At 60.9% G+C, this 224,416-nt stretch carries 221 protein-coding genes and 2 tRNA genes (2 of these 223 running past the window's edge); 68 read left to right on the top strand and 155 right to left on the bottom strand.

Features of this window, described 5'->3' with window-relative positions; all coding sequences use genetic code 11:
• Nucleotides 1–497 carry the 5' portion of a hypothetical protein gene (locus AMK02_RS04220; RefSeq protein WP_064800802.1) on the bottom strand. 1 nt of this gene lie to the left of the window's left edge, so 497 of the gene's 498 nt are visible here — the first part of the coding sequence; the start codon lies at nt 495–497; only part of the stop codon is in view: it crosses the left edge, with 2 bases visible at nt 1–2.
• Nucleotides 494–1,123, bottom strand: coding sequence for a DNA-3-methyladenine glycosylase I (locus AMK02_RS04215; protein WP_064800801.1), 630 nt, complete (start codon nt 1,121–1,123; stop codon nt 494–496). The genes AMK02_RS04220 and AMK02_RS04215 overlap by 4 nt, the downstream gene beginning before the upstream one ends.
• Before the next feature lie 229 nt (nt 1,124–1,352).
• On the opposite strand from AMK02_RS04215, the gene AMK02_RS04210 reads away from it, so the two are divergent.
• The 3 genes from AMK02_RS04210 (at nt 1,353) to AMK02_RS04200 (ending at nt 3,724) form a co-directional block, all read left to right on the top strand.
• The gene (locus AMK02_RS04210) at nt 1,353–2,099 is read left to right on the top strand and encodes a L,D-transpeptidase (RefSeq protein WP_064800800.1); all 747 of its coding nucleotides are present in this window, start codon (nt 1,353–1,355) and stop codon (nt 2,097–2,099) included.
• A 135-nt stretch (nt 2,100–2,234) separates the two neighbouring features.
• Complete coding sequence (locus AMK02_RS04205; RefSeq protein WP_064800799.1) at nt 2,235–2,927, top strand: L,D-transpeptidase; 693 nt, start codon at nt 2,235–2,237, stop codon at nt 2,925–2,927.
• A 122-nt stretch (nt 2,928–3,049) separates the two neighbouring features.
• The gene (locus AMK02_RS04200; protein WP_064805913.1) at nt 3,050–3,724 is read left to right on the top strand and encodes an outer membrane protein; all 675 of its coding nucleotides are present in this window, start codon (nt 3,050–3,052) and stop codon (nt 3,722–3,724) included.
• A 120-nt stretch (nt 3,725–3,844) separates the two neighbouring features.
• On the opposite strand, the gene AMK02_RS04195 is transcribed toward AMK02_RS04200, so the two are convergent.
• From AMK02_RS04195 to AMK02_RS04180, 4 genes are all read right to left on the bottom strand, one after another.
• Nucleotides 3,845–4,282: a hypothetical protein gene (locus AMK02_RS04195; RefSeq protein WP_064800798.1), complete on the bottom strand. Its 438-nt coding sequence runs from the start codon at nt 4,280–4,282 to the stop codon at nt 3,845–3,847.
• A 43-nt stretch (nt 4,283–4,325) separates the two neighbouring features.
• Nucleotides 4,326–5,636: a glycolate oxidase subunit GlcF gene (gene glcF / locus AMK02_RS04190; RefSeq protein WP_064800797.1), complete on the bottom strand. Its 1,311-nt coding sequence runs from the start codon at nt 5,634–5,636 to the stop codon at nt 4,326–4,328.
• Between the two features lie 242 nt (nt 5,637–5,878).
• Nucleotides 5,879–7,078, bottom strand: coding sequence for an FAD-binding protein (locus AMK02_RS04185; RefSeq protein ID WP_064800796.1), 1,200 nt, complete (start codon nt 7,076–7,078; stop codon nt 5,879–5,881).
• Entirely contained in the window at nt 7,075–8,514 is a 1,440-nt protein-coding gene (locus AMK02_RS04180; protein WP_064800795.1) for an FAD-linked oxidase C-terminal domain-containing protein, read from the bottom strand. Before AMK02_RS04180 ends, AMK02_RS04185 begins: the two co-directional genes overlap by 4 nt.
• 157 nt (nt 8,515–8,671) lie before the next feature.
• Here AMK02_RS04180 and AMK02_RS04175 point away from each other — a divergent pair, with 157 nt between their 5' ends.
• The 6 genes from AMK02_RS04175 (at nt 8,672) to AMK02_RS04150 (ending at nt 15,249) form a co-directional block, all read left to right on the top strand.
• Nucleotides 8,672–9,568 carry a LysR family transcriptional regulator gene (locus tag AMK02_RS04175; RefSeq protein ID WP_064800794.1) on the top strand — a complete coding sequence of 299 codons (897 nt, stop codon included), beginning with the start codon at nt 8,672–8,674 and terminating at the stop codon, nt 9,566–9,568.
• 355 nt (nt 9,569–9,923) lie between these two features.
• The gene (locus AMK02_RS04170) at nt 9,924–10,433 is read left to right on the top strand and encodes an NUDIX hydrolase (protein ID WP_064800793.1); all 510 of its coding nucleotides are present in this window, start codon (nt 9,924–9,926) and stop codon (nt 10,431–10,433) included.
• 62 nt (nt 10,434–10,495) lie between these two features.
• Complete coding sequence (locus AMK02_RS04165) at nt 10,496–11,995, top strand: inorganic phosphate transporter (RefSeq protein WP_064800792.1); 1,500 nt, start codon at nt 10,496–10,498, stop codon at nt 11,993–11,995.
• Nucleotides 11,996–12,012: 17 nt separating this feature from the next.
• Nucleotides 12,013–12,750, top strand: coding sequence for a 16S rRNA (uracil(1498)-N(3))-methyltransferase (locus AMK02_RS04160; protein WP_064800791.1), 738 nt, complete (start codon nt 12,013–12,015; stop codon nt 12,748–12,750).
• 145 nt (nt 12,751–12,895) lie between these two features.
• Complete coding sequence (locus AMK02_RS04155) at nt 12,896–14,269, top strand: glutamate--cysteine ligase (RefSeq protein WP_064800790.1); 1,374 nt, start codon at nt 12,896–12,898, stop codon at nt 14,267–14,269.
• A 98-nt stretch (nt 14,270–14,367) separates the two neighbouring features.
• Nucleotides 14,368–15,249: a DUF937 domain-containing protein gene (locus AMK02_RS04150; RefSeq protein WP_064800789.1), complete on the top strand. Its 882-nt coding sequence runs from the start codon at nt 14,368–14,370 to the stop codon at nt 15,247–15,249.
• Between the two features lie 85 nt (nt 15,250–15,334).
• On the opposite strand, the gene AMK02_RS04145 is transcribed toward AMK02_RS04150, so the two are convergent.
• A complete protein-coding gene (locus tag AMK02_RS04145) occupies nt 15,335–15,634 on the bottom strand; it encodes a DUF1127 domain-containing protein (RefSeq protein WP_064800788.1) in 300 nt (99 codons plus the stop codon).
• 202 nt (nt 15,635–15,836) lie between these two features.
• Between AMK02_RS04145 and AMK02_RS04140 the strand changes: the two genes are divergently transcribed.
• A complete protein-coding gene (locus AMK02_RS04140; RefSeq protein WP_064800787.1) occupies nt 15,837–16,793 on the top strand; it encodes a LysR substrate-binding domain-containing protein in 957 nt (318 codons plus the stop codon).
• A gap of 8 nt (nt 16,794–16,801) precedes the next feature.
• Here AMK02_RS04140 and AMK02_RS04135 read toward each other — a convergent pair whose 3' ends face one another.
• From AMK02_RS04135 to AMK02_RS04115, 5 genes are all read right to left on the bottom strand, one after another.
• Nucleotides 16,802–17,443: a TetR family transcriptional regulator gene (locus AMK02_RS04135; protein WP_064800786.1), complete on the bottom strand. Its 642-nt coding sequence runs from the start codon at nt 17,441–17,443 to the stop codon at nt 16,802–16,804.
• A 229-nt stretch (nt 17,444–17,672) separates the two neighbouring features.
• Nucleotides 17,673–18,089, bottom strand: a complete 417-nt coding sequence (locus AMK02_RS04130) for an MAPEG family protein (RefSeq protein WP_064800785.1) — start codon at nt 18,087–18,089, stop codon at nt 17,673–17,675.
• Between the two features lie 106 nt (nt 18,090–18,195).
• Nucleotides 18,196–18,750, bottom strand: a complete 555-nt coding sequence (locus tag AMK02_RS04125) for a hypothetical protein (RefSeq protein WP_064800784.1) — start codon at nt 18,748–18,750, stop codon at nt 18,196–18,198.
• Nucleotides 18,751–18,752: 2 nt separating this feature from the next.
• The gene (gene guaB / locus AMK02_RS04120; RefSeq protein WP_064800783.1) at nt 18,753–20,237 is read right to left on the bottom strand and encodes an IMP dehydrogenase; all 1,485 of its coding nucleotides are present in this window, start codon (nt 20,235–20,237) and stop codon (nt 18,753–18,755) included.
• Nucleotides 20,238–20,517: 280 nt separating this feature from the next.
• Nucleotides 20,518–21,510 carry an MBL fold metallo-hydrolase gene (locus tag AMK02_RS04115; protein ID WP_064800782.1) on the bottom strand — a complete coding sequence of 331 codons (993 nt, stop codon included), beginning with the start codon at nt 21,508–21,510 and terminating at the stop codon, nt 20,518–20,520.
• Between the two features lie 243 nt (nt 21,511–21,753).
• Here AMK02_RS04115 and AMK02_RS04110 point away from each other — a divergent pair, with 243 nt between their 5' ends.
• Complete coding sequence (locus tag AMK02_RS04110; protein ID WP_064800781.1) at nt 21,754–23,178, top strand: DHA2 family efflux MFS transporter permease subunit; 1,425 nt, start codon at nt 21,754–21,756, stop codon at nt 23,176–23,178.
• 4 nt (nt 23,179–23,182) lie between these two features.
• Here the strand turns inward: AMK02_RS04110 and AMK02_RS04105 are convergent, their stop codons facing one another.
• From AMK02_RS04105 to AMK02_RS04095, 3 genes are read right to left on the bottom strand one after another with little or no spacing between them, the layout of a single operon-like run.
• Nucleotides 23,183–23,566 carry a VOC family protein gene (locus AMK02_RS04105; protein ID WP_064800780.1) on the bottom strand — a complete coding sequence of 128 codons (384 nt, stop codon included), beginning with the start codon at nt 23,564–23,566 and terminating at the stop codon, nt 23,183–23,185.
• A 33-nt stretch (nt 23,567–23,599) separates the two neighbouring features.
• The gene (locus AMK02_RS04100; protein WP_064800779.1) at nt 23,600–24,319 is read right to left on the bottom strand and encodes an RlmE family RNA methyltransferase; all 720 of its coding nucleotides are present in this window, start codon (nt 24,317–24,319) and stop codon (nt 23,600–23,602) included.
• 10 nt (nt 24,320–24,329) lie between these two features.
• Nucleotides 24,330–25,883 carry a Ppx/GppA phosphatase family protein gene (locus AMK02_RS04095; RefSeq protein WP_064805912.1) on the bottom strand — a complete coding sequence of 518 codons (1,554 nt, stop codon included), beginning with the start codon at nt 25,881–25,883 and terminating at the stop codon, nt 24,330–24,332.
• A gap of 246 nt (nt 25,884–26,129) precedes the next feature.
• Here AMK02_RS04095 and AMK02_RS04090 point away from each other — a divergent pair.
• Nucleotides 26,130–26,203, top strand: a tRNA-Gln gene (locus tag AMK02_RS04090).
• A 59-nt stretch (nt 26,204–26,262) separates the two neighbouring features.
• On the opposite strand, the gene AMK02_RS04085 is transcribed toward AMK02_RS04090, so the two are convergent.
• Genes AMK02_RS04085 through AMK02_RS29890 form a run of 5 tightly spaced genes read right to left on the bottom strand, consistent with a single transcriptional unit; the run spans nt 26,263 to nt 28,441 of the window.
• Nucleotides 26,263–27,300, bottom strand: coding sequence for a tyrosine-type recombinase/integrase (locus AMK02_RS04085; protein WP_064800778.1), 1,038 nt, complete (start codon nt 27,298–27,300; stop codon nt 26,263–26,265).
• Entirely contained in the window at nt 27,287–27,475 is a 189-nt protein-coding gene (locus tag AMK02_RS04080; RefSeq protein WP_064800777.1) for a hypothetical protein, read from the bottom strand. Before AMK02_RS04080 ends, AMK02_RS04085 begins: the two co-directional genes overlap by 14 nt.
• Nucleotides 27,472–27,723 carry a hypothetical protein gene (locus AMK02_RS04075; RefSeq protein ID WP_064800776.1) on the bottom strand — a complete coding sequence of 84 codons (252 nt, stop codon included), beginning with the start codon at nt 27,721–27,723 and terminating at the stop codon, nt 27,472–27,474. Before AMK02_RS04075 ends, AMK02_RS04080 begins: the two co-directional genes overlap by 4 nt.
• On the bottom strand, nt 27,720–28,217 hold the full coding sequence (locus tag AMK02_RS04070) for a hypothetical protein (RefSeq protein ID WP_064800775.1): 498 nt from the start codon (nt 28,215–28,217) through the stop codon (nt 27,720–27,722). Before AMK02_RS04070 ends, AMK02_RS04075 begins: the two co-directional genes overlap by 4 nt.
• Before the next feature lie 41 nt (nt 28,218–28,258).
• On the bottom strand, nt 28,259–28,441 hold the full coding sequence (locus AMK02_RS29890) for an Arc family DNA-binding protein (RefSeq protein ID WP_082929643.1): 183 nt from the start codon (nt 28,439–28,441) through the stop codon (nt 28,259–28,261).
• Nucleotides 28,442–28,555: 114 nt separating this feature from the next.
• Between AMK02_RS29890 and AMK02_RS04065 the strand changes: the two genes are divergently transcribed.
• From AMK02_RS04065 to AMK02_RS04055, 3 genes are all read left to right on the top strand, one after another.
• Complete coding sequence (locus AMK02_RS04065) at nt 28,556–29,098, top strand: Arc family DNA-binding protein (protein WP_064800774.1); 543 nt, start codon at nt 28,556–28,558, stop codon at nt 29,096–29,098.
• A 582-nt stretch (nt 29,099–29,680) separates the two neighbouring features.
• Complete coding sequence (locus AMK02_RS04060; protein ID WP_064800773.1) at nt 29,681–29,959, top strand: hypothetical protein; 279 nt, start codon at nt 29,681–29,683, stop codon at nt 29,957–29,959.
• 140 nt (nt 29,960–30,099) lie between these two features.
• Complete coding sequence (locus AMK02_RS04055; RefSeq protein WP_064800772.1) at nt 30,100–30,951, top strand: nucleoside 2-deoxyribosyltransferase; 852 nt, start codon at nt 30,100–30,102, stop codon at nt 30,949–30,951.
• Nucleotides 30,952–31,030: 79 nt separating this feature from the next.
• Here the strand turns inward: AMK02_RS04055 and AMK02_RS04050 are convergent, their stop codons facing one another.
• From AMK02_RS04050 to gmd, 12 genes are all read right to left on the bottom strand, one after another.
• Nucleotides 31,031–32,584: a phage portal protein gene (locus AMK02_RS04050; protein WP_082929642.1), complete on the bottom strand. Its 1,554-nt coding sequence runs from the start codon at nt 32,582–32,584 to the stop codon at nt 31,031–31,033.
• Nucleotides 32,585–32,677: 93 nt separating this feature from the next.
• A complete protein-coding gene (locus AMK02_RS04045) occupies nt 32,678–34,120 on the bottom strand; it encodes a hypothetical protein (protein ID WP_064800771.1) in 1,443 nt (480 codons plus the stop codon).
• The gene (locus tag AMK02_RS04040) at nt 34,117–34,518 is read right to left on the bottom strand and encodes a hypothetical protein (RefSeq protein WP_064800770.1); all 402 of its coding nucleotides are present in this window, start codon (nt 34,516–34,518) and stop codon (nt 34,117–34,119) included. The genes AMK02_RS04045 and AMK02_RS04040 overlap by 4 nt, the downstream gene beginning before the upstream one ends.
• A 4-nt stretch (nt 34,519–34,522) precedes the next feature.
• Nucleotides 34,523–35,431: a head maturation protease, ClpP-related gene (locus AMK02_RS04035; RefSeq protein ID WP_064800769.1), complete on the bottom strand. Its 909-nt coding sequence runs from the start codon at nt 35,429–35,431 to the stop codon at nt 34,523–34,525.
• 21 nt (nt 35,432–35,452) lie between these two features.
• Nucleotides 35,453–35,776 carry a terminase small subunit gene (locus AMK02_RS04030; protein WP_145924212.1) on the bottom strand — a complete coding sequence of 108 codons (324 nt, stop codon included), beginning with the start codon at nt 35,774–35,776 and terminating at the stop codon, nt 35,453–35,455.
• Nucleotides 35,777–35,866: 90 nt separating this feature from the next.
• On the bottom strand, nt 35,867–37,078 hold the full coding sequence (locus tag AMK02_RS31020; RefSeq protein ID WP_145924211.1) for a helix-turn-helix domain-containing protein: 1,212 nt from the start codon (nt 37,076–37,078) through the stop codon (nt 35,867–35,869).
• Nucleotides 37,079–37,263: 185 nt separating this feature from the next.
• Entirely contained in the window at nt 37,264–38,295 is a 1,032-nt protein-coding gene (locus tag AMK02_RS04015) for a hypothetical protein (RefSeq protein WP_145924210.1), read from the bottom strand.
• On the bottom strand, nt 38,273–38,737 hold the full coding sequence (locus AMK02_RS04010) for a hypothetical protein (RefSeq protein WP_145924209.1): 465 nt from the start codon (nt 38,735–38,737) through the stop codon (nt 38,273–38,275). Before AMK02_RS04010 ends, AMK02_RS04015 begins: the two co-directional genes overlap by 23 nt.
• Before the next feature lie 17 nt (nt 38,738–38,754).
• The gene (locus AMK02_RS04005; RefSeq protein WP_064800763.1) at nt 38,755–38,961 is read right to left on the bottom strand and encodes a hypothetical protein; all 207 of its coding nucleotides are present in this window, start codon (nt 38,959–38,961) and stop codon (nt 38,755–38,757) included.
• A gap of 174 nt (nt 38,962–39,135) precedes the next feature.
• Complete coding sequence (locus tag AMK02_RS04000) at nt 39,136–40,158, bottom strand: class I SAM-dependent methyltransferase (protein ID WP_064800762.1); 1,023 nt, start codon at nt 40,156–40,158, stop codon at nt 39,136–39,138.
• 268 nt (nt 40,159–40,426) lie between these two features.
• Nucleotides 40,427–41,377, bottom strand: a complete 951-nt coding sequence (fcl, locus tag AMK02_RS03995) for a GDP-L-fucose synthase (RefSeq protein ID WP_064800761.1) — start codon at nt 41,375–41,377, stop codon at nt 40,427–40,429.
• Nucleotides 41,378–42,439: a GDP-mannose 4,6-dehydratase gene (gmd, locus tag AMK02_RS03990; protein ID WP_064800760.1), complete on the bottom strand. Its 1,062-nt coding sequence runs from the start codon at nt 42,437–42,439 to the stop codon at nt 41,378–41,380.
• A 184-nt stretch (nt 42,440–42,623) separates the two neighbouring features.
• On the opposite strand from gmd, the gene rfbB reads away from it, so the two are divergent.
• The gene (gene rfbB / locus AMK02_RS03985) at nt 42,624–43,679 is read left to right on the top strand and encodes a dTDP-glucose 4,6-dehydratase (protein WP_064800759.1); all 1,056 of its coding nucleotides are present in this window, start codon (nt 42,624–42,626) and stop codon (nt 43,677–43,679) included.
• 39 nt (nt 43,680–43,718) lie between these two features.
• Here rfbB and AMK02_RS03980 read toward each other — a convergent pair whose 3' ends face one another.
• The 20 genes from AMK02_RS03980 to rfbA form a co-directional block, all read right to left on the bottom strand.
• Nucleotides 43,719–44,690 (bottom strand): hypothetical protein, encoded by a 972-nt coding sequence (locus AMK02_RS03980; protein WP_004677170.1) that lies wholly within the window; start codon nt 44,688–44,690, stop codon nt 43,719–43,721.
• Nucleotides 44,687–45,499: a class I SAM-dependent methyltransferase gene (locus tag AMK02_RS03975; protein ID WP_064800758.1), complete on the bottom strand. Its 813-nt coding sequence runs from the start codon at nt 45,497–45,499 to the stop codon at nt 44,687–44,689. The genes AMK02_RS03980 and AMK02_RS03975 overlap by 4 nt, the downstream gene beginning before the upstream one ends.
• On the bottom strand, nt 45,499–46,524 hold the full coding sequence (locus AMK02_RS03970; RefSeq protein WP_237358331.1) for a CgeB family protein: 1,026 nt from the start codon (nt 46,522–46,524) through the stop codon (nt 45,499–45,501). The genes AMK02_RS03975 and AMK02_RS03970 overlap by 1 nt, the downstream gene beginning before the upstream one ends.
• Before the next feature lie 88 nt (nt 46,525–46,612).
• Entirely contained in the window at nt 46,613–48,106 is a 1,494-nt protein-coding gene (locus AMK02_RS03965; protein ID WP_064800756.1) for a glycosyltransferase, read from the bottom strand.
• 2 nt (nt 48,107–48,108) lie between these two features.
• Nucleotides 48,109–48,873: a TIGR04325 family methyltransferase gene (locus tag AMK02_RS03960; protein ID WP_237350434.1), complete on the bottom strand. Its 765-nt coding sequence runs from the start codon at nt 48,871–48,873 to the stop codon at nt 48,109–48,111.
• Between the two features lie 146 nt (nt 48,874–49,019).
• Nucleotides 49,020–49,886, bottom strand: a complete 867-nt coding sequence (locus tag AMK02_RS03955) for a hypothetical protein (protein ID WP_041683541.1) — start codon at nt 49,884–49,886, stop codon at nt 49,020–49,022.
• On the bottom strand, nt 49,871–50,503 hold the full coding sequence (locus tag AMK02_RS03950) for a PIG-L deacetylase family protein (RefSeq protein WP_012482757.1): 633 nt from the start codon (nt 50,501–50,503) through the stop codon (nt 49,871–49,873). The genes AMK02_RS03955 and AMK02_RS03950 overlap by 16 nt, the downstream gene beginning before the upstream one ends.
• Nucleotides 50,500–51,201 (bottom strand): WbqC family protein, encoded by a 702-nt coding sequence (locus AMK02_RS03945; protein ID WP_012482756.1) that lies wholly within the window; start codon nt 51,199–51,201, stop codon nt 50,500–50,502. The genes AMK02_RS03950 and AMK02_RS03945 overlap by 4 nt, the downstream gene beginning before the upstream one ends.
• Nucleotides 51,198–52,163 (bottom strand): PseG/SpsG family protein, encoded by a 966-nt coding sequence (locus AMK02_RS03940; protein WP_004677162.1) that lies wholly within the window; start codon nt 52,161–52,163, stop codon nt 51,198–51,200. Before AMK02_RS03940 ends, AMK02_RS03945 begins: the two co-directional genes overlap by 4 nt.
• Entirely contained in the window at nt 52,145–52,822 is a 678-nt protein-coding gene (locus AMK02_RS03935) for a cytidylyltransferase domain-containing protein (RefSeq protein WP_012482754.1), read from the bottom strand. The genes AMK02_RS03940 and AMK02_RS03935 overlap by 19 nt, the downstream gene beginning before the upstream one ends.
• Entirely contained in the window at nt 52,819–53,835 is a 1,017-nt protein-coding gene (locus tag AMK02_RS03930) for an N-acetylneuraminate synthase family protein (protein WP_012482753.1), read from the bottom strand. The genes AMK02_RS03935 and AMK02_RS03930 overlap by 4 nt, the downstream gene beginning before the upstream one ends.
• Before the next feature lie 114 nt (nt 53,836–53,949).
• Nucleotides 53,950–55,020, bottom strand: a complete 1,071-nt coding sequence (locus AMK02_RS03925) for a radical SAM/SPASM domain-containing protein (RefSeq protein ID WP_012482752.1) — start codon at nt 55,018–55,020, stop codon at nt 53,950–53,952.
• Between the two features lies 1 nt (nt 55,021).
• Complete coding sequence (locus AMK02_RS03920; RefSeq protein WP_064800754.1) at nt 55,022–55,867, bottom strand: NAD-dependent epimerase/dehydratase family protein; 846 nt, start codon at nt 55,865–55,867, stop codon at nt 55,022–55,024.
• Nucleotides 55,860–56,573, bottom strand: coding sequence for a nucleotidyltransferase family protein (locus tag AMK02_RS03915; protein ID WP_012482750.1), 714 nt, complete (start codon nt 56,571–56,573; stop codon nt 55,860–55,862). The genes AMK02_RS03920 and AMK02_RS03915 overlap by 8 nt, the downstream gene beginning before the upstream one ends.
• Nucleotides 56,566–57,546: an NAD-dependent 4,6-dehydratase LegB gene (locus AMK02_RS03910; protein ID WP_064800753.1), complete on the bottom strand. Its 981-nt coding sequence runs from the start codon at nt 57,544–57,546 to the stop codon at nt 56,566–56,568. The genes AMK02_RS03915 and AMK02_RS03910 overlap by 8 nt, the downstream gene beginning before the upstream one ends.
• Nucleotides 57,543–58,862: an ABC transporter ATP-binding protein gene (locus tag AMK02_RS03905; protein ID WP_004677155.1), complete on the bottom strand. Its 1,320-nt coding sequence runs from the start codon at nt 58,860–58,862 to the stop codon at nt 57,543–57,545. The genes AMK02_RS03910 and AMK02_RS03905 overlap by 4 nt, the downstream gene beginning before the upstream one ends.
• Complete coding sequence (locus tag AMK02_RS03900; RefSeq protein WP_064800752.1) at nt 58,862–59,737, bottom strand: ABC transporter permease; 876 nt, start codon at nt 59,735–59,737, stop codon at nt 58,862–58,864. The genes AMK02_RS03905 and AMK02_RS03900 overlap by 1 nt, the downstream gene beginning before the upstream one ends.
• A complete protein-coding gene (locus tag AMK02_RS03895; RefSeq protein ID WP_064800751.1) occupies nt 59,734–60,840 on the bottom strand; it encodes a DegT/DnrJ/EryC1/StrS family aminotransferase in 1,107 nt (368 codons plus the stop codon). Before AMK02_RS03895 ends, AMK02_RS03900 begins: the two co-directional genes overlap by 4 nt.
• 1 nt (nt 60,841) lies before the next feature.
• The gene (locus tag AMK02_RS03890) at nt 60,842–61,216 is read right to left on the bottom strand and encodes a sugar 3,4-ketoisomerase (protein ID WP_012482746.1); all 375 of its coding nucleotides are present in this window, start codon (nt 61,214–61,216) and stop codon (nt 60,842–60,844) included.
• A gap of 22 nt (nt 61,217–61,238) precedes the next feature.
• Nucleotides 61,239–62,150 carry a glucose-1-phosphate thymidylyltransferase RfbA gene (rfbA, locus tag AMK02_RS03885; RefSeq protein WP_012482745.1) on the bottom strand — a complete coding sequence of 304 codons (912 nt, stop codon included), beginning with the start codon at nt 62,148–62,150 and terminating at the stop codon, nt 61,239–61,241.
• Between the two features lie 248 nt (nt 62,151–62,398).
• Between rfbA and AMK02_RS03880 the strand changes: the two genes are divergently transcribed.
• Nucleotides 62,399–63,196, top strand: coding sequence for a glycosyltransferase family 2 protein (locus tag AMK02_RS03880; protein ID WP_064800750.1), 798 nt, complete (start codon nt 62,399–62,401; stop codon nt 63,194–63,196).
• A 28-nt stretch (nt 63,197–63,224) separates the two neighbouring features.
• Here the strand turns inward: AMK02_RS03880 and AMK02_RS03875 are convergent, their stop codons facing one another.
• Genes AMK02_RS03875 through AMK02_RS03865 form a run of 3 tightly spaced genes read right to left on the bottom strand, consistent with a single transcriptional unit; the run spans nt 63,225 to nt 65,207 of the window.
• Nucleotides 63,225–64,025 carry an anti-sigma factor family protein gene (locus tag AMK02_RS03875; RefSeq protein ID WP_064800749.1) on the bottom strand — a complete coding sequence of 267 codons (801 nt, stop codon included), beginning with the start codon at nt 64,023–64,025 and terminating at the stop codon, nt 63,225–63,227.
• Nucleotides 64,022–64,627 (bottom strand): RNA polymerase sigma factor, encoded by a 606-nt coding sequence (locus AMK02_RS03870; RefSeq protein ID WP_064800748.1) that lies wholly within the window; start codon nt 64,625–64,627, stop codon nt 64,022–64,024. Before AMK02_RS03870 ends, AMK02_RS03875 begins: the two co-directional genes overlap by 4 nt.
• A gap of 43 nt (nt 64,628–64,670) precedes the next feature.
• Nucleotides 64,671–65,207: a tetratricopeptide repeat protein gene (locus AMK02_RS03865; protein ID WP_064800747.1), complete on the bottom strand. Its 537-nt coding sequence runs from the start codon at nt 65,205–65,207 to the stop codon at nt 64,671–64,673.
• Between the two features lie 169 nt (nt 65,208–65,376).
• Between AMK02_RS03865 and AMK02_RS03860 the strand changes: the two genes are divergently transcribed.
• From AMK02_RS03860 to AMK02_RS03850, 3 genes are all read left to right on the top strand, one after another.
• The gene (locus tag AMK02_RS03860) at nt 65,377–66,429 is read left to right on the top strand and encodes a type III polyketide synthase (protein ID WP_064800746.1); all 1,053 of its coding nucleotides are present in this window, start codon (nt 65,377–65,379) and stop codon (nt 66,427–66,429) included.
• On the top strand, nt 66,426–66,929 hold the full coding sequence (locus AMK02_RS03855; RefSeq protein ID WP_064800745.1) for an isoprenylcysteine carboxyl methyltransferase family protein: 504 nt from the start codon (nt 66,426–66,428) through the stop codon (nt 66,927–66,929). The genes AMK02_RS03860 and AMK02_RS03855 overlap by 4 nt, the downstream gene beginning before the upstream one ends.
• 73 nt (nt 66,930–67,002) lie before the next feature.
• Nucleotides 67,003–68,250, top strand: coding sequence for an NAD(P)/FAD-dependent oxidoreductase (locus tag AMK02_RS03850; protein WP_064800744.1), 1,248 nt, complete (start codon nt 67,003–67,005; stop codon nt 68,248–68,250).
• Here AMK02_RS03850 and AMK02_RS03845 read toward each other — a convergent pair.
• The 8 genes from AMK02_RS03845 to AMK02_RS03810 form a co-directional block, all read right to left on the bottom strand.
• Nucleotides 68,240–68,779, bottom strand: coding sequence for a gluconokinase (locus AMK02_RS03845; protein ID WP_064800743.1), 540 nt, complete (start codon nt 68,777–68,779; stop codon nt 68,240–68,242). The two genes, AMK02_RS03850 and AMK02_RS03845, sit on opposite strands and share 11 nt — an antisense overlap.
• A 26-nt stretch (nt 68,780–68,805) precedes the next feature.
• The gene (locus tag AMK02_RS03840) at nt 68,806–69,759 is read right to left on the bottom strand and encodes a peptide ABC transporter ATP-binding protein (RefSeq protein ID WP_064800742.1); all 954 of its coding nucleotides are present in this window, start codon (nt 69,757–69,759) and stop codon (nt 68,806–68,808) included.
• On the bottom strand, nt 69,756–70,772 hold the full coding sequence (locus AMK02_RS03835) for an ABC transporter ATP-binding protein (protein ID WP_064800741.1): 1,017 nt from the start codon (nt 70,770–70,772) through the stop codon (nt 69,756–69,758). The genes AMK02_RS03840 and AMK02_RS03835 overlap by 4 nt, the downstream gene beginning before the upstream one ends.
• Nucleotides 70,772–71,662, bottom strand: coding sequence for an ABC transporter permease subunit (locus AMK02_RS03830; RefSeq protein ID WP_064800740.1), 891 nt, complete (start codon nt 71,660–71,662; stop codon nt 70,772–70,774). Before AMK02_RS03830 ends, AMK02_RS03835 begins: the two co-directional genes overlap by 1 nt.
• 9 nt (nt 71,663–71,671) lie before the next feature.
• Nucleotides 71,672–72,676, bottom strand: a complete 1,005-nt coding sequence (locus tag AMK02_RS03825; protein ID WP_064800739.1) for an ABC transporter permease subunit — start codon at nt 72,674–72,676, stop codon at nt 71,672–71,674.
• Between the two features lie 87 nt (nt 72,677–72,763).
• On the bottom strand, nt 72,764–74,359 hold the full coding sequence (locus AMK02_RS03820; protein WP_064800738.1) for an ABC transporter substrate-binding protein: 1,596 nt from the start codon (nt 74,357–74,359) through the stop codon (nt 72,764–72,766).
• A gap of 334 nt (nt 74,360–74,693) precedes the next feature.
• Nucleotides 74,694–75,176 (bottom strand): iron-responsive transcriptional regulator RirA, encoded by a 483-nt coding sequence (gene rirA / locus AMK02_RS03815; protein ID WP_064800737.1) that lies wholly within the window; start codon nt 75,174–75,176, stop codon nt 74,694–74,696.
• 217 nt (nt 75,177–75,393) lie between these two features.
• Nucleotides 75,394–76,890 (bottom strand): CoA-acylating methylmalonate-semialdehyde dehydrogenase, encoded by a 1,497-nt coding sequence (locus tag AMK02_RS03810; RefSeq protein ID WP_064800736.1) that lies wholly within the window; start codon nt 76,888–76,890, stop codon nt 75,394–75,396.
• Nucleotides 76,891–77,055: 165 nt separating this feature from the next.
• On the opposite strand from AMK02_RS03810, the gene AMK02_RS03805 reads away from it, so the two are divergent.
• Both AMK02_RS03805 and AMK02_RS03800 read left to right on the top strand, forming a co-directional pair.
• Nucleotides 77,056–77,367, top strand: a complete 312-nt coding sequence (locus AMK02_RS03805; protein ID WP_064800735.1) for a putative quinol monooxygenase — start codon at nt 77,056–77,058, stop codon at nt 77,365–77,367.
• Nucleotides 77,367–78,248, top strand: a complete 882-nt coding sequence (locus tag AMK02_RS03800; RefSeq protein ID WP_064800734.1) for a LysR family transcriptional regulator — start codon at nt 77,367–77,369, stop codon at nt 78,246–78,248. The genes AMK02_RS03805 and AMK02_RS03800 overlap by 1 nt, the downstream gene beginning before the upstream one ends.
• Here AMK02_RS03800 and AMK02_RS31615 read toward each other — a convergent pair.
• The 5 genes from AMK02_RS31615 to AMK02_RS03780 form a co-directional block, all read right to left on the bottom strand.
• Entirely contained in the window at nt 78,245–78,412 is a 168-nt protein-coding gene (locus AMK02_RS31615; protein WP_088395265.1) for a hypothetical protein, read from the bottom strand. The two genes, AMK02_RS03800 and AMK02_RS31615, sit on opposite strands and share 4 nt — an antisense overlap.
• 37 nt (nt 78,413–78,449) lie before the next feature.
• Nucleotides 78,450–78,884: a DUF4174 domain-containing protein gene (locus AMK02_RS03795; RefSeq protein WP_064800733.1), complete on the bottom strand. Its 435-nt coding sequence runs from the start codon at nt 78,882–78,884 to the stop codon at nt 78,450–78,452.
• A 261-nt stretch (nt 78,885–79,145) separates the two neighbouring features.
• A complete protein-coding gene (locus AMK02_RS03790; protein WP_064800732.1) occupies nt 79,146–82,508 on the bottom strand; it encodes a M10 family metallopeptidase in 3,363 nt (1,120 codons plus the stop codon).
• A 782-nt stretch (nt 82,509–83,290) separates the two neighbouring features.
• Nucleotides 83,291–83,367 (bottom strand) — tRNA-His (locus AMK02_RS03785).
• 130 nt (nt 83,368–83,497) lie between these two features.
• The gene (locus AMK02_RS03780; protein ID WP_011424084.1) at nt 83,498–83,947 is read right to left on the bottom strand and encodes a phasin; all 450 of its coding nucleotides are present in this window, start codon (nt 83,945–83,947) and stop codon (nt 83,498–83,500) included.
• Nucleotides 83,948–84,160: 213 nt separating this feature from the next.
• On the opposite strand from AMK02_RS03780, the gene AMK02_RS03775 reads away from it, so the two are divergent.
• Nucleotides 84,161–87,913 (top strand): ATP-binding protein, encoded by a 3,753-nt coding sequence (locus AMK02_RS03775; protein WP_064800731.1) that lies wholly within the window; start codon nt 84,161–84,163, stop codon nt 87,911–87,913.
• 255 nt (nt 87,914–88,168) lie between these two features.
• Here the strand turns inward: AMK02_RS03775 and AMK02_RS03770 are convergent, their stop codons facing one another.
• Nucleotides 88,169–90,121: an acetoacetate--CoA ligase gene (locus AMK02_RS03770; RefSeq protein WP_064800730.1), complete on the bottom strand. Its 1,953-nt coding sequence runs from the start codon at nt 90,119–90,121 to the stop codon at nt 88,169–88,171.
• A 245-nt stretch (nt 90,122–90,366) separates the two neighbouring features.
• Here AMK02_RS03770 and AMK02_RS03765 point away from each other — a divergent pair, with 245 nt between their 5' ends.
• Complete coding sequence (locus AMK02_RS03765) at nt 90,367–92,259, top strand: AsmA family protein (protein ID WP_064800729.1); 1,893 nt, start codon at nt 90,367–90,369, stop codon at nt 92,257–92,259.
• A gap of 28 nt (nt 92,260–92,287) precedes the next feature.
• On the opposite strand, the gene AMK02_RS03760 is transcribed toward AMK02_RS03765, so the two are convergent.
• The 5 genes from AMK02_RS03760 to AMK02_RS03740 all read right to left on the bottom strand — a co-directional run bounded on the left by AMK02_RS03760 (nt 92,288) and on the right by AMK02_RS03740 (nt 98,004).
• Nucleotides 92,288–93,106, bottom strand: coding sequence for an ABC transporter permease (locus tag AMK02_RS03760; protein ID WP_064800728.1), 819 nt, complete (start codon nt 93,104–93,106; stop codon nt 92,288–92,290).
• Between the two features lie 3 nt (nt 93,107–93,109).
• Nucleotides 93,110–94,021, bottom strand: a complete 912-nt coding sequence (locus AMK02_RS03755) for an ABC transporter permease subunit (protein ID WP_064800727.1) — start codon at nt 94,019–94,021, stop codon at nt 93,110–93,112.
• 4 nt (nt 94,022–94,025) lie between these two features.
• Nucleotides 94,026–95,168: an ABC transporter ATP-binding protein gene (locus AMK02_RS03750; protein ID WP_064800726.1), complete on the bottom strand. Its 1,143-nt coding sequence runs from the start codon at nt 95,166–95,168 to the stop codon at nt 94,026–94,028.
• A gap of 203 nt (nt 95,169–95,371) precedes the next feature.
• Nucleotides 95,372–96,469, bottom strand: a complete 1,098-nt coding sequence (locus AMK02_RS03745) for a polyamine ABC transporter substrate-binding protein (RefSeq protein ID WP_064800725.1) — start codon at nt 96,467–96,469, stop codon at nt 95,372–95,374.
• Between the two features lie 125 nt (nt 96,470–96,594).
• Complete coding sequence (locus AMK02_RS03740; protein WP_064800724.1) at nt 96,595–98,004, bottom strand: helix-turn-helix domain-containing protein; 1,410 nt, start codon at nt 98,002–98,004, stop codon at nt 96,595–96,597.
• Between the two features lie 191 nt (nt 98,005–98,195).
• Between AMK02_RS03740 and aceA the strand changes: the two genes are divergently transcribed.
• Both aceA and AMK02_RS03730 read left to right on the top strand, forming a co-directional pair.
• Nucleotides 98,196–99,485 (top strand): isocitrate lyase, encoded by a 1,290-nt coding sequence (gene aceA / locus AMK02_RS03735; RefSeq protein WP_064800723.1) that lies wholly within the window; start codon nt 98,196–98,198, stop codon nt 99,483–99,485.
• A gap of 21 nt (nt 99,486–99,506) precedes the next feature.
• The gene (locus AMK02_RS03730) at nt 99,507–99,743 is read left to right on the top strand and encodes an SMc00767 family acetate metabolism repressor (protein WP_064800722.1); all 237 of its coding nucleotides are present in this window, start codon (nt 99,507–99,509) and stop codon (nt 99,741–99,743) included.
• Nucleotides 99,744–99,846: 103 nt separating this feature from the next.
• Here the strand turns inward: AMK02_RS03730 and AMK02_RS03725 are convergent, their stop codons facing one another.
• The gene (locus AMK02_RS03725; protein WP_064800721.1) at nt 99,847–100,716 is read right to left on the bottom strand and encodes a LysR family transcriptional regulator; all 870 of its coding nucleotides are present in this window, start codon (nt 100,714–100,716) and stop codon (nt 99,847–99,849) included.
• A gap of 89 nt (nt 100,717–100,805) precedes the next feature.
• On the opposite strand from AMK02_RS03725, the gene AMK02_RS03720 reads away from it, so the two are divergent.
• On the top strand, nt 100,806–101,060 hold the full coding sequence (locus AMK02_RS03720; RefSeq protein ID WP_064800720.1) for a hypothetical protein: 255 nt from the start codon (nt 100,806–100,808) through the stop codon (nt 101,058–101,060).
• Here the strand turns inward: AMK02_RS03720 and AMK02_RS03715 are convergent.
• The gene (locus tag AMK02_RS03715) at nt 101,033–102,880 is read right to left on the bottom strand and encodes a methyl-accepting chemotaxis protein (protein WP_064805908.1); all 1,848 of its coding nucleotides are present in this window, start codon (nt 102,878–102,880) and stop codon (nt 101,033–101,035) included. The two genes, AMK02_RS03720 and AMK02_RS03715, sit on opposite strands and share 28 nt — an antisense overlap.
• 85 nt (nt 102,881–102,965) lie before the next feature.
• On the opposite strand from AMK02_RS03715, the gene AMK02_RS32450 reads away from it, so the two are divergent.
• Nucleotides 102,966–103,097, top strand: coding sequence for a hypothetical protein (locus tag AMK02_RS32450; RefSeq protein WP_257784646.1), 132 nt, complete (start codon nt 102,966–102,968; stop codon nt 103,095–103,097).
• Between the two features lie 115 nt (nt 103,098–103,212).
• On the opposite strand, the gene AMK02_RS03710 is transcribed toward AMK02_RS32450, so the two are convergent.
• The 3 genes from AMK02_RS03710 to AMK02_RS03705 form a co-directional block, all read right to left on the bottom strand.
• Nucleotides 103,213–105,744, bottom strand: a complete 2,532-nt coding sequence (locus AMK02_RS03710) for a methyl-accepting chemotaxis protein (RefSeq protein WP_064800719.1) — start codon at nt 105,742–105,744, stop codon at nt 103,213–103,215.
• A gap of 313 nt (nt 105,745–106,057) precedes the next feature.
• Nucleotides 106,058–106,201, bottom strand: coding sequence for a hypothetical protein (locus AMK02_RS31610; protein WP_164517756.1), 144 nt, complete (start codon nt 106,199–106,201; stop codon nt 106,058–106,060).
• Between the two features lie 134 nt (nt 106,202–106,335).
• Nucleotides 106,336–107,517 (bottom strand): NAD(P)/FAD-dependent oxidoreductase, encoded by a 1,182-nt coding sequence (locus tag AMK02_RS03705; RefSeq protein ID WP_064800718.1) that lies wholly within the window; start codon nt 107,515–107,517, stop codon nt 106,336–106,338.
• A gap of 125 nt (nt 107,518–107,642) precedes the next feature.
• Between AMK02_RS03705 and AMK02_RS03700 the strand changes: the two genes are divergently transcribed.
• The 5 genes from AMK02_RS03700 to edd all read left to right on the top strand — a co-directional run bounded on the left by AMK02_RS03700 (nt 107,643) and on the right by edd (nt 114,602).
• Entirely contained in the window at nt 107,643–109,079 is a 1,437-nt protein-coding gene (locus AMK02_RS03700; protein WP_064800717.1) for a glutamine synthetase family protein, read from the top strand.
• An 8-nt stretch (nt 109,080–109,087) separates the two neighbouring features.
• Complete coding sequence (locus tag AMK02_RS03695) at nt 109,088–110,383, top strand: NAD(P)/FAD-dependent oxidoreductase (RefSeq protein ID WP_064805907.1); 1,296 nt, start codon at nt 109,088–109,090, stop codon at nt 110,381–110,383.
• Nucleotides 110,384–110,517: 134 nt separating this feature from the next.
• Nucleotides 110,518–111,993, top strand: coding sequence for a glucose-6-phosphate dehydrogenase (gene zwf / locus AMK02_RS03690; protein WP_064800716.1), 1,476 nt, complete (start codon nt 110,518–110,520; stop codon nt 111,991–111,993).
• A gap of 10 nt (nt 111,994–112,003) precedes the next feature.
• Entirely contained in the window at nt 112,004–112,702 is a 699-nt protein-coding gene (gene pgl / locus AMK02_RS03685; protein ID WP_064800715.1) for a 6-phosphogluconolactonase, read from the top strand.
• A gap of 79 nt (nt 112,703–112,781) precedes the next feature.
• Nucleotides 112,782–114,602, top strand: a complete 1,821-nt coding sequence (gene edd, locus AMK02_RS03680; RefSeq protein ID WP_064800714.1) for a phosphogluconate dehydratase — start codon at nt 112,782–112,784, stop codon at nt 114,600–114,602.
• 84 nt (nt 114,603–114,686) lie between these two features.
• On the opposite strand, the gene AMK02_RS03675 is transcribed toward edd, so the two are convergent.
• From AMK02_RS03675 to AMK02_RS03650, 6 genes are all read right to left on the bottom strand, one after another.
• A complete protein-coding gene (locus AMK02_RS03675; protein WP_020920408.1) occupies nt 114,687–115,040 on the bottom strand; it encodes a hypothetical protein in 354 nt (117 codons plus the stop codon).
• A gap of 176 nt (nt 115,041–115,216) precedes the next feature.
• On the bottom strand, nt 115,217–116,305 hold the full coding sequence (locus tag AMK02_RS03670; protein ID WP_064800713.1) for an ABC transporter ATP-binding protein: 1,089 nt from the start codon (nt 116,303–116,305) through the stop codon (nt 115,217–115,219).
• A 21-nt stretch (nt 116,306–116,326) separates the two neighbouring features.
• Nucleotides 116,327–117,979 carry a beta-galactosidase BglA gene (bglA, locus tag AMK02_RS03665; RefSeq protein WP_064800712.1) on the bottom strand — a complete coding sequence of 551 codons (1,653 nt, stop codon included), beginning with the start codon at nt 117,977–117,979 and terminating at the stop codon, nt 116,327–116,329.
• Nucleotides 117,980–118,013: 34 nt separating this feature from the next.
• Entirely contained in the window at nt 118,014–119,177 is a 1,164-nt protein-coding gene (locus AMK02_RS03660; protein ID WP_064800711.1) for a carbohydrate ABC transporter permease, read from the bottom strand.
• 1 nt (nt 119,178) lies between these two features.
• Nucleotides 119,179–120,192 (bottom strand): carbohydrate ABC transporter permease, encoded by a 1,014-nt coding sequence (locus AMK02_RS03655; protein WP_064800710.1) that lies wholly within the window; start codon nt 120,190–120,192, stop codon nt 119,179–119,181.
• A 175-nt stretch (nt 120,193–120,367) separates the two neighbouring features.
• On the bottom strand, nt 120,368–121,729 hold the full coding sequence (locus AMK02_RS03650) for an ABC transporter substrate-binding protein (RefSeq protein WP_064800709.1): 1,362 nt from the start codon (nt 121,727–121,729) through the stop codon (nt 120,368–120,370).
• Between the two features lie 298 nt (nt 121,730–122,027).
• On the opposite strand from AMK02_RS03650, the gene AMK02_RS03645 reads away from it, so the two are divergent.
• Nucleotides 122,028–123,056: a LacI family DNA-binding transcriptional regulator gene (locus AMK02_RS03645; RefSeq protein ID WP_064800708.1), complete on the top strand. Its 1,029-nt coding sequence runs from the start codon at nt 122,028–122,030 to the stop codon at nt 123,054–123,056.
• On the opposite strand, the gene folD is transcribed toward AMK02_RS03645, so the two are convergent.
• From folD to AMK02_RS03515, 26 genes are all read right to left on the bottom strand, one after another.
• Nucleotides 123,057–123,956 carry a bifunctional methylenetetrahydrofolate dehydrogenase/methenyltetrahydrofolate cyclohydrolase FolD gene (folD, locus tag AMK02_RS03640; protein ID WP_064800707.1) on the bottom strand — a complete coding sequence of 300 codons (900 nt, stop codon included), beginning with the start codon at nt 123,954–123,956 and terminating at the stop codon, nt 123,057–123,059.
• Between the two features lie 120 nt (nt 123,957–124,076).
• Entirely contained in the window at nt 124,077–125,840 is a 1,764-nt protein-coding gene (locus AMK02_RS03635; protein ID WP_064800706.1) for a hypothetical protein, read from the bottom strand.
• Nucleotides 125,841–126,008: 168 nt separating this feature from the next.
• Entirely contained in the window at nt 126,009–126,848 is an 840-nt protein-coding gene (locus tag AMK02_RS03630) for a WecB/TagA/CpsF family glycosyltransferase (protein ID WP_064800705.1), read from the bottom strand.
• A gap of 292 nt (nt 126,849–127,140) precedes the next feature.
• Nucleotides 127,141–127,680, bottom strand: a complete 540-nt coding sequence (locus AMK02_RS03625; RefSeq protein WP_064800704.1) for a hypothetical protein — start codon at nt 127,678–127,680, stop codon at nt 127,141–127,143.
• Complete coding sequence (locus AMK02_RS03620; RefSeq protein WP_003556590.1) at nt 127,680–128,045, bottom strand: hypothetical protein; 366 nt, start codon at nt 128,043–128,045, stop codon at nt 127,680–127,682. The genes AMK02_RS03625 and AMK02_RS03620 overlap by 1 nt, the downstream gene beginning before the upstream one ends.
• A gap of 122 nt (nt 128,046–128,167) precedes the next feature.
• Nucleotides 128,168–128,731 (bottom strand): rod-binding protein, encoded by a 564-nt coding sequence (locus AMK02_RS03615; RefSeq protein ID WP_064800703.1) that lies wholly within the window; start codon nt 128,729–128,731, stop codon nt 128,168–128,170.
• 31 nt (nt 128,732–128,762) lie between these two features.
• Nucleotides 128,763–129,176: a hypothetical protein gene (locus tag AMK02_RS03610; protein WP_064800702.1), complete on the bottom strand. Its 414-nt coding sequence runs from the start codon at nt 129,174–129,176 to the stop codon at nt 128,763–128,765.
• Nucleotides 129,177–129,183: 7 nt separating this feature from the next.
• Nucleotides 129,184–129,936 carry a flagellar biosynthetic protein FliR gene (gene fliR, locus AMK02_RS03605; RefSeq protein WP_064800701.1) on the bottom strand — a complete coding sequence of 251 codons (753 nt, stop codon included), beginning with the start codon at nt 129,934–129,936 and terminating at the stop codon, nt 129,184–129,186.
• Nucleotides 129,933–132,020 carry a flagellar biosynthesis protein FlhA gene (gene flhA / locus AMK02_RS03600; RefSeq protein ID WP_064800700.1) on the bottom strand — a complete coding sequence of 696 codons (2,088 nt, stop codon included), beginning with the start codon at nt 132,018–132,020 and terminating at the stop codon, nt 129,933–129,935. Before flhA ends, fliR begins: the two co-directional genes overlap by 4 nt.
• Nucleotides 132,021–132,171: 151 nt before the next feature.
• On the bottom strand, nt 132,172–132,438 hold the full coding sequence (fliQ, locus tag AMK02_RS03595; RefSeq protein ID WP_011424049.1) for a flagellar biosynthesis protein FliQ: 267 nt from the start codon (nt 132,436–132,438) through the stop codon (nt 132,172–132,174).
• A gap of 91 nt (nt 132,439–132,529) precedes the next feature.
• Nucleotides 132,530–132,949 (bottom strand): flagellar hook assembly protein FlgD, encoded by a 420-nt coding sequence (flgD, locus tag AMK02_RS03590; RefSeq protein WP_064800699.1) that lies wholly within the window; start codon nt 132,947–132,949, stop codon nt 132,530–132,532.
• A complete protein-coding gene (flbT, locus tag AMK02_RS03585; protein ID WP_012482697.1) occupies nt 132,940–133,389 on the bottom strand; it encodes a flagellar biosynthesis repressor FlbT in 450 nt (149 codons plus the stop codon). The genes flgD and flbT overlap by 10 nt, the downstream gene beginning before the upstream one ends.
• Nucleotides 133,386–133,733, bottom strand: a complete 348-nt coding sequence (gene flaF / locus AMK02_RS03580) for a flagellar biosynthesis regulator FlaF (RefSeq protein ID WP_064800698.1) — start codon at nt 133,731–133,733, stop codon at nt 133,386–133,388. Before flaF ends, flbT begins: the two co-directional genes overlap by 4 nt.
• A 36-nt stretch (nt 133,734–133,769) precedes the next feature.
• On the bottom strand, nt 133,770–134,816 hold the full coding sequence (locus tag AMK02_RS03575; RefSeq protein ID WP_064800697.1) for a flagellar hook-associated family protein: 1,047 nt from the start codon (nt 134,814–134,816) through the stop codon (nt 133,770–133,772).
• 3 nt (nt 134,817–134,819) lie between these two features.
• Complete coding sequence (flgK, locus tag AMK02_RS03570) at nt 134,820–136,304, bottom strand: flagellar hook-associated protein FlgK (RefSeq protein WP_064800696.1); 1,485 nt, start codon at nt 136,302–136,304, stop codon at nt 134,820–134,822.
• A 19-nt stretch (nt 136,305–136,323) separates the two neighbouring features.
• On the bottom strand, nt 136,324–137,634 hold the full coding sequence (locus AMK02_RS03565; RefSeq protein WP_064800695.1) for a flagellar hook protein FlgE: 1,311 nt from the start codon (nt 137,632–137,634) through the stop codon (nt 136,324–136,326).
• 126 nt (nt 137,635–137,760) lie between these two features.
• A complete protein-coding gene (gene rem / locus AMK02_RS03560; RefSeq protein WP_064709879.1) occupies nt 137,761–138,432 on the bottom strand; it encodes a transcriptional activator Rem in 672 nt (223 codons plus the stop codon).
• 280 nt (nt 138,433–138,712) lie between these two features.
• A complete protein-coding gene (locus tag AMK02_RS03555; protein WP_064800694.1) occupies nt 138,713–139,297 on the bottom strand; it encodes a lytic transglycosylase domain-containing protein in 585 nt (194 codons plus the stop codon).
• A complete protein-coding gene (gene fliK, locus AMK02_RS03550) occupies nt 139,218–140,660 on the bottom strand; it encodes a flagellar hook-length control protein FliK (RefSeq protein WP_064800693.1) in 1,443 nt (480 codons plus the stop codon). Before fliK ends, AMK02_RS03555 begins: the two co-directional genes overlap by 80 nt.
• Nucleotides 140,657–141,952, bottom strand: a complete 1,296-nt coding sequence (gene motC, locus AMK02_RS03545) for a chemotaxis protein MotC (protein ID WP_064800692.1) — start codon at nt 141,950–141,952, stop codon at nt 140,657–140,659. Before motC ends, fliK begins: the two co-directional genes overlap by 4 nt.
• 10 nt (nt 141,953–141,962) lie before the next feature.
• Nucleotides 141,963–143,300 (bottom strand): MotB family protein, encoded by a 1,338-nt coding sequence (locus AMK02_RS03540; RefSeq protein ID WP_064800691.1) that lies wholly within the window; start codon nt 143,298–143,300, stop codon nt 141,963–141,965.
• On the bottom strand, nt 143,297–143,926 hold the full coding sequence (locus AMK02_RS03535) for a hypothetical protein (RefSeq protein ID WP_064800690.1): 630 nt from the start codon (nt 143,924–143,926) through the stop codon (nt 143,297–143,299). The genes AMK02_RS03540 and AMK02_RS03535 overlap by 4 nt, the downstream gene beginning before the upstream one ends.
• A gap of 202 nt (nt 143,927–144,128) precedes the next feature.
• The gene (locus AMK02_RS03530; RefSeq protein WP_064805905.1) at nt 144,129–145,091 is read right to left on the bottom strand and encodes a flagellin N-terminal helical domain-containing protein; all 963 of its coding nucleotides are present in this window, start codon (nt 145,089–145,091) and stop codon (nt 144,129–144,131) included.
• 300 nt (nt 145,092–145,391) lie between these two features.
• Nucleotides 145,392–146,303, bottom strand: a complete 912-nt coding sequence (locus tag AMK02_RS03525) for a flagellin N-terminal helical domain-containing protein (protein ID WP_064800689.1) — start codon at nt 146,301–146,303, stop codon at nt 145,392–145,394.
• Between the two features lie 247 nt (nt 146,304–146,550).
• A complete protein-coding gene (locus AMK02_RS03520; RefSeq protein WP_064800688.1) occupies nt 146,551–147,459 on the bottom strand; it encodes a flagellin N-terminal helical domain-containing protein in 909 nt (302 codons plus the stop codon).
• A gap of 281 nt (nt 147,460–147,740) precedes the next feature.
• The gene (locus AMK02_RS03515; RefSeq protein WP_064800687.1) at nt 147,741–148,646 is read right to left on the bottom strand and encodes a flagellin N-terminal helical domain-containing protein; all 906 of its coding nucleotides are present in this window, start codon (nt 148,644–148,646) and stop codon (nt 147,741–147,743) included.
• A 455-nt stretch (nt 148,647–149,101) separates the two neighbouring features.
• Here AMK02_RS03515 and AMK02_RS03510 point away from each other — a divergent pair, with 455 nt between their 5' ends.
• Nucleotides 149,102–151,018, top strand: coding sequence for an O-linked N-acetylglucosamine transferase, SPINDLY family protein (locus AMK02_RS03510; RefSeq protein ID WP_064800686.1), 1,917 nt, complete (start codon nt 149,102–149,104; stop codon nt 151,016–151,018).
• A gap of 54 nt (nt 151,019–151,072) precedes the next feature.
• Here AMK02_RS03510 and AMK02_RS03505 read toward each other — a convergent pair whose 3' ends face one another.
• Nucleotides 151,073–151,549 carry an Lrp/AsnC family transcriptional regulator gene (locus AMK02_RS03505; RefSeq protein ID WP_064800685.1) on the bottom strand — a complete coding sequence of 159 codons (477 nt, stop codon included), beginning with the start codon at nt 151,547–151,549 and terminating at the stop codon, nt 151,073–151,075.
• A gap of 104 nt (nt 151,550–151,653) precedes the next feature.
• Here AMK02_RS03505 and AMK02_RS03500 point away from each other — a divergent pair, with 104 nt between their 5' ends.
• Nucleotides 151,654–152,187, top strand: a complete 534-nt coding sequence (locus AMK02_RS03500; RefSeq protein ID WP_064800684.1) for an RBBP9/YdeN family alpha/beta hydrolase — start codon at nt 151,654–151,656, stop codon at nt 152,185–152,187.
• A gap of 48 nt (nt 152,188–152,235) precedes the next feature.
• Here AMK02_RS03500 and fliP read toward each other — a convergent pair whose 3' ends face one another.
• From fliP to flgF, 13 genes are all read right to left on the bottom strand, one after another.
• Entirely contained in the window at nt 152,236–152,973 is a 738-nt protein-coding gene (gene fliP / locus AMK02_RS03495; RefSeq protein ID WP_064800683.1) for a flagellar type III secretion system pore protein FliP, read from the bottom strand.
• The gene (locus AMK02_RS03490) at nt 152,970–153,476 is read right to left on the bottom strand and encodes a flagellar basal body-associated FliL family protein (RefSeq protein WP_064800682.1); all 507 of its coding nucleotides are present in this window, start codon (nt 153,474–153,476) and stop codon (nt 152,970–152,972) included. Before AMK02_RS03490 ends, fliP begins: the two co-directional genes overlap by 4 nt.
• Before the next feature lie 12 nt (nt 153,477–153,488).
• Entirely contained in the window at nt 153,489–154,205 is a 717-nt protein-coding gene (gene flgH, locus AMK02_RS03485; RefSeq protein WP_064800681.1) for a flagellar basal body L-ring protein FlgH, read from the bottom strand.
• Entirely contained in the window at nt 154,202–154,741 is a 540-nt protein-coding gene (locus AMK02_RS03480; RefSeq protein ID WP_064800680.1) for a MotE family protein, read from the bottom strand. Before AMK02_RS03480 ends, flgH begins: the two co-directional genes overlap by 4 nt.
• Nucleotides 154,738–155,859: a flagellar basal body P-ring protein FlgI gene (locus tag AMK02_RS03475; RefSeq protein ID WP_064800679.1), complete on the bottom strand. Its 1,122-nt coding sequence runs from the start codon at nt 155,857–155,859 to the stop codon at nt 154,738–154,740. Before AMK02_RS03475 ends, AMK02_RS03480 begins: the two co-directional genes overlap by 4 nt.
• On the bottom strand, nt 155,856–156,338 hold the full coding sequence (gene flgA / locus AMK02_RS03470) for a flagellar basal body P-ring formation chaperone FlgA (RefSeq protein WP_064800678.1): 483 nt from the start codon (nt 156,336–156,338) through the stop codon (nt 155,856–155,858). Before flgA ends, AMK02_RS03475 begins: the two co-directional genes overlap by 4 nt.
• 16 nt (nt 156,339–156,354) lie before the next feature.
• Nucleotides 156,355–157,143 carry a flagellar basal-body rod protein FlgG gene (gene flgG / locus AMK02_RS03465; RefSeq protein ID WP_011424026.1) on the bottom strand — a complete coding sequence of 263 codons (789 nt, stop codon included), beginning with the start codon at nt 157,141–157,143 and terminating at the stop codon, nt 156,355–156,357.
• Between the two features lie 19 nt (nt 157,144–157,162).
• A complete protein-coding gene (locus AMK02_RS03460) occupies nt 157,163–157,504 on the bottom strand; it encodes a flagellar hook-basal body complex protein FliE (RefSeq protein WP_064800677.1) in 342 nt (113 codons plus the stop codon).
• Nucleotides 157,505–157,507: 3 nt separating this feature from the next.
• A complete protein-coding gene (gene flgC, locus AMK02_RS03455) occupies nt 157,508–157,924 on the bottom strand; it encodes a flagellar basal body rod protein FlgC (RefSeq protein WP_064693821.1) in 417 nt (138 codons plus the stop codon).
• 5 nt (nt 157,925–157,929) lie between these two features.
• Nucleotides 157,930–158,322 carry a flagellar basal body rod protein FlgB gene (flgB, locus tag AMK02_RS03450; protein ID WP_011424023.1) on the bottom strand — a complete coding sequence of 131 codons (393 nt, stop codon included), beginning with the start codon at nt 158,320–158,322 and terminating at the stop codon, nt 157,930–157,932.
• Between the two features lie 160 nt (nt 158,323–158,482).
• The gene (locus AMK02_RS03445; RefSeq protein WP_064800676.1) at nt 158,483–159,025 is read right to left on the bottom strand and encodes a hypothetical protein; all 543 of its coding nucleotides are present in this window, start codon (nt 159,023–159,025) and stop codon (nt 158,483–158,485) included.
• Between the two features lie 2 nt (nt 159,026–159,027).
• Entirely contained in the window at nt 159,028–160,425 is a 1,398-nt protein-coding gene (fliI, locus tag AMK02_RS03440) for a flagellar protein export ATPase FliI (protein WP_064800675.1), read from the bottom strand.
• A gap of 3 nt (nt 160,426–160,428) precedes the next feature.
• Nucleotides 160,429–161,163: a flagellar basal-body rod protein FlgF gene (flgF, locus tag AMK02_RS03435; protein WP_064800674.1), complete on the bottom strand. Its 735-nt coding sequence runs from the start codon at nt 161,161–161,163 to the stop codon at nt 160,429–160,431.
• A 253-nt stretch (nt 161,164–161,416) separates the two neighbouring features.
• Between flgF and motA the strand changes: the two genes are divergently transcribed.
• The 6 genes from motA to AMK02_RS03405 all read left to right on the top strand — a co-directional run bounded on the left by motA (nt 161,417) and on the right by AMK02_RS03405 (nt 166,715).
• A complete protein-coding gene (gene motA / locus AMK02_RS03430; protein ID WP_020920386.1) occupies nt 161,417–162,289 on the top strand; it encodes a flagellar motor stator protein MotA in 873 nt (290 codons plus the stop codon).
• Entirely contained in the window at nt 162,290–163,240 is a 951-nt protein-coding gene (locus AMK02_RS03425; protein WP_064800673.1) for a FliM/FliN family flagellar motor switch protein, read from the top strand.
• Between the two features lie 65 nt (nt 163,241–163,305).
• Nucleotides 163,306–163,890: a flagellar motor switch protein FliN gene (fliN, locus tag AMK02_RS03420; RefSeq protein WP_064800672.1), complete on the top strand. Its 585-nt coding sequence runs from the start codon at nt 163,306–163,308 to the stop codon at nt 163,888–163,890.
• A gap of 27 nt (nt 163,891–163,917) precedes the next feature.
• Entirely contained in the window at nt 163,918–164,958 is a 1,041-nt protein-coding gene (gene fliG, locus AMK02_RS03415; protein ID WP_064800671.1) for a flagellar motor switch protein FliG, read from the top strand.
• 231 nt (nt 164,959–165,189) lie between these two features.
• Entirely contained in the window at nt 165,190–166,269 is a 1,080-nt protein-coding gene (gene flhB, locus AMK02_RS03410) for a flagellar biosynthesis protein FlhB (protein WP_064800670.1), read from the top strand.
• Nucleotides 166,270–166,274: 5 nt separating this feature from the next.
• Nucleotides 166,275–166,715, top strand: a complete 441-nt coding sequence (locus AMK02_RS03405) for a hypothetical protein (protein ID WP_064800669.1) — start codon at nt 166,275–166,277, stop codon at nt 166,713–166,715.
• 53 nt (nt 166,716–166,768) lie between these two features.
• Here AMK02_RS03405 and visR read toward each other — a convergent pair whose 3' ends face one another.
• The 13 genes from visR to AMK02_RS03340 form a co-directional block, all read right to left on the bottom strand.
• The gene (gene visR / locus AMK02_RS03400; protein WP_064800668.1) at nt 166,769–167,515 is read right to left on the bottom strand and encodes a transcriptional regulator VisR; all 747 of its coding nucleotides are present in this window, start codon (nt 167,513–167,515) and stop codon (nt 166,769–166,771) included.
• Nucleotides 167,516–167,523: 8 nt separating this feature from the next.
• On the bottom strand, nt 167,524–168,270 hold the full coding sequence (visN, locus tag AMK02_RS03395) for a transcriptional regulator VisN (protein WP_064800667.1): 747 nt from the start codon (nt 168,268–168,270) through the stop codon (nt 167,524–167,526).
• Nucleotides 168,271–168,674: 404 nt separating this feature from the next.
• Complete coding sequence (gene fliF / locus AMK02_RS03390; RefSeq protein WP_064800666.1) at nt 168,675–170,360, bottom strand: flagellar basal-body MS-ring/collar protein FliF; 1,686 nt, start codon at nt 170,358–170,360, stop codon at nt 168,675–168,677.
• A 197-nt stretch (nt 170,361–170,557) separates the two neighbouring features.
• Nucleotides 170,558–170,947: a chemotaxis protein CheT gene (gene cheT, locus AMK02_RS03385; RefSeq protein ID WP_064800665.1), complete on the bottom strand. Its 390-nt coding sequence runs from the start codon at nt 170,945–170,947 to the stop codon at nt 170,558–170,560.
• A gap of 16 nt (nt 170,948–170,963) precedes the next feature.
• A complete protein-coding gene (cheD, locus tag AMK02_RS03380) occupies nt 170,964–171,521 on the bottom strand; it encodes a chemoreceptor glutamine deamidase CheD (RefSeq protein ID WP_064800664.1) in 558 nt (185 codons plus the stop codon).
• Entirely contained in the window at nt 171,518–171,907 is a 390-nt protein-coding gene (locus tag AMK02_RS03375; RefSeq protein WP_004672258.1) for a response regulator, read from the bottom strand. Before AMK02_RS03375 ends, cheD begins: the two co-directional genes overlap by 4 nt.
• A complete protein-coding gene (gene cheB, locus AMK02_RS03370) occupies nt 171,907–172,950 on the bottom strand; it encodes a protein-glutamate O-methylesterase CheB (RefSeq protein ID WP_064800663.1) in 1,044 nt (347 codons plus the stop codon). The genes AMK02_RS03375 and cheB overlap by 1 nt, the downstream gene beginning before the upstream one ends.
• Complete coding sequence (cheR, locus tag AMK02_RS03365; RefSeq protein WP_064800662.1) at nt 172,947–173,855, bottom strand: protein-glutamate O-methyltransferase CheR; 909 nt, start codon at nt 173,853–173,855, stop codon at nt 172,947–172,949. Before cheR ends, cheB begins: the two co-directional genes overlap by 4 nt.
• Nucleotides 173,852–174,319 carry a chemotaxis protein CheW gene (locus tag AMK02_RS03360; protein WP_064800661.1) on the bottom strand — a complete coding sequence of 156 codons (468 nt, stop codon included), beginning with the start codon at nt 174,317–174,319 and terminating at the stop codon, nt 173,852–173,854. Before AMK02_RS03360 ends, cheR begins: the two co-directional genes overlap by 4 nt.
• Nucleotides 174,320–174,323: 4 nt before the next feature.
• Nucleotides 174,324–176,600 (bottom strand): chemotaxis protein CheA, encoded by a 2,277-nt coding sequence (locus tag AMK02_RS03355; protein ID WP_064800660.1) that lies wholly within the window; start codon nt 176,598–176,600, stop codon nt 174,324–174,326.
• Nucleotides 176,601–176,617: 17 nt separating this feature from the next.
• Nucleotides 176,618–176,983: a chemotaxis response regulator CheY1 gene (gene cheY1 / locus AMK02_RS03350; protein WP_003570362.1), complete on the bottom strand. Its 366-nt coding sequence runs from the start codon at nt 176,981–176,983 to the stop codon at nt 176,618–176,620.
• A complete protein-coding gene (locus AMK02_RS03345) occupies nt 176,980–177,276 on the bottom strand; it encodes an STAS domain-containing protein (RefSeq protein WP_064800659.1) in 297 nt (98 codons plus the stop codon). The genes cheY1 and AMK02_RS03345 overlap by 4 nt, the downstream gene beginning before the upstream one ends.
• 63 nt (nt 177,277–177,339) lie before the next feature.
• Entirely contained in the window at nt 177,340–178,971 is a 1,632-nt protein-coding gene (locus AMK02_RS03340) for a globin-coupled sensor protein (RefSeq protein WP_064800658.1), read from the bottom strand.
• A 647-nt stretch (nt 178,972–179,618) separates the two neighbouring features.
• On the opposite strand from AMK02_RS03340, the gene AMK02_RS03335 reads away from it, so the two are divergent.
• On the top strand, nt 179,619–181,040 hold the full coding sequence (locus tag AMK02_RS03335; protein ID WP_064800657.1) for an ArnT family glycosyltransferase: 1,422 nt from the start codon (nt 179,619–179,621) through the stop codon (nt 181,038–181,040).
• A gap of 16 nt (nt 181,041–181,056) precedes the next feature.
• On the opposite strand, the gene AMK02_RS03330 is transcribed toward AMK02_RS03335, so the two are convergent.
• On the bottom strand, nt 181,057–181,353 hold the full coding sequence (locus AMK02_RS03330) for a helix-turn-helix transcriptional regulator (RefSeq protein WP_082929640.1): 297 nt from the start codon (nt 181,351–181,353) through the stop codon (nt 181,057–181,059).
• Between the two features lie 34 nt (nt 181,354–181,387).
• Between AMK02_RS03330 and ybaL the strand changes: the two genes are divergently transcribed.
• From ybaL to AMK02_RS03310, 4 genes are all read left to right on the top strand, one after another.
• Nucleotides 181,388–183,205, top strand: coding sequence for a YbaL family putative K(+) efflux transporter (ybaL, locus tag AMK02_RS03325; RefSeq protein ID WP_064800656.1), 1,818 nt, complete (start codon nt 181,388–181,390; stop codon nt 183,203–183,205).
• Between the two features lie 54 nt (nt 183,206–183,259).
• Nucleotides 183,260–183,640, top strand: a complete 381-nt coding sequence (locus AMK02_RS03320) for a hypothetical protein (protein WP_064800655.1) — start codon at nt 183,260–183,262, stop codon at nt 183,638–183,640.
• 85 nt (nt 183,641–183,725) lie between these two features.
• On the top strand, nt 183,726–186,275 hold the full coding sequence (gene secD, locus AMK02_RS03315) for a protein translocase subunit SecD (RefSeq protein WP_064800654.1): 2,550 nt from the start codon (nt 183,726–183,728) through the stop codon (nt 186,273–186,275).
• Nucleotides 186,276–186,447: 172 nt separating this feature from the next.
• Nucleotides 186,448–187,164: a sensor histidine kinase gene (locus AMK02_RS03310; protein WP_064800653.1), complete on the top strand. Its 717-nt coding sequence runs from the start codon at nt 186,448–186,450 to the stop codon at nt 187,162–187,164.
• A 130-nt stretch (nt 187,165–187,294) separates the two neighbouring features.
• On the opposite strand, the gene AMK02_RS03305 is transcribed toward AMK02_RS03310, so the two are convergent.
• The 3 genes from AMK02_RS03305 to AMK02_RS03295 form a co-directional block, all read right to left on the bottom strand.
• Entirely contained in the window at nt 187,295–187,732 is a 438-nt protein-coding gene (locus tag AMK02_RS03305; RefSeq protein WP_064800652.1) for a response regulator, read from the bottom strand.
• A gap of 29 nt (nt 187,733–187,761) precedes the next feature.
• Nucleotides 187,762–188,466 (bottom strand): helix-turn-helix transcriptional regulator, encoded by a 705-nt coding sequence (locus AMK02_RS03300; protein WP_064800651.1) that lies wholly within the window; start codon nt 188,464–188,466, stop codon nt 187,762–187,764.
• Between the two features lie 479 nt (nt 188,467–188,945).
• Complete coding sequence (locus AMK02_RS03295) at nt 188,946–189,323, bottom strand: response regulator (RefSeq protein WP_064800650.1); 378 nt, start codon at nt 189,321–189,323, stop codon at nt 188,946–188,948.
• A gap of 194 nt (nt 189,324–189,517) precedes the next feature.
• On the opposite strand from AMK02_RS03295, the gene AMK02_RS03290 reads away from it, so the two are divergent.
• From AMK02_RS03290 to AMK02_RS03275, 4 genes are read left to right on the top strand one after another with little or no spacing between them, the layout of a single operon-like run.
• Nucleotides 189,518–191,662, top strand: coding sequence for a sensor histidine kinase (locus AMK02_RS03290; RefSeq protein ID WP_064800649.1), 2,145 nt, complete (start codon nt 189,518–189,520; stop codon nt 191,660–191,662).
• Nucleotides 191,649–192,074, top strand: a complete 426-nt coding sequence (locus AMK02_RS03285; RefSeq protein ID WP_064800648.1) for a response regulator — start codon at nt 191,649–191,651, stop codon at nt 192,072–192,074. Before AMK02_RS03290 ends, AMK02_RS03285 begins: the two co-directional genes overlap by 14 nt.
• A gap of 4 nt (nt 192,075–192,078) precedes the next feature.
• The gene (locus AMK02_RS03280) at nt 192,079–193,674 is read left to right on the top strand and encodes a response regulator (protein ID WP_064800647.1); all 1,596 of its coding nucleotides are present in this window, start codon (nt 192,079–192,081) and stop codon (nt 193,672–193,674) included.
• Nucleotides 193,675–193,695: 21 nt separating this feature from the next.
• Nucleotides 193,696–195,375 (top strand): VOC family protein, encoded by a 1,680-nt coding sequence (locus AMK02_RS03275; protein ID WP_237358328.1) that lies wholly within the window; start codon nt 193,696–193,698, stop codon nt 195,373–195,375.
• On the opposite strand, the gene AMK02_RS03270 is transcribed toward AMK02_RS03275, so the two are convergent.
• The 3 genes from AMK02_RS03270 to AMK02_RS03260 form a co-directional block, all read right to left on the bottom strand.
• Nucleotides 195,341–196,246 carry a DMT family transporter gene (locus AMK02_RS03270; protein WP_064800646.1) on the bottom strand — a complete coding sequence of 302 codons (906 nt, stop codon included), beginning with the start codon at nt 196,244–196,246 and terminating at the stop codon, nt 195,341–195,343. The two genes, AMK02_RS03275 and AMK02_RS03270, sit on opposite strands and share 35 nt — an antisense overlap.
• A 110-nt stretch (nt 196,247–196,356) precedes the next feature.
• The gene (locus tag AMK02_RS03265) at nt 196,357–197,841 is read right to left on the bottom strand and encodes an FAD/NAD(P)-binding protein (RefSeq protein WP_064800645.1); all 1,485 of its coding nucleotides are present in this window, start codon (nt 197,839–197,841) and stop codon (nt 196,357–196,359) included.
• A gap of 47 nt (nt 197,842–197,888) precedes the next feature.
• Nucleotides 197,889–198,323, bottom strand: coding sequence for an OsmC family protein (locus AMK02_RS03260; protein ID WP_064800644.1), 435 nt, complete (start codon nt 198,321–198,323; stop codon nt 197,889–197,891).
• A gap of 144 nt (nt 198,324–198,467) precedes the next feature.
• Here AMK02_RS03260 and AMK02_RS03255 point away from each other — a divergent pair, with 144 nt between their 5' ends.
• The 4 genes from AMK02_RS03255 (at nt 198,468) to ligD (ending at nt 201,858) form a co-directional block, all read left to right on the top strand.
• Nucleotides 198,468–198,728 (top strand): hypothetical protein, encoded by a 261-nt coding sequence (locus AMK02_RS03255; RefSeq protein ID WP_011423984.1) that lies wholly within the window; start codon nt 198,468–198,470, stop codon nt 198,726–198,728.
• Nucleotides 198,729–198,794: 66 nt separating this feature from the next.
• Nucleotides 198,795–199,025, top strand: a complete 231-nt coding sequence (locus AMK02_RS03250; protein ID WP_064800643.1) for a DUF2188 domain-containing protein — start codon at nt 198,795–198,797, stop codon at nt 199,023–199,025.
• Between the two features lie 18 nt (nt 199,026–199,043).
• The gene (gene ku / locus AMK02_RS03245; protein ID WP_064800642.1) at nt 199,044–199,877 is read left to right on the top strand and encodes a non-homologous end joining protein Ku; all 834 of its coding nucleotides are present in this window, start codon (nt 199,044–199,046) and stop codon (nt 199,875–199,877) included.
• 1 nt (nt 199,878) lies between these two features.
• Nucleotides 199,879–201,858 carry a DNA ligase D gene (gene ligD / locus AMK02_RS03240; RefSeq protein WP_064800641.1) on the top strand — a complete coding sequence of 660 codons (1,980 nt, stop codon included), beginning with the start codon at nt 199,879–199,881 and terminating at the stop codon, nt 201,856–201,858.
• 100 nt (nt 201,859–201,958) lie between these two features.
• On the opposite strand, the gene ku (AMK02_RS03235) is transcribed toward ligD, so the two are convergent.
• From ku (AMK02_RS03235) to AMK02_RS03215, 5 genes are all read right to left on the bottom strand, one after another.
• Nucleotides 201,959–202,762 carry a non-homologous end joining protein Ku gene (gene ku / locus AMK02_RS03235; RefSeq protein WP_064800640.1) on the bottom strand — a complete coding sequence of 268 codons (804 nt, stop codon included), beginning with the start codon at nt 202,760–202,762 and terminating at the stop codon, nt 201,959–201,961.
• A gap of 92 nt (nt 202,763–202,854) precedes the next feature.
• Nucleotides 202,855–204,000 carry a right-handed parallel beta-helix repeat-containing protein gene (locus tag AMK02_RS03230; RefSeq protein WP_064800639.1) on the bottom strand — a complete coding sequence of 382 codons (1,146 nt, stop codon included), beginning with the start codon at nt 203,998–204,000 and terminating at the stop codon, nt 202,855–202,857.
• 222 nt (nt 204,001–204,222) lie between these two features.
• Nucleotides 204,223–205,245, bottom strand: a complete 1,023-nt coding sequence (locus AMK02_RS03225; protein ID WP_064800638.1) for an ABC transporter permease — start codon at nt 205,243–205,245, stop codon at nt 204,223–204,225.
• The gene (locus tag AMK02_RS03220) at nt 205,229–206,764 is read right to left on the bottom strand and encodes a sugar ABC transporter ATP-binding protein (protein ID WP_064805900.1); all 1,536 of its coding nucleotides are present in this window, start codon (nt 206,762–206,764) and stop codon (nt 205,229–205,231) included. Before AMK02_RS03220 ends, AMK02_RS03225 begins: the two co-directional genes overlap by 17 nt.
• Nucleotides 206,765–206,882: 118 nt before the next feature.
• Nucleotides 206,883–207,869, bottom strand: coding sequence for a sugar ABC transporter substrate-binding protein (locus AMK02_RS03215; RefSeq protein ID WP_064800637.1), 987 nt, complete (start codon nt 207,867–207,869; stop codon nt 206,883–206,885).
• Nucleotides 207,870–208,193: 324 nt separating this feature from the next.
• Here AMK02_RS03215 and AMK02_RS03210 point away from each other — a divergent pair, with 324 nt between their 5' ends.
• From AMK02_RS03210 to AMK02_RS03170, 9 genes are all read left to right on the top strand, one after another.
• Nucleotides 208,194–209,204 (top strand): LacI family DNA-binding transcriptional regulator, encoded by a 1,011-nt coding sequence (locus tag AMK02_RS03210; protein WP_064800636.1) that lies wholly within the window; start codon nt 208,194–208,196, stop codon nt 209,202–209,204.
• A 233-nt stretch (nt 209,205–209,437) separates the two neighbouring features.
• Complete coding sequence (locus tag AMK02_RS03205) at nt 209,438–210,169, top strand: FadR/GntR family transcriptional regulator (RefSeq protein ID WP_064800635.1); 732 nt, start codon at nt 209,438–209,440, stop codon at nt 210,167–210,169.
• On the top strand, nt 210,166–211,752 hold the full coding sequence (locus tag AMK02_RS03200; RefSeq protein ID WP_064800634.1) for an ABC transporter substrate-binding protein: 1,587 nt from the start codon (nt 210,166–210,168) through the stop codon (nt 211,750–211,752). The genes AMK02_RS03205 and AMK02_RS03200 overlap by 4 nt, the downstream gene beginning before the upstream one ends.
• Before the next feature lie 97 nt (nt 211,753–211,849).
• On the top strand, nt 211,850–212,809 hold the full coding sequence (locus AMK02_RS03195; protein ID WP_064805898.1) for an ABC transporter permease: 960 nt from the start codon (nt 211,850–211,852) through the stop codon (nt 212,807–212,809).
• A 3-nt stretch (nt 212,810–212,812) separates the two neighbouring features.
• Nucleotides 212,813–213,688, top strand: a complete 876-nt coding sequence (locus AMK02_RS03190; protein WP_064800633.1) for an ABC transporter permease — start codon at nt 212,813–212,815, stop codon at nt 213,686–213,688.
• Nucleotides 213,689–213,707: 19 nt separating this feature from the next.
• Complete coding sequence (locus AMK02_RS03185; RefSeq protein ID WP_064800632.1) at nt 213,708–214,625, top strand: dihydrodipicolinate synthase family protein; 918 nt, start codon at nt 213,708–213,710, stop codon at nt 214,623–214,625.
• A complete protein-coding gene (locus tag AMK02_RS03180; protein ID WP_442966363.1) occupies nt 214,625–215,653 on the top strand; it encodes an ABC transporter ATP-binding protein in 1,029 nt (342 codons plus the stop codon). The genes AMK02_RS03185 and AMK02_RS03180 overlap by 1 nt, the downstream gene beginning before the upstream one ends.
• The gene (locus AMK02_RS03175) at nt 215,650–216,603 is read left to right on the top strand and encodes an ABC transporter ATP-binding protein (protein WP_064800631.1); all 954 of its coding nucleotides are present in this window, start codon (nt 215,650–215,652) and stop codon (nt 216,601–216,603) included. The genes AMK02_RS03180 and AMK02_RS03175 overlap by 4 nt, the downstream gene beginning before the upstream one ends.
• A 10-nt stretch (nt 216,604–216,613) precedes the next feature.
• Nucleotides 216,614–217,552, top strand: coding sequence for a dihydrodipicolinate synthase family protein (locus AMK02_RS03170; protein ID WP_064800630.1), 939 nt, complete (start codon nt 216,614–216,616; stop codon nt 217,550–217,552).
• Nucleotides 217,553–217,587: 35 nt separating this feature from the next.
• Here AMK02_RS03170 and AMK02_RS03165 read toward each other — a convergent pair whose 3' ends face one another.
• Complete coding sequence (locus AMK02_RS03165) at nt 217,588–217,980, bottom strand: RidA family protein (protein ID WP_064800629.1); 393 nt, start codon at nt 217,978–217,980, stop codon at nt 217,588–217,590.
• A gap of 167 nt (nt 217,981–218,147) precedes the next feature.
• Here AMK02_RS03165 and AMK02_RS03160 point away from each other — a divergent pair, with 167 nt between their 5' ends.
• On the top strand, nt 218,148–218,741 hold the full coding sequence (locus AMK02_RS03160; RefSeq protein ID WP_064800628.1) for a TetR/AcrR family transcriptional regulator: 594 nt from the start codon (nt 218,148–218,150) through the stop codon (nt 218,739–218,741).
• A 76-nt stretch (nt 218,742–218,817) separates the two neighbouring features.
• Here the strand turns inward: AMK02_RS03160 and AMK02_RS32010 are convergent, their stop codons facing one another.
• Complete coding sequence (locus tag AMK02_RS32010) at nt 218,818–219,045, bottom strand: hypothetical protein (RefSeq protein WP_064800627.1); 228 nt, start codon at nt 219,043–219,045, stop codon at nt 218,818–218,820.
• Between the two features lie 236 nt (nt 219,046–219,281).
• Here AMK02_RS32010 and AMK02_RS03150 point away from each other — a divergent pair, with 236 nt between their 5' ends.
• From AMK02_RS03150 to adhP, 3 genes are all read left to right on the top strand, one after another.
• On the top strand, nt 219,282–220,538 hold the full coding sequence (locus tag AMK02_RS03150) for an arsenic transporter (protein WP_064800626.1): 1,257 nt from the start codon (nt 219,282–219,284) through the stop codon (nt 220,536–220,538).
• Nucleotides 220,539–220,790: 252 nt separating this feature from the next.
• Nucleotides 220,791–221,111 carry a DUF1476 domain-containing protein gene (locus tag AMK02_RS03145; protein ID WP_189636993.1) on the top strand — a complete coding sequence of 107 codons (321 nt, stop codon included), beginning with the start codon at nt 220,791–220,793 and terminating at the stop codon, nt 221,109–221,111.
• Between the two features lie 245 nt (nt 221,112–221,356).
• Nucleotides 221,357–222,430, top strand: coding sequence for an alcohol dehydrogenase AdhP (gene adhP / locus AMK02_RS03140; RefSeq protein ID WP_064800624.1), 1,074 nt, complete (start codon nt 221,357–221,359; stop codon nt 222,428–222,430).
• A 285-nt stretch (nt 222,431–222,715) separates the two neighbouring features.
• On the opposite strand, the gene AMK02_RS03135 is transcribed toward adhP, so the two are convergent.
• The 3 genes in view from AMK02_RS03135 to bufB are tightly spaced (at most 2 nt apart) and all read right to left on the bottom strand, a layout consistent with a single transcriptional unit that may run on beyond the window.
• Nucleotides 222,716–223,213, bottom strand: coding sequence for a DoxX family protein (locus tag AMK02_RS03135; protein WP_064800623.1), 498 nt, complete (start codon nt 223,211–223,213; stop codon nt 222,716–222,718).
• Nucleotides 223,210–223,986, bottom strand: a complete 777-nt coding sequence (locus AMK02_RS03130) for an HvfC/BufC N-terminal domain-containing protein (RefSeq protein WP_064805894.1) — start codon at nt 223,984–223,986, stop codon at nt 223,210–223,212. The genes AMK02_RS03135 and AMK02_RS03130 overlap by 4 nt, the downstream gene beginning before the upstream one ends.
• 2 nt (nt 223,987–223,988) lie before the next feature.
• Nucleotides 223,989–224,416 carry the 3' portion of an MNIO family bufferin maturase gene (gene bufB, locus AMK02_RS03125; protein ID WP_064800622.1) on the bottom strand. 460 nt of this gene lie beyond the right edge of the window, so only the last 428 of its 888 coding nucleotides appear in the window; its start codon lies beyond the right edge, outside the window — the gene reads right to left on this strand; the stop codon is at nt 223,989–223,991.

Raw genomic sequence — 224,416 nt, 5'->3', positions numbered from 1 at the left:
CATTTCGCCTTGGGAGGCGCCTTCGGAAACAGTGAGGGCGATTCCGGCTCCGGCGGCTGCTGCGGGGCGGCGGCCAACGGCTCGATCAAAATGCTGAAGGGAGCGCCGAGGCCGCGGCGCGGCGAGACCTTGGAGTAGTAGGGACGCAGCAGCCAGGTGGTGTTTTCCTTCACCGTCGTCTGGAAGCTCAAACCGTCCTCATCGGTGCCGAAGAAAGCTTCGTCGTCGGGTTTCGACAGGTCGAAGATCGCCAGGAAGGCGAACTTGCTCTTGGTGGAAAAATCGATCTTCACGTGCTGACCGGCGCGCACCGGCAGCGTGTAGACGTGGCCGCTGCCGAATTTCGTCCATCCCTTGAGCTGCATGGTGACGGCCGGAAACTGCAGCTTCTCCAGCTTCTCGCCGGGATCGAGCTGCGGCGTCTGCGCCGCGGCAAAGGCCGGCAAGAACAACAGGGCAAGTGCGGCGAACACTATTCTCACGGACAGATCTTTCATGGTCGAACCAGGACGGCGCGCATCGCCTCCACCTCGGGCCGGCAGAAACAGCCCTCGAGATGATCGTTGACGAGGCCCATCGCCTGCATGAAGGCATAAACTGTGGTCGGGCCGACAAAGGTCCAGCCGCGTTTCTTCAGATCCTTCGAAATGGTGACCGATGTCGGCGTCGTCGGATTGGCGACGATGTGTTCACGGTCGACCACAACAGGCCGCTCATTGTGGCCGGGTTCGTAGCGCCAGAAATAACGGGCGAGCGAGCCGAATTCGTCGCGGAGCACGATGGCGCGCCGGGCATTGTTGATCGTCGAAACGATTTTGCCGCGATGACGGATAATGCCGGCATCGGCCAGGCAGCGGGCCACATCCTTCTCACCGAAGAGGGCAACCTTCTCGAAATCGAAGCCGGCGAAGGCGGCGCGGAAATTCTCCCGCTTGCGCAGGATGGTCAGCCAGGAAAGCCCGGATTGGAAACCTTCGAGGCAGATCTTCTCGAAGAGGCGGATATCGTCGGTGACAGGGCGGCCCCATTCCTCGTCGTGATACTTGAGATAGTCCGGCAGGTTGGCGTGCCAGTGGCAGCGGCCCCTGCCGTCCTCGCCGATGATGATGCCAGTCGTGCTCATGTCCGCTTCGTTCTCCGGTCATGATTCCGGCCTTACCATTTGCAAACCATCTTTCCAAACCGATCGGTAACCCTGACGAAAAGTTTATTCGGCCGGTCGGTCTTTCATGGATCAATCTTTACCATTCGCTGGCGGATGGGGTGGCAGCGTCTTTCCCGGGCGGACCATCTCCGCCCAGGCGGACCCGTCCCGCCAGTCCATTTTCGGTCATTTGTAGAGAGTTCGTCCGATGATGAAACACCTTTTTCTTGCCGCAGCCTTCTGCGGCATCTTCTCCACGGCCGCCATTGCAGACGACCGCTACGCCACCCGCCCGCCTGTTATCCTCAGCCCCGATCTGACCGCACCATGGATCAACCAGCTCGGCGGCAAGGTCCGGCCGGTCGTCTATCAGCGCCCGGTCGTCCAGCCGCAGCAGCGCGGCCTCTTCCAGCGCCGCGTCATCCGCCAGGCGCCACAGCCCGTCCCCCAGACGGTTTCGGCGATCAATTCCGGCATCCCGGCGATCCGCCATCCGATCGAGCCGCAGTATCTGCCGCAGATGGTCGATTACGACACCACGGAAAAACCCGGCACCATCGTCATCGATACCAATAACCGCTTTCTCTATCTCGTCATGGACGGCGGCAAAGCGCGGCGTTACGGGGTCGGTGTCGGCAAGCCCGGCTTCGAATGGGCCGGCGCCCACAAGATCACCCGCAAGACGGAATGGCCGGACTGGGCGCCGCCTTCCGAGATGATCAGCCGCGAGGCCGCCAAAGGCCACTATCTGCCGGCGCGCATGGACGGCGGCCCGGAAAACCCGCTCGGCGCCCGCGCCATGTATCTCGGCTCGACGCTCTATCGCATCCATGGCACCAATGCGCCCTGGTCGATCGGCAGCGCTGTTTCGTCCGGCTGCATCCGCCTGCGCAACGAGGACGTCGTCGATCTCTACGACCGCGTCAACGTCGGAACCCGCGTCATCGTCATGTAAAGACACAGGCGATATCTTGGAAGCCGCAAGAACAGGCGGTTTCCTTCAGCGAAATTGCTTTATCCGGCCGGGTCGATCTTGAATCGAGCAGGAGTTCATGTAGCTTCGGGCGAATTTGCTTGAGGGGAATCGATCATGATCAAACTAATGCCGGGTCTGGCTGCCGCCGGACTTGTCTTGTCCTTGATGTCTACATCCGCCTTTGCAGCACCGGCCGGCTCCACGCCCGACAATACACGGGCTCCGGCGCAGATCGTGCGCGTCGCGCAGATGCCGAAATATGTGAAGCCGCAGTTCAAGCGCAAGAAAGTGCGCCTGGTGACGACGGAAGTGGCCGGCACCGTCATCATCGATACCAACAACAAGTATCTCTACCTTGTCGAAGGCAACAACCGCGCCACCCGCTACGGCATCGGCGTCGGCCGCGACGGCTTCGGCTGGTCGGGCATCGTCAAGATCGGCCGCAAGGCCGAATGGCCGGCCTGGACGCCGCCGGCCGAAATGCGCCGCCGCGAAGCCGCCAAGGGCCACATCATCCCCGCCTTCCAGGAAGGCGGGGAGGACAATCCGCTCGGTGCGCGCGCCATGTATCTCTATCAGGGCGGCCGCGACACCATCTTCCGCATCCATGGCACCAACCAGCCCTGGACGATCGGCCTCAACATGTCTTCCGGCTGCATCCGCATGATGAACGAGGACGTGATGCATCTTTATGATCGTGCCCCCGTCGGCACCAAGGTGATCGTCATCGGTCCCGGCAACAAGCAGGGCAAGGTGGCATTCGAGGACCGGGGCATCGACGTGTTGCGCACGATGTTCGGCGGCTGAGCAACACTTGCGAAAAAACGAAAGGCGCATTCTGACGCGCCTTTTCTTTTCCTTAGACTTTACGGCGGAAAGCTGGCACTGGTGCCTAAGAGTCGACATATTTGCAATATCGGGGCTATTCAATGACATATGCGCTGCGTTCCTCCGCCTCCCTGCTTGCGGGCATCGCGCTTTTCACCATCTGTTCAGCAGCCTCCGCCTCGGCGGAAGACCTGGAATTCTCCATTTACGGCGGCTATCAGACCGCGCCGCACAGTGGCGTCGACGTCTCGGACGGCACGCATTTTACGGCCGGCTGGGAAGGCAAATCCTTCGGCGCCCCGCCCTATTATGGCGGCCGCGTCACCTGGTGGCTCGAGAATTTCAACAAGCCGAACTGGGGTATCTCGCTCGATTATACCCATGACAAGGTCTATGCCGACGACGACACGCTCGCCAAGGCCGGCTGGTCGCATTTCGAGTTCACCGACGGCCTGAACCTGCTCACCGTGAACGGTCTCTATCGCTTCCAGGATCCGACCCGCCGCTGGACGCCCTATCTCGGCGCCGGCATCGGCGTGAACATTCCGCATGTCGAAGTGATTCGCCCCGAGGGCAAGACCTGGGCTTACGAATTCGGCGGCGTGACGCTGCAGGCCCAAGCCGGCGTCGACTTCAAGGTGACCGACCGCTGGTCGACCTTCGTCGAATACAAAGGCACCTATTCGCGCGTCGACGTTCCGATCGACAGCGGCGACCGGCTGAAGACCAATATCTTCACCAACGCCGTCAATGTCGGCGTATCGTTCCACTGGTAATGATTGAAATTCAGCTGCGGCGTTAGAGCGGTTCAGCTTTTCATGAAAGCAGGACCGCTCTAACCTTTTGTTTGGCGCAATTTCGGACGGAAAACCGCTTCACACTTTCCTGAAATTGCTCTATTTCGTGCCGCAGCTGACCTTGCCCTCGGCGGCGTAAGGTTTGCTGCCGCCCTCGATTGTCAGGGAATAGGTGCCGCTGAAATTCGCCGCCGGCTTGCCGCGGGCGCCGGCAACCACCACCAGATCCAGCGTTGCGCCGCTGGTATCGTCACCGCCGCCGTCGAAGACTTCCAGGAGCAGTTCGCCATCGCGCGACCAGTGATTGCTCAGATGCTGCGATTCGAACAGACGTTTTGCAAAAGCCGCTTGCGCGGGATCCTTGACAATAAGCGCGCCGCGGAAATGGTTGAGCCTATGGCCGCCTTCGTTTGCAAAACCGCTTTCGAGGGTGAACCGCGCCTGCGCGTCATCGGCGGAACAGAATAGGCGGCTGTCGGCATGGGCCGCGCCTGCCGCACCGAGCAGTCCCGCAAATACAATCATTCCCCGCCACATCGCCCAACCTCCCGGGAGCAGCCCGAATGGGCCTGCATTCCCTTCAGCCTAACGGCAAACCGGTTAATTTTTCCGGCACAGCGCCGCCATAGGCCCAATCGAGAAGCTCGACCGTATGCAGGATCGGGATCTCGGTGCCGGTGGCGATCTGAGTGATGCAGCCGATATTGCCGGTGGCGATGATATCGGCCTTGGTGGCTTGGATGTTTTTGACCTTGCGCGCCTTCAGCTCCGCCGAAATCTCCGGCTGCATGATGTTGTAGGTGCCGGCCGAGCCGCAGCAGAGATGGCCTTCGGCCGGATCGCGCACAGTGAAGCCCGCCGCCTTCAGCAGTTGCTTTGGCGCAAGGGTGATGCGCTGGCCGTGCTGCATCGAACAAGCCGAATGATAGGCGACCGTGATGCCCCTCGGCATATGGGCCGGCAGGTCGAGGGTCGCCAGATATTCGGCGATGTCCTTTGCCAGCGCCGAGACCCTCGCCGCCTTTGCGGCATAGGCGGGGTCGAGGCGCAGCATGTGACCGTAATCCTTGATCGTCGTGCCGCAGCCCGATGCGGTGATGATGATCGCATCGAGGCCATGGCTCTCGATCTCGCGCGTCCAGATATCGACATTGGTGCGGGCGCTTGCGAGCGCCTGTTCGGCCCGGCCCATATGATGGACCAGCGATCCGCAGCAGACCTCACCTTCCGGCGCCACAACCTCGATGCCGAGCCGCGTCAGCAGTCGGATCGCTGCGGCGTTGATGCCGGGATCGAGCACCGGCTGGGCGCAGCCGGTGAGAATCGCCACCCGGCCGCGCCGCGCCGTCTCGGGCCGATGGGTGCCGGGTTTTGAAAAGTCTGAAGGCGCGGGGATGCGGCGTGGCGCAAGCGCCAGCATAGCGGCAAAGGGTTTGAGTGCCGCTCCCCGCATCAGGCCGGCAAAGGGGCGGCCGAGACGGGCGAGATGGAGCGCCAGGCGGAAACGGCCGGGATAGGGCAGTACGGCCGCGAGAATGGCGCGCGTCAGCCGGTTCATGAACGGCCGCCTGTAAGTCTTTTCGATATGGGCGCGGGCGTGATCGACCAGATGCATATAGTCGACGCCCGAGGGACAGGTGGTGACGCAGGCAAGGCAGGAGAGACAGCGGTCGATATGGGTGACGACCTCGGCATCGGCGGCACGGCCGTTTTCCAGCATGTCCTTGATCAGGTAGATGCGGCCGCGCGGGCTGTCGAGCTCGTTGCCGAGCGTCACATAGGTGGGACAGGTGGCGGTGCAGAAGCCGCAGTGGACGCATTTGCGCAGGATCTGCTCGGATTCGGCGACATGGGGATCGAGCAGTTGCGACGGGGTGAAGTTGGTTTGCATCTAGCGGGGCCTCCGCTTGGGGGGCGCTGTGCCTGGGGCACCCCCCTCTGTCCTGCCGGACATCTCCCCCACAAGGGGGGAGATCAACAAGAGGTGGGACCATCGCCCATTCTCTGCCGTATTCCAACTGCAGTGCCCCAGTTGTTTGGGGAAGCCGCTGCCGCGATCCGATCTCCCCCATTGTGGGGGAGATGTCCGGCAGGACAGAGGGGGGTAACTCGCGCGCAGAGCCATCTTATCGCTCACCCCATCTTCCCCGGATTAAAAATCCCCGCCGGATCGAACTTTTCCTTCACCCGCCGCGACAGCATCGCCACCGCCTCCGGCTCCGGATGAAAGGCAGCCGTTGCCGCCCTCGCCACCGCCGACGCGCGGATCAGCGTCGCATGGCCACCGCCGAGCGCCATGATGAAGCGGCGGACCAGCTCCGCTTCGGGGTCTGCCTCCATCCTCATCCAGACGAGACCGCCCTGCCAGTCGTAGAAGGCGTCGACGCCGGCTTCGAGGCGAAGTGCCGCGACCAGCTGATGGCCGGTTCCTGGGGCGACCGAGACGCGCCAGACCGGCCGCGTCGTGCCATCGGCATAGGGCAGCACGTCGCGGATCTCCTGCCAGAGCCTGCGGCTTTCCGGCTCATCCAGCCGCGTCACCGTGGCAAAGGCCGACATCGCCGCCGCAAGTTTTTCGATGCGCACGTCGACCGAACCGGGCAGGCCTTCGACGCGCAGAACCGTCGCCTCGCCCTCGGGCAATTTGCCGGCAAGGAATTTCCAGGTCACGGTCAGCGGCAGATGGGCGGCACTGGAGACCTCGACCGGCAGCGCCATCGCCGCCGCCATGGCATTGGCCGCTTCGGCATCGTTGAGGCCGGACAGAACCAGCGTCTGTTCGGTCTTCGGGCGCGGCGGCACGCGAAAGGTCAGTTCGGTGAGAAAACCCAGCGTGCCGTGCGAGCCGGCGATCAGCTTGACGAGATCGAGGCCGGTGACGTTCTTCATCACCCGGCCGCCGGCCTTGATGATCTCGCCCCTGCCGTTGACGAAGCGCACGCCGAGCAGGCTGTCGCGGGCGGCCCCCGCAATGAGGCGGCGCGGGCCGGAAACATTGGCGGCAAAGACGCCGCCGATCGTCGGCTCGCCCGACCTGCGCATGACTGGGCGATGATCCATCGGCTCGAAGGCAAGCATCTGGCCACCTTCGGACAGGGCCGCCTCGACTTCCGCAAGCGGCGTACCCGAGCGAGCTGTCATGACCATCTCGCCGGGATTGTAGGCGACGATGCCGGAAAGCCTGGTCGATCGCAGCCGGTCTTCTGATGCAACGGCATTGCCGAAACCCGAGCGCGTATCACCGCCACAGACAGCGAGCGGCCGGTTCGTCTCCGCATGTGCTAGGACGATGGCCGCCGCCTGTTCCTCGCTTGTCGGCATCAGGTCGATCATGCGGCAGGGCGCCCTTCGAGCGGGAAGACCTTCGACGGGTTGAGGAGCCAGCCGGGATCGAAGGCGGCGCGCACCGCCATCTGCTGGGCGAGATCGGCCTCCGAATGCTGATGGCGCATCAGGTCGCGCTTTTCGATGCCGACGCCGTGTTCGCCGGTGAGGCAGCCGCCGGCGTCGACGCAGAGCTTGAGGATATCGTTGCCGGCGGCTTCTGCGCGGGCGGCATCCTCGGGGTCGTTGGCATTGAAGAGGATGAGCGGATGCATGTTGCCGTCGCCGGCATGAAAGACGTTCGCGACCCTCAGGCCATAATGATCGACGATCTCAGTGGTCTTCTTCAGCACATAAGAAAGCTGGCTGAGCGGCACGGTGCCGTCCATGCAGATATAGTCGGCGATGCGGCCGGTGGCGCCGAAGGCGGATTTGCGCCCCTTCCAGATCAGCGCCGCCTCGGTGGCCGACTGGCATTCGCGCACGGTCTTTACAGCATGGCGGCGGGCGATCTCGACGATGTCTTTTAGGGTGGCGTCCATTTCGGCCTCCGAACCCTCGACCTCTACGATCAGCAGCGCCCCAACATCGAGGGGATAGCCGGCATGGGCGAAGGCCTCGCAGATCTCGATGGCCGGCTTGTCCATGAATTCGATCGCAACGGGGATGATGCCGGCGGCGATGACATCGGCGACGCAGGCGCCCGCATCTTCCGAACTCTCGAACCCGAAGAGCACCGGGCGCGCACCCTCCGGCTTGGCGATCAGCCGCACGGTCGCCTCGGTGACGATGCCGAGCTGGCCTTCATGGCCGCAGACGAGGCCGAGCAGGTCGTAACCGGCCGCATCAAGCGCCTTGCCGCCGAGCTCGATCACTGTGCCGTCGACCAGCACCATTCTGACGCCGAGCAGATTGTTGGTGGTGACGCCATATTTCAGGCAGTGGGCGCCGCCGGAATTCATGCCGATATTGCCGCCGATCGTGCAGGCGAGCTGCGAACTCGGATCAGGCGCGTAGAAAAAGCCGTCGGCCGAAACGGATTCGGAGATGTTGAGATTGGTGACACCGGCCTGAACCACTGCCACACGGTTCGGCAGATCGATTTCGAGAATGCTGTTCATCTTCGACAGGCCGAGCACAACGGCATCCTCCTGCGGAATGGCGCCGCCGGAAAGCGAGGTGCCGGCGCCGCGCGGCACCACGGGAATACCGTAACGGTGGCAATAACGCATGACGGCTGCCACCTCGGCCGTGGTGCGCGGCAGGGCGACGGCGAGCGGCAGGCGACGATAGGACACGAAGGCGTCGGTTTCGAACGGCACCAGCTCGCGCGCCTCATGAACCAGGCATTCCGGCGGCAGAAGATCGGTGAGATCGGCAACGATCCGGGCGCGGCGCGCCAGCACATCGGCGCGCGGGGCGAGAAACGGAATGGCGTCGGACATGGTGTCCTCCCTGACCCTGACGACCGGAAATCACAGCGGCAAGATGACAGCGGGACGGGCCGCCAGCCTCTGCCGCCGGTGAACCGGCTTAGCACTTTCCCGAAACTGGCGCAAATGCTAAGCACTTATGCCAAAAGGGGAAAAAGTTGAAAGCCTTATGACCAACCTGGGTGATCTCGAAATCTTTGCCAAGGTCGTTTCGACGGGAAGCATGTCGCTGGCCGGGCGGGCGCTCGGCTTTTCCCCGGCCGTCGTCTCCAAGCGGATCAAGCGGCTGGAGGACCGGCTCGGCACCCGGCTTCTGCAGCGCACGACGCGGCAGATCTCGCTGACGGAAGCCGGACAGGGTTTTTACGACCGCGTTCTCGGCATTCTCGCTGGGTTGGAGGAGGCCGAATTCTACATTTCCGGCCGCTCGGCGCAGATGCACGGCACGCTGAAGATCTCGGCGCCGACCTCGTTCGGCCGCATGCATATCGCGCCGCATCTGACGGCGTTCATGCAGGCCCACCCGGAGCTTGCGATCAACCTTGTGCTGACCGACGAGTTCAGCGACATCATCGGCGGCGGTTTCGATCTGGCGATCCGGATTGCCGAACTGACCGATTCCAGCCTCGTCGCCCGACGGCTGGCGCCGGTGCGCCGGCTGCTCTGCGCTTCGCCGGATTACCTGGCCGCGCATGGCGAGCCCAGGCATATCGACGACCTGAAACACCATCGCTGCCTGCCGGCACACAACAACGATACCTGGCGGCTGACCGGGCCGGATGGCGCCCTCAGCCTGCGGCCCGACGGCATGCTGATCACCAATTCCAGCGAGGTGATCCGCGAGGCTGTTATATCAGGCCTCGGGATCGCGCTGCGCTCCACCTGGGATATCGGCGAGGAACTCAAGGCCGGCCGCTTGGTGCAGGTGCTGCCCGCCTATGAGGGCTCGCACAATGTCACGCTTTCGGCCGTCTATCCCAGCCGACAGTTCCTGCCGGCCAAGGTGCGGCTGTTCATCGACTATCTCACCGAGCTGTACGGGCCGGTTCCCTATTGGGAGCGCTGACAGCACCTCACGTCAACGCGAAGGACCGAGACGGGCGTTTGCACGTTGGGCCGATGTCGGCCACGCCACCGGCGCCAAGGGGAGGTGCGGTTCTCCAAATCTGAAATCCCGGTGGAACAAACGGCCCCACCATTGATTTGGAGGCACGCCGGGATCATATTGTACACCTGTGCAACGCGACGCGTTCGAGACAGGAGGTGACGGTTTTTTCGAGCCTGCCCCAGCTCGATTTCCCTATGAAACAGGGAGAAACAATCGCTTTCGGATCGTGCCGCAAATTTTGGCTTGCGCAAGCTTTCCGTGATACAAGGTATATGAGCGATTCCTAACATCAACGACAAAGGTGACCCGACAATTGACCCTTCTCGCCCGACTGGCATCCGATGTGCAACTGATGTTCCGGCGCCCGCCGCGACAGCAATATGGTGCGCTCTGCTATCGAGTGGGGGACGATGATAAGCTCGAGGTTCTCCTGATGACGAGCCGCGATACCGGCCGCTGGGTCATTCCCAAGGGCTGGCCGATGAACGGTAAATGTGCGCACGAAGTCGCCGCACAGGAGGCCATGGAAGAAGCCGGGGTCAAGGGTTCAGTCGAAATGGAGACGCTTGGCGCCTACAGCTATCCCAAGGTGCTCCGGGATGGGGTGCGTGTATCTTGCAAGGTGCAAGTCTATCCGCTTGAAGTCACCGGCATGGCCAAAAATTTCAAGGAAAAGGGTGAACGCACCATCGAGTGGGTTTCGTTCGACGAAGCGGCCGGCCGCGTGCGCGAACCGGAGCTGCGCCACCTGTTCCTCGCCTTCAAGCGGAAGCTGACCGACAGGCTTTCGGCCAAAGCGGCGAAGCAAATCCCGGCGGAATGAATCCTGCCATCTTGCACTGCTAGAAAGGCAGCGTAGAAGCAGATTCATCCTTGGGAAAAAGAATGCCACCACGCCCTGCCGTCCTCACGAAACGCACGCTCGACAAAGACCTCGACAAGATCACTCATGTCGAGGATGTGGCCAAGCATGTGTTGCGACGGCTGGTGGCGCCGGGGCTGGGGCTGATCTTCGTCGGCCTGACCATGCTCTTTGCCGGTGTCTATGTGTTCGACCGCCCAGGAGCCATGCTCGTCGTGGCGGCGGCGGCCCTTGCCGGCTACATGGCGATGAATATCGGCGCCAATGACGTCACCAACAATGTCGGCGCGGCCGTCGGTGCGCGCGCCATGACGATGGGCCAGGCGCTCGTCATCGCCGCGATTTTCGAAGTCCTCGGCGCCACGATCGCCGGCGGCGAGGTGGTCAAGACGATCTCCTCCAACATCGTCGATGCCGTAGAGGTGCCGGAGGCAATACTCGGCTGGATCATGATGGCGGCGCTGATGGCCGCCGCCCTCTGGATCAACCTCGCCACCTGGATGAACGCGCCGGTTTCCACCACCCATGCGATCGTGGGTGCAGTGATCGGCGCCGGCATCTCGGCCGTCGGGACGGAGCCGGTGAACTGGCGGGTCATGCTGGAGATCACCTCGAGCTGGATCACCTCGCCGCTGATCGGCGGGCTGATTGCGGCCGGCCTGCTCTACCTCGTCAAGACGCTCATCATCTATCGCGACGACAAGATCGCGGCGGCGCGGCGCTGGGTGCCGGTGCTGGTCGCGTCGATGGCCGGCGCCTTCATGGCCTACATGGTTTTGCAGCTGTCGCCGATCGGCAGATTTCCGCCCTTCACCGTCATTCTGATCGGGATCGGTATCGGGCTGGTGAGCTGGCTTGCCGCCCGTCCTCTCGTCCTCGCGCAAGCGCGGGATCTTGAAAACCGCAACAGCTCACTGCGGGCGCTATTCCGGCTGCCGCTGATCGGCTCTGCGGCGCTGCTGTCCTTCGCGCATGGCGCAAACGACGTTTCGAACGCGGTCGGGCCGCTGTCGGCAGTCGTCCATTCGGCCGGCATCGGCGGCGACGGCGGCGTGGGCCATCCGCCCCTCTGGGTGATGCTGATCGGCGCCCTCGGCATCTCCGTCGGCCTGCTGCTCTTCGGGCCGCGCCTCATCCGCCTCGTCGGCGAGGAGATCACCAAGCTCAACCCGATGCGCGCCTACTGCGTCGCACTGTCGACCGCTTTCACCGTCATCGTCGCCTCCTGGCTAGGCCTGCCGGTCAGCACCACGCATATCGCCGTCGGCGCCGTGTTCGGCGTCGGCTTCTTCCGCGAATGGTATACCCGCCATTCGAAGCGCCGCATCGCCTATATCAGGCGCAAGGCCGACAGCTGGGAACTGGATGAACCGGAGGAGCCGAACATTCATGAAAGGCGGCGGCGCTATCTCGTGCGCCGCTCGCATTTCATGACGATCATCGCGGCCTGGATCATCACTGTACCGGTTTCGGGAGCGCTTGCGGCGATGATTTATTGGGTTATGTTCGCGCTCTTTGTCTGAAACCTCAGGTTTTTCGAATGCGCGCCAACTTCCGCATGCAACGGCTTTTCGTCGAAGCGCCGCTTTCCAGCGGCGCCATCGTGGAGGCGAATGCCGATCAGTTCAACTATCTCGCCAATGTGCTGAGGATGGAGAAAGCTGCGGACATCCTGCTCTTCAACGGCCGTGACGGCGAGTGGAAGGCCTCCCTCTCCTTCCCCACACGCAAACGCATCCAGCTGACGGCAACCGAGCAGACGCGGCCACAGCCGGCGCCTTGCGACCTGCATTATCTTTTCGCGCCGCTCAAAGTCGGGCGCATGGACTATCTGGTGCAGAAGGCGGTCGAAATGGGAGCAGGCCTGCTGCAGCCAGTCATGACCCAGCACGTGCAGGGCAAAATCACCAATCTCGACAAGCTGCGGGCCAATGTCGTCGAGGCGGCGGAGCAATGCGGCGTTCTCGGCATCCCTGCCGTGGCCGAACCGGTGAGACTTTCCGATCTGCTCGACCATTGGCCGAGCGAGCGGCGCATCATCTATTGCGACGAGGGCGATGCCGGGCAAAACCCGCTGCCGGTGCTGTCTGCCATCCAGGAACGCCATCTCGCTCTGCTCGTCGGGCCGGAAGGCGGCTTTTCGGAAGAGGAACGGGCGCGGCTTCGAAGCCTCGACTTCGTCACCGCCATTCCGCTCGGGCCGCGCATCCTCAGGGCCGATACGGCGGCCGTTGCGGCGCTGGCGGTGGTCCAGGCGACGATCGGCGACTGGACGTGACTGCGAAAACGGGTTGACGCAGAAATCACTGCTGTTTTTTTGATGCGTCGTTGAAAGAATTTCACTTGCAACATACGTGGCTTGGGTCCTAATCACCTTCCAATTGCCCGGCCCCCTGGGCGCCTTTCGAATACAGGTACCCCGCATGGCCCGCGACACCACCGACCAGACGCCGCTCTCTTCGGTCCAGGAATTGACCGATTACATTGCCGCGGGCAACAAGCCGCGGGAGCGCTTCCGGATCGGCACCGAACATGAGAAGTTCGCCTTCTTCCGCGCCGACAACAGCCCGGTTCCCTATTTCGGCGATGCCAGCATCTCCGCCCTGCTTACCGGCCTGCAGAAAAAGAGCGGCTGGGAGCCGATCCTGGACGGCGGCAACATCATCGGCCTTGCCGAACAGAACGGCATGGGCGCGATCTCGATCGAACCCGGCGGCCAGTTCGAACTCTCCGGCGCGCCGCTCGAGACGATCCACCAGACCTGCCGGGAATCGAACCAGCACCTGGCGACCTTGCGCGAGATCGCCGAACCGATGGGCATCCGTTTCCTCGGGATCGGCGGCAGTCCGAAATGGACCTATGCTGAAACCCCGCAAATGCCGAAATCGCGCTACGAGATCATGACCCGCTATATGCCGAAGGTCGGCACCAAGGGCCTCGACATGATGTACCGCACCTGCACGATCCAGGTGAATCTCGATTTCTCCTCGGAAGCCGACATGCGCCAGAAGATGCGTGTCTCGATGAAGCTGCAATCGCTGGCGACCGCGCTCTTTGCCTCCTCGCCCTTCACCGAAGGCAAGCCGAACGGTTTGCTCTCCTGGCGCGGCGATATCTGGCGCGATGTCGACAACCAGCGCTCCGGCCTCCTCGACTTCACCTTCCGCGACGATTTCGGCTTCCGCGACTATGCCGAATGGGCGCTCGACGTGCCGATGTATTTCATCGTCCGTGACGGGCGCTATCACGACTGTACGCACGTCACCTTCCGCCAGTTCATGAACGGCGCCTTGAAGGGCGAGGTCGCCGATCCCTCGCCGACGATGGGCGACTGGACCAATCATCTTTCGACACTCTTCCCTGATGTGCGGCTGAAACGCTTCCTCGAAATGCGCGGCGCCGACGGCGGCCCATGGCGGCGCATCTGCGCCTTGCCGGCCTTCTGGGTCGGCCTGCTCTATGAAGATGCGGCGCTCGAGGCCGCCGACGAGCTGACGAAGGATTGGAGCTTTGCCGAGGTCAGCGCCCTGCGCAACGCCGTTCCGGCCGAAGGGTTGCAGGCTGAGTTTCGCGGGCACTCGCTTCTCGAGATGGCCCGCGAGGTGGTCGGCATATCGAAGGCCGGCCTCAAAGCGCGCGGCAAGCTCAACGGCGAAGGCCAGGACGAGAGCATCTTCCTTGCGCCGCTCGACGAGGTGCTTGCCAAGAAGGCGACGCTCGCCGAGGATCTGCTTTCGCTCTATCACGGCCGCTGGCAGGGTTCCGTCGAACCGGTCTTTGAGGACTATCAGTACTGAGATCGTCCTAAACGCCTCTAGCAAAAAGCCGTTTGCGCATTACCATTTCCGGATATAGTGACGTCAAAACGCGTCACGACTCGGGGAAAGGGACCTCCATGCTGCCACTCTTCGACATGATGATGCAGGCGCAGAACGGCGCGGCGATGGAGGCGGTCGCCCGGCAATTCAACCTGGCGCAGGAACAGGCGACCAAGGCCATGGCGGCGCTGATGCCGGCCTTTTCCGCCGGCCTGAAGCGCAGCACCGGCAATCCTTACGATTTCGTCGGGCTGATGCAGGCCGTCGCCTCCGGCAACTACGCTCGATATTTCGAGGATATGAGCCGAGCCTTCACGCCGGAGGGCATTTCCGACGGCAACAACATCCTTGCCCAGCTGTTCGGCTCGAAAGAGGTTTCGCGCGCGGTTGCCGCCCAGGCGGCGCAGATGACCGGCATCGGCCAGGATATTTACAAGCAGATGCTGCCGGTGCTGGCCGACACACTGATGGGCGGCCTGTTCAAACAGACGACCGGCCAGATGGCCTCGCCGGTCAATCCCTTTGTCAACACAGCAATGGGCGAGACCATTCAGAAATGGCTCGAGAGCACCGGCTTTGCGCCGAAGCCGAAGGCGGCACCGGAACCGAACATCTTTGACAATCCCTTCACACAGGCGATGCAGCTGATGTTCTCGGTGCCGAAACAGGAACCGGCGCCGCAGCCGAATCCCTTCCTCGACAATCCCTTCGCCAAGGCTTTCCAGGAGATGATGACCGGGCTCCAGCAGCCGGCGGCCAAACAACCAGTGGCCAAGCAATCGGCGGCCAAGACGCCGGAAGCGCCAGAGGAAGAGGCGAAAGCCGCTGCCGAGAGCTATACCGGCATGCTGAACGCCATGTTCGACAGCGGGCTCGAAGTGCAGAAGAGCTACCAGAGAAACCTGGAAGCGATTTTCGAAACCTACCGGCCGAAGCCCTCTCCTGACACCAAGACATAAAAAGACCCGGCGATGGCTGGGAAAGCCGATCACCGGGTCAAGCGGCAGGGCTATTGGCTATCACCCTGCGGGGAAACTCGCGCTCCTACTCGTCGCAGGAGCGGAAGAACTGCAGGCGCCAGCGATTGCGCGCCGAGCGCGTCAGATGTTCCGACGGATCCTCGAAAAAGGTCGAGGCCAGGAACGCCGAGGTCAGGTCGGCCCTGGTGAGGCCGATATCCCTCAGCTGACTGTCGTTCAGATCATGCAGCCCGTTGACCTCCATTCGATTGCGAAACCCGCGAAAGAGGGAGACCAGCGGAGCGAGGCCTGCCACCAGACGCTGGAAAAGCGTCGGGGTCAGCTTGCTGCAGTCGAGTTCTAGTGTTCGGTCTGTCGTGTGCATCGAACTCTCCTTTCTCGGGCACGCAACAACCCACCCCTCCCGCGAGGTCGTGCGAGAGGGGATAAGGCTGAATTCTGCTTGGGCAGGCAGGGTGTCTGCCCTTCACTTTGCTTGATTTGCACCCCGAAGATGCCAAAGACCTATTGATCAGTCCAACGAATGTTTCTAATGATTATCATCAGCTATCTTTATAGGTGAACCCATGTCCGCGCCTCTTGATCTCGACCAGTTGCAGACTTTCATCGCCATCGTCGATTCCGGCAGCTTCACCAAGGCCGCCGACAGGGTCTACAAGACCCAATCCGCCGTCTCCATGCAGATGCGCCGTCTCGAAGAGCGCATCGGCAAGCAGCTGTTCATCAAGGATGGCCGCGGCAACCGGCTGACGGTCGAGGGGGAAAAACTGCTCAATTACGCCCGGCGCATCATCCGCCTCAACAATGAGGCGATCGCCGCCTTTGACGACAACAGGCTGGAGGGGACGCTGCGCATCGGCACGCCGGACGATTACGCCGACCGCTATATGCCTGAAATCATCGGCCGTTTTGCCAAGACGCATCCGAATGTCGAGCTTTACATCGTCTGCGAGCCGTCGATGGACCTTGCCGAGCGCATGCACAAGGGCGAGCTCGATATCGCCCTTGTCACCCACAATCCGCGCGAGCGCATGTCCGACGTGGTGAGAACCGAGCCGCTCTGCTGGGTCGGCTCGGCCAACCATCCGATCCGCGACGACGCACCGGTGCCGCTTGCCGTCGGCCGCCGCGACTGCCAGTGGCGCCAGCTCGCCTGCTCGGCGCTCGATGCCGTCGGCCGCGAGCACCAGATCCTCTTCACCAGCTGGTCCTGCACCGTCGTCGCTGCGGCCGTGCTTGCCGGCATGGCGGTGTCGGTGATGCCGGAATCGGCGCTGCGCACGGGCATGAAGGTGCTGAGCCAGGCCGACGGTTTCCCGGCGCTGCCGCCGGTGCAGATCGGCATCATGAAGCGGCCGGGCGTCTCGCTGTCGCTGATGAACGCAATCACGGCCCATATCACTGCATGCCTCGACAACATCACGCCGGCTGTCGTCGACGACGGCCTGGACGCGGATGTCAAATCCGCCCAGGCGCGCCTTTATCCGCGGCTGAAGGCTGCGAATATGGTGCCGAGCTGGTAGGAAAGGCTCTACGCGGCGCTCGACGCGCTCGCGGCAAAAAGGGAAGCGCGGATGACGCGTTTCCACTCGCCGAGCATGCTCCGCGCTATGGTCTCCTCGCTGACGGCGGCGAGCCGGATGACGGCGCCGATCAGGTGGCTGAAAAGGTAAGTGCGCGCGAACATTTTCTCGTCGCAAAGGTCGGGAGCCAACCTGCGTACAGCGTCATCAAAGATACCGGCGACGCGACCGCTGTGCTCGATATTCAGCCGAAGCAGATCCTGATCGGTCTCGGTTCCCATCCAGACGCCGAGATAGACGGGATCGCCGCGATAGGATTCGTAATACCAGTCGATGGTGGCGCAGACGACATCGAGGGCCTGGTCGAGTGACTGCACGTCGCTGAACATCGCAGCCGTCTTCGCCTGGATCGCCGAAGCGTGCTGGTCGAAAAGGGCTTTGACGATCGCCGCCTTCTCCGGGAAATACTGGTAAACCGAGCCGATCGGCACCTTGGCGGCGACCGCGAGTTCCGTCATCCGCATGGCGCTGACGCCCTTTTGGGCGATTATTTTGGCGGCGGCAGCGAGGATAAGATCCAGCCTCTGGATGCTACGCTCCTGCTTCGGCTTCCTGCGCAAGCCGATGCGATCCATGCTTTCCGCGCCCATGTCGTTCCCATTCTTATTGTTTCGCGGCGGAGGCTATCTGCCACCACCGCGTCGAGCGGATATGACATGCAGGCCTTCATCAGCAGTAAATGGAAAAGCTCGCATTTTAACGATCGGCAAACGTCTGGAAAATCGGGCTTCTGGACCACATTACCCTGATTGACTGGCACGCGAAAAACGTCAATTGGTTGTAAAATCCAGCGAGCTGCTGCCTGCGCGCACATCAGCGTCAGCCCACCGCCATCCAGATGGCGAGCCAACCCCACATGGCTGCAAGCACCAGATAACCGGCAGCGAAGATCGGGCTGCGATAGCGGAGATCATTGCTGGTGACGTGAACGGCGGCATGGGCATAACGCAGGGCGACGAAGACCCAGGCGAGGCAGACGGAGACAAGATTATCGGCCTCGGTGACATAGAGAAGAACACAGCAGGCATAGAAGAGCACAGGCAATTCGAACTGGTTGGCGAGGCAGTTCTTGACCACAAGGCTTTCGGCGGGTTCGTCGCGATTTTCGCGATAATCCAATTGCTCTATCTTGCCGGCGCGGACCATTTTCGCGCGCCGCATGCCCAGAAGCGCATAAAGACCATAGACCAGGGCCACATGGGCGAGGACTGGCCAGAAGATTTGATAGCCGGTCATATGCCTCGTTAAGTCCTTTCCGCATTTGCAATCTTTCGAGCAATAGCCGAAAGCGGAACCGGATACCACGCGGCCTTAAATCGCAGAGACAGAGGGCGCAAGCTCCTCAGTCTTCGCCCGGAGAGAGCCAACGGGCGATGACAAGCCGGGTGGCGACGATGAAGCAGATAGCGAGACTTGCGAATTTCAACCGCGTCATCCATGGCAGCAGGTGCATTGCAAGGCCTGCGGACGCGCCGTTGCCGAAGGCGATCAGGCTGGAAATGTTCTCGCCGTAGTCGGAGATGCCGTAGATGAAAGGCAGCAGATAGATTGCCTTGGCTATGAGCGGATGAAGCGGCCGGCCGAACCACGAGCCTATGGGGCCAAGCCTGAGGAAAACAAGGAACAGCAGTGCCGTCAGCAATGCCGGAAAGATCAGCTCCGGCCCGAAATACATGGCGTTGAGCAATTTGGCTGCCGTCTCGTTCTCATCGAGCAGCTTCTGCATGTGGAAGACGGCCGATTCGTCGTAGCCGGCGAAATAGGTGTCGAGCACCGCCTGCCCGGTTTCGTGCTTAAAGGGCACGACGAAGCCGAAGGTCGTCCAGGCGAGCACGGCAAGGCAGAGGGCGGCGAGCAGCGCGAGGGTCCAGAGGGGAATTGCGCTGCCCGCCTTCATGATCAGAGGCCGGCGCCCGGATAGTTCGGGCTCTCGCGGGTGATCGTCACGTCATGGGCGTGGCTTTCGCGAAGGCCGGCGCCGGAGATGCGCACGAAGGTGGCGCGCTCCTGGAAATCCTTCAGGTCCTTGCCGCCGACATAACCCATGGCCGCCTTGAGGCCGCCGGCGAGCTGGTGGACGACGGCCGAGACCGGTCCCTTGTAGGGCACCTGACCCTCGATGCCCTCCGGGACGAGCTTCAGCGTGTCGCGCACCTCGGCCTGGAAATAGCGATCGGCCGAGCCACGGGCCATGGCGCCGACGGAGCCCATGCCACGATAGGCCTTGAAGGAACGGCCCTGGTAGAGATAGACCTCGCCCGGGCTCTCATCAGTGCCGGCGAGCAGCGAGCCGATCATGACGGCGGAGGCACCGGCGGCGATCGCCTTGGCAAGGTCGCCGGAGAATTTGATGCCGCCGTCGGCGATCACGGGCACATCCTGATCCTGGGCGGCCTGGACGGCCGACATGATGGCGGCGAGCTGGGGAACGCCGACGCCGGCGACAATGCGCGTGGTGCAGATCGAGCCCGGGCCGATACCGACCTTGACGGCATCGGCGCCGGCATCGATCAGCGCTCGGGTGCCGTCATAGGTGGCCACGTTGCCGGCCATGATGCGCACCGAGTTGGAAAGCTTCTTGACGCGGGCGACGGCATCGAGAACGCGCTGCGAATGGCCGTGGGCGGTATCGACGACCAGGAGGTCGACGCCTGCCTCGATCAGGCGCTCGGCGCGCTCGAAGCCGTCATCGCCGACGCTGATGGCGGCGGCGGCGCGAAGCCTGCCCTGGGCATCCTTGGAGGCGTTCGGGTTCAGCTGCGACTTCTCGATATCCTTGACGGTGATGAGACCGACACAGCGGCCTTCGGCATCGACGACCAGCAGCTTCTCGATGCGGTGCGAGTGCAGCAGGCGCTTGGCCTCCTGCTGATCGACGTTTTCCTTGACGGTGACCAGGTTGTCCTTGGTCATCAACTCATGGATTTTCTGCTCCGGATCGGAGGCGAAGCGGACGTCGCGGTTGGTGAGGATGCCGACGAGGCGGCCCGACTTCTCGACGACCGGGATGCCGGAAATGCCATGCGACTTCATCAGGGAGAGCGCTTCGGCAAGCTTCGCTTCCGGGCCGATGGTGACCGGATTGACGACCATGCCGCTTTCGAACTTCTTCACCTGGCGGACCTCTTCGGCCTGCTCGATCGGCGTCAGGTTGCGGTGGATGACGCCGAGGCCGCCGGCCTGGGCCATGGCGATCGCCAGCCGGCTCTCGGTGACGGTATCCATGGCCGAAGAGAGGATCGGAATGTTGAGATCGAAGTCGCGGGCGATGCGGGTGGCGATATTCGTCTGGCCGGGCATGACCTCGGAATGGCCGGGCTGCAGCAGCACGTCGTCGAAGGTAAGCGCGTCCGCGCCGGTTGCCGTTTCAATGATGCGGGCCATGGCCAAATTCCTTCAGTTAAGAAAATGCAACCCGGCCCGGAAACGAATCGTCCGCCCCGGCGGTGTGCATGAGTTGCTTGGAAGTTGGCGAGGGCTGGTAACACGTCTATGACAGGAAGGAAATAGCAAAAAGCCCGGCGTGGCCGCCGGGCTCGTCATGGGAGCCATGCATCAAAAGCGCATCGCGTCAAACTTCATTCATGCGATGCGCTTTAGCTCTTTGTTTTTACGCATGTCGTTATCCCGGAACCGCTGCACACCTCCGGGCGACATGCGTAGATCAAATGTCGAACTGATAGGTCTTCGGCACGAAGCGGTAACCGCCATCCTGCTTCTCGGCGAAACCGACCGCGGGGAAAGGCATGTGATAGCCGAGGAAGGCGATCTTGTCGGTCGCGATCATGTCGAAAACCTTGCGGCGGCTGGCTGCCGCCTGCGCCTTGTCCATATCGAAGCGCACTTCCCAATCCGGGCGCAGCAGCGACAGAATATAGTGGTTGGCCGTATCGCCGGTCAGCACCAGGCGCTTGCCCTCGGACTCCACATGGAACACGATATGGCCCGGGCTGTGGCCGGCGGCCAGCATCGCTGTCATGCCGGGTGCAACGCTGTCCCCGTCCTTGATAAAGGTGGCTTTTTCGACGAGCGGCGTCACGTTGGCGAGCACGGCCTTGTGGCCGCCTTCGGCGGGCGTGCCTTCGCGTGATTTGTTCGACCAGAAATCATATTCGGCCTGGCCGATGACATAGCGGGCATTCTTGAAGGCGGCTGCGCCATTTTCCATCAGACCGCCGATATGATCGCCGTGCAGATGGGTGAGCGCCACGAGGGTGACGTCGTCCGCCGAGTATCCTGCAGTTTTCAGGCCTTCGGCAAGCCGGCCGGCGCCGCGCGCCCGCCCCGCTGCACCGAAACCGGTATCGACAAGAATGACATCCGAGCCGGTATCGATGAGGGCAGGCGTATAGCCGCTCAGGATCTTGTCGGCCGGCAGGAAGTTTGCGGTCAGCAATGCCTTGACCGTTACGGGATCGTGATTGGTGCCGTAGGTTTCATAGGGTTTTTCGGAGATGTTGATGCCATCGCGCACCACGGTGAATTTATAGGAACCGAGCTTGAATTGATCGATCTCGGGCAAAGGCACTGCATTCATATTGCTGCTTTCTCCAGTCGCGGCCGCCACGGCCTTCTCTCTTAAAATCACCGGCGCCGCCATCAGCCCGAGGCCTGCGGCAAAAAACGTGCGCCGCTTTAGTGGCGTTGAAATTGCCATATCCACTCCCGATGCGCGGTGTCATTGCGCTGCCCCCGACGATATGCCCGCCCGGATTTCCTGCGTCGGGCGAGGTGGACATAGGTCAATCTTGATAGGGAAGGATGTCGGGCAAGCCATCTCACGCAGACGTGAACCAAACGTGCCATCGAAGCAGATTGAAGGATTGGCAGGTCCGGGAAGTGGGTCTACACAGCAAATGCCTTTCCTGCTCCGATCCGCAGCCTATCAAGGCTCCCGCCTATGAACCGAATCGTCCCGCTGATCCTTGCCGTCGCTCTCTTCATGGAGCAGATGGACTCCACCGTGATTTCGACGGCGCTGCCGGCAATTGCCAGGGATCTCGATGTCGGGCCGATCACGCTGAAGCTGGCGCTGACCTCCTACATGGTGGCGCTGGCGGTGTTCATCCCGGTCAGCGGCTGGATGGCCGACAGGTTCGGCGCCAAGAAGATCTTCCGCCTTGCCATCTCGGTTTTCGTCATCGGTTCCATCTTCTGCGCCGTCTCCTCCAATCTCGTCGAATTCGTCTTCGCTCGCTTCTTGCAAGGCATGGGCGGCGCGATGATGACGCCGGTCGGCCGTCTCGTCCTGGTGCGCACCACGCAGCGCAGCGACCTCGTCTCGGCCATGGCGCTGCTCACCATTCCCGCCCTTGTCGGCCCGCTCACCGGTCCGCCGCTCGGCGGCTTCATCACCACTTATTTCAGCTGGCATTGGATCTTCCTGATCAACGTGCCGGTCGGCATCATCGGCATCTGGCTTGCGACGATCTTCCTGCCGGAGGTGGAGGCGATGGCGCCGCCGAAGCTCGACTTCACCGGCTTCGTGCTCACCTCGCTTTCAGCCGCGGGTGTCGTCTTCGGCCTGTCGGTGGTCAGCCTGCCGGCCCTGCCGCCGATCATCGGCATCACCGCGACCTTGATCGGCCTTGCCTGCGGCGTCCTCTATATCAGCCATGCGAAGCGCCACCCAGCGCCGATCCTCAACCTCAACCTGTTCAAAAATCCGACGTTCCGGGCTTCGACCATGGGCGGCAATCTCTTTCGAATCTGCGTCGGCGCCATGCCGTTCCTGACACCCCTGATGCTGCAGCTCGGCTTCGGGCTGACGCCGTTCCAATCCGGCCTAATTACCTTTGCCGGGGCGATCGGGGCGATCACCACGAAATTCATGGCCAAGCGCGTTTTCGCGGCCACCGGCTTTCGCACGACATTGGTCGGCGCCGCCATGGTGACGACGCTTGTGACCGTCATCACCGGCTTCTTCACGCCGGCAACGCCGCATCTCGTGATCATCAGCGTGCTGCTGCTCGGCGGCTTCTCCCGCTCCTTCATGTTCACCGGCGTCAATGCACTTGCCTTCGCCGACATCGAAGATGCGCAGGCGAGCCAAGCGACATCGATGAGCTCGGTGATGCAGCAGATCAGCCTGGCGCTCGGCGTCGCGGTGGCGGCCGCAATATTGGAGACCTCGATTTATATCAGAGGTGAGGCGCTTGATGTGGCCGATTTCCACCTGGCTTTCTACATCATCGCCGGGCTGACGGTGATTGCGACCATTCCCTTCATCCGCATGGACCGTAACGCCGGCGCGCTCGTTTCCGGCCACCGCTCGAGACGCGTGGCGGCATCTGCGATCGAGGCCGAGCAGCAAGCAGTCAAATGAGCTCCTATCCAGGGCTCTCGCAGACGGCAGAGAGTTTGTTGCCGTCGAGATCTCTAATATAGGCGGCATAGAAATGGGCATGGTAGGGACGCAGACCCGGCCCGCCTTCATCGGCGGCGCCTGCCGCGATTGCCGCCGCATGGAAAGCATCGACGGCCGCCCGCGTTCCGGCCGCAAACGCGACCATGGCGCCATTGCCCGCAGTCGCCCGGCGGCGGTTGAAGGGCGTCACCACCCAAAAGCGGCAGCGCGTATCGCCCTCGGCCGAATAGCCGATCTCGTCCTGCGAATAATGTTGGCGGCGATAGCCGAGCACGGGCAGAACGGCATCATAAAAATGCCCTGCGCGGTCAAGGTCGTTGGTTCCGAGCGTGACGTAAAGAAGCATGGGACGTCATCATCTGCCGGGATCTGCCCGAGATCAAGCCTGCTCTGCGTCAGCTTCCGCCTTGCGGCCTTTGAATCCCTTGGCGAGCAGGAACATCTCGACCGATTCGGCACGCGAGGAGTTCGGCTTGACGTGGACGACCTGCCGGAAGTTCTGCTTCAGCATGGCAAGCAGATCACGCTCGGTGCCGCCCTGGAAGGTCTTGGTGAGGAAATGCCCGCCCTCGCCCAGCACCTCGATGGCGAAATGGGCCGCGACCTCGCACAGATGCATGGTGCGCAGATGATCGGTGCGGTGATGACCGGTGGTCGGCGCCGCCATATCGGAGATGACGAGATCGGGCGTGCCGCCGACAGCCTCCATCAGCTTTTCCGGTGCACTGGGATCGAGGAAATCGAGCTGCAGGATTTTGACGCCGGGAAGCTGGGCCATTTCGAGGAAATCGATCGCGGCCACACGCACGTCCTCATCGGTCGAGCCGGTAACCTTGGCGGCGATCTGCGACCAGCTGCCGGGAGCCGCGCCCAGATCGATGATGCGCCTGGCGCCGCGCAGGATGTGGTATTTCTCATCGATCTCCAACAGCTTGAAGGCAGCGCGGGCACGATAGCCTTCGAGCTGGGCGCGCTGCACATAGGGATCGTTGATGTGGCGCTGCAGCCATTGGCGGGAGGATGCCTTCATCTTCTTGTTCTTGACGCGCTGGCCGAGCTTGCGGCCGGTGCGGTTTCCCGCGATCGGTGCCTTTGTCATGCCCTTCCCCTTATTTCGCCCGCTGGCCGCGGCGGTTGCGATGGCGCCGCCACACGCCGTCGTCGGCCATCATGTCGGTGAGCAGACCTTCCCTCAAGCCGCGATCGGCAACGCGCATGCGCGGGCTCGGCCAGCGACGGCGGATCGCCTCGAGAATGGCGCAGCCGGCAAGCACCAGATCGGCCCGGTCCGGCCCGATGCAGGGATTGGCCGCACGGCTTTCGAAATCCCAGGAGAGAAGCTTCGCCTGCATGGCGGAGACCTCGTCATCCGAGAGCCAGATGCCATCGACCTTGCGTCGGTCATAACGCGGCAGGTCGAGATGGACGCCGGCAAGCGTCGTCACCGTGCCCGAGGTGCCGATCAGGTGGAAATCGCCGGTCCCAGCGATCTCGATCTCCGGGCAATCGAAGCGTCCGAGCATGGCTTCGACCTCGCGCACCATGCCCTCGAAAAGTTCCGGTGTGACGTCGCGCCCCCCGTGACGCTCCGACAGCGTCACGACTCCGACCGGCAGCGAGGTCCAGTGGGTGATGTGGTTGGCAAGCCGGCTGAAGCGATTATCGCCGATGCGGATGACGGCGATCTCCGACGAGCCGCCGCCAATATCGAAGAGGACCACGGAGCGGGTCTCGCGGCCGACGAGCGAGGAGCAGCCGGAAACGGCAAGCCGCGCCTCAGTCTCCCGGTCGATGATCTCGAGCTCGAGGCCGGTTTCAGCGACGACGCGACCGAGGAATTCTTCGCCGTTGACCGCCTGACGGCAGGCTTCGGTGGCGATCAGCCGCATGCGGCGGATCTCCCGGTTTCTGAGTTTGCCGGCGCAGATCCTGAGCGCCTCGATCGCCCTTTCCATCGCCTCGTCGGATAGACGGCCACTGGCGGCAAGACCCTCACCGAGGCGCACGATGCGGGAAAAGGCATCGACGACGCGGAACTGACCCGGCCGGGTCGGCTGGGCTATGAGCAGACGGCAATTGTTGGTACCGAGATCGAGCGCGGCATAAAGCTCTTCCGGCCATGCATGCTCGCCGGCCTGACGATCCCCCTGGTGACCGTTGCTCTCCTGGCGTCCTTTGCGGCCGGCGGCCGCGCCGTTCTGCATCTCGCGCGGAACAGCACTGCGCGCCGTCTCTTCGACGCGGTTTTCCTGCATCGGGAGATGGGAGGGCTTTGCCGACGACAGCGGCCGGCCCTGCAGCCCGCGCTTGCCGCGATGCTTCCGGCGGTTGCGCCGGCTCGATGCCTGTTCACTGCCGGGACGGGCGGCATTGACTGCCGCGTCCTGTTCCACCTTCTGGCTTTGAACTGAACTATCCTGTGAAGCGCTTTGACCGCCGCGACGACGGCGCTTTCGCTTGCGAGCCGGATGTCCGGCCGCATCTTCCATGGGGCGCGCAGGCTGCCCGGCACCGCCGGGGAACTCATGCGAAGCGGGATGAGCGGCGCTGCGGGTCTGCCCGCCACGCTTGCCCTTGCGACGCCTGGACTTCTTGCCGTCCCTGCGCCCTGCCGCCGACGCCCCGTCAAATTGCGGCTTCGCGCCGCCTTCGGGGTCTTCCACGTTGTTTTCCACCGCGCCGCGCAAGTCCCGGAGGTATGCAGCAGGCGCTTATTCGATTTTTGCGTTGCCGCAAGAATATCAGCGCCCGCCAAAATCACCAAATTCTTTTTTGACAGAGGGCTTTGCGGAAGAGTTTCGCCCCCGACCTGAGAAGGCCGATTTTTTTCAAAACAGGTATTTGCAATCGCCGGGCTTTTGTTTATAAGCGCCGCACACCAGCCGAACCGCCCGCCGGTTCGCCCTTGCTGGGGAATAGTTCAATGGTAGAACAGCGGACTCTGACTCCGTCGATCTTGGTTCGAATCCAGGTTCCCCAGCCAATTGATTTCGTTTGCGTTTTCCCCTCGTAAGAACAGAACGTTTTGCTTCAGTTGGAAACTCAGTTGGGAGAATTTGTTCTCGCTTCGAGCTTCCGGATGGCGCTTTCCGCCAAAGCGACATCCCGTTTCAGATAATTTGCATCGAGGATCGAACGCACTTCGCGCAGGGTGTGACCGGTGATCGTTGCAATTTCGGCCTCGGTCGCACCGGCCAGAGCCAGACGCGTGACAGCCGTTCCGCGCAGATCGTTGAAGGTTACGCCGAACACGCCAGCGGCGCGGCAAGCCTTGCCCCAAGACGATCGGAAACCATCCGGTGTCCAAGGTTCGCCGTAGCTGTTGAGCAGGATGTTTCCGGCCTTCTGCCTGGCCGCGTCGAGTCTGATTTTGAGCGGGCCGCCGACCGGAATTGTGACGTTGATCTTCGTCTTTCCCTGCCGCAGCCGGATATACGTCCCGTCATACTGCATCCACGTGAGTTTCAGCAGATCGCCCTGCCGCTGCCCCGTCCAGAGAGCGATGATCAGCGGCAGATGCAGGTGCTCGTCTGCCGAGGCGAGAAACGCGGCCTCGTTCTCTTCCGTCCAGACGAATTCGTTCCGCGTCGCGCGATAGACACGGCCGCCGCGCTCGCATGGGTTCACGTCGACGAGACCGCCTTCCTTCGCCCAAGAGAGGATCCGCGCGAACACCTGCCAGCCGTAATCAGCCTGCCTGCGAGACTTTAGCGCTCTCTCATCCCGCCACGCTCGGAATATGCCCCGTGTGCGTTTGTCAGCGAGGGCCGAGAGCGGGAAGGTGCCGAACTTGCCCTCGATGACCTTTATCAGCTTCACGTAGTCACTTTGGGTGCGCGCCGCGAGATCGTGCCATTCCGCGCTTGATTGAAAGCCATTTAGGATGCTTTGGAGCGTCCCGGCCGCCGGCTGCACCTTGCGTGCATGCGCTGCATTATAAGCTTCGTCGAACTCTGGATCGCCCGGCTTGCCTGGAAGGCGCGGCCCGCCCTTGAATGCGTAGTAATAGGTGACTTCCTCACCGCTCGCCAAGGTCTTCTTGACGGGGTTCACGCCCTTGTAGTGCTTAATTGTGCGCATTGCTTTTCAACCACTGATCCAGAGGATTATCAGGCGCCGTCGACTCCGTTGCGCAAACGACGCTGATTTTTCCGTTTTCGATTTCGACCCGGCCGACGGTAACGCCACCCGCTCGCACCGCCTGGACCGCACGAGTGATATCGATTTTGCGGAAGGTGGCGCGTCGCGAGCTCATGATCTCTCCATCTTCGATCGCGTCCGCAGCCCCTCGAGCTCCGTCGTCACATCTGCGATCTCGGAGGCGACGTCATCCAGCAGGCGCGAGCAGGCTTTCGCGACCATCGCCAGCTGATGGAGCTGATCGCGATCGCGAATGCTCGACTCGGCCAGCCGCTCGAGCGCGTCGGAAAGAGTGTCGGCGATCGACTGCGCCTCGAGGGCGATATCGCTCGCTTCCTTCAGTTGATTGTGCTCGGTCGTCACGTCGCATCCCCCTCGAGCTTCTTCCCGAGGATGGCGGCAGGGGCAATGAGATCGCGCGGAGCAATCCGCCGGCCGTCCCAGATGCGCGCGCCCCAGAGCTGCTGCTGCTGTTTCTGCTCATCCCACCAGGACGAGATCCAATAGGTCACGGCCTGGCCGTTGACCGCGACCTCGTAGGCGCCTTCGCCGTCGAAAACATTGCGCTCGGCGATGATCACGATCGCGCTGCCGGCCGCATTCACGATGCGATGACTGGCCACCTTTGGGCAGTCCGCGCGCAGAAGCGCCAGCAGGGTTTTGATCTGCTCGATACAGGCCTCGATGGCCTCGCCGAGCTGTGCGTCCGTTAGCGGCAGCTGGGTATGATCTTCCCCAGCTGCCGCCGTCGCCGCGGCCAGCAAAGCGGCGGCAGTGCTGCCCTCGGCGAACTGGAAAAACTCGCGACGGGAAAGCCTTGCATCCCGACCGCCATTTGCATTATGATCCGTCTGCATTTGATACCTTTCAGGTGTTAGAAAAAGCCGACGCTGGTTTCTCAGGCCGTAGCGTCGGCTTTTTGCGTTTCCGCAGATGAGCGAATCTGCTTCTCCAAGATTGTGACGATTTCGCTGTTGATCGAGCGGCGGTTTTCCGCAGCCATAGCCTTCAGCGCGTCACGCATTCCATCTGGCATGCGCAGGTTGAACTGATCTGATCGGCGAGAGGAGAGATTTTCCATCGGGCGAGTCCAGAGTAATTTACTACCATTCGATTAATAGTAAATTACTTCCATGGACGCAAGCGCCAATGGTAGTTAATTCATACTATGCACGGCAATCTTAGGCGGACAGGAATGGCTCGCGGCGACTTTCCCAGCACAAAGCAAGACCAATTCAATCTTCGCCTTCCTGCAGGTATGCGCGACGAGATCCAGCGGCTAGCGGCCGAAGATGGCCGCTCAATGAACGCCCAAATCATCGAGCTTCTGAATTTCGCCATTCAAAACAGCGGCTTGGACATCGATGAAATTATGCAAATGCTTGTTGTGCAGCGGCAAGAGATGAACGATCTGCGAAAGCAGATATCGGTGCCAGGCGACCGAACCCAAAACGCCAGTGACGTGCAGCGGCAGCTGGACGAATGCCGCCAGGCGCTCAAACAGAAAGACGGCCTGCTGATGGCGGTCTGCCTGCAGCTTTTCATGAACCGTGATGTGTTGCCGGCCGAATCAGTCGTCCTCGCCGACTCCCTGCTCAAGAGCGCCGGTGAGGTGGATCTATTGGACTTGAATGAGGACGAAGTTTCCGCGTTGCCTGTAGCGCGCTACCACGCGCTTGTGCGGCGCTTCTTTAAAAAGAAGGGCGCGGCCTCTAATAAGAAAGATTCAGCGGCCTAGTTCAGATGTCCGAACCTTGGACATTTGACCCGACACGAAAAACATTCCAGACGAGAATGTTTTCCGGCCAGTTTTAAAAGCGTTCCAGACGAGAACGCTTTTTGGCGAGAAAGTCTTCCAGACGGGAATACTTTCCGGCGGAATTCTAGCTTCGAATCAAAGTCGCCCCAGTGTTAGATTTTTCCGATGTTTAGGAGCGCGGCGCGCGTTTTCCCCAGGCAAGCCACGAAATCAACCCCCCTAAATATAATGACTGTGGATGACGGGGATTAAACTGCCTAAGCGCCTGATGAGCTTTAGCTTTTCTCGGATGAACGTCGCGTCGAAACGCCTTATTTGTTCTCAGAAACGAACAGAGAACAAATTTCGTTGGCTTGACTTGGAATCACCCAGGCTCCCATATTCCGGCCACCTTCTGACTTCCGGAAGGCGGTACGAAAAAACCGAGGCCTGGCAGCCTCGGCTTCGTATCTAACCGCAACGGCTCGGAAAAGCTTGCGGATCAGGTATTGCAACAAGCGCAAACTGACGCGCTGATACCAATCTGTCAAGCGATTCCGAGCCACATAAAGAAAGCTTTATATGGCAAACTATCTTCTTACGTACGATCTCAACGGGCCTAAGCCGTCTCACCATGAGATGGACCAGTTTCTTGAGAAGCTGGTGGCAAACAGAGGCCGCGTGCTCGAAACAGTATGGTGGGTTGATTATCCGGGTACGGCTGCGCAGCTTCGTGATCGGGTGAAAACCATTCTCGGTGACGAGGATCTTCTATTGGTGATCGAAGCCAAGAGTGCGGCATGGACGAAGCTCCTTGTCACGAATGATTCTCTTAAATCAGCTTGGGCCGCAGCTGCCTAAAAAGTGATGAAGGCGGTCATTAAATGGCCGCCTTCATTGTGCGTTCCGCACCATGCCGGAACATCAGCGTGATGATGTCACGCTGCTCGACGAGGTGGCCCAACCCTATCAATCCATCGGAAAGTAAGAGGGAACTCAGAATGACCGAGAAGCCATTCGCGCTCGTTTTGATGCCATTCTCAAGCGACTTTGACGATATCTATCGCCTTGGCATTCGAGAGGCCGCCAAAGAACATGACGTGATCGCCGAGCGGGTCGACGAGCAGCTGTACTCTGAGACAATGATGGAGAGGATATATCGGCAGATCGACGCAGCTGATTTCGTTATCGCGGATATGACAGGCCGGAATCCTAACGTATTTTACGAAGTAGGGTACGCCCATGCCAAGGGAAAGCTGTGCACCCTTCTGACGCAGGATACAGCCGATATCCCATTCGATTTGAAGCATCACCGGCACCTGGTCTACGGCGGCAAAATTTCGCGGTTGCGAGAGTTGCTTTCTCCCGAACTGCAATGGCTGAAAGCCGAGACCGAAAAGAAGAATACCAGCCCCTTCTCGGTAGAGATGAAGACAGAGGGTCTGCTCGTAAAATCCGAACACCGGGCCGACGCAGAATTGACGCTGCGATTTGACTTATACAATCGCACGAAACGTCGAAGCGCCGATATTGAAGCCATTTATCTGCAAACCGGAAGAATTTGGACATTCAAGCAGAATGGGGAAAAGTGCGCTTCGTCGGATATCGATAAGGACACCAAGCGTGTGCGGCGGCACTTTGTGAAAGCTCCGGTTACGCGTCTGCCGCCGGATTCGTGGGCTCAAATCGAAGTAGTTGGCTCCGCAATGATGTGGTCAAAGTATCATGGCGACGAACCTGTCAAAGATGTTTATCCGTTGCGAGGGTACCTTGTCCTTGAGATAGTAACCTCCGATGGACTCTTCACCGAAAAATTCAACATCGATATGGAGATCGATGAATTCCCGTTCTGAATGCGCGTGAAAGGGTTTGCCGCCCTGCGCCGCCGCGCCTGGCCGCCGTCGGCGAGGGCCGGGCGGGCGAGAATACCTTTCACGATGAAGCACCGCCCTGCTCTGTGGCGTCCTCTACGCGCGCAACTACATTAGCGCTCGAGAAATTCAGGCCAAGGCTTTTCTCTCGAGCGCGATCGGCTGCGATGCGCCGATCGGTTTCCTCCGGATCGTAGCCTTCGGCCTCGATCACATCGGACCGCGCCTTGAAGCCGGCATCGACGGCGAGCTTTTCGGCCTGGCGGTCCTTGAGCGGATCGACCCAATCCCAGCGCGGCGTAATCCACTTCGCCCGCCGATAGCCATACGGATCCGTGAGGTATTGCGCCGGCCCGACCGTCAGCCGGCCGGCGAGAACCGCGTCATCCATGAAGCGGCGCCAGATCGGGCGGCAGAGCTGGTAGACCATGACGGCGTGCTGCATCGCCTCGATGCGCCGGCGGAACTCGACCAGGCCGGCGCGGATCGAGCCGTAGTTCGCCTGCCGAAGATCGCCGGTCATCGCCGCATAGGGCACGCCGAAACCAGCCGCCATCCGCAGCAGGTTGCGATATTGGAACGCCTCGTAATTGCCGCCGACATCCGCCGGCTCGGCGAAGGTGACATCCTGCCCCGGGTCGAGGTCGAGCATGGCGCCCGGTTCCAGCGCGATCGCCGAATCGTTGCCGGCCGTCTGTGCGGCCTCGATACCTTCCGCCATCGGATGCGGCGCCGCGTCGTCGCCGAGCTCGGTGGTGATGAAGCCGCCGAACAAGGCAGCGACGCGTTTGCGCTCCAACTCTGCGTCGTCATAGCAGTCGAGCACCGCCGCAGTGACGATCGCCGAGAGCGTATGCGGGATGCCGCGGATCTGGCCGGCAAAGCCGGTCGGGTCGAAGAGATGCAGGATCTCTTCGGCCGGCACGCGCACCTGCTCGCCGACAAAGCCTTTGCGCAAGTCAACCTGGTCGGCGCCGGGATGCTGGCGCAGGAACCAATAGGCGACGCGCTTGCCGATCGCGTTGAACTCGACACCCATCTGCACAAAGTTGCCGTTGTCGAGCACGCGATTGTCATTGAGCGGCAGCATCTCGGACGGCAGCAGCTGCAGCTGCAGCGGCACGATCAACCCGTCTTCCGGCCGCCGCGTGCGCAGCCGCACGAAACATTCCCCCGCGTCGAACATCTCGGAAGCGATCGTCGCCTGCATGCCGTAAAAGTCGGTAAGCCCGTCGGCGTCCGCCTCGTCGCTCCAGTCCAGCCAGACCTCCTGCAGCTTCGCCGTGAACGCGGCGTCCTTGTTGAGCGACGAGGGCTTAATGCCGGCGCCGGCGAGCGCCGAGACGAAAACCTTTTTCGCCTGCATCGCATAGGGATTGTTCTGACTGAGGTAGCGCGATCGGGCGACGACGGTTCGGCCGTAGGCGCGGATCTGCCGGTTGATCTCCTGCGTCGTCGTGGTCAGCCCCTTCAGGCGCCGCGACGCACGGCCGGCGTCAAACGCCTGGTGGCGCATGGGCGTCGTCTCGACTGATATCAGCGCCGTCGACTCGCTCAATTCCCCCCGTCCGGCGGCGATACCGAAAAAGCGGCCGACCCATGTCCCAATGCCCATAAATCACCTCATTTCCAGCTCGGCGTATTGATCGGACGGCCGCCGCCCGCCGCCATGTTTGATGGTTTTGCGTGCCATAAAATTCGCTCCTGATTAGGTGCCGAAGGCGATGAACGGCAACAGCCGCGCCGTCGCATCGGCGGTGACGAAGTCAACGGTCAGCGAGCCGGAAGCGAAAGCTTCGAACTCCCCGAGATCTGCCCCGTTGGAAATGTTGAGACGTGTCGTCGAGCAGTAGCCGGTCTTCGACAAAGCGCCCATCGAGCCGCCGCCCGAGGCGGTCAGCCAGCCAGCGCCGAAGCCGGCGCCGGCAATGGTCGTATTGACCGCGCCAGGTCCGGTAAGGAACAACGCCGACACCGGCGTGATGCCGAGGCCCGAGGCCGACACCTGGCCCGGTGACGTTGGCGTCGTGATCGTGCCGGCCTTGGCCGTAAGGCGGCCGCCGAAAGACCAGGCGGCATAAGGCAAATCGACATCGGTCGCCGTGCTATATGTCGCGGTGACGTTCGCACCGGAAAAACTGATGGTGCAGGTTGGGATCGAATTTGCCCCATAGCCGGCCGCCTTATTGTTGACTCGCCCTTCGCCCGTTCCGGACGCGAGATATCGGCCGGCGTCATATTGCGTTGCCGACCCGTCATTGAGGGCAAAGCCGAATGTCTGAATTGCAGTGCTGCCGGCGAGGCCGGTTGCAGCCATGAAGGCATCCGACATCAAGAGGCCTTCAGGCGTAAAGCCTATGGTCTTTGTCGCCGTGCCGTCGCTCTCGCCGGCGATGACGCCGACCTCGGCGTGGCAGTCGGAACCTGCGAAAAAGATGACGAAACCGCGCTTGCTATAGAGTTCGGAATGGAGCGTGGTGATGTTGATCGTTACGCCGTCGCTGTCGAACGACACAAAGGTGGCGGCGAGCATCAATGTGCCTTGCGCGTTGGTCTCGTAGAGGCACCCGGTTGTGACGTATCCTCGGTTATCGGAGTTCGTGCCGAATTCGGTGCAGGACATGACGGACCATTGATTGGTGCCGTCAGTTGCGCCGAAATTGTGGAAACCTTCTTCCCCGGAGGCGCCGTGCCCGGTTTCGGAAACTTCGGCATTGGATAGGCAGAAAACCGCCATCTTCGGCGTGCGGCCGCCGAGCTCGCCGGTCGTAATCTGAAAATTGCCGGTCGCCGACGGAAGCTGGAAATTCGCATATGCGACCACGGCGTCAGAGGCGTTGGAATAACTCAGCGTCGCCGCCTTGCCGGTCAGCGCCAAGCTCCCGGCGGCCGCCGGCATTTTGAGTGAACGCCGCAGCGAAACATCATTGCCCGCGAGCGCGAACGTGCCCGCCGCCGCCGGCATGCTCACGCCCGGGATAAGCCCCGCATCGTTTCCGCCCAGCACGAACGCACCTGGCGCGGCCGACATGCGCAGCGCCCGCTTGAACGCGGCGGCATTGCCGGCGACGGCGAAAGATCCGGGCTCCGCCTCGAGCGTATTGCCGGCCGCCGGCGGGGTGAACCGATAGGAATTGACCATCATGCTCATGAGAATCCCCCTTGAATGAGCGTCAGAACCGGCGGTGTGGGCTTCAGGACATAGCGGAACGAAAAGGCGAGCCCGATATCGCCGATCATCGAGCGCGCGCCTTCATAGCGCCCGCCGGCGCCGTCCTTCGTCAGAGCTTTGAGCTGCGCGTCCGTCGCTATCACGTTGATCACCCGCGCCCGCATTCGATCGAGATCAGTGCCCTCGACAGCGACATAGACATTCGGCGTCATCGTCACGATCCGCGCGGCGGTCGGCGGCGGCGAAACCGGATCGCTGTCGGCGGCTGTCTCGTCGTCGCCAATCACCACGAACCATTCCTTGACGCCCTCGAGCACCGATCCGATCGCCACCAGGCGAGCGAGAATCTGTTCGTGTGTGTCGGGCGCCGAAACCATCTGCTCACTTTTCCCCTGCACTCGGATGGACAGAGAACCAGTTGTTTGCCTTGTTCAGTCGATCGACGACGTGATCCCAGCTCGACGGCCCATTCACGACGTTCGTCGATGACAGCGGTCCCGTCGCCTTTGCTTTTGCATAGGCTTCCGGCGCCTCTTCCTGAATGCGGGTTAACACCCGTTTCACGTCCGGATCGGATTCACGGCCGAGGCAATTTTCTCGGATGAACGCGGCGATCCGTACATCACGCTCGGCTTTGGCGCTTGCCGCCGCAACTATGCGCTCTCTCGCATCCTGAAAGCCGCGTGACGGCGGCCTTGTGCCAGCTGCGGCAGCAATCGCCGCCGGCACCTTTGCATAGGTATCCCAGGCAAAAGCTGCAGGCTTTGCAGCGCGGCCGTCCGTGATGCGGGTGGCGTAACGCTTTTGCACGGCCTGGCCGCCATCCATCCAGGTTTCATCGGCCATCTCGCGCCGGATCTCGGCGCTCGGCCTGCGCGTCTGCTTCACGTAGATATCGGCCAGCGATCGGTTGATGATTTCCAGAGACTCGATCGTCTTCGCGTGATCCTGGGCATTGCCCCAGGTGAGACCTGAAGCCTCGTGGACCATCATGAAGGCGCCAGGTCGCATGATGATTTCTTGCCCGGCCATCGCGAGCACCGAGGCGGCAGAGGCCGCGATACCTTCGATCAGCACCGTGACTTTGCCAGGATGACTGCGAAGAATGTTGTAGATCGCAACTCCATCGGCCGCCCAACCGCCCCCTGAGTTGACACGAACGGTAACGTCCTTACTGCCGATCTCGGCGAGTGCATCGCGCACGTTGATCGGCGTGAAGCCCTCTTCGTCCGTGACGCCTTCGCCAACGGTGCCATAGAGCCACAGCTCTCCATTCTTCAAAACGTTCATTGAGATATCCCCTTCGGTTGTTCAGCGGGAATGCCAGCTGATGGAGGCCTTTAACTTCGCGGCGGCGGCGGCGTGAGCTGCGCCGCGGTCGTGTTTCTGCTGCTTCAGTTGCCGGAAAAATCCGAGCCACGCCCACGCCTCAGACAATTTGATCTGCCACTGGCTTCCACATCCGCCGCGCCAGACGAACGGCATCCCGCGCCTGAGATATCCCCGCATCGTTGGCAACGACACGCCGAGAAGTTCAGCCGTATCGACCAGCGTAAAGACACCGTCCGCCACATCTGCGGGGAGCGAATGCGCCTCCATCGCACTCGTCATTTCTGCTTCGCTTAGCGGTCTCATTGCGGTCGGCTCCAACAGGAAAATGTGAACAATCAGATCATCATCAGGTCATTCGGCGGCGTACATAGTCGAACGGACTGCGCTGCCGCCTCACCCGCTTTGCGCTTTTTGCTGGGGAGGACCCGCCGACTGCATGGTCGGCGGTCCGTCGACAGGAAACCAGACGAAGGCGACGCCGCGCGGCAGCTTCAACCATGGCCATCCCCGCTCGTCGAAGGCGCTGCGCCACTGGTGGAAGGTCGGCGCATCAACCGCGACGGCGTGCATCTCGGGCAGGTCCTGCAGTTCATGCGGAGAAAGGTTCATGCCCTTGCCATCGGCGGCCCGCTGCAGCATGTCGTTCGCCCGAGGCCAGCCGTAGGTTGCCAACCGCTCCAGCGCTGCACGATGGCCGGCAGCGCCGCCGGCGGCGATCAGCTTTTGGATGAAGGCCGGTGGCGCTGGAGGTTCGATCGGAGCTGTCGCCAGCAATCGCAGCAGGTAGGCCGTCCAAGCCTTCCCGAACGGTGCCGCGACGACATGCTCGGTCTCGCTCGGCTGCTGTTGCGGCACTGCCTCCCAAAGCCGCTCGCTGAGGTAGGTTGATGGCGCCGGCGTGTGATCCTTCCGGTTCTTCCGAAGCAGCGACAACCACGAATCCCGCATTCGCAGCGCTGCGTCGCGGTCCTCAGGCGAAAGTTTCTGGAAGGCTCGTTCAGCGCTAGCCAGCGATAGGCCAGCGAAATTCGGCCAACCATCAACCAGGCGCTGGAAGGCGCGTCTTACCGCCTTGCGATCAGCTCGTTCATCCCCATCCGAAATTTGATCCTCTCCCGCGCGCTCCTGCGCGCTGAGAGTGATGGTTCCTGATGGTTCCTGATGTATAGGGTGCAGACTGGAGTCCGTCATCTGCACCCCCCCGGTGCAATCCACGGACTCTATTCTGCACCCCCCCGCAGATTCTGCGGGGGGTGCAGCCGCTGCGGGGGGTGCAGATTCTGCACCCCCCCTAACATCGGTAATTCCGCCAACTGGACCGGCCTTAAGCAAGGCGAGATTGATCTGATATTTGTTCACGCCCGAAGGACCGGCGCCCGGAAAGATCTTGATCAGACCGCTTCCCGTTTCCCCATGGCCCTTAAGGCGATTGAGCGTCATTTGAGCTGTCCGGACAGAGCAGCGGCTTTTTTTCGCCAGCGCTTCGATACCGGGCCAGGAATTGCCCTTGTCATCCGACCAATCCGCGAGGGCCAGCAGCACCATAAATTCGGTGCGGTCATCAGGGCCATTCTCCCAGACTGTGTTCATTACCGCGATCGACATTTCAATGCGTCCTCGAAAATCCTGTAGTGGAAGGCGGCGGGGCTCATAAAACCGCCGCCTTCGCTTCTGATTGGCTCACTCACAAACGAAAGGAGAATGAGCGCCAATTGCCGGTGTTATTTCGCACACACATCACCGCCGGCTGGACGTGCGAGGAGGCGACGAACCCTCCCCCCTCATGAACCTCATTCTTCGCTGACCGGCGGCCCGTCGATGCCGAGAAATGCACGCGGATCGGTGTCGTCGCGATAATCGAAGGCGCCACCGGAATGCCGCACCAACGCCACCTCGACCCGCTCGGTCGCCAGGATGCGCGCATCGATTTCGGCTAGTTTCTTGGTTCGCTGCTCCAGCGAGAGCGATTGCTCGTCTTCTGCATTCGCATCGATTTCCTTTTCAATCGCCGCGATCATGCGGCCTTTGAACAGCCAGGCGAGCAGCGGCAGGTGCGGAGCTTGAACGAAGCGCGTATGGCCAACGTCGCCTGGAAGCGGCACGCCGACCCCCCGTCCGCGGGCGATCGCCTCATAATCGGGCCATATGACGCCCTGACTCGGACCATGGTTGACCATGTAAGTCACGTCCGGACATCCGCGGCGGGCCAACTCCTCGATCTCGGCGCGCGCCCTTGCCTTGATCTCAGCCGAGGGGGTTGCCTTGGAGAGAATTTCATGCCGATCGGCGAATAGCGTCGCGATCTCGTTCCGCTGTTTGTCGATTTCCGGCAGAAGCCGGTCGGCCGATGGAAACTTGATCGCGGATGCTGACACCTGGATTGCGGTAGACCGAAGCGATCGGATGTATGTTTCAATGCGGGTCAAAAGACGACCCTGGGCCATCTTTCTTTCGCCAATTGCATCTCGCCTGTCCTGCACGGCCATAAGCATTTTATGCGCCTCAGCGCGCTTGCTATTCAGCCTGGCGAACTGATCACTGCTAAGGCCCCATTTTTCTCTCTGAATTGCTAGCTGCCGAGTGGCCTCGTCATGCGCTTCGCGCGCCTCGTTCCACTTTTGGGAGGCCAGGCCGACAAGATCGGTCATGTCGCTGACGCGTTCGCGAAGTTCGCTCAAGGCTGCATTGGCGCTTGGAGGAAGCCGGCTCGTATCGACGATGTCGTTGCCATAAAAACTGATGTCGCCGCTCGGCACATCGTCGGGCAATTTTGGGTTCAACATTTGCAAAAGCCTCTCGTTACTGATCTTTGAAGGAATCATCCGCCGTCTGCTGGCTCACGAATAGGCCGAGCTCGCGAGCCAGCACCGCGCGCACTCTTGCCGCACTCAAACTGCGATCGAAGATCTTGAGAATTCGCCAGAAATTTGCCTTGATGCCCTGTGGATAAGGGCAAGTTTTCCGCTCTCTGTAGCGCCACCAATCAGGCCCCGAACGAAACCTCTCAAGCCCGTTAGCGATCGCTTCTGACCTCTCGCGAATCGAACTTCCGGGAAAAAATGTGGCTGCGGTTTCGCGTATCAGCCGGTTGCGCTCCTCGAGCGCGGCCGTCGTTTTCCAGTTACGCTGACCCGCTGCCGGCTTCAGTCCAAGGGCGGCGTCGAGGCTCGGCTCGGCGCCGTCGATCACGCGCTGGACGGCGAGCCGCAGTTCCGCCGCGCCGTCACCAGCGTGATCGGCCAGGATCTGCTGCAGCGTTCGCAATGGATCGGATACAATTGTCATGATGCAGGAGCTGCTTTTCCTGCAAATCTGAGGGCGTGAGCACGCTTCGACGCCTCGACCGCGTCGAGCACGCTGAAATGAAAGCGCGCCATCAGTTCGAGTAACGGATTGCCTTTGATCGTGTCCGCGTTGCTACACAGCCAAAGGGCCGCTTCCGACACTTTTTCGGTTGGAAATTCGCCCGTAAGGCTTTGATTTTCCATAATGCGATTTCTCCATGGTTGGAGAAAATCGGAAACGTTATCAAATTTCAGCTAGGGACTCTGACTCCGTCGATCTTGGTTCGAATCCAGGTTCCCCAGCCAATTCTTCTTCTTCAATCTCAGATAAGCTCCGTTCTGTCGACAAAACAGGACAGACGGCTTTTTTGCTGGGTCCTATTCAAAGAGGATGATGCTTGCCGGAGTTGGCGGCATCGGTTTGACCGTGACGCCGGCGAGGCCGGCCAGTTTTGCCATCTCAGTCAGCTCGCTTTGCCTATAAGCCTGGCCCGCCGGTGTGCTGGCGAGCATCTCCCAGGAGAACGCCGCGGGAAAAGGCGGCGAGACGCCGTCTTCATTCGGCACGAAATCGACCGCGACGATCCGGCCATCCGCTGCAAGGCTCGCGGTGATCTTTCGCAACAGCTCAGCACATGTCGGCAAATCGAAATGGTGCAGGAAATTCGGAAGCAGGACGAGATCATAACCGGCGCCCCAGTCGACGTCGAAGGCGCTGCCGGCGATCGTCCGGTAACGGTCCGCCACGCCTGATTTTTCCGCATTCTGCCTCGACAGCTCCAAGACGGCGCCCCAGTCGACGGCGACGATCTCCGTCGATGGAAAGGCCTTGGCAATTTCGATGCCGAAGAGGCCCGGACCTGCCGCGATATCCAACACCTTTTTTGGAGGGCTCGGCCAGCCGGAGATTTCATCAGCCAATATTTTAGCGCTGAGACCGGTGAAGGAGCCCATGCCGCGCGCAAACTTCAACCAGACGGGATTGTCCGCCGACATGTTCGCAAGACCGGCCGAACCGCCGTTTCGCACGACGGCGGCCGGATCGCGCAGAAAATTATTCAGCACTTCGGGTGCAGCGGTAAACTCGACGGCAGAGCCCATAAAGGCCGGCGAATTGCGATCAAGGAACATTCTGGTCGAGGGCGTCATTCGGTACTGTTCGCCGTCCTTGGTCAGGAAGCCGTGGACCACGAGATAGTCGCAGAGGATGCGCACCCCTCGCTCCGAGGCGCTTGTTGCCGACGCCAGCCCTGCCGCCGTCTTGCCGTCGCCGATATGAGTAAAGAGATCAAGCTCGATGGCCGCCCTGATCGCCGCCGTCTTTCGGCATGCAAACAGTGCATCGACCACGAGTTCGGGCGACACGACGCCAGCATGGGCGTCCTCGACAATTGTTTCCATGGAATCCCCCGGAGCCTCGCCCGATCGTGTCTGGCAGCGCGCCAGCCGCAGAAATTATGCGTATATCCGCATATTCCACAATACTCCCCGCGCTAACCCTATCGGGTTCCCCGCCTCAATGACCGGGCTATTCTGCCGGCCGCCGCACACTTGTTGCGGTACATGCTCCGGGTGCCCATGAGGCAATCGGAGGCTGGCGACACCGCGAAATCGCGAAGACCGCTGCAGGAATGGAGAAATGCCGGTCCTCACCGGCCCAGTATCAGTATCAGGCCGCGGGATCGGCTCCATTTTCGAACTGCAGAAACCAGGCGTAAGTGGCTCGGATACCATCCTCGAGCGAGATGCGCGGTTTCCAGCCCATGTCCTGCAGCTTCTTGTTGCTCATCAGCTTTCGCGGCGTGCCGTCGGGCTTGGAAAGATCGTGGATGATCTCACCCTCGTAACCGACAACGCGGCAGACCAGACGCGTCAACTCGATAATTTCGAGATCCGTGCCCGAGCCGACATTGACGTGCTGCGAGCCCGAATAGGTTTTGAGCAGAAACACCAGGGCGTCGGCGCAGTCGTCGACGTGAAGAAACTCGCGGCGCGGGGTTCCCGTGCCCCAGACGACGATTTGCGGGTCTTTGCGCAGTTTCGCGGCATGCGCCTTGCGGATCAGCGCGGGCAGCACGTGGCTGGAGTTCAGGTCGAAATTATCGCCGGGGCCATATAGATTGGTCGGCATGGCCGAAATGTAGTCCCGACCATATTGTTTGCGATAGGCTTCCGCGAGCTTAATACCGGCGATCTTGGCGATCGCGTACCATTCGTTGGTCGGCTCGAGCGGCCCGGTCAACAGAGCCTCTTCGGGAATCGGCTGTGGAGCGAGCTTCGGATAAATGCAGCTTGAGCCCAGGAAGAGAAGCCGGTCCACGCCACCACGATGGGCGGCTTCGAAGAGGTTGGTTTCGATAATCAGATTGTCATAGATGAATTCTGCGGGATAGCTGTCATTCGCAAGGATACCGCCAACCTTGGCAGCGGCGAGAATGATCGCGTCAGGCCGGGTTGCTTCAACAAATTTCTCGACCTGGTCCTGCCGCTTCAAATCGACCTCGGCGCGGGTTGCCGTGATGACCGTGCAATCTTCGGATTGAAGCCTGCGCACAAGAGCACTGCCGACCATACCACGATGACCGGCAACCCAGATCTTCTTGTTGGATAGATCGTACACTCAGACCTCTTTCCGGCCGCCCTGAGCCTTCCAGTGCTTGATATCCTCGCGCACCATCTCGGCGGCGAGCTCACGAACCGGCGTCTTATGGTGCCAGCCCAGATTCTGACGTGCCTTAGTCGGGTCGCCAAGCAGCAGATCGACCTCCGTCGGGCGAAAATATCGAGGATCGATTTCCACAAGGCAAGCGCCGGACGCAGAGTCATAACCCTTTTCGTCGACGCCGGACCCCTTCCATTCCAAGGTGATGCCGGTGTCGGCGAAGGCCCACTCGACAAACTGGCGGACACGCGTCGTCTCACCCGTCGCCAAGACGTAGTCATCCGGCTTATCCTGCTGCAGCATGAGCCACATGCCCTCGACATATTCGCGCGCATGGCCCCAGTCACGCTGGGCGTCAAGATTTCCCAAAAAGAGCTTGTCTTGAAGTCCGAGGCTGATGGCGGCCACGGCCATCGTGATCTTGCGCGTGACGAAGGTCTCGCCGCGAAGCGGGCTTTCATGGTTGAACAGAATGCCGTTCGACGCGTGCATACCGTAGGCCTCGCGATAATTCACGACGATCCAGTAGGCATAGAGCTTGGCTGCAGCATAGGGAGAGCGCGGATAAAAAGGCGTCTTCTCGTTCTGCGGCACTTGCTGCACGAGGCCGTAGAGTTCCGATGTCGATGCCTGGTAGAATCGGCTTTTTTTCTCAAGACCCAGGATGCGGATCGCTTCGAGCAACCTCAACGTTCCGATACCATCGGCATCCGCCGTATATTCCGGCGTTTCGAAACTGACGCCGACATGGCTTTGTGCGGCAAGGTTGTAGATTTCATCGGGCTGTGTCTGCTGCACGATCCGCAGGAGGTTGGTCGAGTCGATCATATCGCCGTAGTGGAGGATGAAGCGCGGATGAGTTTCGTGCGGATCCTGATAGATGTGCTCGATGCGGCCGGTGTTGAAAGACGACGATCGCCGCTTGATGCCGTGGACTGTATAGCCTTTGCTCAAAAGCAATTCGGCCAAATAGGCACCGTCCTGACCAGTTACCCCAGTAATAAGCGCGGTTTTCGTCATTTTTCACGTCGTCTTTCGATGCAATCTTCGGGAGGTGTTTATGGAAACGACCGAACCAGCGCAACCCCAATGTGACCGACACCCGGGACAAACGAAATTCAGCATTGTCGATCTCTTCGGTTGACGGCGGGTTGGCGCAATGAGACTAGAGCTTTCCATTTATCAGATGTCCAAAGGGAAAAACATGATCTTGGTGACGGGAGGCGCCGGTTTTATCGGTGCGAATTTCGTGCTCGACTGGCTTGCGCTTCACGATGAGCCGGTCGTCAACCTCGATGCCCTCACCTATGCCGGCAATCTTGAGAACCTTAACTCCATCTGGAGTGATCCGCGTCATGTCTTCGTCAAGGGCAGCATTGCGGATTACGACCTTGTCGACGCACTGCTCCGTGCCCATCAGCCTCGCGCCATTCTGAATTTCGCTGCCGAAAGTCATGTCGATCGATCGATCCATGGGCCAGAAGAATTTATCCAGACCAATATTGTCGGCACGTTTCGTCTGCTGGAGGCAATCCGGGGATTTCTTGCCTCACAGAATGAAGACTTCCGGGAAAGCTTTCGCTTCCTTCACGTATCGACGGACGAAGTCTATGGTTCGCTTGCTCCCGACGAGGCCGCTTTCAGCGAACATCGCAAATACGAACCCAATAGTCCTTATTCCGCGAGCAAGGCAGCAAGCGACCATCTGGTTCGCGCCTATCATCACACCTATGGCCTACCCGTTCTGACGACGAACTGTTCGAACAATTACGGTCCCTATCATTTTCCCGAGAAGCTTATTCCGCTCGTTATTCACAATGCCCTCTCGGGGAAACAGATTCCGATCTACGGAGACGGGATGCAGGTGCGCGACTGGCTGTTCGTCAAAGATCATTGCAGCGCCATTCGACGTGTTCTGGAAAGAGGAAAAGTCGGGGAAACCTACAATGTCGGCGGCAGGAATGAGCTGACGAACCTGTCGGTCGTCAATACGCTCTGCGAAATTCTCGACGAATTGAGGCCCCTGCCAAACGGGGCGAGCTACAAGGCGCAGATTTCCTTTGTGCGTGATCGGCCAGGTCATGATCGCCGTTACGCCATCGATGCGGCCAAGATAGAAAGGGAGCTGGACTGGCGCCCTAGTGAGACCTTCGAGACAGGCATTCGCAAGACCGTCGAATGGTATCTCGCCAACGATGCTTGGGTAGAGAACGTCACAAGCGGCAGCTATCGACAGTGGATCAACCGGCAGTACCAATAACAGCTTGGTTAGAGGCAGGCTCCGCCCGCTGGCGGGACGTCAATACCTGATGAAATGGTGCAGGAAGCTTATGACCGGCCGGGGTACATGGCGTTGCACCCATCTGCGCGCCTTAACCCGGAAAAAGGGACGAATGCCGCCGGAAAAGCCGGGAGAAACCGTTCTGATCGCCTTCAGGGCTTGCATCAGAGCGCGTTCGTAGACCCTGTAAGCAGCGTCAGGTTCCTCGCAGACGGCGGTGTAGAAAGCCGACAACCGATCGAACATGCCATTGGTCAGCAACTGAAACTGGTGGAAGTGATAGAAGATCAGAGGCGAACCATCGACCTCGATCCTGCCTGATGCATCCTGCGAAAAATGCAGCTTTTCGTAGTTCCAGGGCGCGATCCCAGCTCCGGGATGCTCGATGATATGGCAATTCGGATACAGATCCGGCCATTCGTCCAAATACTTCTGATCACCCATCTTGCCGTCTTCCAGGCGATAGTAGCACCATTCGATGCACTGCTCGCGCCAGCGAGTGAGGCAGCGCATTCCCTCTTCGTCGCGCCGGAAACTCACCCATTCGACACAGAAACGGCCATTAATTTCCCGATTCTGCAGCCGCGGAGCAAAACGGTGTTCGATAATGGCGATGGAACTATTGCCGATTTCGTCGAAAATCGGCCTGAGCGGTGAATAAAACAGCAGATCGGAATCGAGATAGGTGATGAAATCGATTTCCGGATGGTGCGCCAGGACGAAACTCGGCAGACACGGAGACAGGGTCCAGCAATATTCGGCGACGCCGCGCGATTTCTTGACTTCCAGGAGTTCCGGCGTCTCGATATCGGCGAGTGGAATGCAGGTGATGTAGGACCTGTTGAGAGCGGTTAATATCTCCTGCGTCTGCTGGTCCATGCAAAGCACAAAAACATGCGCCTCGGGGCACCACTGGACGAGGCTCTCCATCATGGTCATTCCCTTGATGAGATAGCCGTTGTCGAAAAGGGTACAGAAATAGTTCGTCATGATTGGGTTTGTTTCCTGCACAAATAGGTGCGCATTGCATTGCCCTTGCGACTGTCGTGTGGATCCACGTTCTCGGTAAGCGTGAACGTCGCCAGGACGTGCAGGCCGTGAACCCGAAACATGTCCAATAGCTGCGGCTCGGAAAAATGGATTTCTATGGTCTCGACGCCATAGGCCTGTTTGCGGAAATACTTGGTCGGCTCGCCATAGACAACAGGCGTACGGTGAAAAATCACGTATTCCTTGGCAACTCGGGCGCTCTCTGCGATCGCCGCGTCATAATTGGGGATATGCAGCAGACAACATCCTGAGACGACGACGTCGAAAGCGTCATTCTGATAGCTGAGCCGCGTCGCATCCTCCACGTCGAACGACAGCCCGGGATAGATGCTGCGCGCCATATCGATGAAAGCGTCCGAGTAATCGCAGCCGCGATAACGCAGCGGCAAGCCACTCACATCAAGCACTTCGGAATAATAGCCGCTGGAACAACCGATTTCGAGCAGCGAAGCATTGGCCGGAATATTGTCGATGCTGCGCAAAGCCGCGGTAAAAACATCGAATACGTCAATGGTAGCGCCGCTGCGGTATTCCCTCAGCTGGCGCTCGACGAGGGCTCTCTGACGGGCGGGCAGATCACTCGCTTTCCAAGATGCGGCAAGGCGCGAACTCTCGCTGTCTCGACGAGCCGCCTCTATCTCGACATAGCGGGACGATACCGACGTCGCCGGCAACAGCCGTTCACGCAATCGCTTCAATTGGCTCTTCACCCCTGGAAAGCGATTGAGACTCGTACGCAGAAACGACATCAGCCCTGTTTCTCCAGATATCGTTCGAGGATCGGCACCAATTCTTCCATTCTCGATTTGTAGGTGTGGTCATTCAGCGTCCTTGCCTGACCAGCCTTCGCGATCGCATCGGCCTCGTCGGGGTGGTCTATATAGTAGCGGACGAGTTCTGTCGCTTCCTCAGCACTGGAATAGGCAACCACTTCCTTGCCGACCTCGAAAATCTCCCCGAGATTATCCTTCCTATCGGTTATCAGCAGCGATCCGACACCGGTCGCCTCATAGAGCCGCATGTTATTGGCGTTGTTTTCGGCCACGTTGATGTGTCGGTTGACGGTGATCCGGCTGCGCGCCAGCGCGCGATACATATCCGGGCCCCAGACTTCGCCATTGTGACGCTTGCGAATCGGAGAAGAGCGCGGGAGCGTCTTCGCGCCGTAGCCGAAAAACTGTATCGGCGTGGTATCGGCAAGATGTTCGAGCAAGGGAACGGCCTTGCCGTGATGACGGCTTATGCCGCCGACGAAGCTCACCGGCACATCGCGCCTGATATCGCCAAGGAGATCAAGCACTCGAGTATCGAAGCCAATCCTGAAATATTCGGATTTTATCCCCATCTCATGAAAACGGGATACGAAATGGGGGAAAGACGTCAGAATAAGGTCATAGGGTCGCAGAAACTCACCCGGTGGCAGCGGACAAGCGATCTGGCCGACAATCAACGGCACCGTCTTCTTCAGCTCCGTCAGGGCATGCGGCGGAAAGAAGCTGAGATCCTGACAGTAGAGTACATCCGGCTTGAATGCTCGAACACGGGCCATCGCGACCTCCAGCAAGCCAGGGAGCGCCGCCAGGCGTGCGCCAACATAAGGCAGCCTGAAAAACCGATGCGGCAGTTTCATCGCCCAAGCGCTGAATGGCTCGTTGTTTTCTTGCGCCCAGGCGGACTGAAGCGGGACACAATTGCCGATGATGTCAATGACGTCGCAACCCTGGTCCTTCAGGTGGCGCGAGTAGAAATCGGACGTGCCGAATGCGGCAGCCAAAAGAGCTTTCGTCTGTTCTGGCGAAGTCGATTTTCGGAGCTGTGGCCGCCGCGCATAGAATTGCTTCAGAAACCGCGCGTAATAGGTGTCAAATATTGCTATTTTCATGTTCACCGTCTGGTTGACTACCGGGACGTTCCTGGGACGTTCTATAGACGCTACCGACAACTTTTGCCGGGTTCCCGGCAATTATCGCCCCCTCGGGGAAATTTCCGCGGACGACCGCACCCGCAGCGATAATGCTATCACGTCCTATTTCCGTGCCACGCAAGATCAGGGCGTTGGTGCCAATGAACACATTATCGCCAATGTGCACCGGTGCAGTCTTTATATCCGCCTCGACATCCGAATGACGGCGCCCTTCCGGACGTATCGGATGAAAGTCCGTGTCGAAAATCGTGACGTTGGCTCCCATCAGCACTTCGGCGCCGATTGAAATCCGTGCAGCCGAGACGATGGTTGCACCACTGATCCCACTGTCTGCGCCAATGCTGATCTTCGATCCGGCGCGAATGGTCGCTATCTTCACCGGATGATTGAGAGCCAGCGCTGTAAATCGGGAATCAGAACACAGGACGACGCGATCACCGATGTGAATGTCACTGTCAGGATGCCGTTGCAACAGGGGGGCGCCATAGAGCACAACATCGCGGCCAACGCTTACTCCGTGACGTTTCAGTTCGCTAAGCCGCCTTGCACGCACAAGGGAAACGGCAAATTTTTTAAGGCTGGTCGTCATCCTTCCCAAAAGGACACGAGCGTAAAAGAAATAGGCCATGCGGAAAGGTGCGGTCAATCTCTGCACCGGTGAACCGACAAGCGAATAGAAGATCAGGCGTTGAAAAACGTTGTGAGGAGAGCGCCTGCCAAACAATCGTTTTTTCCATGAATGCCTGGAGACGTCGTTTCCATATACTGGCGGCGAATAGACGATTGCTTTTGTGCTGACGATCAGAGGCACTCCGGCGCGCGAAAAGCGCATCGCGATTTCATAATCGGCCATGTAGTGCGGCAAAAGGCGTGGCCGCATACCGCCATATTTCCGAAACAAGAGGGCTGGATATAGAGTACCTCGACCGCTCAATGCATCCACGCGGTATTGGCTCTCAGGCGACCGTTGTTGCGCTTCGCTCAATTCCGAAAGAAGATCCCAAATCGCGAACCTGTTGATGTTGATCCGAGGTCCTATACTCACAAGAGGCGGATCTTTCCCCTCTTCATGGATAACGCTTCCGACGGCGGCTTCGCCATTCGCCTTGGATGTTTGCACCAGGGTTTCAACATAATCTTCGCCGAACCAGGTATCATTATTCAGAAACAGGATATAATCTTCCGCCTTGCAAGACGGAAGGACGTGTTTCAGCCCCTCCTCGATGGCACCCCCCCACCAAAGATTGCCGTCGCCTCGGATTTCGACCACATCGCCCTGCGACTGCAGGTATTCTGCCGTTCCATCGGTCGAACCGTCGTTGACAACGACGATCGTCAGCGCGTCGGCGAGAGTTTGTCTCCTGAGCGCGTCCAACACCTTCCGGGTGTGCTCCAGACGATTGAAGACAGGGATAATGACGTTAACGCGCATCGCTAGATTTCCGGCTTCTCAAGAAACCAGCCAGTATACGACCATTCGTATTGTCCCTGAGCTGGCGTAAGGCCAATGCCCCAACGCGTCAATTCTTGCAAGGGCGGCGGTGTTGCTATTCCAAATGTCCCAGCTGGCTGGAAACTGTCCAGCACTTCGTAGCCATGCCTCGCGAAGCGATCTTGCAATTCATGCGCGTTCAAGAACCACACGGGGTAGCTCGCGCGATAGATGCGCTCCGGCACATGCTGCACAAAAGGGACGTCGGCGACATCGAACTGCGCGCTTGTTCTATCAACAAGGATGAACTTGATGTCTTTCGAAAGTAGGCTCTCAAGATGCTGATGAGGATATTCGAGATACTGGAGCACGCCCGAGAGCAGAACGACGTGAGGGTTCACAAGATCGATTGCTTCTTCGAGGCAATGAGAAAAGCTCAGAAGCCCGTCTTCAAATTCTGCTCGGCCTGCTTCTGCAAAATGAGGCTGCTCGACGACGCACCATTTCAATTCCGCGAGATGAGCGAGTTTTGACCGGTGTTGGAAATAGGAGCTTCCGAGCGCGCCTCCAAAGTCGACCACTCTCAAACGACCATCGGATCTGGATGCAACATAGAGCAGCCAGGCAAGCAGCGGATGCGAGTAGCTTCTTTCCTTGAAGATTACAGTGTCGCGCTCATATGAGGCACGGCCCTGAACAACTGCGCGTGTGGCTTCGACGGCTTTTGCAAGAATGGCCGGCGCATCATAGCCGGTTGAATCAGCCATTGCCGAACGCCAATCATCGTAAGGTCCGTCGAAAGTGATGTTGTGCCGTCGGAATTCGGCCCAGATCTCCTGTTCGCGCGCTTGTGGCGATTCTCGCGTCACCTCAAGCAGACAGTGGATTCCCGGGAGCGCAAATTTAAGCCGTCTCATTCTTCAAACCAGGCTTGGAACGGCCGTCGCTCAAATTCGTCCAGTGCCCCACCGGGTGTGGAATTGAAGATGCGGATATCATTTGCTCGCGCGATATTTGCGATGGCTCTATATTGTCGCCACAGCCGCGCCGCCTGCTGAAAGTCGTCGTGACGGTTCGTTGTCGGGGTGCCGTCCGCATTTACGGTGAAATCTTTTCCTTTTTGCACCTTAAGGTCGAAAGCGTATTCATAGGTTGCCGACAGGAAGCGATCGTGGTCGACGCCCAGCAGGATGATTTCTTTGAAACCAAGATACATCGCTATCATGAGGGCCATCACCGGGACTGAATCGACGCGCGGCACTGGTTTGGAGATATCGACGATTTCCACAGATGGTCTTTCGTCGAAGCTTTCGCCGAGCATGAGATACCGGACCGTTCGTCCCGAAAACAGATTGTGTTTTCGAACCAGCTCCGCTTCCGTGGAGCTGAGGAACAGTTCCGCGCCGCCCAGGTGGGAATGCATCTCCTCGAACCAGCGGACCACGTCCTCGGGTGTCATTAATCCGTAGGTGATTTGCGGAACACAATGATAGCGAGACTGGAACTTGTCGAAATCGGAATGCAAATAGCCGTTGGAAACGGTTATGACATTTTCGCCTTGAAGCCGCGACAGATCCAAGCCCTTGACACTCGGTCCATTTCCTAAAATGAAACAGCGTTGGTCCGCACGCAGCCCGGCAAGCTGCCTATTTTCTGCCAGCGATCTCGCGACATCAGCAGATAACTTGTGACGATTTTTGAGCCTGCGCTTCAGCTCATGCACACCGTAGGGAAGCAGCATGGAGCCAAAGGTCAAAATCTTCCTCAAGGCTGCAGCCACTTCACCACCTCGAAGACTTCGGCGTATTTTACACCGATGCGCTGGCCGGCGTTCTCGGCTTCATTGCGGAAGAAGCTCACCCATTTCCGCCCGGTGCGCTCCATCTCGGATTCATGGGCAAGGATCGCTTTTTCCTTCTGGTCCCAATGGGTGGTGATGTCGACGTAGAAATTTCCCCTGAAATCGACGGTCGAATGATACCAGTTGCTGCGATACATCAGGAGGCGGGGCACATGACGGCAGCTGTGCAGCGATGCGCGCGACAAGGCCAAGTGATCATGATGGATGTCGCCCACCCAATGGGTATAGACCATATCGATCTTCAGATCCTGCACGAGCTTGAGGATCTCGATATTCAGCGGGTCGACGAATTCGATCTGGAGCGTTTTGAACTCGCCGCAAAACATCTTGTGGACGCCGAGAATTTCCATCGCAGCATCCGCTTCCGCTCTGGCGACCTGGCTGCTCCGCACGGACTGGTCATATTGGTTGGAAAAGCCGGAGACGGTCGCGACATAGACGTAAACCGTATCGCCGTTTGCTGTATGGCGTGCCAGTGCACCACCGCAGCCCAGCTCCACGTCGTCAAAATGGGCACCGATCGCGAGAATATTCATTTGCAACTCCAGAGCAGGTCACGCGTGCCTGCAATACCACAATTCAGCAGTGTGTCGAGAATACTGAGATAGGGAATGAACTCGCCGAAGGGCTGTGGATAAACCGGATGGACGAAATGCTGCCACTCGATTTCAATTCCGGCTGCCTCGAATAGTTCCGGTCGCATATAGTCGCGCGCGCCGAGACCCGAGAGGTAGCGTGTTGCTCCCACTTTGCCCAGCAATTCGACAAGCAACTCGTTCCTATGACCCTCAGGGCTTAGAGTGCTCGATCGCACCGTCGGCATTGTGATTTCAAGCATATCCAGAATACCGTCCAGGAAATGCATATTGAAATCGGCCAAAAGGTCGAACCGCTTGCCGTAGAGGGCTTCGATTCGGGGAAAGACTTCGCTCCAGCCGGCCGACTTGCGATAGTTTTCGCGAAGCAAGGAAAGGTTCTGATCTATCCAACCGGTGCCGGGCGCCAACTCCACCTCGTTGATCGGGGTGCCGAAGCTTGGCTTTCTGATTCCGACGGTGAGCCAGCGATCCCCTTGCGCCGTCTTGATCCTGTCACGATGGGTCCAGCTCTTGCTCGTGCCGTGGACAAACTGGACATGGTCCAGAACGATGTAGAGGTCGGCGTTCAGAAAACGCTGAAAAAAACCGAGATAGGAGGCAAAGTCCGGCTGATGGATCACCGCTGTCAGGGTCATGCAGCCAATCTTTCCAGCAAATCGGCAACGCGGCCCAGCCCGCCAAGGTCGACCTTGGTCATGGCGGTCTCGCTCATGCTCCGGATGGGGATCGCCTTCTCCAGGATGCCGAGATCGAAAGCCGAGTGATGCCCGGCGAAGAACGCTGCTCCAAGCTCCTCGAGCGCACGCCCGACCGGGACTTCAAAAGGTTCGTTGGCGACCACGACACAGGGCAGGCCGGCCGCACAAGCTTCGAAGGGCGTAAGGCCGCCACCGGTAATCGCCAGATCGTGCCCGTACATCTCCGCCGCAAGCGACGGCACCTGATTCAGCAATCTGAACCGATCCGGCGCGGCGGTCGCGACCACCTCTTCAAGCTCCGCCATGTGCTGGAAGCTCGGGCCCGTGACAATGGTGACAGGAAAAGCCTTGCTGCTCAGCCATTTGGCGACGCGAACCGTCACTCCGTAAGTATCGGCGCCGCCGAGCGTGACAAGTATTGATGCAAGCTTTTCCCGAACTCTGCGATAGCTGGCGATTTCAGGATTGAGTATCATGTACCCTACGCCCAGCCGAACGTCCCTGCCTTTCAGGCCCTCCGTGTTTTCGAACAGGAGAGCGCAGATATTCAGGTCGGCAAGTTCCGCGCCATCACCACGATCATCAAAGGTGACAAGCTTGGCGTCCAAGCGCTTGATCGTCTCGCTATGGAGCCGCTGGGTGTTAAGGCGATCGTTGATCCAGATCGGAGACGAAGCAGCGGCTTCGAGGAAAGCCTTCTCCCATCCCGTCACGGCGGCGAGATCATAAAGCGCCACGTCAAAACCGCGCTCGCGGATGATTCTCAAGGAATTCGGATGATCGTTCACCAAAAAGCGGACCGAGTGACCGCGGGTGCGCAATTCCGCTGCGAGCGTCAGCGACCGAAAGAGATGACCCATGCCGCGTGCATGTGAACTTTCTATGCAGAAGACGAACATAGCCGGATCGCTTCTTCCGTCCCGAGCCAATTCCCACCCGCCTGCGCTGCGAGTGCACGGGCGCGGCTCCAATCTTCCTCGGTATCCACCGTCAGGCGCAGCTCCGGAGAGATTTTGGCCGAGGGCACATCGAGCTGACCGATCTTGAACAGTTCGGGCCGATCGGTGAAGTATTCATTCACGTGTTCGCGATGGTGCGGCAGCTTCCCCTCGCGGTGGCTGCGCGCCAGGGCTTCGAAGGTAAATATCTCGGCGCCGACCCCAATAGGCAACTGGCCAAAGGCATGCGTGTAATCGAATCTCTGCTTTTGGTGCAGGTCGATCAGCCTCTCGAGTTCCTCGATGTCGGTGAAAGGATTATCTGCGGTCAACCGCACGATATCCGACATCCCGAGCGATCTCGCGCACTGAAAATAACGATCGAGAACATCGGTTTCGTCGCCGCGAAAGCAGCTGACGCCGTGCTCAAGGCACCAGGCTTCGATAACATCGTTCTCGCTGGCGGACGATGTCGCAACGACAACCTTGGCCGGGCGCTTCAACATCTGAAGCCGACCAAGGACATGTCCGAGCAGGGGCTTTCCGGAAATGTCGCGAAGCACTTTTCCCGGCAGCCGCGTCGATCCCATCCGCGCCTGGATAATAATTCCAAGCGTCACGCCAGATCGCTCCACTGGAGGACCGCGTCCGCATCGAGGTCGTTTGCGACCCGCCGTCCTGCGAGAGCGTCGAAATGCTTCGGTTCAATTCCTGTTCCAGGCCGCTTGACGGAAATGTCGCCGACGGAGATGACATGGCCGGCCTTGAGCGGTCGGTTGACGACAACGCTCTTGCGATTGTTCAACCTCGTCGTCGCTTCACTCGCAGCCGGCTCCTTGCGGCCACTGCCTTTCATGATCTCGAAGGCGCGTATCGCGTCGACGAGCCATTTCATTTCCGCCGGATCGGCCGAAAGCATATGGTCCGGGCCGTCTGCGGCCTTGTCATAGGTGAAATGACGTTCAATGACCCGGGCGCCCATTGCGACAGCGCACAGGCTTGCGACCGGGGTCAGCGTATGGTCGGAATAACCGACGTCGAGATCCGGAAACGCTTCCATCATCGTTTGCATCGCGCGCAGGTTCACATTTTCCGGATGCGTCGGATAACTTGTGATGGCATGCAGCAGAATGAGCTTGTCGTTGCCGGCCTCCTTGATTGCGGCGACGGACCCCCGAACTTCCTCGAGCGTCGACATCCCCGTCGACAGGATTATCGGCTTGCCGGTTTTTGCCAGATAACGGAGAAAGGGAATGTTGACCGCGTCGTCCGAACCCACCTTGTGGGCGCCGACTCCACACTTCTCCAGTAGGTCGACATCCGTTTCATGCGAGGGCGAGGAGAACCAGTCCAGCCCGTGCTCTTCGGCATAGCGAAACACCGCTTCGTGAAGCTCGTGACCGATTTCGTATTTGCGGAATAGTTCGAACTGCGAGGTAACGCCGGTGTTCTCCATGTCGAACATGGCGTTGCGGCTCGACAGGGTCTCCGCGCGATAGGTCTGGAGCTTGACGGCATCCACCCCCGCCGCTTTTGCCTCGTCAATCAGGCGCTTTGCCTGATCAAACGTCGTGAAGTTTCCGCCGATCTCAGCGATGATGTAGCACCGATCAGGCCGGTAATTCCGGAACATCCTGTTACTCCCTGTAATTCACGACCGGCAAAGCCGCCCCGCTCTCGCGGCGATCGCAGCCCCTTAAACTATAGGCTTGGCGACGTCTGGCCGTAGCGCGTGGAATTCCGCCGATTACTGTCCGATTTCCTGGTTCCGGTCGACGTAATTCCGCACAATGACCTGCCGGCCGCAAATCTCAGCCGTCTCGTCATTGGTCTGTCTCGGCAGATAACACCTGCGGCAGACCTCGCTCTTCAGGAAACCTTGCGGTTCCTTGTGCAGAGCGCGCACCGCGTTCATTTTTTCCCCATGCCAGATCTGGTGCACGGTTTCGGTGTTCGCATTCCCGATAACCTCGCGGTTCTCCTCGTCGTTCGAGCACTTCATGACCAATCCGTCGGCACCAATCACCAGGCGTTGGTACTGCTGCGGGCATGTGAAGTTGTCGAGATAGGCGATATCGGAATCGTTGCCGAGGTAATCGATCAGCGGATTGAAGGCGACGAGATCCACGTGAGGCGCGAAGGTCTCGTAATAGAGATCCGGATTTTCCCGGATTGCCGGCCAGATACCCTGCACCTTGATGACAGGACGGTTGAGACCGCGCTCCTCCTTGTACTTCTTTATGTCCTTGATCTTGTCGAGCAGCGCCTCGAACTTGATCGGCTTGCGGATCTTCTCATAAGTCTCGCCGGTACCGTCGATCGAAATGGTGATCCAGTCGATGCCTGCATCGACGAGCTGGGCGAAATAGTCTCTGTTGAGCTTGAAGCCATGCGTGAGGGTGGAGACTTCCTTGATGCCATGATCCTTGGCATAGCGCACGCAGTCGGCGAAGCGCTTGTGCAGCGTGGCTTCGCCGCGCAGGGACAGACGGATCGCCGGAACCTTGCCGCCGATCTCGTCGATGATGCGGCAGTAGAGATCCCAGTCCATCCGGGTGGTGTTGACGCTCTTCTTGAATTCGTCGCTGATCGTATAGCACATCGGGCAGCGCAGATTGCAGATCGAGGCCAGCTCGAGATCGACCAGCAGCGGATAGTCCGAAACCTGCTGGTTCAGGGCATATTCCGACCACTTGCGACGGTAATCCGCATATTCGGCTTCCCAACCCTCTCCACGGTATCTGTCGAACGCGGCTTCGCGCTCGTCCGTGTCCATCGAGTAGTTGCCTTTGTTGATCGGAACGTAACGCTCGTTCAATTTACGACTCCTTCATCAGTTCGCGGATGCCGGTCGGCAGATCCCATTCCGGCCGCCATCCAAGAACAGCGCGAGCCCTTGTAATATCGGCCCGCGCGTCAGGTATTTCATTCCGCCGAACGGCGCAAGATGACACTACAGGTAGAGCAGTGCCGGCGGCCTCTTGCAAGATATCGATTATTTCCTGCACCGAATACGACCTGCCGGAGCCGATATTGATGCAGTGGTAACCTTCCGGCACGTCCATGGCCTTGGCGAAGGCGCTCAGGACATCGTCAACGAAGACGTAGTCCCGCCGCGGACTGAGGTCCATGACCTGTATGTCCTGCTTCGCCCGTATCCGGTTCAGAAGCGTCGGTATCAGGAACTCCGGGCGCTGCCCAGCCCCATATATATTGAAAAGGCGCAATACCACGACCGGTATTTGCTCGTGTGTGGCAGCGAACTCACAGAGTTGTTCGGCAAGATGCTTGGAAAGCGCGTAGGGGTTATTCGGCCTGACCGGATCGCTTTCCTGGATCGGCAGTCGCTCCGGCACTCCGTAGACATAGGCGCTTGCGAATACGAGCTTGGCCTTGTGCCGCTTGCACCAGTTCAGAGCATGCTGCGTGCCGAGAACATTGGCGGCCATGAAGCTCGGGCTTTGTGTCCAGCTATCCGGAACGAACGTCCTGCCGGCCAGATGAAACAGCGTGCCGGCAGCGGGAAGCTCCTGCCACAGCTTCTCCTCGCTTATATCTCCATGCGTTCGATCGAGCGCAAGCACATCGACGCCAGCCTCCTCAAGCCGCCTGACCAGACGCTTCCCGAGAAAACCGCCAGCACCGGTGACGATGGCATCAACCATTCAAGAACCTGGACTGCATGGTTTCGAACTGCTCAATTGCCAAGGCATAATCGTCAGGGCGTCCGATATCGAGCCAATAGCCCGCAAAATCGCGAACAGTGGCCGGCTTTCCGGCCGCCAGAAGATCAAGCATCAACTGGTCAAAGCCGTAGGCGCCCCGCTGCGGTATGTGTTCGACGGCCCCCGACGACACCATATAGACGCCCATGCTGACCTTGTATTCGGCCGTCGGCTTCTCTCGAAAGCCGGTCAGCAGCCCGCTCTCGCTGGTGTCGAGCACGCCGTAATCGATGCGATGCTGGCGTGTCTTGGACGAAATCGTGAAAATATTGCCGTCACGGACATGCGTGTCATGAAAATCGGCATAGTTCAGATCCGTCAGAATATCCCCGTTCATGACGAGGAAATTCTCCGGCAGATCCTTGATCAGCCGCAGCGGTCCCATGGTGCCGAGCGGTTCGTCCTCGAGCGAATAATCGATGCGCACGCCCCATTTGTCGCCATCCTGGAAAAACGCCTTGATCAGCTCGGCCTGATGGTTGACGGCAAGCGTTATATGCTGAAAGCCGCCCGCTATCAGCTGACGAATGATAACCTCAAGAATGGGGTAGTCGCCGATCGGCATCAACGGCTTGGGGAGCACGACGGTATAGGGCCGCAGCCGCGTTCCCATCCCTCCCGCCAGAATGACTGCACGCCTAGACATTGAAGATATCCGCCTTATACCTCGTCAGATTGTCAGGCTGACGCAGCCATTCGATCGTTGCTCTGAGACCATCTTCCAAGCTGTAACGGGGCGAAAATCCCGTTAGAGACTTGATCAGGCTGTTGTCGCAGCACAAACGCTCCACTTCGCTGTTTACAGGACGCAAACGCTGTTCGTCGCATTCGATCTCGACGCTGACGCCGATGATGTCGGCGATCAGTCGAACGGTATCGCCGATCGAGATCTCGCTGCCGGAGCCGATATTGACCGTCTGGCCGACGGCTTCGTCGCAGGCCGCGAGCGCGAGAAAACCGTCACACGTATCCTGCACGAAATTGAAGTCCCGCGTAGGTGAGAGCGCACCAAGTTTCAGCGTCGTCCGCCCGCTCAGAAGCTGTGAGATCACCGTCGGAATAACTGCTCTCGCCGATTGTCTTGGGCCGTACGTGTTGAAAGGCCGTGCGATCGTCACCGGCAGATCGAAGCTCGAATGATAGCTGTAAGCGATCGCATCAGCGCCGATCTTGGACGCCGAATAGGGCGACTGCGCTTGCAGCGGATGGCTTTCGCTGATCGGCACAAAACGCGCCGTACCGTAGACTTCGCTCGTCGAGGTCTGGATCACTCTTCCGACGCCGGCGTCAAGCGCGCCTTGAAGAACGTTCAAGGTCCCGTGCACATTGGTATCGATATAGCTTGACGGAGCCTGGTAGGAATAGGGAATCGCGATCAGAGCGGCGAGGTGAAAGATCGTGTCGACACCTTTGGCGACGGAGCGCATTTGGGCGGGATCGCGGACGTCTCCGAGGATCACCTCGAACTTGCCGCGGTATTCGGACTGATCGAGCCAGCCCCAGCTGGAAAACGAATTATACTGGCAGAGTGCGCGGACTTCGACACCCGATCTCACCAGCGTCTCGACAAGATGAGAGCCGATGAACCCATCTGCTCCGGTGACAAGCGCCTTCTTCATTTCAAAACACCTTCAGAATCGCGCTGGAAGACCTTCTCAACCTCCCAAGGCAACTGTATCGCCGAAATCGACGGCTTCCGCTGTTGACCGAGCATCTGGATAATTCCGACATTATCCTCCACGTCAAACCGAATACCCTCGGCGACGGAATATATCGAGAATCGACTCGATATGCCCAATCGCACGTAAAAAGTGCCGGTGTTGAGGAGATATCCGGGAAATTTCACGCGGGCTCGATAATAACCGGCAGGCCGGGCGTCCAGGCGGCTGACGTCGAGCTCGGGATCGGAGAGGCTGACGAGCGTGGTGTAGCCGTCCTCCATCTTGATCTGCATCCCGACCGAGAGGCCGGAAAGAGGTTCCCTCAACTCGTATTCGACCTCGATGGAGAAACCCTTCGACAGTTCCACGGTTTCGGAAATCTCGTCCTTCTCGTTCAATACCGCAACGCGACATATGACGGCCTTTCCGTCGATATCCTCGGGATTGACCGAGTAACTTGCCGTGCCGCCGAACTCAGGGCGATCGAGATAGGCCTTTATCACATCTGCGGTATCGCCCATTGCAGCGACCTTGCCGTCAGCCATCAAAATCGATTTCGGGCAGATGCTGCTGATCGCCGTCATGTTGTGGCTGACGAAGATGATCGTTCGGCCGGTCTTTGTCACTTCCTGCATCCGCCCCATGCATTTGTTCTGGAAGTTGACGTCGCCGACGGCCAGCACCTCATCGACCAAGAGGATCTCCGGCTCGAGATGCGCCGCGACGGAGAAAGCGAGACGCACATACATTCCAGATGAATACCGCTTCACCGGCGTGTCGATGAATTCGCCAATCTCGGCAAACTCGACGATTTCATCGAATTTCGATCTGACCTCGGCACGGCTCATGCCGAGGATGGCGCCGTTGAGATAGACGTTCTCCCGGCCGGTGAGCTCTGGATGAAATCCGGTGCCGACCTCAAGCAGGCTGGCAATTCTGCCCCGTATTCCTATGAAACCCGAATTGGGCATGGTGATCCGCGACATCACCTTCAGCAGCGTGGATTTTCCGGCCCCGTTCCTGCCGATAATTCCAACGATTTCGCCGTGCCCAACTTCGAAGGAGACATCATCCAACGCATGGAAGAGATCGCCTTTGAGTCGGGATTGCTTGCCGCGCTCGGACGCGTAATCTGACACGGAAACATTCGGATCCGGAAGATTGCGCCACTTCGCCCACCAGCTCTGAAGGTCGCGATAAAGGGTGCCGTGATTGATCACGCCGAGACGATAGAGCTTGCTGACGTGCTCCGCTCGAATAACGATATCGTTCATCAGACGGTGTCCATCGCGTTGGCTTCCGCCCGTGAAAAAAGCCCCAGCCCGCATAGGGTGATTGCGACAGTCACCGCGAGATTGGCAAGACAGAGACCGAGGGGCAAGGCGGGGGCATCAAACAGCGCCCAGCGGAAGGTTTGAACGGGGGTCGTCATTGGATTGATATAATAAAACCAATGATACCGTTCCGGAATCTGGCTGAAAGGGTACACGATCGGCGTAGCATACATCCACAACTGCGTCATGAACCCGACGGCGTAGACGAGATCGCGGAAACGGACCGTTAGCGCCGAAACGACAAGCCCGGCACCGATGCCCAGCACTGCGATATAGAGCAGCACCAATGGCGTCAGAAGCAGGAACCAATAGCTCAGGACCAAATCGGGGTTGGCAATTTTCAACCCGATGGAAACCGTCAGCAAGAGCAGGAACTGGATTGCAAAGGCGACAAGGCCGCTCATTGCAACGGATACCGGCACCACTAGTCTCGGAAAGTAAACCTTCCCAAACAGATTGGAATTCTTCGAGAAGACGTCGGAGTTATTGGCCAAGCAGACGGAAAAATAGCTCCAGATGATCGTGCCCGACATGTAGAACAGGAAGGGCGGAAGGCCATCCGTGGAAAGATTGGCTATTTTTCCGAACACGACGTAATAGGTCAACGCCGTCAGCGATGGTTGAATGATGTACCAGGCCGGCCCCAAAACAGTCTGCTTGTAGAATGTCGTGAAATCCCGCTTGAAGAACATCCAGATGAGATCGCGATACCGCCAGACAAGCGCAAGATCCGGTGAATTGCCCTTCGAAGGCTTGATCACGATGTCCCAAACCTCCTCGGGCGCGGAGGCCGATCCCTTCAAGTGCTCTGTCATGCCGCCAACTTCAGCTTTTCCGGGAGCGCCGCAAGAAGGCTGCAGACGCGCTCGATCTCATCCTTTCTGTGCCCGGCCGAAATAGGTAGGCTCAGCTCGGTAGCATGCAGTTCATCGGCAATGGGATAATCGCCGGAAAGAATGCCTTGCATTGCCTTCTGCCGATGCGGCGGTATCGGATAATGCACCTCGGTCTTGACCCCGTTATCGAGCAGCCACTGGCGCAACTCGTCGCGGGCCGGGTGCCGTATCGCGAAGATATGGAACACATCATACTCGGCAGGTCGACGAAGCGGCTGCGCCAGCCATTCAGGCAGATTGGCAAAATAGATATCGGCCAGTGCCCGCTTATGTTCAGTCACCTGATCGAGGTGACGCAGCTTGACCCGCAGGAATGCCGCTTGCATCTCATCAAGCCTGGAATTTACACCGATATAGACGTTCTCATATTTTTTCTTCGAGCCGTAGTTGCGCATGTGTCGCAAACGATCTGCAAATTCGTCATCATCGGTGACGATCGCGCCCGCATCTCCGAGAGCCCCAAGATTCTTGGTCGGATAGAAGCTGAAACAGCCGGCAATTCCGAAGGTGCCGGTCAGCTTGCCGTCATAGCGCGCGCCGTGCGACTGCGCGCAATCCTCGATCACCTTGAGACCATGCTCGCTTGCAAACGCGGCGATCTCGGTCATCCGGCAGGCTTTGCCGAAAAGATGCGTCACGCAGATTGCCTGCGTCTTGCATGTGAGCGCCGCCGGAAGGCGCTCCGGATCGATATTGAAGGTTTCGCGCTCGGGCTCCACCAGAACGGGTTTGTGGCCCGCGCGAAGAATTGCCAGAATAGTGGCTATATAGGTGTTGGAGGCAACCATGATCTCGCTGCCTTTTGGCAGGTCGAGCGCTTCGATCGAGAGGATCAATGCATCCAGACCATTGGCCACGCTGATGCAATGTTTGCTTTCCGCGAAGGCGGCGAATTCGGCTTCGAATGAGGAGACCTCATTGCCAAGTATGTACCATCCGGAACGAATGACACGGGATGCAACCGCCTCCAACTCTTCCATCAGCGCGCGGTTGGCTTGCGCAAGACTTTCATACTCAATCATCTCAGAGCCGTTCGTAGGGAGTGTCGATGTAGTCGTCCTTATCGTACCCGTGAGAGGCAAAAACCAGCAGGATAGAACCGGGACCGAAGGTCATTTCATGCCAGTCCCTTGGCTCCACCAGCAGGCACTGGTCCGGTGACGACAAGGTGATCTCTTCCCTGGCTTTTCCATCGTCCATCAAAACCATCACGCTTCCCGAAATCGCCACCAATGCCTGCCGAGTCTTGTGATGACGATGGCCGCCGCGTTTATATCCGTCGGCACCATAGATCCAGAAGCTGCGGACGACCGGAAATGGCAGTATTCCGTCCATGACGGTCAACGCGCCTCGTGCGTCGGACATCGTCTTTAACGTAAGCAGAGTAAAAGCAGACAAGATTGGTTTCCAGTTTTGCGGGTCAGCCGGGCGGGAAATGCGGAGCTGGTTCCCTCACCAGGCTGATGAGGTATCGACCGTAAGAGCTCTTTTCAAGTGGAGCCGCAAGTCTTAGCAACTGCTCGGCATCTATGTATCCCAAATGAAAGGCGATTTCTTCGGGGCAGGCAATCTTCAGCCCCTGGCGCCGCTCGATGGTGGCAATGAACTGACTGGCTTCAAGGAGTGAATCGTGCGTGCCCGTATCAAGCCAGGCATGTCCTCTGCCCAAGACGGCAACATTCAGCCTGCCGGCCGACAGATAATGCCGATTGATATCGGTAATTTCGGTTTCACCGCGCGGCGAGGGTTTCAAACCGGCTGCAATGTCAACCACGTCATTGTCGTAGAAATATAAGCCCGTCACAGCGTAAGAAGAGCGGGGCCTGGACGGCTTTTCCTCCAGGCTGAGGACTTTGCCCTCACCGTCAAACTCCACCACCCCATACCGTTCGGGATCGTGGACTTTGTACGCGAAGATCGTCGCTTCGTCCGATCTCGCGGAAGCCCCGGATAAATCATGAGTCAGGAGATTGCCGTAGAAGATATTGTCTCCCAGTACGAGAGCGGTTGCCTCCCGCGCGATGAATTCCCTGCCGATCGAGAATGCCTGGGGAATTCCGTCCGGTGCGGCCTGCACGGCATATTGGAGGTTTAGTCCCCATTGGGCGCCGTCACCCAGCAGCTGTTCAAAACGTGGGGTGTCCTGTGGCGTGGAGATAATCAGAATATCCCGGATGCCTGCAAGCATCAGCGTTGACAGGGGATAGTAGATCATCGGCTTGTCGAAAACCGGAAGAAGTTGCTTCGAAATGGCGAGAGTCGCCGGATGAAGTCGGGTGCCCGAGCCACCGGCGAGCAAGATGCCCTTGCGCAGTTTTTTATTCGAAGACAAGAGACCTCCTGCAACCGGTAAATCCACGCGCACTCACGAGCTTATCGTGGTGATATCGCTATTCGACAGTGCTCACTACAGATAGATGGGGCCGCATGCAATGCACTTAGCAAGAGGAGCAGCCGCCGCCGCTCACCAATCAGGCGTTGATCGAGGATAACTTGCGGTACTCGATTGCGGGAGTGCCTTTTCGTCTGATACGGGTTGGCGTGCTATCGCCTTTTGAAATGTGAGCAAGATACCGTTAGATGGCTGCAGATACTGCCAATCCAAGCTCCCCCCGGATAAGCCTCATCACCGTTTGCTGGAATGTCGAGCAGACAATTGCCGATACCTTGCGGTCCATCGACGCTCAAACCTACCGCAATTTCGAACACATCATCATTGATGGCGGCTCACAAGATTCGACGCTCGCCATTATCGCTTCGGCGCCGGCGGAGAACCGCAGTGTGCTTTCCGAGGTGGACGGAGGTATCTATGAGGCCATGAACAAGGGGATTGGTCTTGCGAGCGGCGACATCATCGGCTTTTTGAATGCGGACGACACTTTCGAGAGCAATGACTCCCTCGGAACCGTGGCGGCCGCGCTGGATGATGAAGCATATGACGGCTGCTATGGTGATCTCGTCTATGTTTCCAACCGGCACATCGATCGCAAGGTCCGTTACTGGAAATCCCGTGCGTTCAATCCCGGTTTCTTCGCGCGCGGGTGGTGCCCGCCGCACCCAACATTCTATGTTCGGCGCAACATCTATGAACGGTTCGGGCGGTTTGATCTGCGTTATCGGCTTGCAGCCGACGTCGAGCTGATGATGCGATTCTTGGAAGTCGCGCGGATCAGAACAATCTATATCCCGCAAGTCTTGGTCAGAATGCGCTTAGGGGGCGCCACGAACAAGAACGTTCAAAATATATCGCGTCAGAACAAGGAGGTGCTGCGCGCCCTTGCCGACCACGGCCTCAAGGTCTCAATATCGATGTTCTGGGCCTTTAAGATTGTGAACCGGCTAGGCCAGTTCCTGAGGCGCAATCGATCGCAGGGCTGATCAGCTCAAAGCCGCCGCCAACGGCCGGTCACACCGCCACCCTCCCCCGCACCCCATCCGCAATCGCCGTCATCCTGTCCGCCGCAGCATGCCCGATCAGCATGAACGCATGCGTCGCATTCGACCAGTAGACGACATTCATTCCCTTGCGGTTTTCAAGGTCCGGCGCCTTCGGCCCCGCGTCGGATTTCACGATGCAGAGCGCCATCGGGCCGGTCTCGGGATCGAGATAGGCGATCTGGGCGAGCGCCTTGCCGTCATATTGCAGCAGCAGGGCGCGTTTGAAATCGACCCCCGGGAGCGAAACGGCTTCCGGGGAGAGCGACAGGCCGAGCTTCTCGTCAAGACTGGCGAGCTGGGCGGCCTGGTCCTGTCTGCCGGGAACGGGGCCGGCGAGCGTTTCGGCGGTATAGAGCGAGATATAGTCGGCGACCACGGCGCGCCATTCGCTGTTTTCGTCCTTTGCCGAAAAACCTTTGCCGATGCCGATGACGGCGCGGTCGATGGCGATGCCGGCCACAAGCGAGGCGGCGAGCGCACCGAGGAAGCGACGGCGCGTGGGCGCCGGTGCAGCGACCGATCTTGCGTTCTCATGCGCAGGAATGGCGGAGAGCATCGCCTGCAGTTTTTCGCGCGGGGCTTCGGAGAGCAGCGGAGCGAAAGCCTGCTCGAACGGCAGGCTGGCGCGCGCCAGGAAATCCAATCGTTCGGCGACGCTCTCGTCTTCCTTGACGATGGCCTCGATGCGGGCTCTCTCTTCCGCCGTCAGCTCGCCGTCGATGAAGGCTGTGAGGTCCTCGTCGGAAGGAATGGTGTGTTTCGTGCTCATGGCCGTCCCCCTGCCGGTCCGGCGCCGGAGAGCCTGGCGCGGGCGGCCGCCAGCCGGCTCATCACGGTCCCGATCGGAATATCCAATATGCCTGCAACCTCGCGATAGGAAAGTCCTTCCACATAGGCGAGGAAAACCGCCGTCCGCTGCGCCTCGGGCAACGCATTTACCTGCTTCAGCACCTGCCCCGCCATCACATGCGTTTCAGTATCGTGCGCGCCGTCGAAGGTCAGCGCCTCGCCGGCATCGACAAAACCCTGGCCCTGTCGCACCCGGCGCGAACGGATCTCGTTCAGCCAGATCGAATGCAGGATCGAAAACAGCCAGCGGTCGAGCCGGGTGCCGGGAACGAACTGGCCAGCGCGCTCGAGCGCGCGAAGGCAGGTCGCCTGCACCAGGTCGTCGGCGACATCGCGCTGATGCGAGAGAACGAGACCATAACGCCAGAGCCTGGCCAGGTTTTCCGTCAGACCGCTCCTGATATCCGCTTCGCTCGCGATGGCCGCCTCCGCAGATCCTGCATCCCTTGGAACCGCCTGATAAACCGGCGATTCCATTCTCGCGTGACTATAGGCAGGAAATGTAGCGTCCGCGACCGACATTCGGATATCCTTTCCGGCTCCATTTCCCGCCAGTGGCCTACTCTCAGATCTTCGACGGATCGAGGATGACAGCGTTCAGATCCTGATATTCCTCGCAAGCCATGCCGCAGATCGTCTTGATCGTGTTCAATTGCTCCTTTGCGAGATCGAGCCGGCCCTGGATGACATAGGCTTCGCCGAGATATTCACGGACCTTGGCGTATTGCGGATCCATCTTCACCGACTGCAGGTAATAGGAGATGCCCTCGTCGGTGCGGCCGAGCTTGCGGGTGGCGTAACCGCGATAGTTCAGCACCTCCGCGCTGTTCTGGTCCCTGACCGTATCGAGCATGGCAAGCGCCTCTTCATAACGGCCGGCCTTGGCCAGCGAATAGGCATAGTCGGTACGGTTTTCGTCCGAAACATTGGCGCTCTGCTGCTTGACACATTTCTTGGTCTTCTGGTCGTAGATCTCGCCTTTCTTGCAGGTCGGCATCGTGCTGTTGTCATTGCCGACAGCAAAGACCGGCCCGGAGAAGAGCGAAGCGGCAAGGCAGCCGCCGACAAGGATGGAAGCGATGCGGACTGTCGTGATCGTCATGGGGAAACTCCTCGAGAGTGACGTTGCGGGGAGAGAACACCGCTGCCCTGGGCTTTATTCGCCTGCCTCTCTATTTTCTCCATCACTGCTTCGTGAAGTCCCCGAGGCCGAATAAATCATCGGGACCGGGTGTTCTCAGCGTTGTGCCGGGAACGACAAGGAGAATTCCGTGACCGATACCGTCAGACTCGTCAGCCTCGCCACCGCCACGCCCGAACATGTCATCTTCCAAAACCAGGCGGCCGAAGCCTCGGCCCGGCTGTTTGCCGGCCGTTTCGAGGATTTCCATCATCTAGCTCGCGTCTTCGACAGCGCCGGCATCAACAAGCGCCATGCGGCGCGGCCGCTTGCCTGGTTCGACGAAACGCATGGCTGGCAGGACCGCATGCAGGCCTATGGAGAGGTGGCGGGCGCCCTTTTCGTTGAGGCGGCCACCTCGGCACTTCGCCGGGCGGACCTCAGCGCCTGTGATGTCGACTGTATCGTCACCGTCTCTTCCACCGGTTTTACGACGCCGAGCCTCGATGCGCAGCTTGCCCGCCGCATGGGCTTCAGAACCGATATCGAGCGGGTGCCGGTCTTCGGGCTCGGCTGCGCCGCCGGCGTCTCGGGCTTTGCCGTCGCGGCGCGGCTGGCACGCAGCCGGCCGGGCGCCGTCGTGCTTTTCGTCTCGATCGAGCTTTGCACGCTCGCCTTCCGGCTGGACGAGCTGACGCGGCCGAACATCATCGCGACGGCGCTGTTCGGCGACGGCGCGGCCGCCTGCGTGCTCCGCGCCGGCGAAGGCGGGCTGGCCGAGGTGGAATCAACCGGCGAGCATCTCTTCCCGGACACGCTCGACATCATGGGCTGGAAGATCGACGATGGCGGCTTCGGCATCGTGCTGGCGCAATCCTTGCCGCCCTTCGCCGAACGGGAACTCGCCCCGGCGGTGACGGCCATTCTGGCGCGAAACGGGCTGGAACTGGCAGACATCGACCGTTTCATCTGCCACCCCGGCGGCATGAAGGTGCTGGCCGCAATGGAGAGCGCGCTTTCGCTGACACCCGGCACGCTCGATCACGAACGAGGCGTGCTTGCCGAATATGGCAACATGTCTTCGCCCACCGTGCTGTTCGTGCTGGAGCGGGTAATCCGCGCCGGACTGCCGGAGCGAGCGGCGATGATCGCCATGGGACCGGGTTTTTCGGCCAGCTGCGTGACGCTGCGGAGGGCGGCATGATGTGGCCGTCGATCGCGCTCCTGACCTTCGTGACGCTGCAGCGGCTGGGCGAGCTCGTGCTTGCCCGGCGCAACACTGCCGCCCTTCGTGCCAGAGGTGCAAGAGAGGTCGCGCCCGAGCACTATCCCATGATGGTGGCACTGCACGCGGCCTGGATCATTGGCCTCTGGCTGCTGGCGCCCGGCAGGCCGGTCGAGCCCTTCTGGTTGGCGATATTTATGGGGCTGCAGGCGCTGCGCCTCTGGGTGCTGGCGACGCTGAAGGATCGCTGGACGACACGCATCGTGATCTTGCCGGGTGTGCCGCTCGTCAGCTCCGGCCCCTACCGTTTCCTGCGGCATCCGAACTATGTGGTCGTCGTCGGCGAGATCGCCATCCTTCCGCTGACCTTCGGCCTGCCGGTCTATGCGACCGTCTTTTCGCTTTTCAACGCTGCGATCCTGCATGTGCGCGTAAAGGCCGAGAATGCCGCACTAAAAAGCGCAATGATTTTGAAATGAATGCTAATTTTCGTTTGCACGCCGCTATCGGCAGGGGCATTTTCACTGCGATAACAGAGCGGAATGCAGGGGAATGACGAAAAACGCAATCGTACTCGGCGCCGGCATCGTCGGGGTGTCCACCGCCATCCATCTGCAGCGACGCGGCCGGCAGGTGATGCTGATCGACCGCAAGGATCCGGGCAACGAAACCTCCTTCGGCAATGCCGGCCTGATCCAGCGCGAAGGGGTGGCACCTTACGGCTTTCCCCAGCAGCTCGGCCTGCTCATGCGTTATGCGCTCAACAACCGCATCGATGCGCATTATCATCTCAGAACGCTGCCGAGCCAGCTCGCCTTTCTCGCCCGTTACTGGTGGAATTCGAATGCCCGGCGACACGCGGCAATCACCCGTGCCTATGCGCCGCTGATCGAAAATTCGATTGCCGAGCACAAGGACCTGATCGAGGCCTCCCAGGCGCAGGCGCTGATCCGCAAGGACGGCTGGATGAAGATCTTCCGGACGGAGGCCAAACGCGACGAGGCCCTTGCGGAGGCCGTCCTTTGGCAGAATGAATTCGGAATAGACTATGACAGCCTTACCTCGGCCGATATCGTCCGAATGGAACCTGATATGACAGTCCGTTTCGCCGGCGGCATCCGCTGGCGCGATCCCTGGTCGGTGCTCGATCCGCATGCGCTGACATCGGCCTATCGCCGCTATTTCGAAAGCCTCGGTGGCCGCTTCGTCACCGGCGACGCCGCCTCGCTCGGCCAGTTCGGTTCCGGCTGGAAGATCATGACCGGGGAAGGCCCGCTCGAAGCCGATGATGCGGTGATCGCGCTCGGCCCCTGGGCAGCCGTCTCGACGCGCCGGCTCGGTTATTCCTTTCCCCTCGGCGTCAAGCGCGGCTATCACATGCATTATGCCGCCGAGGGCGATGCCGTGCTCAACAATTGGATTCTCGATGCCGAGCGCGGTTATTTGCTGGCGCCGATGAGCCGCGGCATCCGCCTGACGACAGGGGCGGAGTTCGCGACGCTCGACGCGCCGAAGACGCCGGTGCAGCTCGACCGGGCCGAAGCCGTGGCGCGTACGATCTTCCCTCTCGGAGGCAGGCTCGATCCCGAACCATGGATGGGCGCGCGCCCCTGCACGCCGGACATGATGCCTATCATCGGCAAGGCGCCGCGCCATCAGAGCCTGTGGTTCGCCTTCGGCCACGCCCATCACGGACTGACGCTCGGACCGGTGACCGGCCGCGTGCTTGCGGAACTCATCAGCGGCGAAACGCCGTTCATCGATATCTCGGCTTACTCGCCGCAGCGCTTCAAGCCATGACACCGAGGGTGGAGAGCCCGCTGAGCGCCGTTGCCGCAATGCCGTCGATCGTATCGTCGATATCGACGGTGACGATACCGGGTTCGCCTGTCGGCACCTCGAGTGTCGCCAGCTGACTTTCGAGCAGCGAGATCGGCATGAAATGCCCCTTGCGCTCGCCCATGCGCTTCGTCAGCAGCGCCTTGGATCCTTCGAGATAGACGAAGAACAGATTGCCGCCGGCAGCAGCCCTCAGCCTGTCGCGATAGGTACGTTTCAGCGCCGAACAGGAGACGATGATGCCCTCGCCTTTTTCCAGCGAGGCCTGCATCCGTTTGCCGGTCAGGTCGAGCCAGGGCATCCGATCCTCATCGGTCAGCGGAATGCCCTTCGACATCTTCTCGACATTGGCGGCCGGATGAAGCGCATCACCTTCGACGAAGGCCAGATGCAAGGCCTCAGCAAGTTTCTCGCCGACCGAGGATTTGCCACAACCGCTGACCCCCATGACAATGATCGCATGAGGTCTGTTGATCCGATCGTCCTGCATGTTTCCTCTCAACGGCGGCTTCCCGCTCAGTCGAGCGGGAAATGACAGGCATATTGTTGTGCGCCTTCTCCACTTAATTCGGGAGAAACCTGCCGACAATAGTCCTGCGCCTTCCAGCAGCGCGGATTGAAGTGGCAGCCGGACGGCGGCTTCAGCGGCGACGGCAGTTCACCTTGCAGGCGGATGCGGTTCTTCTCGCGCTCGGGATCGGCGATCGGCGTCGCCGACAGCAAGGCGGCCGTGTAGGGATGGCGCGGACGGGCGAAGACTTCGGCGGCAGGACCGGTTTCGATCGGGCGGCCGAGATACATCACCATCACCTCGTCGGCGATGTGATGGACGACCGAGAGGCCGTGCGAGATGAAGAGATAGGCAAGGCCCATCTCCTTCTGCAGGTCCATAAGCAAGTTCAGCACCTGCGCCTGGATCGACAGGTCGAGGGCCGAAACCGGTTCGTCGAGCACCAGCACCTTCGGCCGCAGCATCAGCGCGCGGGCAATGGCGATGCGCTGGCGCTGGCCGCCGGAGAACATATGGGGATAACGGCCATGGTGTTCCGGGCGCAGCCCGACGCGGGCCATCATCTCCTCCACCTTGCGGCGGCGGGCGCTGGCATCGAGATCGGTATTGATCTTCAGCGGCTCGTCCAGAATTGCACCGACCTTCTGGCGCGGGTTGAGCGAGCCATAGGGATTCTGGAAAACGATCTGCACCTGGCTGCGCAGGCTGCGGTCGCCGACCCGCGCCGGCTTGCCGTCGATCAGCAATTCGCCGGCCGTCGGATCCTCGATCATCGTGACCAGACGGGCAAGCGTCGACTTGCCGCAGCCGGATTCGCCGACGACGGCAAGGGTCTTGCCGGAATGGAGGCTGAAGCTGACGCCGTTCAGCGCCCTGACCGTGGCGTCGGCTTTGAAGAGACCACGGTTGACGGTGTAGAAACGGGCGAGATCCCTGCCCTCGAGAACAGCGCCTGTCATACCAGGTCTCCTGCAGTTTCATTGGCCATGACGCCGGGATGCCCGAGCGGCTTGCCGTCCTTCAAAGGATAGTTGCACAACGCCAGCCCGAGTTCCGGTCCCTGGCGCACCACACCGCGCTCGCATTCGACCGTTGCATAGCCGCAGCGCGGGGCGAAAAGACAGCCCGTCGGGCGGCCGTGCTGGCCGGGAACGACGCCGGCGATCGAGGGAAGTCGCTGGCCGACCTGGGCGCGTTCCGGCAGGGCGGCGAGCAGGGCTGCCGTATAGGGGTGATGCGGATCGCGGAACAGCGCTTTCACCGGCTGCTCCTCGACCTTCTGGCCGGCATATTGCACCTGCACGCGCTCGGCGGTTTCGGCAACGACGCCCATGTCATGTGTGATCAGCACCAGCGCCATGCCCTGCTCTTTCTGCAGGCGCACGAGCAGATCGAGGATCTGCGCCTGGATCGTCACGTCGAGCGCCGTCGTCGGCTCGTCGGCGATGAGGAGCTTCGGATTGCAGGCGAGCGCCATGGCGATCATGACGCGCTGGCTCATGCCACCCGACATCTGGTGCGGGAAATTCGACAGGCGGTCCTCCGGCGCCGGAATGCCGACGAGGCTCAAGAGTTCGATCGAACGTTCACGGCGTTGCTTCCGGTTGAGGCCCATATGGACGCGTAGCGTCTCGCCGAGCTGGAAGCCGACCGTGAAGCACGGGTTCAGGCTCGACATCGGCTCCTGGAAAATCATCGCCATCTCCTTGCCGACGATCCGGCGGCGCCGGCGGGCGGAGATGCCGCGCAGATCCTGGCCGTCGAACTGCAGGCGGTCGGCGGTGATCCTGGCGGTCCAGGGCAGAAGACCCATCAGGGCCAGCATGGCAACGGATTTGCCCGAGCCGGATTCACCGACGACCGACAGGATTTCACCCTTGTCGCAAGTCAACGATACGCCGTCGACGGCGCGGAAAAGACCGGATGACGTCTGGAATTCGACAGTCAGATTTTCGATTTCGAGGAGCGGCATCACGACCTCTTCAGTTTGGGGTCAAGCGCATCGCGCAGGCCATCGCCCATCAGGTTGATGGCAAGAACGGTGATGAGGATGGCAAGACCCGGAAATGTCACGACCCACCAGGCGCGCGAGATGAATTCGCGGGACTCGGCAAGCATGGTGCCCCATTCGGGTGTCGGGGGCTGAGCGCCCATACCGAGAAAGCCGAGGGCGGCGGCATCGAGGATCGCCGCCGAAAAGGCAAGCGTGGCCTGAACGATCAGGGGGCCGAGACAGTTCGGCAGGATCGTCTTGAACATCAAGCGGAGCGTTCCCGCGCCGGCGACGCGCGAGGCGATCACATATTCCTTCTCACGCTCGGAAATGACCGAGGCGCGGGTCAACCGCACGAAATGCGGTTGGTTAACCAGCGAAATCGCGATCATCGCATTGGTAAGGCCGGGACCCAGGACCGCCACCAGCACGAGCGCGAGCAGCAGCGACGGGAAGGCCAGGATGATGTCCATCAGGCGCATGATGGCGGTATCAATTCGGCCGCGGAAATAACCGGCGACGAGGCCGATCAGCACGCCGCATATGACTGAAAGCGTGACGACCACGACGCCGATGAAGAGCGAGAACCGCGCTCCATAGATCAGCCGCGAGAGGATATCGCGGCCGACGGCATCCGTCCCGAGCGGAAAGGAAGCGTGGCCTCCTTCCATCCAGGCCGGCACTGCCAAGAGCACTTCACGATTCTGCTCGTTCGGCGCATGCGGCGCAAAAACCGGTGCAAAGATCGCAACGACGAGGATGATGACGAAAACAACGAGGCCGATGACGGCACCCTTATTACGGGAGAAATAATGCCAGAATTCCGCAAGAGCGGATGGCTGGCCGGTTTTGACGGTGACCGTGCTCATGGACCGCTCCTAGTGACGAATGCGCGGATTGATGAAGCCGTAGAGGACGTCAACAATCAGATTGACCAGCATGATGACGCCGGCGATCAGGAGAAGGCCGCCCTGCACCACCGCGTAATCACGCTTGAACACCGAATCGACCATCCATTTGCCGATGCCCGGCCAGGAGAAGATCGTCTCGGTGAGGATGGCGCCGGCAAGAAGGACACCGATCTGCAGGCCGATCGTGGTGATGACGGGGATCATTGCATTGCGCAGCGCATGCACGCCGACGACGCGCAGCGGCTTCAAACCTTTCGAGCGTGCGGTGCGGACATAGTCCTCGCCGAGAACCTCAAGCATGGCCGAGCGCGTCTGGCGGGCGATGACGGCGAGCGGGATGGTCGCCAGCACGATGGTCGGCAGAATGAGATAGCTGACGGCCGAGGCAAAGGCCCCTTTCTGACCTGACAGCAGGCTGTCGACCAGCATGAAGCCGGTCACCGGCTTGAAGAAATACATCAGCGAGATACGGCCGGAAACCGGCGTCCAGCCGAGATAGCCGGAGAAGAAGATGATGAGCAGCAGACCCCACCAGAAAATCGGCATGGAATAACCGACGAGGGCGACACCCATCACGCTCTGATCGAACCACGTGCCTCGCTTGACGGCGGCAAAGACGCCGGCGGGCACGCCGAGACAGACCGCAAGGATGATGGCGCAGAAGGACAGTTCCAGCGTTGCCGGAAACAATGTCAGGAATTCGCCGAGGACCGGCCGCTTGGTGACGATCGAGGTGCCGAGATCGCCCTGCAGGACTTTTCCGAGATAATCGAAATACTGCATATACATGGGCCGGTCGAAACCGAGATCGTGCATGATCTGGGCGTGCCGCTCCGGCGCCATGACGCGTTCACCCGAGAGCAGCATCACGGGATCTCCGGGCAGCAGGCGGATGAAAGAGAAGGCAATCAGGGAAACGCCGAGGAATGTCGGGATCAGCACCGCAAGGCGGCCGATGAAAAAACGCAACATGGCAGATGTCCAATAGTTTCCGGCGGTCAGGAGGGTCCTGACCGCCGGCTGTGCCCAGTACTACCGGGCATTTTTACATTATTCTTGTTATTCGGATACGTCGACGCCGTCGAAACGGTGAATGCCGAGCGGGTCCATCTTGAAGCCCGAGACCTTCTTGCTCATCGGAACGAAGACGAGCGAATGGTCGAGGGTCGCCCAGGGGCCTTCCTTCTTGAAGATCAGCTGCGCCTGCTCATAGGCCTTGGTGCGCTCGCCGACATCGGCCGTCATCTTGGCCTTCGTCATGAGGTCGTCGTATTCCTTGTTGCACCACTGGGCGCGGTTGTTGCCGCCGACGGCATCGCAGCCGAGCAGCGTATCCATGAAGTTGTCGGGATCGCCGTTGTCGCCGGTCCAGCCGAGGATGACGGCGCCATCGCGCTTCACGTCGGAGGAAAGCTTCAGGTACTCGGCCCACTCATGCGTGACGATCTCGACCTTGACCCCGACCTTGGCGAAATCGGCCTGGATCAGTTCGGCGGCGCGGCGTGCGTTCAGCATGTAGGGGCGCGACACCGGCATCGCCCAGACCTTCATGCTGAGATCCTTGACGCCGGCATCGGCGAGAGCCTTCTTGGCCGCATCCGGATCGTACTTGTCGTCCTGAACGGCGTCGTTATAGGACCACATGGTCGGCGGGATCGGGTTCTTGGCAACGGTGGCCGCGCCCTGGAAGACGGCGTCGACGATCGCCTGCTTGTTGATCGCCATGTTGAGCGCCCGGCGAACCTCCGGCTTGTCGAAGGGCGCCATCTGCGTGTTATAGGCGAGGTAGCTGACATTGAGGCCAGCCTGCTCCTCGACGACGAGGTTCTTGTCCTTCTTCAGTTCAGGAACGTCGGCGGCATTCGGATAAGGAATCAGGTGGCACTCGCCGGCCTTCAGCTTCTGAGCGCGGACGGCGGCGTCAGAGGTGATGGCGAAAACCAGATCGTCGATCTTTTCCTTGCCCTTAAAATAGGTTTCGTTCGCCTTGTAGCGGATGACGGCATCCGGCTGATAGGCGACGAAGGTGTAGGGGCCGGTACCGAGCGGCTGCTGGTTCAGCTGCGCCATCTTGCCGTCGGCGGCCAGCTTGTCGGCATATTCCTTCGACATGATGGAAGCAAAGTCCATGGCGAGGTCGGCCAGGAACGGCGCTTCCGGGTGGTTGAGCGTGAACTTCACCGTGAGGTCATCGACCTTCTCGACCGACTTGATCAGTTCCGGGAAGCCCATGCCGGCGGCGTATTCGTAAGAACCGCCCTCGACATACTTGTTCCACGGATTGTCGGACTTCAGCTGACGCTCGAAGGAGAAGACGACGTCGTCGGCATTGAAATCGCGCGTCGGCGTGAAGAAGTCGGTGGTCTGGAATTTGACGCCGGGATGAAGTTTGAAAGTGTATTCCTTGCCGTCGTCCGAAACGCTCCAGCTGTCGGCCAAACCGGGTTCGATCTCGGTGCCGCCATGCTTGAATTCGACGAGGCGGCTGTAGACGGTGCGCGAGGACGCGTCGAAGGTCGTGCCTGCCGTATAGAGGCTCGGGTCGAAGCCTTCCGGCGAACCCTCGGAGCAATAAACAAGGGTCTTGGACCAGGCCGACGTCGCCATGACCGAAATCAGGGCCGTCGCTGCCAGCATGACAGAGATCTTTTTCATAATATTGTTTCCCGGTTGTTCTTTTTTGATGTCTGGAGACCACAAAGGCATCCCGATCGACGGTCGATGGAACGACATTTATCTACTGAAAGCAACGGGCTACGGAGAAAATTTTTCCAGCTGGACAATTTTAGAAATTTTTCGTCAAAAATCAGCCTCGTTCGGAAATTTTCGGATAAAAATGTCCGGCATTTCGTCGCATTTTGGATAATTGCGCCCTCTCAGCAGCGCATGCTGGACATTTCGGCATCCCTAAGCGCAACCAGAGGCCGCAAACAAAAACCGCGATTGCCGAGGCAACCGCGGTTTCATAAGTCAGACCTGTTTCTTGCAATCAGGCGGCGGGGGCAACGGCCGCCGGCTTGCGGTAGTGGTGCTCGCCGGTGATACCGAGGAGGAAATTGATCTGGGGGCGGGCCTTGACGAGGTCATCGATCGAATATTCCGAGAGCACGCCGAAGAAGGCGTTGAGCGCCTTGCGCAGCGCCGAGTTCAAGCCACAGCTGTCGACCAGCGGGCATTCGACCATGCCATCATCCTCGAAGCATTCGGCCATGGCAAAACTGTCTTCCGTGACCCGGACAACGTCGAAGAGCGTGATTTCGGCCGCCGGCTTGCCCAGGCGCACACCGCCGTTGCGGCCGCGGACCGTCTCCACCAGGCCGGCCTTGTTCAGCGGCTGGAGGATCTTGAAAAGAAAGAGTTCGGAAACCCCGTAGGCTTTGGCAATTTCCGGAATCCGGCTCAGCTGCCCTTCGTTGGCAGCACAATACATCAACATGCGAACCGCATAGTTGGTCTGCTTCGTCAACCGCATGCCGATCTCCTGACTCGTGCCTGTTCAGACGTATATAGGCGGTTTGACAGTTTTGAACAATTCCAAAATATGAAATTCGCATTCAGCTTATGAGGCCATTTGCCACAACGTCAATCCTGCTCCGTGGTCTTCTGGTTGTAGTCCAAAATGGCTGCCAACGCTCAAATGAAACGGGGGCCAAAGGGCCCCCGAATTGCAGGTCGAGTGATCGTCCAGATTACTTCATCGTCGGCATGACGAATTCTGCGCCGCTCTTGATGCCGGAAGGCCAGCGGGCGGTGACGGTCTTGGTCTTCGTCCAGAACTTGATCGAATCCGTGCCGTGCTGGTTGAGGTCGCCGAAGCTCGATGCCTTCCAGCCGCCGAAGGAGTGGTAGGCGAGCGGAACCGGGATCGGAACGTTGACGCCGATCATGCCGATATTGATGCGCGAGGCAAAGTCGCGGGCAGCATCGCCGTCGCGGGTGTAGATCGCGACGCCGTTGCCGTATTCGTGCTTCATCGGCAGCGACAGTGCTTCTTCATAGTTCTGGGCGCGAACGACGGAAAGGACAGGCCCGAAGATCTCGGTCTTGTAGATATCCATGTCCGGCGTGACGTGATCGAACAGGCAACCGCCGACGAAATAGCCGTCTTCATAGCCTTGGAGCTTGAAGTCGCGGCCGTCGACGACGAGCTTGGCGCCTTCCTCGATGCCGCGGTCGATCAAGCCGCGAACACGGTTATAGGCTTCCTTGGTGACGAGCGGGCCCATGTCGGCCTTCTCGTCTGTGTAAGGGCCGATGCGCAGCGATTCGATCTTCGGCGTCAGCTTCTCGACCAGGCGGTTGGCGGTCTCCTCGCCGACCGGAACGGCAACCGAGATCGCCATGCAGCGCTCGCCGGCCGAACCGTAGCCGGCGCCCATCAGCGCGTTGACGGCTTGGTCCATGTCGGCATCCGGCATGATGATCATGTGGTTCTTCGCGCCGCCGAAGCACTGTGCGCGTTTGCCGTTCATCGCCGCCGTGCCGTAGACGTAGCGGGCGATCGGCGTCGAGCCGACGAAGGAGACGGCGCCGATATCCGGATCGGTGAGGATGGCGTCGACGGCGCCCTTGTCGCCGTTGACGACATTGAGGATGCCGGCGGGAAGACCGGCTTCGATCATCAGTTCGGCAAGACGGATCGGCAGGGACGGATCACGCTCGGAGGGCTTCAGGATGAAGGCATTACCGCAGGCGATCGCCGGCGCGAACATCCACATCGGGATCATGCCGGGGAAATTGAAAGGCGTGATGCCGGCGCCGATGCCGACCGGCTGGCGGATCGAATACATGTCGATCGCCGGACCCGCGCCCTCGGTGAATTCGCCCTTGGCGAGATGCGGGATGCCGCAGACGAATTCGCAGACTTCGAGGCCGCGAACGACGTCGCCCTTGGCGTCCTCGATCGTCTTGCCGTGTTCCTTCGAAATCAATTCGGCAAGTTCGTCCATATGCTTGTTCAGGAGCTCGACGAACTTGAAGAAGACGCGAGCGCGGCGCTGCGGGTTGGTGGCAGCCCATTTCGGCTGCGCGGCCTTGGCGTTCTCGACGGCGGCGCGAAGCTCCTCGACGCTGGCGAGGGCGACGGTCGCCTGCACTTCGCCGGTCGCCGGATTGTAGACGTTGCTCACGCGGCCGCTGGTGCCGGCGACCTGCTTGCCGCCGATGAAATGTCCGATCTCACGCATGGATGTTCCTCCTGTTTGGATGACCTACAATCGCACTTCAATTTGCACAAATCAATGCGTTGATATAAGCAACCGTTGTGCACGTTTTATAGTTTCGATGCAGGTGCTGCTGCTTCCAAACTTGGCGCGGCATGCGGACAAGTCAAACTCAGGGAGGGCCCATCGATGAGCCAAAATCCGGTCGTGCGAATGGCTGAGCTGGAGATCGCCGCCGAGAGGCTTGAAGCCTATCGCGCATTGCTTGCGGAGGAAATCGAGGCTTCGGTCGCTCTGGAAGACGGCGTCCTTTCGCTGAGCGCTGTTTCCATCCGCGAAGCTCCAAGCCGCGTTCGTATTCTCGAAGTCTACGCCGACCGGGAGGCCTATGAGGCGCACCTGCGGACACCGCATTTCCTCAAATATAAAAGCGAGACGGCCGGCATGGTGACGTCGCTGACGCTGATCGATGTCGACCCGATTGCAATGCGGGCCAAGTGATGAACTGGGATGACGTTCGCATTTTCCTGGCCGTCGCCCGAACCGGACAGATCCTTGCCGCTTCGAAACGCCTGGGGCTTAACCACGCCACGCTTTCGCGCCGGCTGACGTCGCTCGAAGCGGCACTGAAGACGCGGCTCTTCGTCCGCCGCACGAACGGCTGCGAGCTGACGGCCGAAGGTGGCATCTTCCTTAATGCCGCCGAGCGGATGGAAACCGAAATGCTCGCGGCGCAGGCCAATCTCGGCCACACCGACACGGCGATCGCCGGGACGGTGCGCGTCGGCGCGCCCGATGGTTTCGGCGTCTCCTTTCTGGCACCCCGCATGGGCAGGCTGATCGAACGCCACCCGGAGCTGAAGATCCAGCTCGTGCCGGTGCCGCGCTCCTTCTCGCTGTCGCAGCGTGAGGCCGATATCGCCATCACGCTGGAACGTCCCGAACAGGGCCGGCTCGTCTCCTCCAAGCTGACGGACTATACGCTCGGCCTCTATGCCTCGCGCGACTACCTCGCCTCACACGGCAGACCGGGCGATGTCGAGGCGCTGAAGGCGCATCCGCGCATCGGCTATGTCGAGGATCTGATCTTCACCGCCTCGTTGAATTTCTCCGGCGAGGTAATGCGCAGCTGGGACGCCGGCTTCGAAATCTCGACGGCGATCGGCCAGACGGAGGCGGTGCGATCAGGCGCCGGCATCGGCATCCTGCACGATTATATCGCCCGGCAGTATACGGAGCTCGAGCGCATCCTGCCTGACATTTCGATCCGGCGCGCCTATTGGACGACCTATCACGAAACGGCGCGCGATCTCGTTCGCGTCAGAAGCGTCGTCGATTTCCTGCAGGAACTCGTCGGCGCCGAGCGCCACATCTTCCTTTAAGTCTCCGAAACGTGCTTGGCCGGCTCGTCGTTTTCATCCGGATTTGGAACAGGCGCCTCGTCCGGAAGCCGGTCCGGCTCCGGCTCGGTGATCGGCGGCACCGGTTTCCAGCCGGGTGCCGGCATCGGCGGCTGATCGGGAATGGGTTCGTTGGGCACGGACATGACCGCCTCCCTTTTATGTTTGCGATGTTCGTCGGGGCTATTTGTCCGACTTCAGCATCTCCGCGCGCAGCGGCATACTGTCGATAATGATGAAGAGCTCGCCACTGTTGATCGGCTCGCTGACCTTGAGCTTGACGGTGCCGTCCTTGCCGACAAGGAAGGCGGCGAATTCACCCGTCTCCGGCGCATCGAGATCGCAGCGGATCGCTTCGCCGTCGAGGCCATCGGCAGCGCCGAAAAGCGCCCGGACCTTGCCGCCCGAAACCTTCAGCACCACCATATCGCGTTCATCGAGCGCGCTGCGGTCGGCCAGCAGCTGGTTTTCCTGGTGCGCCGCGCGGGCATTGTCCCTGTCGGCGAAAAGAATGAAGACGCGATTCTTCCACTGGAATGCGGCCAGGCTTTCGATTGGCGAATAGGCGCCGTTCGTCTCGTCGATCTTGGTCGCGCCGTAGAGCAGGGTTTTCGACATGCGTATTCTCCCGTCAGCTTGGAGAACGGTCCGAGATGGCACGGGTTCCATCTAATCGACAGGATCCTGGTTTTCGTGCCCTCACCTGCAGATTGCGCGCTGCACTTTTGCGCGACATGCGCTGATCCCGCTGCCGTGCCTACCGTTGATCGAACGAGCTACGCCCGCAACGACGTCCGTCAATATCCGCCGGAATTGACTCACGCCGTTACGTGTTCATCCTCTCCCCGGCAAAAATGTGCCGCGCGGTCCGAGCATAGATCAAGCGAACAAGAAGTCCCACGACTGCAGGCTTGAAAGAGCGACATTCCTTAACGTTATGGTGTTGTCGGAATCGGCCATGATAACTGTATCATTCCCGGACTGCTCGCTTGCCGCAAAAAGCGATTCCCAATCGACGAAAATGTTGTGGTCGATCGAGATTGCGTCATGTGCGGAGCCGGTTGCCACGAAGTTGGTGATCGTATCGTGGCCCCAGTTCGACGAATAAACGAAGACATCGGCTGCCGCCCCCCCAGTGAGGGTATCGTTGCCGGCGCCACCCGTCAGTGTATTTGAACCACTGCCGCCGACGATAACGTTGTCTAGCGCATTCCCTGTTCCGGCAAAGGGCCCCGTTCCGATAAATGTGAGGTTCTCGACATTGGTCTCCAACGTGTAGGCGGCCAGTATCGTGCGAACCGTATCGGTCCCTGCGTCGGCGGCTTCGGTGACGATGTCGCCGGCATTATCGACGATGTAGGTGTCGTGGCCCGCACCACCGATCAAGGTGTCCGCACCTGCCGCGCCATTCAGCGTGTCATTGCCGGCGCCGCCGGTGATCGTGTTGGCGAGACCATTGCCGGCGCCGCTGAAGTTGGCCGATCCGGTATAGGTCAGGTTCTCGACATTGTTGCCGAGCGTATAGCCGGCAAGCGCCGTCCGGACCGTGTCCGTCCCTTCATTCACATTCTCGATCACTACGTCGGTCGCGATGTCGACCACATAGATGTCGTCGCCAATCCCACCCAACATCGTGTCGGCACCGGCCCCGCCAATCAGTGTGTCGTTGCCCGCAGCCCCCATAAGCTTGTCGGCTGCGACACCACCCGTGATAACGTTGTCGAGCAGATTCCCTGCACCGGTAAAGGCTGCCGTTCCGATGTAGGTGAGGTTCTCGACATTGGCCGCCAGTGTGTGGGCGGCCAGGGTCGTGCGAACCGTGTCGGTTCCCGCGCCAGACGCTTCGGTGACGACGTCGAAAGCATTGTCGACGATATAGGTGTCGTTGCCGGTCCCGCCGATCAAAGTGTCGGCGCCAGCCCCGCCATTCAGCGTATCATTGCCGGCGCCGCTGGTGATCGTATTGGCGAGCGCGTTGCCGGTGCCGCTGAAGCTGGCAGATCCCGTATAAGTCAGGTTCTCGACATTGACCAATGCGGCGATCGAGTAGGCTGCAAGTGCCGTGCGGATTTCGTCGGTGCCGGCGCCAACCGCCTCGTTGACGATGTCGCCCGCACTGTCGACCACATAGATATCGTTGCCGGCGCCGCCGTTCAGCGTGTCATTGCCGATGCCGCCGTCAAGCGTGTCGTTGCCGGCCCCGCCGGTGATCGTGTTGACGAGCGCATTGCCGGTGCCGGCGAAGCTGCCGGATCCCGTATATTGCAGATTCTCGACATTGTTGCCGAGCGTATAGCTGGAAAGCGCCGTCTTGATCAGATCGGTTCCTGCATTCAGTCCTTCGGTGACCACGTCGCCAACGTTTTCGACAATATAAGTGTCGTTGCCCGCTCCGCCGATCAAACTGTCCGCACCCGCCTTCCCGTCCAGGGTATCGGCACCTGCCCCGCCCTGGACGGTGTTGGCGAAGCTATTGCCTGTCCCGATAAAAGTTCCCGTACCGATATAGGTGAGGTTCTCGAGATTGCTGCCAAGGGTATAACTTGCCAGCGTCGTGCGAACCGTGTCGCTTCCCGCGCCGGCAGCTTCGGTGACGCTGTCGCCGGCATTGTCGACGACATAGGTGTCATCACCCGTGCCGCCGATCAAGCTGTCCGCACCGGCCCCGCCATTAAGCGTATCATTGCCGGCGCCGCTGGTGATCGTGTTGGCGAGCGCGTTGCCGGTGCCGCTGAAGCTGGCAGATCCCGTGTAAGTCAGGTTCTCGACATTGTCGCTGAGCGCATAGCTTGAAATCGCCGTCTGGACAGTGTCCGTTCCCTTGTTCGCACTCTCGATCACCAAATCGAAGCTAGCGTCAATCACATAGAGGTCGTTGCCCGCACCGCCGATCAGCGTGTCGTTGCCGGCGCCGCCGTCCAGAAGATCGTTGCCCGCGCCACCGGTGATCGTGTTGGCCAGGCCGTTCCCAGTCCCGCTAAAAGCACCGGTGCCGATGAAGGTCAGGTTTTCGACATTTGCAATACTGGTCAAGGCATAGGAAGAAAGCGCCGTCTTGATCAGATCGGTCCCTTCGTTCAGCGCTTCGGTGACCACGTCGGCCAGGTTATCAACAATATAGGTGTCGTTGCCCGTTCCGCCGATCAATGTGTCATTGCCGGAAAGACCGTTAAGGGTATCATTTCCGGCATTGCCCCAGAGGGTATTGTCTGCCTCGTTGCCAGCGATCGAATCATTGCCGGAGCCGGCCTTAACGTTCTCAATCAACGACGCAGTATTGCCTTCATAAAGAAGGGCGTTGAAAATGTTGCCGCGGGCATAGCCATTATTCGGACCTCCTCCCAGGTATGACAACTGGCCTTGAGAAAAAACCGAGTATCCCCCTGCGCGCAAATCGATTTTGAGGCCCGTTGTATAGGCACTCAGGTCATATGTGTCGGTACCGCCACCGTCCCAGATCGTTGCGAAGATGCGGTTGGCAGCGGGCGTGATGGCCGCGACCCCGTTGACATAAGTGATGCCCTGGTTCGGGTTCCATTTATAAACGGTATCGCCACTGTTGGTCGTGTAGTCTGCGCCATACATTTCCTGCAGGGCGGCGATGTCGAGCATCATGAAGGTTTGTGGCGCGCCATCATGCTCGTACTTGTACCCACTCAAATCATCTCCCACATATGTGTGGTAGGTCATGATCGTATATTCGAGCGAGTCGTACGCGCTCGGAACGACTATCCCCTGTTCGTGGGCATGTTTCAGTCCGAGAGCGTGACCCAATTCGTGCGCCAGGGCATGACCGGCGTAATTGCCGAACCTCGGATAGCGAAGATCATCTGGGGTGCCAGCATATTCCGTGCCGAACCAGATATCGCCTGCCGGCCCGCCGCTAATTGGCATATAGGCCCATGCTGTCGTGAGATCGGGATGCGACGATTGAGCGAACCGCACCGTTGCGGTGTTGGCGCTTCCGACCTCGAAGGTGACGTTCGTGAATCCCTCGACGGAGAAGCCGTCATTTGCAGCACTCCCATAGGACTGCTCCATAAAGTACAAGGCAAGAGACTGCTGCTGCGATGAAATTGCAGAGAAAGAATAGTTTTTCTCGCCGTTGTAGTCATACGATGACGAAGTCGTGGGAAACGCATAGGTGATCGTTCCGCTCCAGGCAAAGTCGCCCAAAAGCCCGTCTACCTTCTGATCCCCAGTCGAGCTGATATACGTCACCGAAGTCGTAAGGTTCGTCATAAAATCCCCGTTTGCCTATTCCAAGTCGGCCGCGCCTATTGCCGATTTCCCTCTGCTCCATCTCGGTGGGAAATTCAACTAAAAGCTTTATTTCTGTTCGAGAAGGTTTTTGATCTTGGCGGCTAGCGCTTATGAAGCGCTTCCTCCGCAACCCTAACAAAGGCTAGTAGACGTATTCGAGGAATCCTGTGCTCTGCCCATCCGAACCTTCGCAATTGCTGGCATGACGGCACTTAAATTGAAGTTACGGTCATCTGCTGAAATTTAATAAGTCTCCAGGCTATCGGGAAAATGAGGTCCGGATTGTTTCGGCGCCCCCGAACGTTGTCTCCGTCTCTCTTGCCGCGGGTCGGCTTCGCGGTTCGCATCTTCCGCAATTTTGTTTGCGTTGGTGGATCGTTCTGGATCGAGTGGCGGATTGTCGCAATGCGAACCTCGCTGCTGCTGCGTGCCGCATACGTAGCTCACCCAGCGGTATGGCACCATACGGACTGGTTGTGCTTCTCAAATGTTCGAGTTGATGTGGTAAATAAGCAGCAAATTCGCCGTCGGAAGCATAGGCTCTCGTTAGGCGCCGCTCATTTTGCCTTCGGGATGTTGCTTGTTGTCAGGAGGCGCGGCTTTGTCTGCCATTCCACACGTAAAGCCCGCGCTTTTCAGCAAGACGCTCTGGCCTCGGTGCGGAAATCATTTCCAGATACCGTTAAACGTCGGTACCGATGATGTTCGGCTAAATGAAGTTAGCTGAAATGATTTGCCTGACAGGAGTTCGCGTGGAGAAATGGTACGGTTGGGGGGTCTCGAACCTCCGACCTCAGGTGCCACAAACCTGCGCTCTAACCAACTGAGCTACAACCGCATGAATCACGTTTGACGCGACGGGGGTCACATACGAGGACTTGAGGATGAATTCAAGTCCCATTCCTCGTCAATATACAAAAAGGCTGGACGCGAGGTCCAGCCTTTTGTTTCCGATCGGCATCGACCGATCAGGCGACCTTGAAGGACGCCATGGCCTTTTCGGCGGCTTCCTTGGAGGGCTTTGCGAGCTTTTCGGCAACCTGCTTGGTGGTTTCCTGCATCGACTTCGCCTGATCGACGGCAAGCTCGGCCTGCTTGCGCAGGAACGAGGTCTGCAGCTCGATGAATTCGGCGACGGACTTGACGCCGAGCAGTGCTTCCATGTGCGAGAGCGAGGTTTCGGCGTTGACGCGAAGGACGTCGATCGCCTTCAGGCCGATCTCGACGGTGCCGGCCTGCGCCGTCTGAACGGTGGCCTCGAGCGTCTTGCCGGCTTCTTCGCCAGCGGTCTTCAGCTTGGCATAGGCGTCTTTCGACTGCTGGGCGCCCTTTTCAGCGAATTCGCGGAAGGATTCAGCCAGCTTGGAGGGATCGAAAGAAGCGATTGAAAAAACGTCATCGGTCTTTATGGTAGCCATGGGTCGCATTCCTTTGGGCTAAGGCAGTTGCTGCCTGGGATCATCGAATGACATCTATATAGGGCATTCTATTGTGCATTGCAACATAAATTGTGCGACGCACAAGTCGTTAACCCTTTCGGCTGAAAGCACCCCGCTGTTCTGGACCGGCATGCGACCTGCAGTTATTAATAAGCCGTTAATTTAGAAGGCCGACAGCGACAAGGTTCGATCATGCCCGCAGTCCAATATCCGTTCATCGATATCGCCGTGCATGCGCGGGTGCGGGAACGCTTTTCGCGCGGCGAAGCCATGGTGCTTTTTTCAGCCGATCTTGCCCGCCTGCTCTGGGCAAACGGCGCAGGTGCGGAGCTTTTCAGCCATTCAGCGGTCTATGACCTGCTCGATCAGGGCGTCGATCGCACCGACATCACCTTTCGGCAGCTGGAAACGGCGGCGCGTCAGCTCGCCGATATCGGCGACAACAGAAGCCTGATGATCCGCGTCGCCAAGGGCTTTCAGCGCGTGCAGGTGCAGGCGGCCGCCGAACTGATCCGGCTTTCATCGGGCGAGAACGCCATTCTGTTTTCCGTGCCGGTGTCGGCAAGGCCGCTGACGGCAGGCGCTGCGGCGGCCCAGATGCTGCAGGGACTCGATGATCCCGACACGCATATGGCTGTCATCGGCGCCAATGGCGAGGTGATCGCGGCCTCGCCGGGCTTTGCCTCGCTCGCCATATCAGGCGAGACCGCAAAGGCCTTGATCAACCTTGCAGGCGCACATCCCGACCGCCTGGTAAAGCGCCCGGTCGCCACCGGCAGGGGTTATCTCCCGGCCGCGGTCGGCAGGCTCAGCGATGAGCCGGCGCTCAATCTGCTTTTTGCCGTAGAAACCGCGATCGGTCATCTCGATCCGATCGATGCGCCCGTAGTCGACGAAGTCGATGCACCGCCGCAGACGGCTGACGCGCCGGCGGGGGAAGAAGGCACATCGTCATCCGAGCTTCCTCGGCAAGAGGCGGCTACGGCGACCGGCTTCGGCGAGATCGTCGATGCGGTCTCGGGGATCGAAGAGGTCGAGGAGACGCTGGAGGAGATCGCTGACGACCGGGAACATCCGGCAGAGGCGGCTCTCACATCCGCAGAGGCGGCGGTTGCCGACGAGAATCCGGCCGCAGACGAAGCGGCGGAGAACGACGGCGCGACCGAGAGCGGCATGGATGAGGCCGACCAGACGGCGGAAGCGACCGCGATGGCGGAGACACCTGCCGAGACCGGCCAAATGCCGCTTGATGAGGCGCCGGACGCCGTGCGCGAAGAGCCGGCCGTCGCAGCAACCGCAGCTTCCGACGCACCCCCTGCCCCGTCGCTTGCGCCCGAGCCCGGTTTCGTCTTCAGGCCGAATAGCCGCGCCACCCGCTTCGTCTGGAAGATCGATGCGGAAGGCCGGTTCAACGAGGTCAGCCACGAATTTGCCGAGGCCGTCGGTCCGCATGCATCCGCCATCATCGGCTCCGCCTTCAGCGATATCGCCGCTCTCTTTAATCTCGACCCCGACGGCAAGATTTCCGAGGCCCTCGCGCGCCGCGACACATGGTCGGGCAAGACGATCCTCTGGCCGGTCGAAGGCACCAGCCTCGTCGTTCCGGTCGATCTCGCCGCACTGCCGACCTATACCCGCAACCGCGACTTCGACGGCTTCCGCGGCTTCGGCGTCGTCAGGCTTTCCGACGCGCAGGAAGATCCGCTGGCGCTCGGCCTGACGCTCGGCCCGAACGGCGTTGGCCATGATGCGGCAGGCCTCGGCCCGACGGCCGACGCTGTCAGCGAACCGGCACACGACATTGACGCCGCGCCCGAAGCGGTCCCGGCAGAAACGATCGCGGCGGACGCGATCGAGGACCACCCGCAGACCGAAGAGACGCCTTTCGAAGCGACCGGAGAAGAGGCCGGCTTCGAGCCGCCCGCCCGGGAGAGCGCCGCCGAAGAGATGCAGGAGAGCACCGGTGAAGCGCCGGCGGCCGATGCTGCAGACGAACCCCCGCCGCTTCGCATCGTGGAAACGCCCAATCGCCGTTCCACCGACAAGGTCGTACAGCTTCACAGCACAGGCGCCGCATTGACGGCCGCCGAACAGGCGAACTTCCGCGAAATCGCCAAGCGCCTGGAAGCCTTCGGCGCCCGCAGGGAAGAGCCCGACGCCCCGCCGACGGGCACTACCGCCACGGAACCGGCATCCTTCGAAGAAAGAGCGGCGCCCGAAGCCATCACCGGCGAAACACCCGCCGCTACGGTCGACGCCGCTTCGGTCGAGGAGACGGCGCCGCAGGAGGCAATCTTCGAGAACGCGGTCGACCCGCTGCGCGAAGACGCCGCTGACGAACCCGACGCCATCGGCGAGGACGAGGCGACGGAAGGGCTCGAGGAGACGGTCAGCCAGATCGAGGTTCTCACAAGCTTCATCCCGCCGCGTGTGAAGATGATTGACGGGCTTTCGGCCGGAACGGTCGACCAATTGCCCGTCGCGGTGCTTATCCATGTCGGCGATGCGCTGATCCATGCCAATCCCGAATTCATGCGGCTGACGGGCTACCACTCGCTCGACGCGCTGCGTGAGGTCGGCGGTATCGAAGCCCTGCTGCAGCGCCGCGAACTTGAGGAAAAGGCAGCCGGTTCCGGCACCATGATGCTCGTCAAGGCCGACGACACGCTGATACCGGTGACTGCGCGGCTGCAATCGGTGCGCTGGGAAGATGCCAACGCCCTGATGCTGGCGCTGATGCCGGTGGAACGCAAGGAAGACGCCCGCGCCGAAACCGGCCGGTCGGAAGCGCGTCCGGAACGGATGGTCGAGAAGGTCGCCAAGCTTCAGGTCGAAGTGGAGGAATTGCGCTCGATCCTGGAAACGGCGACCGATGGCGTGGTCGTCATCGGCACCGAGGGTGATATCCGTTCGATGAACCGGTCGGCGAGCGCGCTGTTCAATTACGACGAGCAGGAGACGCGCGGTAAACCCTTCGTCATGCTGTTTGCCCATGAGAGCCAAAAAGCGGTCCTCGACTATCTGAACGGCCTTGCCGGCCACGGCGTGGCAAGCGTGCTGAACGACGGGCGCGAAGTGATCGGCCGCGAGGCCGGCGGCGGCTTCGTGCCGCTGTTCATGACGATGGGCCGGCTTACCTCCTCGAACGGCTATTGCGCCGTCATCCGCGATATCACCCAGTGGAAACGCACCGAGGACGAGTTGCGCAACGCCAAGGGCGCGGCTGAAACCGCCAACGCCCACAAGACCGATTTCCTCGCGCGCGTCAGCCATGAAATCCGCACGCCGCTCAACGCAATCATCGGCTTTTCCGACATGATGGCGGGTGAGCGCTTCGGTCCGATCGGCCATCCCCGTTACATCGAATATGCCAACGATATCGGCCGCTCCGGCCGGCACGTCCTCGATATCGTCAACGATCTCCTCGACATTTCGAAGATCGAGGCGGGCGAGATGGATCTTGACTTCGCCGCCGTCGGCCTCAACGAGGCGGTCTCGGAGGCCGTCGCCCTCGTCCAGCCGCAGGCGAACGGCCAGCGCGTCATCATCCGCACGGCGCTGTCGCATTCGGTGCCCGAGGTCGTAGCCGATCTGCGCTCGATCAAGCAGATCGCGCTCAACATCCTGTCGAACGCCATCCGCTTTACCCCGTCTGGCGGACAGATCGTCGTTTCCACCTCCTATGAGGTGAATGGCAGCGTGGTGTTGAGGGTCCGCGATACCGGCATCGGCATGACGCGCGCCGAACTCGATCATGCGATGAAGCCGTTCCGCCAGGTCTCCTCGACCCAGTCATGCCATCGCGGCGATGGCACCGGGCTGGGCCTGCCGCTGACCAAGGCGATGGTGGATGCCAATCGGGCGACATTCTCGATCAATTCGGCGCCGAACGAAGGCACGCTCGTCGAGATCACATTCCCGTCGCAGCGCGTGCTGGCAGGCTGATCCCTATCGATGGGGCGGAGCCGCCTGAAGGCTGGACGGCAGGCAAAAAAAAGGCAGCCAGAGGCTGCCTTGAATGGGTGCTGTTCAACAAGAGCTCAGTCGATCAACGTCATGTTTCGTAAGCCCGGAGGCTTCAGGCCGCCTCGTTCATGTGCGGCCCCCAAGTTGTTTCACCTTTGACAAAGGTTTCTTAACGAAAGGTTTCCATGATAGGGCATTGCTGAATGGTGAAAGCTTGTGGTTTACGATTGTTTATCAGTCCCTCAGTTCGCTCAAATCAGCGAAGAGCCGCAGCGCTTCGGGGTTGGTGAGCGCCTCCTGGTTTTTCACCGGCCTGCCGTGAACCACCTCACGCACTGCAAGCTCGACGATCTTGCCGGATTTGGTGCGGGGTATATCGGCTACCGCGATGATCTTTGCCGGCACGTGGCGCGGCGACGCGCCGGTGCGAATACGCGTCTTGATCGCCTTGACGAGATCCTCGGTCAGCGTCACACCAGGGGCAAGGCGGACGAAGAGGATGACACGCACGTCGTCATCCCACTCCTGGCCGATGCACAGCGCCTCGGCCACCTCGTCCATCTGTTCCACCTGGTTGTAGATCTCGGCCGTGCCGATGCGCACCCCGCCGGGGTTGAGCGTCGCATCCGAGCGGCCATGGATGACGAGGCCGCCATGCTCCGTCCATTCGGCAAAATCACCGTGGCACCAGACGTTGTCGAACCGCTCGAAATAGGCGGCGCGATATTTGGCGCCATCTGGGTCGTTCCAGAACATGACAGGCATGGAGGGGAAGGCCTTGGTGCAGACGAGTTCGCCCTTCTCGCCGCGCACCGGCTTGCCATCATCGTCCCAGACGTCGACCGCAAGACCGAGACCGGGGCCCTGGATCTCGCCGCGCCAGACCGGCTGCAGCGGATTGCCGAGCACGAAACAGGAAACGATATCGGTGCCGCCGGAGATCGAGGCGAGCTGAACGTCCTGCTTGATGCCCTCATAGACGAAGGTGAAACCCTCCGGTGACAGCGGCGAGCCGGTGGAGGTCATCAACCGGAGGCTTGAGAGATCGTGGCTTTTGCGCGGCGTCAGCCCGCTCTTACGCACCGCATCGATATATTTTGCCGAGGTGCCGAAAATCGCAAATTTTTCCGCCTCGGCATAGTCGAACAACACATTGCCGTGAGGTGCAAAGGGCGAGCCGTCGAACAGGCAGAGCGTGGCGCCGCTGGCGAGGCCGCTGACCAGCCAGTTCCACATCATCCAGCCGCAGGTGGTGAAGTAAAAGAGCTTCTCGCCCGCCTGCAGGCCGCAATGCAGACGGTGCTCCTTCAGATGCTGCAGCAGTGTGCCGCCGGCCGAATGCACGATGCATTTGGGTACACCCGTCGTGCCCGAGGAAAAGAGAATGTAGAGCGGATGGCCGAAAGCAAGCGGCGTGAATACGATCTCGCTGGCCTCATAGGGCGCAATGAAGGCCTCCAGCGTCGAAGCCCCTGATGTCTTGCCCGCCACCGCCTCGGCATCGCCGGCATAGTGGACGACGATCGTGGGGACACCGAGGCTTTTCGCCACTGCCGCAACCTTGGAGCCGACATCCTGCAGCTTGCCGGAGTACCAATAGGCGTCGCAGGCGATGAAGAGCCGGGGGCCGATCTGGCCGAAGCGATCGAGCACACCCTGCTCGCCGAAATCGGGAGAGCAGGATGACCAGATGGCGCCGATCGAGGCGGCGGCGAGCATGGCGGCGACGGTCTCCGGGATGTTCGGCATCATGGCGGCGATGCGGTCGCCCTTGCCGATGCCGCGTGCCGCGAAGGCCTGCTGCAGCCTCGAGACCAGCGCGCGCAACCGATCCCACGACCAACGGTCTTCGGCCTTGTCCTCGCCGCGGAAGATGATGGCGTCGGCCTCACCGCGGCCGGGCAGCATGTTTTCGGCGAAATTCAGCGTCGCGTCGGGAAAAAAGCGGGCGCCGAGCATGCTGTCGCCGTCGACGAGGACCTCTGCGCCGCGCTCTCCCTTCACGCCGCAGAAATCCCAAATGGTCGACCAGAATTTCTCCCGCTCGGCAACCGACCAGGCATGCAGATCGTCGAAGCCCGAAAGCGAAAGCCCGAACTCGCCATTGCAGCGCTCGATGAAGGCATGGATCGGGCTTCTTGCGACCGCCTCGGCCGAGGGCACCCATAGTGGCTTATTATCCTGCATTCATTCCTCCTCCCCAATGCCGTCTTTATATCATGCTGCATTGCATTATAAAGTGCGCAACTGTCCGATCCCAAACCTAAACCGCTGGCATAAACCGGATTCATGCGACCCGGTCGGCTCTTCGTTTTATGATGTCATTGTCCGGAACCGCTGCACGCTTCCGGGCGACATGCATTGGATTTGCATAGGCCGGATATTTCATATATCGGGCGAAATCAGCGCATAACCGGTAACCGGCGGAGATCATGGGTACGTCTAGACATCGCAGGTGGCGCAGGAAGATCGGGCCCGTTTCGCGCTGGCTTCCGGCCTTTGCCCGCATGTCGACACTGCTTCTGCTCATCGCGCTTGCACTGTTCGTGGCCCTCAGGGTCGCAGCGCCCTATCTCATCACGACCGGTTTCGTGCGCTCCGGCATCGAGGATGCGCTGTCGAAATGGACTGGCTACCATGCTGAGATCAAGGGCACTCCGGTTCTCGAATTCTGGCCGACGCCGCGCATCACGCTGAACCAGGTCACCATCCGCCAGCCGCGCGAAACCGGCGACAAGCTGCTCGGCAGCATTGAAAGCCTGTCGGCAGATTTCAGCCTCATCGATGCGCTGAGAGGCCGGACGAGTTTCCACGAATTCCATCTGCTGCGGCCCAACCTGGCGCTGACGCGTGACGAGAATGGCCTGATAGACTGGAGTTACGCCGGCCTGCTTGCGCGCGCGATTAGCGGCGTGCGCTACGAAAACGGGGCTGAGATGCTCGATCCCGCTCTCGATGCCGAGATCGGTGCGGTGACCGTCGAGGACGGCACGCTTGCCGTCACCGATGTCAAGAGCGCCAAGACTTACAATTTCGACAGCGTCACAGCCGACATTGGCTGGCCACGGCTCTCCGGCGCGATCTCGGCTGTCGTGATCGCCCGTATCAACGGCGTGGACCTGAAGGTGGATTTCGCCTCACGCCAGCCGCTGCTCGCCTTTGCCGGCAAGAGCGCCGAGACGCGGACATCGCTGACGTCAAACCTGCTGACGGCCCGTTTTCAAGGGATCGCCAGCATCGCCAGCCTTTCGGCGCTGTCCGGCAATATCGCCGTCAGCATTCCTGATGTGCCGGCGTTTCTGACATGGTCGGGCAGATCGCTCCCCGGCGTCGGCACGCTGAAGAGCGCCTCGCTGGAATCCGACATCATGTCGTCGGGCAGCGGGCTGCGTTTCAACGATCTCAGCCTGTCCCTGAACGAGGCGAGCGCCACTGGCGTGATGGACCTTTCGACCAGGGCCGGCAGACGGCCGAAGATCGGCGGCACGCTCGCCTTCGACCAGATGAACCTGAAGCCGTTCCTTGATGCTTTCGCCCTGAGATTGGCGGCCGGTGAGGCGGATGACATCTCCGCCGGCATCAGCGAACCGCTGCAGTTGCTCGACGTCGACGTCAGGCTTTCGGCGCGGCGCGCTGAGATGGGCCGCTTCGAGCTTTCCGATGTCGGCGCCAGCATGATCGTCACCGGCGGCGAGGCGAAGTTCGACATCGGTGACAGCGGCTTCGAAGGCGGCGAAATGACGGCGCATCTGGAGGCGACGCGGCGCGACTTCGACGGCGGCGGCAAACTGCAGCTGTCGATCCGCGATGCTGACTTCGCCGGCCTTGCCGAGCGTCTGCAGCTCAAAGGACCGCTGCCGCTTGCGACGGGATCGCTCGATCTCGACCTGCAGTCGTCGAAGGCGATCTGGACGGCCGGTCTTGCCGACGTCACCGGCAAGCTGCATTTCTGGACGAGGGAAGGCACGATTCCCGGCGTTGACACCGGCGCGCTCAGGACGCAGGCCGCCGAAAAACCGTTCTTTCCGCTGAGTGCCGCAGCAGGCGGCGCCTTCGCCTTCAACCAAATGGACCTTCAAGCCGATTTCGCCAACGGCTCTGCCGAAATCCATGACGCCCATGTCATCGGGCCGACGCAGACGCTGGCGCTTTCCGGCGTGATCACCTATCAGTCGAACGGGCTGGCGCTTTCCGGTTCGCTGGAGGCAACCGATCCGGCCAAGGCGGCAGAGCTACCGCTTCTGCCGTTCTTCGTCGGCGGCTCATGGCCGAACCCGGTGATCTCGCCGGTTCCGCTTTTCGGCGGCACGCCCCACGCGCAATAAAGAGCCTTGCGCCCAATAGGACAGGGGCTCAGGCGCCGGCGGCGGCCGCCCGCTCGTCGCGCTCGCGCTGCACTTCGCGCCGCTTGGTGATCACGGATGCACAGATAACGCCGACCGCGACGATGGCGATCAGGATCGTGCAGATCGCATTGATCTCGGGCGTCACCCCAAGGCGCACCTGGCTATAGATCTTCATCGGCAGCGTGGTTGCGCCGGGGCCGGAGGTAAAGCTTGCAATCACGAGGTCGTCGAGCGACAGCGTGAAAGCCAGGATCCAGCCCGAAAACACCGCCGGCGAGATGATCGGCAGCGTGATCTCGAAAAAGGTTCGCACCGGCGGCGCGCCCAGATCCTGCGCGGCTTCCTCGATCGACTGATCGAAACTCAAGAGCCGTGATTGCACGACGACGGCGACGAAGCACATGGTCAGCGTCGTATGCGCCAGCGTGATCGTCCAGAAGCCGCGGTCGAGGCCGATCGCCACGAAGAGCAGCAGCAGCGACAGACCGGTGATGACTTCCGGCATGACGAGCGGCGCATAGACCATGCCGGAGAAGAGCATGCGGCCACGGAAGCGGGTATAGCGCACCAGCGTCAGCGCCGCCATCGTGCCGAGGATGGTGGCGAAGGTGGCCGACAGCAGACCGACGCGGATCGTCACCCAGGCGGCGTCGAGCAGGGCCTGGTTCGAGAGCAGCGAGACATACCACTTGGTGGAGAAGCCGCCCCAGACGGTGACGAGTTTCGATTCGTTGAAGGAAAAGACCACCAGCAGCACGATCGGCAGATAAAGGAAGGCAAAGCCGAGCACGACGGAGATGATGTTGAAACGGGTCCATCTCAGCATGGCTTATTTCTCCCGCTCTTCGGCCTTGGCCTGCGCATTCTGGAAGAAGACGATCGGGATCACCAGGATCATCAGCAGGATGGTTGCGACCGCCGAGGAGACCGGCCAGTCTCTGTTCGCGTTGAACTCGTTCCAGAGCGTCTTGCCGATCATCAGCGTCTGCGAACCGCCGAGAAGGTCGGGAATGACGAACTCGCCGACGGCAGGGATGAAGACCAGCATGCAGCCGGCAACCACGCCGGGGATGGACAGCGGGAAGGTGACGCGCCAGAAGGCCCGGACCGGCGCGCAGCCGAGATCCTGCGCTGCCTCGATCAGCGTGCCGTCCATCTTTTCGAGCGCCGAATAGAGCGGCAGCACCATGAAGGGCAGATAGGAATAGATGATGCCGATATAGACGGCGGTGGTGGTATTAAGAATGATCAATGGGCTGTCGATCACATGCAGCGACAGGAGAAGCTGGTTCAGCAGCCCTTCGGGTTTCAGGATGGCGATCCAGGCGTAGACGCGGATCAGGAAGCTCGTCCAGAACGGCAGGATGACGAGCATCAAAAGCGTCGGGCGGATGCGCCGCGGGGCCTGCGCCATGCCATAGGCGATCGGATAGGCGATCAGCAGCATCAGGAAGGTCGAGACCGCCGCAATGATGACGCTCGAGAGATAAGCGTTGAAGTAGAGCGGGTCGTCTACGAGGTAGCTATAATTGTCGAAGGAGAAAGTTGCAACCTTGCTCCAGAAACCAGCCCAGCCGTCGGCAAAGGAGAAGACCGGCTCATAAGGCGGGATGGCGATCGCCGTCGTCGACAGGGAGATACGGAAGACGATGAAGAACGGCGCCAGAAAGAAGAGCAGCAGCCAGGCATAGGGGATGATGATGACGAGGCGGTTGTAAAGGCGAGATGCGAAGGTTTCCATAGCCTCAATCCTTCAGCAGCACGCCGCCATTCTCATCGAACGAAACCCAGACGTCCTGATCATAGGTGAAAGGGTCTTCGACGGCACGCTGCGCGTTGAGGGAAGAGGCTCTGACGAATTTGCCGCTCGGCAGCTTGATGTGGAAAATGGTCATGTCGCCGAGATAGCCGATATCCCAGATCTCGCCCTTTGCGGCGTTGACCGAGGCGTTCGCAGGGGCGGTGCGCATCACCCGGATCTTCTCCGGACGAATGGCAAAACCGACCGTGCTGCCGATCGCCGGCGCCTCGGTGGCGGCAATCCGGATGGTGAAGCCGCTTTCGACCGATATCTCGACCGCGCCGTTTTCCGACGTCGTCACCTTGCCGTCGAAGATGTTCACGTCGCCGATGAAATCGGCCACGAAGCGGGAATTCGGCGCCTCATAGATTTCGGCCGGCGTTGCCACCTGCACGACCTTGCCGTGGCTCATGACCGCGATGCGGTCGGCCATGGTCATCGCCTCTTCCTGATCGTGGGTGACCACAACGAAGGTGAGGCCGAGCGTCTGCTGCAGGTCCATCAGTTCGAACTGGGTTTCCTCGCGCAGCTTCTTGTCGAGCGCGCCGAGCGGTTCATCGAGCAGCAGCACTTTCGGGCGTTTGGCGAGCGAGCGGGCGAGCGCAACGCGCTGGCGCTGACCGCCGGAGAGCTGGTTCGGTTTGCGTGAGGCAAACTGCTCGAGCTTTACGAGCTTCAACATCTGCGTCACGCGCTCAGTCATTTCGCCCTTCGGCATGCCGTCCTGCCTAAGGCCAAAGGCGATATTCTTCTCGACGGTCATATGCGGGAAAAGCGCGTAAGACTGAAACATCATATTGACCGGCCGCTTGTAGGGCGGCGTGCCGGCGAGATCGGTGCCATCGAGAACGATTTCGCCCGAGGTCGGCTGCTCGAAGCCGGCGAGCATGCGCAGGAGCGTCGATTTTCCGCAGCCGGATGCGCCGAGCAGCGCGAAGAATTCGCGATGATAAATGTTCAGCGACAAATCATCGACGGCGGTGAAATTGCCGAAGCGCTTGGTGACATTCTTGAAGGCTATGAAAGGTTTTGCAGACGGATCGGTCCAGGGTGCGAAGGCGCGGCGGATATTGCCCAAAGATTTCATAATATTCCCCGAGAATATAAGTTTCAGCCGGCCTCCACCTAGAGCATGATACCGAAAAGTGTGAGCGGTTTTCGGGCGACATCATGCTCTAACTCTTCAATTTAGAACAGGATTCAGGTTTTAGGCCGACCGGGCCTAAAATCATCCTGTTCTAGGCCGGTAATTGAAAGGCCCGGACGTTTCCGTCCGGGCCTGGTACCGACTTACTGGCCGGTCACGACCTTCGTCCAGATCCGCGTCGCCGTGCGCTGTGTCTTCGGGTCCCACGGCTTGACGGTGAAGAGGTTCTTCATCACCTCGTCCGTCGGATAGACGGCCGGATCTTCCAGCACTTCCTTGCTGACGAACTGCTGCGAGGCCTTGTTGCCGTTGGCATAGAAGGTGTGGTCGCTCGCCTTGGCGATGACCTCGGGCTTCATCAGGTAATTCAGGAATTCATGCGCTTCGGCCACATGCTTGGCATCGGCGGGGATCGCCATCATGTCGAACCACATCTGGGCGCCCTGCACGGGGATCGAATAATTGACCTCGACGCCGTTCTTGGCTTCGGCCGCGCGGTCGCGGGCCTGCAGCATGTCGCCGGAATAGCCGAAGGCGATGCAGATATCGCCATTGGCAAGGGCGTTGATATATTCGGAGGAGTGGAACTTGCGGATATAGGGGCGCACCGCCGTCAGCAATGCCTCGACCTTCTTGAAATCTTCGGCCTTGGTGGAGTTCGGATCGAGGCCGAGATAACGCAACGCCGTGGTCATCACGTCCTTCGGCGTGTCGAGCACGTAGATGCCGCAGTCCTTGAACTTTTCGGCGACCTTCGGGTCGAAAATCACTTCGAGACCGGGCTTGGCATCAGGCCCGAGGATTTCAGCGACCTTCTTGACGTTGTAGCCGATACCGTCGGTCCCCCACATATAATCGACGGCATACTCGTTGCCCGGGTCATAGGAAGCGGTGCGCTGCTGGATCACGTCCCACATGTTGGAAAGGTTCGGCAGCTTCGACTTGTCGAGCTTCTGGAAGACACCCGCCTGGATCTGGCGCTGCAGGAAGTCGGCGGTGGGAACGACGACGTCATAACCGGTGCCACCGGCAAGCAGCTTGGTTTCCACCGTCTCGTTCGAATCGAATGTGTCGTAGACGACCTTGATGCCGGTTTCCTTGGTGAAATCGGCAAGAATGCTGTCGTCGATATAATCCGACCAGTTGTAGACGTTGACGACGCGCTCCTGCGCAACGGCCGGCGCGGCGGCAAGGAGCGCGGCGATGGCTGCGGCCGTCACGGTTGCGATGGTTGACCTCATGACTTCTCCTGTTTGTTCGAAGAGCCCGCATGCGCGGGCATCTCTTCCCTCTGGTTTGCCCGCAGACTAAGAAGGAATTTCTAACCCCACAAGCGCAAAAAAATGCGCCTTCAATCATTTCATGATTACTGGAAATCGAAGGCGCTGAGGCCCGCCACCATCTCGTCGAGCCCGAGCGGCCGCGTGACCGGCGGCTCGGCGCGGGAAAGGCAGCCGCGCCGCTCGCAAAGACGACAGGCCGGGCCGACCGCAACCGGATCGAGCGCCGCCGCCTGCCCGTAGACCACGCCGTCTGCAAGAGCGGCGTCGCAGCCGACCAGAATCGCGGTGCGTCTGATCCTTTCGCCGAATTCGACGCTCGGCCCCTCCAGGGTGCGGGCGACCGTCAGGAAGGATGCGCCATCCGGCATGACCACCGTCTCGGCGAGAATCTGGCCCGGCTGCAGGAAGGCGGCGTGGATATTGAGCTTCGGACAGCCGCCGCCGAAACGGGCCTGCGGAAAGCCCTGCGCGCCGGCTCGCCGCAGCCGGTGGCCGGCCGCGTCGATCTCGATGAGGAAGAAGGGGATGGTCGCCGCCCCGGGTCGCTGCAGCATCGTCAGACGCGTTGCCGCATGCCCGAAGGAGACGCCGAAACGCGCGCGAAGAATATCGATGTCGTAACGCGTCGCTTTGGCCGCCGACAGGAAGGCCTCGTAGGGCATTGCCAGCGCCAGGGCCGCAATGCGGGCAAGTTCGAAGCGGGCGATGCGGCGCGCCTCGGCGGAAGAAAGCGAGAGATCGTCGAGCTCGGCATCGATGGCCGGCAGCAAGGCAAGGCTCGCGACCTCGACTGAGATTTCGTGCGCACGATCGGCCGGCGACAGCCGTTCCGAAATGAAAAGCCGCATCGAATGACGATCGAAACGGCGGCGCAGATCCGGCATGACGTGCACCGGCAGGACGCGCACCGCAATGCCGCGTTCGGCGCGCAGCCAGTCCTTCAGCCCCGCCGCCATATCGAGGCCGCCGGGCAACGTCGCAGCAAAGGCTTCCGCCGCGGTCTCGATCCGTCCGAAATAGCCCGATCGGCGCTCCAGCGTCTCACGCAGCTCGTCCAGCGGCAGCCGGCCGGCGGCAACGGGCGCATGCCCTTCGGCCGCCATCAGCGCCGTCAGATCGGACAGCCGCGCAGCCTGTTCCCGATAGGCGCGATAAAGCTTGATCATGCCGCTCGCGGCATTCGGCGCCGCTTCGGCCACCTCCACCAATTCCTGGTCACCGGGCAGTTCACCTGAAAGCAGCGGGTCGGCGAAGATCTCCTTCAGCTGACCGAGGCTGCCGCCGGTCTGTCCCCGCAACTCCTCCAGATCGATCCGGTAAACGGCCGCGAGCTTCAGCAGCAGCTGCACCGTCAACGGCCGCTGGTTGCGCTCGATGAGGTTCAGGTAGGAAGGCGAAATCTCCAGCGCCTCGGCCATGGCGGTCTGCGTCAGCGCCAGCGCATTGCGGATGCGCCGCAGTTTAGGGCCTGCGAAAATTTTCCGTTCCGCCATGTCACACCTTTGACAAAGAACAGGAGCGCGCAATTTACAAACATTTACAAATTCACAGCGCCCCTCTGTCAATCCTCGTCATCTTAACCTCTTTCCGATCCAAAAATCAAAGGTTTTCCTGGCCATACCAGAGAAAATTGTCAATCTTGTCATTCACCAACACAGTGACGGTTTTCAGCGAGGAGAGCGGCATGACCGATTTTTACAAACTTGTCCGAAACGCACCAGCAGGCCGCTTCGACGGTATCGAAAGGCCCTATTCGGCCGCTGACGTGCAGCGGCTCAGAGGCTCGGTGGCGCTTAGCCATACGCTCGCCGAAATGGGGGCGGATCGCTTGTGGCAGCTCATTCATCAGGAAGACTTCGTCAATGCGCTCGGCGCGCTCTCCGGCAACCAGGCCATGCAGATGGTGCGCGCCGGGCTGAAGGCGATCTATCTCTCCGGCTGGCAGGTGGCGGCCGACGCCAATACCGCATCGGCGATGTATCCCGACCAGTCGCTTTATCCCGCCAATGCCGGGCCGGAACTTGCCAAGCGCATCAACCGCACGCTGCAGCGGGCCGATCAGATCGAGACCGCAGAGGGCAATGGCCTTTCCATCGAGACCTGGTTTGCCCCGATCGTTGCCGATGCGGAAGCCGGTTTCGGAGGACCGCTCAACGCCTTCGAGATCATGAAGGCCTACATCGAGGCGGGTGCGGCGGGCGTCCATTTCGAGGACCAGCTCGCTTCGGAGAAGAAATGCGGCCATCTCGGCGGCAAGGTGCTGATCCCGACGGCCGCCCATATCCGCAATCTCGACGCCGCCCGGCTTGCCGCCGACGTCATGGGCGTGGCGACGCTGGTCATCGCCCGCACCGATGCGGAAGCGGCAAAACTGCTGACCTCTGACATCGATGAGCGCGACCAGCCCTTCGTCGACTATGATGCCGGGCGTACGGTCGAAGGCTTCTACCAGGTCAGAAACGGCATCGAGCCCTGCATCGCCCGTGCCGTCGCCTATGCACCGCATTGCGACCTGATCTGGTGCGAGACCTCCAAGCCGGATCTGGAGCAGGCGCGGCGTTTTGCCGAGGGTGTGTACAAGGTCCATCCCGGCAAGCTGCTTGCCTATAATTGCTCGCCGTCGTTCAACTGGAAGAAGAACCTCGACGAGGCGACGATCGCGAAGTTCCAGCGCGAACTCGGCGCGATGGGCTACAAGTTCCAGTTCATCACGCTCGCCGGCTTCCACCAGCTGAATTACGGCATGTACGAGCTGGCGCGCGGCTACAAGCAGCGGCAGATGTCGGCCTATTCCGAGCTGCAGCAGGCCGAATTCGCCGCAGAGGCGAACGGCTATACCGCCACCAAGCATCAACGCGAGGTCGGCACCGGCTATTTCGACGCCGTGTCGCTCGCCATCACCGGCGGCCGGTCTTCGACCACGGCAATGCACGATTCAACCGAACATGCGCAGTTCAAACCGGCTGCGGAATGAGCAGAAGAGGAGGATAAGATCATGGCATCCATCGCACGCGTCCGGGAACGGGCCGAGGAGCAGGCATCGAGCATGAGCGAGGATCAGCAGACGACGATCCGCATGCTCGCCAACGACCTGCATCGGCTGAACCAATCCGTCATGAAGGCCGTCGAGGCCGGCGTTTCGGTCGAACTGGTGCGCTCGGCCCGTCACCACGGCGGCGACGGCAACTGGGGCGACCTGTTGATCCCGGTCGTCGTCACCAACCGGCACTGACAAAATAGGCGGCAGCCCGGGCACACCGCTCTGTCTGCCCTCGATCACAGCGTCCGCGCCTCGAAAGAATGCGCGGGCGCCTTTCAGTCATCCGCCGTCGGCCTCAGCCGCGGCTCGGTCGCTTGCCGGCGAAGAGATCGGCATAGCTTCGGATGAGCTTGGTCATGCGGTCGGCGACAGTGCGGATCTCCAGACGGTGCCGGTCTTCGGCATTCATGACGATCCATTGACGGTGACGCAGTTCCGGCAATTCGCCGCCCTGGCGCTGCAATTCAGGATGAAGATCGCCGACGAAACAGGGAAGCACTGTTTTGCCGGCGCCGGCGCGCACCAGGTCCGGCAGTGAACGCGGCCGATTGACGGTGGCGACAATTCCGGCCGCAGCGTAGCTATGCGGCCAGCGCAGATAGGCCGAGATCGCCTCCTCCTCGCCGACCGCTATCCAGCGCTCGTCCGGCTCGGCGGCGTTGCGCCTGCTATAAACCGCATAGGCCACCTCCCCGAGCTGGCGGGCGGCAAGGTTGCCCTCCTCCGGCTCGAAGGCACGAATGCCGATATCGCTCTCGCGATAGGCAAGGCTTGCCCGCGCCTCGCCGATGGTGAGTGAAATGGCGAAGGCATCGCCCGGCATGCGGATTGCGGCGAAATTCTCCGTCAACAGCCAGGCGACCCAGGTGCCGGCGGTGATCCTGACCGTCGTGCCGCCCTCACCCGATTGCCGCCAGGCTTCCACCTTGCGTGCGGCGGCTTCCATCTCCTGAAGGTGATCGAGCAGCGCCTGGCCATCCCCAGTCAGGCGATATCCCGTCTGGCTGCGCGAAAACAATGCGCGGCCGACCTCCTGTTCGAGATCGAGCATGCGCCGGCCGATGGTCGCGGGGCTGAGCCCGCTTGCGGCACTGGCTCCCGTCAAGCCGCCGAGCCGGGCGACCTGCAGGAAAAGCTGATAGGAATCCCAGTTCGCGTTTTTCATCGGTGAAAAACATAGCTGGATTCTTCCCGTTTATGAAGAGAACTTTGAAGCCTAAATGAAGCGATGTCTAACACAGAAAGGACATCGCCATGATTGACATGATCACCATCGCCGGCGTCCACAGATACCGGCACTCCGGCAAGCCAAGCGGCTCCAAGGCAGATGAAGACCGGTTCTATGCCGAGTTCGGAGACAGCGGCATCGTTCGCTTCGCCGCCTGGCTGACCTCGCTCGACCTCATGCTCAAGCGCGCAGTGTCAAAAGCAAGGCGCCGCAAAGATGCGGCTCAATCCTGCGGCAGTCGCGGCCGGGTTCCTCAGGCGACTTTCCTTGCGCCGCGGTGAGCGGCGGCGGGCTCGGCGCCAATGCGGAAGCGTTCGATCAGCGCCATCAGCGTATCGGCCTCGCCGGCAAGCAGGCGGCTTGCCTGCGTCGTCTCGGCAACCATCGACGCGTTCTTCTGGGTCATCTGATCCATGGCGTTCACGGAACCATTGACTTCTTGCAGCGCGGCCGATTGATCACGGCTCGCGGTGGCGATGGTCTCGACATGGCCGCTGATCGCGATGATCTCCTGGCTGATCGAGGCAAGAACGCTGCCGGTCTTCTGAACGAGTTCCGAGCCGACCGTCACCTCACGGCTCGACGTCTCGATCAGCGACTTGATCTCGCGCGCCGCATCGGCCGAACGTTGGGCGAGCTCGCGGACTTCCTGGGCGACGACGGCAAAGCCCTTGCCGGCCTCGCCGGCCCGCGCCGCCTCGATGCCGGCATTCAGCGCCAGAAGATTGGTCTGGAAGGCGATGTCGTCGATCACCTCGATGATCTGTTCGATCCGCTGCGAGGCTCCTTCGATACGCTCCATGGCGGCGACGGCATCGCCGACGACGGTGCCGGAATTGTCGGCCGTCTTCTTGGTTGCGGCCACGACATTGTTGGCTTCGCGGGCACGCTCGGCGGAGGAGCGAACCGTAACAGTAATCTCCTCTACCGCGGCGGCAGTCTCCTCCAGGCTCGCCGCCTGCGCCTCGGTGCGCTTCGACAGCTCACCGGCCGATGCCGAAACGGCGCCGCTGTTGCGCTGGATCGTCGAGGCGCTGTCGCGGATGCCGGAGAGCGTATCCTGGAGCCGCAGCAGCGATGCGTTGAAATCGACGCGCAGTTGTTCCAGCCGGCCGATAAAGGGCGTGCCGATCGTTTGCGAGACATCACCCTGGGACAGGCGCCCGAGACCGGCCGCAAGCTGGCTGACGGCAAAATCGATCTGGCTGTCGAGCGAGCGCTTGTCGGCATCGTTGCGGGCGCGTTCGGCATCACTCAAGGCACGCTGTTCGGCCGCCTGCGTTTCCAGATCGCGCCTGGCGCGGGCGCTGTCGCGGAAGAGCGCCAGGGCCCGGCCGATTTCACCGAACTCATTCTGCTTCTCGGCGCATGGAATATCTCCCTCGAGATTACCCGAGGAGATCGAGTGGACGCTCGCGGTCAGCGCCTGCAGAGGCCGCACCGACAGGCGGATCGTATAATAGGCGAGAACACCGACGAGCAGCATGACAATGAGGCCGACGCCGAGAACCAGCATCTGCAGCTCATTCAGGCGTTCGTAGTAGACTTCCATCGGGATGCCGATGAAGAGAAGGCCGACATTGGCGTTCGATGCGCTCTTGATCGGGAAATAACCGGTCATGAAGTTGCGGCCGAAAAGTTGCGCCGGACCATAATAGGCCTCGCCCTTGGCGAGAACCGGCTGGGCGGGATGATCGGCGGCGAGCTTGGTGCCGACCGCGCGCTCACCGTTTTCCTTCTTGAGATTGGTCGAGATGCGGACATAGTCGCCGCCCTGCTTCTGGAAGATCGTCGCTACGCCTGCAATCGATTGCGCCGTGCGGTCGACCAGCGAATGATCGGCAAGGGCCTGAATGGCGTCTTCGGTGACGGCTGCGAGCTGATTGTCCCTCAGCTCGATCTTTGCCGCCTGATCGGCAGCACCGTAGAGGACAGCCATCGCGCGGGTCGCGTCCCTGGCGTCGGAGACGGCCCCATCCATCACATGGCGGCTCAGATTGTAATAGGTCACGCCGACGATGGCGGCCGTGCTGATCGCCAGCAGAAACAGCGTGATCGCAACGATCTGGCGGACGATAGATGTAGAGAAAAGGCGCAGCATCGAAACCTCCGGCGGCAACGAGGCTAAATTAAAGGAAAAGCATTAAGGAAAATTTTCCGTAAATCTGGTTCTCTGGCGGCGTCGAATGACCAAGGCAGAAATAGCCAAGATCTTGAGCCTACCGCATGACGAGATCGAAAAAATGCTGTTTGGCCTGGCTGCCGGAAACGATCAACAGCCTGCTAAACTGAGCGCCCTCGATTGGTCTGATCGCTGATGCCTGAAGGCCTTCTCCTTGCTTCAATATCAACAAAACAAAACCCGCCGAGAATATCGACGGGTTTGTCAATGGTCCGAGCGCCGGAAAAACGGACCGTTTGAAGCGTCGCCAATCAGGCGGCGCGGTAGACCTGGGCTTCGGCCGCCTCGCCGTGGATCTTGAACTGCTGGATGAGGTGGCGCAGCGCGTCGGCCTCGTCGGCCAGTTCGCGGCTGGCAGCGGTCGTCTCCTCGACCATGGCGGCGTTCTTCTGCGTCATCTGGTCCATCTGATTGACCGTCGAGTTGACGCTCTGCAGCGCGTTGGACTGGTCGTGGCTGGCGCGGGCGATCATCTCGACATGCTGGCTGATCGTGACGATCTGGGCGCTGATCTTCGCAAGCACCGTGCCGGTTTCCTGGACGAATTGCGAGCCGGAGCTGACCTCGTTGGTCGACTTGTTGATCAGACCCTTGATCTCCTGCGCGGCGGCGGCGGAGCGCTGGGCAAGTTCGCGGACTTCCATGGCGACGACCGCGAAGCCCTTGCCGGCCTCGCCGGCGCGCGCCGCTTCGATGCCGGCGTTGAGCGCCAGCAAATTGGTCTGGAAGGCAATCTCGTCGATGACGCCGATGATCTGCTCGATCTGACGCGAGGCTTCCTCGATGCGGCCCATGGCGTCGATCGCATTGCTGACGACGACGGCGGAATCGTCGGCACTGCGCTTGGCCTGGCGGACGATCTGGTCGGCATCCTTGGCGCGTTCGGCCGACGAGCGGACGGTGACGGTGATCTGATCGACGGCAGCCGCGGTCTCTTCGAGCGAAGCGGCCTGCTGTTCCGTGCGCTTGGAAAGATCCTCGGCCGACCGGGCCATCTGGTTGCCGTTGCCCTGGATCAATTCGACGTTGTCGCGGATCTGGCTCATCGTCGCCTGCAGGCGCAGCATCGAACCGTTGAAATCCTGACGCAGCTGTTCGAGACGGCCGATGAAGGGCGTTTCGATCGTCGTCGAGATATCGCCCTGCGACATACGCTCGAGGCCGGCCGCAAGCGCGTTGACCGCGAATTCGATCTGGCGGTCCATCTCGCGCTTTTCGGCATCGTTGCGCTGGCGCTCGTGTTCGGCGGCAGCGCGCTCTTCATCGCTCTGTTCCTCGATGCGGATCTTCGAGATGGCATTTTCCTTGAAGATGCCAAGCGCCCGGGCCATGTCGCCGATTTCGTCGTGGCGCTGCTCGCCTGTTATGCTGGTATCCAGCGCGCCTTCGGCGATGCGGCGCATGGCGCCGGTGATCTGACTGATCGGCCGCTGCAGCGTCAGTACCAGGGCGATGCCGCCGAGGATCGACAGAAGGATGCCGAGGCCGGTGGTCATGACGGAGATGCTGTTTGCCTGGGTGCGCTCGGTGCCAGCCGTCTGCTTCTGCAGTTCGGCGAAATCGGTGAGCTTCTTCCAGATCCCATCGAGTTCCTGTCGCGCCGCGGCATAGGCGGTCACGCGCTCGCCGATCGTATCGACGATCTTCGAACCGCCGCCGGAGATGGCATCGAGCGCCGGCTTGATCGCGTCCGATATGCCTTCGGCAAAGCCCATACCCTTGGCGCTGGTGGTCAGCACCTCCATGTCCTTGCCGAGCGTGCCGGTCTGCTGCTGCAGACGGACGAGATTTTCCTTGCTTGAATTGGCGAGGAAATCGGAAAGGACGATCTGCAGCGCATAGACGGAGTTTTCGAGACGCCGGGTATCCTGAAGGACGGAATTGGTCTGGGCGATGCGGCCTTCAAGTTCGGCGAAACGCTGTGTCGCCTCACGCATCTTCTGCGTCGCGGTCAGCTGCGTATAGGTCGAGGTCTGGCGGAAGCGGGACACGAGACGACCGAGCTCGGTGATGTTTTCCTCCGTCGGGCTGGGCATCTCAGCGATCGTCTTGATGCTGTCGATCGTCGCAGCCAGCGAGTCGATGACATTCTTCTGGTTGGTCGGAACCGAGATGGCGATCAGGCGCTGAGATTTCATGATCTCCGGCAGCTGTTCCTTGATGTAGGCGATCTTTTCCTCAGGCGTCTGCGGCTTGCTGTAACCGCTGGCGACGCTGCCGAGGAAATCGCCGCCCTTCAGCAGACGGTCGGCCGTGCGCAGGGTGATGGTGGCGGCACCTTCGTCGCGCTGAAGCGCGGTCTGCAGTTCATCGGCCTGATAGGAGACCGTGAAGCGGGTGCTGATCAGGCTCTTCTGCGCTGCGTCGATCTGCTCGTGCAGTTTCTGCTCCTGCTCGTGCAGCGTCCAGAGCTTGTCGACGACGCCCGAAATATCCTTGGTGCGGCGCGATGCCTCGGCAAGGCTGTCACGGCCGGCGGCCTCTTCTCCGACCTGATCCAGCGTCTGGTCGAGCACGCCCTGCTGGGTCTTCAGATCCGACAGCAGCTGGTCGCGCGCCTGCGGGCTCGTGATGCGCAGGAAATCGTCCATCGAACCGTAGAGATCCTTGAACCCGCTCAGCGACTGCAGCACGCTGTTGGATATTTCCATGCGGCCCTGGAGAAGCCCGGATGCGTAAAGGCCGGTCAAGCCCACTGCCGAAATGGTGACGACAAAGGGCAGAACGAAGATCAAAACCTTGGTCTTGATCCTGAAACGGGAAAGAATCTTGTCAATCAACATGGCGTTCCGGGCCTTTCATACACTACTCCTCCCGCGGGCAGCCATAAGGCGCGCCAGCCGAGTGCACATCGAACTATTCTATTTCCATCGGGGAACCTGGAGGCCAGGCGGCAGTCATTGCCGGTTCATGTTCCAAGCAGACTTGGAAACGCCCAAATAATCGCGGCGATTGTGTCAGATTAGATATTAATTTTCAGATAAGCGGCAATGGTGACTTAAGCCAAGATGGTGAAATAATTGCAAATTATACGCCGCGCGGCCGCAGTGTCGCGATCGGGAGCCGGCAAGTTCGCTTTCAGACGGGCGGGCAGGATCAGATGAGGTGGGCGAGCAGCAGCGCCAGGCTGGCGGCAGTCGCGCCGGCTGCAAGCATCAGATATCGCAGGGTGGTCGTGCGGGCGTCGGGTTTTGTCTGGGCGATTGCGATGGCGCGGGCGCGTCGTGCGTTTCTATTCATGCTCGAAACCTCACTCTTATGACACAACAGTCCAGGCCGGTAAAGCTTAATTTGGGGAAAGCTTTGTGAGCCGGCAATTGAGACAGGATGGCGCACCTCTCTTAAGAAGTCTTGAATCGTTATACCGGATATTTCTATGCGCATTCGCCAGCGGCAAAACCGGAGGCCCAGGCCCATTGGAAATTATAGCCGCCGAGCCAGCCGGTGACGTCGACGCATTCACCGACGAAATAAAGGCCCGGAACGGTCTTTGTTTCCATGCTGCGGGAATCGAGCGCTGCCGTATCGATGCCGCCGAGCGTCACTTCGGCGGTACGATAACCTTCTGAGCCGGACGGTTTGACGATCCAGGTCTGGGCGCTGGCGGCCAGCCGCTGCAGCGCCTTGTCGGGCAGATCGGCCATGTTGCCGGCGATCTTTTCCCGCTCGACGAGAAACTGGGCCAGCCGCTTCGGCAGGATATCGCCGAGAGCTGTCTGGGCCGACTGGCGGCCATTCAGCTGCTTTGCCGCCTTCAAATGCGCTGATATGTCGATATCCGGCTCGACCGCAACGACGATTTCATCGCCCTCCCGCCAGTAGGAGGAGATCTGCAGGATGGCGGGGCCGCTTAAGCCCCGATGGGTAAACAGCAGCGCTTCGCGGAAGGCGGTGCGGCCATGGCGGATTTCGGCAGGAGCCGAAATGCCGGCAAGTGGCGCAATGCTTGCGAGCAGGCCGGGATCGAGCGTCAGCGGCACGAGGCCGGGGCGGGTTTCGAGCACGGCCAGGCCGAACTGCTCGGCAAGGCGATAGGCAAAGCCGGTGGCGCCCATCTTCGGGATCGATTTGCCACCGGTTGCCACGATGAGAGAGGATGCCTCGAAGACGCCTTCGCCCGTGGAGACGCGGAAGTCCGCCTCCCTCCGTTCGACGCCGGATATTTCGGTGCCGAGATGCAGCGCCGCGCCGGCCGCGCCCATCTCATCGAGCAGCATGCGGATGACGTCCTTGGCGCTGTCGTCGCAGAAAAGCTGGCCGAGCGTCTTTTCGTGCCAGGCAATGCCGTGTCGGTCGACCATGGCGATGAAATCGGCGGGCGTGAAACGGGCGAGCGCCGACTTGCAGAAATGCGGATTGGCGGACAGGAAATTCTTCGGTTCGGCATGGATATTGGTGAAATTGCAGCGGCCGCCGCCCGATATGCGGATCTTCTCGCCAGGCGCCTTCGCATGGTCGAGGACCACGACCGAGCGGCCGCGTTTGCCCGCGCGAATGGCCGCCATCATGCCGGCGGCTCCGGCGCCGATGACGATGACGTCGCTCTTGTGCTGCAAACTCTTTTCCCCGATCCAACCGGCGTCTTCTTTTCCATCGAAGGGTGAAAGTCAACATTCTCAACCTCTCGCCAATTGGCAAACTCCGGCTATGATGGCGCCACGATCAACCAAACCGGTGTGTCATGTCCCCAAAAAAGACGACGCTGAAGCCTGCCAGAAACGTACCCGCCTCGACCAAAACACCTCCGGACCCCGGATCCCTGCGCGGCGTTGCGAACTGGAAGGAAGCAGCGCAGTGGCTGAGGGCCAGGGGCATCGAAGACATCGAATGCATCACGCCGGACCTTGCCGGCGTGCCGCGCGGCAAGATGATGCCGAGTTCCAAATTCACCTCGAACACCTCGCTGGCCCTGCCTTCGGCGATCTACCGGCATACGATTTCCGGCGAGTATCCGGAGGAGACAGAGAGCTTCCGATACGAGCCGCGCGACAGCGACCTGAAGCTGATGCCGGATCTGTCCACGCTCTCAGTCGTGCCCTGGGAAACCGACCCGACGGCCCAGGTGATCTGCGACATCGTCGATTCGGACGGGGGTGAAGTGCCCTATACGCCACGCAACGTCTTGAAGCGGATCATGAGCCTCTATCACGACCGCGGCTGGAAGCCGATCGTGGCGCCGGAGATCGAGTTCTATCTCGTCGCCAAGAATGACGACCCCGACTATCCGCTGCATCCGCCGAAAGGCCGGTCCGGCCGCTCCATCCTCGGCGGCCAGGGCTATTCGATCGCCGGCATCAACGAATTCGACGAGCTGATCGATGACATCTACCATTTTTCCGAAAAGCAGGGGCTGGAGATCGATACGCTGATCCACGAGGAAGGGCCGGCGCAGCTCGAGATCAACCTGCGCCACGGCAATCCGATCGAGCTTGCCGACCAGGTGTTCCTGTTCAAGCGCACGATCCGGGAAGCGGCGCTGAAACACGACATCTACGCGACCTTCATGGCCAAGCCGATGCAGGGACAGCCGGGCTCGGCGATGCACATCCACCAGTCGGTAGTCAATGTCGAGACCGGCAGGAACGTCTTCTCCAATGCGGACGGATCGGCGTCGAAGGAATTCTTCCATTTCATCGGCGGCATGCAGAAATTCGTGCCGAGCGCGATGGCGATGCTGGCGCCCTATGTGAATTCCTATCGGCGCCTGCAGCCCGACATGTCCTGCCCGGTCAACAACGCCTGGGGCTACGACAACCGGACGACCGCCTTCCGCGTCCCGGTTTCCGATCCGCAGGCGCGGCGGGTGGAAAACCGGCTGCCGAGTTCGGATGCCAATCCCTATCTGGCGCTCGCCGCCTCGCTCGCTTCCGGCCTGCTCGGCATCATGAGAGAGATCGAGCCGACGGCGCCGACGGAGGATTCGGCCAATGAGGGCTCGATCGACCTGCCGCGCGGCCTGCTCGAAGCCGTGGCGCTGATGGAGGACGAGCCCGCCTTCGAAGAGGTGTTCGGCAAACAGTTCATCGGCCTTTACGCCGGTGTCAAGCGCGGCGAATTCGAGACCTTCATGCAGGTGATCAGTCCCTGGGAGCGGGAGTTTCTTCTGCTCAACGTGTGAGCGATATCATGGCATCGCAGGCGATGTGGCAGAGCCCGATTGCGCCCGGGCTATCCTGGTATCAGGCAAGCGTCGGGGAGCGGCCGACCTACGCCGCTCTCGACGGCTCGAGGACATGTGACGTCGCCATTGTCGGCGGTGGCTATACCGGCCTGCAGGCCGCCTATAATCTCGCCAAATCAGGCGTTTCCGTCGTGCTGACCGAAGCCTGGCGCTTCGGAGACGGAGCGTCGGGGCGCAATGGCGGCCAGCTCGGCACCGGCCAGCGATGGTGGCCGGAAGAGCTTGAGGAAAAGATCGGCTACGAACGCTCGAAGGCGCTGTTCGATGTCGCCGAGGCGGCCAAGCGCCATCTTCTCGATTTCGCCCGGGAACATCAGATCGAGATCGATTATGTGCCCGGCCAGCTCAACGTCGCGCACAAGGCAAGCTACGAACGCGACTATCGTGAGAATGCCGAAATCGCCGCTGAGCGTTACGACTATCCGCATTTGAGCTTCATGGATGAGAAGGAAACACAGGAGCGGCTCGGCTCGAAGCGTTTCCGCTGCGGCGTGCGCGATGTCGGCACCGGCCATATTCATCCGCTGAAGCTGCTCATCGGGCTGGCGCGGGTGACCGCCAATGCCGGCGCTTCCATCTTCGAGATGACACCGGCAAAGGCGATCCGCCAAAGCGGCGGCAAGGTGACGATCGAAACCGAAAAGGGCACGATCACCGCCGACCGGGCGCTGATCGCCTGCAACGGCCATATCGGCAATCTGGAGCCGGTGACGGCAAGCCATGTCATGCCGATCCGCTCCTTCATCGGCGCCACCGTTCCGCTCGACGGCTATCCCGATGTGCTGCCGGGCGGCGAGGCCGTCGCAGATTCGCGCTTCGTCGTGCGTTATTTCCGTAAATTCGAAAGCCGCCTGCTGTTCGGTGGGCGCGAGGCTTATACCGCGGACAATCCGCGGGACATTTCGCAGCATATCCGCCGGCAGATCGGCGAAATCTATCCCGCTCTGAAAGACATCGAGATCACCCATGCCTGGGGCGGCAGCGTCGGCATCACCATGCCGCGCCAGCTTTTTGTGCGCGAAGTGATGCCCGGCGTCACTTCGATCGGCGGTTATTCCGGCCATGGCGTCATGCTGTCAAACTACTGTGGCAAGCTCTATGCGGAAACGGTGCTTGGCAAATCCGGCGATCTCGATCTGTTCAAATCGCTCGATATTCCCGCCTTTCCCGGCGGAGCCCGGATGCGGGCGCCGTTGCTTTTCCTCGCCTTGTCGTGGTTTGCGCTTCGCGACAAGTTTTAGTCCGATTGCGGATTTCCTCTTTGCGGAATTCGCTCTAAAACCGGTGCCTGACAAATTCATTGCACTGCACACTGGCTTTTTTAAATCGATTAGATTAAAAGGGCCGCCAACCAGCCTGATTGAGAGACAAGCTCATGAGCAGCCAGATCATTCCCGTTGAGCCTTTTGATTATGTCGTCTTCGGCGGCAGCGGCGACCTTGCCGAGCGGAAGCTTTTGCCTGCGCTCTATCATCGCCAGATCGAGGGTCAGTTCACGGAACCGACCCGTATCATCGGCGCCTCGCGCAGCCCGCTTTCGCATGAGGAATATCGCAAGTTCGCCAAGGACGCGTTGAAGGAGCACCTGAAGAAAGGCGAATACGACGACTCGGAAGTCGAGAAGTTCTGTGCCCGCCTTTACTACGTTTCGGTCGACGCCCGCACGGACACGGGCTGGGATCAGCTGAAGAAACTGCTCGACGAAAGCAAGGACCGGGTGCGCGCCTTCTATCTGGCGGTAGCACCCGGTATCTTCGGCGACATTTCGCAAAAGATCCACGATCACAAGCTGATCACCAGGTCGACCCGCATCGTCGTCGAAAAGCCGATCGGCCGCGACCTCGCCTCGGCGCTGCAGCTCAACGACACGATCGGCCGCGCCTTCAAGGAAGAGCAGATCTTCCGCATCGACCACTATCTCGGCAAGGAGACGGTGCAGAACCTGATGGCGCTGCGTTTCGCCAATGCGCTTTACGAGCCGCTGTGGAACGCCAACTATATCGATCATGTGCAGATCACCGTGGCGGAATCGGTCGGCCTCGAAGGTCGCGCCGGCTATTACGATACGGCCGGCGCGCTGCGCGACATGGTGCAGAACCACATTCTGCAGCTGCTCTGCCTGACGGCGATGGAAGTACCCTCGTCGATGGATTCGGAAGCCGTTCGCGACGAGAAGCTGAAGGTGCTGCGCGCCCTGAAGCCGCTCGATGCCTCCAATGTCGAGCAGGCGACGGTGCGCGGCCAGTATCGCGCCGGCGCTTCGGGCAGCGGCCCGGTCAAGGGTTATCTCGAAGAGCTGGAAGGCGGCGTCTCGAACACCGAGACTTTCGTCGCCATCAAGGCCGAGATCAATAACTGGCGCTGGGCGGGCGTTCCCTTCTATATCAGAACCGGCAAGCGGCTTACCGGACGCATGTCCGAGATCGTCATCACCTTCAAGCCGATCCCGCATGCGATCTTCGACCAGGCGGCCGGACGCATCGTCGCCAACCAGCTGATCATCCGCCTGCAGCCGGATGAGGGCGTCAAGCAGTCGCTGATGATCAAGGATCCGGGTCCGGGCGGCATGCGGCTGCGCAATGTCTCGCTCGACATGAGCTTCGCCCAGGCCTTCAATGTCCGCAATCCGGACGCCTACGAGCGCCTGCTGATGGACGTGATCCGCTCCAACCAGACATTGTTCATGCGCCGAGACGAGGTCGAAGCGGCATGGAAATGGGTCGACCCGATCCTCAAAGGTTGGGAAACGACCGGCCAGCAGGTGCAGGGCTATACGGCCGGCACCTGGGGCCCGAGCCAGGCCATCGCGCTGATCGAGCGCGACGGCCGCACCTGGCATGACGACATCTAGGACGACATCGATGGCATCGACCCTGCATTCCTTCGCCAGTGCCGCTGACCTCGCCGGCAGCCTCGCCGACACCGTCGCCGAGAGGCTTTCGGCAGCAATCGCCGCGCGCGGCGCGGCGTCCATCGCCGTTTCCGGCGGTTCGACGCCAAAGGCCTTCTTCCAGGCGCTGTCGACCCGCGACATCGCCTGGGACAAGGTGACGATCACGCTGGTTGACGAACGTTTCGTGCCGGCCGACAATACCCGCTCGAACCATCTGCTGGTCGATGCCAATCTCTTGCAGAACAAGGCGAAGGCGGCGCGTTTCGTGCCGCTTTACCAGCCGGCATCCTCCGTCGAGGAAGCCGCACGGCTTGCGACGGAAAAAAGCGCCGAAATCGGCATCCCCTTTGACGTCGTCATCCTCGGCATGGGCGGCGACGGCCACACGGCCTCTTTCTTCCCCGGCGGCAGCAATCTTGCCCGGGCGCTCGACGCGTCGACGCCGCGCAGCGTCATCACCATGGAAGCGGAAGGAGCCGGCGAGCCGCGCCTGACCTTCACCTTCTCCAGTCTTCAGGATGCCGCACTCCTGGTGCTCCATATCGAGGGCGAAGGCAAAAAAGACGTTCTCGCCAAGGCGGAAGGCAGCGGTGACGAGGCAGAAATGCCGATCCGCGCCGTTCTGCGCCGGGCCACTTCCCCGGTCGAGATCTACTGGGCCCCCTGATCGGCCCCAGACCCGGATCCGGATTTCAGGCCGGAGCCGCCGAAAGAGATAGAGACAACGAACAAGGCAGGGATTTTCCATGTCCGCTCACGCACGCATTTCTGCGATCACCGATCGCATCGTCGAACGCTCGAAGCCGACCCGCGAGCGCTACCTGGAACGCCTGCGCGCCGCGGCTTCAAAGGGTGTGCAGCGTTCGGTGCTCGGCTGTGCCAACCTCGCCCACGGCTTCGCGATCTGTTCCCCCGCCGATAAAGACGCGCTCGCCGGCGATCGCATCCCCAATCTCGGCATCATCACCGCCTATAACGACATGCTCTCGGCCCACCAGCCGTTCGAGACCTATCCGGCGATCATCCGTGAGGCGGCCGCCGAGGCCGGCGGCGTCGCCCAGGTCGCCGGCGGCGTGCCCGCCATGTGCGACGGCGTCACCCAGGGGCAGCCGGGCATGGAGCTGTCGCTCTTCTCGCGCGACCTGATCGCCATGGCCGCAGGCGTCGGCCTGTCGCACAATATGTTCGATGCCGCCCTCTTCCTCGGCGTCTGCGACAAGATCGTGCCGGGCCTCGTCATCGCCGCACTTTCGTTCGGACATCTTCCGTCGATCTTCGTTCCCGCCGGGCCGATGACGACAGGCCTGCCGAACGACGAGAAGTCGCGCGTGCGCCAGCTCTTTGCCGAGGGCAAGGTCGGGCGCGCCGAGCTCCTGGAGGCGGAATCGAAATCCTATCACGGGCCCGGCACCTGCACCTTCTACGGCACGGCCAACTCGAACCAGATGCTGATGGAGATCATGGGCTTCCACATGCCGGGCTCCTCCTTCATCAATCCCGGTACGCCGCTGCGGGAAGCGCTGACGCGCGAAGCCGCCAAGCGAGCCTTAGCGATCACCGCGCTCGGCAACGAATTCACGCCGGCCGGCGAGATGATCGACGAGCGCTCGATCGTCAACGGCGTCGTCGGCCTGCATGCGACCGGCGGCTCGACCAACCACACGCTGCACCTCGTCGCCATGGCGCGGGCAGCCGGCATCCAGCTCACCTGGCAGGACATCGCCGAACTCTCGGAAATCGTGCCGCTGCTTGCCCGCGTCTATCCGAACGGGCTTGCCGACGTGAATCATTTCCAGGCGGCCGGCGGCATGGGCTTCCTCATCAAGGAACTCCTGAAGCACGGGCTGGTGCATGACGACGTCAGAACCGTCTTCGGCCAGGGCCTTGAAGCCTATACGGTCGATGCCCGGCTCAGCGAGAACCGCACGGTGCTGCGCGAACCGTCGCCGGATAAGAGCCACGATCCGAAGGTGCTTTCCAGCATCGAGACGCCGTTCCAGGCGAATGGCGGGCTGAAGATGCTGCGCGGCAATCTCGGCAAGGCGGTCATCAAAATCTCGGCCGTCAAGCCGGAGCGCCATATCATCGAGGCGCCGGCGATCGTCTTTCACAGCCAGCAGGAACTGCAGGACGCCTTTAAGGAAGGCAAGCTCAACCGCGATTTCGTCGCCGTCGTTCGCTTCCAGGGGCCGAAGGCGAACGGCATGCCGGAGCTGCACAAGCTGACGCCGCCGCTCGGCGTGCTGCAGGACCGCGGCTTCCGCGTGGCGCTCCTGACCGACGGGCGCATGTCCGGCGCATCCGGCAAGGTGCCGGCGGCGATCCACGTCACGCCGGAAGCGGTCGATGGCGGCCCGATCGCCCGCATCCGGGACGGCGACATCATTCGCCTCGACGCGATCAAGGGCACGCTCGAAGTGCTGGTCGACGCAGCCGACATGGCCGAGCGCGAGCCGGTGAGCATCGATCTTTCCGACAATGAATTCGGCATGGGCCGTGAACTCTTTGCACCTTTCCGCCGCGCCGTCGGCGCTTCCGATCAGGGCGCCAGCGTGCTCTTCCACTGAGCGCAAATCAGTTTGAATAAACAAAACCCGCGGGGCGCCTGAAGCGTCCCGCGGGTTTTTCTATGACCGGTCCGAGACTATCCGTCAGGCGCGGATATCGAGGACGTAATCCTTGTGCGCGGGGTGCGTGCTGTAGACGAAGATCTTGTTCAGCTCCTTCTGCGTCAGCAGGCGCAGGAAGCGAACCTCGATCGTATTGTTGGCGTTGACCTTCATCAGCAGGCAGCCGACCTTGGTGATGCGGGCATCCGGAATATCCAGATAGAACTGCTTCGGCAGGCTGAACTGGGTCAGGATTGCGAGAGTCGCGCTGCTCATCGAGATACGGACAATATCGCAGCGGCGCGAAGCCGCGTGCATGACGCCCTTTTCCGTATATTCGATGCGCGCGGCGTTCATTGTGTCCTCCATCTTGAACCGCGCCTCGCGGTCATACATGAAGGATTCTTCCTTGCTCAGGAAATGAGATCTTGGCTGTGACGGATTGGAAGCGGCCACTTGCTTATCCCCCTCATAAATTGACGAGGAAAAAGTAGCAGCCGATCTTTAACAGAACGTGAGAATTCGGTCCGCCAAGTATAATTCTGGGGATGATTACCCCAAAAATGGCGATCTCATTTCCGGTAGGTGTGGCCGCTCGCATCGAAGAGATGCAGCTTCTGCCGGTCGGCGGCAAAGCGCATCCTCTGGCCCTTATGGACATCATAAATGCCGGGCAGCTTGACGACGATCGGCTCGCCGGGGACCAGGCCTTCGATGTAAAGCAGCGTCACCTCGCCGAGCGCTTCGACGATCGAGACCTCGCCCTCGAAAACATAGTCGGCGCCGTCGGCGATCCTCAGATCTTCGGGACGGACGCCGAAGCTCGCCTGCTTGCCCTTCTCGGAGGCATCGGTCGCCACGTCTAATGTCACCGACATGCCGCCGGTCAGCGTCACGGTCGTCTGGCTGCCGGTCCCGGCGATCGTCGCGGGAATGATGTTCATGGCGGGCGAGCCGATGAATTTCGCAACGAAGAGGTTAGCCGGGCGTTCGTAGAGCTCCAGCGGTGCGCCGACCTGCTCGATATTGCCGGCCGACAGGACGACGATGCGGTCGGCGAGCGTCATCGCCTCGACCTGATCGTGGGTGACGTAGATCATCGTCGTATCGGCCATCTGCTCGTTGAGACGGGCAATTTCAATACGGGTGGCGACGCGCAGCGCGGCATCGAGGTTGGACAGCGGCTCGTCGAACAGGAAGACCTTGGGATCGCGGCAGATGGCGCGGCCGATCGCCACGCGCTGGCGCTGGCCGCCGGAGAGCGCCTTCGGCAGGCGGTCGAGATATTTGGTCAACTGCAGGCTCTCGGCCGCCGCGCGGACGCGGCGGTCGATCTCCTGCTTGCTTTCGCCGGCGATCTTCATGCCGAAGGCCATGTTGTCGTAGACGGTCATGTGAGGATAGAGCGCGTAGGACTGGAAGACCATGGCGATGCCGCGCTTCGAGGGCGGCACGTCATTGACGAGCTGGCCGTCAATATACATTTCGCCGCCGGTAATCGCCTCGAGACCGGCGATCATGCGCAGAAGCGTGGACTTGCCGCAGCCGGACGGACCGACGAAGACGATGAATTCGCCCTGCTTGATATCGAGGTCGATACCATGGAGAACATCCACGGAACCGTAGGATTTGCGGATGTCCTTCAGTGTCAGTCCAGTCATTTGTCACTCCCCTCCTGATCCTTAGGCGAGACGGGCGAAATACGCCCCCCAGGCCGGAATATCGATCTTGTCGCCATAGTTGTTGCTGGTAAAGCCATGGCCCGTCAATGCCTGCCATTCTCCCGCAGGCAGAGTGACGCCGGTCTCGGCCGGGCTCATGTTGAAGACGCAGAGCAGCTTCTCATCGGCGTATTCGCGGGTGAAGACCAGACTGTCGCCCTGCGCCTCCTCGAATTCGATCTCACCCTTGGCAAAGGCCGGGTGCAGCTTGCGGAAGGCAATGAAGCGGCGATAATGCTCGAGCACGGACGTCTCGTCGCCCTGCTGGACATTGACGGCGCGCAGAATATGTTCGACCGGCACCGGCAGCCAGGGCTTGACCGTCGAAAAGCCGCCCTGGGCGACGTGGCTGTCCCAGACCATCGGCGTGCGGCAGCCGTCGCGGCCTTTGAACTCCGGCCAGAACTGGATGCCATAGGGATCCTGCAGATCCTGATAGGCGAGATCGGCTTCGGTCAGCGCCAGTTCCTCGCCTTGATAGAGGCAGACGGAACCGCGCAGCGTCAAGAGCAGCGAGGCATAGAGCTTGGCGAAGGCGTCGTGATCGGCGACCAGCCCGCCCCAGCGGCTGACGTGACGCATGACGTCGTGATTGGAGAAGGCCCAGCAGGCCCAGCCATCGGGGGCGGCAGCTTCGAAATCCTCCATCACCTCCTCGACGCGCTCCGGCGTCAGCGGATCGGGCGCCAGGAATTCGAAGGCATAACACATGTGCATCTTGTCGTTGCCGGAGGTATATTCGCCGACGATTTCGAGGCCGCGCTGGCTGTCGCCCACCTCGCCGACGGCGGCGATTGCCGGGAATTCCTCAAGCACCGCACGAAAGCGCTTCAGGAAGGCAAGGTTCTCCGGCCGGTTCTTGTCGTAGATATGCTCCTGGAAATTATAGGGATTAACCGCCGGCGCCGTCGAGGCGTTGCGGCGCTCAGGCGCAAGGGCGGGATTGTCGCGCAACAGCGGGTCGTGGAAATAGAAATTGATGGTGTCGAGGCGGAAGCCGTCGACGCCGCGGTTGAGCCAGAAGCGCACGACATCGAGCAGACGGTCCTGCACTTCCGGATTATGCAGGTTCATATCCGGTTGCGAGGTCAGGAAATTGTGCAGGTAATATTGCATGCGCGTCGGATCCCACGCCCATGCGGAACCGCCGAAGATCGACAGCCAGTTGTTCGGCGGCGAGCCGTCGGGTTTGGCGTCGGCCCAGACATACCAGTCGGCCTTGGCATTGGTCTTGCTGGAACGGCTCTGCACGAACCAGGGGTGCTGGTCGGAGCTGTGGGAGATGACGAGGTCGATCATCACCCGGACGCCGAGGCGATGGGCTTCTGAGATCATCGTATCGAAATCCACCAGCGTGCCGAAGATCGAATCGACATTCTCGTAATCGGAAACGTCGTAACCGAAATCGCGCATCGGCGAGGTGAAAAACGGCGAGATCCAGATCGCGTCGACGCCGAGGCTTGCCACATGCGGCAGGCGGGCGGTGATGCCCTTGAGGTCGCCGATGCCGTCGCCGTTCGAATCCTGGTAGGAGCGCGGATAGATCTGGTAAATCACCGCGCCGCGCCACCAGTCCTTGTCGGCGGTCAAGATCGATTGGGAAGCCACGTTCATGAGATATCCTGTCTGAAGTCACGTTTGGGAATGGTCAGCCGCCCTTGACCGAACCCGCCAGCAGACCACGCACCAGATAACGCTGCAGTCCGAAGAAGACCAGCAGCGGCACGACGATAGTGACGAAGGCCGACGCCGTCAAAATCTCCCAGTTGCCGCCGCGCGAGCCGAGCAGCGCGTTCAGCCTGCCGGTCAGCACGAGGTGATCCTGGTCGGTGCCGAGGAAGACCATGGCGACGAGCAGGTCGTTCCATACCCACAGGAACTGGAAAATGGCGAAGGAGGCGAGTGCCGGGAAGGACAAGGGCAAAACGATACGAACGAAGATCTCGAAGTCGCTTGCGCCGTCGACGCGGGCGGATTCGATGATCTCCTTCGGCAGGCCGGCGATATAGGCCCGCAGAAGAAAAATGGCCAGCGGCATGCCGAAGGCGGTATGCGCGAACCAGATACCGGGATAGGTCTTCGACGGCTGGCCGAGCATATTGCCGATCTCGTTGTAGAGGCGAAGCAGCGGAATCAGGGACATCTGCAGCGGCACGACGATGAGGCCGACGACGAGCGCAATCAGCAGCCCGCGGCCGGGAAACTCCATCCAGCTCAAGGCATAGGCGGCAAAAGCGGCAATCAGGATCGGGATGATCGTTGCCGGGATCGTCACCGTCAGCGAATTGATGAAGGACTGACCGATGCCTTCGCCGGTCAGAACCGTCTTGTAGTTCTGCAGCGTGAACTCCGGTGGCGCGGAGACGGACACGTACATGCGCCGCGGCCGCTCGTCAGGCGAAAAGGCCGTGTTCTTCATGTAGCGATAGCTGCCGTCGCTGTTGATCTGCAGGCTCTCGCCATCGCCGAGATCGGCGGTCTCGCCGGCTTCAAAAGCGGCCGGCTGCTGTACGCGGTTGCCGAAGGCCTTTACGGAGCGGCCGGTCTGCCCTTCCAGTACATTGCCTGAAATGACGTAAGTGGCGCCTTCCTGCTGTTGCTGATCCGGCGTGCCCAGGCGGACGGCGATGGTCTGGGTCGAGCCGGCAAAGGCCGTCCACCAGCCGGAGACGACGATCTGGTCCTTGTCGCGCAGCGCGCTGACGAAGATGCCGAGCGTCGGGATCAGCCAGATGATGACGATCAGCAGAACGGCAAGGTGAACGAAGAGACGGGCGGGGCCGATCTTGAAGTAGCTTCCGACAGCGGTCATCTCAATAGCCCTTCAGTTCGCGGTTGGCGCGGCGCACGTTCCAGATCATGATCGGCGTGACGGCGAGCATGATGATGATGGCGATGACGGCGCTTCGGCCGGAATCGCCGCCGCCGCGGAACAGCCAGTTGAACATCAGGTTCGCCAGCACCATCGTCTGCCACTGGCCGTTGGTCATGGTCAGCACGATGTCGAAGACCTTGAGGACGAGGATGGTGATCGTCGTCCAGACAACGGCGATGGTGCCCCAGACCTGCGGCACCATGATGCGCCAGAAGATCTGCCAGCCATTGGCGCCGTCGATGACGGCGGCCTCGATCGTCTCCTCGGGGATGCCGCGTAGCGCCGCCGACAGGATAACCATGGCAAAACCGGTCTGGATCCAGATCAGGATGATCATCAAGAAGAAATTGTTCCAGAAGGGTACCGAAATCCAGACTTCGGGCGTGCCGCCGAACAACTGGACGATTGCGTTCAACAGGCCGATCTGGACGTCGTTACCGCCGCGATATTCATAGATGAATTTCCAGATGACCGAGGCGCCGACGAAAGAGATCGCCATCGGCATGAAGACGATGCTCTTGGCGATATTGCCCCACCAGATGCGGTCGGTCATCACGGCGATGACCAGGCCGAAGAAGGTGCAGGCGGCCGGCACGACGGCGAGCCAGAGGATGTTGTTGAAGATCGACTGGCGGAATTCGCGGTCGCCGATCGCCCATTTGTAATTGGCTACGCCGACGAATTGCTGGCCGGTGCGGTCGTAGAAGGAGAGAATGAACGTAGCGACGACGGGGTAGACGAGATAGACGAAAAGCAGGAAGAGCGCCGGGCCGAGAAACAGCCATGGCCGGATGACCGCGCGCCGGTTGAGATTGCGCGAGGCGGCGCGGATGTCGCCATCCTTGACCGGCAGAGCGAAGTCCAGGATCTTGTTCGAAAAATAGAAATAGGCCGAGCACGCGACAACGGCGGCGACCACGACGCCCAAAGCGGACACTATCTGCAACAGCATTACGTCCCTCCCCTGCTTCCCCTGATCTTATTCCGGCTGGTTTTCATTCTGACGGGTCAACGCCGGTCACCGGCAATATGCTTAGTCACAATATACCCGCGATGGCCGGGCTCTTTGCGAACCCGGCCAGTCATGCAGGCCATGCCGCCGGCAAACCGGCGGCATATCTGAACGATTACTTGATGCCGTCCCAGGCGCTCTGGATTTCGCCGGCAGCTTCTTCTGCGGACTTGCCGCCGACGAAATCGACCATGCCCGTCCAGAAGGCGCCGGCGCCGATTTTGCCCGGCATCAGGTCGGAACCGTCAAAGCGGAAGGTGGTGGCGGACGTCAGGATCTCGCCTTCCTTCTTCATCTGCGGATTGGCATAGGCGTCGGTGCTGACGCCCTTGTACGGCGTCAGGAAGCTCGACTGCGCCATCCAGACCTCATGCGCGATCGGGGTCTTCAGGAAGTCGATGAAGGCACGGGCCGCCTTCGAATCCTTGGTGATCGAGACGAGCGTGCCGGCGCCGAGAACCGGCTTGCCGAGGTCGGCATGCGAGGCGTAGGTCGGCATATAGAAGAAGTCGGCATCCTGGCCGAGCTTCGTGCCTTCGGGGAAGAAGGACGGGATGAACGAGGCCTGATGGTGCATGTAGCACTTCGGCGGAACGGCGAAGAGGCCCTTCGGGCTGTCGCGGAAATCGGTCGAAGCCACGGCCGCGACGCCGCCATCGACGTATTTCTCGTTCTTGGCGAACTTGCCGAACTCGTCGATCGCGGCAACGACGGCCGGATCGGTGAACTTCAGCTCGTTGGTCGTCCACTTGTCGTAGGCTTCCGGCGGCTGGGTACGCAGCATGATGTCTTCGACCCAGTCGGTCGCCGGCCAGCCGGTGGCGCCGCCGGAACCGAGACCGATGCACCAGGGAACGCCGCCGTCCTTGACGATCTGATCGGTCAGGGCATGCAACTCTTCCATGGTCGTCGGGATCTTGTAACCAGCTTCCTCGAAGTTCTCCGGCACGTACCAGACAAGCGACTTGACGTCAGCCTTGTAAGGGAAGGCGTAGAAGGCTTCCTTGCCGTCCTTGCCCTTGTAGGTGCCGTAACCGACCCAGCTGTCGCCGGCGCCGTAATTGTCCTTGATCCACTTGGAATTGTCGTCGCCGAGCGGCGTCAGGAAGCCCTTGCCGGCGAGATCGGCCAGAAGGCCCGGCTGCGGCAGAACGGCGATATTCGGCGGCGAGCCCGCCTGCGTGTCGATGACAATCTGCTGTTCGTAGTTTTCCGAAGAGGAGTATTTCGCGTCGATGCCGGTCGCTTCGGTGAAATAGGCGAGAACGCTCCTGAAGAACGCCTCGTCCTCGCCGCGCCACGGCCCGAAGATCGTCAGCGGCTGACCCTTCAGATCCGCGTGCGCGGCCTTGAATTCGTCATAGCTCTTCCAGTTGAACTTGGAATCCTGTCCCGGGGCAAATTTCAGATCGGCCGCGGACGCAGCACCGGCAAACAGCGCCGCAACGGCAACGCCCATCAAAAATGACTTTTTCATGTGATCAACCTCCCATCACAATCCCAACCGCGCCGAATTCCTTGCAAAAAGAAATTTCAAAGCGCTTTGACAACCCACTCATTTCACTTTCAGTGGAACGGAGTCAAGTCATTTCACGAAAATCCCCTGTGAGCTGGGGGAATATCGCGGCGCAGCGGCGCCTACCGGGGAAATATGGAGCGATTTTTCTTGAGTCAAGCGCGCGAGATGATACATAATTAAAAGCGCTTTGGACGCCATTTGGAGGCATGGAGGCCTTTTAGAGCGGCTGACGGCGGGCCGGGAGGAAGCATAGCAGGTGAATCTCAAACAGCTATCGGAATTGCTTGGGCTTTCGCAGACGACGGTAAGCCGGGCGCTCAACGGCTATCCCGAGGTCAACGAAGCGACCCGGGAGCGCGTGCTTCAGGCCGTCAAAGAAACCGGGTACCGGCCGAACAAGGCTGCCCAGCGGCTTGCGACCGGCAAGGCAGGCTCGATCGGCCTCGTCATGCCGACGGCGCCTGGCCATCAGTCCGATGTGCATTTCGGCGAATTTCTGGCCGGACTCGGCGAGGAGGCCGTGCGCCACGATTTCCATTTCGTCATCATGCCTTCCGATCCGGATGACGAGGTGGCGGCGCTCCGGCGGCTTGCGATCAGCGGCAATGTCGACGCGCTGTTCATCGCCTATATGCGCGGTCACGACCCGCGGCTCGCCATGCTGAAATCGCTCTCCATGCCCTATGTCGTGCACGGCCGCTCCTTCGGCGCGGAGCCGGATTATCCCTATCTCGACATCGACAATGAAGGGGCCTTCTACGACGCGACGCGGCTCTTGCTGCAGCTCGGCCATACGCGTTTTGCCTTGATGAACGGACCGATGCATCTCGATTTCGCCATCCGCAGAAGGAACGGCGTCATCTCAGCCCTTGCCGAACGCGGCCTCACGCTCGAGGAGGACTGCATGAGCCACGCGCTGATGACAGACGAACAGGGCCTGCTGGCGATGGAACGGTTCCTGCAACTGCCGGAACGGCCGACGGCCATCCTCTGCTCCAGCACGGTGATGGCGCTCGGGGCGATCCGCGCGGTTAACCAGGCGGGATTGCGGCTCGGCGAGGATATTTCACTGATCGCCCATGACGACGTGCTGCCGCTCTTGAAGCCGGAAAACTTCTCGGTGCCGCTGACGACGACACGCTCCTCGCTGCGGGCGGCGGGTGTGCGCATCGCCCAGCGGCTGATCGGCACGGTGAAGCAGGCCGGCCCCTTCCCCGAACAGGAGCTGTGGAAAACCGAACTGATCGTCAGGGCCTCGACCGGGCCTGCCCCGCAGCAATCATAATCAGAACTGCGGCGGCGTTTGCCCTGCAGCGCGATGAGCGGCGATGACGGTGTTGGCCATCAGCATGGCGATGGTCATCGGACCGACGCCGCCGGGAACGGGGGTAATGGTGCTGGCGATCTCGGAGACTTCGCGGAAGGCGACGTCGCCGACCAGCCGGGTCTTGCCCTCGCCCTTCTCAGGAGCCGGCACACGATTGATGCCGACGTCGATGACCGTCGCCCCTGGCTTCACCCAATCGGCCTTGACCATCTCCGGCCGGCCGACGGCGGCGACCAGAATATCGGCATTGCGGCAGACCTCGGCGAGGTTCTTGGTTCTGGAGTGAGCCATCGTCACCGTCGCATTGGCATTGAGCAGCAATTGCGCCATCGGCTTGCCGAACAGGTTGGAACGGCCGATGACGACAGCATTGAGCCCGGAGAGATCCTCGCCGTGGGTGCGGCGGACGAAGACCATGGCGCCGGCCGGCGTGCAGGAGACCAGACCGGTCTTCAGGTCGCCGGTGGCGAGCTTGCCGGCATTGACGACGCTGAGGCCGTCGACATCCTTTTCCGGCAGGATCGACTGGATGATCGGTTCGCTGTCGAGCGGCTTCGGCAAGGGCAATTGCACCAGGATTCCGTGGATCGACGGATCGGCGTTGAGGGTGGCGACGAGGCCTGCCAGTTCCTCCTGCGTCGTTTCGGCCGGCAGCGTGTGCTGCACGGATTTGAAACCGCATTCCTTGGCCATCCGGCTCTTGGAGCCGACATAGGCGTGGCTTGCCGGATCGTCGCCGACGATGATGACCGCAAGGCCGGTCGTGACGCCGCTCGCCTTTTCCAGCGCTGCCGTCGCACTCTTGACCGTCTGAATTACCGATGCAGCTACGTTCTTGCCGTCGATTACTGTCGCCACGCGTCTCTCCGCCCTGTTTCGCGTCAATCTATGGATAGTTGACGAGCGTCAAATGCCCGCTAACGCCCTATCCTGTCGGAAAGCGGCAAGGCAATATCAAATTTGCAAGGAAATGTTCGTTCAGCGCCGCGGTTGCCGCGTTTCCATCACGTGAACACGAAGCCGATCCCGCAGGCCCGAGATTTCGGAGCGCAGCAGCTCGATCTCGTCGACCGCCGCCGGGGCCGGCACGGGCGATGGCGGCGGAGAAGCAACGGGCGGAGACGCCGGCAATTCCGTTGCCGGAGACGCGACGGATTTGCGCAAAGACAGCAGGAAAGCCAGGGCAAGACCGATTGCCAGGCCTGTGGCGGCGCCGGCCAGCGCGCGGCCGGTCAGACCGTCCGTTGCCGATATCGCCGACGCCAGCGGCGGCTTCAGCATGGTCATATGACCGTCGTCGGCTGCCCCCGATGCGGACGCCGCCTCTTCCAGCCGCGAGCGCGCAGCATTCGCCTTCTCGCGCAGCTCGGTCAGCCGCGACAGATCGACGCCGGTATCCCGGCTTTGGGCGATCAGAGTGTTGCGGCGATCGTTCAGGCCCTTGCGCGCATCGACCGCGGCCTTGGCGGCGGCATTGGCAGCCTGGGCGAGCCGGGCAAGCTCCTTGCCCATATTCTCCTTGAGGCCGTCGGTTTCGGCCTGCTGCTGCAGCAGGCGCGGATGGCGGGGCCCGAGTTCGGCGGAAAGCTGGGCAAGCGCCGTCCTGGCGAGGGCATATTTGTCGCGCCAGTCCTGCAACGCGGGCGAAATCATATCGGAGGAGAGCGAACCATCGAGCACATCGGCAAGTTTTGCGGCCTTGAGCTGGTCGGCCTTCGCCTTGGCGGCAAGGATGCTCTCCTCGGCCTCTTTCAGATCGGCATCGAGCCGGTCGATCTGGCGGCGAAGTTCGATTGCCACCTTGACGTTGCCTTCGCCGCTCTTTGCCGTGAAGGCGGCAAGCTCCGCCTGAGCCTCGTCATAGGCCTTGCGCAAAACCGCGTCGGTTTCGGGGTTGCCGCCTCGTGCGTCTCCGCCCGCTGCCTCGGCAAGCCTGGCGGCGATGCGGGTGGATTTGGCACCGTCGCCGGTCGTCACCCGCACCCGGATCGTGCCGGCGGCGGCATCGGGCACGATCTCGACTGCATGTTTCAGCGCCGCCTCGGCGCGCGAGGTCGGATCGGCGGCAGTACCGGTCGCCGAGAGAAGATCGAACACAACGGCGAACGCATTGGCGCCCGTGCCGACGAATTCGGGATCGCGATCAAGCTTCAGGGTGGCGACCGTCGACGCAACCACGCGCGCCGACACCAGTCCCTTCGCCGCAGCCTGCGTGAGAGCGGCGCGGCTTGCGGCATCCGTTTTCACGGCAAGCGTCGTTTCGGCGCGGTAGAGGGCAGGCGCAGCCGGCATCAGCATCGGCAGACCGGCGCCCAGGATCGTTGCGGCAGCGACCGTTGCCGCAAAGCCGGCCTTTCCCGCGCGGCGTTCCGGCGCTGCCGGCCGGGGCTCGAGCGGTTCCTGATGAATTACGGTGAGCGGTTCGACCGAAATCGCCGGGACGCCGGCGGAAGCCACCGGCTCCTCATATCGCGCTGGTTCCGGCGGAAGACGGTGACCGACATCATTGGCAGCCCGGAGGCGGTTGCCGAGAATGGTTTCGATGCGGTCGACGAGCGGCGCCTCGGGCACCGCCTTCATGCGCTGCTCTTCCAGCACACGGCCGATGGCGCGCAGCAGGTCGGCTTCGGGCGGGGCGATATCCGGTCCGCTCAATCGGGGCTGCCGATAGGGATCGTCATCTGCGCGCGGCCTTGCGGCTACCCGATCAAGAAAACTGATTCTGGCCCTGCTATCGTACATTGCGCCACATCTCATGCACATGTTGGCCAAGTTCGCTCATCCGCAGGAAAGCAGATGATTAAGCCACTCTAAATTTTCATGGCAAAGAAATGGTTAACCGCCGCCGGCAAGAATTGCGGTCCGTTCCTCGATAGGCTGCTTACGCGTCGAACCGCGGACGCTGCAGGCTCAACTCGCCTTCCTGCGGTCGACCGGCGGCTGCACGACGCTGCGGGGCTCTTCCGGCTGGCCGAGAATTCTTTCGCGCCGGCGGAAGCGGTAGCGCAGGACATGAAATAGGAAGATCGGAATGCCGACGATGTAGCGCCGCCAGAGGCGTGCGGGCTCCTGTATCAGGCGATAGGCCCATTCCAGACGCATCATCCGCACGGTCTTCGGCGCTCGCGGCACGGCGCCGGAAACGAAGTCGAAGAGAGCGCCCACCGTCAGCACCAGGCGCGCATGGTCGGCACGGATATTGTCGTGAACCCATTTCTCCTGCAGCGGCGTTCCCATGCCGACGATCAGAATGTCGAGTTTCTGGCGCTCGACCTCCAAGATGACATCAGTGGAGTCGACCTTGTCGAAAAAGCCGTCGGAAATAACGACAAATTCATGCCAGGGCGTGTGCTTGCGGAAATTTTCCGCCGCCGCCTCGATGACCGAGCGCTTGCCGCCGATCAGGCCGATGCGGCGTGGGGCCTCCATGAAGGTGAGGAAGGCCGGGACGAAATCCGTGCCGTTCAAGTTGGCGGGAAACGGCGCGCCATGGGCGATCTTTGAAGCGATGTTGAGGCCGATGCCATCAGGCAGCACCAGATTGTGCGACATGATCCGGTAATATTCATCGTCCCGCAGCGCCGTCAGCATGTTATGGGCGTTGACGAAGCAAACCACGGTCTGACCGACGGGAATGGAGGCGAGCTCGTTGATGAAAACGAGGGCATCGTCCCAGCCGAGGTCGCAGACCGGCAGATCGAAGATCGTCCGCCGGGACGCAAGCACCGCGAAGTTTGCAATCAAATTCATTCCTACCTCCTGCCGAGGGTGCGTCATGTGCCCGACATCCCGGAAAATAAGCCCATATTCCGCACCCCGGAGGTCTCGAAAGGACCGGTCGCGTCACGCATGGAACAACCTCGCCCCGATCGCGGAAACGACGCATGCCAAGCTGTGCCACCTGATATAACAGGACGGTTTCAAACAACCCTTAGGAAAATTCTTTGGATTTTGATGCTCGTATAAGTAGTTTATTAACCAAAGGCGGCCCAACGACAAACGGCGCCCGAAGGCGCCGTTGCTGCATCGATAATCCGTTGTTTCAATGGGCGGCCGGGGCCGGTGCTCCCTCGGCTGGTGCGCCTTCGATGATCTTGACCGGTGCGCCGAGCTTCTTCGGTTGACCGGCAGAGTTTTCCTTAACCTCTTCCTTGGAGAGATAATCGAGCTGCTCCAGCATCACGTCGGCGACATACTCGCCGCCGAGGCGCTCGTTCATGCCCTTCCTGATCTCCTCGCGAAAGGCTTTCGGGTCGAAAGATTTGATGTGGGCAAGATCGACCATCTTGTTGCCGACGAGCAGGCTGAAAAGTTCGTCGGTCGTCATCTCGGTCAGCGGCAACGTCACGCCCTTCAGCATGTCCTTGTTCATCATGAAGGAAATGCGGCCGAGAAAATAACCGGTGATCGCACCGTCGCCGATGACCGGCACAGTGATCGTTTCGCCCTTCACCAGTTCGAGCGCGCTCTGCTTGGAATCCGTTGCCGCGGGTGCCGGCGCCGTCGCCAGGTACACCGAAAAATAGACCGATGCCAAGGTGATGGCGCAAACCCAGATACCGGTGAGGACGAGCTTGACCATCAGTTTCCACGCGCGGCGAATTGTTCCTGGGAATAGGTGCCGTCGGCGTCGGCGTCCTGAACCGCATTCTTCAGGAGGTCGGCCACGGCACGAACCGCTTCGAGATGCGCCTCGACACGCCGGGCGTTCAGAACCAGCTTCTTTTTCAAGCCGTGCAGCTGATCGAGATGGGCAGCGGCAAGCTCGGCCGGATCGGTATCGCGGAAAAGCATCGACAGCTCGTAGAGGCAACGGCTCTTATGGGCGTTGGAGACCTTGAGGTCGAACTGCGGATCGTTGCCGATCCGGGTGTTCTCATTGTCGATGATCATCTCGAGGCGTCCGAGAACGGATTTGATCCTGTATTCGTTCGAAACTATTTCCATTGTGCCCTCGGTTATGTGTCGCTTAGAGCATGACGCCGAAAAGTGTGCGCGGCTTTCGGACGACATCATGCTCTAACTAATAATTGAGAACAGGATTCAGATTTTAGGCCAACAGGCCCAAATCATCCTGTTCTATCGGTCTTGGAGTCGGCGGTCGGCGTGCCGAATGTCCTGCGCTGGAAGTCATCGATCATGCTGAGCGCAGTGTTGCGGTCGCGATCATCGGTCGCGGCATTGACGATCTTGCCTTCCTGGCGGCGCAGCTGCTCGCTGTACATCTGCTTGGCGATGCCGATGCCGTCGCCCTTGGCCATGGTGTTGCCGAGCTGCTCGGCCATCATACCCTTCCAGATATCGCCGGTCGCGCCCTTGCCGTAGACGTCCTCGCTCTCGCTCGGCAGCATCGACTTGACGAAGTTCTGCAGCACCATGGCCTCGAACTTCCGGTAGCTTTCCGGAACCTCCTCGGTCTTGGTGCGGTTCTGGATGTTGGAGAGGCCGCTCTTCTGGCCGACATGATCGAGAACGTCGACCGTATTGGAGAAGCCCTTGCCGTTCTCGGCGAGGCTCGTCGCGGCAAAGGCCGCACGATTTGCCTTCAATTTTTCCTGGGCTGCCTGAACCTCCATGGGGTCGGCAGCTTTGACCACGTCCAGGACCAGATCACTGGGGGGCGAAATAGCCACGTTACAATCCTCTGAATTAAGATCGCAACGATTATGGTTTTTGAAGCTTGCTGGAGGCTGGCGTTGCGAATTGCTGATCGATTACATCGTAAACGGCATTGTCGTCGGCCTCGCGGCGCTCGGCGTCCAAGGCCTCTTTCATGCCCTCTTCCAGCCGATCGGCCTTGGCGCGTTCGCGCGACAGCCGCATCTCGTGGATCTGCTGCATGCCGGTCAGCTGCTGATCCTTGATGGTGAGCCTGCCGAATCGATCGGCATAATTCTGTGAGAAAGCGTGGTGGACGGGATCCATCGAGCCGAGCGCGACGATGACGTCGTCCATCGCCGCATTGACCTCGATGCGTTGACGGCTGGTTTCGGCGAGATCGTTTTCCGCCATCCTTTCGATATGCCGCTGCACCGACAGGAGGCGCTTGAGCTTCTGGGAACGGCTCTTCTCGATCATGACAGCCTCATCGCCCGATGTAGATCGAACTGAAGGCCTGGCCGAACTGGCTGATCAGCGCCGCAATCGAGATGTAAAGCAGGAAGAGCCCCCCCATCAGGAGATAGGGCGTGGAAATGAAATAGACCGGGATCTGCGGCGCCAGCTTGTTGATGAAGCCGATCGAGACGTTAAAGATCATGCCGTAGATCAGAAAGGGGCTCGACAGCCGCAGCATGATGTAGGTCGTCTGCTCGAGCGTGTCGGTGAAGGAAATCAGCGTCGCGCGCATCTGCGTCAATCCGCCGAAGGGCATGGTCGTGTAGGAATCGATCAGCGCGCGGAAGACGATGTGATGGAAATCCATGATGAAGAGAATCATGATGCCGGCAAAGGTGATGAAGGCGGAAAGGCTGGTCTCGGGCGTGTCTTCGATGACATCGGCCGAACCCGGTTGGGTATAACCGACCATCATGGCGAGGATCGTCGCGGCGAATTGCATGCCGAGCGTATAGAGCCTGGCCAGCATGCCGTACATCACGCCGATCAGTGATTCGCTGAAGATCAGGCCGATATAGGTTCCTGATCCTGTGTGGACGGCGGGATAAACAGTGTCCCAGAGCAGCGGCATGACGGCGATCGACAGCGCGAGAGCAATGAAGACGCGCAGCTGCTCGGGCACGCGCGCCGAGGAAAAACCCGGAAGAACCAGCACACAGCCGCCGATCCGGCAGAAAACCAGAAACAGCGCAAGAACCGTCCCTTGCGGGTCTGTTATCATGAAATCGAGCCCAAAATCTTTATCTCGATGCCCTTGGCCAATTCGACATGCGATAGGACCGGGAGCGTGGCGAACAGCCGTTCGATGATCATGCGCACATAGGACCGTGTTTCCGGCGACGTGACAAGGGCGAATGGCAGGCCGCGGTCCATGAACTCACGGATAACTTTGCTGGCCTGCTCGCTGAACTCCTCCAGGCTGCGCGGATCGATGTCGAATTCGATCACCTCGCCCTTGGCATCGCGCTTCAGCGCCTGGTGGAAGGCGAGATCCCACTTGCTGCCGAGCCTGAGCACACGCAGGACCCCATTGTCGGCGAGATCGCCGCAGAGCTGCTGGGCCATGCGGATGCGGACATGCTCGACGATCTGCTCGGTCTTCCTGACATGCGGGGCGAGCTCGGCCACCGCTTCGAGGATGAGATGCAGGTTACGGATCGACACGCGCTCGGCAAGCAGGAGCTTGAGCACCGCCTGGAGGCCGGAATAGGACATGTGCGACGAGCAGATCTCGTCGGCGAGCTTCTTGTATTCCGGGTCGAGGCGATCGATCAGCACCTTGACGTCCTTATAGGACAGAAGCTGCGGCAGGTTGTTGCGGATGACCTCGCTCATGTGGGTCAGCACCACCGAGACGTTGTCGATCGGCTGGAAACCCTCACGTTTCAGATCGTCGGCGAAGTTTTCGAGGATCGAGACCGCCGGCATGCCGAAAGCGGGTTCGCGGATTTCATCACCCGGAATGCTGGGCTTGCGACCGGCGCCGGTGACGACCAGGACTTCCCCGACACGCAGCAGATTGGATGCGACCGTCGTGCCGTGGATGCGGATCTGATAGGATTTCTCGGCGATGGCGATGTCGTCCGTGACCTTGATTTCCGGCACGACGAAACCGTATTGGGTGGCGAACTTCTTGCGCATCTTGCCGACGCGGAACGCCAGTTCCTGGTGAGCGCCGAGCAGGCGGGTCGAGACCATCTTGCCGAGCGCGAGCTCGATTTCGGAGGTGCGGAGCACCGACTTGACCGAATCCTTCTCCAGCTCCTTGCTCTGGACGACCTTCTTTTCCTCCTGTTCGCGGCGAAGCCTGTTTTCGGCCTCGACCTGCCGCGGAATGAACCAGGCGCCGAAGGCGAGAAGACCGCCGAGGACGGTGAAGGGAATGGTCGGCAGGCCCGGCATCAGGCCGAGAACGAACATCAAGACGGCCGAGACGGAGAGCGCGCGGGGATAGCCGCTCAGCTGGTTGACGACAGCCTGGTCGGTGGAGCCGGTCGTACCGCCGCGTGACACGAGAAGGCCGGCCGCGAGCGAAACGATGAGGGCCGGCATCTGCGAGACGAGGCCGTCGCCGACGGAGAGCTTGACGAAGACGTCGGCCGCTTCGCCGATCGGCATGCCGTGGCGGAAATAGCCGATGATGATGCCGCCGAAGACGTTGATCGCGGTGATGATGAGACCGGCGACGGCATCGCCGCGCACGAATTTCGACGCACCGTCCATCGCGCCGAAGAAGGAACTTTCCTCCTCGAGCTCCTTGCGCCGGCGCTGGGCTTCCTTTTCGTCGATAATGCCGGCCGAGAGATCGGCATCGATCGACATCTGCTTGCCGGGGATGGCGTCCAGGGTGAAACGCGCGCCGACTTCGGCGATACGCGTGGCACCCTTGGTGATGACGATGAAGTTGATGGTGATGAGGATCAGGAAGACGATCAGCCCGATGACAAAGTCGCCGGACATGACGAGACTGGCGAAACCGGCAATGACGCCGCCGGCCGCATCGTGGCCTTCATTGCCGTGGGACAGGATGACGCGGGTCGTCGCGATGTTGAGCGCCAACCGTGTCATCGTCGCGATCAGCAGAATGGTCGGAAAGGACGAGAAATCGAGCGGCTTCTGGATCCATAGCGCGACCATCAGGATCAGCACCGAGAAGGCGATGGAGAAGGCCAGCCCCATATCGATCAGGAACGGCGGGATCGGCAGGAAGAGAATGCAGATGATGCCGATGATGCCGAGGGCAAAACCGATATCGCGCAGGCTCGGGGCGACTTTCGGAAGGGGGAGTGCAGGTGGTTGCGCCATGACGATTCCGTCTCTTCATGAGAGGAGGCGGACATGGGTCCGCCCAATTCGGATCGAGAATTAAATGGCGAAGCTTGCGCGAAGGTGGCTGAGAAGCGGTTCAGCTTTTCGTGGAGGCGTAGAACCGCTGCGCAGTTTTGCGGGAACTGCTCTAGAAGCCGGACTGGATGCGCGAAAAGACCAGATTGGTGAAAATGGAGATCTGCGAGCCGACGAAGGGGGCAGTGATTCCCACCACGACGAGCACCGCGACGATCTTCGGCACGAAGGTCAGTGTCGCTTCCTGCACCTGGGTCAGCGCCTGGATCAAGGCAATGACGAGACCCACCACCATCGCGGCGAGAACCGCCGGACCGGAGGCAATCAGGACCGTCCAGATTGCGGCCTGGAACAGATCCAATGCGTCAGCTTCATTCATCTGAAGGCAACCTCATATCGCCTCGAAGCAGCCCCGCCATAACAGGGCTGCGATTGATCTGGTTTGTCGGGCGCGCTGGCAGCCCCTTGCGTCAGGAGCTACTGCTCGGCGCCTCGTCGGCAACAGTGATTCCCGCCTGCACGAGTATCTTATCGCCATCCGTGGTCGTCGCAATGATGCCGTCGGAATAAACTTTGACGGAATCGATGACGCCTTTGACGGTGCCGTCGGCGCTTTCCATATATTTGCCGACATAGCTGCTGGCCTGGGTCAGGCTCGAGCTTGCCAGAAGCGTATCCAGCTTGGTGTTGGTCTGGATCGTCTGCTCGACCTGCGAGAAGGTCGCAAGCTGAGCGACCTGCTCGCTTGCATCCATCGGATCGGTCGGATCCTGGTTCTTCATCTGCGCGATGAGCAGCTGAAGGAAATTGTCGTAGTTCAGCGTCGCCTTGCTCTGAGACGAGCTCGTCGAGGTCGAACTCGTCACGCTTGACGTTGCGTCTACCGCCATGGTGCGATCTCCCTGCGAATCTGCTCGACCATCGTTGGCGGCAGTTCGTGATTGTTGAGGATATTGTCTTCGATCGCGTAAAGACCGCGGATCGCCTTCAAGGCATCGAAGGCGCGGCCGGTCGACACAAGCGCGTCGATCCGCTTCAGCTCAGCGAGGATCTCTTCGTTCTTGAAGCAGGTGAGCAGCATGGTGATCGACTTGCGGAACATCGCCGTCGAGTGGTCCTTGCCCTCGGGATTGATGAGGATCATCTGCGCGATGAAATAGAGCTGGCGCAGGGGCGTCGTTGCGCCTTCCGGCTGGAGGACGTGATTCTCGAGAAGGAACGTCACATCGTTCAGGAATTCCAGCGCGACCTTGCGGTCGACACGCAGGACGGCGCCGTTGATGAAGATTCTTTCTCCGGCTTTCAGAGAAATTCGAAGTGTACTTTTCATTTAAGTCCATCCCTGATGATGGTGGTAACGTCGATGATGCCCTGGTAGTTATTAGACAGCCGTTTTCTGATCCTGTCGCATTCCTTCAATATCCAGATCGCAATCGAGATGAGGTTGGCCCTGAGCTGGATGTCCAGCTGGTTTTCCGGATGTTTCAGATCCTCGATAAAGCTGATCCACACCCGGCGCGTATAAAACAGGGCTTCGATGGCTTCCCGACCGTATTTTTCCTTGTCGCGCGCCAACGCCAGCAGTTCTATGGACCGGTCAAGAACCTGCCATTCCCGCTCTTTCGCGTCGGCCACCGAGTCCTGCATGACTTCGGCATACGAGAACTGATACATTCATGCATCCTTCTTTATATTGCGCGCCTTTGCTCATCAAAGGTAGTTCACGAGACTCAACTGCTGGATCTTCGAGACGATCGTGTAAGCGGTTTCAAGCTGCGTTTCCAAAGTCTTGACGAGAGTCGAGGCTTCGTACGGGTCGACGCCCTGAAGATCGACCAGCTTATTCTTGATAATGTTCGACTGGGCATCGAGAGCGTCGTTGGACTTCTTGACGCGCTCCTGGGAGAGGCCGAGCTGGCTTGCCTGTGTCACCAGACCGCTTGTGGCCTTGGCCGTGTAGCTGATGGCCTGCTTGGACACCGTCGTCATTGCATCGGTGCTGAGGTCCTGCCCGAGCAGCGCGGTGGTCATGACCGAGGCAAGCGCCATATAACGCATGCCTTCGGAATTGGCATTGGTCGAGGATTCGATCACTTCCGAGTTGCTGATGCGGCTCGTCATGTTCTGGCTCGATGCCTGCGACCAGCCGGTCGTCGTGTTGGTCCAGTTCGCTTCGCTGAACATCGGCTCGACCGTCGACGTGATGAAGGTCTCCATTTCATCGCCGGTGAGGTCGCTGACGCCCTTGCCGAGGCCGGTCGCATAAGTGTTCAGCGCAGTCACGATGGCGGCGCTCGTAGCGGTCGTCTTGTCGGTGAGCGGCTGGACGTCGGTATTAATGCCGGAAAACAGATATTCCCCGTTCACCATGGTGTTGGCCGTGTCCATCATGGTCGAAAGTGCGCTGGTCGCCGACTGAATGGCGACGGTGATACTGCCCGGGTCGTGGCTGCCCTGCAGCGCCGTCAGCTTCGAAACGAGGCCGTCGCCGACGTCCTTCATCTTGGAAAGGCCGAGCTGCGAGGATTCCATGCGTGCGCTGACAAGCGAATTGCTTGATTTGATCGAGTCTATCCTGTCGGTCTCGCGGGTGAAATCCACGCTTCTGGCCGCATTGCCACCGAGCGAGACGCCGATATCCGCATAGACTCCCGTCGTCGCTTCCATCGTCGCCTTCGTCATCTGGTTCTGCGCCTGACGGATCGTCAACCGCATCGCATTCTGAATGGCCGAACTTGAAATAAATGAGCTCTTCATGGCTTAACTCGCGATATCCAGCAATGACTTCAACATTTCGTCTACGGCGTTCAGAATCTTGGTCGCCGCTTTGTAGGACTGCTCGATATCGAGGAGCAGCGTCAGCTCCTCGTCGAGATTGACGCCGGTCTCATTGGAATAGGCTTCGTCGGAGCGGGACAGTGCCGCCGAGGTGTTTTCGGCCGCCGTCGTTGCGTTGCTGCGGTACTGCTCGAGCCAGCCGAGGGAATTCGTGGCATATTCCATGATGCTGACGTTGGAATCGATGCCCGTTGTGGCGTCGAAACCGACCGTGGTTCCCGTTGGGTCGAAATCCATGTCGGATGTCAGCGCCGTATAGAGGCGATCGAGTTCGTCCGTATAACCGCTGACACCTGACGTGTTCTTGACGACGCCGGTGACGTTGATGCCGCCATCGCGCAGGCGCATCGGGTCGCCGCCCTGCGAGGTGATCACACGGGTGCTGACTGTGATGGTCGACGCCATGCCGGCAACCGCGGTCGTGCCGGTATCGACCGTGCCGCCGCTCCAGGTGAAGAGGCCGGGCACATAGGCCGGGGTGCCCGACGTGTTGTCTTCCTTGAAGAGCGAGACCAGGCCGCGGGCGATTTCGTCGAGCTGCTTCTGAAAATTGGGAGCGATCTCGTCGCGGACCTGCAGGAGCGATTGAAGGCTCCCCTGCCCGGTCGTCGTCGATCCGCTGCCACGCGGAAGCGCGACGCCGTCGACATAGACCGAATTGCCGACCGTTGTGGCGGTATAGACATCCTGGGACTTGAACGTCACCTTGCGCGGGATCGTCTCGAAGAGGATCGTCCCGTCAGACGTGCTCAGCACCATGTCGTTATTGTCGCGCGTCGTCGCGCTGACGCCGACAATCTGCGAAATCTGCTTCAGGACTTTCTCGCGTTCATCGAGGGCGCCGGATGCATCCGCACCTGTGGCTGTCGCGGTCTTGACCGCATTGTTGGCCTTTTCGAACTCGCTGAGAAGCGTATTCAGCGTATCGACCGCGGTGGCGATTTCCTTGTCGGCGTTGGCGCGAACATCCTGGACGGATTGCGAGGCATTGTTTAGCGAGTTGGCGACGTCCTGGGCGGCGGTGATAGCCCCCTGGGCGGCGACGGTGCTGCCCGGCGAGGTTCTGAAAGCCTGCAGTTTCTGCTGGAAAACGCCGAGATAGGTGGAGGGCGACGTTTCGTAGTCGTTGCCGCCCATGATCGATTTGAGATCTTCAAGGCCGCTCAGCAGGGTCTGCTGAGCGCTGTCCTGAGAGGACGACTTCAGATACTGGCGCAGCAGGGCGTCTTCCTGAGCCCGATCGATCTTGACGACCTGCGCGCCGTTCAGGGACGTGGTAAGCATTGCCTGCCGGCGCACGTAGTCCTTGTTGCCGGCGTTCGAGATATTGTTCGATACGACGCTGCTCTGAGTGCCGGTATTGTTGAATATGCTCTGCGCGGTATTAAGTGCGGACGTGAGCGACATGGCTTACCCGTTACCTTACTTATCTCTTGAGGTTGACGAGGACGTCCATGATGTCGGACCCCGTCTGGAACACTTTCGAATTGGCGGTGTAGCTGCGCTGCGCTTCGATCATCTCGGTCAGTTCGCCGGCAAGATCGACGTTCGAGCCTTCGAGAGCGCCCGACTTGATCGTGCCGAGGCCGTTGGTCTGCGGGAAGCCGGTGACGGTGACGCCCGACTGGCCGTTGGCGCTGTAGACGTTGCCACTCATCAGCGTCAACTTGTCCGGACTTGCGACATTGGCGAGCGGAATGCGATAGAGCGGCTTGGTGCTGCCGTCTTCATACTTGGCGTAGACGATGCCATCGCCGTCGATGGTGACGTCCTTGACCGGGCTTGCTGCCTGACCGTTCGGCGTACCGGTGCCGGCAAAGGCGGCGCCGAGCTGGGTGAAGCCCGAGAGATCCATGTCGATTGACAGGCCAGTCACCGGATCGGCGATCGTAACGGCACCCGTCGAGTTGGTGACCTTGCCGGTGGAGTCAAAGTCGAGCGTGGTCAAGCCGACGGTGCCGCCGGACGTGGTGTAGGGGAAGGAGGTCGTGCCGCCAGTCGCCGCATCGGCGTTGCGGAAGATCGCAACCTCCCAGGTGCTGGCGGTACCGGTCGCCGGCGGCGGCGTGATAACCGAGGTCTTGGTGAAGTAGAAGTCGTACATCACCTTGTTGCCGAGAGTGTCGTAGGCAACCATCGAGAACTTCTTGGTATCGGTTGTCGGGGTGCCGGTAGCGCCGTTGTCGCTCGGAAGCGTCGCAGGAGCGACCGGAGCAACGTTAGCGTTGGAATCGAGGTTGCCCTCGAAGACGCCCGAGGTCGAAGCGATGGCGGTCAACCCTTTCTGATTGACGTTAACAGGAACGAGACCATCGAAGCCGTTGACGACGACGGCAGGAGCGCCGGAGTCATAGGAATAGCCCATCAGCTGGAAGCCGGCAGCGTTGACGAGATTGCCTTCATCGTCCTTCTGGAAGTCGCCGGCGCGGGTCAGGACCGGCGTGCCGTCGGCACCTTGGACGATGAAGAAGCCGTCGCCCGAGATCGCAAGATCGGTGGTCGACGTGGTGTAGGAAATATCACCTTGTTCGGAGACGGCCTGGCGCACGGAGGTCTGAACGCCGCCGGAATTGTAGTTGCCGCCCGAGGAGGGAAGAACCAACGAGGAGAAGCTCGTCGATACGGCCTTGTAACCGGTCGTGTTCACGTTGGCGATGTTGTCGGAGACGGTGCTGAGGCGGTTTGCCTGCGCGTTCATGCCCGACACTGCCGTCTTCATGCTGCCGAAAATGCTCATCTGAAAACCTCGTTTTACCTGTTAAAGTCGAGAGTATTTGTCGGGCCTTGCGTGAAGCTGTCTGTCATGGCGAGCAGCAGGGCCAATATCGAGGTTCAGCCGGGCGCTGCCACCCGGCCGGAAAAATCAGGCCCAGTCGATGCAGTAGCCGAGGAAGCGCTTGGAATCGACCGGATCGACGCCGAGCTTCTTGCGCAGCTTCTTGCGCAGCTTCGAGATGTGGCTTTCGACGACGTTCTCCTCGACCTCCTCATCGAAGATGCCGTAAATGGCGTTGAAGATCTGGGTCTTGGTGACCCGGCGACCGCGGTTGGCGATCAAATATTCGAGGATGCGGCGCTCGCGCCGGGGAAGCGCAAAGACCTCGCCGTTGATCTCGGGGTCACGGCCATCCGAGAAGACGCGGATGCCACCGATATCGGTGTAGTTGGCGATCGCCTTCAGCCGGCGCCGGATCGCGGCCGCTCTGGCGAGAATTTCGCGCGGATGGACCGGTTTGCGCACTACGTCGTCGACGCCGCAATCGAACAGCGCAAGGGTGTTTTCGAGCGAGGGCTGGTCGCTGACCGCGATCACCGGCGCCATCGAGCGGTCCCGGATCGCCCGGGGCAGTTCGAAGCTGCGCTGGCCCTGCCCGATCAGGAAGGCCTCGACCGCCGCAATATCCGAATCCGCGGCGGTCTGCACCCACTCGCCGAATTCCGATGGATCAAAGCCGGTGGAGGGAATGCCCTCCCGGCCAAACAGGGATGTGTATCCGTCTTTTACGAGCTCACGCTCATCAACCACTACGATCATTCGTCCGCCTCCGAATCAGTGTGGCACTTCGATGATCTATGGGTACGAATCGCACGAATCGGCGACAACTCGTTAAAGTGAATGGCGGAAATTAATAATTGATTAAGGTCTGCGTGGCGATTTGATCTACATGTAGTGGCTGCGCCTGAATATCCACACAAAAGTTTCGTGGAAAAGTTAACGAGCAGTTAAATGTGACTTGCACACCGATTTGGCGCCGGATTCCTGCCACATTATGACACAGTTTCGTCATAATTCGGCACTTCCCTCTTTGGTTGAATTAATTTTGGCAGAAGTTACTCGCATTGGGAGTCCACTTGCCATAACCGGTGGCCACCAAATTGGCGATGACGCGGCAGACATATTGCTTCTGCGCCGGGTTGTTGTTCGGCCCTGCATGGTATCTCGCTACCGCCATCGTCCACGTCTCATGACGGTCATGCAGGTTGCGAAGAAACTTCGCCGCATATTCGACGTTGCGATGCGGATCGAACATATCTTCGGCGGAGGCGAAATTCTCGCCGTGATAATAATGATTGATCTGCATGCAGCCGATGTCGATGAGCTTCGCCCCGCTTCTGCGGGCGACATCGAACTGCCTCATCGCATCCTCTTCCGAAGGCGGAAAAATCGCCCTGCCTTCGACGTTCATGGCAAACGGATAGAGTGAGCCCTTGCGACCGGTCTCCGTCAGACCGACCGAATAAAGGATGCCTTCCGGGATACCGTATTTGACCGCAGCCGACTGGATTTCGCGTTCGCAGGCACCGGTGGAAGCGGCCCCCTCAGAGGTAAACGCCGCCAGCGCCGCTGCTGCGAGCACCGCCAGCAGAGACGTCTTCGATACCGGTCTCGCCTGCGCCATTGAAGCCTCCATCCATCCGCTGCGCCATCTGATTGTGGCGCTCGCGCGCCTCGCCGCCCTGCCCTTGCTGAGGGAGCGACTGCTGCTGGGAGGCCTGCCCCTGGCTGCCGGCCTGGTTGCCGGCGTCGGCTCGCTCGACAGGGGCCATGCTGATGGTGACGTTGTCGACCGCATAGCCCTGGCTGCGAAGCGCTTCGAGAATCTTGCCGTGATCTTCCTTCAGCTGCCGGTAGGCGGCGCCGGTTTCGACCTTGAGGTCGACGTTCAGAGCGTCGCCGGCCAGGCGCATGGTCGCCGTCACCAGGCCGAGATCGATCGGGTTCATCTGGATCTTCAGCGTATTGACCACCTTGCCGGTGCTCGTCCATTCCGCCGCGTTGGAGAGCGCCGAACTCGGCTGCATGGCGCGCGCCCATTCGGAATCACCGGCGAGAGCGGCGGTGACCACAGCGGAATTGGTATTCTGCGCCAGGCCGATATAGCGGCGCGATTCGAGGACCGAGACGTTCTCGAGATCGGTCTTCTTCGCACCGTCCTTGGACCCGGCCTGTTCCGCGCCGAGGTGAACGTCCATCGACACGCCGCGGCCATCGGCGCGGCTGATCCGGAACGTCCGGCCGTCGGCGGCTTCGGTGGTCTCGGTGCCGGGAACCTTGATATCATCAGCCTTGACGCTTTCGACATTGCCGCTGACGACCGCCAGGGCGTCGGATGCGTGCCCGCTCGTTTTGGCGTCGATACCAGTGGCAGTCTTCTCGGCAGATCCGGCCTCGCCGGTCTTGGTGACGGCTTGATGGGCGGCTGCGGCGGCCGGCAAAGCGACCGTGCCATCGGCGGGCTCCTGCTTCAGCAGGCCGAGCACATCGGAAACGCCGCCGTCCTCGGCCTCACCATCCGAATCCGCATCTGTTTTCGAGATGTCCGTCTTGACGCGCTTGACGCCCTTGGCCGCCTGCGCGGCCTCGTCGGCGGACTGATCCTTGGCATCGGGCTTGCCGACGCCGGCCGGCAATTTGAGCCCATCCTTCGCAGGCTTTGCGGCGACCTTTTCGACATTGGCGACCGTTTCCGGCTGCACCTCGGCCTGTGCCTGCAGCGCGGCGTTGCCGAGATCGATCAGCGGTTTGGCGCTGCTGCGGCTGCGGATCGTCCGCGCCACTTTCGCTGTATCGCCATCGGCGACACCCTGATCCGGCTGTGCATCGTCGGGCGCGTCGTCGCCGGCGCTGCCGCCTGTTTTGGCAAGCACATCGGAGAAGCCGCCCTGCTGACCGGCGGGATCGCCCTTTCCAGCCTTAGCGGATTTCGCGGCCGCAGCCGCCTCCGCACCAGAGGCTCCGCCCGAGACGCTCAGATCCATCATTGTTCGTTGCCTTCCTGCGCCAGAAGACCATCGATCTCGTCGAGCTTGGATCGGCTGGTCGTCACAAATGCGTTGAATGAGGAGTCGGTATCCTGGCTCTGGCCAGTCGATGCCACACCTCCCGGAACAGGCTCGGGAGGCGCGCCTGGCGTCCCCGGTTGCGTGGCTATCGCCGCAGCCTTTTCAGAAGTGATTTCTTGATGAGAAGTGTTAGGATTCGATGCTTGCGTCAAGCTTGCCGGATCCGGCGCACGCAGGATCTGCTCGGCAACGGACCGCGCCGCGGCCTGCAGCGCCTGATCCCGCGGCGAAAGCGTTTCGCCGTCGATGCCGCTGACATTCTTCGCCGCCTGGTCGATATCGTCCGTGGGAAGGCCGGCCATGCCGCCATAAAAATCCGCGAGCGGGCCGAAGGCATTGTCGGTGCCCGCGCCAAGCAACTGCACATGTTCGACCGCCATGCGCGCCAGCTCCGGCTTGCCCGCTATCGCGGCGGCGCGGGCGATGCGCAGATAGACCTCGCGCTGGCGCGGGGCATCCATGAAGGAGAGGATATCGACGACATCCTGCGGTTTCACGTCGTGATCATGGGCGACGACAAGCTTGACGAAAAGATCGGCGAACTGGCTGGCATAGGGCGAATGCAGGAAGCGTCTGGCATAACGCTGCGAATAGGCGAGTCCCTTGTCGAGCATTCCCTTGTCGACGCAGATGGCGAGGGAACGGCGCAAGGCCGCCTCCTCGACGATCGTGCCCGGCGCGGCAAGACGTGCCTGGTCGTAGAGATCAAGCGCATCTGTCGGTTTCGTGGCGATCATCACGTTGCCGCCGATCAGCGCCAGATATGGACCGATCTTCTTGTCGCGATATTCCCTGGCGGTTTCCTCCAGTGTCTTGGCGACGAGCAGCCCCTTGCCGGTCAGATATTTGCGCAGCACATCGGTGACGCGATTGTCGAAATAGCCGTTGACGTCATGGGCGATCAGATATTCGAGCGTCTGTGGATTGCCGCCGCTCATCGTATAGATCAGCGCCGCATCGACATTGCGGTCGTCATCGAAGATCTTTGTGTCGGCCGTCCGCAGCCGCTCGTCGATGGTGCCCAGCATGAAGCGCTGCATTTCGCCGGCCGAATGATCGCCGGCGACGACGGAATCCTGCACGAACTGCAGCGACCGCAGCATCTTGTACGGCGCAAGATCGTCCGGATCCTGCGCTTTGCCCGCGGCAGGCGAAAGCATCGCCAGGCCCAGGGCCATAAATCCGACGTAGCGATGCTGCCGACGCGCCATCCGACTATCCCTATTCCGCCTGCACCAGGATCTCGATCCGTCGGTTGGCCGCGTTGAACGGGTCGGTGGGGAGCTTCAGCCGACGATCGGCGAAACCGGAGACCTGAGAGACGCGCGTCTCGTCCAACCCGCCGCGCACGAGCATGTAATAGGCGCTCTGGGCGCGATCCATCGAAAGCCGCCAGTTCTCGTTCTGCCCACCCTTGTATTGGCGCCCGTCCGTGTGGCCGCGGATGGCGACCGCGCCCCCCCTCTCCTTCAGGATCGTCCCGATCTTTTCCATGGCGAGCACCATCCCCTGGCGCGGAACAGCCGAACCGATATTGAACATCGAATCGTCGTTCTGGTCGGAGATGCTGACCAGCAGGCCACCTTCGGCTGCCGTCACTGTCAGGCCTTCGGCGAGCTTGCCGGCAACACCGCCGATCTGTTGCGCGATCTGCGCCTGAAGCTGTTCAGCTTCCTTCTGCTGCTGCTCGGCCCCAGCTGCGCTCTTGTCGGCTTCCTTCTGATGCTCGGCATCCTTCCGCGCTTCCGGCTTCTTCTCCTCGGGCGCTTTGCCATTCGTCGCCTTGCCGTCGTTGGCCTCGGCGGCGCCGGTCGTTTCCCTGGTCTCCTTGGCTTCTTTGGCGGGGGCTTCCTTAGCGGGCTTCTGATCGGTCGCCAAAGGCACCGGCTTCATATCCTCGGCCTTGGCGATCTCCGTCGTCTCGCTCTCGGTCGCCTGCTGTTCGCTCTTGCCGGGCGGCAGGGGTTTTCCGGCCGTTGTCACCTCGACCTGCTTTGTCCAGAAATCCGGATCGAAGGGATCGCGATAGGCTTGCCCGCCATCGGCGCCGGTGGCAGGGCCGGAATCGGCGGCGCCGCCATCGCCCTTGGCGCTGACATTGGCCTGCTGGCCGACCTCCTGGGCGATCTCGGCGAGAACCGAATAGGGATTCTCGAAGAAATCGGCCTCGGAATAATTGGTCTGGTCGCCTGAGGTCGATGTCTGGTCGTCACCATCGGCGGCCGACTTGCCCTCGGTCGGATTATCTTCCTTCTGTTTCGACTTTTCTTTCTTCTCCTCGCCTTCGGCATGGTCGACAGGCTTCTTCAGGCCTTTCTCGGTCGGCTTTTCGTCGGCGAGCTTGATCGGATTGAAATAGGTCGCGACCGCGGCCTTGGTCTCCTCGTTGGCGGCGTTGACCAGCCACATGACCAGGAAGAATGCCATCATCGCCGTCATGAAGTCGGCATAGGCAATTTTCCACGCACCGCCATGGGCACCATCGTGATCACCGCCGCCATGCCGCTTGACGATAATGATCTCGTTTCTGCCGTGGTGATGGTTTTCGCCGTCGCTCATTCGAGAACTTTCTTCAAGCTGGCCGCCCAGGCGGACATACGGGTGACGATGACGGATTCACCGATTTCGACGGCTAGATCGACATCGTCGGCCTCGATGTGCCGAACCGCCGCGGCATGTTCGCCGAGCTCGGCTTTCAATATGCCGAAGAGGCTGATCGGCCCCCTGACGACGATCGGTCCGGCCGCGCCTTCGAGAATCGCTTCACGCAGCAAAGCGGCGAGACTTTCGGCAGCCTTGGCCGCAAGCGCTTCCGTCATGACGGGCGCAATGGCCGTGGCTGCGCCGGCGCTGACCAGCTGAGCGACTTCTTCGGCGATATCGAGGACGCGGGATGCAATGACCGCCGCCGCCTCCACTTCGTAGCGAATCTTCAGTTCCTCGAGCGCGCGCGCATGGGCCTCTGCCAGAGCGCGCGCCTCACTTTCGTATCTCTCGGTCAAATCAGCGGTCGCCGCGGCATGGCCTTGCGCATAGGCCTCGCGCCGCTCCGCCTCGATGTCGACCGGTGGTTCGCTCGGTGTCTCCGGAAAAACATCTCCGGCCAAATCGTCGATATCGATGATCGGCGCTGACGGCTTCGGTTCGCCGAAGTCCTTCAAATACCGAGAAAGCGAAATGCTCATAGAAACCATCCAGCGTCCGGGAGACGTGCGACATGCCCGCCCCCGTTCAAAATGACCTTGCGCGCGACATGTCCTTCGCAGCGAACAAGGGCTTGACCTTGCGCCGGCACGATTTTCGGACGATGCCTTCATGCCGGAAACTAGGAAGTCAAACTTGCGCGAGGATGAATGGCGCCGCCGCCATCGGTGATCGCGCTCAGCTCTACTCCAGCAGAATGAGGATCTTGCTTGCAGCCGTGTTGAGGATCGAGATCGCTTCGACGGCCATCTGCTTTTGGGTTTCAATCGCCTTCTGGCGGATCGAAGCCTCATCCATATCGGTATCGACGAGCGCGCCGACGCTCTTGTCGATCGAATCCGACAGATCGGCCGCGTAGTCGATCTGATCGTCGATACGCGTCTTCATAACACCGATGGAGGCGGCCGTCGTCGTCAGCGAGGAGAACAGCGCGTCGGTCACATCGAGCATATCGACAAGCTGGGCGTCGGTAGTGTTCTCGTCGATCGCGATCTCGCTGCCAGTCGCCGGCGTGGTCGAACCGGCGTCCAGCAGGTAATAGTTCCGCGGTCCGGTGCCGCTGTTGTTGATCGCCTGGGCATCAATCGCCTTGGTGAACAGGCCACCGCTCGCATTGTTCTTGTCGATGAGGATGGTCTGCGACGAAGGGAAGTCGATCGTCTGGGCCTGGTATTCGCCCGTCGAGGCCCGCACGAAGCCGGAAATGACCGACCATGTCGGCGGCGCGGCCTTGTCACTGTTGAGCAACCAGTTCTCGCCTGCAAACGACGTCGATTCGACGACGCTCTTCAGCTGCTCCTTATATTCGCTGATCTCGGCATTGATCTTGTCCTTGTCGGTGCCGGGCTCTCTTGCCGCAACCAGCTTGGCGCGGATCTGGCTGACGAGATCGATCGCCGAATTCATCGCCGTGTAGGTCGCATCCACCTTGGCAGCGCCGAGACCGAGCGCATCGCCGATCGTGCCGAGATTGGTGCTGTCCGAGCGCATGACGGTGGCGACCGACCAGTAGGAGGCATCGTCTGCCGCCGTCTCGATCCGATAGCCCGAAGAAACTTGCTGCTGGGTCTGACTGGCTTCTTTGTTGATGCTGCGCAGCACCGCAAGTGCATTCACCGCGGCCGCGCTGGTAATCTTAACGGTCATCGACAGGTCTCGGAATAAGATGAAAAGGGCAGGCCGGATTGCCGGCGGCGACAAAAGTGGCCTCATGCCTCCGGCGAAATTTTCACCGGCGCGTCGCAAAAGCAAATCAACTCAAGACGACGTTAACTCGATATCAACTTGTTGGGCAAGAGCGGCGGCTCGAGTGCGACACGCGGATTGACTCGCAAGTCAAGCTATTGATATGAAACCAAGAACCGCGCCGTTTCGGGCGCGGTCCGGAAGGTTTCCTGCTTGCGGCCGAACGGCGGCGCAAGATTCGGGCCAGCTTCAGCGGCTGATTTAGCTGCGGAACAGCGTCAGGATGTTCTGGGCGCTGGAGTTGGCGATCGACAGCGACTGGATCGCCAGCTGCTGCTGGGTTTGCAACGCCGTCAGCTTGCTCGATTCCTCTTCCATGTCAGCATCGACGAGGCGGCCGACGCCCGAGTCGATCGAATCGCTGAGCGCTCCGACGAAGTTTTCCTGCAATTCGATACGGGTGGAAATCGAACCGAGCTGCGAGGCAGCCTTGGTCATTGCTTCAAGGCCGGCCTCAATTGACGTCAGCGCCATGGAGATCTCCGCCGAACCGAAGGTGCTGATGTCCATAGAGTAGATCGAACCGATCGTGCCGTAGGACGTGCCGATGATGCCGGAGGTCGTCTCGATCGAACCAACCGAGTTCATGCCAAAGAGAACGTTGCCCACAGATGTCGTGTCCAGGACGTAGTCCGTCGTCTTGACCGAAACATTGCCGTTGCCATCGCGGACGAAAGTGGAAACGACGCTCTTGGTGCCATCAGCGCCGGCCACCCAGTTTTCGCCGGAGAAAGACGCCGATTGCGCAATGCTCAGGAGCTGCTGCTGCAGTTGGCCGATTTCTTCCTGGACCTTGGTCTTGTCCACACCCTTTTCCGTCGCGGCGACGATCTTCGCCTTGATCTCGCTGATCACGTCGATGGCGCTGTCCATGGCGGAGTAAGCCGTATCGACCTTTGCGGCGCCGAGGCCGAGAGCGTCGGAAACGGCGGAGAGAGCCTTGTTATCCGAGCGCATGGTGGTTGCGATCGACCAGTAAGCGGCGTTGTCGGACGCCTTTTCGACGCGGTAACCCGATGATACGCGGTTCTGCGTGCCTTCCAGACTATCGTTGATTCCGCGGAGAGTCTGAAGAGCGGCCATGGCCGCAACGTTCGTCAAAATGCTGGTCATGAAATGATTGCCCCTCGTTGGCAAATGGGAAAAAGGGACATTCCGGAATGTTACCGGGAACGGGGATCAGCCTCATGCCTGTTAACCGCTTCTTCAATTTGGTTAACTCGCCGTCTCGTTGGCCTGAGAAGACAGCATTATGGTTAATCAACAGTTAACGAAAACAAAAAAGCCGCGCTCCATCGAAGCGCGGCTCGATTCCGAGATGCCCGCCGGAGGCCGGCGGGCCGATGTTTTCGGCTGACTATTAGCCGCGGAACAGCGTGAGAATGGTCTGCGAAGAGGAGTTCGCGATCGACAGCGACTGGACGGCCAGCTGCTGCTGGGTCTGCAAGGCGCTGAGCTTGGAGGATTCTTCTTCCATGTCGGCGTCGACGAGACGGCCGACACCTGAGTCGATCGAGTCGCTGAGCGCGGAGACGAAGTTTTCCTGCAGTTCGATGCGCTTGGAGATCGAGCCGAGCGCGGCGCCGGCGCTGGTCATGGCCTTCAGAGCCGATTCGACGTTGGTCAGCGCGTTCTGGATATCACCGAGGGTGAAGTTGGTGATGTCCATCGCGTAGACGGAACCGACCGTACCGTTCGAGGTGCCGAGGATACCCGTGGAGGTTTCAACCGCGCCGTTGCTCATGCCGAACAGAACGTTGCCCAGCGAACCGCTCGAGAGAACGTAGTCGGTCATCACCACCGAAACAGCGTTGGAGCCGTCGCGGACGAAGGAGGCGACGACGTTCTTGGTGCCGTCGGCGCCGGCAACCCAGTTTTCACCGGAGAAGGAAGCCGACTGAGCGATGCTCAGGAGCTGCTGCTGCAGCTGACCGATTTCTTCCTGGACCTTTGACTTGTCGACGCCGTTTTCAGTCGCGGCAACGAGCTTGGCCTTGATGTCGCCGACCACGTCGATGGCGCTGTCCATGGCGGAATAAGCGGTGTCGACCTTGGCGGCGCCGAGGCCGAGGGCGTCGGAAACAGCGGACAGAGCCTTGTTGTCCGAACGCATCGTGGTAGCGATCGACCAGTAGGCAGCGTTGTCGGCAGCCTTGCCGACGCGATAACCGGACGACACGTGCGACTGCGTTGTCTGGAGACCCTGATTGATGCCGCGGAGAGTCTGGAGAGCTGCCATTGCAGCGTTATTGGTATTGATGCTCGTCATAGTTTGCTTGCCCCTTGTTGGCAGATTTTAAGAAGGGACATTCCGGATTTTCGACCGGCCCACAGCGATCAGCATCATGCCTGTTAACCATCTCTGTTAGGGTTAACTCGCCGTTTCGATGGGCCTAGAAAACAGCAAGATGGTTAAGGAAAGCTAAATCGAAATTGAAAATAACGTAAAAATATCTGACACTTAGAAAGATTTTCATTAACCTTATATTAAAACATTTCGCGGCCGGGAATGACCCGGCCGCGAAACTTGGAAGCCTGTAATGACCGGTCTTAGCGGAACAGCGACAGGATGTTCTGCGAAGAGGAGTTCGCGATCGACAGCGACTGGATCGCCAGCTGCTGCTGGGTCTGCAAGGCGCTGAGCTTGGAGGATTCTTCTTCCATGTCGGCGTCGACGAGACGGCCGACACCGGAGTCGATCGAGTCGCTGAGCGCGTTGACGAAGTCGTCCTGGTTGTCGATGCGCTTGGAGAGCGAGCCGAGAGCAGCGCCGGCGCTGGTCATCGCCTTCAGAGCCGTTTCAACGTTGGTCAGAGCCGTCTGGATCTGGCCGGAGGTGAAGTTGGTGATGTCCATCGAGTAGATCGAGCCGACCGTACCAGTCGAAGTACCGAGGATACCCGTGGAGGTTTCGACGATGCCGCCGCTCATGCCGAACAGGACGTTGCCTGTGGTGCTGCTATCCAGAGCGTAGTCGGTCGTGGTAACCGAAACAGCGTTGGAGCCGTCACGGACGAAGGACGAAACGACGCTCACGGTACCCGTAGCCCCGGCAACCCAGTTTTCGCCGTTGAAGGAAGCCGACTGAGCGATGCTCAGGAGCTGCTGCTGCAGCTGACCGATTTCTTCCTGGACCTTGGCTTTGTCGACGCCGTTTTCAGTCGCGGCGACCAGTTTGGCCTTGATGTCGCCGACGACGTCGATGGCGCTGTCCATTGCGGTGTAAGCGGTATCGACCTTGGCAGCACCCATGCCGAGTGCGTCGGAAACGGCGGAGAGAGCCTTGTTGTCCGAACGCATGGTCGTTGCGATCGACCAGTAAGCAGCGTTGTCGGAGGCCTTTTCAACGCGGTAACCGGATGAAACGTGGTTCTGCGTCTGGTTGAGGCCCTTGTTCACGCTGCGCAGCGTCTGAAGAGCGGCCTGTGCGGAAGAATTCGTGTTAATGCTTGTCATAAATCTGTCCCCTGGAAACTAGATACAAAAAGGAGGACATACCGGACTGTAATACCGGCGATGACGGACCAGCTTCATGCTACTCGGCGCCTGCTTGTTTGGCCCAAACCCGTCATGTCCAGGGCAATCTCGCAGCCAATGCTTGCCAACTTCTTAAAGATGAGGGTCCCGCGCCTGCTCCTCGAACCGCATAGTTAATGCCCCCTCACGCGTCGTAGTTAATGCCTGCTGAATACACCATTCAGATTCGCCGCGGGCGGCAAGGGTTCTCTCCGAAAAGCGGACTTCCCCGGGGCAGACCTTCATTAACCCACCGGTTTCAAGCAAGCTTCGAATGCCAGTGTGGCAGATGCCGGGATCGCATCATCGGATCGATTCTCCATTCGGGGAGGACTGTCCGTGCGCGTCTCGGCGACCGACAGTCATGCCAGAACATTTCCTCACGGAGTTGGGTTTTGAACAGCAAAGTTTCGTTCTCTGCGGCGTCCAGGGATTACCAGATGGGCCGCTACACACAGTCCCTGGCAACGCTCAACCAGCTCATGGATATCCAGCAGGACGGCAAGACCTATGCTCTGCTGGCCAAGAATCTCGTGCAGCTCGGGTTCAAGGCCGATGCCGCGAAAGCATATGGGCTTGCTGCCGGCTGTGAGGGACCGAATTCCTACGAATACGCCAAGCAGGCGGCCAAGCTGCATTACGAGACCGGCAACGAGGACGAGGCGCTGCTGATCGCGATGCGAAATCTGACCAAGGCTCAGGAAGACGCCGAGCTTGCCTTCATCATCACCGCGATCTACCTGAAACGGCAGCAACGGGATATTATCCGCCCGTTCAAGACAGTGCTCTCGCAGAGCTCCAATCCGGATCACTTGCGCTTGGCGGCCATGCTCCTGAGCGACGACCTGAACGACGCAACCAACCAGAACCTGTCGCGCAACCTCTTCAAGCGTTTTCCCGGAAATCTGGCAATCCGTTTCCTCTATCTCGTCTTCGCCCGCGAATTCAATGATTTCGAAGAGGCCGCCAAACATCAGGCAGTGATCGATGATGGCCTCGCAAAGGGCGACGTCGAAATCCTGCGCAAGGACAACCCGTTCTATCACCTACACTGGTGCGGCAACGAGAATTTCAATCGGTATGCCACGATCGGAACCACACCGCTCAATCCCGAACGGGTGGCCTTCCGCCGCAACCAGCCGCACACGTGGTCTGACAAGATCCGGATCGGCTACATGTCCTCGGACTTCTGGGACCGCCATGCGACAATGAAGCTGTTGCAGCGCATCCTGGAACTGCACGACAAGGACCGGTTCGAGGTGGTGCTCTTCTGCCACACAGGCCCCGAATACCTGAAGCACAACGACACCGACCGCAGCCGCTGGGGCAGGATCGTCGACGTTCACGGCTTCTCCGACCAGGCGATGCTGGAAGCGGTGCGAGAGCATAATATCGATATCATGGTCGATCTGAAGGGTCATACGTCAGGCAGCCGCGCGACGGCTTTCAACCTGCCGCTCGCACCGGTGCATGTCGGATGGCTCGGTTTTCCCGGAAGCACCGTCAACATCGATCTCGACTATGTCATCGGCGATCACTCCGTGCTCCCGGATATCGCCAAGCCGTTCTACCACGAGAAATTCTGCCGGCTGCCGGAAAGTTACCAGCCGAACGATCCGATGCATCGTCCGAAGCCGCGTCCGGTCACCCGCGAGGAGCTCGGCCTGCCGGAAGAGGCCTTCATCTTCGCCTCCTTCAACGGCAACCGCAAGATCACGCCTGATGTGGTCAACAGCTGGTGCCGGATCCTCAAACGGGCGCCGAACAGCGTGCTGTGGCTGATGGCCAATTCGCCGCGCAACCAGGCGAACCTGCTGAAACATTTTCAGACCGCCGGCATTTCGCCCAAGCGCATCATCTTCTGCCCGCGCGCGCCCTACGAAGACCACATCAGCCGCCAGCAAGCGGCCGATCTCGGCATCGACACCTTCCCGGTCAACGGCCACACCACCACTTCGGAGCAGCTCTGGGGCGGCCTGCCGGTTTTGACCGTCAAGGGCACCAACTTCGCCTCGCGCGTCAGCGAAAGCCTGCTCAGGGCGATCGATCTGCCTGATCTCGTCGCCGCCGACCTCCAGGCTTATGAGGACCTTGCCGTCGAACTGGCGCAGAACCCGGGACGGATCGCCGAATACAAGGCACACCTCAAGGAGAGGCGCTATATCGCGCCGCTCTTCGACGCCGAACGCTTCTGCCATCACCTCGAACAGGCCTATGAAATCATGGCAGAGCGCGCCAAGCAGGGTCTCGCACCCGACCACATGGATATTGCGGCGCTGCCGCCGCGCACGGCACCGTTCGCGGCCGAGTGATGTTTTCCGAGACGGAATACCCGGTGAAGCGATCCTATTGGCCTCAGCGGGTATTTACCTCTTTGCGATCAGTTCACGCCCGATGCGTTTCGGCGGCTCTCTGCGCAGAACGATGGCCGTCGTGACCGAGCCATAGCGCGCAATGGAATCGACGATGCTTTCAAGGTCGCCCGGCGTGGGAACAATGACTTTCAGGTGAAAACAATCCTCTCCTGTCAGCCTTAGAACCTCAATGATCTGCGGCATCTCGGAAAATTGCTTCAAGCATGTCTTGATATGCTCGTGCGTGGTGCGCAGGCGAATGACGGCCATCATGCCAAGCCCAACTGCGGCGGGGTCGATGACGGCTCTGTACGCCTCGATGATACCGCGTTCTTCAAGCCGTTTGAGACGCTCCGACGTGGCCGGCTGGGAAAGACCGACTTTCCTTCCGAGCTCGGAGACGCTGATGCGTCCATCATCCTGCAAGACTTCGATGATGGCGATGTCGGTTGGATCAAGATCTGGACTACTATCGATGCGCTTTGCCATCAACCTTCAATCTATCGGATTATCCGCCACTTTTCCGATAGATGCCAATTTGGTTCGCAGGTGTAAACCGCCATACTTCCGCTGAAACGAAGAAGAGGCGAGATATGACCGAATTCATTCATTTGCCGGGCATCGGCAATTCCGGAAACACTCACTGGCAGAGCCTTTGGGAGAATGCCAATCCAGCCATACGCCGTTTTGCACCGACGAGCTGGGATCAGCCGGATCTTTCCGACTGGATCGAAGCCTTGGAGCAAGCGGTGCGCAGAGCGAAAACGCCACCTGTTCTCGTGGCGCATAGCCTCTCCTGCCTGCTTGTAGCACATTGGCATCAGCGGACCCCTTTGCCGATCAAGGGAGCGTTCCTCGCCGCCGTGCCAGACCCTCTTTCTCCGAGCTTTCCTGCGGACGCTGCAGGCTTTGCAGATGTGCCGCAGGCGCAGTTCGGCTTTCGATCGCTGATCGTCGCAAGCACCAGCGATCCCTATGGTTCGCTGCCCTACGCCGAAACGCGAGCAAAGCAATGGGGTAGCGAGTTGAAAATCATCGGCGCTGCCGGCCACATCAATGGCCAAAGCGATCTGGGTGACTGGCCGGAAGGTCTGGCATTGCTGATGGATTTCGTGAGCCGCGCGTAGCAGGCACCGCTCGATCGAGGAACCGAGGTTCCTCATCGCCGCAGCCGATCAGCTGAACGAGCGTACCAGGCTGCCGACGAGCAGGTTCCAGCCGTCGATCAGTACGAAGAAGAGAATCTTGAAAGGCAGCGAGATCGAAGTCGGCGGCAGCATCATCATGCCCATCGCCATGGTGATGGTTGCGACGATGAGGTCGATGACGAGGAACGGCAGCACGACGAGAAAGCCGATCTCGAAACCGCGGCGGATCTCGGAAATCATGAAGGCCGGGATCAGCACGCGGTAGTCGATCGGATCTGATGTCTGGATATTCTGGCCGCGTTCACGCGCCAGATCGACGAAGAGCGCCAGATCCTTGTCGCGGGTATTGGCCGCCATGAAGGTGCGGAAGGGTTCGGCGATGCGCTGGACCGCCTCAGTCTCGTTGATCTGGTTGGCAAGCAGCGGCTGCACGCCGTTCTGCCAAGCCTGATCGAAGGTCGGCGACATGACGTAGAAGGTCATGAACAGCGACAGCGACAGGAGGATCATGTTGGAAGGCGTCGAGGAGAGGCCCATCCCTGAACGCAGGATCGAGAAGGCGATGACGAAGCGCGGGAAGCTCGTCACCATGATCAGGATGCCCGGCGCGACCGAAAGAACGGTCAGCAGGCCGAAGGTGCGGATGATCCAGGCGGCAACGGAGCCATCGACCGGCACATTCAATAAATCGGTCGGCAGCTGCTGTGCCACCGCCAGTTCCGGTACCGCCATCATGGCGGCAAGGAAAACTATGAAACGAATCATTCGATGACAAAGGTCCTGAACATGACCTTCGATACCCGCCCTTGCGAGCGCAGGTCAACACGTTCCTGGATGTCATCCTTGAGATATTGAAAGCCCCGCGGCCCCTCGATCTGCTGCAGGGAAACCGTTCTGATATAGGCGAGGATATCCTGGTGAATGTCCTCGGCGACCTTGACGTCGGGCGGCCCGTTGAACAGCAGCGCGACTTCGAGTCGGACCCAGTTTTCCGAAGGGTAGGCGAGGTTCGATGTAATCGGCTCGAGCTGGACGACGTTGTTGGCCTCGGTCGAGATGCGCGCCAGACCTTCCTCGGCCTTCTTCTTGGCATCGGCTTCCTTGGCCTGCTCCACCTCCTTGGCGCCCTTGATTTCGGGCGCGACGATCGTGCCGACCGCCCAGCCGCCGCCGGCGCCGAGGAGCGTCAGGACGGCGATGCCGATGATCGTCACCAGCGGGCCGGATTTCTTCTTCGATTGACCTGCGCTTACGTCTTCGTCTGCCATCGTCGTTCGGCCTCAAAGCGGCGAGAAAAGATCGACGGCCTGCTGGCCGCGCGGAGGCTGCTGCACTTCCATCAAGCGACCGCGGCCGCCATAGGAGATGCGGGCTTCGGCGATCTTGTCGTAGGAGATCTGGTTGTCGGCGTTGACGTCCTGCGGACGCACGATACCGGCGACGTTCAGGATGCGCAGCTCCTGGTTCAGACGGACTTCCTGCGAACCCGAGATGACGAGGTTACCGTTTTCGAGAATGCCGGTGACGACGGCCGCAACGAGAAGGGTGAGCTTGTCGGTGCGCTCGATCTTGCCCTTGCCGTCGGTGCTGGTGTCGGAGCCATAGGTCAGATCGGTCTTGGATTCGGGCGTCCAGCCGAAGATCTGAGCATTGACGTCCCAGTTCATGCCGCTCGAATTTTTGCGGCTGCGGTTGGTCTCGTTGTCGAAGGAGGCCTTGTCGTTGATCTGGATGTCGACGGTCAGGATGTCGCCGACGTTCAACGCGCGTGCATCCTTGAAGAGCGCGGCCTGCGAATCGCTCCAGAGCGAATAGCCCTGCGCCACGGCGCGCGGCTGCTTCGGATAGAGCGCCATCTGCGGGGTCTGGCCGTAGGCGAGGCCGCTGCCGATCGGGCTCATGGCGGGCGCACGGCCGATCTCGCTGACTGCCGTCGGGGACTGGCAGCCCGCAAGGAGTGCGAGGGCGGCGATCGCGGCCGGGAAACGCATATTCATGAAGGATCCTTCGACGTATTGGGATCGGACGCACTGGCGATGACGCTGGCGATGGCCGCGGCCTTCTTCGAGTCCATCTCGTTGAGGATGAGGCTCGACTGGCGCGGGCCGAGCCGCATGATCACGGCCGACGCCACTTCGATGTTCATATCCTGCAGCTGCAGTGCTGCCGCATCCGGCTTCATCTTCTTGTAGATATCGGTGAGGCCGGCTTCCGCCTGCTTCAGGAAATCGTCGCGCCGCTTCAGCCAGTCCTGATATTCGGCCTTGCGCCTGTCCATCTCTTCCATGCGAGCGTCGATGTCGGCGCGGAGCCTTTCCAGCTCCTGTTTCTGCAGCAGGTAGCGCTGGTCGCGGGCGGGATCGGCGATGTTGGTGCAGAATTGCTTGATCTCGTCCTGAGACGTGATGTCTCCCTCCGGATGCTCCTGTGCGAAGGCGCCCGGGATCGACAGAAGGACGAGGCCGGCTGCCGGCAGCGCCAGGCGGCGCAGCAGCTGCAGCACGGTCATGTCAGGATTGAGGATCGTCATCATTGCAGCACAAGCTCCGCCTGCAGGGCGCCCGCCGACTTGATGCCCTGGAGAATGGCGATGATCCCATCCGGTTTCACGCCGATATTGTTGAGGCCGGCGACAAGGGTCCTGAGGTCGGGACCGTCGATGATGGCAACGCGCCCACCGGTTTGCTCAGCCGCGATATCGGTCTGCGGCTGGACGGCGGTCCGCCCGCGCGAGAAGGGTTCGGGCTGGATGATCTGCGGCGTCTCGGTGACCTGAACCGTCAGAGTGCCGTAGCTGACGGCAACCGGCGAGACGCGGACATCGGAGCCGATGACGATCGTTCCGGTGCGCTCGTTGATAACAACCTTGGCCGGCGTATCGGTTTCGACGATGAGGTTTTCGACGTCGGCCATCAGCCGGGTGAGATCGGCCGTGCGCGGTTTCTGGATCACCACTTCCTGCGAATCCTTGGCTTCGGCGACCGGGCCGCCGAAGCGCGCGGAGGCATAGCCATTGACGATGTCGGCAATGCGGATGGCCGTCGAGAAGTCGGGATTGCGCAGCTGCAGGACGAGATTGACCGAATCCTTGAAGTGGGATGGCAGTTCGCGTTCGATGATCGCGCCGCCGGGCACGCGGCCGGCGGTGGTGACGCCTTCGGTCACCGTCGCCGCCTGGCCCTGCGCCTGAAAGCCGGAGACGATAACGGAGCCCTGGGCGACAGCGTAGATCTGGCCGTCGGCGCCGGAAAGCGAGGTCATGACGAGCGTGCCGCCACGCAACGAGGTCGCATCGCCGAGCGAGCTCACCGTAACATCGAGACGGCTGCCGGGGCTTGCGAAGGGCGGCAGGTTGGCGGTGACCATCACGGCCGCGGTGTTCTTCGCGTTGGACTGGCCGCCCTGTGTCGAGATACCGAGATTCTGGAGCATTGCCCGCATCGACTGCTCGGTGAAGGGCGAGGAACGGAAGCCGTCGCCGGTTCCCTGCAGGCCGACGATGAGGCCGTACCCGATCAGCTGGTTATCGCGGCCGGCCTGAAGCGAAGCGATATCCTTGATGCGGGACGTCAGCGCCCAGGCGGGCGCCACCTCGGCCAAACTCATGGCGACGACCGCAACAAAGGTGACGATACGGAAGAACAATTTCATTTCGCCCTCACATGGATCGTGCCGTCCGCAAGCACCGTGCCGCTGACGATGACGCCGGAATCCATATTACGTGCACGGACCACCTGCCCCGTCGCACCGTCTTCGAGCGGCGTGCCGGCGGCGGAGATCGTCATTGCGCCGAGAGAGAAGACCAGGCGGATCGAAGAGCCGCGCGTCACCGTATAGGGCTCGCGCAGAGCTGAAACCGAGATCGTGCGGCCCGGCAACAGCGTGCGTTTGGAAACCAGACCTTCGACCTGCGAAATCGATTTGGCATAATCACCGGCGAGGTTGGGGTTGGTGACCTCGACCTCCTGAAGCTGGCTGCCCGACAATGTGTCGCCGGGGTAGATGATCGTCGTCGGGACGACGGCATAACCCATGCCGGCATCCGCGTTCACGGGCAAGATGATGCCCGCGAGTGCGATCGTGGCTGCCGCCACCCATCCTGAGATGTGTCCTGCCCGGCAAAACATCATGTTTCGGCCCTTCCCTTTACTTCAGGTTCTTGCTGACGATGGAGGCCATTTCATCAGCTGTCGTGATCACCTTGGAATTCATTTCGTAAGCACGCTGAGCCGATATCAGCTCGGTGATTTCCTTCACCGGGTCGACGTTCGAGGATTCCAGATAACCCTGCTTCATATAGGCAAAGCCTTCCTCGTCAGGGTTGCCGACGACCGCCTCGCCCGAGGCCGGCGTTTCCTGGAAGAGATTGTCGCCAATCGGCTGAAGACCGGCTTCATTGACGAAATCGGCAAGCGTCAGCTGTCCAAGAACGGTCGGATCGGTCTGGCCCGGCAGCTTGGCCGAGACCTCGCCGGAGCGGCTGATGGTCAGTTCGGTCGAACCCTGAGGGATGGTGATACCAGGCAGGACCTCATAGCCGTCGATGGTGACGAGCTGGCCCTGGTCATTCTTGTTGAAAGCGCCGGCCCGGGTATAGAGCGTGGTGCCATCGGTCGACTGGATCTGGAAGAAGCCCTTGCCGATCAGCGCCACGTCGAGGTCGTTGCCGGTCTGCGTCAGTTCGCCCTGGAGATGCAGATTGCGGACCGCGGAGGTCTGGACGCCGAGGCCGATATTGGCGCCTTCAGGAACAACGGCCTGGTTGGCCCGGTTGGCGACGCCCTTGGCGCGTTCGGTCTGGTAGAGAAGGTCGGTGAACTCGGCGCGGGCCCGCTTGAAGCCTGTCGTGTTGATGTTCGCAATATTGTTGGCGATGACTTCCAGATTGGTCTGCTGGGCATCCATGCCCGTTGCTGCGATGGCGAGCGCTCTCATGTGTTCGTCCTCAAATCAGTTACATCTGCATCTTGGTGACTTCGAGAAAGGCCGAAACGACCTTGTCGCGGATGGCAATCGCCGTCTGCAGCGTCTGCTCGGCCTGGAGCATGGAATCGACGACTTCACGGGTCGTCGCCGTGCCCTTGATGCCGGCGAAGGACATGCTTTCGGCACCCTTCAGGCTGCTGACCGCATCGGACGCCATGCCGCCCAGGACCGAGGCGAAGCTCAGGCCATTGGCAGCACCTGCGGTGCCCGGCATGGTCGTTGCGGCGGACGAGGCGGAATTTTCGGTGTCGACGGCGCCGAGTGCGCGGGTCATCGAAAGATTGCTGACATTCTGGACGCTGCTGATCATTGATTATTGGCTCTTCAGAAGATCGATCGTGGACGAGATGAGGTCGCGGGTCTGCTTGATGGTCTGCAGATTGGCATCATAGGAGCGATTGGCTTCACGCATGTCGGCCATCTCGACCAGGATGTTGACGTTCGGCAATTTGACGACGCCCTTGGCGTCCGCCGCCGGATTGCTGGGGTCGAACTCGGTGCTGAAGTCGCCTTCGTCGACGCCGACCTTCTTGACGTTGACGGTCTCGACACCGCTGGTGCGATCCATCTGCTGGCCGAAGGTGATCGTCTTGCGGCGATAGGGGTCGGCGCCGGGCGTGTCACCGGTCGAGCGGGCGTTGGCAATGTTTTCCGAGACGATGCGCAGGCGCGTCGATTGCGCCTCGAGCCCCGAACCGGCGATTTTCATAGCTGCGGAAAGCGGATCCATGACAATTACTTCCTGACGGTCATCAGCATCATGCGGTTGAAGGAGCTGACCAGCGAGGTGTTCAGATCGTACTGGCGCTTGATGTCACCCGACTTGGAAAGCTCCTCGGCCAAACCGACGGTGTTGCCGGATTCTTGAATGCCGATCTCCTGGTCGAGGGCCGCTTCCTTGACGTCGATATCGCCGCTGTCGCTGAAATCGTTGCCGCTGAAGTGCGCCGGATTGGTGCGCGCCATGGTGATGTCGGATCTGTCCAGCACGGCATCGAAGGGCGTGACGTCCTTGGCGCGGAATTTCGGCGTATTGGCATTCGCGATGTTGCCGGCAACAACCTGCTGACGGATCGTCAGCCATTCCGCCTGTCGCGAAGCCAAGTCGAAAAGTTGGATCGGTTGCATGAGAACTCTCCGTTTTTACTATCCGGAACCTAGAGCGGTAATCTTGCGTGGGACTTACGGGAATTCGGGCTTCGAGGCGCTTCGCCGAAGGCCGCCATAGAAAAGGGCTCCTGCCGGTTTGTGGCGGAGCCCCTCTTGTCTTCGGCCTTTGCGAAGAGGTTCAATCGTTCTTGTAGATATCGCCCTTGGAGGTGATGATCACCCATTTGCCCTCGCGCTGCTCGATCATCGCCAGGCGGCTTTCGTCGGGCAGGACCGAGCCGATGCGCACCACATACATGCCCGAGGGATCCTCGATCAGCGCCCGGCCGTTGGACACGTGCAGAAGGCGGAAGGAAGACTTGCCCGGGAAAGGCTGGTCTTCCAGCATCGCGCCGCCGTCACGCTGCTTGCCGAGATCGGAGACCGTCGCCGTCGTCAGCGGATCGACCGGCGGAGCCTTCTTGGTCGCCTCGTTCTTGTTGACCATGGCCAGCGGTGAGACGCTGAAGACGTTGCGGGCGGGCCAATCCGGCAGTTCGCGCGAATTGCTGCTGGTGGCGACATTGATGCCGAACTTGTCCGCATTGAAGAAAACGTACCAGGGGAAAAAGGCGGAGGCGCCGGCAAGCGCCAGGCCGGCGAAGGTGAGAAACCGATCCAGAGTGGCGGTCTTCTTGCGCTGCGTCAGGGAAGCGATGCGTTCATCGTCGAAATCAGCCACGACTATCTCCTCTGCATGGGTGCGCCCTGATTGCCCATGCCGGCCGCAGCCTTGAGCGCGCCGGCGAGATCGGCAAAAGCATCGACCGAGTCGCGATCGCCTGGGGACTGTTTCAGGACGTCGTAAATGATGGGGACCTGCTTGACCGCCATGTCGAGATCGGGATCGGCGCCCTGGCGATAACCGCCGATCAGCCGCAGGTCCCTCGTTTCCTCAAAGCGGTGGATCAATACCTTCAAGCGCGACACCAGCTTTTCCTGATCCGGCGTCCAGGCCTTGCGGGCAAGACGCGAGATCGAGGCGAGCGGATCGATCGGAGGATAGCGCCCTTCTTCGGCGAGACTGCGCTGCAGGACGATATGGCCGTCGAGAATGCCGCGCGTCGAATCGGCGATCGGGTCGTTGTGGTTGTCGCCATCGACGAGGATCGAGATGATGGCGGTGATCGTGCCAGCGCCCTCCGGGCCAGGACCGGCGCGTTCGAGCAGGCGCGGCAGCTCGGTGAAGACAGAGGCGGGATAGCCGCGGGCGATCGGCGGTTCGCCGGAGGCGGTGGCCACCTCGCGGATCGCATGGGCAAAACGGGTGACGCTGTCGACGATAAAGAGCACGTTCTCGCCCTTGTCGCGGAAATGCTCGGCAATGGTGACCGCCGTCAGCGGCGCCATCTTGCGCAGCATCGGGCTTTCGTCGCTGGTCGCGACGACGGCAATCGCCTTCTTCATATTGCTGCCGAGCGTATCCTCGATGAACTCGCGCACCTCGCGGCCGCGTTCGCCGACGAGCGCGATCACCACCTTGTCGAAGGCATCGGCGCGGGCAAGCATGGACAGAAGCGTCGACTTGCCGACGCCGGAGCCGGCAAAGATGCCGAGACGCTGGCCGAGGCAAAGCGGAGAGAAGATATCGATCGCGCGTACGCCGGTCTTGAAGCCCGTCGCCACGCGCTGGCGCGTCATCGAGGGTGGCGCGGTGTTGGAAATCGAGCGACGATCGAGTCCCGCGGCGATCGGACCCAGCCCGTCGATCGGCTCACAAAGCGAATTGACCGTGCGCCCGCACCAGCTGTCGGACGGCGAAATGCGGAAGGCGCCCTTGCGAATGACCGTGTCATGGATGCCGATCGGCTCACCCGGTTCGATCGGGCAGACATAGATCAGGTCCGGCTCGACACGCACGACCTCGCCGAGATGGATGCCGGTCGCCGATTTATGGGCGACGAATTCGCCGAGACGAACGTGACGGGAGAGACCGCGGACCGTGTAGTGGCCGGCAGCGATGGTCTGGACGCGACCGCCATGAGCGACGGCGAATTCCGGCGATGCGTATCGGTCGACGAGACCCGCCAGATGCACCAGCTTCGGGGAAAGACCGTCTTGGGACAGTAGCGTGGTGCTCATTACTTAGCGGCTGCCCCCCAGCGTCTGTACGGCCTGCTTGAACGAATCCTCGCTGTCGCGCATCAGCGAGGAGATGCTTTCGAAGGCGCGGTTGACTTCGATCAGCTGAGTGATCTCGCGCATGGCGTTAACGTTGGAATTTTCCAGATAACCCTGCTCGACGCCGACATTGAAGCGGTCGACGACGGCGCGCGGCTGGTCGGTAGTCATGATGCCGCTGTTTTCGTAGCGCAGGTAACCCTTGCTGATATCGGCCTCGAACAGGCCAAGCGAGCCGACCTGGCGATCGCCCTGATAGATGATGCCATCGCTGCCGACCGCCGGCTCGCCCGCCTTCGTATCCAGCTGAATGGGCGCGCCGCCGGCATCGAGAACGGGATATCCCCGGATCGAGACGAGTTCGCCGGTTTCCTTGATCGTGAAACGGCCGTCCCTCGTAAGCACACGGCCGGCTGGCGTATCGAGCGCAAACCAGGCATCGCCCTTGATGGCGAAATCGAGCATGTTGCCGGTGTGCTGCAACTCACCGTTCTCCTCGTTCAGGTAGTCATTGCCCTGGGAAACGAAGGCGACCTTGGTGTTCAGCTTGTTCTTGGTGGCCGCCACCATCTCGTCGAACTTCACCTCGGTGGCGCGAAAACCGGTGGTGTTCACGTTCGCCATGTTGTCGGCGATGGTGTTCAGGCGCTTTTCAAGCGCCATCTGCGACGACAGAGAAACGTAAAGACCGGATTGCATGTCTGTAAGCTCCAAGCATTGGCGATGAACTGTACGAAAAGCCGGGCGTCGTCTGATCTGGTTCGGCCGGAATTTCGCTGAGGCGGCATCTCAGAAACGGGCGCGAGCGCCCATTCGTCTCCTTTAGATTGGCGGCAGATGCTTGCGCGAAGCTGGCACGTGGAAATGCCCAGGACCGACCCTTTCATCAGCCTCACGCAAGGCAGAAACCCTATCCGTCTCGAAGAAAAGCAACGTTCAGATTGGGCTGACGATGAATATCATTATCGGATTTATTGTTGTCTGCGGCTGCATCGTCGGCAGCTTCATGGCGATGGGCGGCGAAGTGGATGCGCTGTTCCAGCCCTTCGAATTTCTCATCATCGGCGGCGCCGGCCTCGGCAGCTTCATCATGGCGAACCCGATGAAGGTGGTGAAAGATTCCGGCAAGGCGCTTGCAGAGGCCTTCAAGCACGCCGTGCCGAAGGAGCGCAATTATCTCGATACGCTCGGCGTACTCTACTCGCTGATGCGCGACCTGCGCACCAAGTCGCGAAACGAAATCGAAGCCCATATCGACAATCCTGCCGAATCGACGATCTTCCAGCAGGCTCCGACGGTTCTGAAGAACAAGGAACTGACGGCCTTCATCTGCGATTACGTGCGGCTGATCATTATCGGCAACGCGCGCAGCCACGAAATCGAGGCGCTGATGGACGAAGAGCTCAACACCATCATGCACGACAAGATGAAGCCCTATCACGCGATCCAGATCATGGGCGATTCCTTCCCGGCGATCGGTATCGTCGCGGCCGTTCTCGGCGTCATCAAGGCGATGGCCCACATCAACGATTCGCCCGAGGTGCTCGGCCATCTGATCGGTTCGGCGCTCGTCGGCACCTTCCTCGGCATTCTCCTGTCCTACTGCGTCTGCTCGCCGCTGGTCTCTCAGATCAAGGTCGTCCGCAACAAGCAGCATCGCCTCTACGTCATCGTCAAGCAGACGCTGCTTGCCTATATGAACGGCTCGGTGCCCCAGGTCGCTCTCGAATACGGCCGCAAGACCATCTCGGCCTACGAACGTCCTTCCATCGATGCAGTCGAACAGGAAATGATGAACCCAGGCGGCGAGAACAAGGCGGCTTAAATGACCATGAGCGATGCTTCGCATGACAAACCGGCAATGGATCCCGCCCTTCTCGCCAAGCTGACCGGCGGGCTCGGAGACAGAGGCAGGGTCGCCAAGATCTGCAGCGCCTTCGGGGATGTCTACAGCGAGTTCTTTCCCGACGTCATCAAAAGCGAGACCGGCCTCGACGTGACCGTCAGCTATCTCGGCTGCGAAATCGGCTACAAGAACCACCTGGTGGACGACCTCAGCCACAACGTCACGCTCGTCGACGCGACGCTGCGCAACTGGTCTCAGAACGTCGCGCTTGCCTGCGGCAACGGTTTCATCATTACGCTGATGGAACACCTGCTCGGTGCCACCGCCGATACGATCGAGGAGCCGGCCGAGCGGCTGCTCTCGGTCATCGAACTCGATCTGGCGGTCATGGTCTTCGACAAGATCGCCAAGGTGCTGCGCTCGGCGGTAAATGCACCGGGTGGTTTCGAGCCCAGTCTTTCGGCCCCGCACGCTCATGACGCCCGCCCCCGGCCGGCGGAGGACAAGTCGGACGAATTTGCTGCCGCCATCAATATGTCGATCACGCTCGCCGGCATTGTTTCGGAATTCTCACTGATCATTCCACAGACGGCGCTGCTGAAGACCAAGGTGACGCCGCCGAAGCCGAAGCGTCAGGCTGCCGGCGCCTCGCCTGAATGGAGCGAACAGCTCGGCGACCAGGTGCGCCGCTCGCATGTCACGCTCGAGGCCAGGATCAGGCTGCAGGATCTGACGCTGCGGACGATATCGAAGCTGATGGTCGGCGACGTCATCCCCTTCCGCGACAGCGGCGACGTGCGCGTCGAGGTCAGCGCCAACAGCAAGGAATTGTATGTCTGCGAGTTCGGCCGCTCAGGCGAAAACTACATGGTTCGCGTCAAGGATACGATGAACTCGGATGACGAACTCATCCGTCATTTAATGAATTGATCGGTTCTCTGGCTTCTGGGCTGCAAAGGCAGTTTGAGGCAAGTTTCAACTGGAATAGTGATTTCATGGCAACGAAGAAAACACAGCAGAACAGTGACCTCTCCCTGGATATGCCGGGCAGCGAAGCCGATCTCGACCAGGCGATCGACGATCTGCGCGGCGTGCTGAAGAATGCCGATAGCGACCTGTCGCAGTTTGGCGGCGAGCTGGAGAATGACGGCTTCGCGGCAGGAACGGATCTGGCCGCCTTCGGTGGCGAGATTTCGGATTCCCCTTTCGGCGGCGATGATTTCGGCGGCGATTTCGGCGCCGGCAATGCCAGCCCAGCCGCAGGCATGGATTTCGGCGGCAGCTCTTCGTTCGAGGCGTCATCGGCGCCGCTCGGCAGCGCGCTGACCTCGAACTTCGAGCTTATCATGGACATTCCGATCGATGTCCAGATCATGCTCGGCACCAGCCGGATGCAGGTCTCCAGCCTGATGAACCTCAACGAAGGAGCGACGATCGCTCTCGACAAGAGAATCGGCGAACCCGTCGAGATCATGGTGAACGGCCGCAGAATTGCACGCGGCGAGATTACGGTTCTTGATAACGACGACACCCGATTCGGCGTGAAGCTGATAGAAGTTTTGAGTACGAAAAAAGCCTGATCCCTGTGGGGACGGAGAGGTTAGACCATGATGGACTTTGACGATTTCGGCGGCGCGCTAGCCGGGAAACCGTTGACCCAGGCTGAAAAGGCGGCGGCGGTCCTTCTCGCCATGGGAAAGGGTGTCGCCGGCCGCCTGTTGAAATATTTCACCCAGGCCGAGCTGCAGACTATTATCGCATCTGCCCAGTCGCTGCGCGCCATTCCGCCGGACGAGCTCCTGTCGCTCGTCTCCGAGTTCGAGGACCTCTTTACCGAGGGCGCCGGACTGATGGACAATGCCAAAGCGATCGAGGCCATTCTGGAAGAAGGCCTGACTCCCGACGAGGTGGACAGCCTGCTCGGCCGCCGCACGGCCTTCCAGGCCTACGAGACCTCGATCTGGGATCGCCTCAGCGAAGCCGAGCCGGCATTCGTCGCACAGTTCCTGCTGCGCGAACATCCGCAGACCGTCGCCTATATCCTTTCGATGATGCCCTCCTCCTTCGGCGCCAAGGTGCTGCTGCAGCTTCCCGACAACCGCCGCGCCGACATCATGAACCGGACGGTCAATATGAAGGCCGTCAGCCCGAAGGCGGCGCAGATCATCGAGAACCAGGTGATGACGCTGCTTGCCGAAATCGAGGCAGAGCGCAACGCTGCCGGCTCGACGAAGGTCGCCGATCTCATGAACGAGCTCGACAAGCCGCAGGTCGACACGCTGCTCACCTCGCTCGAATCGATCAGCCGCGAATCGGTCAACAAGGTTCGGCCGAAGATCTTCCTCTTCGAGGACCTTATGTATATGCCCCAGCGCAGCCGCGTCCTGCTGCTCAACGACATTTCGACCGACGTGCTCACCGTATCGTTGCGCGGCTCGCCGGCCGAGATCCGCGAATCGGTTCTGTCCGCCATCAGTCCGCGCCAGCGCCGCATGATCGAATCGGATCTGCAGAGCGGCATGGGCGGCGTCAATCCGCGTGAGATCGCGATTGCGCGCCGTGCCGTGGCGCAGGAAGCGATTCGCCTGGCCAACTCAGGCCAGATCGAGCTCAAGGAGAAAGAAGGCGAAGCTTCGGCCGCCGCCTGACCTTCTGAGACTGTTGACAAATCCGGCCGGCAAACAGCCCGCTGTTGATCGCCGCGCCACAGGCGACTACCCTTCATCGATAGGCCGCGCTCTATGGCGTGTCGCAGAACACTCGGTTTCTGCGGCGCGCCTCAGGTTTTTGTTTTGACGCATCTCGTCATCCCAAAATCGCTGCCCGGTTCGGGGTGGCATGCATGAGCTGCGGCCTGTTTTTTGACGGAGGGCCGCGACTTGGCAGATGATGACAAGGACAGCAAAACAGAAGCCCCGACCGCGAAAAAGCAAACGGATGCCGCGGAAAAAGGCAATGTGCCGTTTTCGCGCGAGCTGTCGATCTTCGCGACCATCCTCGCCACTTTCATCTATCTGGTGTTCTTCCTTCCCGATAGCGTCGGCCGCATGGGCGAAACGCTGCGCGACATTTTCGAGCAGCCCGACCAATGGAAAATCGAGACAGGCCCGGACATTCTGGCGCTCTTCGTCCGGCTCGGCTGGGCGAGCGCGGCGCTGCTGGCACCCGCCTTCATCCTGTTCATGGTCTTCGGCATCGCCTCCTCGATATTCCAGAACCTGCCGACGCCTGTGCTCGAACGGATCAGGCCGCAGGCCTCTCGCATCTCTCCGGTCAAGGGCTGGTCACGGCTCTTCAGCCTGCCCGGCCTCGTCGAGTTCGGAAAGTCACTGTTCAAGGTGGTCGTCGTCGGCGTCGTCCTGTTCTTCGTGCTCAGGAGCGAATATTTCGGCTCGATCGACGCCATGTTCTCCGATCCGCAGACCATCCTCGTGCGGATGATGACGGCGATGCGCAAGATCATCATCGTCATGCTGATCGCCACCGCGATCGTGGCGATCGCCGATCTTTTCTGGACGCGCCATCACTGGTTCACCGAACTCAAGATGACGCGCCACGAGGTGAAGGAAGAAAACAAGCAGGCGCAGGGCGACCCCTTCGTCAAAAGCCGGCAGCGCTCGCTGATGCGCGACCGCGCCCGCCGGCGCATGATCGCCAACGTGCACCGCGCCACGCTTGTCATCGCCAACCCGACGCACTACGCCGTGGCGTTGCGCTATGCGCGTGAAGAGAACGACGCGCCGGTGGTTCTGGCCAAGGGCCAGGACCTGATTGCGCTCAAAATCAGGGAGATCGCCGAGCAGAACGGCATCCCGGTGTTCGAGGACCCGCCGCTCGCGCGCTCCATGTTTGCGCAAGTCTCGGTCGATAGTGTCATACCGTCAGTCTTCTATAAGGCCGTTGCGGAGCTCATACACAGGGTTTACGCCGCAGACGCCAAGAACAAACGGGTAAGATAAGCCGAATGAAAAAATGCCCTCACTCTGCCCAGCGTGAAAAGATCCTCGCAGACGCGATCAGCCCGGTCGCAACCGAACTGCGCCTTCTGGATGCCTCTGACCTCATTTCACTGCTGCGCTTCGAGTATTACGGCAATCTGGCCGATCTCGTCGCTTCAGCGGCGGAGCTTTTCTTTCATCCGGGCACGGTCAATTTCGGCCTCGGCGGAAACTATACGCTGGAATGGGGCGGCAAGCCCGAAGTCGTTCTCGACCTGGAAATCAAGCCGCGCGGCGTCACCGTCTATGCCCAGCTCACCCTTGCCGACAATCATGCCGGCATCGAAATCAACCACATCGCCTTCGAGGACCCCTCCTCCGATCCCGACGAGAACACGGCCTTTCTGGAAAAGAGCCTTCGGCGATCCCGCTACAGCGTGAAACCGCCGCATGCGCTCGCCAGCTGATTTGCCTCAGGGCAATTTCGCCGTCTTACACAAGAAGAGTGCAAGGCGCCGGTTCAGCTAATGTAGCCGAGCCGGATCGCCTTGGCGATCGCCTGGATGCGATTGACGGAATCGAGCTTGATGGTCGCCGAGCCGAGATAGGCATTGACCGTGTGCACGGACAGGCCGAGCTTTTCGGCGATCTCTTCGCTGATGCGGCCATCGCCGGCAAGCTGGAGACAGGCGATTTCTCGTTCGCTCAGCGCTTCGGCGGCGGCCGAGCGGCGTTCGTCGAGCGAGAGCAGATCCATCATGACGTGGCAGCAGCGACCATGCAGCTCGACGATCGTATCGCTTGAAGGATCGATATCATCGCCGGTGAAAAGGATGAAGCCATTGCCGAGGGCGCCGAGCCGCACCGGGAAGGCAAGGCCGGAGAAAGGCAGAATTCCATCCTTCAGGCGCGTCATGAAGGGCGAGAAATCCGCCGGACCGGGAGCCGCCCGGTCATGAGCGCCGGCCCATGAAACCGGCAGCAGCGACTTTTCGATATGATCAAGAAGAATATCGCCATAGGCATCCGTGAAGGCCTTGGCAAAACCGGCATTCGAAGGTCCCCAGTTCTCGAGCTCACAGACAAGGCGCTGCTTTGCCGGCAGTCCCGAGCCGCTGACACGGTAGATCGCGAAGCCTTGCGCGTCAGCGAGCTTCTGCATCGCGATCAGCCGCGGATAAAGATCCGAACGGCTGGAAATCCTGTTCACCCGAACCATGCGCAGCGGATCGGCGCCGTTCATCGCCCTGCTTGATGGATGTGCCATGGATTCCCCTATACGAGATTGTTGCGGACCGCGAAGGCAATGGCCTCCGACCGGGTCTTGGTCGCCGTCTTGCGCATCACGCTGGTGATGTAATTGTTGATGGTATTGCGGGATATTCCGAGAATCATCGCGATCTCATCGCTGGTCTTGCCCTCGGCGATCCAGAACAGGCATTCCAGCTCGCGGTCAGTCAGTTCGAAATCGCGGTCGACCTTTGCGCCGCCGCAGCGAAGGAAGCTTGCGACGTAGCCGGCAAGCAGTCCCACATCCCGCAGGCGCTCCGGCGACAGGATGAAGCCTTCGCCGAACAGGAACATCAAGGCGAGCCGCGAGCGGCCGACATTGAAGGTCAATGAGCAATATTGGCGGCTGGCACCCTCCGGCACATCGGCGCCTTCGGGCAGAAGCGCGAAATTCGGCTGGAAAACCTGCATGCATTTTTCCAGCTCGGTCGAACGGGCATAGGTGCTGACGAGATCATTGGCGACTTCCTTGACCAGATCGAAGGGCCAGTCGGAGGAAACGATGAAATCCAGGCCGCTTTCCTGGATGAGATCACAACGCGCCAGAAGATAGTGCGAGGCACCGACATATTCCGTCAGTGCACGCAGGCCGGACTGCAACCTGCCAGTGCTGGCGACCCCGTGCAGGCGCTGGATCAGCTCGTCACGCGGCAACAGAGCCGGCGCCACTGCGCTTGCGAAACTCATCATCTGCCTCTCGCCTTTGCTCGCCAGAGCTATGTTCATATCCATCGGCAACGTCCTGCGGCTGAGAAGCGATCACACTCGGTGCAACTGCACTTTTTCTGCAAAGGATTCAATTCGGTCCCGCGAATCCTATTTCGAATCACCTAAGGGTAAGCCAGCCGATGTAAAGTACCATCTCCGACTTCTAGGGATTTACTTTCGCCGCCGTACATGCCTTGATTCGAATGCCGATTATGCGCCTCGACATATATAGGCGAGGCTAAGGTGATTCTGGCTGTGCCGCAACGCTATTCGCGTTTTACGCGAGTGAACCACACAGTTTAATTCGCCTCTGCTGAAGCCCGCCGTGACCCTTGAGGCCCAGCCGGCGCCTTGCCGGGATCGACACTGTTCCGTTGCCCGACAAAGCCTGGCGCCGACACGAAAAGGGCCGGTTTCCCGGCCCTTTCTCATGCTGCGTCGTCGATCGCCCATTTCCTGAGGATTTTGGCGGCGCGCTCCTCGTTGATCTCGACCATGCGGGCAAGCTTTCGTTCCGGGCCCTCCTTGACGCGGCGGTTGAAGTTGCCGTCGTCGTCGCCGAGGCTGAGCAGATCCTCGGTGCTGTCGAAGCCGAAGTCGGATCCGAAGCCGTCCATGAGAGCGCCTCCGGGCGCTCCTGCCGCAGGTGCGAAGTCCGGGAGCTCGAGACCGGCCGCTTCGGGCGTGGCGTCGCCGATAACCGCGCCGTTGCCGCTGACGCTGCGTACCAGCGGCCGCAGCCCCATCCAGACCACCACGAAGGCGACCGCGACGAAGGCGAGGGAGTTGATGATGCCGGCAAGGTTGCGGCTCAGCATATCCATGACGCGGACACCGCCGGTGGCGTCTTCCAGCAGCTGGTTCTCGAGGAAGTCCATCGCCGTGACGGTGACGACGTCGCCGCGCTTGGCGTCGATGCCGGCCGCCGATGCGACGATCTTCTGCATTTCGGCGAGATAAGCGTCGATCTTGGCCTGGTCGGCGGGCTCGCCGACCATCTTGGCGATGCGGCCCTTGTTGACCACGACGGCGATCGAAAGCTTCTCGACCTGATAGCTGTTGCGGGTCGTCGCCGTCGTCTTGCTGTTGATTTCGTAGTTGGTCTGCTCTTCGCGCTTATCCGACTTGTCCTGTGATTCCGGGCCGCCGGAGCCGCCGGCATCAGGGGCCGCCTGGGGAATGTTCTGTTCGACAGTCGTCGCGTTGTCGGACTGCCTCTGCTGCGACTGCTGGGCTTCCTTCGTCGAACGAACCGAACGTTCGACCTTGGATTCGGGATCGTAAACCGTCTCCTGGATCTGTTGAGCATCGGTGTTGAGGTCGGCGGTGACGCTGGAGCGGAAGTTGTCCATGCCGAGGAAAGGCGCTAAGGCCTTGTCGATGTTGGATTCGACTTCCTGCTGAACATTCTGGACGATGTCGAGCGAACGGTTCAGCGAGCTGTTGCTCGCTTCGTCGCCGGACGCGAGCAGCTGGCCGGCAGAATCAAGAATCGTGACGTCATCGACATCAAGCCCCGGCACGGCCGAGGCGACGAGGTGACGGATCGAGGTCGCCGCGCCGCGCCCGGTGGCGGCGCTGGCGCGAATCATCACGGAGGCGGTCGGTTTCTGCTCCGCCTTCCGGAAGTTTCCGACCTCCGGCATGACGATATGGACGCGCGCGGCCGTTATGCCCGAGATCGACTGGATGGTGCGTGCGATTTCGCCTTCCAGCGCTCGAACCCGCGTCACTTCCTGCATGAAGGAGGTCAGGCCGAGGGAGCCGACGTTGTCGAAGAGTTCATAGCCGGCATTGGCGCTGTTCGGCAGACCACGCTCGGCAAGCATCAGGCGGGCCTTGCCGGTCATGCCAGCCGGAACCGTGATGCTGGCGCCGTCCGTGCCGACCTGGAAATTGATGTTGGCTTCGGCAAGCGCCATGCTGATCTGGTTGAGATCGGGAGCGTCGAGACCGACATAGAGAGTTTCTTGGGCCGGTTTGTTGACGAAAAGGGCAGCCGCAAGGATGATTGCGATGGAAACGGCGCCGACGCCTCCGAGAATCATCAGGCGTGTCCGGCCCAGGGCGCCAAAGTTCTTAAAGATCTGAACTAATTGATTTAACAGATTCATTCTGTTCTCGCACGATCCGTCAAAGACAAAGGAGGCTTATTGCCTCATCCGACGAATAATCGGCGAAACTTGTGCGAGCGTTTCGTAAGGAGCGCGCGAGAGCGAAAGGCTGAAGCATGTCGCGCAGCGATTTTGCGAGAACGACGTGCGTGAAAGGGACCTGAGGCGCGAGAAGCGGCGTTGAAAAACTGCGCGCTTCAGAAGAAGTCGAAGTCGCCGGCGGCCTTGCTCAGCGGCTGCGAATGACCGTGGCGCGTCGAGCCGCCCAGCGCCTTCTGCATCTCCGCCAGCTTGACGAGGCTGAGGGCGGTCGCGACGTCGACCGTCCAGCCGAGCGGGATTTCGCCGGTGATGGTGTCGATGAATTCGGCAAGGCCGCGTGACTTCTGCACGGCCAGATCGATGCCCTGCATGACCTTCATGGCGTCAGGCGAATTCAGAATTTCAGCGCCGCCTAGTTCGAGAAGCTGCGGTTCGATGCGCTCGATCAGGTAGGCCACATCGTGGAGTTCCGAAACGATGCGCATCAGGATGTCGCTCAGCGCTTCGACAGGCGCGGGCGGCTCCATCACCGGAGTAAATGTCATATGAAAATCCTCGCCATCAAAAAAATTCGATACTGGTTTCGGCGGGCTTCTGCGGAGCGGCGGGACGCTGCTGCTCGAGAGCGACGGTTCTCTGCGTTTCGGCGCCGGTCAACGGGTATTGCCGGGCCCGACCGGAGACCGGCCAATATTCGAGCTTGCGCCCGTGCTCTCCGCCTGTGGAGGAGCCGACCACCGGAATGCCTTCATCCCTCAGGAACTGCATGGCGAAGGTCGCATTCTGCTCACCGACATTGGAGAAAGTCGAGATCGTCTTTGCGCCGCCGAAGATCTTTGCCTCCAGCCGGTCGCGCCGGGCGCCCTGCTTCAGGAGACCGTTGATCAGCAGTTCCATCAGATGCACGCCGTAGCGTGTGGCATCGCCGCCTGATGTCGGCGACGTCGCCGAACCGGGCAGCAGAAAGTGGTTCATGCCGCCGACACCGGCGACGGGATCTCTGAGGCATGCAGCCACGCACGAGCCGAGAATGGTCGAGAGGACCGCATTCGGATCGCTCAGAACCTTGTACTCGCCTTGAATGATGTGCACGCGGCGGGCTGCCCCCTCAACGATCATTTCAAAGCTCCAAACACGGCTTCAATGGCCGCTTTCATCTTCTCGATCGTAAACGGCTTGGCGAGCACGTTGTTGGCGCCGAGCTGAGCCGCCTTCTGCACCAGCGCGCGATCGCCCTGGGCGGTGAGGATAATGAAGGCCGCCTTCTTGGTGTTCGGATTGGTGCGCACGGCCTGAAGGAAGCCGATGCCATCCATCTTCGGCATGTTGAAATCGGAGATCACTAGGTGGTGCGGCTGCTCGGTCATGATCTTCATGCCCTGCTCGCCGTCGCCTGCGGATGTGATCTGCTTGAAACCGAGCTGGGTCAGCGCGTCGCTGAGCAGCAACCGGCTCGTTACCTGATCATCGACGATCAGAACTTTGATTTTCTCCGCGATCGACATTATTCGGTCCCTTCCTTTCGGGCGGCTGTCAATTTCAATATTTCTTCACCGATGGCAGTCAGTGGCAGCTGCTGCTCGACGGCGCCAAGTTCGTGAGCAACCCTTGGCATTCCGTAAACGACGCAGGTTTTTTCGTTCTGGCCGAGTGTTCTGGCGCCCGCGTGGCGCATTTTCAACAATCCGGCGGCGCCATCGCGGCCCATTCCGGTCAGAATCACGCCGACGGCGTTGCGGCCTGCGAGTTCCGCGACCGAATCAAAGAGCACGTCCACGGACGGGCGGTGACCGTTGACCGGCGCCCGGTCGACGAGACGGCAGCACGGCGCGGAGCCGCCGCTGACCTGGAGATGACGTTCGCCGCCCGGCGCCAGGTAGATCTTGCCGATCTCGAGACGGGCGCCATCGGTCGCTTCCTGCACCACCGGCGCGCAGAGACGGTTCAGCCGTTCGGCGAAACTCTTGGTGAAGGTCGGCGGCATATGCTGAGTGATGACGGTCGGCGGGCAATTTGCCGGGAATTTCTGCAGCACGGCGATCAGCGCTTCGACGCCGCCGGTCGACGAGCCGATCGCGACGATCTTGCGGCCGACGCGGAAATCGGCGACGGAGGGCGGGGGCGTGACAGCGGCGGCCGGTTGGGAGAACTGACGCTGCGTGCGCGCGGCCGCCTTGACCTTCTCGGCGAGATCGCCGAACGGCCTGGGTTCGCCGGGACCGGGCTTGCCGACGCAATCGAAGGCGCCGATCTCAAGCGCCGCAAGCGTCGCTTCGGCGCCGCGATGCGTCATCGTCGACACCATGATCACCGGCATCGGCCGCAGCGTCATGATCTTTTCAAGGAAATCGAGGCCGTTCATATTCGGCATCTCGATGTCGAGCGTCACGACGTCCGGATTCAGCCGCTTGATCGCCTCGCGCGCTTCCAGTGCATCGCCGGCCTGGCCGATGACGCTGACTTCCGGGTCGGAGCTCAGCACTGCGGTAATCAGACCCCGCATGGTCGGCGAGTCGTCAACAACGAGAACTCTTGCCGGAGCGCTCATGCCTTCCTCCCGAGACCCTTGGTCGTGTAGCGATAGGTCGTGATGCCGATATTGTCGAAGACGTGCTTCGCCTCACCGGAGACGCGCTCGGAATGGCCGATATAGAGATGGCCGCCCTCCGGCAGCAGGCCGGCGAAACGCTGCCAGATCTTCATCTGCGTCGGCTCGTCGAAATAGATGACGACGTTGCGGCAGAAGATGACGTCGAACTTGCCCTTGAACGGCCACTGCGCCATCAGGTTCAGCTCATTGTAGGTGATCAGCCGCTTGACGCGGTCGTCGACCTGGAACTTGCGCCGGCCCTGCACCTCGACTTCGCTGAACCATTGCTTGCGCATGGCGGGCGACACGGTTTCGAGCGCGCTCTCGTCATAGGCACCGGCCCGGGCGATGGCGAGGATTTTCGGGTCGATGTCGGTCGCCAGGATCTTAAAGTCGTAATCGGCGACATTCGGCATCAGCGACAGCACGGTGAGCGCGATCGAATAGGGTTCCTGCCCGTCGGAGGAAGCGGCCGACCAGATGCGCACCCTGCCGCCCGCTCTCGCCCGCTGCAGCAGCTCCGGCAGCACATGATCGCGCAGATGCTCGAAATGATGGTTTTCCCGGAAGAAGCGGGTGAAATTGGTCGTCAGATGCGACAGCATTTCGCGGCGCGGCGCCGCCCCCGCCGGCGACGCGACGAGGTCGCAATATTCCCGGAAGCCGGAAAGGCCGAGATTGCGGATATGTTTCGACAGACGCGAATAGACGAGCGAAGCCTTCGTCTCGTTGAGGAAGATGCCGGCATCCGAGTAGATCATGGCGGCGATTTCCGTGAGGTCGCGGCGGGTCAGCGGATATTCTCCGCTCGCCAGCACCTCGTCGGCTCCCAGCCTCTGATCCTTTGCACCCATTGCACTCATGCGGCTTCGCTTTCGGTCTCGGAAAAGAGGGCTTCAAGTTCGATCAGGCAGATCATGCGCTTGTCGATGGCAAGAATGCCTCGGGCAAATTGGCGCTCGAGGTCGGAGGAGATTTCCGGCGTCGGCTGAATGATCTCGTCAGTCACTGTCAGAATGTCGGAGACGGCATCGACCAGGAGGCCGACGACCTTGCGACGGACCTGGGCGACGATGATGACATGACGAGCTGTGGGATCGGCCGGCTTCATGCCGAGGCGGGCGGCGAGATCGATGATCGGCAGCACCGCGCCGCGCAGGTTGATGACACCAAGCATATAGGCAGGCGAGTGCGGCATCGCGGTCGCCGGGGTCCAGCCCCGGATTTCGCGAACCGACATGATGTTCACGCAAAATTCCTGATCGCCGATGCGGAACGCGATCAGCTCGCGGTTCCCTTCGTTCAGACTTTTCACGGAATACGACATTGCCTTATCCTACCGCTGCCAATGACATTTCCGCTTTGAGCGACTGGCCGCGCGAAGCGCCGACAACCGCGTCGACGTCCAGGATGAGAGCGACGCGCCCGTCGCCGAGGATGGTGGCGGCGGCAATGCCCGGCACGTGGGTGTAGTTGGCTTCCAGGCTCTTGATGACCACCTGGCGCTGTCCCTGGATGGCATCGACCATCAGGGCGCGCTGGCCGCCGCCTTCGGATTCGACCAGAAGCGCCACACCCTCGACCGGATTGGCCTGAGTCGCGCGGAAATTCAGGATGCGGCCGACGTCGACCAGCGGGCAGAAAGAGTTGCGGATCGAGATCAGCCGGTGGTTGGCGCCGAAGGAATGGATCGCGGAGGCTTCCGGCTGCAGGGTTTCGACGATCGCGGTCAGCGGCACGACCAGCGTCTGGCCGGCGACGGTGACCACCATGCCGTCGAGAACGGCGAGCGTCAGCGGCAGGCTCATGGTGAAGACCGAGCCGTGGCCCGGCTTGGAGGTGATGTTGATGCGGCCGCCGAGCGCCTGGATCGAGCGCTTGACGACGTCCATGCCGACGCCGCGGCCCGATATGTCGGAGATCTTGTCTGCCGTCGAGAAGCCCGGAAGGAAGATCAGGTTATCGATTTCCTCATCCGACAGGTTGGCGTCGGCCGGGATGAGATCGTTGTCGATCGCTTTCTGGCGGACCTTCTCGCGGTTGATGCCGGCGCCGTCGTCGGCAAGCTCGATCAGGATGCGGCCCGAACGGTGCTTGGCGGTGAGGCGAACCGTGCCTTCGGTGTTCTTGCCGGCGGCGGCGCGCTTTTCCGGTGTTTCGATGCCGTGGTCGACGGCATTGCGGATCATGTGGGTCAGCGGCTCGGCCAGCTTGTCGATGACGGTCTTGTCGACTTCGGTGTTTTCACCTTCGGTGATCAGGCGGATCGACTTGCCGGTCATGTCGGCGATTTCACGGACGATACGCGACATGCGTTGGAAGACCGGCTTCACCGGTTGCGCGCGGATCGCCATGACCGAGTCCTGGATCTCGCGGGTGAGCTGCTGCAGCTCTTCCAGGCCCATGTTGATCGAGGAGGTGCCGGTCGTATCGTTTTCGATGACGCTCTGCGACAGCATCGCCTGGTTGATGACCAATTCGCCGACGAGATTGATCAGCCGGTCGACGCGGTCGAGATCGACGCGGATCGTCTGGCCGGCGCCGGCAGCATTGTTCTGGGCGGCGGCATTGGCCGCGGCGGCTGCAGCCGATTCCTTCTTCTCGACGCGGGAGGCGGCGGCCGCCATCTGCGTGACGTTGGAAGCAGTTTCGGCGGCGGCAACGGCAGCGGCCGTGTCTTCGGACCGTGCAGCGGAAACGCCTTCCGTTGCGTCGGTCTCGTCCAGGATCGACAGGTCGAAGGGAACCGGCACCATCGGCAGTTCCTCGTTGCTCGAAACGTCGCCACCGGTCTCCTCGACCGGCTTCACCGTCAGTTCGCAATCCCACTCGGCGAATTCGAAGACGGCACGGATGGCATCCTCGCCCTTGTCGGTCTTGAGCGTGACGTTCCAGAAGAAATAGGCAGCCTCCGGATCGAGTTCCTCGAGGCCCGGCAGCTCATCCGTATTGCAATAAATGGTCATTTCACCGAGGCGCGAAAGGTCGCGCAGCAGCAGGGTGGCGTCATTACCTTTCGAATAGAGTTCGTGGCGCGGCTTGAAGGTGATCTCGTAGGCCGGCAGGCCGGTCTCTGCGCCGTCCTCATCACCGAAATCGTCGAAGGAAAAGGGGATTGGCTGGAAGCCGCTGTCGTCGGTCGGCTTGGGGGCCGACGCCGGAGCGGCCGGAGCCGCCTTTGCGGCGGCCTTGGGCGCAGGCGCTTCAGCCGAAGGAGACGGCAGCTCACCATTGGCCAGCGCTTCCAGCTCCTTGACGAGGCCGCGGCTGCGGCTCTCATCGACGCTGCCGCCGTCGCGTGCGGCATTGGTCAGGTCGGCGAGCACGTCGGCCGACTTCAGCATCACCTTCAGGACGTCCTGGTTCGGCTCGAGCTTGTTGGAACGAACGCAATCGAGAGTGGTCTCGAACACATGGGCGAAGGCAACCAGATCATCAAGGCCGAAGGCGCCGGCGCCCCCCTTGATCGAATGCACGGCACGGAACACCGCATTGACGGTTTCCGGATCGCGATCGCCATCGTTCATTTTCAGAAGACCGGATTCCAGCTCGGCGAGCTGTTCCTCGCACTCCTGGAAAAAGATCTCTTTGATTTCGTTCATATCCATAGGAGCAAATCCTGGGTTTAAGCGGTTACACGCTCAATTGCATCGATCAGCTTGGCCGGATCGAAAGGCTTGACGATCCAGCCGGTGGCGCCGGCCTGGCGGGCGCGGTTCTTCTTTTCCGCGTCGCTCTCGGTGGTCAGGACCAGGATCGGGATCGCCCGATATTTTTCGTTGCGGCGGACACCTTCGATGAAGCCGAAACCGTCGAGGCGCGGCATGTTGATGTCGGTTACGATGACGTCAGGATTGGACTCTTCGAGAACCTCGAGACCCTCGACGCCGTCTTCCGCCTGGATCGTCTCGAAGCCGGCATTGTTCAGCGTCACGAGCAGCATGTTTCGGATGGTGCGGGAATCATCCACGGTCAGTACTTTTTTCTTCATTGCCGAATCTCCTTGGCAAGCAGGTGGTCAATATTGACGCCAACCAGCTGCATGGTTTTGTGAAATGCGTCGGACACCTTGGAGAAGGTGAACGGCTGCTTGTCCTGCGCCCAGGTCTTCTCGGCGGACATCAGGACCTGAGCGCAAAGAGCCCCGATCCGCTCAACGCCGGATGCGTCGATCGAAAGACCGCTGCCCCTCAGAGAAATGAGTTTTTCACGCAAGGCGGAAGCCTCGTTGAGGTCGAGCACCGCTGTCAAATTCAGCGTCTTGCCACTCTTCTTTGCCACCATCAGCTTGTCCTTGTCCCCTTGTCCCCGGCTCGAAAAGATGAGCTGCGGCGATCATCCGATAGGTTAGTAAACATTCCGCCCACCTCCGACGCTTGCGAGCGACTGCGGAAGGCCAAAATCGTCATTTTCGTATTCGTCTTCGACCGCAGGACGGGCAACCGCTTCGATCGCGCGGGACGGCGTTGCGCGAACCGAGCCCAGGCGCCCGGAATGCGCATTTTCCCTGGCGATGCGGAATTCGCGAATCGTCTGGCCGAGCTCGAGAATGACGGTATGCAGGTGGTCGGCGCCTTCGGCGGAGCGTTCGGCCAAACCGGCACTGTCCGCCACCTCTGCGCCGAGACCCTTGACGTCGGCCGCCACGCCGTCGAGGCTTGCGGCATGCTCGCCGGTCCTGGTGGCGATGCCTGATATGGCGGCGTTGATGTCGGTGACCTGCCGCACGATGCTGCCGATCGAATCCTGTGTACGTGCGACCATCTGCACGCCGGCGTCGACCTGCGCCTTGGTCGTCGTCACCAGCGTCTTGATCTCGCGGGCGGCGTCGGCCGAGCGCTGGGCAAGCGCACGGACTTCCTGGGCGACGACGGCAAAGCCGCGGCCGGAATCGCCGGCTCGAGCCGCCTCGATGCCGGCATTCAGCGCCAGAAGATTGGTCTGGAAGGCGATCTCGTCGATCGCGCCGATGATCTGGCCGATCTTCTCGGCCGACTGCTCGATATCGGCCATGGCGCTGATCGCGCGGCCGACGACTTCGCCGCTTTGCTCGACCGCAGCGCGGGTCGAGGCGGCCGCCTGTTCGGCGGCGCGGCTGTCGGCGGCGCCGTCGCGCACGCTGCCGGCAATGCCGGCAAGGGCGGCGGCGGAAAGCTGCAGCCGGTCGGCCTGGCCGGACGCCGTGCCGGCGAACTGCCGCGACTGGCCGGCCAGCAAAGTGGTCGCCGTTTCCGCCTCATCTGTGCGTTCTGTCACGGCGGCGAATTCTGCCTGGAGGCCGTCCAAGGCGCCGTTCAGGGCGGCGGCGATCCCGGCATAGGCGCCGTCGGGGTCGACAGGCGCGCGCCGCGTCAGGTCGCGGGCGGCGAGGCCCTCGATGACCTCACCGAAGATCCGGGCGATTTCCGCTTCACTTCCGGCGCGCTGATCGGCGAGCGCACGGCTCTGGGCGGCTCGCAGCGCATTGAAGCGAAGCGAAACGGCGATTTCCACGTCGACCATGACGATGCGGATGATCGCGGTCATCAGATCGGACATTTCGCGGGCGCGGCGCCTGGCCGAGGGCAGCAGGGGCCGACCGGCGATCTCCTCGACGAGGCCGGAAAGGACATGCTCCAGCATGACGCCGTGGCCGGCCACGTGCCAGCGCGGGTCGAGGCCCATTTTGCTTTCGGTGTCGGCGAGAACCTTGACGCGCTCGGCATAGAGGCTGTCGAAGCGCGCATCCGTCAGCACGTCCCAATGCGAGGACTGCAGATCATGCAGACGATCGACCTGTCTGTCGCTCTCGAAATTGCGCGCAGCGTCGGGATAGGACTGGAACCTGTGGAAGAGATCGCGCAGACCGGCTTTCAGACGCGCTTCGAGGGCCGGCCGGTTACGGCGCACCAGTTCGCACTGATCGGCATCGAGACCGGCAAAACGCAGGCGGTCGCGCAAGCTGCCTGCCTGCGCTCCACGAGCCTGATCTGATGGCATGTCCTGCCTCAACGCCTGTCCCCGACCCACTTTCCAGGCGAATGCCCGGCAAAAAACTTTTGCAGCATTCGATGAACGCAAGCGCGGAGCCGGTCTTCACCACCGGCGACGACCGGCAGGTAAAAGCCCTTGATCAGCTATGTTTCGAAGCTGTCTGAAGAGATGGATACCGGATCGACCCGGTACGGCGGTACGGCGTCATGCCTGCTGGGAACGAGCACATCTTCCCATTCCGACGTGTAACCCAATGTTTATGGTTAATTCCTTGCCCGAAGGTTAATACGCCTTTCCAGGAGCAGGCTTTTGGAGCAATTCAAGGCAGTTCGCAGGAAATACTTCCACGGAGTTGCACGGCTGCTACAAGGCACACGCAAGCTCCGTGTTATAGGCCGGTCGACAACCAAGACATGACGTCGACAAGGACAGAGCAATGATTGTTCTCGGATTGGGTTCCTGCTTGATCGCAATGGGCGTGCTTGCCGCCATCGCCCGCCTCGATTTCCTCGCCGCAAACCGCGACATCCGCATGCTTCGGGTGTTCTGAAGCCCCTCTGGCTCCAAGCCGATCCATTCCATTCCCCGTTGGCAGTCCGGCGCCTTTGGTGTAATCGCACTCGCGCCTTTCATGTCAGCGGAACACTCGGTTCATGTCCCCCAGATCTGGTCTCCTCATCGTTTTCGGCTTCACGCTCTGGCGTGTCGTCACGCTGCATTTCGATGCCACAGACCTGTTTGTCGACGAGGCACAGTACTGGTTCTGGTCGCAGAATCTCGATCTCGGATACTATTCGAAACCGCCGATGATCGCCTGGGTGATCCGGGCGATGACGGAGCTTTCCGGCTCCAACGCCATCTATTTCATCAGGCTGCTCGGACCGCTGATCCACATGGCGGCGGCACTGGTGCTGATGAAGGTGGCAAAGCGTTTCGTCGGGCCTGAGATCGAAGGCTGGACGGGCGCCACCTACATTACGCTTCCCGGCGTAGCACTTTCTTCGGTGTTCTTCTCGACCGACGTGATCCTGCTGTTCTTCATCGCGATCACCTTGCTCGCCTATTTCGGCCTGACGCAGCGGCGCTCGGTCGGGCTGGCGCTCGTCATGGGCCTCGGCGTCGGCCTCGCCTTCCTGACGAAATATGCCGTGCTGTTCGTCGTACCGGGCGGCGCAATCGCCCTCCTGCTCATTCCGTCGGCGCGCATCGCGGTTCGGGACTTCATCATCGCTGTCGCGGTCGCGGCTGTCGTCGCCTTGCCGAACCTCTGGTGGAACCTGCAACACGACAATACGACGGTGCGCCATACGCAGGATATCGCCCATTGGAGCGACCTCGGCATCAATCTGCGCCGCGGGCTCGAATTCTTCTCCGCCCAATTCGGCGTCGTCGGACCAATCATTTTCTTCGCAATGATCTGGGCAGTCTATCGTATGATCAAGGGCCGGAGCGACGACCGCGAAAAGATGCTGATCTGGCTGTCGATGCCGGTGGTGGTGCTGATCACGCTGCAGGCGACGGTCGCGAAAGCCTATGCCAACTGGGCCGTAACCGCCTATGTCGCCGGGACCATTCTTGCCGTCTGGCTGCTTTACCGGATGTGGCCGAAGGGGCTGAGGCTGTCGCTCACCATCAACGGCATCGCAAGCCTGCTCTTTCCGCTGGCGACGATCTTTCCGCAGCAATTGCTGCTGCCGAACGGCGACGAATTGATGAAGCGCTATCTCGGCCGCGCCGAGGTCAGCCGCGAGGCGGGAGCCCTTGCAGCTCAGGCCGGCACCGATATCATCGTCACCAATAACCGCGACATGGTCGCCGATCTCTTCTATACGCTGCGCGACGCAGCCTACCGGATCTACGCCCGAGCTCCCGCGGGACTTCCGGAGAGCTATTACGAGCAGGAGTTCGCGCTGCCCGCCGACGTCACAGGCAAGGTGCTTTTCCTGACGGACGCCCCCCTCACCTGTGCCACGGAAACGCCGGAGGTCCTGAAGAGCTGGCAGCCGACCGCGGGCTATTACAAGGGCAAGGCGCTTTACATCTACAAAGTCTCCGCCGGCTGCCTGGCGCCCTGAGCCGGCTTCGGCCTGTTCAATTGGGCAGGCAGAGGCCGGTGCCTGCCCCTTCGATCTCGACGAACCTGACACCACCCCTTTCGAAAGCGAGACGCAGCTGCGCCTCCGTCGCGCGGTGGATGTCGTGGTGGCGCCCCTCGTAATCGCGGATGGTGCTGCGCGAGACGGCGGCTCTTTCAGCCAGATCGGCCTGGGTCCAATCCAGCAGGCCGCGCGCCGCGCGGCAGAGAGCCGGGGTGAGAATTGTTTCCCTTGCGCCTTGACCCATGATTTCATGTTGCCCATATTGGTCGAGATAGACCATATATGTCACATTGCAAACGGGATTTCCAGATCGGGAGACAGCAATGCCGCACGATACGCCCTTGATTTCGACAATCGTCGGCGGCCTCGTGCTGGCTTTCATCTTCGGCGCGCTTGCTCATCGGCTGCGCATGCCGCCGCTCGTCGGCTATCTCATCGCCGGCGTGCTGGTGGGGCCGCACACGCCGGGTTACGTGGCGGATCAAAGCCTTGCGCCGGAGCTTGCCGAAATCGGCGTCATCCTGCTGATGTTCGGCGTCGGGCTGCATTTCTCTCTCAAAGACCTGCTGTCGGTACGCGGCATCGCCCTGCCCGGCGCGGTCGCGCAGATCGGCTTTGCGACTTTGCTCGGCTGGGGCCTCGGCGCCTCGATGGGCTGGCCGACCGGCGGCGGCCTGGTCTTCGGCCTCGCGCTTTCGGTCGCTTCTACTGTCGTGCTGCTGAAGGCGCTGCAGGAGCGCCGGCTGGTGGAGACGGAGCGCGGCAGGATCGCCGTCGGCTGGCTGATCGTCGAAGACCTCGCCATGGTGCTGGCGCTGGTGCTGATCCCGGCGGCAGCCAGCATCGGCGGCGGGCATGGCCCGGTCGAGCCGCTGTCGGCGGGTCTGAACAGCCTGCTCGGCCTCGATCTCGGCATCGGCGGTATGATCGCCATGACGCTGGTCAAGGTGGCGCTGTTCGTGGCGCTGATGCTGGTCTTCGGCCGCAAGCTCATTCCCTGGATGATGCACCGCATCGCCCACGCCGGCTCGCGCGAGCTCTTCCGGCTCGGCGTGCTCGCCATCGCGCTTGGCGTTGCCTTCGGCGCGGCGAAGCTGTTCGGCGTGTCCTTGGCGCTCGGCGCCTTCTTTGCCGGCATGGTGCTGGCCGAAAGCGAACTCAGCCACCGCGCCGCCCAGGAAAGCCTGCCACTGCGGGACGCCTTTGCCGTGCTCTTCTTCGTCTCCGTCGGCATGCTGTTCGATCCGAACATCCTGCTCGACAGGCCGCTGCCGATCCTCGCCACCGTCTTCATCATCGTCATCGGCAAGTCCGTCGCCGCCTTTCTGATCGTGCTCGCCTTCAGGAAGCAGGCCGGCACGGCGCTGACGATTTCAGCAAGCCTCGGTCAGATCGGCGAATTCTCCTTCATCCTCGCCGCTCTCGGCGTCGAACTCGGGCTGTTGCCGGAGGAGGGCCGCGACCTGATCCTTGCCGGCGCCATCATCTCGATCATCCTCAATCCGCTGCTGTTCTTCCTCTGCGACCGCATGCGGCCTGTTCTCGAAGGTGCAAGGCGCGAGGAAGCTGTAGCCGACCCCGCTTCCGCCGCGGATGCGGGTGCCGCTCAGGAGCAGGTGCCGCCTGAGGACGACGCCGTGCGTCCGACCACGCTTGCCGGCCACGCCATCCTCATCGGTTACGGCCGGGTCGGCCGGATCGTCGGGCAGAATCTCAAATCGTCAGGCACGCCCTTCCTCGTCATCGAGGATTCCGACAAGCGCATCGGCGAATTGAAAGCGCAAGGGATCGAAGCCTTCATGGGCAATGCGGTGGCGCAGGAGACGCTCGATCTCGCCAATCTTTCGGCTGCGCGCAGCCTTGTCATCGCCATCCCGAACGCCTTCGAGGCCTGCCGCATCGCCGAGCAGGCGCGCAGCGTCAATCCCTCGATCCTCATCGTTGCCCGCGCCCATTCCGACGCCGAGGTCGACGAGCTGAAGCAATACGGCGCCGACACCGTCATCATGGGCGAACGCGAAATCGCACTTGGCATGGTTGACCGGCTGGCTCAAGTGCATCATGAGAGTGTTTCCTATGAAGACAGGCAGGAGCCTGCTACAATCATCCCGACGGGCACTGCTCCGCCGGAACGAGAATGAGAGATTGGCGCGCTTTTGAGCCGATACGGGAGTGACATCGCCGGGACGGAGGAGATGGAGCTGGATCAGCACCGTCTACAGAGCCGTATCGCCGCCTCCCTTCTCATCGCCATTCTTGCCTATATCGGCCTGCTTTTCGGCGGCAATCTCATCATTGCGCCGGCAACCGCCGTCAACACGCTTTCCTCTTCCGGCCGCGATCCGCAGCCGCCGCAACTGAGCGCGCGCGATGCTGTGCGCGGGGTGCTTGCCGCCGAGCGCAAGCTTGCGCCGAAACAGACCGCCTACGACGCTGGACCGCCGGCCCTTGCCGCCACCCCTGCCGTCGATTTTACCGGCTGGAACGTGACCGCTCCTCTTGCGGCATTCGAACCTCCGCTTCATCCGGCAGTTTCCAGGACCCATCAGCCGCGCGCACCGCCGATCGCCGCCTGAGGCTGGCGCCGCGCGGCGCTTCCGACCATTGACGACATGCCGCCAGCGCTCGCGCGCCGGCCCTCGATTATCTAAGGAATACAACATGCGTACTTCACCATGGCTGGTGTTCACCTATACGGTGATCATCGTGATCGGCCTATTCATCGCCCTGCCGAACGTCCTGCCGCAGTCCGTCCTTCAGCGCATTCCGGCATGGCTGCCGCATGATCAGGTGTCGCTCGGCCTCGACCTTCGCGGCGGCTCGCACCTCGTTCTGGAAGTCGACGAGGCTGATCTGACCAAGGAGCGGCTGCAATCGCTGCTCCAGGACGCGCGCCGTGTTCTGCGTGAAAAGGGCATCCAGCCGAAGGCCGTCGTGCGCAGCCAGAACCAGATCGTCGTGACGCTCGCCGATGCCGGGCAGAGCGATGCCGCTGTCACCGAACTTAGGACGCTCGCCAATCCGATCAGTACAGGCCTCAGCGCTGGGAAGGCCGATCTCGATGTCACCGCGAACGGCGCGACCATCACCGTCGGCTTCTCGCCGGCCGGCATCTCCGCCAATGTCGACAACGCCGTCCAGCAGAGCCTTGAAGTCATCCGCCAGCGCGTCGACCAGGTCGGCGTCTCCGAGCCGACGATCCAGCGTATCGGCGGCAACCGCGTGCTCGTCCAGCTTCCGGGCGCGCAGGATCCGTCTCGCCTGCGCGAACTTCTGGGCTCCACGGCCAAGATGTCGTTCCACATGCTGGCGCCTAACAACCAGCCCGGCCCCGGCGTCACCATGATGCAGGATGACGAAGGCCGATCCTATCCGGTGCTCGACCGCGTCGAAATCTCGGGCGACCGCCTTTCGGATGCCCGCGTGAGCTTCGATCCCAACACGCGCGAACCCATCGTCAGCTTCCGCTTCGACAGCGCCGGCGCAACCCGCTTTGCCGAGATCACCCGCCAGAATGTCGGCAATCCCTTCGCCATCGTCCTCGACGACAAGGTGCTGAGCGCCCCCGTCATCCGCGAGCCGATCACCGGCGGTTCGGGCCAGATCTCCGGCAACTTCTCGGCCGACAGCGCCACGACGCTTGCCGCCATGCTGCGCGCCGGCGCCCTGCCCGCCAAGCTGACCGTCATCGAGGAGCGCACCGTCGGCGCCGACCTCGGCGCCGATGCGATCAAGATGGGCATCTATTCCGGCATCGTCGGCTTCGTCCTCGTCGCGGCCTTCATCTTCGTGCTCTACGGCACCTGGGGCATTCTGGCCAACGTGGCCCTGCTGATCCACACGATCCTGACCTTCTCGGCCCTGACGCTGGTCGGCGCGACGCTGACGCTGCCGGGTATCGCCGGCGTCGTTCTCGGCATCGGCCTCGCGGTCGACGCGAACGTCCTCATCAACGAGCGTATTCGTGAAGAGACCCGCAAGGGCAAGGGCGCCTTTGCCGCCATCGATACGGGCTTCAATCGTGCCTATTCGACCATTATCGACGGCAACATGACGGCTCTGATCGCTGCAGCCATCCTGTTCTGGTTTGGTTCCGGGCCGGTTCGCGGCTTTGCCGTGACCATGGCCCTCGGCCTGATCATCTCGATGTTCACCTCGGTCGCCTTCGTTCGCGTCGCGATGATCGAGATTACCCGCCGCCGCAGGTTCAAGGTGCTGAACATCCGGCCGTTGATCCCCTTCAGCCCTTATGACAAGCACATCCAGTTCATGAAGGCGCGCTTCTTCGGCGTCACCGTTTCGGCGCTGCTTTCGATCGCCTCCGTCGTGCTCTTCATCCATCCCGGCCTCAACTACGGCGTCGATTTCCGCGGCGGCATCCAGATGTCGGTCAAGACGAAAGAAGCGGCCGATCTTGCGAAGTTCCGCGAGGGTCTCGATAGTCTCGGCCTCGGCGAAATCACGCTGCAGACCTTCGGCGACAACAACAGCATTCTCGTTCGGGCGCAGCGTCAGGAAGGCGGCGAAGAGGCGCAGACGGCTGCGGTGACCAAGCTAAAGGCAGAAGTCGCCAAGATCGATCCGAGCGCCACTGTCGAAGGCACCGACGTCATCGGTCCGAAGGTCAGCGGCGAGCTTGCCTCGGCCGGCATCCTGTCGGTCGTAATCGCCAGCTTGGCTATGCTCATCTATATCTGGGTGCGGTTCGAATGGCCGTTTGCCGTCGGCGCCATCGTCACGCTGGTGCTCGACGTCACCAAGGCGATCGGCTTCTTCGCCATCACCGGGCTCGACTTCAACCTCACGGCCATCGCCGCCATCCTGACGCTCGTCGGCTATTCGGTGAACGACAAGGTCGTCGTCTACGACCGCATGCGCGAAAACATGCGGCTCTACAAGTCGATGCCGCTGCGCGAGATCATCGACAAGTCGATCAACGAGACCCTGGCGCGAAGCCTTTACACAAATGCGACGGCCTTCCTCGCCCTGGTGCCGATGGCGATCTGGGGCGGCAGCGCCGTTTCGAGCTTTGCGATCCCGATGGTCTTCGGCATTCTGGTGGCCGGCGCGTCGTCGATCTTCATCGCCGCACCGATCCTGCTGTTCCTCGGCGACTGGCGCCGCCGCCATGCCAAGGCGGCACTGGCAACCGATGCGGCAGCCGAAATCATCCCGCCGGAAGAGGGCCGCTCGCGCAAGTCGGCGAGCTGAAAACGGGTTGTTAACGCATCCTTGAAGAGGGCGCCGGTTGCAGAGCCGGCGCCCTCTTTTTATTGTTGCCTATTGCCAGGATAAAATTATGCAGCAATTCAAGATATTACAGCGTCCGTCGCGTGGCTGAAAGAGAGCGCGACGCCGCAGCAGAGATCGGGGAAACCGCCAGATGTCACCCAACCCGACGAAACCGCTTGAGAGCAATATTGCCGGCGATAACGAGGAGCGCATCAAGCGCTTTCTCGCAACCGCCTCGCACGACCTGCAATCGCCGCTGCGCCATATCGCCATGTATGCCGAGCTGCTGCTCGACGACCTCGAGGAGACACTCGACGGCGAACAGCTTCAGAGCCTCAGGATGATCCTGGAAAAGGCGCAAGCCGCGCAACGCCTCACCAAGGCACTGATGAGCCTTGCCGGTGGAGCGCCGCAGGTAATGCCCGAAGAGGTCGAACTGAAGGCCCTGGCCGAAAGAATCTGGAGCGACCTCATCGAGGAGACGGGCGCGCGCGACGCGACGCTCGCCAGTCGGAGCCTCCCCTCCATCCGCACCGATCCCGCGCTGTTCGGCCTGGTGCTGAGGCAGATCATTTCCAACGCCCTCACCTATCGCAGCGCATCGCCGCTGCATGTGGCGATCGCGGCTGAGCAAGAGGGGGCGAACTGGTTCATCCGGATCTCCGATAACGGGACCGGCATCGATCCCGCCTATCGAGAGCGGATCTTCGAGCCGTTCTGGAAATTGCCGAAGGCGGGGGCAACCCCTGGCGCCGGTCTCGGCCTGACGACGGCGCAGGAACTTCTGAAGGCGCTTGGCGGCGATATCAGTCTCGAGCATTCGGACGAAACCGGCAGCCGCTTCACCATCCGCCTGCCCGCGGGCTAAGCAACGTATTGCAATCGCTCAGCTTCGTTTGCCGTCTTTGAAGCGCATCGCGATCTCAGATCCAGTGGACGTGCTTCAAATCCTTGTTTGCGCATGCCGCTATCGCGAACCGCGCCCTCTTTTGCGCTGCTCAAATGCTGTAATCGTCCTTCCAGAAATCCGGCACATCGTAGGTCACATATTCGCGGATGATGTGCTGCAGCGTCTGGACGTCGATCTCGTCCTTGCCGATGCGGAAGTCGACACCGTAATCCGGGAACTGCTGGAAATAGCCGCCCGATATGTCGGTCGAGACGACGCCGATCGGGCCGGTATAGCCGATACCGCGCAACTCCGGCACCGTCTCGCGGAAATCGGCATTGGGCAGAAGGCGATTGTCGAGCAGGATGAGATCGAAGCGCGCTGCGCGGATTTTTTCCAATGCGTCTCCGATCGACGGTGAATATTCGACTTCGACCGCCGGCTCGGAAAGATCGGCGATCTTCTTTTTGAGCGCGCGGAATTCGATGAACTCGTCGTCGACGAAGAGAACCTTGACGGCATTCTGTCGGACCGTTTTGGTGATCATTTCATTTTCCTCAGTCCCGAAGCCAATTTTCACGAAACCAAACCATTCCTCAGGGCGATTGCCACCATGTGGACGCGGTTCACGGCGTCGAGCTTACGCGCGGCCGCGGTGATGTGCGAATTGACCGTATGTTCGGATAGACCGAGAATGATGGCGATTTCGGCCGAGGTCTTGCCTTCGCTGGTCCATTTGACGATTTCCGATTCGCGCTGGGTCAACCGCCCGGACATCTCAGGCGTCAGGATTTCCTCGTAGAGCTTGTCGAAAATGCGCATGGCATCCAGAAGCATGTCGGCGATCTCGCCCTGATCCGGCTCTTCACGCTCACCGCTCAGCACGAGGCAATATCGCCGCCCTTCGGGTGTGAACAGCGGAATGAAGAGGAAGACGCCGCTGCGGAACTCGTTGAAAAGCCGATCGGAGGGATAGGTGTCCGGCTGCGTGCTCCTGCAATGGACTGGCGTCGCCAAAAACTGGGCGCTCTTTGCCCGAACGGTCCCGAGCGCCTCCCTCAACGTCGCAATGAAAAGGCCGATCCGTCGCTCGGCGACATTGGTGATGACGATATCGCGCTCGCCGAAAGGAGTAGAAGCCTCGGAAATGCGGGCAAGCGCGAAATTATCGAAGTGGTAATGCTGCGCCGCCGCTTTCAGCAGACGGAAAAAATCAGTGCGGTTGATCGCCCGGCTCAGCTCCGGTCCGGCATGAAAAGGAGTTGCCGCGGCATTGTTCATTCCCACTCTTCCTCTCCTCCCGCCATGCCCCCGATCCCCAAATCTTGGGATATACGTCTTAAACGCGAACAGCTACAAAAATTGCGAGACAGTTGATGAGAGATATCGAAACGGGGACTTTCGGTATACAAGGCGGATATCATCAAATGCCTCAACTACAGGTGATGCACGGGCAGATATACTGAGGGGCAGTAGTTCTTACCTGGGTATCGTAAATCTTCGCGCATTCAACATCCATGAATGCGAGAAGGCAGTGCCAGACGTAAGCGCGAGAGAGCCGATAGGCCCATTCAGCTAAGGGGTTGGCTGGAAGTTCGTGGCGGCGAACACGGGTCAATCGGTTCTCTCAGCGCTTATTTTTCGTTCCGTTCTTTTCGCTTCGGTTGCATCTTGAAATGCACACTCGGCCTTGTCAATTGCGGTTTGTCACTTCGCCCGGACGAACGCCAGGAAACGCACCATTCGGTTTCCGCCGTTTCCTACACTTCCAGATTGAGAAGGATCGCGGCAAGATCAAGCGGCTTCTCGAGGTAAAGATCGGCACCGGCTTCGAACGCCCGCGCGCGGTCCTCATCGGCATCCGATCCGCTGCAGATGGCGAGACGCATCGTTCTAAAACGATCATCCCCGCGCAGGCTGCTTACCAGGCCAATGCCGCTGTCGAGGGGCATGTAGAGATCGGCGACCAGCAGCTCCGGCGGAGCCCAGCCTTCCGCCACGCGCTGCTTCAGCGCCTCCAGCGCCGTCTCGGCCGTCGAAAAACAGAATAGATCGACGTCTATCTGCTGCTTCTTGCGGATATAGTCGAGATAAAAGAGATCATCCCTGCTGTCGTCGACGTAAACTATCGTAGGCATCCGGCACCGTGATTTGGGTATTGTTCGAATGAACCTGGTTGTCCTTCGACGTCACGATATCGCGATTTCACCAAAATTCGATCTGTTCGATCGAAAAATCATTTCGGAAAAAGCGCAGTGGCGGCGTTCGCTGGCTATTGAGTATTCCTCGATTTCGGAAAAAATGGCCGCGCGAACCGAGAGAGGATACACGGGTGCAGGATAAGGGCAACGTGGACCTGCAGGACCAGCGGAGGCGATGGCGCTACCGTGCCTTCGCGATTGCGGTCGGCTGCCTGCTGTTCCTTCTCGGGGTGAGCGCCCTTGCCGGCTGGCTGCTGCAGATCAAGGTCGTCATTTCGCTCTTCCCCGGCTTCCCGTCGATGGCCTTCAATACCGGGCTCTGCTTCATGCTTTCCGGCCTTGGGCTTGCCGCCTCGACGCTTGCTGCCCGTCGCTTTCTTACAATGGCAACGATCATGACAGGGGTTGCAGCGGCGATCGCGGCAGCCCGGCTCGCGGAAATCGCAACGGTCGGCCGGACCGTCCATTATGTCGACCAGTTGATCACCCGCTTGGTGATTCCGCCCGATTTCATTGCAGAAATCGGCGGCGGCATGGGACCCAATACGGCACTGATCTTTCTGATTGCCAATCTTTCGCTGCTGCTCTCGCTCCACGTGGACAAGCCTGGAAATCAGGTGGTGCAGGAGCTGACCGCCTATGTCGTCGTCACACTCGGCATGATCGCGCTCGCCGGCTATCTCACCGATGCCGAACAGGGCTACCGCTGGGGTCCCTATGCGGCGATGGCGTTGCACACGGCGATCGGCATGGTGCTTTTCGGCGCGGGCCTGCTTGCCCGCTCCTGGTGGATGCAGCCGGCAAACCGGGCGCAGATTCCGCTCTGGATTCCGGCGGCGGTCTGTTTCACCGGCCTTGTCGTCGATCTCTATACGCCGCTCGGCCTTGCCAACGGCATTCTTTACGTGCCGCTAGTGCTGACGGCCCTCTGGTTCGGTAACAGGAATGCGCCGCTCTTCTTTGCCTTTGCCTGCACCATGCTCCTCATGCTCGGCTTCTTCGCCGTCAGACATGACGAGGCGGCATTCTGGCAGGAGATCGCCAACCGCACCATCACCGCCGCCACGCTCTGGCTGATCGCCATCCTCATCTTCTACTTCCTGCGCAACAACAACAATCTGGAAGCCGAACGCGTTCGCTTCGGCGCGCTGGCGCGCAGCACGCCGGATGCCGTCCTCGTTATCGACGGGCGCGGAACGATCAAGAGTTTCAATCCGGCAGCCGAGATCATGTTCGGCTATTCGCCGCAGGAAACGATCGGCCGGAACATCAAGATGCTGATGCCCGAGCCTTATCATTCCGAGCATGACGGCTATCTCTCCCATTACCGGCAGACCGGCGAGGAGCGTATCATCGGCACGACGCGGATGGTCTCCGGCCGGCGCAAGAACGGCATCGTCTTCCCGATCGAAGTGTCCATCAGCGTTGTCGTCAGCGGCGAGACCAAGACCTTCGTCGGCATCGTACGCGATATCAGCGAGCGCGTGCGGCAGGAAGAACGGATGAAAACGACGCTTGCCCAGCTCGAGGCCTACACGGCGGAGCTCGAGCGCAGCAACCATGACCTAGACGAATTCGCTTATATTGCCTCGCATGATCTGAAGGAGCCGCTGCGCGGCCTGCACAACCACTCGCGTTTCCTCCTCGAGGATTATGAGGACAAGCTCGACGTGGACGGCGTGCGCCGGCTGAACCGGCTCGTGCGTCTCAGCCAGCGGATGGAGAAGCTCGTCAACGACCTGCTTTACTTCTCCCGGCTGGGGCGGCAGCAGCTGGCAGTCAAACGCACCGATATCGGTCTGATCGTCAAGGATGTGGTCGCGACGATGGAGCTGCTTCTTGAAGAGCGGCATGCCAGGGTCGTCACCGACGGCAGGCTGCCGGAAGTGGTCTGCGACGCGCCGCGGCTGACCGAAGTGTTCCGCAATCTCATCACCAATGCGATCAAATACAACGACAAGCCGACGCCGCTGATTTCCGTCGGCTATCTCGAACGGTTCGTCGGCAAGGACGGCACGGTTGCCCGCAACGTGTTTTTCGTTAGGGATAACGGCAAGGGGATACCCCAGGAATTCCATGAGGATATTTTCCGCATTTTCAAACGGCTCGAAAAGTCGCAGGATTCCGACGACGGGACCGGAGCAGGCCTCACCTTCGTCCGCAAGATCATCGCGCGGCACAACGGCGATATCTGGCTGGAGTCCGAAGTCGGCGTCGGTACCACGTTCTATTTCACCCTGGGAAGAAAACGCGAGGGGCAGAATGCAGCAGCGTGATACGCAACCGATTTTGATCGTCGAAGACAGTGAAGACGATTTCGAAGCGACGATGCGCGCCTTCAAGCGCACCAATCTGCGCAACTCGATCCGATGGGCGGCCTCGGGTCAGGAAGCGCTCGACATGCTCGGCGTAATGGTACCGAAACCAGGGCTGATCCTGCTCGATCTCAACATGCCTGGCCTCGACGGCCGCAAGACCCTGGAGGCGATCAAGTCGAACGACGGCTGGCGGAAGATCCCGGTGGTGATCCTGACGACCTCAGACGACGAACGCGACATCGAAGGCTGCTACGCGCTCGGCGCCAACACCTATGTGCAGAAGCCGGTCGATCTCGACGGGCTCTTCGCCGCGATCCAGCGGCTGAAGGAATACTGGTTCGAAATCGCGATCCTGCCGCTCGAGGACTGACCGTTTGGCGGAAGACTGCTGCATTCTCATCATCGACGACAACATCGACGACCGCGAGGTCTATCGCCGCATCCTGGGCCGCGTCTCCAGCACGGCCTATACCGTCCTGGAGGCGGAGACGGGTGAAGAGGGCCTTGCACTGAACAGCCGGAAACGGCCGAACTGCATCCTGCTCGACTATTCGCTGCCGGGGCGCGACGGACTCGGCGTTCTTGCCGATATATTGGAGGACGATCCCGCCGCCAATGTCATCATGCTAACCGGCCAGGGCAGCGAAACCGTCGCCGTCGAGGTGATGAAGAGCGGCGCGCGCGACTATCTCACCAAGGATTCGCTTTCACCCGAAACGCTGCATCGCTGCATCCAGAACGCCATCATGCATGGCATGCTGGAAGGCCAGCTGGAGCAGAAGCGGCAATCGCTTGAGATCTTCACACGCGCCATGGCGCATGATCTGAAGGAGCCGCTGAGGACGATCAAGTCTTTCAGCCGTATCCTGCACGGCTCTGCAGTGCTTCCGGCCGAAGACCGCGAGCTGCTCGATTATGTCTTGAGCGCCGCCGACCATATGGAAGACCTGATCGTCAAGGTCTCGAACTTCACCAAGCTCGAAGCCTATGGCGGGCCGCAGCTGATGCCGGTCTCGCTGGCCGATGTGCTCAATCAGGTGGAGGACAATCTGCGCCAGCAGATGGAGAGCCGCGGGGCTGTCATCATCCGCGGGCCGCTGCCGGAGGTGATGGGCGATGCGACGTTGCTCGCCCAGCTTCTGCAGAACTTGGTGTCGAATGCCGTCCGCTATTGCGATCAAAAAGTTCCGGAGGTCCAGATCTCGGGCGAAGCGCATGGGGATAGCTGCCGCCTGACGGTGCGTGACAACGGACCGGGCATCGACCCCCAGCACCGCGAGCTGATCTTCCAGCCGTTCAAACGGCTCGTCGGCCGCGGCATCGAGGGCACCGGGCTTGGCCTTGCGATATGCCGCCGCATCGCGCAGTTGCATGGCGGCTCGATCTGGTGCGAACCGGAGAAGGGGCCAGGCGCCACCTTCATCATCGAGATGCCGCTCGCCGAGGCACGGCCCGCGCCGCCCGCCGCATCAGCCGTTCCGCCCAGCCTGAAGCCGGCAGAGCAGCCGACCGAAGGTTCCGGCAGGCTTGCCGAAGTGCTGCTGGTTGAAGACAGCCCCGCCGACATCCAGATTCTGAAGATCAAGCTGATGCGGCGGGAGAAGGTGACCTTCAACCTGCATGTCGCCACCAATGGGCGCGAGGCGATGCGGCTGCTCGAAGAGCGCGCCGGCATCGCCGGCGTGCCGCAGATCGACCTGATGCTGCTCGACATCAACATGCCGATCATGGACGGTTTCGAGGTGCTGAACGCGCTGTCGGCCGATGCCCGTCTGAAACGGATTCCCGTCTGCATTCTCAGCACCTCAAGCGATGAGACCGACATGCAGCGAGCCAGAAATCTCGGCGCGAGGGCCTATATGGTCAAGCCGCCGACCCTGCAGCAACTGGAAGAGGCGCTCGAAGATGTCGATCATTTGGAACTGCTGCAGCGCGGCGATTCGCTTGCGCTTTGTGCGGAACAAAACTAAGCGGTGGTCATTGGCAACGGTATGACTTTCGCAGCTCTCATACTCGCGCTCCTGACGACGCTTCAATCAGGACTGCTCTCGATGGTATCAGGCATACATCACGTTACGGCCATCACCCGAAAGGTGCAGGCGAACGTGGATTTTTACGCCGGCTTTCTCGGCATGCGCCTCGTCAAGCAGACGGCCGGCTACGAGGATACGACCCAACTCCATCTCTTCTACGGCGATTCGGTAGGCACGCCGGGTTCGCTCGTCAGCTTCCTCGTCTGGGAAGATGGCGCGTCCGGCCGGGCGGGCTACGGCCAGATCAGCGAAATTTCGCTGGCGATCGATCCGGCGAGCATCGGCTATTGGCTGACACGCGCCATGAGCTTCGGCCTGCGCTCGGAGGGACCCGCGGATGAATTCGGCGAGCCTGTCCTCAGGCTGAAAGACCCCGACAATATCATCCTCAAGCTCGCGGGCGCAAAGGACCTCACATCGCCCGCTGTCTGGGACGGCGCCTCGATCCCGGTCGAGCATGCCGTCCAGCGGGTGCGCGGCGCAACCATGCTGACGGAAAAGCCGGCCGAGAGCCGCAGCTTCCTCGAGCGCCATTTCGGCTACCGCTTCCAGGCCAACCGCGGCACGATCGACAGGCTGGTTTCGCAATCCGGCGATGTCATCGACGTGCGCGATGCGCGCGGCTTCTGGTCCGGTGCGCCGGGAACCGGCACCGTCGATCATGTCGCATTCCGGGCCACCGATGAGGAGGCGCTGCGTTCGGTTTCCGAGGCGCTGGAGAAGACCGATGCATCGCCGACCAACATGCACGACCGCAAGTATTTCCGCTCGCTCTATGCCCGCGAGCCCGGCGGAACGCTGGTGGAGCTTGCAACCGACAAGCCCGGCATGACTGTCGACGAAGAGCACGCGGCCCTTGGCACCAAGCTCTTCGCGCCGCCGGGAGCAATCACCAATCTCGACGACCTGAAGGTGGTCCTGCCGCAGTTTTCGATGCCCGGCCAGCCGCGCATCAATTACCGCGAGCTGCCGTTCGTCCATCGCTTCTATACGCCGCCCAATCCCGACGGCAGTGTCTTCGTGCTGCTGCACGGCTCGGGCGGCAATGAGACGACGCTGATGCCGCTCCTCAACAAGGCGGCGCCGCGCGCGACCCTGCTCGGCGTCCGTGGCCGTGCGACGGAAGAGGGTTTTCCGCGCTGGTATAAGCGCATCACCCCCTTCTCCTTCGACCAGAACGACATCAAAACGGAGGCCGAAGCCTTTGCGGCCTTCATCGAAGGCGCCGTCAAATCCTACGGCCTCGATCCCAAGAAGATCGTCTATGTCGGCTATTCCAACGGCGCCAACCTGTTGAACTCGCTGCTCTACCTGCACCCGAACCTCGTTCACAAGGCGGTGCTGCTGCGCTCCATGCCTGTGCTCAGCGACTATCCGCATGCCGATCTGAAGGGCACGGATCTGCTGGTCATCAGCGGCAAGACCGATGCCTACGGCAAATATGCGAGCGAGCTGGAGGACAGGCTGAAGAGTTCGGGCGCCACCGTCGATTCCGACGTCATCCCCGGCGGCCACGATCTCGGCGACGCCGATGTGCCGATCATCCAGAAGTGGCTGCTCCAGAGAATGGGGGATGATCCACCGCCGCTGGAGCAGCAAGCGGTCAAGCCGACGAGCGAGCCGTTCGGGCAACCATGATGCCGGCGAGCACCACGCTGGCGCCCAGCGCCTGCATCGTCCCGATCGCCTCGTCGAGCAGCGCCCAGGCGAGGATTGCGGCGACGACCGGCTGCAACAGCAGCGTCAGCGATGAAAAGGCGGGCGGCAGATAGGCCAGCGCATAGGTGATCGCCACCTGCCCGCCGGCATGGCTGACAAAGGCGAGGCCGAAGAGGATCGACCAGCCATAGAGGGTCGCCGGCAGCATCTGCCCTTCGAAGAAGAAGGCGATCGGGAAGATGCAGACGGCAGCCGATGCCGTGCTCCACAGCATGATGCGGATCGTATCGAACCGGCTGCGCAACCTGCCGATCGCCAGGATATAGCAGGCATAGAAGAAAGCGGCGATCATCGCGGTGCCGTCGCCACTCAAATCGCCATTGCCGAGCCCTGCCGGTCCGCCTTTCAAGATAACGACACCGGCGAGCGCCAGGACCAGCCCCAGCAGGAAAACGCCGCTGGTTCGCGCCTTAAAAAACAGGACGGCGATCAGCGTGACGAAAACAGGCGCGAGGTTTGCAAGCAGCGTCGCATTGGCGACCGATGTCATGGTAAGCGAAAGATGCCAGGCGGCGAGGTCGAGCGCCAGCATGAGGCCCGGAAGAGCCAGCAAGCCATAATCGGAAAGGCTTTGCGGCTTCGGCCCCGCATCCGTCTTCACGAGCGAGACGATGAAGATCGGGATCAGCGCCAGCGTCACACGCCAGAAGGCGGTGGCCATCGGCCCGGTCTCGGACAGCCGGACGAAGATTGGCGAACCGCCGATCGCCGCCCCGCCGAGGACGAGCGCCGCAAGGGCCAGACGATTGGAAGGCGAGGCTTCGGAGAGGGTGGAAGCGGTCTGCGACATGGTCTCGATATTTTTGATTGCCCGAACATTGGCGGCGGGCCGTTGATTGGCGCGTGCATAGCAGAAGTCGCCCGCCGGCGACAGTCGAAGAGCGACATCGGGACAAGAATTCAGACCGGATGCCTGCTCTCCATGATCAATCGCAGCTTTGCGGCGATTTCACCTGCAACGAAGAAGGCATGCTCGGTCACCTGCGGCAACCCCATCAGTTCGCCGAAGGTGCCGCGCGCCAGCGGACCGGAGATCAATAACGAAGGATCCGCCTTTCCCGACGGACCGATCGCCTCCGAGCGCTCGGTGCAGGCAAGACCGAGGCCTGTGGGATCAAGCGACAAGTGGCCGTCTGCGGCAAGTGCAGCGAGCCAGGGCTGAGTTTCGAGAATGCCGCCATGCGCCGGTCCGGTGGTGACGACGACAGCGTCGTAGCGCCGCTCCAACGGCTGGCGCCGGTGGCGCGGCTGCAAGGTGCAAAGAATAAGATCGCCTTCGATGCGGGCATCGGCGACCGAGCCGGCAAGGATTTCGAGACGGCCGGCGCCAATCGCCGCGTCGAGCACGGCTTCCACCTGCGGCGCGATGCGGAAACGATGCACATCCCAATAGGGACGCAGATGGCGGACGAGACGGCGCCGTTCGGCAACCGGCAGCGCCTGCCAGAGATCGCGTCCCTGCGCCCGCACCTGATCGATCACCCCATGCCAGCTTATGTCCTGCGCTTCCGCGACGCTGATGGCGGCGCGGATTGCTGCCAGCAGCGAAACGGCGGAATGGGCCGCATCGGCGAGGAAATCGCCGAACAGCGGCTGCGGCACCGGCGCATGCCCGCGCGAGCGCAGACCACGGCGCGAGATTGCCGTCACCGGACCGCGATGCCCGCGTTCAGCGAGCGAGGCAATGACATCGGCGGCGGTCAAGCCATTGCCTATGACGAGCACCCGGTCTCGGGGACGGATCACCTCAAGCGCAGCTGGTTTCGTGGTGTCCGCGACGAAACGGGGATGGGCGGCAAGCCGGGCCGCAAGCCGGCCGGGGGCCGCCGGCGGCGGATGGCTGGTGGCGATCGCAACGATATCGGCCAGCAACACGCCGCCTTTATCGTCGCGGATCGACCAGCGGCCGGCCCGGCGCTCGACATCGGTCACGGCGGCGCGGCAATGACGCACGCTGCCGTCTTCCAGCAGCGGCTTCAGAAGCGAGGCGACATAATCGCCGAACAGCCGGCGCCGGGGAAAGAGCAGCCCATCGGGCCGTCTTGCCTGCGGGTCGCAAGCGACGGCATCGCGGGCCTCGATCCAGGCCTGGAACTCGCCCTGGTCGTCGGGCTGCAGGCTCATCTTGGCGGCGGGAACATTGATGCGATGGGCCGGGTCGCCCGTGTCATAGGCAAGACCACGGCCGAGCTCCGCCCGCGGCTCGAAGACGACGATGACGGGACGCTCGCCACCGTCTGCACGGGCGAGATGATAGGCGACGCCCGCGCCGGAGAGACCACCGCCGATGATGGCGACGACGGGCTGGTCGGACATCGACAGAGACTTGGGCTGCATGATGGCCGATACCGTTGCTTCGATGCCCCGAGCATAGAAGCCGGACATGGCTCGCGCAATCCTCCGGCCATAATTGTCTATAATAGTTATGAAGATCAGTCTTGTTTCGATATTACGGTCGAGAATTCGGGAGTGCCGCGGATGGTGTTGCTGACCGTGCAGATCTCGTCTTCGGCGGCATCGACGATCTTGCGGCGGGTCTCTTCGTCGATATCGCCCTTGATCGAGAAGACGATGTTGAATTTCGCAACACGTGAGAGCCCTTCCGCCGCCTTCTCGCCGGTGACGTCGGCAGTGATCTCGCTGATCCGGTCGAGAACCCCCATCTGACTGGCTGCAATGCGGGCGCTGAGCACGAGACAGGCCGAGAGCGAGGCATAGAGCAGATCGAGCGGGCTGAAGCCCGGCTGCGACGGCGCAGTGACGATATCGATCTCACCCTTGGTCGTGGACGTGACATGCGGAAAGCCGGTGCGGCCGAGGGTGGCGGTAGCGCCGGTCGGACGGGGGCGTGCCTTAAGATCGGCCATTGAAAAATCCTCTGACAATAGCCTGGCAGAGATAGCGAGTTGCGCCTCGGCCCGCAACGGGGGTGTAATGACTGGTAACGGAACCTTTCCATCCGTCATCAGTTGACTACACCTGAACGAAATCAGTGACAAAGGTGCAGAGCGATGCCGCATGTCCGCAGCATGGATCGTCGGGGCCGGCGGATGGACGCCCGCGACCGGCTGATCGTCGCACTCTATGCACAGCTCAAGGCCGAGCGGGAAACGCGCGAGACGCTGGAATGGGCGATCCGCAACGGCGCGATCTCGCAGGAGGTGCTGGAGGCGATCGCGGCCGATCCGGTTCCCGTCGTCACCAGCGAGGATATCGCCTCCCTGGAAAAGATCATCGCGCTCGATGAAAGGCGCAAACCAAATCGGAACTAGGGCTTGATACCGAAAACTGTGAGCGGTTTTCGGCTCCGCCGCCGAACTGAAAAGAGGAGATCCGAAATGGCCGATATCACCTATCAGGTCGTGCCGCATGACAATGGTTGGGCTTATAAGCTCGGCGACACGCTGTCGGAGACCTATGCGACGGCTGAGGAAGCGATTGTCCACGCCAAGGATGCTGCGTCACGTCAGAAAATCGGCGACGGCGACGCGTTGCTCGCCTATCCTGCACCCGACGGCGGCTGGGCGTTCCAGGAGCTCGAAACCGACAAGAGCAGCAGTCGGCTCTGATTTGCAACGGAGGATGGCATGGCCGCGCGGGCAAGCTGGAAAGGTCATCTGAAGGTAGGCGACCTTGCTTGCGCCGTCGGGCTCTACACCGCCATTTCCTCCTCCGACCGCGTTTCCTTCAACATCATCAACCGCAGGACCGGCCACCGGGTGGAACGGCAATTCATCGACAGCGAGACCGGCAAGCCAGTCGGGCGGGACGATCAGGTGAAGGGCTACCGGATGGAGAATGGCGATTACATCGTCATCGAAGGCGACGAGATCGCCGAGATCATGCCGGAAAGCGACAAGGTGCTCAACGTCAAGGCTTTCATTGCCTATGACGATATCGACAAGCTCTATTTCGACCGGCCCTATTACCTCGCGCCCGTCGACGAACATGATGAAGAAGCGCTGTCGTTGATCGTCCGCGGCATGCGCGACAGCAAGGTCGCGGCGCTCGCCGAAGCCGTGCTTTTCCAGCGCAACCGAACGCTGCTGATCCGGCCTCATGACGGCCACATCGTCGCGACCATGCTGAATTTCGACTATGAGGTGCGCTCAGCCGAGGCGGTCTTCAGAGACATTCCCGACATCAAGTTCGACAAGGAGATGCTCGAGCTCGCCGGGCACATCATCGAGACCAAGCACGGGAGCTTCGATCCGAGCGCCTACGAGGACCGTTACGAAGCGGCCCTCGTCGAACTGGTGAAGGCAAAGATCGAGGGCCGGGCGCCGCCGAAGAAGAAACCGGCGCCCGAAAGCAAGGTCATCGACCTGATGGAGGCGCTGCGCCAGAGCGCCAAGATGAGCGGCAAGGCGGCGAAGAAGACGCCGGCGCGCAGCGACAGCCAAAGCAAAAAGGCAGGCTGAGATGACCCTCGAAACCTATCAGGCGAAGCGCAATTTCAAACTCGCTCCCAAATCGAAAGACGGCAAGGCGGTTTCCGCCAAAAGACCGGCGACAGAGGCCAGATCCCCGGCACCACGAGAACGCGACTGGCCGAAGGGTGCGCGCAAGGGCGCAATGCCCGATTTTATCGAACCGGCGCTTGCCAAGCTGAAGCCGAAGCCGCCGGCTGGTGACCGCTGGATCCACGAAATCAAGTTCGATGGCTACCGGCTGCAGGTCAGAGTCGAGAACGGCAAGGTCAGAATGTTGACCCGCAGCGGTCTCGACTGGACGGAGAAATTCGGCAGCGAGGTGGTCGAGGCCTTTGCCGCCCTGCCGGTGCAATCGGCGGTGATCGACGGCGAAATCGTCGTCGAGCGCGATACCGGCGCCTCGGATTTCTCAGCGCTCCAACGCGATCTGAGCGAGGGCCGCGACGATCGCTTCGTCTTCTATGCCTTCGATCTTCTCCACGTCGACGGCCACAGCCTGGTCAATGTGGCGCTGATCGATCGCAAGCAGCTGCTCGAAAGCCTGCTGCCCGACGATAACGACAAGCTGCGCTACAGCGCGCATTTCAACGAAAGCGGCAGCCTGGTGCTCGACCATGCCTGCCGGCTCAGCCTCGAAGGGGTGATTTCCAAACTGCGCGACAGCAAATACACGTCGGGACGCAAAGGCGATTGGATCAAATCGAAATGCTCGCACCGGCAGGAATTCGTCATCGGCGGCTACGTGCCGTCGACATCGATGAAGAATGCGATCGGCTCACTGGCGATGGGCTATTACCAAGGCGGCGAACTCAAGCATGTCGGGCGCGTCGGCACCGGATATACGGCAGCAACCGCTCAACTGCTTTACGAGAAATTGTCGCGTCTGACGCAGAACGAAAACTCGTTCGACGACAAGCTGACGTCAGAGGAGCGGCGCGGGCTGATCTATGTCAAGCCGCAGCTGGTCGGCGAAGTCGAGTTCCGCGCCTGGTCGGCTGACGCCAATCTGCGCCATGCAGCCTTCCGCGGCCTGCGAGAAGACAAGCCTGCGAAAGACGTGACGCGCGAGACGGAAAAGACCATGGCCCCTCCCCTGCCGAAATCAGCGGTGGCGCTGACCCACCCGGACCGCATCTACTGGCCGGACGAGGGCGTTACCAAGGAGGGGCTGGCCAATTATTACGCCGAGGTCTGGCGCTTCATGGCGCCTTATGTCGTCAATCGGCCGCTGGCGCTCCTGCGCCTGCCGGACGGGATCAACGGCCGGCAGCGGTTTTTCCAGAAACATGCCTGGAAGGGCATGAATCCGCATATCGGGGAGATCACCGATCCCAAGGACAAGCATGGGGAAAAGCTGCTCAGAATTACCGATTTCGACGGTATCGTGGCGCTGGTGCAATCGGCCGTGCTTGAAATCCATCCCTGGGGCGCAACGACCGACAATTGGGAAAAGCCCGATATGATCACCATGGACCTCGATCCCGGCGACGAGGTGGAGTGGGAGGATGTGATCGCCGCCGCTTACGAATTGAAGGAGCGGCTGGAGGCCGAAGGCCTCGCCGCCTTCGTCAAGACCTCAGGCGGCAAGGGGCTGCATGTGGTGACCCCGCTCACGCCGAAGGCCGGCTGGGTCGAGGTGAAGGGTTTCGCCAAATGGCTTGCCGACAGCATGTCCGCCGACGATCCCGACCGCTATCTGGCGACGGCGACGAAGGCCAAGCGCACGGGGAGGATTTTCATCGACTATCTCCGCAACGGCCGCGGCAATACGGCGGTCGCGCCCTATTCGGCACGGGCACGGCCAGGCGCCGCGGTCTCGATGCCGCTGGAATGGAGCGAGCTCACCGCCGACGTCGGACCGACCTATTTCACAGTGGACAATACGCCGACCCGGCTCGACGCGCTGCCGCGCGATCCCTGGGACGGATTTTTCGCTGCAGCGAAACCGTTGGAAAAGAAGAAGCGGTAGAGCGTAAAATCATCCCGCTCTAACCTTTTGGATTTACGCAATTCCCGGCAAAGCGCTTCGCTTTGCCGGGAAAACCGCTTCGCACTTTCCTGGAATTGCTCTAACGCGACTTCCGCCCGCTTTCCGAAGCCAGGCTCTTCTTCAGCGCATCCATGATGTTGATGACGTTGCCGGTCGATTTTACCGGTGCGGGTTCTTTGGCGGGCGCCGCCTTCTTCAGGCTCTTCTGTTTGCCGCGGATCATCGATTTCAGGCGCTTCTGGATCGGATCCTGCACCATGGTCGGGCTCCAATCCCTCGTCTCTTCCTTCACCAGCCGCTTCATCAGCGTCAGGAGCTTGCTGTCGATCTCCGCCTTGTCGTCGATTTCGGCCGAGGGTTCGCGCACCTCGTCGCCATAGCGCAGGGTCCAGAGCACGATGCCTTTGCCTTGCGGCTCCAGGAGCACGGCGCGCTCGCGGCGATAGAGAACCAGGCGGGCAATGCCGACGACGTCGTTTGCCTTCATCGCTTCGCGGATGACGCAGAAGGCTTCCACGCCGACCTTGTCCTCCGGCGCCAGGAAATGCGGCTTGTCGTACCAGATCCAATCGATCGAGCCGCGTGGGACGAAGCTGTCGATATCGATGGTGCGGGTGCTTTCGAGCCCGACTTCCTCGATCTCCTCGTCTTCGAGAAGAACATAATCGTCCTCGCCGCGCGGATAACCCTTCACCTGGTCCCGGTCAGTCACCGGTTTATGGGTAACGCTGTCGACATAGCGGCTTTCGACGCGGTTTTTCGTCTGGCGATTGAGGACGTGGAAACGCACCTTGTTGCTTTCGGTCGTCGCCGGCGTCAGCGAGACGGAGGCGGTGACGAGCGAGAGCTTGAGATAGCCTTTCCAGAATGTCTGGCGTGCCATGGCGGTCCTTCCCTCCCGGACACGGTGGGATATGGCAATCAACGGCAAAACCGGCCTCTGGTTCCGGGCCTGGCATACCGGCAGTACTTGGTTCAGATCGAGAGATACCGCTTCTGCCACGGCAGCATCTTTTCCTGCCATGCGCGCGGCGTGAACTCGTCATAAGCGGTCTCGGCGATCGCCAGCATCCAATTGCGGCCCTTGCGGGCCAACAGCACACAGGACAGTTCCATCCCGGGCTCGACGGCAATGGAAGGGCGGTTGGCGTCAGGAATATCCAATCCCTTGTCGCGCCACTGGATGACGATCTCATCGGGCTCGGATGTCCATTCACCCGAGGCGACGGAGGCCTTGCCGTCGGGATTGAAGCGGAGCGGCGGCGCCACAAGGTTCAAGAAGCTGCCGTCATTGTGGTAATTGCCGTCGATCTCGCCGGCGGTGGCCTTGCCCTTTCCCGACAGAACCATATCCTGGCCGCATCGCATGAATATGTTGCGCCGGAAGCTCCCCGACCATGGCCGATTGGCGAAGAAGGCGATGTCGCATCCGTTGATGACGTTGTCGTGGATGTCGATATCCTTGCGAAAGGCCCGCTCCTGGTCGGAAAAGCCGCTCAGGCTGATGCCGCGATTGTTGTTCTCGATCCAATTGTCATAGACGTGATGGCCGGTACGGTCTGCCTTGTCGCCGATGCCGTAGCCGAAGGAATAGTCGTTCATCCTGCCGTCGCGCATGATGTTGCTGCGCACCACGGCATCGTCGCCGACCGATGAAAAGGAGAAATTCTTGCCGCCGATGAAATTGTACTCGACGAGATAGTTGCGGGTTTTATCGCAGACCAGGGCGCCTTTGTTCGAGGTGCTCGTCGGCGATTGCAGGAAGAGGTTGCCGCGGATCACGACGTCCGAACTGATATTGTCGTCGCTGTTCTGATAGGCGAACTGGCAGCAGTCCGCGCCCTCGCCGGGAGCCGCCCCCATACGGTTGTTTTCCAGAAGAACGTTCTTCGTTTTCGTTAGGTAGATGCCGTCGCCCTTGACATTCTCCGTTTCGCAGCGCCTGACGACGAGGTTGTTGCCGTTGTGAAACTTGAAGCCACGAGGCGAGTTCTTGACGATGACGTCTTCGACCACCGTATCGGAAAACACCTGATAGGCGACGCCGATATCCTCTGCCCCGTCGATGACCTCAGCCCGGGTGGACGCGCCGTGAACTTTTTTTCGCAGGATTGCGGGCATCGGATCTCCATCGACGCGGTTACCGCAGCGCCGCGCATCTTCTCAGATGCGCCAAGGGTGCGGCTAGGCTTTGAGCTGCTGCAGCATTATCCTTAAATCTATTCCGATCTAAGACATATGCAGTCGCGTCGACTTAATGCAGGGCATGTGGCAGGAGTTTGACGGCCTGCCTCGACTTTGCACGCCGCCATGCGACCTCAGAGGCCCGCGCCTGGCGATCGGTCACCGCGTTTCGAGTATCCGCATCAACCGGCCGCGATAGCTGTCCAGGATAACGGCAAGCACGATGACGGCGCCGATGACGATCGGCTTAATGTTGTCGTCGGCCCCCAGCAGCTGCAATCCCGTCGACAGCACCTGCAGAATGCAGGCGCCGACGAGCGTTCCGACGATCGAGCCCTTGCCGCCCGAGAGGCTGGTTCCGCCGATGATGACCGCGGCGATCGCATTCAATTCATAGCCGATGCCCGCAACCGGACTGCCGACATTGAGGCGGAGCAGATAGACCATGGCCGCGATGCCGGCGGTCAGGCCGGAGATGGTGAACACCGCGATCTTGTAGCGTTTCGGCTCATGTCCCGACAGCCGCACAGCCTCTTCATTGGTGCCGATCGCGAAGACAAAACGCCCGAACACGGTATAACGCAGCACGAACCAGCCGACGAGGACGACGACGATCGCAATCAGAAAGATCGATGGGAAGATGCCCCAGAAGATCAGATTTCCGAAATCGACAAAGGGCTGCGGCAGGCCGGTGATGGTGGAGTTGTCACTGACGACGCGGGCGAGACCGCTGGCGACATTCAGCATGCCGAGCGTGACGATGAAGGACGGCAGCTTCCACTTTTCACAGACCCAGCCGTTGATGGCGCCAAGGATCGCGCCGGTGCCCATCGAGGCGAGCGAAGCGAGCACGATCGCCTGCCAGGGGGAGAGCCTGGGGTCGATCATGATCGTCGCGCCGATGACGGTGCAGAGAGCAAGCAGCGAACCGACCGAGAGATCGATGCCGCCAACCAGGATGACGAAGGTCATGCCCGAGGCAAGCACGGTGTTGATGGCAATCTGCACGAAGATCTTCAGGAAATTCTCCGGAGTGGCGAAATAGGGCGCCGTCGCCGAAAAAAAGATGACGATCAGGACGAGCGCGATGGCAACACCTGCCTCTTTCATCGAGATCCGGATCAGCTTGTCCCAGAAGCCCGTCTCTTTCGCTTCGACCTTGGTTTCAATGTTGCCGGACACGACTGTACTCCTTGTAAGCGAGTGAGAGGATCCTGCTCTCTTCGAATTGATCCCGCGCGATTTCGCCGGCGATCTTGCCGTCCGACAGGACGATGATGCGATGGCAGATGCCGATGAGCTCCGGCAGATCCGAGGATACGACCAGAACACCCTTTCCTTCGGCGGCAAATTTCCACAGAAGCTCGTAGATTTCCGCCTTGGCGCCGACGTCGATCCCGCGGGTCGGCTCATCGAATATCAGCACCTTGGGACCGCGGAACAGCCATTTGGCGATGACGACCTTCTGCTGGTTGCCGCCCGAAAACGTCCTGACCATCTGATGGATCGACGGGGTTTTGATGCGCAGCTCGCGCACGAGACGCTGGGCGTGGCCGTTCTCCGCCTTTCGGCTGATCAGCCCCTTGCGGGAGATCTTGCCGAGATCCGTCACCGTGGCGTTTTCCGCGCAGCTCATGTCGAGCATCAGGCCCTGCAGCTTACGGTCTTCCGTTGCCAAGCACAGGCCGGCGGCAACCGCATCTTTCGGCGAATGGATCGCAACCGGCTTTCCGTCGACGCGGATTTCGCCGCCGGCTTTGGCGTCGGCGCCGAATATGGCGCGGACCGCCTCTGTCCGGCCGCTGCCCACAAGCCCGGCAATACCGACGATTTCGCCCTTTGCGACGGAAAAGGACAGTTCCGGGCTGCTGCGCGTCACCTTCAGGCCGGAGACGCCGAGCGCCTCGCCGAACACGGCGCTGTTACTGCGAAAGACGCCGTGATCCGAGAGCGTTCGCCCCACCATCAGCTCGACGATGTCAGGGATGGCCAATCCGGCCAGCGGACGCGTGATGACATGCTGGCCGTCGCGCAGCACCGTGACATCATCCCCGACTTCGAATATCTCCTCGAGCCGGTGCGATATGTAAAGCGTCGTCACCCCACGCGCCTTCAGCCGCTTCAGAATTTCGAACAGCCGGTCGACTTCCTTGGACGTCAAGGTTGCCGTCGGCTCGTCGAGAACGAGCAGCTTGCTTTCGTAGCAGAGCGCCTTGGCGATTTCGAGCAGCTGCAGCTGCGCGACGCTGAGGCGGCTGGCGAGCGTCGTCGGCGCCACATCAAGGCCGACTTCCGCCAGCAGTTCGGCCGCCCGGCTGTTCATTTTCCGGTAGTCCACCAGGCCGTATCGGCGCGGAAGATGCTCGAAAAGCAGGTTTTCGGCGACGGTGAGATTGGAAAGCGGATGGAGTTCCTGGTGAAAGACGCGGATGCCGGCCTTGAAGGCCTCCAGCGGCGAGCCGGGATGATAGGGCTTGCCATCAAAAGTAATGTGGCCGTCATCCGGCTTGAAGACGCCGCCCAGCAGGTTGATCAGGGTGGATTTGCCCGCCCCGTTCTCGCCGAGCAGGACGTGGCCCTTGCCGCGACCGATCCGTATGGAAACATTTTTGAGCGCGACGACGCCCGGGAAGCGCTTGCCGATCCCATCCAGCTTCAAGATGTAGTCATCTGCTGCGTCTGACACGTCCACCTCGTGCATGATCTGTTTGAAATTCGAGATGGCCACCCTCCGCACAAGACGCAAATCGGGTGGCAGCGGTCAGCGCCGGCTTGGCAGCCGGCGCTTCCTTTCGTCTTAAGCCAGTCGGCAATGTCGATTACTTGAGGTCGCCTGACGTCACGAGCTTGATGTCGGTCTTGACCCAGCCAGTGAATTTTTCGCCGGCAAGTTCACGCATGCCATAGTCGATGCCCATGACTGCCATCTGCGCGCCATATTGCTCGACGGTGGCAAGCATCTTGCCGTCCTTGATCAGCGGCTGCACCGGCGGGATGTTGTCGAAGCCGACGACCTTGATCTTGCCGGCCTGGCCGGTTGCATCGAGAGCCTTGACGACGCCAAGCGCCATGGAGTCGTTGGCCGCCATGACACCTTGAATATCCTTATACTTCGTCAGGAAATTCGTCATGACGGTGTTGGCTTCTTCGGTCTCCCAATGGGCGGTCTTGCTGTCGAGAAGCTCGAGCTTGCCCGACTTGACGGAATCCATAAAGCCTTCCTTGCGCTCCTTGGCGTTGTCGGCCTCAGGATTGCCCTCGAGAATGACGACCTTGGCACCCGCCCCCAGATCCTTGGCCAGCGCGTCGCCGGCGAGCTTGGCGCCTTCGCGGTTGTCCGGGCCGAAGAATGCCAAGTCGATGCCGGCTGCCTTCTTGGCATCGGCGTCCAGCGGCACGTCGATATTGATGACCTTGACGCCCGATTTGACTGCCTTTGCAAGCGGCGTGGCCATTGCCTTCGAATCGGCCGGAGCGACGACGATGATGTCGTATTTCTGCGTCACGAAGTTCTCGACGGCATCGACCTGGGCGGCAAAATCGCGCTCGTCCTTCATGCCGACTGCCTTGAAGTCGAACTTGTCCTTGTTCTCGGCCGCATATTTATCGGCACCGGCCTTCATCTGCTTGAAGAACTCATTGGACAGAGACTTCATGATCAGGCCGACCTTCGGCTTGCCGGCTGCAAAAGCGGGCGACACGCCACAAGACAATGCGAGCACCAAGGTGCCGGCAAGTCCGAACTTCAGTGCCGCACGGCGCGGCGCACGCATCAGGACGGAATCATGCTTCGTAGATTGGGACATTTCTCTCCTCCGAACGGTTCCGGGCCTATCCTCACCTGAGTGCCTTCGCTGATGAACCGTTTCCAACACCACTTGGGTAACAACGGTCCGCGAGATTGTCAAGACGGCGAAAAATGGGCATATGCCGAAGGAAGAGGCATCCGCCCTGGCTTTTTCGAAGCTCAACGGTGAACCGTTTCCATTGAATGCCGGCATTCCTCGTGTTATGCAGACGCCGTCAAATTGATCGCGGCCTTTGACGAAGGCGATGGAGACCATTAGCTGAAGCCCGGTCGGGTGCCTCCGCGTCCCCGAGACTGAAATGAAGGGACATGTTCTTCGATTATGCCAAAGGTCGGAATTCGAGACGTTGCCAAACTTGCCGGCGTTTCCACCGGGACCGTCTCGCGGGTGCTGAATGACCACCCCGCCGTGACGGATGAGCTGAGGGCGCGCGTCAGGCGCATCATCGACGAGCTCGGCTATATGCCCGACCCGTCGGCCAGAAGCATGCGCAGCAAGGTCAGCCGGCTGATCGGCATCGTCATTCCCGATCTCACCAATCCGTTCTTCTCGGAACTCGTGCAGTCCGCCGAACAGGCGGCGGCAAGCCATGGCTACAACATCATCGTCATGACGTCGTTTGACGATGCGGCCAAGGAGGCAGACCGGATCGGGCAGCTGACAAGCCGGAAAGTCGACGGCATCATCCTCGTTCCCAGCAATGACTTCCATGCGCTCAAGCTGCCGAAGGGCTTGCCGATCGTCGTCGTCGACCGCCTGATGCCGGGATATTCCGGCATCGCCTCAAATCACCGCGCCGGCGTGCGCCTCGGCGTCGAGCATCTTTTGAAGCTCGGCCATCGCCGCATCGGTTTCATCTCAGGTCCCAGACATTCCGTGCCCGCCAATGACCGTCTCAAGGGTTACCTTGATGCCATGGGGCAGCCCGACGACGGCGGACAAGGTCAAGGGTCGCCGCTGATCGCCGAGGCGGCTTTCGATTATGAAAGCGGACGATCGGCGGGAAACTATCTGCTAGCGCGCGCCCGCAGCGAACGGCCGACCGCCATCTTTGCAAGCTCGGACCAGCAGGCGATCGGCTGCATGAGAGCGGCACATGATCTGGGAATACCGATACCCGCAGCCCTTTCGATCGTCGGATTCGACGGCATCCCGCTCTCGAGCATGACCACGCCGCGGCTGACGACCGTCAAGCAGCCGATTCAGAAGATTGCCGCAGCGGCGGTCGCCGTCCTGTTGAACAGGCAACCGACGCCGGACCTCGACCACCCCATCCTGCTCGCCTGCGAGCTAGCGGAGGGGGAAACGACCGCCCCCCCGCAACCCGATTGAGCGTCGGCGGCAGGCCGTTCGTATAGCTTTCCGTCGCCACTCACTCGGACACGAGCTGCGGATCCGTCGCAACGCGCAGCGATTCCTCCCATCACCACCATGACTACCGCCGGCGCTCCGAGCGTCCGCGTCCGACCTCGCGTCGACATCCTGAGCAGACGAATCCTGTTGACGGATATCCTACAAGTGGATATGTCTTTGGCGTCTTCATTGCAGACGGAAATGAGAAACGCATGTCGCTGAAAACTATGAAGCCCCTCACACGTGCGCCTCTTCTCCACGTCTCCGTCCAGGAAAGCCTGCGCGCCTATATCAGTGACAACGGATTGAAGCCCGGCACGCTGCTTCCGGCCGAATCCGACCTGGCGAACCAGCTCGGCGTCAGCCGCAATTCCCTGCGCGAAGGCATCAAGGCGTTGGAATCGCTGGGTGTGCTGGAATCGCGCCGAGGCGTCGGCATCTTCGTAAAGGCATTCTCATTCGAGCCGCTGCTCGACAATCTCGCTTATGGCCTCGGCGGCGCTTTGCGCCAGATCGAAGAAGTGATCGAGATCCGCCGCACCCTCGAAGTCGGGCTGATCGGCAAGACGCTTGAGATGATCGGCGACGACGATATCGCCGAGCTGCGCGCCACGGTGGAGCGCATGCGGGTGCATGCGGAGCGTGGACAATCCTTTGCCGACGAAGACCAGCTTTTTCATACGCTGCTGTTCCGCTGCCAGAACAACGAGACCCTTGCCCGGCTGATCGATGTGTTCTGGCTCGCCTTCTACAAGGCGTCCGATTTCGTCAACCTCGACAATGTCGACCCCGTCGCGACCTGGAGGGATCACGCGGCGATCGTCGATGCCATCGAGGCAAGGGATGTCGCCGAAGCGCAGAAGCGCCTGGACCGCCATTATGACGGCATTTCCCGGGTGATCGCAGCCAATAAGAAACGTGCAAATGTGGGAGGAGCACAATGAAACGACTAAACGGACTATCATCCGCCATCGCGCTCGCTGCGATGATGGCGACAACCGTCATCCCGGCCTTTACCGGCCCCGCGCAGGCAGCCACACTGTCGGGCGGCTTCGATGTCGGGCCCGGCGGTTTTCAGGGCAATTTCAACCCGCTTGCCGCGACGGGCGGCTTCACCTGGCTCAGCGTCTATTTCGAGCCGCTGGTCACCTATGACGAGAAGCTCGAAAAGGTCGTCGGGCAGCTTGCCTCGTCCCACGAGGTCAGTCCCGACCAGCTGACCTACACGTTCAAGCTAGCCGACGCGAAATGGCATGACGGCAAGCCCTTCACGGCGAAGGACGCCAAGTTCACCATCGAGCTTGCCAAGAATGCCAAGGCAGGCTCGGTCCTCGCAGCTCGGCTGAGTGCCGTTTCCTCGGTCGAGGCCAAGGACGACAAGACCCTGGTCATCAAACTCTCGGCCCCATCCGCAAGCCTGATGGACACGCTGACGAAGGTGATGATGCTGCCGGAGCACGCGCTTTCGCAGATCCCTGCGGATCAGCTTGCCAAGAACACATGGTGGTCAACCTCGCCGATCGGCACCGGGCCGTTCAAGTTCAGCAAATATGTCACCGATCAATATGTCGAACTTGTCGCCAACACCGACTACCGAGGCGGCAAGCCGGCGATCGAAAAGATCATCAACCGCTATTTCGCCAATCCGGCTGCGGCGATTGCCGCGCTGCGGGCCGGCGAAATCCAGTTCACCTACGTCGATTCCAACGATTTGAAGGCCTTCAACGACAACAAGGATTTCCGCGTCATCGAAGGAAACTCCTTCGTTGTCAACTATCTCGGCTTCAACCACGACTCGCCGATCTGGAAGGATGTTCGGGTCCGTCAGGCGGTGATGTACGCGATCAATCGCGATGCGATCATCCAGAGCCTCTACGGCGGCGCGGCCAAACCGGCAAACTGCGCTTATATCGCCGACCAGGTGGTGCCGAAGGACATCGAGACCTATGCCTACGATCCGGAAAAGGCCAAGCAGCTGCTGAAAGAGGCCGGCTGGGACCAGATCAACGGCAACAAGCCGATAACCCTTCTGACCTATTACACGACGCCGCTTGCCGCCAATGTCATGGCCGCCGTCCAGGCGATGCTGGCCCAGGTCGGCATCAACGTCACGCCGCGCGCCGTCGACACCCCGACCTATAACAGCATCGTGCTGAACCCGACGCCTGACGTCGCACAGTTCCAGATGGTTTATGCCGGCCTGCAGAACGGCCCGGATCCCGGCAGCATCAATGTCGGCCTCAATGAAAAGCAGATCCCACCGGCGGGCCCCAACGTCGCGCGCGTGCGCATGCCGGTGCTGACGGCCGCTCTCGACGCAGCGCTTGGCGAGACGGATGCCGCGAAGCGTGACGCCCGCTATCAGGACGTCTGCAAGGTGATGAACAAGGAACTGCCCTGGGGTCCGCTGTGGGTGGCGAAACGTTATGGCGTCGCCTCCGCCAGGCTGAAGGACTTCATCTGGACGCCTGCCCCCGGCGGCGGCCCGTACCAGGCGCATCCAGAGAAATGGGCGATCGCCGAATAGGGCGTAACGCATCCTGAGAAGCAAAGGGGCGGCCGGGTCACTGCAGCGCCGCGCGTCTTTCGAGGCGCTGTGGGCCGCCCGCACAGGAATGGATTTCATGCTGAGATACAGTCTCCGGCGCCTGCTGATCGGAGTGGGCATGCTGCTTGCACTGAGCGTACTGATCTTCGCCATGCTGCGCCTCACGCCCGGCGATCCGATCGACGCCTATATCGATCCCAATATTCCGATGTCCTCGTCGGATCTTGCCGAGCTGCGCGCCACGCTCGGACTCGATCAGCCGCTGCCGGTGCAGTACCTTGGCTGGCTGCGGCAGGCGCTGACGGGCAATCTCGGCTATTCGATCAAGCGGCCCGACCAGCCGGTGCTCGGCCTCGTGCTCTCGCGCGTCGGCCCGACAGTGCTCCTGATGGGATCGGCGATTGCGATCGCGATCGTTGCCGGCATCGCGACCGGCATCGTCGGTGCGGTTCGCCGCAATTCCGTCGCCGACCTGTCATTGTCTGTCTTCGCAGTCACCGGTATTTCCAGCCCGCCCTTCCTCAGCGCTCTTGTCGGCCTCTATCTCTTTTCGGTCTATTTCAACTGGATGCCCTCCGGCGGCATGCTGACACCAGGTCAGGAATTCTCCGTCGCCGACCTTCTCCATCACCTGATCCTGCCCGCGACACTGCTGGCCGTCGCGCAGACAGCGCTGATCATGCGCTATATGCGCGCTTCCATGCTGGAGGTCCTGAACCAGGACTATGTGCGCACCGCGCGCGCTAAGGGCGTCTTCGAATTCTGGGTCATTACCAAGCATGCGCTGCGCAATGCGCTGCTTCCCGTCATCACGCTGATCGGCTCGACGATCGGCCTTGCGATCGGCGGCGCGATCTTCATCGAAAGCGTCTTCAACTGGCCCGGCATGGGCCTGCTCATGGTCGATGCGGTGGAGGGCCGCGACTATCCTGTTATCATGGGTTCGACGCTCATGATCGGCGCCTGCGTCATCCTCGTCAATCTTCTGACCGACCTTGCCTATGCGGTGGTCGATCCGCGGATCAAGGTGGGCTGAGCGATGCTGGCGCGAAGCCCTGCCCGCAGTCCGGGCCCGATCGTACGCTCCCTGCATCGCTTCCTGCTCAACCGGACCGCCCTGCTTGGCCTCTGCATGATTGCGCTGATGATCGTCGCGATCCTTTCCTATCCGCTGTGGTGGAGCTTCAAGCCCAACGACATCGATCTGCTGACAATGAATGCCCAGCCGGGGCCGACACACTGGTTCGGCACCGATGGAGTCGGCCGCGACATCCTCGCCCGCGTCCTGGACGGTGGCCGCATTTCGCTGCTGGTGGCCCTCACATCGACCGTCATTTCCGCCATTATCGGCTTCCTGATCGGCGCCGTCTCGGCGCTTGCCGGCCGCTTGGCGGATGCGGTCACCATGCGTTTCGTCGATCTCGTCATGACGCTGCCGCCGGTCATCTTCCTGCTGGTGCTCGCCTCGATCGCCGGCACCGGCATCTGGCCGACGGTCTTCGTGATCTCGCTGCTCTCCTGGCCTCTGCTGGCGCGAATGGTGCGCTCGCGGCTGCTGGAACTTCGCGAACGTGACTTCGTGATGGCGGCAAGAGGCATGGGGGCGGGCCTGCCGCATCTCCTCCTCCGCCACGGCCTGCCGAATTCGATCGACATCCTCGTCGTCTTCGCGACGCTGCAGATCGCCAATGCCATCCTGCTCGAGGCCGGACTTTCCTTCCTCGGGCTCGGCATTGCGCCGCCGGCGGCAAGCTGGGGCAACATGCTGAATGCGGCCCGCTCTACCGCCGTGCTCGAACAATACCCCTGGCAGTGGCTGTTTCCCGGCGGGTTCCTGGTGCTTGCCGTCCTTGCAATCAACTTCATTGGCGATGGTCTTCGCGATGCCTTCGACCCTCGCGCCGAATTAAACTGACGATCGAAAGAAAGCGAAAATGAGCAAATTCAAGGGTGTCGTTCCTCCCGTCATAACCCCGCTGAACAAGGATCACACAGTCGATTACCCGTCCTACACCCGGGTGCTCGAAAACCTGATCGAAGCCGGATGTCATGGCCTGTTCGTGCTCGGCTCGACCAGCGAGGTGATCTTCCACGACGAAAAGACCCGGCAGGACATCATCGAGCATTCGGCAAAAGTCGTCGACGGTCGCGTACCGCTGATCGTCGGCGTCATCGACCCGACCACCGACAGGGTCATCAACCATGCCAGGACCGCGAAATCGGCCGGCGCCGACGCGGTTGTCGTCACGGCGCCGTTCTATACGGTCACCAGCCAGGCCGAGATCATCGATCACTTCCGCTATATCCGCGATGCCGTCGACGTACCGCTGATTGCCTATGACATTCCGGTCTGCGTGCATGTGAAACTGCAGCGCCAGACCAGCGTGACGCTTGCGAAAGAGGGAACGATCATCGGCATCAAGGATTCGAGCGGCGACGACGGCAATTTCCGTTACGTGCTGCTCGATCTCGCCGACCACAAGGACGTCTTCCTGATGACCGGCTCCGAAATCGTCGTCGATACGGCGCTGCAGATGGGCGCCCACGGCGTCGTGCCCGGCATCGCCAATGTCGATCCGCATGGCTATGTCAGGCTCTGGAATGCTGCCCAGCGAGGGGACTGGGTCGCGGCCCGCGAGGAGCAGGAGCGCCTCTGCCGGCTCTTCGAGATCGTCTGGGTCGGTGCGGGCCGTGTCAGCGGCGGCGCCGCCGGCATCGGCGCCTTCAAGGCGGCGATGAAGAGCCTCGGCATTATCGAAACGGCGCTGATGCCGCGCCCGCGGGCGGCGCTCAACGAGGCCGAAACCGCAAGGATCGACGAGATCCTGCGCGCGACCGGCCTGCTTGCCTGATGGATGCCATGCCACAGAGCGCCGCCACCATTCTCGACATCAAGGGGCTGCGGACCGTCTTCCGCATCCGCTCGGGCGAGGTGACGGCGGTCAACGCCATCGATCTCAGCGTGGCTGCGGGCGAGACGCTGGCGCTGGTCGGCGAGTCCGGTTCGGGCAAATCGGTCACCAGCCTTTCGGTCATGCGGCTCCTGACCCGCAATATCGGCGCGATCGCCGCCGGCCGCATCGATCTGAAGCGCAAGAATGGCAGCGTCAGCAACCTTGTCTCACTCGGCGAACAGGAGATGCGCGCCATCCGCGGCAATGATATCGGCATGGTCTTCCAGGAGCCGATGTCGAGCCTCAACCCGGTCTACACCATCGGCGACCAGATTTCCGAGCCGATCCGCATCCACCGCGGGGCGGACCGGAAGGCCGCGATGGATGCGGCGGTCGCCCTTCTCGATAGCGTCGGCATTCCCGATGCCCGGCGCCGCGCCGGTCAATATCCGCACGAGCTCTCCGGCGGCATGCGCCAGCGCGCCACGATCGCCATGGCCCTCGCCTGCGACCCGACGCTGCTGATCGCCGACGAGCCGACGACGGCGCTCGACGTCACCATTCAGGCGCAGATTCTGGCCCTCCTGCAGAAGCTGCAGCGCGAACGCGGCATGGCCATGCTCTTCATCACCCATAATCTCGGCGTCGTCGCCGAAATCGCGCATCGGGTGGCGGTGATGTATGCCGGGCGGATCGTCGAGACCGGGCCAGTGGCCGAGGTTTTCCGCAATCCGAGACATCCCTATACGATCGGCCTGATGGCCTCGATGCCGAAACTCGGCGATGCAAGCCGGATGAAGCAGGCGGGTGAAAGGCTGGCGGCCATTCCTGGCGTCGTGCCGAGCCTGATGAACATGCCGGCCGGCTGCGCTTTCCAGCCGCGCTGCCGATTTGCCGTCGACGCCTGTCGCGCGGCTGTGCCGCCGCTTGCCGAGGTCAATCCGCGCCACCAGAGCCGCTGCATTCGCTGGCAGGAGATCCGATGAGCGAACCCCTTCTCTCCGTCCGCGGCCTTGGGAAACATTATACGTCCCGCGGGACCAGACTGACCATTCTGCAGGCCGTATCCTTCGATATCGGCAAGGGCGAGGTCGTCGGGCTGGTCGGCGAATCCGGCAGCGGCAAGACGACGATCGGCCGATCGGTCCTCCGGCTGGTCGAGCCGTCGGCCGGCAGCGTCCGCTTCGATGGCGTCGAACTCACCACCTTGTCCTCATCCGAAATGCGGCGTCTGCGGCCGCGGATGCAATATATTTTTCAAGACCCGTTCGCGAGCCTGTCGCCGCGCATGACGATCGGGGAAATCCTGACCGAGGGATTGAAGATCCAGGGCCTGGGGACGGCAAGAGAGAGATTGGAACGCGCCCGCCGGGCGCTCGAACAGGTCGATCTTCCGCCGGAGGCCGTCAACCGGTACGCCCACGAATTCTCGGGCGGCCAGCGGCAGCGGATCGGCATCGCCCGCGCGCTGACGCTCGCGCCGGAATTTATCGTCGCCGACGAGCCGGTCTCGGCGCTCGATGTCTCGATCCAGGCGCAGGTGATCAACCTTCTGCGTGACCTGCAGCAGCGACTTGGCCTGACCATGCTGTTCATCAGTCACGATCTCGCCGTGGTCGAATATATCTGCGACCGGGTGATCGTCCTCTATCTCGGCCGGATCATGGAAATCGCGCCAAGCGCTGCGCTTTATGCCAGGCCGCTGCATCCCTATACGCGGGCGCTTCTCTCGGCGATCCCCTCGCCCGATCCCGATGCGCCGCGCGATCGGCAGATCCTGAAGGGCGATATTCCGAGCCCCGCCGATCCGCCGAGCGGTTGCGTCTTCCGCACGCGCTGTCCGAACGCCCTGCCCGCCTGCGGCGAGACCGTGCCGGAGCTGCGCGAAATGCAGCCCGGGCATTTCAAGGCGTGCATCCGTGATGACCTGAACTGAAGGACGTGCAATGACCACCACAACCCGCCGCCACCCGATCGCCGGCAACTGGGCTAGCCTGCTGCTACCGATCGCCGAAGACGACAGCATCGATTTCGAAAAGCTCGCCGAGGAAATCGACATACTGATCGCCGCCGGCGTCGACGGCATCTATTCGAACGGTACGGCGGGAGAATTCCACAATCAGACGGAAGCCGAGTACGAGCGAATTCAGGACGTGCTGGCGTCGCGTTGCCGCGCGGCCGGAATGCCGTTCGTCATCGGCGCCTGCCAGCCGGATCCGATCATCATGCTCGATCGGCTGCGCCGCGCAACTCTTCATAAGCCATTGGCGATCCAGGTGATCCTTCCCGACTGGTGGCCGCTCACCAATCTCGAAGCCACCGATTTCCTGAAGCGCGCATCGGAGGCGGCGGAAGGAATCCCGTTCATCCTTTACAATCCGCCGCATGCGAAACGTGTCCTGTCGCCAGCCGAGCTCCGTGACGTTTGCGGCCCCTGCCCGTCAGTGGTCGGGATGAAGATCGCCGATGGAGACGACGCCTGGTATGCGCAGGCACGAGCGCATCTTTCCGAATTTTCGCTGTTCATTCCCGGCCACCATCTCGCAACCGGCATAAAGCAGGGCGTTGCTGCCGGGGCGTTTTCGAATGTTGCCTGTCTTCATCCCTGCGGCGCCCAAGCCTGGACAGAGCTGATGCACCGGAATCTGGACGCAGCGCTTGATATCGAAAGCCGCATCTGCGCCTTCATGGACGATCACATCGTCCCGTTTCGCCGTGACCGCGGCTATTCAAATGCCGCGCTCGACAAACTGCTCGCTGCGATCGGCAACTGGGGTCCGGTCACCACCAGGCTGAGATGGCCTTACCGCTTTATCGACGAGCAAGAAGCGGCAAGTCTGCGCGATCATGCGCGCATGATCATCCCGGAGCTCTTCGCTCAGTAGGTGACAAGACGGGGACCGAACGGAGCCCTGCCGGATCATGCCGGAATGCGGGAGATGACCTTGATCTCAAAATCGAAGCCCGCCAGCCAATTCACGCCGATCGCGGTCCAATTCGGATAGGGCGGCTTGCTGAAAATCTCCTGCTTGACGGCCATGATCGTTTCAAACTGGTTCTCGGGATCGGTATGGAACGTCGTCACATCCACTATGTCGTCAAAGCTACAGCTTGCAGCTTCCAGTGTCGCCTTGAGATTTTCGAAAGCCAGCCGGACCTGACGCTGGAAGTCCGGTTCAGGTGTTCCATCGGAACGGCTGCCGACCTGGCCGGAGACGAACAGAAGATCGCCGGTTCGGATGGCGGCCGAATAACCATGGTCCTCGTAAAGGGCATGTCTGTTCGCCGGAAAGATTGCTTCGCGTCGGTTCATTGTCGATCTCGCTTCCTCATCGTTGATAAGACACCACCAGCGCAGCAGGGCTTTGCAAGAGCTTCACAGATCGCCTCGCCATGTGATATACGGTGCGTATGTGAAATAGTCGCATACGCACCGTATGTCAACATTATATACGGCCCGTATGTGAAATTGGAGATGAGATGGCAAAGAAACGCAGCGAGACGATGGAGGAAAATCGTGTGAAGCTGATCGCGGCTGCCCGAAAGGCCTTTGCCGAGAAGGGATATGCCGCCGCTTCGATGGACGAGCTGACTGCCGAAGCCGGCCTGACGCGGGGAGCGCTCTACCACAACTTCGGAGACAAGCGTGGGCTGCTTGCCGCCGTTGTCGATCAGATCGACACGGAAATGGCGTCGCGCGCAAAGGAGATCGGCGCCCGCGCGAGTGATGATTGGCAGGGCCTGCTCGCCGAGGGCGCAGCTTATATCGAAATGGCGCTTGATCCGGAGGTCCAGCGCATCGTCCTGCTCGATGGGCCTGCCGTGCTGGGTGATCCTTCACAATGGCCGAGCCAGAGCAGTTGTCTTCAGGCAACCAGGCAGACAATCGAGCGCCTGATCGTCCAGGGCGCCCTCAAGCCGGTCGACGCGGAAGCAGCCGCCCGGCTGCTCAACGGCGCTGCGCTCAATGCCGCCCTCTGGATCGCGGCGAGCGACCAGCCGCAGGATGTGTTGCCAAGAGCTGTCGAGGCCTTCGACGCCTTGGCTGCCGGCCTTCTCAAGACGTCCGCGTGAGCTTCCGATATACTGGCGGCAAACTGGGAATCTTGTTGGGGGAGATGCAGTGCGGATTGGCTCACACCATCGTCTGTCACCAATAGCTCCCGAAAACCAGAAGAATTGCGCCGACCGCGATGACAACCATCGCCGGCCAGTTCCGCGCCAAGCTGAGGAACCTCAGGCCTTGGCGCCGCGGTTCGAGCGTGGCGCCGCCCTGCGGCATCAGGTGGGGATCACTCGGCTTTCGACGAAGCGCCGGCCGAAGGAGAAAAAGAAGGCCGCCGATTATGAGAGCGGCACCGATCAGAACTGCCCACATCGTCGCCTCCGCCGGGGACACGGACGTGAGTTAAACCGCATCCGGCCTCAATTGTTCCGTAACATGCTCAAATCGCTCGCGACGCGCAGGGCGGCATACCCTCGAGCGGCTTCCGTTAAAAGGTGAACCGCTCTAAAGGGATTTGTCACCGCCTGAGCAAACATGTATTCGAACTCGAAAATCCTTGCCTGACCGTGGCGGCTGTTCTGCCGCGCACAAACCGAACGCGATTGCAAATGACTGAACATGCCATGACCTGGGGGATCGCCGGCCTCACTGCGATGGGCGTCGTCGTCCGTCCCTTTCGGTGGCCGGAAGCGATCTGGGCCGTTTTCGGCGCTCTGCTCCTGCTCGCCTTCCGCCTGCTTGGACCCCATGATGCCCTGGCAGGCGTTGCCAAGGGCGGCGATGTTTATCTCTTTCTGATCGGCATGATGCTGCTGTCGGAACTTGCCCGGCGCGAAGGCCTGTTCGACTGGATCGCCTCCATTGCAATCGCGTACGCCCAGGGATCACCCCGGCGTCTCTTCGTGCTCGTCTATCTTGTCGGCGTGATTGTCACCGTCTTTCTTTCCAACGATGCGACGGCCGTGGTGCTGACGCCGGCCGTCTATGCCGCCTGCCGGACGGCGCGTGTCAAAGACCCGATGCCTTATCTGCTGATCTGCGCCTTCATTGCCAATGCCGCGAGCTTCGTCCTGCCGATTTCCAACCCGGCTAATCTGGTTATCTTTGCCGGCGGTGATATGCCGCCGCTCTCCCGCTGGCTGTCGACATTCATGCTGCCGTCGATCATTTCGATCGTCGCCACGTTCCTCTGCCTCTACTGGACGCAACGCCGCGCCCTTGCAGAAGACACTCTTGCCGCCGACACGCAGCAACCGCCCCTCTCCCGCAGCGCCCGCCTCGCGGGATGGGGAATCCTGCTGACGGCCATCGTTCTCATCACGGCGTCGGCCATGCATGTCGACCTCGGCGTGCCGACCTTTGTTGCGGGCACGATCACCACCGCGATCGTTCTGATGCTGACGCGGCAAAGCCCGGCCGAGACGATGAAGGGCATCAGCTGGAGCGTTCTGCCGCTGGTCGCCGGCCTGTTCGTCATCGTCGAATCGCTCGATCATACCGGGCTGACGAACATTCTCTCCGATCAGCTGGCTGCGCTTGCCTCGGCCTCGCAATCGCAGGCGATCGGCGTGGCGGGCCTGCTCGTCGGCGTGATCTGCAACCTCGTGAACAATCTTCCTGCCGGCCTGCTTGCCGGCAGCGTGGTGCAGGCCGCAGGTGTCTCCGACAAGATCGCCGGCGCCGTGCTGATCGGCGTCGATCTCGGACCCAATCTGTCGGTGACGGGGTCGCTGGCGACGATCTTGTGGCTGTCTGCCCTGCGCCGCGAAGGCCTGCATATCGGCGCCTGGACGTTTCTAAAACTCGGAACCGTCGTCATGTTCCCCGCACTCATTCTGTCTCTGGGGTCGCTCCTCCTGTTTTGAGTCCAAGCTCGCTAGAAGATGGCTCAACGAGGGAAAAGAAAGCGTCATCCCGAAGATAGCGAAATCTGCTCTGCGGCGTACCCTAGAGCGGTTCAGCTTTTCACGGATGCGCAGAACCGCTACCTTTTAGTTTAGGCAATTATCCGGTGAAACGGCCCGAGAGCCTTCGTGCGGGCAGTTTCCGAAGCAAGGATGACTGCGCACCGAATGCGACGCATTCAAACGACTGACGGCCATTCAGCGGGAGGATCGATGATGGGCATCATCGACGAGCGTGAAGAAGCACTCGAGAAAGAGTACATCGTGAAGCTCGAGCGTTCGTTCCATATCCGGGCGAGGCGCGACCGGATGCTGGCACGCTGGGCGGCCGAGCTCATCGGACGAACCGACTTCGACATCTATTTCGACGAAGTCATTTCCGCCGGGTTGCTGGAGTCAGGGGATGAGAACGTCTTCAGAAAGATTCTCAGCGACCTGCAATATGCAGACGTCGCGATCAGCGCTCAGACGGTTCGCGAGAAAATGAAGCAGCTTCTGCCTGAAGCGGCAAGGTCCCTCGCCGAGGCCGGCTAAAGCCTTTCAGGGTGAGTGCGCCAGGCTGCCGGCACTTTCGTGCAGGAGACATCTCATGACAGCTGCCATTCCGGTGGCGTCTCCAGACATACCGGTTTCGCCACCGGCCGCTCTTTGATTGCTGTCAGGACAGTCTCCCTCTTCCATCTGGGTCAACGGGACTGCTCTTTGCGATGGATCAACGTGCGCGGCGTGCATCACCTGCATTATCCGCGCCGGACAATCATCGTGAAGGGACGAAGATCATGACGAGCAAGATGATGAAGGCGGCAGTGGTTCGGGAGTTCGGCAAGCCGCTCGCAATCGAATGCGTGCCGGTGCCTGTTCCGGGCCCGGGGGAGATCCTGGTGAAGGTCGTTGCCTGCGGAGTATGCCATACCGACCTGCACGCCGCTGAGGGCGATTGGCCGGTCAAGCCGCTGCCGCCCTTCATTCCCGGTCACGAAGCGGCCGGGGTCGTTGCTGCTCTCGGTCCCGGCGTCACCGAATTCAAGGAAGGCGATGCCGTCGGCGTCGCCTGGCTGCACGATGCCTGCCTGCGCTGCGAATATTGCGAAACCGGTTGGGAAACCCTCTGCGAACACCAGCACAATACCGGCTACAGCTGCAATGGCGGCTTTGCCGAATATGTCATCGCGTCGGCCGCTTTCGCCGCCCGCCTTCCTGCAGACGTCGACTTTGCCAAGATCGCGCCAATCCTCTGCGCCGGTGTCACGACCTATAAAGGGCTGAAGGAAACCGAAGCGCGGCCCGGCGAATGGGTGGCGATATCGGGCGTCGGCGGCCTCGGCCATGTCGCGATCCAATATGCCAAGGCGATGGGTCTCAAGGTGGTCGCTCTCGATGTCGCTGCCGCCAAGCTCGACCTTGCCCGCCAGGTCGGCGCCGATCTCGCGCTCAACGCACGCGCCGAAGACACCGTCGAAAAGGTGCTGAAGGCAACGAGCGGCGGTGCGCATGGCGTTCTCGTCACCGCCGTCTCGCCGCCTGCCTTCTCGCAGGCACTCGGCATGGTGCGTCGCAAAGGCACCGTCAGCCTCGTCGGCCTGCCGCCGGGCAACTTCCCGACGCCGATCTTCGACGTCGTGCTGAAGCGCATCACCGTACGCGGCTCGATCGTCGGCACGCGCCGCGACCTCGATGAAGCGCTGGCTTTCGCCATCGAAGGCAAGGTTCACGCCGAAATCTCCAAGGCGCCGCTCGATAACATCAACGATATTTTTGCCGATCTCAAAGCGGGAACGATCGAGGGCCGCACGGTGCTCGATATCGCAGGAGAGGCGAGCATCTTCGCAGCGCGGGACCAGTCCGCAGCATAGCTGGCGCGCTGCGCGTCTCCGCCGCGCGGCGGAGACACCTTCGCTTCGAAAACCAGAGCGCCTCGGCCCGGCCGATCCGGTGAGCGGGGCAAGGCGCCCACTCTTTGGGCCGAGATCGAAGCGCTGGGCCGGGAAGGAATTCAAAGGCCATGAGATGGTCGAGCGCGTGGTCGCCGCTGACGCCTTGACGACGGACGGTTCTACGCCAGCGTCTTTCCCGTCCGGCGCAGGCCTTTCATGCCAGCTGAGCGTCTGCTCGGGGAAAGGAGGCGTGTGGCCGCCGCGTCATTTGCGGCGCTGCAAGACAAACGGATCAACCGCAATCTTGCCCCCGCCGAACACGACCAATGCCAGCGCCATTGCCGCCCAGGGCAGGTGAAAGTTGGCCCAGCCCTCCGGGATGGTGAGCTGGATGATCGCCGTCATCAGCAGCAGACCGAGGGCAGCGAAGCGGGTGGCCAAGCCGAGGATCAGCAGAATTGGCAGAACCAGTTCTCCAATTCCGGCGGCCGTCGCCATCGTCAGAGGAAACGGGTAGGCGACTGCGCTGCCGAAGATATGAAGCTTGAACTCCTGCTCGAAAAGATATCTTGCGCCCGATGAAAGCGTCAGGAAGTCGTCCCATTTCGTCAGCCCCGACTTGAAGAAGGGAATAGCCAGCGCAAAACGCAATGCCAGCAGCGGCAGCGACCTGGGAACTGAGGCGAGCAGGCCTTCCGCGCGTGTGACGAGGGAGGCAGCGGCAGCGCCAAAGCCGTGCGAAGGGGCCACTTCGGTTTTCATGTGGAGTTTCCTTTATACTGTTGAAAGGCTCTAAACGCGCCGAAACCTGCAAGACCGACCAGCGCCGTTCCGAAATCGAATTCCCGGGCAGCCGCACATGCCGCCTCTGCCGCCTCGCCGAGAGTGGCGGCGTTGAACAAGGCGGCAGCAAAGACAGCGTCCCGCGGCGGCAGGACATGAACATTGACCGACATCTCCGGTCGCACGACCAGGACCGCTTGCCCACCCCAGTCGGAGACCGGCGAAACCACCGCCTCTTGATGTGCGCTCCAGATCGAACCAACCGGAAAACTCGACAGGATCAGGTGCGCGGATGGGTGTGGGACGAGCCGCAAATCCGAAAGCATCTCGGGCGCCACGGCTCTGAGTGCCGCAAGATCGAGAGGCGCGCTGTCGGCGGCGTGGTAAGCCTCCGTCCAGGCGGCCTCGAGCCGGGCGACATCGGGCAGATAGACAAGCGTGCCTGCAGGCTCAAAAGCTGCGATGAAGTCGGGGAAATCGTCGCCATATTCCATGATCAGCGGCGAGGCTGGCTTGTGATCCTGGGCGTAGGCTCGCGCCACGGCCGAAAAGAACTCCGAACCCACGAGCCTCTCAGTCACCGGAAAACGTTGCGCCAGCGCCTTTGTCAGCCCGACGAACACATTGTTGCGGTATACGGCAAACCGCGCCGCGTCGGGCTTGCCGCGTGCGTTGATGATGCCCTCCGGCACCGGCCGCTCGGCATGCAGCAAGGCATCGGCGAAGGCGGTTTGGTGGGTTGCGAAATCCATTGTCACGCCGCCCGGATCCGGCGCCCGCCGCGGCAAGACGTTTCGGCAGCGAGCATCGCATCCGCGCGTTTTGCCTCTGAATACAGTGTGGCGAAATCCGGAACATTATTGTCCCATTCGATCAGCGTCGGGAGTGCGCCGGTGCGCGCGAGGGTATGTTTGTAGAGCGCCAATACGTCGCTCTTCACCGCCGTCGCATGCGCGTCGATCAGCAGCCGGTCGCCGGCGGGGTCGACGGTTTCGTCGTAACCGGCAAGGTGAATCTCACCGACGAACTCGACCGGAAAACGATCTATATAGGCGGTGGCATCGAGCCGGTGGTTTACCGCCGAGACCATCACATTGTTGACGTCGAGCAGAAGGCCGCAGCCCGTCCGCTCAGCGATCGTCGCCAGAAAATCCACTTCATCGATCGTACTGTCGGCGAACA

It is taken from the genome of Rhizobium sp. N731, from assembly GCF_001664145.1.
In the GTDB taxonomy this organism is placed as follows: domain Bacteria; phylum Pseudomonadota; class Alphaproteobacteria; order Rhizobiales; family Rhizobiaceae; genus Rhizobium; species Rhizobium esperanzae.
This window is presented reverse-complemented; position numbering and strand designations above follow the sequence as displayed.

What these genes read in the sequence shown, in the direction of transcription:
- AMK02_RS03830 (WP_064800740.1), bottom strand. Translation starts at nt 71,662, where the DNA reads ATGAGCACGGTCACCGTCAAAACCGGCCAGCCATCCGCTCTTGCGGAA.
- AMK02_RS31610 (WP_164517756.1), bottom strand. Translation starts at nt 106,201, where the DNA reads ATGAATAGAAACGCACGACGCGCCCGCGCCATCGCAATCGCCCAGACA.
- fliN (WP_064800672.1), top strand. Translation starts at nt 163,306, where the DNA reads ATGGCAACGAAGAAAACACAGCAGAACAGTGACCTCTCCCTGGATATG.
- AMK02_RS03710 (WP_064800719.1), bottom strand. Translation starts at nt 105,744, where the DNA reads ATGTTGATTGACAAGATTCTTTCCCGTTTCAGGATCAAGACCAAGGTT.
- AMK02_RS03345 (WP_064800659.1), bottom strand. Translation starts at nt 177,276, where the DNA reads ATGGTGGCAAAGAAGAGTGGCAAGACGCTGAATTTGACAGCGGTGCTC.
- AMK02_RS03285 (WP_064800648.1), top strand. Translation starts at nt 191,649, where the DNA reads ATGCAGCAGCGTGATACGCAACCGATTTTGATCGTCGAAGACAGTGAA.
- AMK02_RS04015 (WP_145924210.1), bottom strand. Translation starts at nt 38,295, where the DNA reads ATGATTCCTTCAAAGATCAGTAACGAGAGGCTTTTGCAAATGTTGAAC.
- AMK02_RS03875 (WP_064800749.1), bottom strand. Translation starts at nt 64,025, where the DNA reads ATGAGCACGAAACACACCATTCCTTCCGACGAGGACCTCACAGCCTTC.
- cheY1 (WP_003570362.1), bottom strand. Translation starts at nt 176,983, where the DNA reads ATGAAGAAAAAAGTACTGACCGTGGATGATTCCCGCACCATCCGAAAC.
- fliK (WP_064800693.1), bottom strand. Translation starts at nt 140,660, where the DNA reads ATGATGGATCTGAGCGTCTCGGGCGGAGCCTCTGGTGCGGAGGCGGCT.
- AMK02_RS03920 (WP_064800754.1), bottom strand. Translation starts at nt 55,867, where the DNA reads ATGGTTGATGCCATCGTCACCGGTGCTGGCGGTTTTCTCGGGAAGCGT.
- motA (WP_020920386.1), top strand. Translation starts at nt 161,417, where the DNA reads ATGAATATCATTATCGGATTTATTGTTGTCTGCGGCTGCATCGTCGGC.
- AMK02_RS03460 (WP_064800677.1), bottom strand. Translation starts at nt 157,504, where the DNA reads ATGATCAGCAGCGTCCAGAATGTCAGCAATCTTTCGATGACCCGCGCA.
- zwf (WP_064800716.1), top strand. Translation starts at nt 110,518, where the DNA reads ATGAGCAGCCAGATCATTCCCGTTGAGCCTTTTGATTATGTCGTCTTC.
- AMK02_RS03725 (WP_064800721.1), bottom strand. Translation starts at nt 100,716, where the DNA reads ATGAAAAACGCGAACTGGGATTCCTATCAGCTTTTCCTGCAGGTCGCC.
- AMK02_RS03950 (WP_012482757.1), bottom strand. Translation starts at nt 50,503, where the DNA reads ATGAATATTCTCGCGATCGGTGCCCATTTTGACGACGTGGAGCTGGGC.
- AMK02_RS04055 (WP_064800772.1), top strand. Translation starts at nt 30,100, where the DNA reads ATGACCGAGAAGCCATTCGCGCTCGTTTTGATGCCATTCTCAAGCGAC.
- AMK02_RS03940 (WP_004677162.1), bottom strand. Translation starts at nt 52,163, where the DNA reads ATGTTCGTCTTCTGCATAGAAAGTTCACATGCACGCGGCATGGGTCAT.
- AMK02_RS03655 (WP_064800710.1), bottom strand. Translation starts at nt 120,192, where the DNA reads ATGCTGTTGCAGATAGTGTCCGCTTTGGGCGTCGTGGTCGCCGCCGTT.
- AMK02_RS03625 (WP_064800704.1), bottom strand. Translation starts at nt 127,680, where the DNA reads ATGGTCAAGCTCGTCCTCACCGGTATCTGGGTTTGCGCCATCACCTTG.
- AMK02_RS03675 (WP_020920408.1), bottom strand. Translation starts at nt 115,040, where the DNA reads ATGTATGACCGCGAGGCGCGGTTCAAGATGGAGGACACAATGAACGCC.
- visR (WP_064800668.1), bottom strand. Translation starts at nt 167,515, where the DNA reads ATGGCACATCCATCAAGCAGGGCGATGAACGGCGCCGATCCGCTGCGC.
- rirA (WP_064800737.1), bottom strand. Translation starts at nt 75,176, where the DNA reads ATGCGGTTGACGAAGCAGACCAACTATGCGGTTCGCATGTTGATGTAT.
- AMK02_RS04070 (WP_064800775.1), bottom strand. Translation starts at nt 28,217, where the DNA reads ATGCAGACGGATCATAATGCAAATGGCGGTCGGGATGCAAGGCTTTCC.
- AMK02_RS03515 (WP_064800687.1), bottom strand. Translation starts at nt 148,646, where the DNA reads ATGACAAGCATTAACACGAATTCTTCCGCACAGGCCGCTCTTCAGACG.
- AMK02_RS03145 (WP_189636993.1), top strand. Translation starts at nt 220,791, where the DNA reads ATGATGGGCATCATCGACGAGCGTGAAGAAGCACTCGAGAAAGAGTAC.
- flgH (WP_064800681.1), bottom strand. Translation starts at nt 154,205, where the DNA reads ATGAATATGCGTTTCCCGGCCGCGATCGCCGCCCTCGCACTCCTTGCG.
- AMK02_RS03720 (WP_064800720.1), top strand. Translation starts at nt 100,806, where the DNA reads ATGATTGACATGATCACCATCGCCGGCGTCCACAGATACCGGCACTCC.
- cheD (WP_064800664.1), bottom strand. Translation starts at nt 171,521, where the DNA reads ATGATCGTTGAGGGGGCAGCCCGCCGCGTGCACATCATTCAAGGCGAG.
- AMK02_RS04040 (WP_064800770.1), bottom strand. Translation starts at nt 34,518, where the DNA reads ATGGTTTCGGCGCCCGACACACACGAACAGATTCTCGCTCGCCTGGTG.
- AMK02_RS03975 (WP_064800758.1), bottom strand. Translation starts at nt 45,499, where the DNA reads ATGTCGTTTCTGCGTACGAGTCTCAATCGCTTTCCAGGGGTGAAGAGC.
- AMK02_RS04125 (WP_064800784.1), bottom strand. Translation starts at nt 18,750, where the DNA reads ATGAAGGCGGGCAGCGCAATTCCCCTCTGGACCCTCGCGCTGCTCGCC.
- AMK02_RS04185 (WP_064800796.1), bottom strand. Translation starts at nt 7,078, where the DNA reads ATGATCGACCTGATGCCGACAAGCGAGGAACAGGCGGCGGCCATCGTC.
- AMK02_RS03525 (WP_064800689.1), bottom strand. Translation starts at nt 146,303, where the DNA reads ATGACCAGCATTTTGACGAACGTTGCGGCCATGGCCGCTCTTCAGACT.
- flgB (WP_011424023.1), bottom strand. Translation starts at nt 158,322, where the DNA reads ATGCAACCGATCCAACTTTTCGACTTGGCTTCGCGACAGGCGGAATGG.
- AMK02_RS29890 (WP_082929643.1), bottom strand. Translation starts at nt 28,441, where the DNA reads ATGGAAAATCTCTCCTCTCGCCGATCAGATCAGTTCAACCTGCGCATG.
- AMK02_RS04080 (WP_064800777.1), bottom strand. Translation starts at nt 27,475, where the DNA reads ATGAGCTCGCGACGCGCCACCTTCCGCAAAATCGATATCACTCGTGCG.
- AMK02_RS03980 (WP_004677170.1), bottom strand. Translation starts at nt 44,690, where the DNA reads ATGACGAACTATTTCTGTACCCTTTTCGACAACGGCTATCTCATCAAG.
- AMK02_RS03360 (WP_064800661.1), bottom strand. Translation starts at nt 174,319, where the DNA reads ATGTCGTATTCCGTGAAAAGTCTGAACGAAGGGAACCGCGAGCTGATC.
- AMK02_RS03820 (WP_064800738.1), bottom strand. Translation starts at nt 74,359, where the DNA reads ATGAAAAAGATCTCTGTCATGCTGGCAGCGACGGCCCTGATTTCGGTC.
- AMK02_RS04160 (WP_064800791.1), top strand. Translation starts at nt 12,013, where the DNA reads ATGCGCGCCAACTTCCGCATGCAACGGCTTTTCGTCGAAGCGCCGCTT.
- AMK02_RS04155 (WP_064800790.1), top strand. Translation starts at nt 12,896, where the DNA reads ATGGCCCGCGACACCACCGACCAGACGCCGCTCTCTTCGGTCCAGGAA.
- ligD (WP_064800641.1), top strand. Translation starts at nt 199,879, where the DNA reads ATGACCCTCGAAACCTATCAGGCGAAGCGCAATTTCAAACTCGCTCCC.
- AMK02_RS03910 (WP_064800753.1), bottom strand. Translation starts at nt 57,546, where the DNA reads ATGAAGAAGGCGCTTGTCACCGGAGCAGATGGGTTCATCGGCTCTCAT.
- AMK02_RS31020 (WP_145924211.1), bottom strand. Translation starts at nt 37,078, where the DNA reads ATGTCGATCGCGGTAATGAACACAGTCTGGGAGAATGGCCCTGATGAC.
- AMK02_RS04100 (WP_064800779.1), bottom strand. Translation starts at nt 24,319, where the DNA reads ATGACAAAGGCACCGATCGCGGGAAACCGCACCGGCCGCAAGCTCGGC.
- AMK02_RS32010 (WP_064800627.1), bottom strand. Translation starts at nt 219,045, where the DNA reads ATGTGGGCAGTTCTGATCGGTGCCGCTCTCATAATCGGCGGCCTTCTT.
- AMK02_RS03340 (WP_064800658.1), bottom strand. Translation starts at nt 178,971, where the DNA reads ATGCCATCAGATCAGGCTCGTGGAGCGCAGGCAGGCAGCTTGCGCGAC.
- AMK02_RS03500 (WP_064800684.1), top strand. Translation starts at nt 151,654, where the DNA reads ATGACCGAATTCATTCATTTGCCGGGCATCGGCAATTCCGGAAACACT.
- visN (WP_064800667.1), bottom strand. Translation starts at nt 168,270, where the DNA reads ATGGATATGAACATAGCTCTGGCGAGCAAAGGCGAGAGGCAGATGATG.
- AMK02_RS04110 (WP_064800781.1), top strand. Translation starts at nt 21,754, where the DNA reads ATGAACCGAATCGTCCCGCTGATCCTTGCCGTCGCTCTCTTCATGGAG.
- AMK02_RS03130 (WP_064805894.1), bottom strand. Translation starts at nt 223,986, where the DNA reads ATGGATTTCGCAACCCACCAAACCGCCTTCGCCGATGCCTTGCTGCAT.
- AMK02_RS03630 (WP_064800705.1), bottom strand. Translation starts at nt 126,848, where the DNA reads ATGAATTTGATTGCAAACTTCGCGGTGCTTGCGTCCCGGCGGACGATC.
- AMK02_RS03895 (WP_064800751.1), bottom strand. Translation starts at nt 60,840, where the DNA reads ATGATTGAGTATGAAAGTCTTGCGCAAGCCAACCGCGCGCTGATGGAA.
- AMK02_RS03250 (WP_064800643.1), top strand. Translation starts at nt 198,795, where the DNA reads ATGGCCGATATCACCTATCAGGTCGTGCCGCATGACAATGGTTGGGCT.
- AMK02_RS03660 (WP_064800711.1), bottom strand. Translation starts at nt 119,177, where the DNA reads ATGACCGCTGTCGGAAGCTACTTCAAGATCGGCCCCGCCCGTCTCTTC.
- AMK02_RS04050 (WP_082929642.1), bottom strand. Translation starts at nt 32,584, where the DNA reads ATGGGCATTGGGACATGGGTCGGCCGCTTTTTCGGTATCGCCGCCGGA.
- AMK02_RS04205 (WP_064800799.1), top strand. Translation starts at nt 2,235, where the DNA reads ATGATCAAACTAATGCCGGGTCTGGCTGCCGCCGGACTTGTCTTGTCC.
- cheT (WP_064800665.1), bottom strand. Translation starts at nt 170,947, where the DNA reads ATGACATTTACTCCGGTGATGGAGCCGCCCGCGCCTGTCGAAGCGCTG.
- AMK02_RS03965 (WP_064800756.1), bottom strand. Translation starts at nt 48,106, where the DNA reads ATGCGCGTTAACGTCATTATCCCTGTCTTCAATCGTCTGGAGCACACC.
- AMK02_RS03210 (WP_064800636.1), top strand. Translation starts at nt 208,194, where the DNA reads ATGCCAAAGGTCGGAATTCGAGACGTTGCCAAACTTGCCGGCGTTTCC.
- AMK02_RS03480 (WP_064800680.1), bottom strand. Translation starts at nt 154,741, where the DNA reads ATGATGACGATCCTCAATCCTGACATGACCGTGCTGCAGCTGCTGCGC.
- AMK02_RS03670 (WP_064800713.1), bottom strand. Translation starts at nt 116,305, where the DNA reads ATGACTGGACTGACACTGAAGGACATCCGCAAATCCTACGGTTCCGTG.
- adhP (WP_064800624.1), top strand. Translation starts at nt 221,357, where the DNA reads ATGACGAGCAAGATGATGAAGGCGGCAGTGGTTCGGGAGTTCGGCAAG.
- AMK02_RS03135 (WP_064800623.1), bottom strand. Translation starts at nt 223,213, where the DNA reads ATGAAAACCGAAGTGGCCCCTTCGCACGGCTTTGGCGCTGCCGCTGCC.
- AMK02_RS03790 (WP_064800732.1), bottom strand. Translation starts at nt 82,508, where the DNA reads ATGACGAACCTTACGACTTCGGTGACGTATATCAGCTCGACTGGGGAT.
- AMK02_RS03305 (WP_064800652.1), bottom strand. Translation starts at nt 187,732, where the DNA reads ATGATCACCAAAACGGTCCGACAGAATGCCGTCAAGGTTCTCTTCGTC.
- AMK02_RS03185 (WP_064800632.1), top strand. Translation starts at nt 213,708, where the DNA reads ATGAGCAAATTCAAGGGTGTCGTTCCTCCCGTCATAACCCCGCTGAAC.
- AMK02_RS03840 (WP_064800742.1), bottom strand. Translation starts at nt 69,759, where the DNA reads ATGACAGGCGCTGTTCTCGAGGGCAGGGATCTCGCCCGTTTCTACACC.
- motC (WP_064800692.1), bottom strand. Translation starts at nt 141,952, where the DNA reads ATGGCGCGTCGGCAGCATCGCTACGTCGGATTTATGGCCCTGGGCCTG.
- AMK02_RS04200 (WP_064805913.1), top strand. Translation starts at nt 3,050, where the DNA reads ATGACATATGCGCTGCGTTCCTCCGCCTCCCTGCTTGCGGGCATCGCG.
- ku (WP_064800640.1), bottom strand. Translation starts at nt 202,762, where the DNA reads ATGGCACGCCAGACATTCTGGAAAGGCTATCTCAAGCTCTCGCTCGTC.
- flgD (WP_064800699.1), bottom strand. Translation starts at nt 132,949, where the DNA reads ATGGCGGTAGACGCAACGTCAAGCGTGACGAGTTCGACCTCGACGAGC.
- AMK02_RS03695 (WP_064805907.1), top strand. Translation starts at nt 109,088, where the DNA reads ATGGCATCGCAGGCGATGTGGCAGAGCCCGATTGCGCCCGGGCTATCC.
- gmd (WP_064800760.1), bottom strand. Translation starts at nt 42,439, where the DNA reads ATGACGAAAACCGCGCTTATTACTGGGGTAACTGGTCAGGACGGTGCC.
- rfbB (WP_064800759.1), top strand. Translation starts at nt 42,624, where the DNA reads ATGATCTTGGTGACGGGAGGCGCCGGTTTTATCGGTGCGAATTTCGTG.
- AMK02_RS03915 (WP_012482750.1), bottom strand. Translation starts at nt 56,573, where the DNA reads ATGTCTAGGCGTGCAGTCATTCTGGCGGGAGGGATGGGAACGCGGCTG.
- AMK02_RS04135 (WP_064800786.1), bottom strand. Translation starts at nt 17,443, where the DNA reads ATGGGCGCGGAAAGCATGGATCGCATCGGCTTGCGCAGGAAGCCGAAG.
- AMK02_RS03715 (WP_064805908.1), bottom strand. Translation starts at nt 102,880, where the DNA reads ATGCTGCGCCTTTTCTCTACATCTATCGTCCGCCAGATCGTTGCGATC.
- AMK02_RS03850 (WP_064800744.1), top strand. Translation starts at nt 67,003, where the DNA reads ATGACGAAAAACGCAATCGTACTCGGCGCCGGCATCGTCGGGGTGTCC.
- AMK02_RS03405 (WP_064800669.1), top strand. Translation starts at nt 166,275, where the DNA reads ATGAAAAAATGCCCTCACTCTGCCCAGCGTGAAAAGATCCTCGCAGAC.
- bglA (WP_064800712.1), bottom strand. Translation starts at nt 117,979, where the DNA reads ATGAACGTGGCTTCCCAATCGATCTTGACCGCCGACAAGGACTGGTGG.
- AMK02_RS03530 (WP_064805905.1), bottom strand. Translation starts at nt 145,091, where the DNA reads ATGACCGTTAAGATTACCAGCGCGGCCGCGGTGAATGCACTTGCGGTG.
- AMK02_RS03295 (WP_064800650.1), bottom strand. Translation starts at nt 189,323, where the DNA reads ATGCCTACGATAGTTTACGTCGACGACAGCAGGGATGATCTCTTTTAT.
- AMK02_RS03805 (WP_064800735.1), top strand. Translation starts at nt 77,056, where the DNA reads ATGAGCCAAAATCCGGTCGTGCGAATGGCTGAGCTGGAGATCGCCGCC.
- AMK02_RS03505 (WP_064800685.1), bottom strand. Translation starts at nt 151,549, where the DNA reads ATGGCAAAGCGCATCGATAGTAGTCCAGATCTTGATCCAACCGACATC.
- aceA (WP_064800723.1), top strand. Translation starts at nt 98,196, where the DNA reads ATGACCGATTTTTACAAACTTGTCCGAAACGCACCAGCAGGCCGCTTC.
- AMK02_RS03200 (WP_064800634.1), top strand. Translation starts at nt 210,166, where the DNA reads ATGAAACGACTAAACGGACTATCATCCGCCATCGCGCTCGCTGCGATG.
- flhA (WP_064800700.1), bottom strand. Translation starts at nt 132,020, where the DNA reads ATGGCGCAACCACCTGCACTCCCCCTTCCGAAAGTCGCCCCGAGCCTG.
- AMK02_RS03930 (WP_012482753.1), bottom strand. Translation starts at nt 53,835, where the DNA reads ATGTTCCGGAATTACCGGCCTGATCGGTGCTACATCATCGCTGAGATC.
- ku (WP_064800642.1), top strand. Translation starts at nt 199,044, where the DNA reads ATGGCCGCGCGGGCAAGCTGGAAAGGTCATCTGAAGGTAGGCGACCTT.
- AMK02_RS03555 (WP_064800694.1), bottom strand. Translation starts at nt 139,297, where the DNA reads ATGGCGCAGGCGAGACCGGTATCGAAGACGTCTCTGCTGGCGGTGCTC.
- flgG (WP_011424026.1), bottom strand. Translation starts at nt 157,143, where the DNA reads ATGAGAGCGCTCGCCATCGCAGCAACGGGCATGGATGCCCAGCAGACC.
- AMK02_RS03865 (WP_064800747.1), bottom strand. Translation starts at nt 65,207, where the DNA reads ATGACGATCACGACAGTCCGCATCGCTTCCATCCTTGTCGGCGGCTGC.
- AMK02_RS03760 (WP_064800728.1), bottom strand. Translation starts at nt 93,106, where the DNA reads ATGCTGAGATGGACCCGTTTCAACATCATCTCCGTCGTGCTCGGCTTT.
- AMK02_RS04005 (WP_064800763.1), bottom strand. Translation starts at nt 38,961, where the DNA reads ATGGAAAATCAAAGCCTTACGGGCGAATTTCCAACCGAAAAAGTGTCG.
- AMK02_RS04175 (WP_064800794.1), top strand. Translation starts at nt 8,672, where the DNA reads ATGACCAACCTGGGTGATCTCGAAATCTTTGCCAAGGTCGTTTCGACG.
- AMK02_RS04085 (WP_064800778.1), bottom strand. Translation starts at nt 27,300, where the DNA reads ATGCGCACAATTAAGCACTACAAGGGCGTGAACCCCGTCAAGAAGACC.
- AMK02_RS03215 (WP_064800637.1), bottom strand. Translation starts at nt 207,869, where the DNA reads ATGTCCCAATCTACGAAGCATGATTCCGTCCTGATGCGTGCGCCGCGC.
- AMK02_RS03230 (WP_064800639.1), bottom strand. Translation starts at nt 204,000, where the DNA reads ATGCCCGCAATCCTGCGAAAAAAAGTTCACGGCGCGTCCACCCGGGCT.
- fliQ (WP_011424049.1), bottom strand. Translation starts at nt 132,438, where the DNA reads ATGAATGAAGCTGACGCATTGGATCTGTTCCAGGCCGCAATCTGGACG.
- glcF (WP_064800797.1), bottom strand. Translation starts at nt 5,636, where the DNA reads ATGCAAACCAACTTCACCCCGTCGCAACTGCTCGATCCCCATGTCGCC.
- AMK02_RS03265 (WP_064800645.1), bottom strand. Translation starts at nt 197,841, where the DNA reads ATGTCCGGCTTCTATGCTCGGGGCATCGAAGCAACGGTATCGGCCATC.
- AMK02_RS03170 (WP_064800630.1), top strand. Translation starts at nt 216,614, where the DNA reads ATGACCACCACAACCCGCCGCCACCCGATCGCCGGCAACTGGGCTAGC.
- AMK02_RS03150 (WP_064800626.1), top strand. Translation starts at nt 219,282, where the DNA reads ATGACTGAACATGCCATGACCTGGGGGATCGCCGGCCTCACTGCGATG.
- rem (WP_064709879.1), bottom strand. Translation starts at nt 138,432, where the DNA reads ATGATCGTAGTGGTTGATGAGCGTGAGCTCGTAAAAGACGGATACACA.
- guaB (WP_064800783.1), bottom strand. Translation starts at nt 20,237, where the DNA reads ATGGCCCGCATCATTGAAACGGCAACCGGCGCGGACGCGCTTACCTTC.
- AMK02_RS03255 (WP_011423984.1), top strand. Translation starts at nt 198,468, where the DNA reads ATGCCGCATGTCCGCAGCATGGATCGTCGGGGCCGGCGGATGGACGCC.
- AMK02_RS03355 (WP_064800660.1), bottom strand. Translation starts at nt 176,600, where the DNA reads ATGGATATGAACGAAATCAAAGAGATCTTTTTCCAGGAGTGCGAGGAA.
- AMK02_RS03700 (WP_064800717.1), top strand. Translation starts at nt 107,643, where the DNA reads ATGTCCCCAAAAAAGACGACGCTGAAGCCTGCCAGAAACGTACCCGCC.
- fliF (WP_064800666.1), bottom strand. Translation starts at nt 170,360, where the DNA reads ATGAATCTGTTAAATCAATTAGTTCAGATCTTTAAGAACTTTGGCGCC.
- AMK02_RS03300 (WP_064800651.1), bottom strand. Translation starts at nt 188,466, where the DNA reads ATGAACAATGCCGCGGCAACTCCTTTTCATGCCGGACCGGAGCTGAGC.
- AMK02_RS03205 (WP_064800635.1), top strand. Translation starts at nt 209,438, where the DNA reads ATGTCGCTGAAAACTATGAAGCCCCTCACACGTGCGCCTCTTCTCCAC.
- AMK02_RS04210 (WP_064800800.1), top strand. Translation starts at nt 1,353, where the DNA reads ATGATGAAACACCTTTTTCTTGCCGCAGCCTTCTGCGGCATCTTCTCC.
- AMK02_RS03900 (WP_064800752.1), bottom strand. Translation starts at nt 59,737, where the DNA reads ATGACAGAGCACTTGAAGGGATCGGCCTCCGCGCCCGAGGAGGTTTGG.
- AMK02_RS03755 (WP_064800727.1), bottom strand. Translation starts at nt 94,021, where the DNA reads ATGGAAACCTTCGCATCTCGCCTTTACAACCGCCTCGTCATCATCATC.
- AMK02_RS03310 (WP_064800653.1), top strand. Translation starts at nt 186,448, where the DNA reads ATGTCACCCAACCCGACGAAACCGCTTGAGAGCAATATTGCCGGCGAT.
- ybaL (WP_064800656.1), top strand. Translation starts at nt 181,388, where the DNA reads ATGCCGCACGATACGCCCTTGATTTCGACAATCGTCGGCGGCCTCGTG.
- flgF (WP_064800674.1), bottom strand. Translation starts at nt 161,163, where the DNA reads ATGCAATCCGGTCTTTACGTTTCTCTGTCGTCGCAGATGGCGCTTGAA.
- AMK02_RS03565 (WP_064800695.1), bottom strand. Translation starts at nt 137,634, where the DNA reads ATGAGCATTTTCGGCAGCATGAAGACGGCAGTGTCGGGCATGAACGCG.
- AMK02_RS03835 (WP_064800741.1), bottom strand. Translation starts at nt 70,772, where the DNA reads ATGCCGCTCCTCGAAATCGAAAATCTGACTGTCGAATTCCAGACGTCA.
- AMK02_RS03810 (WP_064800736.1), bottom strand. Translation starts at nt 76,890, where the DNA reads ATGCGTGAGATCGGACATTTCATCGGCGGCAAGCAGGTCGCCGGCACC.
- AMK02_RS04060 (WP_064800773.1), top strand. Translation starts at nt 29,681, where the DNA reads ATGGCAAACTATCTTCTTACGTACGATCTCAACGGGCCTAAGCCGTCT.
- secD (WP_064800654.1), top strand. Translation starts at nt 183,726, where the DNA reads ATGCGTACTTCACCATGGCTGGTGTTCACCTATACGGTGATCATCGTG.
- AMK02_RS04035 (WP_064800769.1), bottom strand. Translation starts at nt 35,431, where the DNA reads ATGAACGTTTTGAAGAATGGAGAGCTGTGGCTCTATGGCACCGTTGGC.
- AMK02_RS04165 (WP_064800792.1), top strand. Translation starts at nt 10,496, where the DNA reads ATGCCACCACGCCCTGCCGTCCTCACGAAACGCACGCTCGACAAAGAC.
- AMK02_RS03275 (WP_237358328.1), top strand. Translation starts at nt 193,696, where the DNA reads ATGACTTTCGCAGCTCTCATACTCGCGCTCCTGACGACGCTTCAATCA.
- AMK02_RS03220 (WP_064805900.1), bottom strand. Translation starts at nt 206,764, where the DNA reads ATGCACGAGGTGGACGTGTCAGACGCAGCAGATGACTACATCTTGAAG.
- AMK02_RS03375 (WP_004672258.1), bottom strand. Translation starts at nt 171,907, where the DNA reads ATGTCGATCGCGGAGAAAATCAAAGTTCTGATCGTCGATGATCAGGTA.
- cheB (WP_064800663.1), bottom strand. Translation starts at nt 172,950, where the DNA reads ATGAGCGCTCCGGCAAGAGTTCTCGTTGTTGACGACTCGCCGACCATG.
- AMK02_RS03180 (WP_442966363.1), top strand. Translation starts at nt 214,625, where the DNA reads ATGGATGCCATGCCACAGAGCGCCGCCACCATTCTCGACATCAAGGGG.
- flgA (WP_064800678.1), bottom strand. Translation starts at nt 156,338, where the DNA reads ATGATGTTTTGCCGGGCAGGACACATCTCAGGATGGGTGGCGGCAGCC.
- AMK02_RS04215 (WP_064800801.1), bottom strand. Translation starts at nt 1,123, where the DNA reads ATGAGCACGACTGGCATCATCATCGGCGAGGACGGCAGGGGCCGCTGC.
- AMK02_RS03475 (WP_064800679.1), bottom strand. Translation starts at nt 155,859, where the DNA reads ATGAAATTGTTCTTCCGTATCGTCACCTTTGTTGCGGTCGTCGCCATG.
- AMK02_RS32450 (WP_257784646.1), top strand. Translation starts at nt 102,966, where the DNA reads ATGACCAAGGCAGAAATAGCCAAGATCTTGAGCCTACCGCATGACGAG.
- flgK (WP_064800696.1), bottom strand. Translation starts at nt 136,304, where the DNA reads ATGTCGCTCACGTCCGCACTTAATACCGCGCAGAGCATATTCAACAAT.
- AMK02_RS03945 (WP_012482756.1), bottom strand. Translation starts at nt 51,201, where the DNA reads ATGACCCTGACAGCGGTGATCCATCAGCCGGACTTTGCCTCCTATCTC.
- AMK02_RS03520 (WP_064800688.1), bottom strand. Translation starts at nt 147,459, where the DNA reads ATGACGAGCATCAATACCAATAACGCTGCAATGGCAGCTCTCCAGACT.
- AMK02_RS04130 (WP_064800785.1), bottom strand. Translation starts at nt 18,089, where the DNA reads ATGACCGGCTATCAAATCTTCTGGCCAGTCCTCGCCCATGTGGCCCTG.
- AMK02_RS03870 (WP_064800748.1), bottom strand. Translation starts at nt 64,627, where the DNA reads ATGTCGGTCGCGGACGCTACATTTCCTGCCTATAGTCACGCGAGAATG.
- AMK02_RS03635 (WP_064800706.1), bottom strand. Translation starts at nt 125,840, where the DNA reads ATGTACGATAGCAGGGCCAGAATCAGTTTTCTTGATCGGGTAGCCGCA.
- AMK02_RS03425 (WP_064800673.1), top strand. Translation starts at nt 162,290, where the DNA reads ATGACCATGAGCGATGCTTCGCATGACAAACCGGCAATGGATCCCGCC.
- AMK02_RS03775 (WP_064800731.1), top strand. Translation starts at nt 84,161, where the DNA reads ATGCCCGCAGTCCAATATCCGTTCATCGATATCGCCGTGCATGCGCGG.
- edd (WP_064800714.1), top strand. Translation starts at nt 112,782, where the DNA reads ATGTCCGCTCACGCACGCATTTCTGCGATCACCGATCGCATCGTCGAA.
- AMK02_RS03905 (WP_004677155.1), bottom strand. Translation starts at nt 58,862, where the DNA reads ATGAACGATATCGTTATTCGAGCGGAGCACGTCAGCAAGCTCTATCGT.
- AMK02_RS03540 (WP_064800691.1), bottom strand. Translation starts at nt 143,300, where the DNA reads ATGAGCGACGGCGAAAACCATCACCACGGCAGAAACGAGATCATTATC.
- AMK02_RS04145 (WP_064800788.1), bottom strand. Translation starts at nt 15,634, where the DNA reads ATGCACACGACAGACCGAACACTAGAACTCGACTGCAGCAAGCTGACC.
- AMK02_RS03845 (WP_064800743.1), bottom strand. Translation starts at nt 68,779, where the DNA reads ATGCAGGACGATCGGATCAACAGACCTCATGCGATCATTGTCATGGGG.
- AMK02_RS03740 (WP_064800724.1), bottom strand. Translation starts at nt 98,004, where the DNA reads ATGGCGGAACGGAAAATTTTCGCAGGCCCTAAACTGCGGCGCATCCGC.
- AMK02_RS03880 (WP_064800750.1), top strand. Translation starts at nt 62,399, where the DNA reads ATGGCTGCAGATACTGCCAATCCAAGCTCCCCCCGGATAAGCCTCATC.
- AMK02_RS03575 (WP_064800697.1), bottom strand. Translation starts at nt 134,816, where the DNA reads ATGAAGAGCTCATTTATTTCAAGTTCGGCCATTCAGAATGCGATGCGG.
- AMK02_RS03795 (WP_064800733.1), bottom strand. Translation starts at nt 78,884, where the DNA reads ATGTCGAAAACCCTGCTCTACGGCGCGACCAAGATCGACGAGACGAAC.
- AMK02_RS04045 (WP_064800771.1), bottom strand. Translation starts at nt 34,120, where the DNA reads ATGAGCATGATGGTCAATTCCTATCGGTTCACCCCGCCGGCGGCCGGC.
- AMK02_RS03535 (WP_064800690.1), bottom strand. Translation starts at nt 143,926, where the DNA reads ATGAGCATTTCGCTTTCTCGGTATTTGAAGGACTTCGGCGAACCGAAG.
- pgl (WP_064800715.1), top strand. Translation starts at nt 112,004, where the DNA reads ATGGCATCGACCCTGCATTCCTTCGCCAGTGCCGCTGACCTCGCCGGC.
- AMK02_RS03650 (WP_064800709.1), bottom strand. Translation starts at nt 121,729, where the DNA reads ATGAAAAAGTCATTTTTGATGGGCGTTGCCGTTGCGGCGCTGTTTGCC.
- AMK02_RS03610 (WP_064800702.1), bottom strand. Translation starts at nt 129,176, where the DNA reads ATGATCGAGAAGAGCCGTTCCCAGAAGCTCAAGCGCCTCCTGTCGGTG.
- fliG (WP_064800671.1), top strand. Translation starts at nt 163,918, where the DNA reads ATGATGGACTTTGACGATTTCGGCGGCGCGCTAGCCGGGAAACCGTTG.
- AMK02_RS03750 (WP_064800726.1), bottom strand. Translation starts at nt 95,168, where the DNA reads ATGAAATCTTTGGGCAATATCCGCCGCGCCTTCGCACCCTGGACCGAT.
- AMK02_RS04030 (WP_145924212.1), bottom strand. Translation starts at nt 35,776, where the DNA reads ATGAGACCGCTAAGCGAAGCAGAAATGACGAGTGCGATGGAGGCGCAT.
- AMK02_RS03160 (WP_064800628.1), top strand. Translation starts at nt 218,148, where the DNA reads ATGGCAAAGAAACGCAGCGAGACGATGGAGGAAAATCGTGTGAAGCTG.
- AMK02_RS03165 (WP_064800629.1), bottom strand. Translation starts at nt 217,980, where the DNA reads ATGAACCGACGCGAAGCAATCTTTCCGGCGAACAGACATGCCCTTTAC.
- AMK02_RS03335 (WP_064800657.1), top strand. Translation starts at nt 179,619, where the DNA reads ATGTCCCCCAGATCTGGTCTCCTCATCGTTTTCGGCTTCACGCTCTGG.
- fliP (WP_064800683.1), bottom strand. Translation starts at nt 152,973, where the DNA reads ATGATTCGTTTCATAGTTTTCCTTGCCGCCATGATGGCGGTACCGGAA.
- fliR (WP_064800701.1), bottom strand. Translation starts at nt 129,936, where the DNA reads ATGATAACAGACCCGCAAGGGACGGTTCTTGCGCTGTTTCTGGTTTTC.
- AMK02_RS03270 (WP_064800646.1), bottom strand. Translation starts at nt 196,246, where the DNA reads ATGTCGCAGACCGCTTCCACCCTCTCCGAAGCCTCGCCTTCCAATCGT.
- AMK02_RS03800 (WP_064800734.1), top strand. Translation starts at nt 77,367, where the DNA reads ATGAACTGGGATGACGTTCGCATTTTCCTGGCCGTCGCCCGAACCGGA.
- AMK02_RS03195 (WP_064805898.1), top strand. Translation starts at nt 211,850, where the DNA reads ATGCTGAGATACAGTCTCCGGCGCCTGCTGATCGGAGTGGGCATGCTG.
- cheR (WP_064800662.1), bottom strand. Translation starts at nt 173,855, where the DNA reads ATGAGTGCAATGGGTGCAAAGGATCAGAGGCTGGGAGCCGACGAGGTG.
- AMK02_RS04000 (WP_064800762.1), bottom strand. Translation starts at nt 40,158, where the DNA reads ATGGAAACAATTGTCGAGGACGCCCATGCTGGCGTCGTGTCGCCCGAA.
- flbT (WP_012482697.1), bottom strand. Translation starts at nt 133,389, where the DNA reads ATGAAAAGTACACTTCGAATTTCTCTGAAAGCCGGAGAAAGAATCTTC.
- AMK02_RS03175 (WP_064800631.1), top strand. Translation starts at nt 215,650, where the DNA reads ATGAGCGAACCCCTTCTCTCCGTCCGCGGCCTTGGGAAACATTATACG.
- AMK02_RS04150 (WP_064800789.1), top strand. Translation starts at nt 14,368, where the DNA reads ATGCTGCCACTCTTCGACATGATGATGCAGGCGCAGAACGGCGCGGCG.
- AMK02_RS03260 (WP_064800644.1), bottom strand. Translation starts at nt 198,323, where the DNA reads ATGGCCGATCTTAAGGCACGCCCCCGTCCGACCGGCGCTACCGCCACC.
- AMK02_RS03960 (WP_237350434.1), bottom strand. Translation starts at nt 48,873, where the DNA reads ATGGCTGATTCAACCGGCTATGATGCGCCGGCCATTCTTGCAAAAGCC.
- AMK02_RS04140 (WP_064800787.1), top strand. Translation starts at nt 15,837, where the DNA reads ATGTCCGCGCCTCTTGATCTCGACCAGTTGCAGACTTTCATCGCCATC.
- AMK02_RS03765 (WP_064800729.1), top strand. Translation starts at nt 90,367, where the DNA reads ATGGGTACGTCTAGACATCGCAGGTGGCGCAGGAAGATCGGGCCCGTT.
- AMK02_RS04195 (WP_064800798.1), bottom strand. Translation starts at nt 4,282, where the DNA reads ATGTGGCGGGGAATGATTGTATTTGCGGGACTGCTCGGTGCGGCAGGC.
- AMK02_RS03825 (WP_064800739.1), bottom strand. Translation starts at nt 72,676, where the DNA reads ATGTTGCGTTTTTTCATCGGCCGCCTTGCGGTGCTGATCCCGACATTC.
- AMK02_RS04115 (WP_064800782.1), bottom strand. Translation starts at nt 21,510, where the DNA reads ATGGCAATTTCAACGCCACTAAAGCGGCGCACGTTTTTTGCCGCAGGC.
- AMK02_RS03745 (WP_064800725.1), bottom strand. Translation starts at nt 96,469, where the DNA reads ATGAGGTCAACCATCGCAACCGTGACGGCCGCAGCCATCGCCGCGCTC.
- AMK02_RS03190 (WP_064800633.1), top strand. Translation starts at nt 212,813, where the DNA reads ATGCTGGCGCGAAGCCCTGCCCGCAGTCCGGGCCCGATCGTACGCTCC.
- fliI (WP_064800675.1), bottom strand. Translation starts at nt 160,425, where the DNA reads ATGAGCACCACGCTACTGTCCCAAGACGGTCTTTCCCCGAAGCTGGTG.
- AMK02_RS04180 (WP_064800795.1), bottom strand. Translation starts at nt 8,514, where the DNA reads ATGTCCGACGCCATTCCGTTTCTCGCCCCGCGCGCCGATGTGCTGGCG.
- AMK02_RS03770 (WP_064800730.1), bottom strand. Translation starts at nt 90,121, where the DNA reads ATGCAGGATAATAAGCCACTATGGGTGCCCTCGGCCGAGGCGGTCGCA.
- AMK02_RS04105 (WP_064800780.1), bottom strand. Translation starts at nt 23,566, where the DNA reads ATGCTTCTTTACGTCACGCTCGGAACCAACGACCTTGACCGCGCAGGG.
- AMK02_RS04065 (WP_064800774.1), top strand. Translation starts at nt 28,556, where the DNA reads ATGGCTCGCGGCGACTTTCCCAGCACAAAGCAAGACCAATTCAATCTT.
- flaF (WP_064800698.1), bottom strand. Translation starts at nt 133,733, where the DNA reads ATGTATCAGTTCTCGTATGCCGAAGTCATGCAGGACTCGGTGGCCGAC.
- flgC (WP_064693821.1), bottom strand. Translation starts at nt 157,924, where the DNA reads ATGGATCCGCTTTCCGCAGCTATGAAAATCGCCGGTTCGGGGCTCGAG.
- AMK02_RS03730 (WP_064800722.1), top strand. Translation starts at nt 99,507, where the DNA reads ATGGCATCCATCGCACGCGTCCGGGAACGGGCCGAGGAGCAGGCATCG.
- AMK02_RS03620 (WP_003556590.1), bottom strand. Translation starts at nt 128,045, where the DNA reads ATGGAAATAGTTTCGAACGAATACAGGATCAAATCCGTTCTCGGACGC.
- AMK02_RS03855 (WP_064800745.1), top strand. Translation starts at nt 66,426, where the DNA reads ATGATGTGGCCGTCGATCGCGCTCCTGACCTTCGTGACGCTGCAGCGG.
- AMK02_RS31615 (WP_088395265.1), bottom strand. Translation starts at nt 78,412, where the DNA reads ATGTCCGTGCCCAACGAACCCATTCCCGATCAGCCGCCGATGCCGGCA.
- AMK02_RS03490 (WP_064800682.1), bottom strand. Translation starts at nt 153,476, where the DNA reads ATGGCAGACGAAGACGTAAGCGCAGGTCAATCGAAGAAGAAATCCGGC.
- AMK02_RS03320 (WP_064800655.1), top strand. Translation starts at nt 183,260, where the DNA reads ATGGAGCTGGATCAGCACCGTCTACAGAGCCGTATCGCCGCCTCCCTT.
- AMK02_RS03780 (WP_011424084.1), bottom strand. Translation starts at nt 83,947, where the DNA reads ATGGCTACCATAAAGACCGATGACGTTTTTTCAATCGCTTCTTTCGAT.